This window comes from Urbifossiella limnaea, from assembly GCF_007747215.1.
GTDB classification, from domain to species: domain Bacteria; phylum Planctomycetota; class Planctomycetia; order Gemmatales; family Gemmataceae; genus Urbifossiella; species Urbifossiella limnaea.
This window is the reverse complement of record NZ_CP036273.1, coordinates 460,171-687,588: the sequence shown is the minus strand read 5'-3', so window position 1 is coordinate 687,588 and position 227,418 is coordinate 460,171. Positions and strand designations below refer to the sequence as shown.

Annotated in this window: 200 protein-coding genes, 3 tRNA genes and 2 riboswitches (1 of these 205 only partly in view); of the genes, 103 read left to right on the top strand and 100 right to left on the bottom strand. The window is 72.2% G+C overall.

Annotated elements, in window-relative coordinates:
* From ETAA1_RS02955 to ETAA1_RS02945, 3 genes are all read left to right on the top strand, one after another.
* Positions 1-784, top strand: the 3' portion of a protein-coding gene (locus ETAA1_RS02955; protein ID WP_145234169.1) for an alpha/beta hydrolase. It extends 140 nt beyond the left edge of the window; 784 of the gene's 924 nt are visible here — the last part of the coding sequence; the start codon falls outside the window, past its left edge; the stop codon is at positions 782-784.
* A gap of 127 nt (positions 785-911) precedes the next feature.
* On the top strand, positions 912-2,207 hold the full coding sequence (locus ETAA1_RS02950) for a Gfo/Idh/MocA family protein (RefSeq protein WP_145234167.1): 1,296 nt from the start codon (positions 912-914) through the stop codon (positions 2,205-2,207).
* On the top strand, positions 2,204-2,587 hold the full coding sequence (locus tag ETAA1_RS02945; protein WP_145234165.1) for an SET domain-containing protein-lysine N-methyltransferase: 384 nt from the start codon (positions 2,204-2,206) through the stop codon (positions 2,585-2,587). Before ETAA1_RS02950 ends, ETAA1_RS02945 begins: the two co-directional genes overlap by 4 nt.
* An 18-nt stretch (positions 2,588-2,605) precedes the next feature.
* Here the strand turns inward: ETAA1_RS02945 and ETAA1_RS02940 are convergent, their stop codons facing one another.
* The 5 genes from ETAA1_RS02940 to ETAA1_RS02925 all read right to left on the bottom strand — a co-directional run bounded on the left by ETAA1_RS02940 (position 2,606) and on the right by ETAA1_RS02925 (position 7,321).
* Positions 2,606-3,019 (bottom strand): PIN-like domain-containing protein, encoded by a 414-nt coding sequence (locus ETAA1_RS02940; RefSeq protein ID WP_238389460.1) that lies wholly within the window; start codon positions 3,017-3,019, stop codon positions 2,606-2,608.
* Positions 3,020-3,064: 45 nt separating this feature from the next.
* Positions 3,065-4,024 carry an ISAzo13 family transposase gene (locus ETAA1_RS02935; protein ID WP_202920608.1) on the bottom strand — a complete coding sequence of 320 codons (960 nt, stop codon included), beginning with the start codon at positions 4,022-4,024 and terminating at the stop codon, positions 3,065-3,067.
* On the bottom strand, positions 4,024-4,269 hold the full coding sequence (locus tag ETAA1_RS31415) for a hypothetical protein (RefSeq protein WP_202920258.1): 246 nt from the start codon (positions 4,267-4,269) through the stop codon (positions 4,024-4,026). Before ETAA1_RS31415 ends, ETAA1_RS02935 begins: the two co-directional genes overlap by 1 nt.
* A 143-nt stretch (positions 4,270-4,412) precedes the next feature.
* Complete coding sequence (locus ETAA1_RS33315; RefSeq protein ID WP_145234161.1) at positions 4,413-6,173, bottom strand: RNA polymerase sigma factor; 1,761 nt, start codon at positions 6,171-6,173, stop codon at positions 4,413-4,415.
* A 134-nt stretch (positions 6,174-6,307) separates the two neighbouring features.
* Positions 6,308-7,321, bottom strand: a complete 1,014-nt coding sequence (locus ETAA1_RS02925; protein ID WP_145234160.1) for an FG-GAP repeat domain-containing protein — start codon at positions 7,319-7,321, stop codon at positions 6,308-6,310.
* Positions 7,322-7,681: 360 nt separating this feature from the next.
* Here ETAA1_RS02925 and ETAA1_RS02920 point away from each other — a divergent pair, with 360 nt between their 5' ends.
* From ETAA1_RS02920 to ETAA1_RS02910, 3 genes are all read left to right on the top strand, one after another.
* Positions 7,682-7,942 (top strand): hypothetical protein, encoded by a 261-nt coding sequence (locus tag ETAA1_RS02920; protein WP_145234158.1) that lies wholly within the window; start codon positions 7,682-7,684, stop codon positions 7,940-7,942.
* Positions 7,943-8,300: 358 nt separating this feature from the next.
* Entirely contained in the window at positions 8,301-11,027 is a 2,727-nt protein-coding gene (locus ETAA1_RS02915) for an MMPL family transporter (RefSeq protein WP_145234156.1), read from the top strand.
* A 151-nt stretch (positions 11,028-11,178) separates the two neighbouring features.
* Positions 11,179-11,772 carry a hypothetical protein gene (locus ETAA1_RS02910; RefSeq protein WP_145234155.1) on the top strand — a complete coding sequence of 198 codons (594 nt, stop codon included), beginning with the start codon at positions 11,179-11,181 and terminating at the stop codon, positions 11,770-11,772.
* Between the two features lie 98 nt (positions 11,773-11,870).
* On the opposite strand, the gene ETAA1_RS02905 is transcribed toward ETAA1_RS02910, so the two are convergent.
* Positions 11,871-12,899 (bottom strand): hypothetical protein, encoded by a 1,029-nt coding sequence (locus ETAA1_RS02905; protein ID WP_145234153.1) that lies wholly within the window; start codon positions 12,897-12,899, stop codon positions 11,871-11,873.
* Positions 12,900-13,085: 186 nt separating this feature from the next.
* Between ETAA1_RS02905 and ETAA1_RS02900 the strand changes: the two genes are divergently transcribed.
* The 3 genes from ETAA1_RS02900 (at position 13,086) to ETAA1_RS02890 (ending at position 18,739) form a co-directional block, all read left to right on the top strand.
* On the top strand, positions 13,086-15,848 hold the full coding sequence (locus ETAA1_RS02900; protein WP_145234151.1) for a pyruvate dehydrogenase (acetyl-transferring), homodimeric type: 2,763 nt from the start codon (positions 13,086-13,088) through the stop codon (positions 15,846-15,848).
* A gap of 244 nt (positions 15,849-16,092) precedes the next feature.
* Positions 16,093-17,745 (top strand): 2-oxo acid dehydrogenase subunit E2, encoded by a 1,653-nt coding sequence (locus ETAA1_RS02895; protein WP_145234149.1) that lies wholly within the window; start codon positions 16,093-16,095, stop codon positions 17,743-17,745.
* Between the two features lie 97 nt (positions 17,746-17,842).
* Positions 17,843-18,739 (top strand): WD40 repeat domain-containing protein, encoded by an 897-nt coding sequence (locus ETAA1_RS02890; protein ID WP_145234148.1) that lies wholly within the window; start codon positions 17,843-17,845, stop codon positions 18,737-18,739.
* Between the two features lie 6 nt (positions 18,740-18,745).
* Here ETAA1_RS02890 and ETAA1_RS02885 read toward each other — a convergent pair whose 3' ends face one another.
* Together ETAA1_RS02885 and ETAA1_RS02880 are read right to left on the bottom strand one after the other, a co-directional pair.
* Positions 18,746-20,743 (bottom strand): DUF4139 domain-containing protein, encoded by a 1,998-nt coding sequence (locus ETAA1_RS02885; RefSeq protein WP_145234146.1) that lies wholly within the window; start codon positions 20,741-20,743, stop codon positions 18,746-18,748.
* 39 nt (positions 20,744-20,782) lie between these two features.
* Positions 20,783-21,574 (bottom strand): hypothetical protein, encoded by a 792-nt coding sequence (locus ETAA1_RS02880; protein ID WP_145234144.1) that lies wholly within the window; start codon positions 21,572-21,574, stop codon positions 20,783-20,785.
* Between the two features lie 1,154 nt (positions 21,575-22,728).
* On the opposite strand from ETAA1_RS02880, the gene ETAA1_RS02875 reads away from it, so the two are divergent.
* Positions 22,729-23,595, top strand: a complete 867-nt coding sequence (locus ETAA1_RS02875) for a phosphoribosylaminoimidazolesuccinocarboxamide synthase (RefSeq protein ID WP_145234142.1) — start codon at positions 22,729-22,731, stop codon at positions 23,593-23,595.
* Between the two features lie 66 nt (positions 23,596-23,661).
* Positions 23,662-24,054: a four helix bundle protein gene (locus ETAA1_RS02870; protein WP_202920620.1), complete on the top strand. Its 393-nt coding sequence runs from the start codon at positions 23,662-23,664 to the stop codon at positions 24,052-24,054.
* Between the two features lie 86 nt (positions 24,055-24,140).
* Here ETAA1_RS02870 and ETAA1_RS02865 read toward each other — a convergent pair whose 3' ends face one another.
* On the bottom strand, positions 24,141-25,514 hold the full coding sequence (locus ETAA1_RS02865; RefSeq protein ID WP_145234140.1) for an FHA domain-containing protein: 1,374 nt from the start codon (positions 25,512-25,514) through the stop codon (positions 24,141-24,143).
* A 227-nt stretch (positions 25,515-25,741) separates the two neighbouring features.
* On the opposite strand from ETAA1_RS02865, the gene ETAA1_RS02860 reads away from it, so the two are divergent.
* Genes ETAA1_RS02860 through ETAA1_RS02825 form a run of 9 tightly spaced genes read left to right on the top strand, consistent with a single transcriptional unit; the run spans position 25,742 to position 35,086 of the window.
* Complete coding sequence (locus tag ETAA1_RS02860) at positions 25,742-26,710, top strand: exosortase/archaeosortase family protein (RefSeq protein WP_202920619.1); 969 nt, start codon at positions 25,742-25,744, stop codon at positions 26,708-26,710.
* On the top strand, positions 26,707-27,915 hold the full coding sequence (locus tag ETAA1_RS33310) for a VanZ family protein (protein ID WP_202920618.1): 1,209 nt from the start codon (positions 26,707-26,709) through the stop codon (positions 27,913-27,915). Before ETAA1_RS02860 ends, ETAA1_RS33310 begins: the two co-directional genes overlap by 4 nt.
* A gap of 44 nt (positions 27,916-27,959) precedes the next feature.
* Positions 27,960-28,844 (top strand): ABC transporter permease, encoded by an 885-nt coding sequence (locus ETAA1_RS02850; RefSeq protein WP_145234134.1) that lies wholly within the window; start codon positions 27,960-27,962, stop codon positions 28,842-28,844.
* Between the two features lie 13 nt (positions 28,845-28,857).
* The gene (locus tag ETAA1_RS02845; RefSeq protein ID WP_145234133.1) at positions 28,858-30,102 is read left to right on the top strand and encodes an ABC transporter ATP-binding protein; all 1,245 of its coding nucleotides are present in this window, start codon (positions 28,858-28,860) and stop codon (positions 30,100-30,102) included.
* A complete protein-coding gene (locus tag ETAA1_RS02840; protein WP_145234131.1) occupies positions 30,099-31,037 on the top strand; it encodes an FkbM family methyltransferase in 939 nt (312 codons plus the stop codon). The genes ETAA1_RS02845 and ETAA1_RS02840 overlap by 4 nt, the downstream gene beginning before the upstream one ends.
* Complete coding sequence (locus tag ETAA1_RS02835) at positions 31,034-32,239, top strand: glycosyltransferase (RefSeq protein ID WP_145234129.1); 1,206 nt, start codon at positions 31,034-31,036, stop codon at positions 32,237-32,239. Before ETAA1_RS02840 ends, ETAA1_RS02835 begins: the two co-directional genes overlap by 4 nt.
* Entirely contained in the window at positions 32,236-33,156 is a 921-nt protein-coding gene (locus tag ETAA1_RS31410) for a glycosyltransferase family protein (protein WP_202920617.1), read from the top strand. Before ETAA1_RS02835 ends, ETAA1_RS31410 begins: the two co-directional genes overlap by 4 nt.
* On the top strand, positions 33,153-34,118 hold the full coding sequence (locus ETAA1_RS02830; RefSeq protein WP_202920616.1) for a glycosyltransferase family 2 protein: 966 nt from the start codon (positions 33,153-33,155) through the stop codon (positions 34,116-34,118). Before ETAA1_RS31410 ends, ETAA1_RS02830 begins: the two co-directional genes overlap by 4 nt.
* Positions 34,115-35,086, top strand: a complete 972-nt coding sequence (locus ETAA1_RS02825; protein ID WP_202920615.1) for a glycosyltransferase family 2 protein — start codon at positions 34,115-34,117, stop codon at positions 35,084-35,086. The genes ETAA1_RS02830 and ETAA1_RS02825 overlap by 4 nt, the downstream gene beginning before the upstream one ends.
* On the opposite strand, the gene ETAA1_RS02820 is transcribed toward ETAA1_RS02825, so the two are convergent.
* Together ETAA1_RS02820 and ETAA1_RS02815 are read right to left on the bottom strand one after the other, a co-directional pair.
* A complete protein-coding gene (locus ETAA1_RS02820) occupies positions 35,073-36,281 on the bottom strand; it encodes a M20/M25/M40 family metallo-hydrolase (RefSeq protein WP_145234123.1) in 1,209 nt (402 codons plus the stop codon). The two genes, ETAA1_RS02825 and ETAA1_RS02820, sit on opposite strands and share 14 nt — an antisense overlap.
* A 56-nt stretch (positions 36,282-36,337) precedes the next feature.
* Complete coding sequence (locus ETAA1_RS02815; protein ID WP_145234121.1) at positions 36,338-36,523, bottom strand: hypothetical protein; 186 nt, start codon at positions 36,521-36,523, stop codon at positions 36,338-36,340.
* A gap of 243 nt (positions 36,524-36,766) precedes the next feature.
* On the opposite strand from ETAA1_RS02815, the gene ETAA1_RS02810 reads away from it, so the two are divergent.
* Entirely contained in the window at positions 36,767-37,165 is a 399-nt protein-coding gene (locus tag ETAA1_RS02810) for an acyl-CoA thioesterase (RefSeq protein ID WP_145234119.1), read from the top strand.
* A gap of 59 nt (positions 37,166-37,224) precedes the next feature.
* Here ETAA1_RS02810 and ETAA1_RS33305 read toward each other — a convergent pair whose 3' ends face one another.
* Together ETAA1_RS33305 and ETAA1_RS02805 are read right to left on the bottom strand one after the other, a co-directional pair.
* A complete protein-coding gene (locus ETAA1_RS33305) occupies positions 37,225-37,359 on the bottom strand; it encodes a hypothetical protein (protein WP_261342004.1) in 135 nt (44 codons plus the stop codon).
* Positions 37,360-37,449: 90 nt separating this feature from the next.
* Entirely contained in the window at positions 37,450-38,787 is a 1,338-nt protein-coding gene (locus ETAA1_RS02805) for a DUF1501 domain-containing protein (RefSeq protein ID WP_145234117.1), read from the bottom strand.
* A gap of 241 nt (positions 38,788-39,028) precedes the next feature.
* Between ETAA1_RS02805 and ETAA1_RS02800 the strand changes: the two genes are divergently transcribed.
* The 7 genes from ETAA1_RS02800 (at position 39,029) to ETAA1_RS02770 (ending at position 44,656) form a co-directional block, all read left to right on the top strand.
* Entirely contained in the window at positions 39,029-40,303 is a 1,275-nt protein-coding gene (locus tag ETAA1_RS02800) for an STN domain-containing protein (protein WP_145234115.1), read from the top strand.
* 123 nt (positions 40,304-40,426) lie between these two features.
* A complete protein-coding gene (locus ETAA1_RS02795; protein WP_145234113.1) occupies positions 40,427-40,756 on the top strand; it encodes a cupin domain-containing protein in 330 nt (109 codons plus the stop codon).
* A 26-nt stretch (positions 40,757-40,782) separates the two neighbouring features.
* Positions 40,783-41,631 carry a hypothetical protein gene (locus ETAA1_RS02790; protein WP_145234112.1) on the top strand — a complete coding sequence of 283 codons (849 nt, stop codon included), beginning with the start codon at positions 40,783-40,785 and terminating at the stop codon, positions 41,629-41,631.
* A 35-nt stretch (positions 41,632-41,666) separates the two neighbouring features.
* The gene (locus ETAA1_RS02785; protein WP_238389359.1) at positions 41,667-42,041 is read left to right on the top strand and encodes a four helix bundle protein; all 375 of its coding nucleotides are present in this window, start codon (positions 41,667-41,669) and stop codon (positions 42,039-42,041) included.
* A 3-nt stretch (positions 42,042-42,044) separates the two neighbouring features.
* Positions 42,045-43,034, top strand: coding sequence for a BatD family protein (locus ETAA1_RS02780; protein WP_145234110.1), 990 nt, complete (start codon positions 42,045-42,047; stop codon positions 43,032-43,034).
* Entirely contained in the window at positions 43,031-43,828 is a 798-nt protein-coding gene (locus ETAA1_RS02775) for an SH3 domain-containing protein (protein WP_145234108.1), read from the top strand. Before ETAA1_RS02780 ends, ETAA1_RS02775 begins: the two co-directional genes overlap by 4 nt.
* 3 nt (positions 43,829-43,831) lie before the next feature.
* Positions 43,832-44,656, top strand: coding sequence for a hypothetical protein (locus tag ETAA1_RS02770; protein WP_145234107.1), 825 nt, complete (start codon positions 43,832-43,834; stop codon positions 44,654-44,656).
* Positions 44,657-44,677: 21 nt separating this feature from the next.
* On the opposite strand, the gene ETAA1_RS02765 is transcribed toward ETAA1_RS02770, so the two are convergent.
* From ETAA1_RS02765 to ETAA1_RS02750, 4 genes are all read right to left on the bottom strand, one after another.
* Positions 44,678-46,048, bottom strand: coding sequence for a DUF1501 domain-containing protein (locus tag ETAA1_RS02765; protein WP_238389358.1), 1,371 nt, complete (start codon positions 46,046-46,048; stop codon positions 44,678-44,680).
* 274 nt (positions 46,049-46,322) lie between these two features.
* A complete protein-coding gene (locus tag ETAA1_RS02760; protein ID WP_202920614.1) occupies positions 46,323-47,072 on the bottom strand; it encodes a DNA alkylation repair protein in 750 nt (249 codons plus the stop codon).
* An 18-nt stretch (positions 47,073-47,090) separates the two neighbouring features.
* The gene (locus tag ETAA1_RS02755; protein ID WP_202920613.1) at positions 47,091-48,800 is read right to left on the bottom strand and encodes a flotillin family protein; all 1,710 of its coding nucleotides are present in this window, start codon (positions 48,798-48,800) and stop codon (positions 47,091-47,093) included.
* A 31-nt stretch (positions 48,801-48,831) separates the two neighbouring features.
* Positions 48,832-49,374 (bottom strand): hypothetical protein, encoded by a 543-nt coding sequence (locus ETAA1_RS02750; protein WP_145234105.1) that lies wholly within the window; start codon positions 49,372-49,374, stop codon positions 48,832-48,834.
* A 183-nt stretch (positions 49,375-49,557) separates the two neighbouring features.
* Between ETAA1_RS02750 and lptB the strand changes: the two genes are divergently transcribed.
* Positions 49,558-50,958 carry an LPS export ABC transporter ATP-binding protein gene (gene lptB / locus ETAA1_RS02745; RefSeq protein ID WP_145234103.1) on the top strand — a complete coding sequence of 467 codons (1,401 nt, stop codon included), beginning with the start codon at positions 49,558-49,560 and terminating at the stop codon, positions 50,956-50,958.
* 61 nt (positions 50,959-51,019) lie between these two features.
* Positions 51,020-51,907 (top strand): glucose-1-phosphate thymidylyltransferase RfbA, encoded by an 888-nt coding sequence (gene rfbA, locus ETAA1_RS02740; RefSeq protein WP_145234101.1) that lies wholly within the window; start codon positions 51,020-51,022, stop codon positions 51,905-51,907.
* Between the two features lie 192 nt (positions 51,908-52,099).
* Here the strand turns inward: rfbA and ETAA1_RS02735 are convergent, their stop codons facing one another.
* Genes ETAA1_RS02735 through ETAA1_RS02725 form a run of 3 tightly spaced genes read right to left on the bottom strand, consistent with a single transcriptional unit; the run spans position 52,100 to position 56,850 of the window.
* Positions 52,100-52,948 carry a DUF3472 domain-containing protein gene (locus ETAA1_RS02735; RefSeq protein WP_145234099.1) on the bottom strand — a complete coding sequence of 283 codons (849 nt, stop codon included), beginning with the start codon at positions 52,946-52,948 and terminating at the stop codon, positions 52,100-52,102.
* A gap of 36 nt (positions 52,949-52,984) precedes the next feature.
* Entirely contained in the window at positions 52,985-55,342 is a 2,358-nt protein-coding gene (locus ETAA1_RS02730; protein ID WP_145234097.1) for a PAS domain-containing sensor histidine kinase, read from the bottom strand.
* Entirely contained in the window at positions 55,339-56,850 is a 1,512-nt protein-coding gene (locus ETAA1_RS02725; RefSeq protein WP_145234095.1) for an ATPase domain-containing protein, read from the bottom strand. The genes ETAA1_RS02730 and ETAA1_RS02725 overlap by 4 nt, the downstream gene beginning before the upstream one ends.
* 314 nt (positions 56,851-57,164) lie before the next feature.
* A riboswitch (SAM riboswitch) is annotated at positions 57,165-57,308 on the top strand.
* A 127-nt stretch (positions 57,309-57,435) separates the two neighbouring features.
* Between ETAA1_RS02725 and thrC the strand changes: the two genes are divergently transcribed.
* From thrC to ETAA1_RS02660, 13 genes are all read left to right on the top strand, one after another.
* Positions 57,436-58,698, top strand: a complete 1,263-nt coding sequence (thrC, locus tag ETAA1_RS02720; RefSeq protein ID WP_145234094.1) for a threonine synthase — start codon at positions 57,436-57,438, stop codon at positions 58,696-58,698.
* Between the two features lie 20 nt (positions 58,699-58,718).
* On the top strand, positions 58,719-58,991 hold the full coding sequence (locus tag ETAA1_RS02715; RefSeq protein WP_145234092.1) for a ubiquitin-like small modifier protein 1: 273 nt from the start codon (positions 58,719-58,721) through the stop codon (positions 58,989-58,991).
* A 103-nt stretch (positions 58,992-59,094) separates the two neighbouring features.
* Positions 59,095-59,439, top strand: a complete 345-nt coding sequence (locus ETAA1_RS02710; protein WP_145234090.1) for a hypothetical protein — start codon at positions 59,095-59,097, stop codon at positions 59,437-59,439.
* Positions 59,436-60,494 (top strand): ThiF family adenylyltransferase, encoded by a 1,059-nt coding sequence (locus ETAA1_RS02705; protein WP_145234088.1) that lies wholly within the window; start codon positions 59,436-59,438, stop codon positions 60,492-60,494. Before ETAA1_RS02710 ends, ETAA1_RS02705 begins: the two co-directional genes overlap by 4 nt.
* Before the next feature lie 117 nt (positions 60,495-60,611).
* Positions 60,612-60,884: a TM2 domain-containing protein gene (locus ETAA1_RS02700; protein ID WP_145234086.1), complete on the top strand. Its 273-nt coding sequence runs from the start codon at positions 60,612-60,614 to the stop codon at positions 60,882-60,884.
* A gap of 34 nt (positions 60,885-60,918) precedes the next feature.
* Positions 60,919-61,551, top strand: coding sequence for a Uma2 family endonuclease (locus ETAA1_RS02695; protein ID WP_145234084.1), 633 nt, complete (start codon positions 60,919-60,921; stop codon positions 61,549-61,551).
* A gap of 76 nt (positions 61,552-61,627) precedes the next feature.
* Positions 61,628-61,945 carry a nickel-dependent hydrogenase large subunit gene (locus tag ETAA1_RS02690; RefSeq protein WP_145234082.1) on the top strand — a complete coding sequence of 106 codons (318 nt, stop codon included), beginning with the start codon at positions 61,628-61,630 and terminating at the stop codon, positions 61,943-61,945.
* 6 nt (positions 61,946-61,951) lie between these two features.
* Positions 61,952-62,281: a hypothetical protein gene (locus ETAA1_RS02685; protein ID WP_145234080.1), complete on the top strand. Its 330-nt coding sequence runs from the start codon at positions 61,952-61,954 to the stop codon at positions 62,279-62,281.
* A complete protein-coding gene (locus ETAA1_RS02680; RefSeq protein WP_145234078.1) occupies positions 62,278-63,420 on the top strand; it encodes an aminotransferase class V-fold PLP-dependent enzyme in 1,143 nt (380 codons plus the stop codon). Before ETAA1_RS02685 ends, ETAA1_RS02680 begins: the two co-directional genes overlap by 4 nt.
* Positions 63,421-63,516: 96 nt before the next feature.
* Positions 63,517-64,788 carry a purple acid phosphatase family protein gene (locus tag ETAA1_RS02675; RefSeq protein WP_145234076.1) on the top strand — a complete coding sequence of 424 codons (1,272 nt, stop codon included), beginning with the start codon at positions 63,517-63,519 and terminating at the stop codon, positions 64,786-64,788.
* Positions 64,789-64,854: 66 nt separating this feature from the next.
* Positions 64,855-65,325: a TIGR03067 domain-containing protein gene (locus ETAA1_RS02670; RefSeq protein ID WP_145234074.1), complete on the top strand. Its 471-nt coding sequence runs from the start codon at positions 64,855-64,857 to the stop codon at positions 65,323-65,325.
* 542 nt (positions 65,326-65,867) lie between these two features.
* Entirely contained in the window at positions 65,868-67,454 is a 1,587-nt protein-coding gene (locus tag ETAA1_RS02665) for a BBP7 family outer membrane beta-barrel protein (protein WP_145234072.1), read from the top strand.
* Positions 67,455-67,556: 102 nt separating this feature from the next.
* Positions 67,557-67,937, top strand: a complete 381-nt coding sequence (locus tag ETAA1_RS02660) for a hypothetical protein (protein ID WP_145234070.1) — start codon at positions 67,557-67,559, stop codon at positions 67,935-67,937.
* Positions 67,938-67,941: 4 nt separating this feature from the next.
* On the opposite strand, the gene ETAA1_RS02655 is transcribed toward ETAA1_RS02660, so the two are convergent.
* The 3 genes from ETAA1_RS02655 to ETAA1_RS02645 all read right to left on the bottom strand — a co-directional run bounded on the left by ETAA1_RS02655 (position 67,942) and on the right by ETAA1_RS02645 (position 70,300).
* Positions 67,942-68,805 carry a phospholipase C/P1 nuclease family protein gene (locus ETAA1_RS02655; protein ID WP_145234068.1) on the bottom strand — a complete coding sequence of 288 codons (864 nt, stop codon included), beginning with the start codon at positions 68,803-68,805 and terminating at the stop codon, positions 67,942-67,944.
* A 93-nt stretch (positions 68,806-68,898) separates the two neighbouring features.
* On the bottom strand, positions 68,899-69,567 hold the full coding sequence (locus tag ETAA1_RS02650; RefSeq protein ID WP_145234066.1) for a hypothetical protein: 669 nt from the start codon (positions 69,565-69,567) through the stop codon (positions 68,899-68,901).
* A gap of 106 nt (positions 69,568-69,673) precedes the next feature.
* Positions 69,674-70,300, bottom strand: coding sequence for a superoxide dismutase (locus tag ETAA1_RS02645; protein WP_238389357.1), 627 nt, complete (start codon positions 70,298-70,300; stop codon positions 69,674-69,676).
* Positions 70,301-70,565: 265 nt separating this feature from the next.
* Between ETAA1_RS02645 and ETAA1_RS02640 the strand changes: the two genes are divergently transcribed.
* Positions 70,566-73,220, top strand: coding sequence for a hypothetical protein (locus ETAA1_RS02640; RefSeq protein ID WP_145234063.1), 2,655 nt, complete (start codon positions 70,566-70,568; stop codon positions 73,218-73,220).
* 183 nt (positions 73,221-73,403) lie between these two features.
* Positions 73,404-74,831, top strand: coding sequence for a WD40 domain-containing protein (locus ETAA1_RS02635; protein WP_145234061.1), 1,428 nt, complete (start codon positions 73,404-73,406; stop codon positions 74,829-74,831).
* A gap of 89 nt (positions 74,832-74,920) precedes the next feature.
* Here the strand turns inward: ETAA1_RS02635 and ETAA1_RS02630 are convergent, their stop codons facing one another.
* From ETAA1_RS02630 to ETAA1_RS02615, 4 genes are all read right to left on the bottom strand, one after another.
* Complete coding sequence (locus ETAA1_RS02630) at positions 74,921-76,060, bottom strand: hypothetical protein (RefSeq protein ID WP_145234059.1); 1,140 nt, start codon at positions 76,058-76,060, stop codon at positions 74,921-74,923.
* A 158-nt stretch (positions 76,061-76,218) separates the two neighbouring features.
* Positions 76,219-76,515, bottom strand: a complete 297-nt coding sequence (locus tag ETAA1_RS02625) for a hypothetical protein (protein ID WP_202920612.1) — start codon at positions 76,513-76,515, stop codon at positions 76,219-76,221.
* A 175-nt stretch (positions 76,516-76,690) separates the two neighbouring features.
* The gene (locus ETAA1_RS02620) at positions 76,691-77,962 is read right to left on the bottom strand and encodes a hypothetical protein (RefSeq protein WP_145234055.1); all 1,272 of its coding nucleotides are present in this window, start codon (positions 77,960-77,962) and stop codon (positions 76,691-76,693) included.
* Positions 77,963-78,108: 146 nt separating this feature from the next.
* Entirely contained in the window at positions 78,109-79,110 is a 1,002-nt protein-coding gene (locus tag ETAA1_RS02615; protein WP_145234054.1) for an NADPH:quinone reductase, read from the bottom strand.
* 85 nt (positions 79,111-79,195) lie between these two features.
* Here ETAA1_RS02615 and ETAA1_RS02610 point away from each other — a divergent pair, with 85 nt between their 5' ends.
* The 13 genes from ETAA1_RS02610 (at position 79,196) to ETAA1_RS02550 (ending at position 89,226) form a co-directional block, all read left to right on the top strand.
* Positions 79,196-80,086 (top strand): hypothetical protein, encoded by an 891-nt coding sequence (locus ETAA1_RS02610; RefSeq protein ID WP_202920611.1) that lies wholly within the window; start codon positions 79,196-79,198, stop codon positions 80,084-80,086.
* A gap of 151 nt (positions 80,087-80,237) precedes the next feature.
* Positions 80,238-81,338: a 4-hydroxyphenylpyruvate dioxygenase gene (gene hppD, locus ETAA1_RS02605; RefSeq protein WP_145234050.1), complete on the top strand. Its 1,101-nt coding sequence runs from the start codon at positions 80,238-80,240 to the stop codon at positions 81,336-81,338.
* Between the two features lie 59 nt (positions 81,339-81,397).
* Positions 81,398-81,772 carry a four helix bundle protein gene (locus ETAA1_RS02600; protein WP_145234048.1) on the top strand — a complete coding sequence of 125 codons (375 nt, stop codon included), beginning with the start codon at positions 81,398-81,400 and terminating at the stop codon, positions 81,770-81,772.
* Positions 81,773-81,779: 7 nt separating this feature from the next.
* Positions 81,780-82,514 (top strand): fumarylacetoacetate hydrolase family protein, encoded by a 735-nt coding sequence (locus ETAA1_RS02595; RefSeq protein WP_145234047.1) that lies wholly within the window; start codon positions 81,780-81,782, stop codon positions 82,512-82,514.
* Positions 82,511-82,729 carry a hypothetical protein gene (locus ETAA1_RS02590; RefSeq protein ID WP_145234045.1) on the top strand — a complete coding sequence of 73 codons (219 nt, stop codon included), beginning with the start codon at positions 82,511-82,513 and terminating at the stop codon, positions 82,727-82,729. Before ETAA1_RS02595 ends, ETAA1_RS02590 begins: the two co-directional genes overlap by 4 nt.
* Positions 82,730-82,887: 158 nt before the next feature.
* Complete coding sequence (locus tag ETAA1_RS02585; RefSeq protein WP_145234043.1) at positions 82,888-84,051, top strand: homogentisate 1,2-dioxygenase; 1,164 nt, start codon at positions 82,888-82,890, stop codon at positions 84,049-84,051.
* 6 nt (positions 84,052-84,057) lie between these two features.
* The gene (locus tag ETAA1_RS02580) at positions 84,058-84,663 is read left to right on the top strand and encodes a flavin reductase family protein (protein WP_145234041.1); all 606 of its coding nucleotides are present in this window, start codon (positions 84,058-84,060) and stop codon (positions 84,661-84,663) included.
* A 12-nt stretch (positions 84,664-84,675) separates the two neighbouring features.
* Positions 84,676-85,113 carry a hypothetical protein gene (locus ETAA1_RS02575; RefSeq protein WP_145234039.1) on the top strand — a complete coding sequence of 146 codons (438 nt, stop codon included), beginning with the start codon at positions 84,676-84,678 and terminating at the stop codon, positions 85,111-85,113.
* A gap of 59 nt (positions 85,114-85,172) precedes the next feature.
* On the top strand, positions 85,173-85,766 hold the full coding sequence (locus ETAA1_RS02570; protein WP_145234037.1) for a Uma2 family endonuclease: 594 nt from the start codon (positions 85,173-85,175) through the stop codon (positions 85,764-85,766).
* Between the two features lie 763 nt (positions 85,767-86,529).
* On the top strand, positions 86,530-87,033 hold the full coding sequence (locus ETAA1_RS02565) for a 30S ribosomal protein S6 (protein WP_145234035.1): 504 nt from the start codon (positions 86,530-86,532) through the stop codon (positions 87,031-87,033).
* Between the two features lie 148 nt (positions 87,034-87,181).
* The gene (locus ETAA1_RS02560; protein WP_145234034.1) at positions 87,182-87,775 is read left to right on the top strand and encodes a single-stranded DNA-binding protein; all 594 of its coding nucleotides are present in this window, start codon (positions 87,182-87,184) and stop codon (positions 87,773-87,775) included.
* Positions 87,776-87,886: 111 nt separating this feature from the next.
* Positions 87,887-88,498 (top strand): 50S ribosomal protein L9, encoded by a 612-nt coding sequence (rplI, locus tag ETAA1_RS02555; RefSeq protein WP_145234032.1) that lies wholly within the window; start codon positions 87,887-87,889, stop codon positions 88,496-88,498.
* Between the two features lie 74 nt (positions 88,499-88,572).
* Positions 88,573-89,226, top strand: a complete 654-nt coding sequence (locus ETAA1_RS02550; protein WP_145234030.1) for a GDSL-type esterase/lipase family protein — start codon at positions 88,573-88,575, stop codon at positions 89,224-89,226.
* Between the two features lie 152 nt (positions 89,227-89,378).
* Here ETAA1_RS02550 and ETAA1_RS02545 read toward each other — a convergent pair whose 3' ends face one another.
* Positions 89,379-89,807, bottom strand: a complete 429-nt coding sequence (locus ETAA1_RS02545; RefSeq protein WP_145234028.1) for a hypothetical protein — start codon at positions 89,805-89,807, stop codon at positions 89,379-89,381.
* A gap of 137 nt (positions 89,808-89,944) precedes the next feature.
* Entirely contained in the window at positions 89,945-90,478 is a 534-nt protein-coding gene (locus tag ETAA1_RS02540; RefSeq protein WP_145234027.1) for an NADH-quinone oxidoreductase subunit C, read from the bottom strand.
* A 60-nt stretch (positions 90,479-90,538) separates the two neighbouring features.
* On the opposite strand from ETAA1_RS02540, the gene ETAA1_RS02535 reads away from it, so the two are divergent.
* Positions 90,539-91,162, top strand: coding sequence for an isochorismatase family protein (locus ETAA1_RS02535; RefSeq protein WP_145234025.1), 624 nt, complete (start codon positions 90,539-90,541; stop codon positions 91,160-91,162).
* Here ETAA1_RS02535 and ETAA1_RS02530 read toward each other — a convergent pair.
* From ETAA1_RS02530 to ETAA1_RS02515, 4 genes are read right to left on the bottom strand one after another with little or no spacing between them, the layout of a single operon-like run.
* Positions 91,144-91,926, bottom strand: coding sequence for an SDR family NAD(P)-dependent oxidoreductase (locus ETAA1_RS02530; protein WP_145234023.1), 783 nt, complete (start codon positions 91,924-91,926; stop codon positions 91,144-91,146). The two genes, ETAA1_RS02535 and ETAA1_RS02530, sit on opposite strands and share 19 nt — an antisense overlap.
* A 12-nt stretch (positions 91,927-91,938) precedes the next feature.
* Positions 91,939-93,114 (bottom strand): dihydrolipoamide acetyltransferase family protein, encoded by a 1,176-nt coding sequence (locus ETAA1_RS02525; RefSeq protein WP_145234021.1) that lies wholly within the window; start codon positions 93,112-93,114, stop codon positions 91,939-91,941.
* A gap of 4 nt (positions 93,115-93,118) precedes the next feature.
* On the bottom strand, positions 93,119-95,101 hold the full coding sequence (locus tag ETAA1_RS02520) for an alpha-ketoacid dehydrogenase subunit alpha/beta (protein ID WP_238389355.1): 1,983 nt from the start codon (positions 95,099-95,101) through the stop codon (positions 93,119-93,121).
* Entirely contained in the window at positions 95,098-96,417 is a 1,320-nt protein-coding gene (locus ETAA1_RS02515; RefSeq protein WP_145234019.1) for an MFS transporter, read from the bottom strand. Before ETAA1_RS02515 ends, ETAA1_RS02520 begins: the two co-directional genes overlap by 4 nt.
* A 117-nt stretch (positions 96,418-96,534) precedes the next feature.
* Between ETAA1_RS02515 and ETAA1_RS02510 the strand changes: the two genes are divergently transcribed.
* The 3 genes from ETAA1_RS02510 to ETAA1_RS02500 all read left to right on the top strand — a co-directional run bounded on the left by ETAA1_RS02510 (position 96,535) and on the right by ETAA1_RS02500 (position 97,727).
* Positions 96,535-97,029, top strand: coding sequence for an HD domain-containing protein (locus ETAA1_RS02510; RefSeq protein WP_238389354.1), 495 nt, complete (start codon positions 96,535-96,537; stop codon positions 97,027-97,029).
* Between the two features lie 99 nt (positions 97,030-97,128).
* A complete protein-coding gene (locus tag ETAA1_RS02505; RefSeq protein ID WP_145234017.1) occupies positions 97,129-97,380 on the top strand; it encodes a hypothetical protein in 252 nt (83 codons plus the stop codon).
* A complete protein-coding gene (locus ETAA1_RS02500) occupies positions 97,377-97,727 on the top strand; it encodes a type II toxin-antitoxin system PemK/MazF family toxin (RefSeq protein WP_145234015.1) in 351 nt (116 codons plus the stop codon). Before ETAA1_RS02505 ends, ETAA1_RS02500 begins: the two co-directional genes overlap by 4 nt.
* A gap of 48 nt (positions 97,728-97,775) precedes the next feature.
* Here ETAA1_RS02500 and ETAA1_RS02495 read toward each other — a convergent pair whose 3' ends face one another.
* Positions 97,776-100,100, bottom strand: coding sequence for a tetratricopeptide repeat protein (locus ETAA1_RS02495; RefSeq protein ID WP_202920610.1), 2,325 nt, complete (start codon positions 100,098-100,100; stop codon positions 97,776-97,778).
* A gap of 116 nt (positions 100,101-100,216) precedes the next feature.
* Between ETAA1_RS02495 and ETAA1_RS02490 the strand changes: the two genes are divergently transcribed.
* The 3 genes from ETAA1_RS02490 (at position 100,217) to ETAA1_RS31405 (ending at position 105,197) form a co-directional block, all read left to right on the top strand.
* Positions 100,217-101,473, top strand: coding sequence for a hypothetical protein (locus ETAA1_RS02490; RefSeq protein WP_145234012.1), 1,257 nt, complete (start codon positions 100,217-100,219; stop codon positions 101,471-101,473).
* A 110-nt stretch (positions 101,474-101,583) separates the two neighbouring features.
* Complete coding sequence (locus ETAA1_RS02485; protein WP_145234010.1) at positions 101,584-103,632, top strand: gluzincin family metallopeptidase; 2,049 nt, start codon at positions 101,584-101,586, stop codon at positions 103,630-103,632.
* A complete protein-coding gene (locus ETAA1_RS31405; RefSeq protein ID WP_202920609.1) occupies positions 103,629-105,197 on the top strand; it encodes a ComEC/Rec2 family competence protein in 1,569 nt (522 codons plus the stop codon). Before ETAA1_RS02485 ends, ETAA1_RS31405 begins: the two co-directional genes overlap by 4 nt.
* Before the next feature lie 152 nt (positions 105,198-105,349).
* Here the strand turns inward: ETAA1_RS31405 and ahcY are convergent, their stop codons facing one another.
* Positions 105,350-106,774 (bottom strand): adenosylhomocysteinase, encoded by a 1,425-nt coding sequence (ahcY, locus tag ETAA1_RS02475; RefSeq protein WP_145234008.1) that lies wholly within the window; start codon positions 106,772-106,774, stop codon positions 105,350-105,352.
* A gap of 18 nt (positions 106,775-106,792) precedes the next feature.
* Positions 106,793-106,881: riboswitch (S-adenosyl-L-homocysteine riboswitch) on the bottom strand.
* Between the two features lie 325 nt (positions 106,882-107,206).
* Between ahcY and ettA the strand changes: the two genes are divergently transcribed.
* From ettA to ETAA1_RS02455, 4 genes are all read left to right on the top strand, one after another.
* Entirely contained in the window at positions 107,207-108,874 is a 1,668-nt protein-coding gene (ettA, locus tag ETAA1_RS02470) for an energy-dependent translational throttle protein EttA (protein WP_145234006.1), read from the top strand.
* Between the two features lie 91 nt (positions 108,875-108,965).
* On the top strand, positions 108,966-109,367 hold the full coding sequence (locus tag ETAA1_RS02465; RefSeq protein ID WP_145234004.1) for a four helix bundle protein: 402 nt from the start codon (positions 108,966-108,968) through the stop codon (positions 109,365-109,367).
* 61 nt (positions 109,368-109,428) lie between these two features.
* Positions 109,429-110,130 (top strand): ABC transporter ATP-binding protein, encoded by a 702-nt coding sequence (locus tag ETAA1_RS02460; protein WP_145234002.1) that lies wholly within the window; start codon positions 109,429-109,431, stop codon positions 110,128-110,130.
* 90 nt (positions 110,131-110,220) lie between these two features.
* Positions 110,221-112,917, top strand: coding sequence for an FtsX-like permease family protein (locus ETAA1_RS02455; RefSeq protein WP_145234000.1), 2,697 nt, complete (start codon positions 110,221-110,223; stop codon positions 112,915-112,917).
* Positions 112,918-113,066: 149 nt separating this feature from the next.
* On the opposite strand, the gene rho is transcribed toward ETAA1_RS02455, so the two are convergent.
* Positions 113,067-114,188, bottom strand: a complete 1,122-nt coding sequence (gene rho / locus ETAA1_RS02450) for a transcription termination factor Rho (RefSeq protein ID WP_145233998.1) — start codon at positions 114,186-114,188, stop codon at positions 113,067-113,069.
* Positions 114,189-114,466: 278 nt separating this feature from the next.
* Here rho and ETAA1_RS02445 point away from each other — a divergent pair, with 278 nt between their 5' ends.
* Positions 114,467-115,816, top strand: coding sequence for a DUF1501 domain-containing protein (locus tag ETAA1_RS02445; RefSeq protein WP_145233997.1), 1,350 nt, complete (start codon positions 114,467-114,469; stop codon positions 115,814-115,816).
* Positions 115,817-115,869: 53 nt separating this feature from the next.
* Complete coding sequence (locus ETAA1_RS02440) at positions 115,870-116,637, top strand: DUF433 domain-containing protein (RefSeq protein ID WP_145233995.1); 768 nt, start codon at positions 115,870-115,872, stop codon at positions 116,635-116,637.
* 34 nt (positions 116,638-116,671) lie between these two features.
* Here ETAA1_RS02440 and ETAA1_RS02435 read toward each other — a convergent pair whose 3' ends face one another.
* Positions 116,672-118,066: a transposase gene (locus ETAA1_RS02435; protein WP_145233609.1), complete on the bottom strand. Its 1,395-nt coding sequence runs from the start codon at positions 118,064-118,066 to the stop codon at positions 116,672-116,674.
* Positions 118,067-118,228: 162 nt separating this feature from the next.
* On the opposite strand from ETAA1_RS02435, the gene ETAA1_RS31400 reads away from it, so the two are divergent.
* Both ETAA1_RS31400 and ETAA1_RS02430 read left to right on the top strand, forming a co-directional pair.
* Positions 118,229-118,474, top strand: coding sequence for a hypothetical protein (locus ETAA1_RS31400; protein WP_202920258.1), 246 nt, complete (start codon positions 118,229-118,231; stop codon positions 118,472-118,474).
* Positions 118,474-119,433 (top strand): ISAzo13 family transposase, encoded by a 960-nt coding sequence (locus ETAA1_RS02430; protein WP_202920608.1) that lies wholly within the window; start codon positions 118,474-118,476, stop codon positions 119,431-119,433. Before ETAA1_RS31400 ends, ETAA1_RS02430 begins: the two co-directional genes overlap by 1 nt.
* A gap of 62 nt (positions 119,434-119,495) precedes the next feature.
* On the opposite strand, the gene ETAA1_RS02425 is transcribed toward ETAA1_RS02430, so the two are convergent.
* From ETAA1_RS02425 to ETAA1_RS02415, 3 genes are all read right to left on the bottom strand, one after another.
* Positions 119,496-119,918, bottom strand: coding sequence for a nuclear transport factor 2 family protein (locus ETAA1_RS02425; protein ID WP_145233993.1), 423 nt, complete (start codon positions 119,916-119,918; stop codon positions 119,496-119,498).
* Positions 119,919-119,940: 22 nt separating this feature from the next.
* Complete coding sequence (locus ETAA1_RS02420; protein WP_145233991.1) at positions 119,941-121,479, bottom strand: Hsp70 family protein; 1,539 nt, start codon at positions 121,477-121,479, stop codon at positions 119,941-119,943.
* Positions 121,480-121,573: 94 nt separating this feature from the next.
* The gene (locus tag ETAA1_RS02415; RefSeq protein ID WP_145233989.1) at positions 121,574-122,578 is read right to left on the bottom strand and encodes a glycosyltransferase family 4 protein; all 1,005 of its coding nucleotides are present in this window, start codon (positions 122,576-122,578) and stop codon (positions 121,574-121,576) included.
* 50 nt (positions 122,579-122,628) lie between these two features.
* On the opposite strand from ETAA1_RS02415, the gene ETAA1_RS02410 reads away from it, so the two are divergent.
* Complete coding sequence (locus tag ETAA1_RS02410; RefSeq protein ID WP_202920607.1) at positions 122,629-122,841, top strand: hypothetical protein; 213 nt, start codon at positions 122,629-122,631, stop codon at positions 122,839-122,841.
* Positions 122,842-122,873: 32 nt separating this feature from the next.
* On the opposite strand, the gene ETAA1_RS02405 is transcribed toward ETAA1_RS02410, so the two are convergent.
* The 6 genes from ETAA1_RS02405 to ETAA1_RS02385 form a co-directional block, all read right to left on the bottom strand.
* Positions 122,874-123,497: an IS630 family transposase gene (locus ETAA1_RS02405; protein ID WP_261342035.1), complete on the bottom strand. Its 624-nt coding sequence runs from the start codon at positions 123,495-123,497 to the stop codon at positions 122,874-122,876.
* Entirely contained in the window at positions 123,494-123,943 is a 450-nt protein-coding gene (locus ETAA1_RS32665; protein ID WP_238389352.1) for a helix-turn-helix domain-containing protein, read from the bottom strand. Before ETAA1_RS32665 ends, ETAA1_RS02405 begins: the two co-directional genes overlap by 4 nt.
* Before the next feature lie 24 nt (positions 123,944-123,967).
* Entirely contained in the window at positions 123,968-124,378 is a 411-nt protein-coding gene (locus ETAA1_RS02400; protein WP_145233987.1) for a hypothetical protein, read from the bottom strand.
* Positions 124,375-125,154, bottom strand: a complete 780-nt coding sequence (locus tag ETAA1_RS02395; RefSeq protein ID WP_202920606.1) for a helicase-related protein — start codon at positions 125,152-125,154, stop codon at positions 124,375-124,377. Before ETAA1_RS02395 ends, ETAA1_RS02400 begins: the two co-directional genes overlap by 4 nt.
* A gap of 256 nt (positions 125,155-125,410) precedes the next feature.
* A complete protein-coding gene (locus ETAA1_RS02390; RefSeq protein ID WP_238389353.1) occupies positions 125,411-126,691 on the bottom strand; it encodes a tRNA modification GTPase in 1,281 nt (426 codons plus the stop codon).
* A 47-nt stretch (positions 126,692-126,738) separates the two neighbouring features.
* Positions 126,739-127,320, bottom strand: a complete 582-nt coding sequence (locus tag ETAA1_RS02385) for a hypothetical protein (RefSeq protein WP_145233983.1) — start codon at positions 127,318-127,320, stop codon at positions 126,739-126,741.
* Between the two features lie 50 nt (positions 127,321-127,370).
* Here ETAA1_RS02385 and ETAA1_RS02380 point away from each other — a divergent pair, with 50 nt between their 5' ends.
* Together ETAA1_RS02380 and ETAA1_RS02375 are read left to right on the top strand one after the other, a co-directional pair.
* Entirely contained in the window at positions 127,371-128,885 is a 1,515-nt protein-coding gene (locus ETAA1_RS02380) for a carboxypeptidase M32 (protein WP_145233981.1), read from the top strand.
* Positions 128,886-128,988: 103 nt separating this feature from the next.
* Entirely contained in the window at positions 128,989-129,906 is a 918-nt protein-coding gene (locus tag ETAA1_RS02375) for a serine/threonine-protein kinase (protein WP_202920605.1), read from the top strand.
* Here ETAA1_RS02375 and ETAA1_RS02370 read toward each other — a convergent pair.
* The 26 genes from ETAA1_RS02370 to ETAA1_RS02250 form a co-directional block, all read right to left on the bottom strand.
* Positions 129,903-130,622 carry a Uma2 family endonuclease gene (locus ETAA1_RS02370; protein ID WP_145233977.1) on the bottom strand — a complete coding sequence of 240 codons (720 nt, stop codon included), beginning with the start codon at positions 130,620-130,622 and terminating at the stop codon, positions 129,903-129,905. The two genes, ETAA1_RS02375 and ETAA1_RS02370, sit on opposite strands and share 4 nt — an antisense overlap.
* Positions 130,623-130,656: 34 nt before the next feature.
* Positions 130,657-132,579, bottom strand: a complete 1,923-nt coding sequence (locus ETAA1_RS02365) for a hypothetical protein (protein WP_145233975.1) — start codon at positions 132,577-132,579, stop codon at positions 130,657-130,659.
* Positions 132,580-132,635: 56 nt separating this feature from the next.
* On the bottom strand, positions 132,636-133,259 hold the full coding sequence (locus ETAA1_RS02360) for an IS630 family transposase (protein WP_261342035.1): 624 nt from the start codon (positions 133,257-133,259) through the stop codon (positions 132,636-132,638).
* Positions 133,256-133,705, bottom strand: a complete 450-nt coding sequence (locus tag ETAA1_RS32660) for a helix-turn-helix domain-containing protein (protein WP_238389352.1) — start codon at positions 133,703-133,705, stop codon at positions 133,256-133,258. The genes ETAA1_RS02360 and ETAA1_RS32660 overlap by 4 nt, the downstream gene beginning before the upstream one ends.
* A gap of 132 nt (positions 133,706-133,837) precedes the next feature.
* Positions 133,838-133,910: transfer RNA gene (locus ETAA1_RS02355), tRNA-Ala, on the bottom strand.
* A gap of 62 nt (positions 133,911-133,972) precedes the next feature.
* Entirely contained in the window at positions 133,973-135,430 is a 1,458-nt protein-coding gene (locus tag ETAA1_RS02350; RefSeq protein ID WP_145233971.1) for a DUF1501 domain-containing protein, read from the bottom strand.
* Between the two features lie 185 nt (positions 135,431-135,615).
* On the bottom strand, positions 135,616-136,488 hold the full coding sequence (locus ETAA1_RS02345; protein ID WP_145233969.1) for a tetratricopeptide repeat protein: 873 nt from the start codon (positions 136,486-136,488) through the stop codon (positions 135,616-135,618).
* A gap of 130 nt (positions 136,489-136,618) precedes the next feature.
* On the bottom strand, positions 136,619-137,965 hold the full coding sequence (locus ETAA1_RS02340; RefSeq protein WP_145233967.1) for an ATPase: 1,347 nt from the start codon (positions 137,963-137,965) through the stop codon (positions 136,619-136,621).
* A 128-nt stretch (positions 137,966-138,093) separates the two neighbouring features.
* Positions 138,094-138,309, bottom strand: a complete 216-nt coding sequence (locus tag ETAA1_RS02335; protein ID WP_145233965.1) for a hypothetical protein — start codon at positions 138,307-138,309, stop codon at positions 138,094-138,096.
* 150 nt (positions 138,310-138,459) lie between these two features.
* Positions 138,460-139,185, bottom strand: a complete 726-nt coding sequence (locus ETAA1_RS02330; protein ID WP_145233963.1) for an OmpA family protein — start codon at positions 139,183-139,185, stop codon at positions 138,460-138,462.
* Positions 139,186-139,245: 60 nt separating this feature from the next.
* Positions 139,246-140,205, bottom strand: coding sequence for a type II secretion system F family protein (locus ETAA1_RS02325; protein ID WP_145233961.1), 960 nt, complete (start codon positions 140,203-140,205; stop codon positions 139,246-139,248).
* A gap of 121 nt (positions 140,206-140,326) precedes the next feature.
* Positions 140,327-141,295, bottom strand: coding sequence for a type II secretion system F family protein (locus ETAA1_RS02320; protein WP_238389351.1), 969 nt, complete (start codon positions 141,293-141,295; stop codon positions 140,327-140,329).
* A 150-nt stretch (positions 141,296-141,445) separates the two neighbouring features.
* Positions 141,446-142,834, bottom strand: a complete 1,389-nt coding sequence (locus ETAA1_RS02315) for a CpaF family protein (RefSeq protein WP_202920604.1) — start codon at positions 142,832-142,834, stop codon at positions 141,446-141,448.
* 126 nt (positions 142,835-142,960) lie between these two features.
* Positions 142,961-144,178 carry an AAA family ATPase gene (locus ETAA1_RS02310; RefSeq protein WP_145233959.1) on the bottom strand — a complete coding sequence of 406 codons (1,218 nt, stop codon included), beginning with the start codon at positions 144,176-144,178 and terminating at the stop codon, positions 142,961-142,963.
* Positions 144,179-144,300: 122 nt separating this feature from the next.
* The gene (locus tag ETAA1_RS02305) at positions 144,301-146,172 is read right to left on the bottom strand and encodes a type II and III secretion system protein family protein (RefSeq protein ID WP_145233957.1); all 1,872 of its coding nucleotides are present in this window, start codon (positions 146,170-146,172) and stop codon (positions 144,301-144,303) included.
* Between the two features lie 239 nt (positions 146,173-146,411).
* Positions 146,412-147,695 (bottom strand): Flp pilus assembly protein CpaB, encoded by a 1,284-nt coding sequence (gene cpaB / locus ETAA1_RS02300; protein WP_145233955.1) that lies wholly within the window; start codon positions 147,693-147,695, stop codon positions 146,412-146,414.
* 357 nt (positions 147,696-148,052) lie between these two features.
* Positions 148,053-148,850 (bottom strand): prepilin peptidase, encoded by a 798-nt coding sequence (locus ETAA1_RS02295; RefSeq protein ID WP_145233953.1) that lies wholly within the window; start codon positions 148,848-148,850, stop codon positions 148,053-148,055.
* Positions 148,851-148,954: 104 nt separating this feature from the next.
* Positions 148,955-149,143, bottom strand: a complete 189-nt coding sequence (locus tag ETAA1_RS02290) for a Flp family type IVb pilin (RefSeq protein WP_145233951.1) — start codon at positions 149,141-149,143, stop codon at positions 148,955-148,957.
* A gap of 87 nt (positions 149,144-149,230) precedes the next feature.
* On the bottom strand, positions 149,231-149,422 hold the full coding sequence (locus tag ETAA1_RS02285; RefSeq protein ID WP_202920603.1) for a Flp family type IVb pilin: 192 nt from the start codon (positions 149,420-149,422) through the stop codon (positions 149,231-149,233).
* Positions 149,423-149,663: 241 nt separating this feature from the next.
* Positions 149,664-150,569, bottom strand: coding sequence for a phosphotransferase (locus ETAA1_RS02280; RefSeq protein ID WP_202920602.1), 906 nt, complete (start codon positions 150,567-150,569; stop codon positions 149,664-149,666).
* 7 nt (positions 150,570-150,576) lie between these two features.
* Positions 150,577-150,990, bottom strand: a complete 414-nt coding sequence (locus ETAA1_RS02275) for a VOC family protein (protein ID WP_145233947.1) — start codon at positions 150,988-150,990, stop codon at positions 150,577-150,579.
* Between the two features lie 197 nt (positions 150,991-151,187).
* A complete protein-coding gene (locus ETAA1_RS02270; protein WP_202920601.1) occupies positions 151,188-151,943 on the bottom strand; it encodes an EAL domain-containing protein in 756 nt (251 codons plus the stop codon).
* A gap of 135 nt (positions 151,944-152,078) precedes the next feature.
* Complete coding sequence (locus tag ETAA1_RS02265) at positions 152,079-152,486, bottom strand: VOC family protein (protein WP_145233945.1); 408 nt, start codon at positions 152,484-152,486, stop codon at positions 152,079-152,081.
* 67 nt (positions 152,487-152,553) lie between these two features.
* On the bottom strand, positions 152,554-153,855 hold the full coding sequence (locus tag ETAA1_RS02260; protein WP_145233943.1) for an aminotransferase-like domain-containing protein: 1,302 nt from the start codon (positions 153,853-153,855) through the stop codon (positions 152,554-152,556).
* A 243-nt stretch (positions 153,856-154,098) separates the two neighbouring features.
* Positions 154,099-155,385, bottom strand: a complete 1,287-nt coding sequence (locus ETAA1_RS02255) for a S1C family serine protease (RefSeq protein ID WP_145233941.1) — start codon at positions 155,383-155,385, stop codon at positions 154,099-154,101.
* Positions 155,386-155,700: 315 nt separating this feature from the next.
* Positions 155,701-157,626: an FG-GAP repeat domain-containing protein gene (locus ETAA1_RS02250; protein ID WP_145233939.1), complete on the bottom strand. Its 1,926-nt coding sequence runs from the start codon at positions 157,624-157,626 to the stop codon at positions 155,701-155,703.
* A gap of 315 nt (positions 157,627-157,941) precedes the next feature.
* Between ETAA1_RS02250 and ETAA1_RS02245 the strand changes: the two genes are divergently transcribed.
* The 6 genes from ETAA1_RS02245 to ETAA1_RS02220 all read left to right on the top strand — a co-directional run bounded on the left by ETAA1_RS02245 (position 157,942) and on the right by ETAA1_RS02220 (position 164,196).
* Positions 157,942-158,865: an SPFH domain-containing protein gene (locus tag ETAA1_RS02245; protein ID WP_145233937.1), complete on the top strand. Its 924-nt coding sequence runs from the start codon at positions 157,942-157,944 to the stop codon at positions 158,863-158,865.
* Between the two features lie 61 nt (positions 158,866-158,926).
* A complete protein-coding gene (locus ETAA1_RS02240; protein WP_145233935.1) occupies positions 158,927-159,430 on the top strand; it encodes a hypothetical protein in 504 nt (167 codons plus the stop codon).
* A gap of 12 nt (positions 159,431-159,442) precedes the next feature.
* Positions 159,443-161,155 (top strand): polysaccharide deacetylase family protein, encoded by a 1,713-nt coding sequence (locus ETAA1_RS02235; RefSeq protein ID WP_145233933.1) that lies wholly within the window; start codon positions 159,443-159,445, stop codon positions 161,153-161,155.
* A 98-nt stretch (positions 161,156-161,253) separates the two neighbouring features.
* On the top strand, positions 161,254-162,690 hold the full coding sequence (locus ETAA1_RS02230; protein ID WP_145233931.1) for a hypothetical protein: 1,437 nt from the start codon (positions 161,254-161,256) through the stop codon (positions 162,688-162,690).
* A 40-nt stretch (positions 162,691-162,730) separates the two neighbouring features.
* Positions 162,731-163,234: a hypothetical protein gene (locus tag ETAA1_RS02225; protein ID WP_238389350.1), complete on the top strand. Its 504-nt coding sequence runs from the start codon at positions 162,731-162,733 to the stop codon at positions 163,232-163,234.
* A gap of 14 nt (positions 163,235-163,248) precedes the next feature.
* On the top strand, positions 163,249-164,196 hold the full coding sequence (locus ETAA1_RS02220) for a hypothetical protein (RefSeq protein ID WP_145233929.1): 948 nt from the start codon (positions 163,249-163,251) through the stop codon (positions 164,194-164,196).
* Here ETAA1_RS02220 and ETAA1_RS02215 read toward each other — a convergent pair whose 3' ends face one another.
* Positions 164,197-164,766 carry a ParB N-terminal domain-containing protein gene (locus tag ETAA1_RS02215; RefSeq protein WP_145233927.1) on the bottom strand — a complete coding sequence of 190 codons (570 nt, stop codon included), beginning with the start codon at positions 164,764-164,766 and terminating at the stop codon, positions 164,197-164,199.
* Positions 164,767-164,902: 136 nt separating this feature from the next.
* On the bottom strand, positions 164,903-166,486 hold the full coding sequence (locus tag ETAA1_RS02210) for a hypothetical protein (RefSeq protein ID WP_145233925.1): 1,584 nt from the start codon (positions 166,484-166,486) through the stop codon (positions 164,903-164,905).
* Positions 166,487-166,647: 161 nt separating this feature from the next.
* On the opposite strand from ETAA1_RS02210, the gene recD2 reads away from it, so the two are divergent.
* A complete protein-coding gene (gene recD2 / locus ETAA1_RS02205; RefSeq protein WP_145233923.1) occupies positions 166,648-168,876 on the top strand; it encodes an SF1B family DNA helicase RecD2 in 2,229 nt (742 codons plus the stop codon).
* 30 nt (positions 168,877-168,906) lie between these two features.
* Here recD2 and ETAA1_RS02200 read toward each other — a convergent pair whose 3' ends face one another.
* The 3 genes from ETAA1_RS02200 to ETAA1_RS02190 all read right to left on the bottom strand — a co-directional run bounded on the left by ETAA1_RS02200 (position 168,907) and on the right by ETAA1_RS02190 (position 174,994).
* Positions 168,907-169,959, bottom strand: coding sequence for a hypothetical protein (locus tag ETAA1_RS02200; RefSeq protein WP_145233922.1), 1,053 nt, complete (start codon positions 169,957-169,959; stop codon positions 168,907-168,909).
* A 17-nt stretch (positions 169,960-169,976) separates the two neighbouring features.
* Positions 169,977-173,270 carry a protein DpdE gene (gene dpdE, locus ETAA1_RS33300; protein WP_145233920.1) on the bottom strand — a complete coding sequence of 1,098 codons (3,294 nt, stop codon included), beginning with the start codon at positions 173,268-173,270 and terminating at the stop codon, positions 169,977-169,979.
* Positions 173,271-173,518: 248 nt separating this feature from the next.
* Positions 173,519-174,994 (bottom strand): HEAT repeat domain-containing protein, encoded by a 1,476-nt coding sequence (locus ETAA1_RS02190; protein WP_145233919.1) that lies wholly within the window; start codon positions 174,992-174,994, stop codon positions 173,519-173,521.
* A 180-nt stretch (positions 174,995-175,174) separates the two neighbouring features.
* On the opposite strand from ETAA1_RS02190, the gene ETAA1_RS33295 reads away from it, so the two are divergent.
* From ETAA1_RS33295 to ETAA1_RS02170, 4 genes are all read left to right on the top strand, one after another.
* On the top strand, positions 175,175-177,049 hold the full coding sequence (locus tag ETAA1_RS33295) for a protein kinase domain-containing protein (RefSeq protein ID WP_145233917.1): 1,875 nt from the start codon (positions 175,175-175,177) through the stop codon (positions 177,047-177,049).
* A gap of 84 nt (positions 177,050-177,133) precedes the next feature.
* Complete coding sequence (locus ETAA1_RS02180) at positions 177,134-180,583, top strand: CRTAC1 family protein (RefSeq protein WP_145233915.1); 3,450 nt, start codon at positions 177,134-177,136, stop codon at positions 180,581-180,583.
* Positions 180,580-182,400, top strand: a complete 1,821-nt coding sequence (locus ETAA1_RS02175) for a CRTAC1 family protein (protein WP_145233913.1) — start codon at positions 180,580-180,582, stop codon at positions 182,398-182,400. Before ETAA1_RS02180 ends, ETAA1_RS02175 begins: the two co-directional genes overlap by 4 nt.
* The gene (locus tag ETAA1_RS02170; RefSeq protein ID WP_145233911.1) at positions 182,397-183,467 is read left to right on the top strand and encodes an RnfABCDGE type electron transport complex subunit D; all 1,071 of its coding nucleotides are present in this window, start codon (positions 182,397-182,399) and stop codon (positions 183,465-183,467) included. Before ETAA1_RS02175 ends, ETAA1_RS02170 begins: the two co-directional genes overlap by 4 nt.
* Before the next feature lie 32 nt (positions 183,468-183,499).
* On the opposite strand, the gene ETAA1_RS02165 is transcribed toward ETAA1_RS02170, so the two are convergent.
* From ETAA1_RS02165 to ETAA1_RS02140, 6 genes are all read right to left on the bottom strand, one after another.
* The gene (locus tag ETAA1_RS02165) at positions 183,500-183,898 is read right to left on the bottom strand and encodes a hypothetical protein (protein WP_145233909.1); all 399 of its coding nucleotides are present in this window, start codon (positions 183,896-183,898) and stop codon (positions 183,500-183,502) included.
* Positions 183,899-183,954: 56 nt separating this feature from the next.
* Positions 183,955-185,832, bottom strand: a complete 1,878-nt coding sequence (locus ETAA1_RS02160; protein WP_145233906.1) for a TolB family protein — start codon at positions 185,830-185,832, stop codon at positions 183,955-183,957.
* A gap of 214 nt (positions 185,833-186,046) precedes the next feature.
* Positions 186,047-187,084 (bottom strand): DUF1559 domain-containing protein, encoded by a 1,038-nt coding sequence (locus ETAA1_RS02155; RefSeq protein ID WP_145244537.1) that lies wholly within the window; start codon positions 187,082-187,084, stop codon positions 186,047-186,049.
* Positions 187,085-187,378: 294 nt separating this feature from the next.
* Positions 187,379-189,976: a PVC-type heme-binding CxxCH protein gene (locus ETAA1_RS02150; RefSeq protein ID WP_145233904.1), complete on the bottom strand. Its 2,598-nt coding sequence runs from the start codon at positions 189,974-189,976 to the stop codon at positions 187,379-187,381.
* A 64-nt stretch (positions 189,977-190,040) separates the two neighbouring features.
* A complete protein-coding gene (locus tag ETAA1_RS31395; RefSeq protein WP_202920600.1) occupies positions 190,041-190,589 on the bottom strand; it encodes a hypothetical protein in 549 nt (182 codons plus the stop codon).
* A gap of 50 nt (positions 190,590-190,639) precedes the next feature.
* Positions 190,640-192,013, bottom strand: a complete 1,374-nt coding sequence (locus ETAA1_RS02140) for a tetratricopeptide repeat protein (protein ID WP_145233902.1) — start codon at positions 192,011-192,013, stop codon at positions 190,640-190,642.
* A gap of 242 nt (positions 192,014-192,255) precedes the next feature.
* Between ETAA1_RS02140 and cbiE the strand changes: the two genes are divergently transcribed.
* Complete coding sequence (gene cbiE, locus ETAA1_RS02135; RefSeq protein WP_238389349.1) at positions 192,256-193,512, top strand: precorrin-6y C5,15-methyltransferase (decarboxylating) subunit CbiE; 1,257 nt, start codon at positions 192,256-192,258, stop codon at positions 193,510-193,512.
* Positions 193,513-193,516: 4 nt separating this feature from the next.
* On the opposite strand, the gene ETAA1_RS02130 is transcribed toward cbiE, so the two are convergent.
* The 4 genes from ETAA1_RS02130 to ETAA1_RS02115 all read right to left on the bottom strand — a co-directional run bounded on the left by ETAA1_RS02130 (position 193,517) and on the right by ETAA1_RS02115 (position 197,793).
* Entirely contained in the window at positions 193,517-194,248 is a 732-nt protein-coding gene (locus ETAA1_RS02130) for an FHA domain-containing protein (protein WP_145233899.1), read from the bottom strand.
* A gap of 3 nt (positions 194,249-194,251) precedes the next feature.
* A complete protein-coding gene (locus tag ETAA1_RS02125) occupies positions 194,252-194,656 on the bottom strand; it encodes a VanZ family protein (protein ID WP_202920599.1) in 405 nt (134 codons plus the stop codon).
* 55 nt (positions 194,657-194,711) lie between these two features.
* Positions 194,712-197,222 carry a DUF1549 domain-containing protein gene (locus ETAA1_RS02120; RefSeq protein WP_145233896.1) on the bottom strand — a complete coding sequence of 837 codons (2,511 nt, stop codon included), beginning with the start codon at positions 197,220-197,222 and terminating at the stop codon, positions 194,712-194,714.
* Positions 197,223-197,370: 148 nt separating this feature from the next.
* Positions 197,371-197,793, bottom strand: coding sequence for an HU family DNA-binding protein (locus ETAA1_RS02115; RefSeq protein WP_145233894.1), 423 nt, complete (start codon positions 197,791-197,793; stop codon positions 197,371-197,373).
* A 275-nt stretch (positions 197,794-198,068) separates the two neighbouring features.
* On the opposite strand from ETAA1_RS02115, the gene ETAA1_RS02110 reads away from it, so the two are divergent.
* The 8 genes from ETAA1_RS02110 to ETAA1_RS02080 all read left to right on the top strand — a co-directional run bounded on the left by ETAA1_RS02110 (position 198,069) and on the right by ETAA1_RS02080 (position 203,338).
* Positions 198,069-198,140: transfer RNA gene (locus tag ETAA1_RS02110), tRNA-Gly, on the top strand.
* 135 nt (positions 198,141-198,275) lie between these two features.
* Entirely contained in the window at positions 198,276-199,766 is a 1,491-nt protein-coding gene (tig, locus tag ETAA1_RS02105; protein WP_145233892.1) for a trigger factor, read from the top strand.
* A 125-nt stretch (positions 199,767-199,891) separates the two neighbouring features.
* A complete protein-coding gene (locus ETAA1_RS02100) occupies positions 199,892-200,548 on the top strand; it encodes a ClpP family protease (protein ID WP_145233890.1) in 657 nt (218 codons plus the stop codon).
* A gap of 205 nt (positions 200,549-200,753) precedes the next feature.
* Positions 200,754-201,365: an ATP-dependent Clp protease proteolytic subunit gene (locus ETAA1_RS02095; RefSeq protein ID WP_145233888.1), complete on the top strand. Its 612-nt coding sequence runs from the start codon at positions 200,754-200,756 to the stop codon at positions 201,363-201,365.
* A 106-nt stretch (positions 201,366-201,471) separates the two neighbouring features.
* On the top strand, positions 201,472-202,191 hold the full coding sequence (locus tag ETAA1_RS02090) for a hypothetical protein (protein WP_145233886.1): 720 nt from the start codon (positions 201,472-201,474) through the stop codon (positions 202,189-202,191).
* A 502-nt stretch (positions 202,192-202,693) separates the two neighbouring features.
* The gene (locus ETAA1_RS02085) at positions 202,694-202,996 is read left to right on the top strand and encodes a hypothetical protein (protein WP_145233884.1); all 303 of its coding nucleotides are present in this window, start codon (positions 202,694-202,696) and stop codon (positions 202,994-202,996) included.
* Between the two features lie 21 nt (positions 202,997-203,017).
* Positions 203,018-203,090, top strand: a tRNA-Ile gene (locus tag ETAA1_RS31390).
* A 62-nt stretch (positions 203,091-203,152) separates the two neighbouring features.
* Positions 203,153-203,338, top strand: coding sequence for a hypothetical protein (locus ETAA1_RS02080; RefSeq protein ID WP_145233883.1), 186 nt, complete (start codon positions 203,153-203,155; stop codon positions 203,336-203,338).
* A gap of 189 nt (positions 203,339-203,527) precedes the next feature.
* Here the strand turns inward: ETAA1_RS02080 and ETAA1_RS02075 are convergent, their stop codons facing one another.
* Both ETAA1_RS02075 and ETAA1_RS31385 read right to left on the bottom strand, forming a co-directional pair.
* Positions 203,528-204,832, bottom strand: coding sequence for a hypothetical protein (locus ETAA1_RS02075; RefSeq protein ID WP_145233881.1), 1,305 nt, complete (start codon positions 204,830-204,832; stop codon positions 203,528-203,530).
* Between the two features lie 108 nt (positions 204,833-204,940).
* Positions 204,941-206,728, bottom strand: a complete 1,788-nt coding sequence (locus tag ETAA1_RS31385; protein WP_202920598.1) for a hypothetical protein — start codon at positions 206,726-206,728, stop codon at positions 204,941-204,943.
* A 399-nt stretch (positions 206,729-207,127) separates the two neighbouring features.
* Here ETAA1_RS31385 and ETAA1_RS02065 point away from each other — a divergent pair, with 399 nt between their 5' ends.
* Entirely contained in the window at positions 207,128-209,089 is a 1,962-nt protein-coding gene (locus ETAA1_RS02065; RefSeq protein WP_145233879.1) for a type II and III secretion system protein family protein, read from the top strand.
* 142 nt (positions 209,090-209,231) lie between these two features.
* Positions 209,232-210,011 (top strand): tetratricopeptide repeat protein, encoded by a 780-nt coding sequence (locus ETAA1_RS02060; RefSeq protein WP_145233877.1) that lies wholly within the window; start codon positions 209,232-209,234, stop codon positions 210,009-210,011.
* A gap of 123 nt (positions 210,012-210,134) precedes the next feature.
* Here the strand turns inward: ETAA1_RS02060 and ETAA1_RS02055 are convergent, their stop codons facing one another.
* The 3 genes from ETAA1_RS02055 to ETAA1_RS02045 all read right to left on the bottom strand — a co-directional run bounded on the left by ETAA1_RS02055 (position 210,135) and on the right by ETAA1_RS02045 (position 213,740).
* Positions 210,135-210,542, bottom strand: a complete 408-nt coding sequence (locus ETAA1_RS02055) for a hypothetical protein (RefSeq protein WP_145233875.1) — start codon at positions 210,540-210,542, stop codon at positions 210,135-210,137.
* 40 nt (positions 210,543-210,582) lie between these two features.
* Positions 210,583-211,545 (bottom strand): ribose-phosphate diphosphokinase, encoded by a 963-nt coding sequence (locus tag ETAA1_RS02050; protein ID WP_145233873.1) that lies wholly within the window; start codon positions 211,543-211,545, stop codon positions 210,583-210,585.
* A 122-nt stretch (positions 211,546-211,667) separates the two neighbouring features.
* Positions 211,668-213,740 (bottom strand): serine/threonine-protein kinase, encoded by a 2,073-nt coding sequence (locus ETAA1_RS02045; RefSeq protein WP_145233871.1) that lies wholly within the window; start codon positions 213,738-213,740, stop codon positions 211,668-211,670.
* Positions 213,741-214,016: 276 nt separating this feature from the next.
* Here ETAA1_RS02045 and ETAA1_RS31380 point away from each other — a divergent pair, with 276 nt between their 5' ends.
* From ETAA1_RS31380 to ETAA1_RS02030, 3 genes are all read left to right on the top strand, one after another.
* Positions 214,017-214,493 carry a hypothetical protein gene (locus ETAA1_RS31380; RefSeq protein WP_202920597.1) on the top strand — a complete coding sequence of 159 codons (477 nt, stop codon included), beginning with the start codon at positions 214,017-214,019 and terminating at the stop codon, positions 214,491-214,493.
* A 456-nt stretch (positions 214,494-214,949) separates the two neighbouring features.
* Complete coding sequence (katG, locus tag ETAA1_RS02035; RefSeq protein ID WP_145233869.1) at positions 214,950-217,349, top strand: catalase/peroxidase HPI; 2,400 nt, start codon at positions 214,950-214,952, stop codon at positions 217,347-217,349.
* Positions 217,350-217,428: 79 nt separating this feature from the next.
* Positions 217,429-218,892, top strand: a complete 1,464-nt coding sequence (locus ETAA1_RS02030; RefSeq protein WP_145233867.1) for a cryptochrome/photolyase family protein — start codon at positions 217,429-217,431, stop codon at positions 218,890-218,892.
* A 7-nt stretch (positions 218,893-218,899) separates the two neighbouring features.
* On the opposite strand, the gene ETAA1_RS02025 is transcribed toward ETAA1_RS02030, so the two are convergent.
* The 6 genes from ETAA1_RS02025 to ETAA1_RS02000 are packed head-to-tail and all read right to left on the bottom strand — an operon-like array spanning position 218,900 to position 224,751.
* Positions 218,900-219,367, bottom strand: a complete 468-nt coding sequence (locus tag ETAA1_RS02025; protein WP_145233865.1) for a nucleoside deaminase — start codon at positions 219,365-219,367, stop codon at positions 218,900-218,902.
* Between the two features lie 14 nt (positions 219,368-219,381).
* Positions 219,382-219,825: a hypothetical protein gene (locus ETAA1_RS02020; RefSeq protein WP_202920596.1), complete on the bottom strand. Its 444-nt coding sequence runs from the start codon at positions 219,823-219,825 to the stop codon at positions 219,382-219,384.
* Positions 219,818-220,246, bottom strand: coding sequence for an alkyl hydroperoxide reductase (locus ETAA1_RS02015; protein WP_145233863.1), 429 nt, complete (start codon positions 220,244-220,246; stop codon positions 219,818-219,820). Before ETAA1_RS02015 ends, ETAA1_RS02020 begins: the two co-directional genes overlap by 8 nt.
* Before the next feature lie 15 nt (positions 220,247-220,261).
* Positions 220,262-221,014: an SDR family NAD(P)-dependent oxidoreductase gene (locus tag ETAA1_RS02010; RefSeq protein ID WP_145233861.1), complete on the bottom strand. Its 753-nt coding sequence runs from the start codon at positions 221,012-221,014 to the stop codon at positions 220,262-220,264.
* 49 nt (positions 221,015-221,063) lie between these two features.
* Positions 221,064-223,709: an SDR family oxidoreductase gene (locus ETAA1_RS31375; RefSeq protein ID WP_202920595.1), complete on the bottom strand. Its 2,646-nt coding sequence runs from the start codon at positions 223,707-223,709 to the stop codon at positions 221,064-221,066.
* Positions 223,710-223,737: 28 nt separating this feature from the next.
* On the bottom strand, positions 223,738-224,751 hold the full coding sequence (locus tag ETAA1_RS02000; RefSeq protein WP_145233860.1) for an NAD(P)/FAD-dependent oxidoreductase: 1,014 nt from the start codon (positions 224,749-224,751) through the stop codon (positions 223,738-223,740).
* Between the two features lie 327 nt (positions 224,752-225,078).
* Between ETAA1_RS02000 and ETAA1_RS01995 the strand changes: the two genes are divergently transcribed.
* Together ETAA1_RS01995 and fae are read left to right on the top strand one after the other, a co-directional pair.
* Positions 225,079-225,486, top strand: coding sequence for a fasciclin domain-containing protein (locus ETAA1_RS01995; protein WP_145233858.1), 408 nt, complete (start codon positions 225,079-225,081; stop codon positions 225,484-225,486).
* 200 nt (positions 225,487-225,686) lie between these two features.
* On the top strand, positions 225,687-226,241 hold the full coding sequence (gene fae, locus ETAA1_RS01990; protein ID WP_145233856.1) for a formaldehyde-activating enzyme: 555 nt from the start codon (positions 225,687-225,689) through the stop codon (positions 226,239-226,241).
* 11 nt (positions 226,242-226,252) lie between these two features.
* Here the strand turns inward: fae and ETAA1_RS01985 are convergent, their stop codons facing one another.
* Both ETAA1_RS01985 and ETAA1_RS01980 read right to left on the bottom strand, forming a co-directional pair.
* A complete protein-coding gene (locus ETAA1_RS01985) occupies positions 226,253-227,059 on the bottom strand; it encodes an ATP-grasp domain-containing protein (RefSeq protein WP_145233854.1) in 807 nt (268 codons plus the stop codon).
* A gap of 29 nt (positions 227,060-227,088) precedes the next feature.
* Complete coding sequence (locus tag ETAA1_RS01980) at positions 227,089-227,409, bottom strand: hypothetical protein (RefSeq protein ID WP_145233852.1); 321 nt, start codon at positions 227,407-227,409, stop codon at positions 227,089-227,091.
* Positions 227,410-227,418: the final 9 nt, after the last annotated feature.

Below are 227,418 nucleotides of genomic sequence, written 5' to 3'. Positions count from 1 at the left end.
CGTGTTCACCCCGAAGGCCAAGGCCAACGGCGCCGGCGTCATCTGGTGCGTCAGCGGCGGGTGGTACTCGAACCACGACAGCGTCAACGTCGGGTTCGCCAAGCCGTACCTCGACCGCGGCTACACCGTGTTCCAGGTCGTCCACGGCAGCCAGCCGCGGTTCAGCATCCCCGAGGTGCTCGACGACATGCACCGGGCGGTGCGGTTCGTCCGCGCCAACGCCGGCAAGTACGGCATCGACAAGGACCGCCTCGGCATCAGCGGGGCGTCGGCCGGCGGGCACCTGTCGCTGATGCAGGGCGTGGCGCCGCGGCCGGGCAACCCGCTCACCAAGGACAAGGTCGATCTGGAGTCGTCGAAGGTGGCGGCGGTGGCGTGCTTCTTCCCGCCGACCGACTTCCTGAACTACGGCAAGACCGGGAACGTGGCGCTCGGCGACGGCACGCTGAAGGGCTTCCGGGCGCCGTTCAACTTCGTCGAGTTCGACGACGCGACCAAGGCGTACGTCGTGATCACCGACGAGGAGAAGCGCCGCCGGATCGGCAAGCAGATCTCGCCGGCGTACCACGCGACGAAGGACAGCGCCCCGGCGCTCATCATCCACGGCGACAAGGACACGCTGGTGCCAATCCAGCAGGCCGAGGTGATGGTGGCGGCGTACAAGCAGGCCGGGGCGACGGCCGAGCTGGTGGTGAAGCCCGGCGCCGCGCACGGCTGGGGCGACATCGGCAAGGACATCGAGAAGTGCGTGGACTGGTTCGACACGCACCTGGCGAAGCAGTAGCACCCGGCGAGCCGCCCGCCGTCAGGCGGCGGGTGGCGCCCCCGATCACGCACGCGAAAGTTCTTCGTGGCGCCACCCGCCGCCTGACGGCGGGCGGCTCGCCGGCCCTACCCTCCCCGAGGTTCCCATGCCCCGCCTCTCCCGCCGCTCGTTCCTCGCGGCCGCGCCGCTCGTCACCACCGCGGCCCTCCGCGGCCAGGACGCGCCGTCGAACAAGATCACCCTCGGGTTCATCGGCGTCGGCACGATGGGCCGCGGCCACCTCGGCGGGTTCCTCGGCCGCCGCGAGGTCGAGGTCGTCGCCGTGTGCGACGTGGTGAAGGAGCGCCGCGACAGCGCCCGCACGATGGTCGAGACCCGCTACGCCGACCGCCTCAAGTCCGGCCAGTACCGCGGCGTCCGCGCCGTCGCCGACTTCCGCGAGGTGCTCGCCACGCCGGGCCTCGACGCCGTCGTCATCGCCACGCCGGACCACTGGCATGCCATGCCCGCCATCCTCGCCGCACGGGCCGGCAAGCACATCTACTGCGAGAAGCCGCTGACTCAGAACCTCGCCGAGGGCCGGCAGCTCGTGGACGAGATCGCCAAGGCGAAGGTGATCTTCCAGACCGGCAGCCAGCAGCGGACCGAGTTCGGCGGCCACTTCCGCAAGGCCGTCGAGTACGTGTGGAACGGCCGCATCGGCAAGCTGCACACCGTCCGCATCGGCGTCGGCGAGCCGGCCGTGCCGTGCAACCTGCCGGAAGAGCAGAAGCCGGAAGGCACCGACTGGGACGCGTGGCTCGGGCCGGCGCCGGAGCGGCCGTACAACTCGGTGCTGTGCCCGCGCGGCGTCCACCAGGGGTTCCCGGCGTGGCGGCGCTACCAGGAGTACGCCGGCGGCCAGCTCGCCGACATGGGCGCCCACCACTTCGACATCGCCCAGTGGGCCATGCGCATGGACGGCGCCGGCCCGCTCGAAGTGATCCCGCCGGAGAACCCGCGCGCGGTCCGCGGCCTGCGATTCGTCTACCCCAACGGCGTGACGATGATCCACAACGAGTTCGCCCGCGGCGCCGACGGGATGGAGATCAAGGCCGACTGCGTGTTCGAGGGCTCCGACGGCACGATCCTGGTCGGTCGCGGCGGCATCAGCAGCCGGCCGGGCACGGTCCTGGAGCGGCCGATCGGCGCGGACGACCGCAAGGTGTACGCGGCGACGAGCCACCACGGCAACTGGCTGGAGTGCATCCGGGCGAAGAAGGAGACGATCTGCCCGGCGGAGGTCGGTCACCGCAGCGCGAGCATCTGCCACCTCGGCAACATCGGCTACCGCCTGAACCGCAAGCTGACGTGGGACGCGAAGGCGGAGCGGTTCGTGAACGACGCCGCCGCGAACCGCGAGCTGAGCCGCGAGCCGAGGGCCAAGTGGAAGCTGGTGTGAACCCGCTGATCGACCCGCCGCCCGACGACCGGTTCGAGGTGCGGCCGTCGCTCATCCCCGGCGCCGGCCTCGGCGTGTTCGCCCGCGCCGACCTGCCGGCGGGGGCGGAACTGGAGGTGGTCGGCGTGCTGGTCCGCCGCGACTCGCCCGCCGACCGCTGCACCCACTTCGCCGACCACCACAAGTTCCGCGTCGGCGCCGACCTGCTGCTCATCCCGATGGGGCTTGGCGGCCTCGTCAACCACGCCGCGGACGCCAACCTGGAGCGCGTCGAGCACCCCGGCCGGGTGGTGCTGCGGACCCGCCGCCCGGTCGCCGCGGGGGAGGAGTTGGTGTTCAGCTACTCGGAGAGCGCCCGCCGGCGGCTGGGGCTGGCGTAGTACGGCGCGACGTGTGTCTCATTCGTCGTCCGATTCGGCTCCCTCGCCGGGCGGCTCCGACGGTGGCTCTTCGAGCAGTACGGTTACGCCCTGCCGCGAAACTTGGGCCACGAACGGCCACGGGTGGCGGTGGAGGGTGCGGCCGATGTCCCGGCCGCTGTCGAGGAACGTCTGCGCCATCTCCTCGCCGTTCATGCTCCCGCTCGGGAGCGTGAACATCCGCACGCCGTAGGCGATCACCTTCTCTCGCTCGGCCGGCTTGCGGCGGATGGCCTTGTCCTTGGTCAGCACCACCCAGCCACGTTCCCCTGCGACCGGGAGCCAGGCCACGTCCTCGGTACCTTCGGGAAAGTGATCCAGGTGCCACTCGACGACCCAGCCGGCGGCGCGGAGCGCCTCCCCGACCGACTTGCCGAGGCACGCGTCGGTCAGGAAGACGGCTTCGCTAAGGATCTGGTCCTCAACTACTTCCCGAATTCATGCGGTTTGGGGTAGGGCTCGGTAGTTCCATTTCGGGAGGTAGTCGTCGAAGGCGATCTTCATGCTCGTCCGGAACCCTTCGACGTACTTCCGACCGGTGGCGTACACCTTGTCCAGTAGGCTCACGGTCACCCGCAGGCCGGCGTCCGTCCTCGCCCGGGCGATGAATTGCCGGGCGACCTCCACGGTGTGGAAGATCACGCCCCGACACGCCCGCGTGATGTGCGGGAACACCTTGTGCTCGATCGGATTGTGCTTCGAGCAGTACGGCGGGTAATGGGCCACCCGGAGTTCGATCGCCAGTCGGTCCGCCAGGCGTTGCAGGTCCTCCTGGAACAGGTACTGGGTGGCACTGTTGCTGCCGCCGCCGTCGCACAGGATCAATAACCGCTTCGCGTCCGGGTAGGCGGCACGGCCGTGCTCGTGCCACCACAGCGCGATGCTGTCGCAGCACAGTTCGCCGGTGTCGTGCGACGTGTTGAGGTGGATGGACGCGTGGTTGCGGGCCACGTCGAAGATGCCGTGGGGGATCAGCTTGCCGGACCCGGCCCGGGGGAAGTCGTGGTCGAAGGTCTCCACCGTCTGGGACGTATACGTCTCCCCGCCGCGGTGGAAGTTCCCCAGCAGTTCCTTCTTCTTCGTGCCCACGCTGATCACCGGGTCGCCGGCCGCCTCGTACCCCCGCCGGAGGTCCGCGATGTTCTCGAACTGGGCGTTCCGGTCGGGGTGGTGGCCCATCGACTTCTTCTTGCGGGCCGTCCGGCGGCCGATCTGGAGGGCCCGCAACGCCCGCCGGATCGTCCGGCGACCGGCCGGGGTGCCCATCGCCGCCAACCGCCGCGACAGTTCCCGCAGCGACAGGTTGGTCCAGAGTACGCCGTCCCGCATCGGGTCCCCGGCGGTGAACTCCGGGAGCAGGTGCCGGAGGTTGTCGCCGAGGGACGGTCGGGCCGCCATCAGCGGGCGACGTCCGCCCCCTTTTTTCGGACCCGGCCGTCGGCCGGGTCGTCGGGTTGTTCCAGATCCTGCAGGCCTTGTCGGATGGTCTTCGGATCGCAGGCCAGCAGGCGGGCGATGTATTCGACGCCGCCGTGCCCGAGTTTCGCCGCTTCGACGGCGGCGTACCGGCGGCGGTCCTTCTCGGACAACCAGCCCGCCAGCCGCTTCATCATCGCCTCGACTTCCGCCGGATAGGCGTCCATGCCCGCCTCCCGAAATCGCGTTCGCCAGGCCCGAGATTCTACCCGCCATCAACGAAACCGGGAACTTGAAGTGGGCCAGATCCTTAGCGCTGCCCGGCGCTAAGCCGCAAGCGGCAACAAGACTTGAGCCACGACCGACTGCACTACCGGACACCCCCCGGCGCGGTGCCGCCGAGGCCCAGCGGCACGCCGACGCCCGGCGGGTACACGGACGGCTGTGGCTGTGCCTGCGGCGTCGGCCGGGCCGGCTGGAACGTCCGGGCGTTCTCTGCCGTCGTCACGTAGTAGATGTTGCCGGCGTACACCATCTTCAGGTCCGCCATATCGGCGATCACCCGAAGCGCGTCGTACAGCCGCACGTCGCTCATCGTCAGGCTGAACCCGTTCCGCCCGCCGGCCTCCTTCAGGCTCGCCCGCGGGTCGAGTACGATGTTCGCCCCGGTCTGCTTCCGCAGGTCGGCCAGGATGTCTTCCAGCGGCTTGTTGTCCGCCACCACCGACACCACGCCGCCGTAAATCTGCTCGTGGATCACGTTCGGCGACAACGTCGGCGCGTCGCCCTCGTCCTCCGACGGGGCCAGCGGGTTCGACCCCGGCCGCTGCGGCGGCCGGTACGCCGGCACGATCACCAGCTGGTTGCCGCGCACCTGGTACGTGCAGGGGATCGCCCCCTTCGCCTGTGCCAGCGCGTCGCCGAGCACGTCGCGGATTGGCAGCCGCTCCGCCCGCCGTGGCAGGATCGGCTTGCTGTCGTAGAGCGTTTGCAGGAACGTCTCCGCGTTGAACTCGCCCTCTGCGCCGCTGAACGCCTCCAGCCGGCGGAACGCGGCCACGTCCACGCGCACGATCAGTTCCGTGCGTTCCTCGATGTCGTCCAGCAATTCGCGGAGCGGGGTGCCGTTCGGCACCTCCTTGCCGAACTTCTCGTCCAGCAGCGCGGCCACCGCCAGCGCCCCCGCCGGGGTCGGCCACTTCTGAGGCACCGGGTCGGCCTTCTTCTTCGCCGGCGGCGCGTCCTGCTTCGGCTCCTGCGCCGCGGCCGCGACGGGCGACGGCTCGGGCGCCGCGGTCAGGTACATGCCGGCCCCGGCCGTGCCGAGAAGGCCCACCGCGAGCCCCAGCGCGGCCAGGGCGCGAACGTTCGTCGTCATCGTCGTGATCCCCCGGGACAGGTCGGAGACGGCGGCGGGCACGGCCCCGCTCCCGGGCCGTGCGGCCTCGGCGAGCACCGCCGGAATCGTGTCGGCTATCAGCTTCATCACTCGCGGCCCGGCGGCACCGACCGGCCCGCCGAGCACCTGGTCGAACATCACTCCCGCACCTACCGCCACGCCGCGGCGCGTGAGCCGCGCCTGGAGCGTCTTGCGGGCGGCGTGCAGCCGGGAATCGACGGTGCCGGCCGGGATGCCGAGTGCGGCCGCGGCGTCGGTGTTGGTGCGGCCTTCGAGCAGGACGAGCACCACGACGGCCCGCAGCTTCTCGGGCAGGCCGGCGACCTCGGCGTCGACCGCGGCCCGCACCTCGGCGGTCTCCCAGGCGGGCGGCGGCTCGGGCATCGGCACCTCGTCCGGCAGCGGCTCGGAACGCCCCCGGGCCCGCCGCCCCGCCGCCTTCAGGGCGACGAGGTACGCGGCCCGGTACAGCCACGCCGGCAGCGCCTGCACGCGGCCGGCCGACTTCGCCAGCGCCAGGAACACGGCCTGGAAGGCGTCCTCGGCGTCGGCGGTGTGGCCGAGGCGGCGGCGGCACACGGCGGACACCATCGGCCCGTGCCGCCGCACCACGGCGGCGAACGCCTCGGCGTCGGCGGTGCGGGCGTAGCGGTCCAGGAGGGCGGAGTCGGAGTCGGCCGGCGGCGCGACCCGACCGAGGACGCCGAACAGCCCGCGTGCCGTCGCGCTCATACGCCCTCCGCCGGGTGCCGTCGTAGGTGATGTTCCCGGCCGCCGGCGCGGGCTTCGGAAATGGTCGAACTTATTCGCACGCCGGCCGACGGCTCGATTGTCGCCGACCGGCCGCGGCGGGGGAAGGGGGTGGGTCAGCCGACGAACACGCCGTCGGTGAGGAGGCCGGGGAACGCGACCGACTCGCGGCTCGGGTTCGGCGACGCGGTCACGGCCAGCTGCACCCCGGTGTACACCCGCACCAGGTTGCCGCCGCCGGGGCCGGTGCCGGTCAGGACGTCGGCGCGGGTGTCGCCGTCGAGGTTCTTCACCGCCACGCGGACGCCGTTCCGCGAGTCCTGGTCGCCGGCGAAGAAGTTGGCCAGCGGCACCACCGACCCCACCCGCAGGCCGTTCCCCGACAGCACCAGCACCCGCGGCGCGCCGCCGGGGCCGCCGGCCGCCACCAGGTCGGCGACGCCGTCGGCGTTCACGTCGCCGGCGGCCACGAAGGCGCCATTGCGGAGCGTGCTCTCGAACACGAAGAAGTCGTTGAACAGCCGCCGCGGGAAGAACTGCAGGCTGACCCCGCCGGAGAACACCGCCACCCGCGGCCCGCCGCCGAACCCGGCCGCCACCACCACGTCGCCGGAGCCGTCGGCGTTGAAGTCGCCGATCGCCGGCCGGGCGCCGCCGCGGAAGTTGGCGTCGTCGATGCCGAGGAAGTCGGCGGACACGGCGAACGTGGGGCCGCGGTACACCTTGACCCGCGGCCCGCCGCCCTGGTCCGGGGTGACGACGATGTCGCCCACGCCGTCGCCGCTCACGTCGCCGGCCGCGACGTAGACGCCGCCGGTGAACGCGGCCTCGAACGGGGCGAACTCGGCGACCAGCTGTTGCGTCGCGCCGTCGTAGACGCGGACGAGCGTGGACGTGCCGGGGCCGGTGCCGACGACCAAGTCGTCGGTGGCGTCGCCGCCGACGTTGGCCCGGGCGACGCGGGCGCCGCCGCTGAACGCCGGGCCGAGGTCGAGCGCGAACTGGGTGGCGCCGCCGGCGTCGAAGGCGGCGGCGACTGCGGCGGTGTCCGCCCCGACGGCGTAGGTGGTGGGCAAAAGAACGGCGGGGACGCTGCGGGATTCGAGGGGCGTGACGGCGAGGCGGGTCATCGGGGCGGGCTCCGGGTGTCGGCGGAAAGCCGCCGCGGGCAAGGACATACTGCAAGTCGCCGGCCGTATCGGGAAGTGTGCCGGCGGCGGGCGGAAATTCGTGTTGACACGCCGGGCCGGATCGGGCAGGATTGCGAGCAGTTCGGCCTCTTCTCTGTTCCGGCCCCACCGTTCTGAGGCGCAAGCCAAGGAACGGTGGGGTTTTTTACGCCCCCCTCGGCGCGCAACTCCGGTCCGGCGCACCCCGCGCCCGATGCCCTTACTGGATCGGTGCGAAGCCAGTCGACTCGAAGTTTGACACCTGCCACTCGGCGCAGTCTGATTCAGTATCACAGGTTCGGCAGCCGGAGGGTTCCGACCATGTCCTGGCTCCCACGGTTGGCGGTCTGCGGGTTCGCGGTCCTGTTCGCCGCGTCGGGGGTCCGCAAGGTCACCGACCCTGAAGCCGGCGCGTGGCAGGTCGCACACGGGGGGGCGCGGGTCGCGTTCGGGTCCGCCGTCGTTGTCGGAACCGTGTGGTCCACCGTCCGGCGTCGGAACGCCGGGCCGGAGCCGTCGGCCCCCGCCGACCCCGGCACTCCTCCTTGCACCGGCCCCGACCTCGGGTCTGGGAGTTCGTAACTCGCCGACCCGGCCGGTCGAGGTGAGCGTTGGGGTTTTCCCTCGTTCGGCCGTTCCCCGGCGGAACGCGAGCGGGGAGGAGTACCGGCTCAATTGGAGTCGCCCTCCCGTCCGTCGCAAGTCCTGCCCACACTTGAAGTCGCGTCGGAACCCGCCCCGCGAAATCGCTCCAACATAGATTCTCGCGGTTGACTCGATGCTTTCGGGGCGGGATCCCCACCTTTTGGAAACCAAGTGTCTTTGTTCGTACGATGCGGCCGGGTCGGGTCGTGTGCCCGGCCCCCCGTTGGGGTTGCGTCGGCCCCCCGGCCTGCCTATACCCCCGCGCCGCCACGCCCCCCGCGCCAAGGACCGCCGCATGACGCCACCCCACCCCGACCGCCTCACCCGGCTCGTCGCGGCGGTCGTGGCTGCCGTCTCGCGCCGGCCGCGGCTCACGCTCGCGCTCTGCCTCTCGCTCGCCGCCGCCTCGGTGGCCCTGGCCGCCGCCCGGCTCGAGTACCACACCCAGCGGAACGACCTGCTCAGCGCCGACAAGCCCGGCCAGCAGCGCTGGCAGCGCTACCTCGACGCCTTCGGCGAGGACGACGACATGGTCGTCGTCGCCGAGGGCCCCGACCGCGCCCGCATGACCGCGGCGCTCGACGCCGTCGCCGAGCGGCTGAAGCAGCGGCCCGAGCTGTTCGACCGCGTCTTCCACCGCACCGACCTGCGCGGCCTCCACGACCGCGCCCTGCTCTTCCTCTCCACCGACCAGATCGCCGCCGTCAAGGCCCGCGTCGAGCGGATGGAGCCGCTCCTCGGGTCGCTGTCGTCGCTGGCGTGGCAGCGGCTCAACCTGTCGTCGCTGCTCGCGTCGGCGACCGTGGCGCTGGAATCCGAGTCCGAGCCCGGCCCCGCCGACGCCGACCTGCTGGCGCAGATGCCGGCCGTGGCCCGCGCCGCCGCGGCGACGCTGCGCGACCCGGCGGCGTACCGCAACCCGTGGGCCGTGGCCGGGCCGCGCACCGCCGACCGCGACGACGAGCGCCGCCTCACCGAGCCGCAGTACAACCTGACGCCGGACGGCTCGCTGTGCGTGCTGCTGTGCCGCCCGCGCACCGCCGGCCAGTCGTTCACTCCGGCGAAGGAGGCGAACGAGGCGCTGCGGGCCATCCTCGCCGACGTCGGCCCCGCGTTCCCGGACGTGAAGCTCGGCCTGACCGGGCTGCCGGTGCTCGAAACCGACGAGATGGTCCGCTCCGACGAGGACTCGCGCCGCGCCTCGTGGCTGGCGCTGCTCGGGGTGGCGCTGCTGTACTTCGTGGTGTACCGCGGCCTCCGCTACCCGCTGCTGACGGTCGGCTCGCTGCTCGTGGGCACGGTTTGGGCGCTGGGCTGGGCGACGCTCACGGTCGGCCACCTGAACATCCTGTCGGCGACGTTCGCGGTGATGCTCATCGGCATGGGCGACTACGGCGTGTTGTGGGTGGCCCGGTTCGACGAGGGCCGCCGCCTCGGGCTCGAAGGCGCGGCCGCGCAGCGGTACACGGCCGAGCACGCCGGGCCGGGCATCGTGACGGCGGCGGCGACGACGGCGCTGGCGTTCTTCGCCACGACGCTCGCCGACTTCCAGGCCGTGGCCGAACTCGGCTGGATCGCCGGCAGCGGCGTGCTGCTGTGCGCGATCAGCTGCCTGACGGTGGTGCCGGCGGCGCTGGCGCTCCGCGCGACGCCGCGAGCGGCGGAGACGACGACGCCCCTGCAGTTCCCCACAGCCGGCGCATGGCTCCCCGGCCTCGCGGGTCGGCCGCGGCGCGTGCTCCTCGGCGGGGCCGTGCTGCTCGTGCTTGCCGCGGTCTGCGCCTCCCGCCTCGGCTACGACCACAACCTCCTCAACATGCAGGCGAAAGACCTGGACTCGGTGCAGTGGGAGCACCGCCTCATCGACCGCTCCGCCGGCATGACGTGGGACGCGCTCGGCGTCGCGCGCACGCCGGCGGAGGTGGCGCGGCTGCGCGAGGCGTTCGAGGCCGTGCCGGAGGTCGGCAAGGTGGTCGAGGTGGCGTCGCTGGTGCCGGCCGACCAGGAGGCCAAGCTGCCGCTCGTCGCCGCGATTCAAGAACGCCTCAAGACGCTGAAGCCGGTCGATCAGGTGCCGCCGCCGCGGGTGTCGTCGCCGGCCGCGGTGCGCGACTGGACCGACCGGCTGCGGCTGGCCGCGGGGAAGCACCCGGACCTGGCCCGCGCCGTGGACGAGCTGCGCGCCGCGCTCGACGCGGCCCCCGCCGACGCCGCCGACCGGCTCGCCGCGTTCGACCGCCGCCTCGTCGCCGACCTGGCGACCGACCTGAATCGGCTGAAGGCGGTGAGCCGGCCGGCGCCGATCGCGTGGGCCGAGGTGCCGGAGGCGCTGCGAGAGCGGTACGTGGGGGCGAACGGCGAGTTCCTGGTCCGGGCGTTCGCCCGCGAGAGCCTGTGGGACCACGACGCGTTGCGGCGGTTCACCGCGGCGGCCGCGGCCGTTCACCCCGAGGCGACCGGCAAGTCGTTCCGGACGCTGGAGGGGCTCGACCAGATGAAGCGCGGGTTCGAGCGCGCCGGCCTGTACGCCCTGGCCGCGATCGTCGCCGTGCTGCTGCTCGACCTGCGACGAGTCGCCGACGTGCTGCTGGCGCTGGCGCCGCTCGGCGCGGGGGCGCTGCTGACGCTCGGCGCGATGGGGCTGTTCGGCGTGCCGCTGAACCCGGCGAACATGATCGCGCTGCCGCTGGTCGTGGGCGTCGGCGTGGACAACGGCGTCCACGTGCTGCACGACTACCGCGACCGCCGCGGCCGGGTGCCGTACCTGCTCGGCGCCGCCACCGGCCGCGGCGTACTGGTCGCGGCGCTGACGACGGTACTCGGCTTCGGCACGCTCACGACGGCGCGGCACGTCGGCATGGCGAGCCTGGGGTTGGCGCTGATGGTGGGCGTGACGTGCTGCACCGCGGCGGCGCTGGTGGGGCTGCCGGCGCTGCTGCGCGTGCTCGACGAGCGGCGGCTGCGGCGCACCCGGCCGACGCTCGCCGCGAAGCCGCGCGGTGCTGCGGCGCAGGCGGCGTGAGTCGCGCGAACCTCCGCGCCGCGCGGCCGCTCCATTCCTCGCAACTGTAACCGGTCGCCCCACCACCCCCGCGAGCTACCCGCCGCCGCCCGCTGCCCCCACGGCAGCGCCGGTCGCGGCACGCCCGTGGGCCAACCCCAGGACGGACACCATGAAGCGCCGCCTCGTCCTGGCGACCGCCGCCCTCGGGGCCGCGGCCGCCGCCGCCGGGTACCACAACGACCCGGCCGACCTCGACCGCCTCCTCGCCGCCGCCCGGCCGCCCGCCGAGCGCGCCTGGGACGGCGTCGTCGCCAACCCCGGCCCGGTCCTCGTGGCCTTCCTCACGTTCCTGCTGACGGTTCTGTACCACGCCGCCCGCGGGAAGTCGCTCCGCGAGTCGGTCGAGGTCGCCGCCACGCGGGTGACCGTGGTGCCCGTGCCGCAGCCGCTTCCGCCGCCGGCCGACGAGAGCCCGGTGCTGACGCGGGCCAAGGCGCGGGCCGCGCGCACGCAGCTGGTCGCCGACCAGATCGGCCTGGAGACGCGCGGCCGGCAGCTGCCGGAGGCGATCCGCAAGGCCGAGCAGGACGCCTGCTACACCGAGCAGGGCGTGACCGACGCGGCCCGCACGCTGGCGACGCGGAAGCAGGCACACAAGGACGCCGCCGCGAAGCTGGCGGAGCTCCGCCGGGAGAAGGCCGCCGCGGACGCCGAGCTGGCCGCCATCCGCGCCGAGCTGCGGAAGCTGGCGGACGTGGTGTAAATCGGTTCGCCGTCCGAGCCGGCCCCGTGAGGGGTCGGAGTGTGGTGCGCACCACACTCCGACCCCTCACGGGGCCGGCTCGGATCGCACACGCACGCTCACGGCAGCACGACGTCCCGCAGGTCGAACGGCACCCGGAACTCGACCGGCGTCGCCGCCACGTCGAGCGCCAGCGCCCACCCCGGCCCGACGCCCGTCGTGCCGTCGGCCTTGAAGTAGTACGTCGCGCTCACCCGCCGGCCGGTCACGCTCTCCGACCGGCTCTCCGGGGCGACCGACTTGCCGCCCGGCCCCTCCAGCCGCACCTCGTTCGCCGACACCAGCGCCGCCGCCTCGAAGCTCTCGAACTCCGGCAGCGCCGGCGGGTACGCCCACTCCACCTCCGCCACCCACGTGTTGCCGTCCTTCGTCCACGTCGTCAGCGCCGCGGTCACGCCGTCCTTCGTCGCCGGCGCCGCCTTCTTCGCCACGTCGAAGCGGAAGGGGAGGAGCTTCTCGCTGGCGGTCACGACGAAGTAGCCCTTGAGCACGCCGATCCGCTTCGCCTCGCGGGTCAGGCCGCCGAGCTTCACCGACGCCGAGTGCAGCGCACCCGTCGGCTGCGTCTTCGCGCCGGCCGACTGCGCCTGGAGCGCGACGCCGCGGTCGTCGGTGGCCTGCGTGACGTGCGGGTACGAGTCGACGCGGAAGACGGGGTAGCGGCGCTCCCAGTGGAGGTCGAGCTGCACGTCGTGGACGGTCAGCCCCTCGGCCAGCAGCGCCCGGCCGGTCACCTGCCGGGCCACGACGCGGAACGGGCCGGCCGTGGAAGCGACCTCGCGGCTGTTCCCCTTGGGTAGCAGCTCGACAGCGCGGCCGGCGTCGCGGAGCGACACGCGCAGGTCGGCGGCCGCGGCGAGGCGGTCGAGCGCGTCCCAGAACGGCGCCGCCTTCACGCCGGGGCACGGCTTTTCGGCAACGTCCGGGGCCACGGCGATCGGTACCCCCGTCTGGCGGGTCAATTCCGCGGCGGCGCCGCCGATCGTGGCCTTGTCCGAGCTCACACGCCACGCCGGAAGCGGCACCGGGGCCGGGCCTTGCGCCGCGGCGGTCGTCGCCAGAATGGCCAGGATGAAGCCGGTGTGCATGGGGGCGTCCGCCGGGGGTCGGGACCGGGGCGGGCGGCATGGACGCGGCCGGCCCCCGCGCCTATCGTAAAGGGATAACGCAAGTTGAACACCCGTAGACCGCACTCGCCGCCGCCCGCCCCTCCGGACCCCGCCCACCCCTCTCCCGGGGCGGCCCGGCGACCCCCGATCCCCGAGGCTCCCGCGATGCTCGTGACCCCCGACGCGTTGGCCCGCCGCGACGGCCGCCTGCCGGAGGACATCGACCCGCAAGAAACCGCCGAGTGGCTCGACTCGATGGAGGCGGTCATCCGCCACGGCGGGGCCGACCGCGCGCAGTTCCTCCTCGGCTCCCTCATCGCCCAGGTGGCGAAGTCGGCCCCCGGCCGGATGAGCGTCGGCGTCACCACGCCGTACGTCAACACCATCCCCGTCGAGGAGCAGCCCGACTTCCCCGGCGACCGGGCGCTCGAGCGGCGCATCAAGAGCATCGTCCGCTGGAACGCCATGGCGATGGTGGTGAAGGCGAACAAGACCACGAACGTCGGCGGGCACATCGCCACGTTCGCCAGCGCCGCCACGCTCTACGAGATCGGCTGGAACCACTTCTTCCGCGGCCGCACCGAGGCGCACCCCGGCGACGTCGTCTTCTACCAGGGGCACGCCAGCCCCGGCATGTACTCGCGGGCGTTCCTGGAGGGCCGCCTCGACGAGAGCAAGCTGAACAACTTCCGCCAGGAGTTGCAGCCGGGCGGCGGCCTCAGCAGCTACCCGCACCCGTGGCTGATGCCCGACTTCTGGCAGTACCCGACGGTGTCGATGGGCCTCGGCCCGATCATGTCGATCTACCACGCCCGGTTCAACCGCTACCTCCGCGACCGCGGCCTCGCCCGCACCGACGACGTGCGCGTCTGGGCGTACCTCGGCGACGGCGAGTGCGACGAGCCCGAGTCGCTCGGCGCCATCGGCCAGGCCGGCCGCGAGAAGCTGGACAACCTGACGTGGGTCATCAACTGCAACCTCCAGCGGCTCGACGGCCCGGTCCGCGGCAACGGCAAGATCATCCAGGAGCTGGAGGGCATCTTCCGCGGGGCCGGGTGGAACGTCATCAAGGTGATCTGGGGGAGCGACTGGGACCCGCTCCTGAAGGCCGACCACACCGGGGCGCTGCAGCGCCGCATGATGGAGGTCGTGGACGGCGAGTACCAGGAGTACATCATCAAGGGCGGGGCGTTCATCCGCGAGTACTTCTTCAACACCCCCGAGTTGAAGGCGCTGGTCGAGCACCTGACCGACGACCAGCTCGCCAACCTGAAGCGCGGCGGCCACGACCCGCGGAAGGTGTACGCGGCCTACAAGGCGGCCACCGAGCACGACGGCCAGCCGACGGTGATCCTCGTGAAGACGGTGAAGGGGTACGGCATCCCCGGGGCCGAGGGGATGAACACCGCCCACCAGGCGAAGAAGCTGACGGTGAAGCTGGAGGCCGGCGAGAACGACCTGACCATGACGCAGGCCGACAAGGACAAGAAGATCCTGGCGACCGCGCTGAAGCTGTTCCGCGACCGGTTCGGCCTGCCGCTGACGGACAAGCAGTGCGAGAGCGGGGCGTTCTACCACCCGGGCCCCGACTCGCCCGAGATCCGCTACATGCACGACCGCCGGCGGGTGCTCGGCGGCTTCAACCCGACCCGCAACAACGTCTTCACCCCCTGCCAGCCGCCCGACTCGAAGGCGTTCGAGCGGCTCCTCGGCGGCACCCAGGCCGGCAAGGGGCAGAGCACCACGCTGGCGTGGGTCACCCTCATGCAGCAGGTGATGAAGGACGCCAACGTCGGCAAGCTGATCGTGCCGATCGTCCCCGACGAGGGGCAGACGTTCGGCATGCCGCCGATGTACAAGTCGTTCGGCATCTACAGCACCGTCGGCCAGGCGTACAACCCCGTCGATAAGGGCTCGCTGACGGAGTACCGCGAGAGCACGACCGGGCAGATCCTGCAGGAGGGGATCAACGAGGCCGGGGCGATGGCGAGCTTCGTCGCCGCCGGCACCGCGTACAGCACGCACGGCGTGAACACGATCCCGTTCTACATCTACTACTCGATGTTCGGCTTCCAGCGCGTCGGCGACCTGATCTGGGCCGCGGCCGACAGCCGCTGCCGCGGCTTCCTGATGGGTGCCACGGCCGGCCGCACCACGCTCAACGGCGAGGGGCTCCAGCACGAGGACGGCCACAGCCACCTGATGGCGATGACCGTGCCGACGTGCCGGGCGTACGACCCGGCGTTCGGGTACGAGCTGGCGGTGATCGTGGAGGACGGCATCAACGCGATGTACGTCCGCGGCGAGGAGTGCTTCTACTACCTCACCGTTTACAACGAGAGCTACGACATGCCGGCCATGCCCGAGGGCGTGCGCGACGGCATCATCCGGGGGCTGTACCCGTTCAAGACGGTGCGGCCCGACGGGGCCAAGCACGAGGTGCAGCTGCTCGGCAGCGGCGTGATCCTGAACGAGGCGCTGCGGGCGCAGGCGATCCTGGCCGAGAAGTACGGCGTCGCCAGCACCGTCTACAGCGCCACGAGCTATACGCAGCTGAAGCGCGACGCCGTGGCCTGCGAGCGGTTCAACCGCCTCCATCCGGACCAGCCGGTGAAGGAGCCGTACGTGCGGCAGGTGCTGGCGAAGACGGCCGGCCCAATCGTCGCCACGAGCGACTACATGCGGGCGCTGCCGGAGCTGGTGGGCCCGTACCTCGACGGCCGGCTGCTGGCGCTTGGCGCCGACGGGTTCGGCCGGAGCGAGACGCGCAAGGCGCTGCGGCGGTTCTTCGAGATCGACGCGGAGAACGTGGTGGTCGCGGCGCTGACGGCGCTGGCGAACCGCGGCGAGTGGGACCGCGCCGCGGTGAAGCAGGCGATCAGCGACCTGGGCCTGAACCCCGACCGCCCGGACCCGTGGACGGTGTAGACCGAACGGTTTTCAGGCCAACGGCCTGACAGCCCTCAGCCCAGGGCAACGCCCTGGGTACGAGGTACGAATCACCCCCAGCCTGAAGGGCTGGGAGCCGGCTCGCAGGCCTTCGGCCTGCACGACCCACCGCACACGCCACCCAGGGCGTTGCCCTGGGCTGAGGGCTGTCAGGCCGTTGGCCTGAAGACCGAAGCCGGACGAGCCCCGGTGCGACGACCCAACGACAGGAGCGGAGCGACGCATGGACTTCCGCCTGCCCAGCCTCGGCGAGGGCATCGACTCGGCGACCGTGACCGCCGTGCTGGTCAAGCCCGGCGACGCGGTCGCGGCCGGCCAGAGCGTCCTGTCCGTGGAGACGGACAAGGCGTCGATGGAGGTGGAAGCCGACGCCGCCGGCACCGTCGAGGCGGTGCTGGTGAAGCAGGGCGACAAGCTGGCCGTCGGGGCGCCGGTGTTCCGCCTGGCGGGCGCCGGCAACGCGCCGCCCGCCGCGGCACCTTCGCAGCCGCTTGCGGCCTCGCGGCCGGCACCCGCGCCGCCCGCCGCGAAGCCGCAAGCGGCAACGGCGCCCCCCGCTTCGACCGGCAGCTCCGAGTTCCGCCTGCCGAACCTGGGTGAAGGGATCGAGGCGGCAACCGTGACCGCCGTGCTCGTGAAGCCCGGCGACGTGGTGAAGCCGGGCACGCCGGTCGCGTCCGTCGAGACGGACAAGGCGTCGATGGAGGTGGAAGCCGACGCCGCCGGTACCGTCGAGGCGGTGCTGGTGAAGCAGGGCGACAAGGTGCCCGTCGGGGCGCCGATGCTGACGCTAACCGGCGGCGCGGCGCCGAGCGCGCCGAAAGCGTCCGCCCCGACCGCGGCGCCGGCCGCCGCGCCTTCGCAACAGCCCGCTCATGCGGGCCGCTCGCCCGAACCCGTTCCGCACGCCAACGGCACCGCCACCAAGAGCGCCGACGTCGTCCCCGCCGGCCCCGCGACGCGGCGGCTGGCCCGCGAGCTCGGCGTCGCGCTGGGCGAGCTGAAGGGCACCGGCCGCGGCGGCCGCGTCACCCTCGACGACATCAAGGGCTTCGTCCGCGACGAGCGCCAGAAGGTGAAGGCCGCCCCCGGCGGGGGTGGTGCCGGCAACCTGTCGGGCAAGACGGTCGCCGACAGCTTCACCACCCCGCCGCTGCCCGACTTCTCGAAGTACGGCGAGGTCGAGCGGAAGCCCGTCGCCAAGATCCGCGAGACGATCGCCAAGAACCTGACGGTCGCGTGGCGGACCATGCCGATGGTCACGCAGTTCGACCTGGCCGACATCACCGACCTGGAGGCCGGCCGCAAGCGGATCGTGGACGGGCTGCCGAAGGGGACGCCGAAGATCACGATGACCGTGCTGGCGATCAAGGCCGTCGTCGCGGCCCTGCGCGACTTCCCGACGTTCAACAGCAGCTACGACATGAACGCCGGCGAGGTGGTGCTGAAGAAGTACTTCCACGTCGGCATTGCCGTGGACACCGAGCGCGGGCTCGTCGTCCCCGTCGTGAAGGACGCCGACAAGAAGAGCGTCCGCGACATCGCGGCCGAGGTGGTGGCGCTGGCCGACAAGGCGCGGGCCGGCAAGCTCGGCCTCGACGACATGCGCGGCGGCACGTTCACCATCACGAACCTCGGCGGCGTCGGCGGCACGGCGTTCACGCCGATCGTGAACTACCCCGAGGTGGCGATCCTGGGCCTGTCGCGGTCGGCGCTGCAGCCGGTGGTGAAGGACGGCCAGATCGTGCCGCGGCTGATGATGCCGCTGAGCCTGACCTACGACCACCGCGTGGTGGACGGCGCCGACGGCGCCCGCTTCACGACGCGGCTGGTGCAGCTGTTCAGCGACCCGTTGCGGCTGCTGATGGACTCTTGAGGGGGACTGAGGGACACTGGGACCGAGGGACGGAGGGACAAGAGCCGACCGGTTCGTTCCGTCCCTGAGTCCCTGAGTCTCTGAGTCCCTAAGTCCCATGATCGTCCTCGACGCCGGCGCCCACGTAACGCAGGTCCGCTTCCTGCCAAACGGCCGCCTCCTCGTCGGCACCTGGGCCGCCGGTGACGCCGAACTCCTCATCCTGCCGCTCCCCTCCGGGCCGCGCGTCGTCATCCCGCTGTCGGTGCGGCAGGTGTGGGACGAGCCGAACCGCGTCGCGGTGTCGCCGGCCGGCGACCGGCTGTACACCACGTTCGGGGCGCTGCAAACCTTGTCGACGGCCGACGGCGCGGTGATCCCCGACGGGCCGAGCGGACCCGCGAGTCAGGTGATCATCTCGCCCGACGGGCAGCACCTCATTAGCACCTACCGGGAAACCAACGGCGACACCGAGCTGACGGGACACGCCGCCGACGGCCGGCGGGTCCGGCACGCGACGTATCCGCACCCGCAGTGGAAGGTTCTCGTGGGGTTCCTGGTCGGAGGCGACCGGTACGCCCTCGTCGGCAACAACGAGCTGCTCGTCGAGCGCCGCAACACCGGGCCGGGCGCCGAGCCGGTGCGGGCCCGCTACCCGAGCTACCACGTCAACCAGCCGCAGGTGTCGCCGGACGGCCGACACTTCGGCGTGATCGGCTACAGCAGCTTCTACCTCTACGACGCGGCCGCGCCGGGGAAGCCGCGGCAGATCAAGGGCGGGCAGTCGTTCGGGAACTTCGTCGGGTTCGCGTTCCACCCCGCGGGGCAGACGCTGGCGGTGATCCACGGCGGGCCGACGCTGGTGAAGCTCTACGACCTCGACACGCTGACGCTGCGCACGAAGCTGAACTGGAAGGTCGGGAAGCTGACGTGCGTCGGCTACAGCCCCGACGGGCAACTCGGCGCGGTCGGCACCGACGACGGCCGCGTCGTCGTGTGGGACGCGGACGAGTAGCGCGGGTCAGCCCACCGCCCCGTCGTAGTCCAGCGCCGCCAGCCGCGCCGCCAGCCGGGCGCGGGCCGCGTCGCGGTCGGCCGTCAGCCGCGCCTCCTCGGCCTTCAGCTCCTCCAGGCGGTCCTCCTGCCTGCCCAGCGTCCGCACGAACCGCTCCCGCAGCTCCTTCTCCGTCGCCCGGTCGCCGAGGCTGCCGAGGTTCTCGCGCAGCCGCTTCTGGTCCGCGGCAATCGCCGCGCGCTCCTGCGCCACCGCCGCCAGCTTCGCCTCGAACCCGGCCGCCTCCGCCCGCGCCGCCAGCACGTCGCGCAGCGCCGCCGTCGTCGGCTTGTCCAGCCACGCCGCGCTCACCCAGCCGCCGAGTTGCTCGTCGGTCACGTCGGCGAGGCCGAACGTCTGCCACACCGTCTGCTCCTGCTGCACCTCGAACTTGGTCGTGGAGTTGGCCGGCAGCGCCAGCTTGAACCGCCAGTGGTTCTCGGTCGTCTCGTGCGGCTTCAGCCCGCCGCCGAGCTTCCAGCGGCCGCCGTCGCGCGGGTGGTCCAGGTACAGCACCTGCTCGCGGTCGGCCTTGCTGGCGAACGTGTACGTCGTCTTCTGCACCCGCGCCGCCTGCGCCTTAAGCGCGCCCTTCTTGATCGTCACCCGGGTGACGGTTCCGTCGTGGCTGTCAGTGTTGTCGAGCACGCGCACGCCGAGTTCGACGGCGTACCCGACGAGCCGGTGCTCGGTCGGCTTCAGGGTGTCGAGCATCGCCTCGCCGACGTAGCTGCCGCCGTCGAGGACGGTGACGGGGCCGCCTTCGAGGGTGAGGCCGGTGGTGTTCTCGAACTCGACGCACCGCACCGGGTTCTCGGCGCGGGCGGCCTTCTGGTACAGCAGCACGCTGCGGCCGGCGAACGGCTTCAGCACGATCGGCACGAGTGCGGACTGGTTCCGCCGCACCGTCACCGGCTTCTCGATGGCGTACTCGAACAGGTCGCCGACCTGCCGCTCGCGGGTCTGCGTCTCGACCGACGACGGGCCGGCCGGGCGCCCCGCGTCCCTCACCATCCCGGCTGCGGAAGCAGAAGCAACCCTCATCTTCCGCATCGCGGCCGGCGCCGGGGCGAAGTCCGCGGACATCGCCAGCGCCTCGGCGGGCACGTCGCCGAAGTCGTCGTCGAACCCGGCTTCGGCCATCGGGGGCAGGACGCCGGTCGTCTCCTTCACCTGCACGACGGGGCGGCGGATGTAGCGCGGCGTGTACAGGTCGTGGACGAACGACACCGGCAGCCCCGCCACCAGCGACAGCGCCACGTCGGTCCAGTCCTCGTCGGACGTGTTGTCCACGACGGCCCAGCCCTGGATGAGCGGCGGCTCGTCGCCCTCGGTCAGCAAGATGCGGTACGTCGCCTTCCACACCGGGGCTTCGAGCACGTAGCTGAGCCGTAGCGTCCGCGCCCCCGTGCCCTGGGCGAACAGCGTGAACGTCCGCGCGTCCTTCTTCTTCGCCCCGAGCTGCGTCTTGAGCAGGAACTCCAGGTCGCGGCGTAACCCCTCGTCGAGCAGGGTCAGGTCGAGGTCGAACAGGTCGAACGAGCGCACCTCGCCGGCGTCGGTGAGGATCGAGAGGCGCGGCGTCTGCTGGAGGCCGGCGGGGGTGCGCACCTCGGCGGTGTCGATGCCGAGGACGGCGCCCTGCACCGGCGTCGCCCCGGCGGGGCGGACCGCGACGCGGGCGCCGCGCAACTGCGGCAGCAGCTTCGTGAGGCTGTTGCTGTCGGGGATGGTGAGGGCGATTTCGGCGAGGAGCTGGTCGGCCGGCGTGGTGCTGTCGTAGGACACGGCCGACACGGTGCCGCCGCCCAGGTCGAGGACGGTGAGCGACTTCAGCACGTCGCTCACCTCGCGCTGCTTGAACGCGAGCGTCAGGGTTTCGTCGCCGCTCACGGCGGCCTCGCGCTCGAAGTGCCCGACGCCGTGCTTGTAGAGAACCACCCGGCGGATCGGCAGGTTCGCCATCGCGGCTCCTTCGGTGTCGCACCGCCGCGAGCGGCGGAATCAGGGGCCGTACACGGCGGCCCACGCCCCGAGCAGCCGACAGCGGTCGAGGGCGCGCAGGTTCGCGCCGACGAAGCGGCCCAGGTCGCGCCCCGCCCTCCCCTCATCAAACGCCGCCGCGTAGCGGCCGACCACCCCCCCCGCGATTCCCGTCCGCGCCCGAATTCCCTCAACGCTCAATCCGTCGGCGCGCAGCGCCGCCACCAGCTGTGGCCGACCCGGGCCGATTCGGCGCGGCTCCGTCAGGAAGCGGTAACGCCGCCCGACGTACCGCGGCATCGCGTCTAACGCCGCGGCGCGCTTCAGTGACAGGCCCACCCGCGCCGTCGAGAACACCTCCGCCCCGCGGTCCGGCGCGTCGCGGACGTGCAGCGCCTCGCCCGGCAGTTGCGCGTCGAGCGCCGCCACCGTCGGCGCGTCGGTCAGCTGTAACAACCGGTCTACGAGCCGCGAGGGGCCGTCGATCAGTTCGCCGTCGGGCGTCACGACGGTTCGCAGCAGCACGCCGACGGTCGCGGTGTCGTCGCCGAGTGTCAGGTCGAGCCCCTTGAACGAGCCGCCGCGGTAGCTGCCGCCGCTGCGGTGGAAGTACCACCGGCCCCAGCCGCGCTGGAGCGGGTGGGCGTGCGCGAACGGGTCCGGGTGGTCGGCGGCGTGCAGGTAAAGCTCGAGTTCGGCGACGCGCAGCGGTACACCGCCGGCGACCAGCTCGGCGCGGTTGAGCAGCACCGCGGCGACGGCGGCGAACCACGCGGCGGGGTCGGCGGCGGGGCGCGGCGGGAGGGTGAGCACGCGGACGTGATACGGGAAGCAAAAGTGGCCGGCCCCGCGCCATCCGTGGCACAGGACCGGCCCGGCCCACTGGCATCTTGCCGTTGGGCACACGGCCCGGGTGTCGGACAGTCGATCCGCGGCAGGCCCGGAGGAAGCGGTTCCGGCCTGGAGTGGTCTTGCCTTCCGTGGCACACTCACCCCGGCGCGTCGTGCGGCGGGGGCGGGGGTCGCTGGCGAGCCCGGCACCGTGTCTCGGGCGACGACCGGGCGCGCCGCAGCTCTGCGGGCGGGCCGGCGTCGGTTGTCGGGGTGCATCGGGGAACCGCCGGGTGGCGGTTCGGTTGCCTTCGGTTCCTGCTTGCTCGGGCGGCCGCCGGGAGAGTGAGGTGGGTGGCGGCCGGGCCGGGCCTATAGCGGCGCCCCGGGCGCGTGAGCCGGGGTGATCGGGGTCACAGATGGCTGCGGGGCGGTTAGCCTCGGGGTCATCAGGATTCCTCTCGGGAACGCGAATCTGATGGGGGGAGGTTACCGTCTGCGGCGGTGATGTCAACAACGAAGCCACTGCCACCGGGCTGTCAGTAGTGGTTCTGCCGAATGCGTTGAATAGAAGGGATTTACGGACTGTGCCGATTCTGCGCGGGGGGCGCGTCAAGGGCGCACCGGGCGCAAATCGGGTGCCAATTTTCGGGCACGTGCCTCGCCGGAATCCCCGACGACACCGCGAGTTAGCAACGCTCGCGCGGGCGGTGTGAAGGTCGGGGGAAGAATTTTTCCTGGCGGGGGGAGTTTCTGCGCTCGGCAGGCAAAAACGCTGGGATTTCCAGGCTTCTGACGGGATATGAGCCCGCGGAAAAAGGAGCGGCGGCCGCGGGTGTTGCCCGCGGCCGCCGCATGCTGCCTCCACCTGTGCCGCCGGTATCGCCTTTCAGGAACCTGAAAGTGAACAGGGGTGCCTCACGACTGGATTTCGGATCCCATCTTCGACCCGGCGAACCGGACCGGTGGGCTTGCGGCACCAGCCGTATTAACGAAGGCCCCCAGCGCAGTGAATGTCGGTTCGCCAAAAGCGCGCGACCCGTTCGAACACCGCAGAGGCACCCGAATACTACCCCGCGACGCGGCCCGAAACAAGGCGCAGCGTTATCCTGAACCCCACCCCCCGGAGCCGGAGCATGACCGCCGTCCGCGAAACGCACGTCCCCGGCTACCCGTGCCGCCGCGGCAAGGTCCGCGACGTGTATGACCTCGGCGACACCCTCGCCATCATCGCCACGGACCGCATCAGCGCGTTCGACCACGTCCTCACGCCGCCGATCCCCGAGAAGGGCGTCGTCCTCACGGCGTTGAGCGTGTTCTGGTTCGACTTCCTGAAGGTGCCGCACCACCTGATCAGCACCGCCCTCGACGACCTGCCGCCGGCCTTCCGCCGGCCCGAGTTCGCCGGCCGCACCATGCTCGTCCGCAAGACGACGGTCGTGCCGGTGGAGTGCGTCGCCCGCGGCTACCTCGCCGGCTCCGGGTGGAAGGAGTACCGCCAGTCGCGCACCGTGTGCGGCATCCCGCTGCCGGACGGCCTCCGCGACGCGGACCGGCTGCCGGAACCGATCTTCACCCCGGCGACGAAGGCGGAGCAGGGTCTGCACGACGAGAACATTTCGTTCGCCGAGATGGAGCGGGCCGTGGGCGCCGCCACCGCCGCGGAGCTGCGCGACCGCACGCTCGACGTGTACCGCCGGGCCGCGGCGCACGCCGAGGCCCGCGGCATCATCCTCGCCGACACGAAGCTCGAGTGGGGCCGCCTGCCGACGGGCGAGCTGATCCTCATCGACGAGGTGCTGACGCCGGACAGCTCGCGGTTCTGGCCGAAGGACACGTACCGGCCGGGCGGGTCGCCACCGTCGTTCGACAAGCAGTTCGTACGGGACTGGCTCGAAACGACGTCGTGGGACAAGGCGAGCCCGCCGCCGGAACTGCCGGCGGAGGTGGTCGAGAAGACGGCGGCGAAGTACCGGGAGGCGCTGGACCGGCTGCGGGGGTGAACAGTCGTTGGGAGTCTGCGGGAGTCGTTGGGAGTCTGCGGGAGTACAGATACGGGGGGCCGACGCGTGTGGGCCGAGTCGCACTTTCAACTCGACGTCTACAAGAAGGCGTTCGACGCCGCGATGGCGTGGTTCGAGGCGTCGAAGGGGTTCCCGAAGGCGGAAGCGTATTCGTTGACGGACCAGGGCAGGCGGGCGACCCGGTCGGTGTGCGCGAACCTGGCCGAGGCTTGGCGGAGGCGGATGTACGAGGGCTCGTTCGTCGCCAAGATTGCCGACGCTGAGGGTGAGGCGGCCGAGTCCCAGACGTGGGTCGCGTTCGCCGTCCGTTGCGAATACCTCGACCGGGCGACGGGTGTGGCCCTTCACACCGCTTACGAGGAAGTAATCCGGATGCTCGTCGCCATGCGGGCGCACCCGGAGAAGTGGGTGATCGCGGCGGCGGGAAAGAAACAGTAGCGGAGTCGTTGGGAGTCTGCGGGGGTGGGGAGTCCGGCAGGGTTCATACTCCCCCACTCCCGCAGACTCCCAACGACTCCCAACGACTACTCCCCCCCGCCCGCGAACAGCCCCACGAGCGTGTCCCACCGCTCGCGGCGCTCGCGGTGCAGCTTGCCGATCTTCTCCTGCACCCAGTCGTGGATCGCCTCGCTGCCGGCGGTGCCGACGGCGGTCTCGTCCAGCGCCCGCATCTCCTTCGACCCGGCCTCGGCCAGCGCCAGCCGCGTCACCTCGCCCTGCAACCGGGCCAGCTCGGCGTTCAGCTCCTTGATGCGGATCAACTCCTGCTCCGCCGCCGCCGCCCGCCCCGCCCGGATCTGCCCGCACAGCCGGGCCATCATCAGCAGCGCCTGCTGCAACTGTTCGAACATCTGGCCGTGAATCTCGGCCAGCTGGCCGATCAGCGCCGCGGCCGGGTGGTCGGCAAGGGCCTCCGGCGGCGCCGGGATCGACGAACCGATCCGCCCCGACTTTCCCGCCGGCGCCGCGTCCGACGCCGGGCCGGCGGCCAGCAGGATCGGCGCCGACATCGCCCCGGACGAGTTCGGCCGGCGGAACGCCCCGTGCAGGATGTGCGAGCTCGGCAGCCCCGTGGCCGAGTCGAGCGTCGGCATCCCGCCCAGCGGCACCTCGTCGTCCGGCGGCGGCGGAACGGGCTTCGTGGTGCGGGACGGGGCGGCGCGACCGGTGCGGAGGCGGAGGCCGCTCGGCGTGTCGGTCGGGACCGGGTAGCGGCAGCCGATGTGGAACCGGCCGACGGACAGCGAGGCGCCGTCGGGCAGCGGGGCGACGCGCATCCGCTCGCCGTTCACCACCACGCCCTGGCCGGACAGGTCCACGACCCACAACCCGGTCGGTGTCAGAACCAGGCCGCAGTGGTACGGGGCCACGTCGTCGGCGAGGAGGTTCAGCTTGCACGCCTCGGACTTGCCGACGAGCGTGAGGACGCGGTTGATGGCCCAGCGGTCCTTCGGCGGGCGGCCGCTGCGGAATTCGAGCTGCACGCCGGGGCGGGTGGCGGTCAGGTTCGGGTCGCCCTGGGTCGGCGGCACCTCGAACCGGCCGGGCCGCGCCGAGACCGGGTTCCGCAGGGTGACGCGGAACGGGCCGACCTTCAGCGGCACGCCCGGCTCCATCCAGCCGGGGCCGCGCGTCCCGTCGGGCCAGACGACGCCGGCCCGGCTCCCCAGGTCGAGGGCGTAGGCGCGGCCGTCGAGCACCTGAATCCAGGCGTGGCGGGGGTGGACGTCGGGGTCCGTCAGGGTCACGTCGCAGGCGTCGTCGCGGCCGATGAGGGTGAACGGCTGCGGCATGGACCCTTCGGCGAGGACGCGGCCGTCCGGCAGCCCGACCCGCAGGTCGAGCGGTCCGGTGGCGCCGCACGCCTCGGCGAATCGGGCGATGAGGGGGTCGTTCACGGGTCGCGGCCCCCGGAGTCCAACGGGGTTTTGCTGTCAGTATAGGCTAGGTTTTCCGGTCGTGCCGAAAGTCCCGACAGTCGCCGGACGCGGTGGCGCCCCGCCGCAGGCGGCGGATCGCGCTCTAGGCTCCGGTGCCGCCTCGCGGGTCGCCCCGGTCGTGCGGTTATGGTATAACCTGAATTGCGACTGCCGGCCCGCCCGCCCGGCTTCCCGAGGGTGCCGACTTGTCCGCGTCTCCCGCCGCCGCCACCGTCCGCTCCCCGGCCTGGATCGCGGCCGTGGCCGCCACCGTCGGCGTGTTGGCGTTCGCCTACTTCCCGCTGTTCCGCTACTCCGTCGGCGAGTGGCTCAAGCCCGACTACTCGCACGGCTTCCTGGTGCCGCTGTTCGCCGTGTACCTGGCCTGGCTGTGGAAGGCGTGGGCGCCCGACGAGCTCGCCTGGCCGGACGTGCGCGGGCTGCTGTTCATCGTGGCCGCGGCGCCGCTCCTGGTGCTCGCCCGGCGGACGAACATCGCCCTGGAGTGGGTGCAGGGCGTGTCGTTCGTGCTGGCCGTGCTCGGGGCGGTGACCGTGTTCGGCGGCGTGGCCGCGCTCCGCTGGCTGTACGTCCCGGTGCTGTTCCTGATGTTCATGTTCCCGCTGCCGTACGCGGTCGAGCACACCCTCAGCTGGCCGCTCCAGCGCACGGCCGCGATCGGGGCCGAGTACGTGCTGCAAACCGTCGGCTACCCGACCTACCGCGAGGGCGTCATCCTCCACTGCCAGGACCACCTGCTGGAGGTGCAAAACGCCTGCAACGGCCTGAGCATGTTGCTGACGTTCCTGACGCTCTCGACCGGCATGGCCCTGGTGGTGAAGCGGCCGTGGCTCGACCGCGGGCTGATCCTGGCGGCGGCGGTCCCCATCGCCATCGGGGCGAACATCGTCCGCATCGCGGCGACGGGGGTGCTGTACAACGAGGCGGGCAAGGAACTGGGCGACAGGGTGTTCCACGACTTCGCCGGGTGGATGATGATGCCGCTGGCGCTGGGCGTGCTGTGGCTGGGGCTGAAGGCGCTGGACTGGGTGTTCCTGGAAGACCTGGGCCAGGCCAGCCGCGAGGACGTGATCAAGAACGTGACGGCGAACCCGGCGCTGCTGATCATGCCGCAGTTCGAGGCGGCGGGGAAGAAGCCGGGCGGCGGCCGGTGACGCCCCCCACCCGGGCGACGTACGCCGCGCTCGCGGCCGTCGCCGCACTGTTCGTGCTGTACGGCAGCTGGGTGCCGTTCGACTTCCGCGCCCCGCCCGGCGGCGACCCCGTCGGGTTCTTCGCCGCCTGCCTCCGCGACCGCGTCGCCGTCCACTCCCGGTCCGACGCCGTCGGCAACGTCGGCGTTGCCGTGCCGCTCGGCTTCTTCCTCCTGGCCGCGGCGCGGGTCGATCGGCGCCGGGGAATCGGCGAGCTCGCGGCGGCGCTGGCCCTGTGGCCGCTGGCGGTGGCGGTGGCGGTGGCCGCCGAGTTCGGCCAGGTGTTCCTCCCCACGCGCTTCGCCACCAGCGCCGACATCTGGTGTCAGGCCGTCGGCGCCGCGGTGGGGATGCTCGGCTGGGTGGTCGCCGGCCGGTGGCTGACCGGGCACGCGCGAGCGGTGTGGGAGCGGACGCAGCCGCGGGCGGCGGCGGCCCGGCTGCTGGCGGCGTACCTGCTGTGGGTGGCCGTGGCGCAGGCGCTGCCGCTGGACCTGACGGCGAGCCCGGCCGAGGTGTACCGCAAGGCGCGCGACCGCGTGGTTTACGTGCCGTTCCGCGAGTTCGGCCCCGGCGGCCCGGCCGACGCCGGCATGAAGTTCGTGAAGCTGATCGGCCTGTTCCTCCCCGCGGGGCTGCTGGCCGGTCGGCTGTGGGCCAACCCGCTGCGGCCGCTGGCGCTCGGCGTGCTGTTGGCGGGCGCGACCGAGGCGAGTCAGCTCGTGGTGCATTCGCGGGTGCCGTCGGCGACGGACGTGGTGGCCGGGACGACAGGCGTGCTGCTCGGCTGGGCCGCGGCGCGGTTCGGGTCGCGGGGGCCGTGCGTGACGGCGTGGCTGGCGGCGCTGGCGGTGATCTTCTGGGCGCCGTTCGACTTCCTGGCGTCGGCGGGTTCGTTCGGCTGGCTGCCTGGTCGGCCGCTGGAGGGGCACCCGCTGTTCGCGCTCGAGGACGCCCTGGTCAAGCTGGCGCTGTTCGCGCCGGTGGGGGCCGCGGCGGGGCGGTGGGGGGCGCCGGCCGGCGGGCTGGCGGCGCTGGCGGTCGAGGTGGGTCAGCTGTTCCTGCCGGCGCACGTGCCGGGCGCGTCGGACGTGCTGCTGGGGGCGCTCGGCGGCGCGGCGGGCGGGTGGGCGGCGCGGCGGGCGTTCAGCCCGATCCTGAACTAGGTTGTGGGGGTGGAGTGGCGGACCCGACCCGACCGGACCCGGACATGAGCATCGGCCTGCCCGACGCCCCGGCTGGCCCGCCTGTGCCGCCCGCCGCGGCCGAGTCGGAGCCGCCGCTGGTGGTGGTCGCGCCGCGCTCCGGGCTGGCCGTGCTCGACCTGCGCGAGCTGTGGCGCTACCGCGAGCTGCTGGCGTTCCTGGCGTGGCGCGACGTAAAAATCCGCTACAAGCAGACCGCCTTCGGCCTGCTGTGGGCCGTGGCCCAGCCGCTGGCCACGATGGCGGTGTTCGCGCTGTTCCTCGGCAAGGCCGCCGGCGTGAGCGCCGGCATCGAGCACTACCCGCTGTACGTCCTCGCCGGGATGACGGCGTGGGTGTTCTTCAGCAACGTGGTGCTGGCCGCCGGCAACAGCGTGGTGGCGAACGAGCGGCTCGTCACGAAGGTGTACTTCCCGCGGCTGCTGATCCCGCTCAGCACCGTCGGCGTCGGCCTGTTCGACCTGGCGGTGGCGTCCGGCCTGCTGGCGGTGATGGCGGCGTGGTACGGCGTGTGGCCCGGGTGGAGTGTGCTGCTGCTGCCGGTGGCGGTGCTGCTGCTGGCGGTCGTGGCGGCCGGCGTGGGCATCCTCCTGGCGGCGCTGATCGTGGCGCAGCGCGACTTCCGCTTCGTGCTGACGTTCGGCGTGCAGCTGTGGATGTTCGCCACGCCGACGGTCTACATGTCGCCGGCCGCGCTCGGCCCGACGACCCAGGCGTGGCTGCCGCTGAACCCCGCGTACGGGCTCGTGGCGGCGTTTCGCGCCGCGGCGCTCGGCGGGCCGATCGACTGGTACTCGTTCGGCGTGTCGGCGGCGGTGGCGGTGGGGCTGGCGGCGGTGGGGCTGTGGTACTTCCGCCGCGTCGAGCGGTCGTTCGCGGACACGATTTGAGGGCAGCGCGCCGATGAAGCCCGCGATCCGCGTCGAGGGGCTGGGGAAGCGATACCGGCTGGGCAGCGCCCGGTCGGGGAACAACTTCACGGAGGCGCTCCGCGCCGCCGCCCGCCGCGCCGTGCGCCGCGCCCCCGCCGCGAAGCCGACCGAGTTCTGGGCGCTGCGCGACGTGTCGTTCGAGGTGCAGCCCGGCGAGATCGTCGGCGTCATCGGCCGCAACGGCGCCGGCAAGAGCACGCTGCTGAAGGTGCTGTCGCGGATCGTCGAGCCGACCGACGGCCGCGCCGAGCTCCGCGGCCGGCTCGGCAGCCTGCTCGAGGTCGGCACCGGCTTCCACCCCGAGCTCACCGGCCGCGAGAACGTCTTCCTCAACGGCAGCGTCCTCGGCATGAGCCGCCGGGAGATCGCCCGCAAGTTCGACGAGATCGTCGCGTTCAGCGAGGTGGAGGCGTTCCTCGACACGCCGGTGAAGCGCTACTCGTCCGGCATGTACGTGCGGCTGGCGTTCGCCGTCGCAGCGCACCTGGAGCCGGAAATCCTGGTCGTGGACGAGGTGCTGGCCGTGGGCGACCAGCAGTTCCAGGAGAAGTGCCTCGGCACGCTCAAGAGCGTCAGCCGCGGCGGCCGCACGGTGCTGTTCGTCAGCCACAGCATGACGACGGTTCAGGCCGTGTGCAGCCGCGCCATCGTCCTCGCCGGCGGCCGCGTGACGCTCGACGGCACGCCGAGCGCCGCCGTGCGCGAGTACCTGAAGCAGGCCGACGGCCTCGCCGCCGAGTGGCTCGACGACCGGCCCGCCGACCCGTCGAAGGACGTGATGATCCGCTCCGCGCGGGTCCGCCGCGCCGACGGCACCGCGGCGGCGCAGCTGGCCGCCGACCAGCCGTTCGACCTGGAGATCGGCTACGAGGTGTCCCGCCCCACGACGGCGCAGATCGCCTTCCGGGTGAACCGCGACGACGGGCTGACGGTGTTCACCACCGGCGACGGCGACGCGGCCGGGGTGTTCTGTCGGCCGCAGGCGGCGGGCCGGCACGTCGGCCGGGTGCGCGTGCCGGGGCACTTCCTGGCGCCGGGCCGGTATCACCTGCTGGTCGCCGCGAACCGCTTCGGCGCCGGCACGGTGGACGTGGTGGACCCGGTGCTGAACTTCGAGGTGGACGCGGCCGGGTCGCTGCAAACGATCGAGGGCCGGCTCGGCGTGGTGCTGCCGCGGCTGGAGTGGACGACCGGGCCGGCCGGAGGCGCGTCGTGAACCCGCTCAAGCGTGTGTACCGGGCGCTGGTGCCGGCCGGCTTGCGGAAGGCAGCCGCGGCCAAACGATTCCACCTGGAGCGGGCGCTCGCCCACGCCCCGGCCCGGCGGGCGGCGGCGGCCCGGCTGTGGGCCGCGGCCGGTCAGCCGGTCCGCCCGGTGCGCACGCCGTTCGGCGTCGTCTTCGCCGACGTGCGCGACGCCGGCGTGGGCCTGCCGCTGTACTGCGAAGGGGTGTGGGAGCCGGCCGAGACGCGGGTGCTCCAGGCGACGCTGCGGCCGGGCATGACGTACCTCGACGTGGGCGCGAACATCGGCTACTTCGTCGCCCTGGCGGCGGCGGCGGTCGGCCCCGGCGGGCGCGTCGTGGGCGTCGAGCCAGACCCGTACAACTTCGGCCTGCTGTCGCGCACGGTCCGGCACAACCGCTTGGCGCACGTCACGCTGTTGAACATGGCCGCCGGCCCGGAGGCGGGCACGGCGCGGCTGTTCAAGTCCCGGCGGAACCTCGGCGACCACCGGCTCTACGCCGATGGCGAGGCGGCCGGGCGCGCCGCCGTCGAAGTGCCGGTCGGGCCGCTCGACGCCGAGTTCGCCGCCCGCCGGCTGCCGCCGCCGGACGTGGTGAAGATCGACGTGCAGGGGTACGAGGAACTGGCGTTCCGCGGCATGGGGGCGCTGCTGGCCGGCGACCGGCCGATGACCGTGCTCAGCGAGTTCTGGCCGCTCGGCATCGTCAACGCCGGCGGCGACCCGGCCGCGTACCTGCAGCGATTCCGGCTCGCCGGGTTCGCGTGCTTCCACCCCGCGGCCGACGGCCGGCTCGAACCGGTGGCGTGGGACGCGGTCGGTCGCTTGATTCCGCCGGTGGACCCGGCCCACCCGGACTGGGCGATGACGAACCTGGTGTTCCGCCGCGGCGGGGAGCCGGGATGAACGTGTCGGTGTACCACGAGCCGTCGGCCCCCGGGGTCGGCGGGGCCGAGGTGGTGACGGCGGTGATCGCCGCCGGGCTCGCCCGCGAACACCGCGTCACCCTTCACCACCACCGGCCGTGGCTCACGTCCGAGAAGTGGGCGCAGTTCGCCGACGCCGACCTGGGGAACGTGACGGTGCGCGTCGTCCCGCCGCCGGCGCGGCAGTGGCACGACGCCGGCGGCCGTCCGGACCGCTTCCTCGCCGACCTCCGCGCCTGGCAGGCCGACCTGAGCCGCGGGTTCGACCTGTTCGTCACCTCGACGCACGGCGTGCCGCCGTTCAACCACGCCGCCCGCGGGGCCGTGTACGTCCACTTCCCGACCGACGTCCGGGGCGAGGGGTGGCCGTGGCAGGGCGGCGGGCAAGGGCCGCTGGGGCGCGTCCGAGGGTGGGTGCGCCGGCGGCTCCACGGGCGGGCGTGGCCGGAGCGGTTCGCCGGCTACCAGATTCGGCTGGCGAACTCGCGGTTCACCGCCGACTGGACGGCCGCGCGCTGGGGCGTGCCGTGCGACGTGCTCTACCCGCCGGTGCGGGTCGACGCGTTCCCCGACGTCGCCAAGCGGAACCGGGTCGCGGTGCTCGGCCGGTTCGACCCGATGAAGCGGCAACTGGAGCTGGTGCGGGCGTTCGCGGCCCGCGCGGCCGGCCCGCTGGCCGGGTGGGAGCTCGTGTGCCTCGGCCACCTGTCCGACGCCCCGAGCGAGCGCGACTACTTCGCCACCGTCGGGGCGGCCGGGGCCGGGGCGGCGGTGCGGCTGGTGCCGAACCCGGCGGCGGCCGAGTTGCGGGCCGAGCTGGCGGCCGCGCGCGTGTTCTGGCACGCCGCCGGCCTCGCCGACCCGCCGCCGCCACCCGCCCGGCAGGAGCACTTCGGCATCGCCACGGTGGAGGCGATGGCCGCCGGGTGCGTGCCGTTCGTCCCGGCCCGCGGCGGCCAGCCGGAGATCGTCCGCGACGGCATCGACGGCTACGTCTGTGCGTCGGTCGACGCCATCGCCGACCGCACGGCCGCCGCCCTCGCCGACCCGGCGGCACTCGACCGGCGGGCCGCCGCGGCGCGGGAGCGGGCACACGAGTTCGGCCGCGACCGGTTTGACGCCGAGCTGTCCCGCCGGGTCGCGGCTTTGGCCGCCGCCCCGGCCGCGCGGAGGGGCGCATGACCGTCGGGCCGCACGTCACCTACGTGCTCGTGGACGCGGCCGGCGGCCGGTACGCGGCGATGGCCTACCTGTCGGTTGCCGCGCTGCGCCGCGTCCACCCCGGCGCCTGCATCACCCTCGTGTGCGACCCGCCGACGGCCGCCGCCGTGCCGGGGTTCCGCTTCCCACTCCGCGGCCTCGTGGACGAACTGCGCGCCGAGCCGGCCGACATGCCGCACCCGCGCGCCCGCAGCTTCTACCTCAAGACGCGCCTCCGCGACCTGCTCGCAGGCGACTTCGCGTACCTCGACTGCGACACGCTGCCGGTCCGCCCATTCGCCGACGTGTTCGACCGGCCGTTCGACCTGGCGCTGGTGCAGGACCGCAACCACCACGGCCCGGTCCGCCCCGTGTTCCCCGAGTGGGAGCGGCCGCGGATGAAGGCGATGGGCTGGGAGTACCCGCTGGCCCGGTACTTCAACGCCGGCGTGATGTACGTCCGCGATACGCCGGCGGCGCGGGCCGTGGCCGCCGACTGGCAGGCCCGTTGGCACTTCAGCTACGCCCGCGGCGACGACTGGGACCAACTCGCCCTGTCGTGCGCGATCCACACCACGCCCGCGGCCGTGGCCGAACTGCCGCCGGCGTACAACGCCATGGTCAGCGTCCACCCGGCGCTCGCCCGCGGGGCGAAGGTGCTGCACGTCACCGTCGGCAACAGCCTGGTCGGCGACGACACGCTGTTCGGCCACCTCCTCCGCCACCTCGACGCCACCGGCGACGTCGACTGGCCGACACTCGATCGGTGCGTGGCCCGCGACTACCCGTGGGTGGGGCCGGACTGGGCGTACCGGCTGTGGCACACCGGCAACCGCCGCCGGGCCGTCGTCCGTGCCGTCGCCGGCCGACTCGCCCGCCTCATGGGGGGCCGCCCGTGACCGACGCCCTGACCGTCGTCATCCCCGCCTACAACCGCGAGCGCACCGTCGCCGCCACGGTCGCGTCCGTCCGCGCCTGCGGCGTGCCCGCCGAGGTCGTCGTGGTCGATGACGGCTCGAAGGACCGCACCGTGGAGGTGGCGCGCGGCACCGGCGTGACCGTGGTATCGCAGGCGAACGGCGGCCCGGCCGCGGCGCGGAACACCGGCGTCGCCCACGCGAGTGGCGACGTGCTCGCCTTCCTCGACTCCGACGACGTGTGGCTCCCCGGCACCGCCGCCGCCGCCCTCCAGGCACTGCGCGACCACCCCGACCTCGACGCCGTGTTCTGCGAGACGCACTTCGGCAACGCCGCCGATGGCTACCGCCCGCTGAGCCCGATCACCGCCGGCGGCTGCTTCGGCGAGTTGCTCACGGACCCGATCGGGCCCGACCTGTACCGCCTCGACCGCGGCCGGTTCGTGCGGCTCATGCTCGACCGCAACCAGGTGTTCCTCGGCTCGACGCTGATCCGCCGCGCCGCCCTCGACCGGCTCGGCCTGTTCGACCCGCGGCTCTTCGGCGGCGAGGACTACGAGCTGTGTCTGCGGCTCGCGGCTGGCGCGAAGTGGGGGTTCCTGGCCCGCCCGCTGGCGCAGTACGAGAAGCACCCCGGCGGGCTGTCCGCGGACCCCGACCGCATGGCGCGCGAGTTCGCGCTGGCGCTGCGCGACGCGGCCGCGCGGCCGGACCTGTTCACGCCGGCCGAGTACGCGCTGGTGAAGCGGCGGCACCGCGAGCTGTCGTTCTACCACGGCTACGTGGCGTACCAGCGCGGCGACCTGGGCGCGGCCCGCGGCCGGTTCGCGGCGGCGCTTCGGCACGGCGGCTTCAGCCCGAAGGCCGCCGCGTACTGGCTGGTGTGCTGTCTCCCCGGCGGCGTCGTCCGCTCGCTCCGCCGGCTCAAGGGGGCGGCGCCGTGAACGTGTGGGTCGTCCCCGTCAACTTCAACGGCCTCGCCGACACCCGCAAGTGCCTCCGCTCGCTCGCCGAGTTGTCGCCGGCGGCGAACGTGGTGGTCGTGGACAACGCCTCGGCCGACGACCCGCTGCCGGGGTTGAAGGCCGAGTTCCCGTGGTGCCACTTCGTGCAGAACGCGGCGAACGCCGGCTGGAGCGGGGGCAACAACAGCGGCATTCGCTACGCCCTGGCCCGCGGCGCCGAAGTCGTCATCCTGCTGAACAACGACACCGTGGTGCGGCCGGACATGGTCGCCCGGCTGCTCGCGGCGTTGGACGCGCACCCGTCATACGGTGTGATCGGGCCGGTGATCCGCTACATGGACGAGCCGGAGTCCGTGATGACGGACGGGACGGCGTTCAACCGCCCCGGCTACCCCGGCTTCTTCGAGCGGCTGCCGGTGCCCGAGGCGGACGCGGACCCGCCGGCGGTGGCGCCCGTGGACATCGTGAACGGCTGCTGCATGGCCGTGCGCGCCGACGTGTTCCGCCGCGTGGGGCTGATCGACGACCGCTTCTTCCTGATCCACGAGGAGTCCGACTTCTGCCTGCGGGTGCAGGAGGCGGGCTTCCGCTGCGGGGTGCTGGCGGAGGCGCTGGTGTGGCACAAGGGGTCGAGCTCGTTCGCCCGCACCGGCAAGCGCTGGCAGCGCTACTACGACGCCCGCAATTTGGGGCTGCTGTTGGCGAAGCACGCGGGCCGCGGCACCGCCCGGCGGCGCGGGCTGCGGAGCTACGCGGCGTACCTGCGGTACGCCTATCACCGCTACTGCCACGAGCGCGAGGGGAACCAGCCCGACGCCGCGGACGCGGTGCTGGAGGGACTGGTGGACACGGCGACGCGCCGCTACGGGGCGTACCGGCCGGGCCGGCGCTGGGCGGTGCCGGTGCTGCGGGCCGCGTTCGAGGCGGCGCGGCTTATTCGCCGGTAGCGAGCAGAACAGCCAGACGGCAGGCGCTCTCGAACTCCGTCAGGTCCACGTACTCCTTGACGGTGTGAATCTCGTTCTGGCCGGCGCCGAACGTCACCGTCGGGACGCCGTGCTTCACCATCCAGTTGGCGTCCAGGCCGCCGTTGGTCGTGCGCAGCACCGGCTCGCGGCCGAGCGCCCGCACCGCCGCCGCGGCGCGGGTCACCACCGGGGCGTCGTCCTTCAGGCGGAACGGCACGTAGTCCAGCCGCGACGTGAACACCGCCTTCCCCGGACGGCCCTGGTGGTCGCGCACCTTCGCCGCCGCCGCCGCGAACGCCGCCTTGTACGCCGCCGTGATCGCGCGCACGAACTTCGCGTCGTGGCTGCGGCACTCGCCCTTCACCTGGACGTAGTCGGTCACCACGTTCGTGGCGTCGCCTGCCGGCCTGCCGTCGCCGCCGGTCACCGGGCCGACGTTGCTGGTGCCCTGCTTGTCGCCCTTCACGACCTTGCCGAACCAGCCGCCGGCATGCACCTCGGCCAGCGCCAGGGCCAGGATCAGCGTCGCCGACACGCCCTTCTCCGGCGCCACCCCGGCGTGCGACGCCCGGCCGCGGATGTCCACGGTCCAGCGGTCGGCCCCGATGGCGCCGACGAGCACGTCGCCGGCGCTGCGGCCGTCGAAGTTGAAGCCCATGGCGGGGCCGCCGAGGTCGGCGGGGTTGAGGTGCTTGGCGCCGAACAGGCCGCTCTCCTCGCGCACCGTGAACAGCAGCGTCAGCGGCGGGTGCGGCAGCTTCTGGCGGATCAACTCGGCGACCAGCGTGACGAGCACGGCGCAGCCGGTGCGGTTGTCGCCGCCGAGCGCCGCGTTCGGCGTCTCGTTCACGATGCGCTTGCCCTGCACCTTCGGCTTCGCCCCGGCGCACAGCGGCACCGTGTCGAGGTGCGTCATGAACAGGAGCGGCTTCGCCGGCTTCTTGCTGGTCCCGGGGAGCCGGACGATGAGGTTGCCGGTCTGGGTGGGTTCGGGGATGCGCGTGTGGGCGTCGTCGTGGCGGACGGCGTCGGCGGGGACGCCGGCCTCGTGCAGCGCGGCCACGACGGTGCGGGCGATGTCGGCCTCGCGGCCGGTGACGCCCTCGACCGACAGGAAGCGGACGAGCCGGTCGAGCGCGGCGGCGTGGTCGACGGCGGGCGAGGCGGGCGGCATGGGGTGGCTCGCGGGGGGTGGGGGTGATTGTATGCCCCCCGCGGCGCCCCCCCGGGTTACACCGCCGCGGACGGCGTCGTCGGCTCGGCGGTGCGCGCGACGGTCGCGGGCCAGGGGATGTTGCGGTTCGCCTTGCGGGCGGCGCGGAGCACCTCGGCCAGCTCGCGGAGCAGGCCGCGCACCGCGCGCCGCTTCTGGGCCGGGGTCATGTCCGGGGTGATCCGCGGGGTGGTGGTCGGCATCTCGGCCTCCTGCTCGGGTGGGGCGAACCACCTAACGCACGAGCAATGCCACTCGCGCCGATCGCCGCGCGCCCTCGCCGCAACCCCGCGGCCCGTCAACGGCTTACGCACCGCGATTTTTCCGACGGCGGACGCCCCGCGAAGATGGGTACTGGTAATCCGTACAACGGCGGCGGGAAGGCGGGTTGAAGAAGATGCAACCGCCGCCCGTTCGACTCACCAACTCCCCAACCGGGAGGCGCGATGCCCGTCGTGTTCACCGTCTCGCTCGCGGTCCGGCCGGACGACATCGACCAGCAGGGGCACGTCAACAACGTGGCGTTCGTGCGCTACGTGCAGGACGCGGCCGTGGCCCACTGGGTGGCCGCGGCGCCGGCCGAGTTGCAGGCGGCGTTCGCGTGGGTGGTGCGGCGGCACGAGCTCGAATACCTGCGCCCCGGTCTGCCCGGGGAGCAACTGATTGCGCGGACGTGGGTGGGCGAGCCCGGCGGGGCCACATGGGAGCGCTTCACCGAGGTGGTGCGCCCGGACGGCACAGTCCTGGTGACGGCGCGGACGGTGTGGGTGCTGCTGGACGCCGGCACCGGCCGGCCGCGGCGCGTGGACCCGCGGATGGTGGCGGCGCTCGCGGCACAGCTGTAGCATTTTGAAACGAAGAAGCCCACCCGGCGCACCGGGTGGGCTGTCAGCCTCTCAACGACTTAGCGTGTAGCGGTCCGCGGTGCGGGCCGGGTGGCGTGCATCCGGTACGTCAGTTCCAGCAGCAGTTCGCGGACGCGGCGGGCCGGGATTGCCGGGCGGGTCTTCGGTCGCGGCGCGGTCGTGGTGGCGGTCATCGGCACATCCTGTTGGGGGAAGGCTTCCGTCCCCACAGGAATGAGCAGACCGCGTGCCATGGGCGGGGTGGGCAAACTTCGCCCCCCGCGTCACACCAGTTCCCGCATCGGCCGGGCGTCGTCCTCGACCAGGTACTGTGGCCGGCCGGTCAGGTCCGGTAACGTCGCGCCGGGGGCGATGCCGAGGTTGTGGTACAGCGTGGCGAACAGCTCGCCGTACTGCACCGGCCGCGACACCGCCTCGCCGGCGATGCGGTCGGTCGCGCCGATCACCTGACCCGTCTTCATCCCGCCGCCGGCCAGCAGGGCGCAGTTCACGTTCGGCCAGTGGTCGCGGCCGACGATGTTGCTGATGCGCGGGGTGCGGCCGAACTCGCCCATCACCACCACGGTGCAGTCGTCGCCGAGGCCGCGGGCGTACAGGTCTTCCACCAGCGCGCTGACGCACCGGTCGAAGGCGGGGAAGTCCTCGCGCTCGCGGCCGAAGATGTTGTTGTCGGCGCGGCCCTCGGCGTTCTTGCCGCCGTGCCAGTCCCACTTGCTGTAGTTCAGCGTCACCACCCGCGCCCCGGCTTCCACCAGGCGGCGGGCCATCAGCAAGCTCTGGGGCACCCGCGGGGCGCCGTTGCCGTCCATCATCACGCGCGGGTCGCCGGTGCCGTACCGCTCCACCACTTTCGCCGGCTCCTTCGAGATGTCCAGCGCCTCGGCCATCTTCGACGACGTGAGGAGCCCGAACGCCTGCTCGGTGAACGCGTCCGACGCGCGTGCGGAACCGGAGGCGTCGGCCTCGCGGCGGAAGTCGTCAAAGGTGCGGAGCAGGGTGCGGCGGTCGGCGAGGCGGTCGACGGTGATGCCGCGGAGGACCATGTCGTCGCGCGTCTTCCCCATGACGCGGAACGGGGCGAGCGCCTGGCCGAGGAAGCCGGGGCCGGGCTCGTTGTACGGGCCGTGGGTGGTGGTGTAACACAGGCTCGTGAAGGCCGGCACGGCGGGGTCGGTCGGGCCTTGCAGGCGGGCGACGGCGGAGCCGAGTTGCGGCCACCCGCCGGCCGGCGTTGGCTTCCGCGGGTGGTGGCCGTTGTACACCTGAATCGCGTCGTGGTCGGCCTGGCTGCCGACGAGCGAGCGCACCACGACGAGCTTGTCCATGATGCGGGCGAGCCGCGGGAACGCCTCGCAGATCTGCACGCCGGTGACGTTCGTGGCCACCGGCCGCCACGGCCCCGCGACCTCGGCGGGGGCGTCGGGCTTCAGGTCGAACATGTCCTGGTGCGGCGGCCCGCCGACGAGGTAGATGAAGATGACGGACTTGTGCGAGGTGCGGCGGCCGGCCGCGGCGTCGGCGCGGAGGAGGCCGGGCAGCGTGAGGCCGCCGAGGCCGACGCCGCCGATGCGGAGGAACCCGCGACGCGAGAAGCTGGGCATGACGTGCTCGGGCAGGCGGGGGTTAACAGCAACAGTCTCGCCGACGCGGGCGGGCGAGTCAACCGGTAACGGTCGCGCATCCCGCGCATTCCATCCGCGCCCCTGCCGCCGGCGCCGGTCCCGCGGGCGTCTCCCCGTCACCGCCGCCAGTCGGCGCTTGGCAAACGGCCGCGGGGGCGGGTACGTTGAAGGGGTGGCGGTGCGTCAGCGGACGCCGCCCGACCACCCGCGGAACCCCGTCATGACCCGCTTCCGGCTCGCGGCCGTGCTCGCCGCCTCCCTCGCCGGCTTCGCCACGGCCCAGCCGCCGGCCGACGCCATCTCCGAGGCCCGCCAGCGGCAACTCCTCGCCGACCAGAAGGCTGCCGCCGAGGTGCAGACCGCCCTCCTCGACGCCGACGCCGCCCGCGCCAACCCGGCGAAGGCCGCTCAGCGGCTGCGGGCGGCTCAGCAGAGCATCGACCTGTCCGCGGCGATCAGCGCCGAGACCCGGCAGCGCCTCACGGCGCAGCTTCAGGCCCGGCTCGCCGCCGTCGAGGGCCGCCCCGTCGCCAACACGGGCGCCCGCCCCGACCCCGCCGCGCCCGGCGTCAAGGGGGCACAAAAGGCGGCGATCGAGGCCATGCAGGCGGAGGTGAAGGAAGTCCGCGAGGGCGTCGAGAAGATTGTCCGGTTGCGCGACCAGAACAACACTGCCGAGGCCGACCGCACCGCCGCCGCGCTGGCGCAGAAGTACCCGACCAACCCCGGCGTGCTGGCGCTCGGGCAGCGCGACAGCTTCGCCACCGCCCTCGCCGACTCCCGCGCCTTCACCGAGCTCCAGGCGAAGCGGCTGAACATGGCCCAGAACAACCTGATGGCGTCGAACATTCCGGCCGTCCAGGACGTGGAGTTCCCGAAGGACTGGAAGGACCGCACCGGCAAGCGGTCGAACGAGGTCAAGCTGACGGACCGCGAGAAGCAGCTGATCTCGGCGCTGGACCGCGCGGTGACGGTGAACCTGAAGGACCAGCCGCTGGAGTACGCCCTGCAGGAACTCTCGACGGCGATGGACGCGAAGCTGCTGGTGGACGAGAAGTCGCTGCGCGACCTGGACCTGGACCTGAAGAAGAACGTGAGCCTGAGCGCCCGCGGGCTGTCGGGCCGGACGGCGCTGCGGCAGCTGCTCTCCGCCCAGGGGCTGACGTTCGTGATCCGCGACCAGGAAATCCAGATCGTGACGGTGGAGCGGTCCCGCGACCTGCTGACGACGCGGGTGTACTACCTCGGCGACCTGATCCAGGGGCTCGGGCCGACCGGCGGGGCGCCGCAGTGGGGGCCGTTCCTCGACTTCCAGCAGACGCAGGCCAACGCCAAGCTGCTGATCGACTCGATCAAGTCGTCGGTGGACCCGCTGGCGTGGCAGGGCAACGGCGGCGCCGGCACGGTGACGTTCCACGTCCCGAGCATGTCGCTGATCGTGCGGGCGTCGAGCGAGGTCCACGCGGCCCTCGGCGGCCGGCTGTACGGGCGGTAGGGTAATGGGACTCAGGGACCGTGGGACTGAGGGACACAGGGACACAGGGACAGAAGACGCACGAGGCTTCGTATTCTGTCCCTGTGTCCCTCAGCCCCACGGTCCCTCAGCCTCTCCCTCCCAATGTCGCAATTCTTCCCCACCCCCGCCGAGTGCGGCCGCCACGTCGTCTTCGGCACCGTGCCGATCCGCACCTACGCCGGCGACGGGCTGCAGCTGTCGCTGGTGGACATCCCGGCCGGCGGCGTCGTGGACTGGCACAGCCACCCGCAGGAGCAGATGGGGATGATGGTGAGCGGCCGGGCGCTGTTCGAGGTCGGCGACGAGGTGCAGGAGCTCGGCCCCGGCGACTTCTACCGCATCCCCGGCGGCGTCCGCCACCGCGTCACGGCGCCGGCCGGCGCGGCGCAGGCGCTGGACGTGTTCCACCCCGTCCGCGACGAGTACCGCTGACCCGCCCGCCCGTGTACCATAGCGGCATGACGCGCCGCCTCCCGATCGCCGCCGGTCTGTTCGCCGCCGCGGTCGCCGTCGCCGCCGGGCAGCCGGCCGACGACCTCGTCCGCCGGGCGAACGCCGTCATGCTCGCCGGCGACCCGGCCGCCGCCGACCCGCTCTATGCCGCCGCCGCCGAGCGCACCGCCGACCCCGGCCTGGTCGCGTACAACACCGCCGCGGTGCGGGCCGCGCAGGGCCGGTTCTACGACGCCGAAGTCCTCTACGCCCGCGCACTGGACGACCGCGACTGCCCGCCGACACGCGCGGCGCGGGCGTGGTACAACCGCGGCGTCTGCCTGCTGAAGCGCGGCGGCGACGCGGCCGTCTACCGCTCCGCGGTGGCGTGCCTGGAGCGGTGCCGCGAATCCCCCGGCGCCGACGACCCGCTGAAGGCCGACGCCCGCCGGCTGATCGAGCTGGCGAAGTTGCTGTGGGCCGAGGCCGCCCGCAAGGCGCCGCGGCCGGAGAGCCCGAACGCCCCGACGCCCGAGGACCTGCAACAGCCGCCCCCCCCGCAGACCGCCGGCTCGGAGCCCGAGACGCGCCATGACCAGGCCGGGAAGGACGGCTCGACCGACACGTCGAACACGAAGCAGACCAAACCGGCGGGCGTGCAGCCGACGCAGGAGCCGGGCAGCAAGTCCGAGCAGCCGACGGCGGGGGTGGGTCCGCAGTTGCGGCCGCTGGCCAATGACGACACGGCCCGCCCGCTGAGCCCCGAGGAGACGCGGGCGTACCTCCGCCAGACGGAGGAGCGGTTGCGGAAGGAGCGGCAGGGGCTGCTCCGTGCGGTCGCCGGGGCGGACCGGCCGGGGGTCAAGGATTGGTAGGGACTCGGGAAGGGATGAGGGATGAGGGATGAGGGATGAACCAGACGGAGCCGGCCGAACGAGTAGACCTGCGCGTGCGGACCAAGCAGTTCGCGGTCCGCATTATCCGAATGTATGGGGTGTTGCCAAAGCAGGCTGAAGCAGACGTGATCGGCCGGCAGGTGTTGCGGTCCGGCACGTCGGTCGGTGCCAACTTCCGCGAAGCTCACCGGGCGCGGTCTGACGCCGAGTTCGTGTCGAAGCTGGGTGATTGCCTGAAAGAATTAGAAGAGACGAGTTACTGGCTCGAGCTGCTCGTGGACGCCGGGCTGGTGCCGCCCGCACGGGTCGCCGCGCTGCGGGAAGAGTGTGAACAGCTCATCGCCATCCTCACCACGATCTCCAAGAAGGTCAAAGCGAGGAAGGGGTAACCGATGCTCCGACCCGCCATCACCCGAGCGACGTTCGTCGTGCTGGTCTTCCTCATCCCTCATCCCTCATCCCTCATCCCTGCGAGGCAACCGAGCTTCTTCGAGCCGAAAGAAGGCTACTACGGCGCCCGCGGCACCGCGGTGAAGGCGCGCTGGGACGTGACGCCCACGACCGTCCCCGAGGGCGGAGCCGTGGTGGCGACGCTCACCGTCACGGGCGCGACCAACCCCGCCGAGGTGAAGCGGCCCGACCTGGCGAAAGTCGCCGACTTCACGGACCGATTCGTCGTCGAGGACGTGCCCGGGCCGGTGGCGGCGAAGGGGCTGGCGTTCGCGTACCGACTGCGGCCGCGGACCCGCGGGGTGACGGACGTGCCGGGGCTGAACTTCTTCTACTTCAACGCCGACGCCGCGCCCGAGCGGCGCTACCAGAACGCCCGCGCGCTCGGGGTCAAGATCACGGTGACGGCCGCGCCGCCGACGGCCGCACCGCCCGCGGTGCCGCTGGACGCGCCCGACCGGATGTTCGTCGTCGAGACGGGGGCGCGGCTGCTGGACGACGAGCCGTTCGCGCCGGGGCCGGCGGCGTGGGCCGCGCTGGCGGCGCTGGCGGTGTTGACGCCGGTCGGGTGGTACGCGGCGTGGCGGGCGGCGTACCCGGACGCGGCCCGGCTCGCGCGGCGGCGGCGGTCGCGGGCAGCGCGGCGGGCGCTGGCGGCGGTCCGCGCCGCGGGCCGGTCGGCCGACCCGGCGGCGGCGTGCGCCGCGGCGGTGATCGGCTACCTGCGGGCGCGGTACCCGCTGCCGCCGGGCGCCGACACGCCGCCGGAGGCGGCCGCGGCGCTGGCCGCGCTCGGCGTCGCGGGCGCGGACGCCGTGGAAGCCTTCCTGCGGGCGTGCGACGCCGCCCGGTTCGCGCCGACCCCCGACACCGCGGTGTCACTCGCCGCCGCGGCCGAGGCGCTGGTGGCCCGGCTGGAGGCGGCGGAATGACCCTCCGCGCCGCCGTCGCCGTCGCGCTCCTCGCCGCTGCCCCGGCCGCGGCGCACTCCCCCGCCCCCGCCGACTTAGCCGCTGAAGCCGCCCGCCAGTTCGCCGCAGGCGTCGCCGCCAGGGACGACGCCGCGGCCGCCCGGCCGCACTTCCGCGCCGCCGCCGCCGCCTACGACGCCCTGTGGCAGGGCGGCCGCCGCAACCCGGCCGTCGGCCTCGCCCGCGCCCGCTGCCGCCGCCTCGCCGGCGACCTGCCGGCCGCCGTCGTCGCCCTCCACGAGGCGCTCGCCGTCGCCCCCGCCGACCGCGACCTGCGCGTCGAACTGGACGACGCCCGCGCCGCCGTCGACTACCCCCACACCGGCGACCTCACCGACCAGTGCCGCCCCGCCACCGCCCGCCCGTTCGGCTCGCGGGTCTCGGCGGCGGAAGCGTTCGCGCTCGTGGCCGTCTTCGCGCTCGCCGCCGGGCTCGCCGCCGCCCGGCTCGCCATGACCCGCGCCCCGGCGTGGCTCGGCGTCAGTGCCCTGTCACTGGCCGCGCTCGCCGCGCTCGCCGCGCTTTTGTGGCAGGACGCCCGCCGCGACCCCCGGCCGGTCGTGGTCGTCGCCGCCGACGTGTTCCTCCGCCGCGGCAACGCCGACAGCTACCCGCCGCGGCTCGAACCCAGGCTGCCGCGCGGCGCCGAGGCCCGCGAGCTCGGCCGCCGCGGCGGGTGGGTGCAGGTGGAGCTCGCCGGCGGCGCCGCCGGGTGGGTGCCGGAAGCCGCCGTCCTCCCCGTCCCCCGGCGGTGACCCGTGCCCGACCTCGACGCACCCCCCGCCGCCGTCGCCGCGCTGTGGGCCGCCGTCGGGGTGTGGCTGGCGTGGTGGTTCGTGCCGCTGCTCGTCTCCGCGGCCGGCGGCACCCGCTACGCGAACGGCGGCGAGGAAGACCCCGCGGCCCTGGAGCCCGACGGCACCGACCCGGCTTACGCCGCGGCGTTCGACGCCCTGCGGCGGCTCGGGTACGAGCCGCTCGGGCCGGGGTGGATGCGGCTCACGTTCCACCTCCGCGACTGGACGTACCGCACGACCGTGCGGGCGTTCCGGAATCGCTCGGCCGGGCGGTTCGCGTTCCTGCACGAGCTGCCGGTCGCGCCCGGCTGGCACCAGCTCATCTTCGCCACCTGCTGGGCCGACGGCGGCCTCGACCTGACGGCCGGCGGCGCCGCGGACACGCTCACGGCCGACGACGACTTCGCGATGGAGGCGGTGGCGACGGCCGACCCGGCGGTGCTGGAGGCGCGGCACGCCGACCGCGTGGCGGCCCACGCTGCGGCCGGCCGGCGGCGTGACACCGACCTGTCACTGCGGGCGCTCCTGGACGCGACGGAGCGGAACGCCGGGCCGTCCACCATCACCCCGACCGCGAGAACGGCACGGGTCGAGTTGGTGGCGGCGGGCGGTCCGCTGGCGGTGGCCGCGGCCGCGGCGGTGATGGTGTTCGGCCCGTTCAGCTGGGCGGTGCCGGTGGCGCTACTGGCGGTGCTGACGGGGCTGTGGGTGCTGACCGCGGTCGCGCGGGCGAACGTGGTTGCGCAGCTCCGCCGTGCCGCGGAGCCGCCGGACGAGGGGTGGTGAGGGCGTCACGAACCCGGCCCGTCAGGCGAACACCTCGCGCACCGCGGCGCCCTCCGGCAGCAGCGCCAGCGGCCGGTCCAGCCGGTCGCGCAGCTCCAGGTCCGGGGCGATGCCCAGCGCGTGGTACACCGTCGCCACGATGTCGCTAGCGCTCACCGGGTTGCGGCTCGGGTACGCGCCGAGCTTGTCGCTCGCCCCGTGGACGTAGCCGCCCTTCGTGCCGCCGCCGGCGAACAGCACCGAGTAGCAGTGCTCCCAGTGGTCGCGGCCGGCGTCGCCCGAAATCTTCGGCGTGCGACCGATCTCGCCCATCACCACCACCAGCGTGCGGCCGAGCAACCCGCGGTCGATCAGGTCCGTCAGCAGCTGCGCGTACGCCCGGTCGAACGGCGGCAGCAGTTGGTTCTTCAGCTTCGGGAAGTTCTGGCCGTGCGTGTCCCAGGTGGCGTTCGCGTCCGGCGCCCAGCTCACGCACGCCAGCCGCGTCCCGGCCTCGACCAGCCGCCGCGCCAGCAGCAGGCTTTGACCGTAGATGTTGCGGCCGTAGGCGTCGCGGACGCGGGCCGGCTCGCGGTCCAGCAGGAACGCCCGCTGCGCCGCCGGCGACGTGAGCAGGTCGCACGCCCGCGCTTGAAGGCGTTCCAGGTCGTCGGTGAGGCCGGCGCGGGCGGCGGTGGCGGTGCGGTTGACGCCGGCGAGGAGGTCGCCGCGGTCGCGGACGCGGTCGGCGGTCATGCCCGCGCCGGGGAGGATGGCGGGGAGGTTGAAGCCGTCGGGGGCGTCGCCGCCGCGGAGGACGAGGAACGGGTCGTGCGTCTTGCCGAGCCAGCCGCCGAGGAAGCCCGGCTGCGGCGGCCCGCCCGCCCCTTCCGCGGTGAGGTACGGCATCAGCACGTAGCCGGGAATGTGCCCCGCGGCCGGCCGGTGCCGGCTCACTACGGCCCCGATGGCCGGGTGGTCGGTGGCCTTCGCGCCGACGATGCCGGCGCGGACGTTGCTGCGGACGCCGGTGAGGGCGGTGTACACGGCAGGGGCGTGCGCGACCTGGTCGTGATTGACGGAGCGGACGAGCGTGCAGTGCTGCATCAGCCGCGCGAGCCGCGGCAGGTGCTCGCACACCTGCACGCCGGGGACGGTAGTGCTGATGGGGCGGAACTCGCTGCGCATCTCCTGCGGCAGGTCGGGCTTCAAGTCCCAGGTGTCGAGGTGGCTGGGGCCGCCGTTCAGGAAGACGAGGATGCACGAGTCGGCTGGCGCGGAGTTGCCGGTGCGGTGCTCGTCGGCGGCGAGGAGGGTGGTGAGCCCGAGGTGGAGGGCGCCGGCGGTGCCGACCTGGAGCATGTTGCGGCGGGTGAGCCCCGTCGGCCCCGGGCAGCGGGTGGGTGGTGTCATCGGGCGGGAACCTCGGCGGGGGCGGACGTGCGGCGGGCGGGTGTACCGACTCTACCCGATCCGGGGTCGGCCGGCGAGCCGTTTCCGGCGCCGAGTACTTCGGTTGTCTGGGGCGATCGAGGCCAGACGACCGTTCGGACCGAGATCATTGTTTCCGGCCGAGGGGGGTCGATTCCCGGAAACATGTCACCGACTCATAAAAATGCTTGTTCCGTCGAGGTGTCGCCCGTCCGTTCTCCGGAACCCGATTGGGAATCTGCACTTGCGGGGCCGGTCAGCCCTGGCGCTTCACCATTTCGGCGATCCAGATCGGGGCGAACGGCGACGTACACCCCTTCGAGCACGGGTAGTCGCGGTACAGCCCCAGCTTCTCGCCGATCGCCACCGCCCGCTTGCGGAGCTTCGGGGCGTGGATGCCGATCTCCGCCAGGCACATGTTCATCGTCCACTGCACCTCGGGCACAACGCCGGCCAGCTCCGCCTCGATGCGGTCGAGCAGCGCCGCGAGGTCGAGGCCGTCGGGGCTCTTGGCGACGCGGCCGGCCGTCAGCTGCCAGCCGGCGCGGGCCAGCCACGGGTCGGACGACGCCATCCACGCCTGCCGCAACGCCTCCTTGTCGGGGTGCGCCTTCACCACGTTCGAGTGGAGCCAGTCGGCCACCCACGGGATCGTGATCGTCGTGACGAGCCGCTCCAGGTCAGCGGCCGACAGCTGCTTCACGTCGATCAGCAGCGCCGCGAGGAACTGGGCGTCCACGTTGCCGGTGTCCCACAGCGCGAGCGCCAGCGGGTGGTTCGTCTTGAACTTGGCGGCGAGCTTCCGCACGTCGCCGCGGGGGACGCCGAACTGGTTGTCGCCGGCGCCGCGGCCCCACGGGCCGCTCTTGGCCATCTGCGCCCGCACGGCGGCGGTGCCCAGCGCCTCGAGTTGCTTGAGGGCGTCCGCGACGGACGCGGACGCCGCCCTGGGCTTCGCCTTCGCCGCCGGCTTGGGGGTCACGCTCTTGGCCATCGAATCGCCCACCGAGGGTTCCGGGAGGGGTCACGACCCGCCGCGCGGGCCGGGGGCCGCGGGGGCGTGGCCGTTCGCCGCCGGCTCGGGCCGCGGCGGCGGCGGCGCGTCGGGGGTCAGCTTCGCCAGGTACTCGGGCACCTCGACGCCGCCCACGTCCTTCAGCACCTGCATCATCGGCGGCATCACCCGGGCCATGTTCTGCAAAAACCCCGCGGTGCCCGACCCGCCCGCGCCGCCGCCCTCCCACACCACCACCTTGTCGAACTTGATGTTCGAGATGGCCTTCGCCGACGCCGCGGCCAGCGCGTCCAGGTGCTCCAGCATCAGCAGCTGGAACGCCGCCTGCGCCCCGCCGCACGCCTCGATGACCGTCTTCAAGCCCTCGCCCTTCTTGGCGAGAATCTCGTACTGCCCGCGGGCCTCGGCTTCGAGCTTCATGTAGATCGTCGCCGCCTCGGCCTGCGCCGCCAGCCGCGTCTGCTCGGCCGCGGCCTCGGCCTCCACAATGGTCCGCGCCTTCTCGGCCTTCGCCGGCGCCTCCAGCGCCGCCCGCTGCTCGGCCTCCACCTTCTCGGCCTCGGCCAGCGCCGCCCGCGCCATCGCCCGGTTCTGCGCCTCCTGCACGGCCGCCTCGGCCTCCCGCTTCTTCGTCTCCGACACCTGGTACGCCTCGGCCTTCTTCACCTGCATCTCGGCCTGCGCGGCGAACACCTGGGCCTGCGCCTGGGCCTCGCCGACGGCGGCGCGGGCGTTCGCCTCGGCCGTCTTCACCCGCTTCTCCCGCTCGGCGTCGGCCACCAGCGCCTCCCGCTCGAACGCCGCCTTCTGCTCGCCGACCTGCTGGTCGCGGTCGAGCTCGGCCACGCGGATCGCCTGCTGCCGCATGGCCTCCTTGATGAGTGCCTCCTGCTCCAGCTTCGCCGTCTGCTCGCCGACGACCCGCTCCTTGTCGAGCTGGGCCACGCGGATGGCCTGCTCGCGGGTCGCCTCGCGGGTGCCGATCTCGCGCTCCTTCGTGGCCCCGGCCACCGACACGGCCCGCTCCCGCTCGGCCTCGGCGACGCCGATCTGGCCGGTGCGTTCTTGCAGCGCCACGTCCACCAGCGCCTTCTGGATGGCCTCCGCGGCGGCCTTGCGGCCGATGGCCTCGATGTACCCGCTCTCGTCGGTCAGGTCGGTGATGTTGACGTTGATGAGGACGAGGCCGATCTTCTTGAGCTCCGGCTCGAGCGACCGCTGCACGCTCTCCAGGAACTTGTCGCGGTCGCGGTTGATGTCCTCGATCCGCATCGACGCGATGACCTGCCGCAGCTGGCCGAAGATGATGTCGCGGGCCTGCTCCTTCACCTGCTGGGTGTCGAGCCCGAGGAGGCGGATGGCCGCGTTCTGCATCGTTTCCGAGTCGGTGCCGATGGCCACGGTGAAGACGCTCGGCACGTTGACGCGGATGTTCTCGATCGACAGCGCGCCCTTGAGCGGCACCTCGATCTGGATGGGGTCGAGCGACAGGTACGAGTAGTCCTGGATCAGCGGCACGATGAACGCGGCGCCGCCGTGGACGCACTTCGCGGCGTTGCCGCCGCCGGTCTTGCCGTAGATGACGAGGACGCGGTTGGACGGGCACCGCTTGTAGCGCCGCGCGAGCATCAGGACGAGGCCGAACAGCACGGTGCCGGCGGCGACGGCGGTGACGAGCGGCCAGGGCACGTCGGTGGTGGCGGCGAGGAGTGCGGTCACGGGTGCGGCCTCCGGGTGTCGGGTGAGTGTGTCAGACGGCCTCGACTTCCACCGTGTCGGCGGTGAGCACGGCGACGACGCGGACCGGCGCCCCGGTCGGCAGGTCCGGCCCGGCGGTCACCGCCTGGTACTCGACGGTGCGGTTCTGCACGGCCACCTGCACCTTGCCGTGGCCCGACCGCGTGCCCGGCACCCGCAGGTACACCGAGCCCGTCCGCCCGACCGCCCGCTCGATCCGCGCCGTGCCGTCGGCCTTCAGGCCGGACAGCGACCGCACCAGGAACGCGACCGCGTAGAACGCCGCCACCGCCGCCGCCGCCGCGACCACGGTCGCGAGTGCCTCGTCGGCGCCGTAGTAGCGCGCGGTCAGCCCGCCGAGGCCGAAGAACGTCAGCGCCGCGGCCGCCGTCCGCACCGACAGCATGCCGAAGAACGAGTTGCCGTCGTGGTCGTGGTCGGCCCCGGTGTCGTGGTCGGTGTCGTGGTCGGCGCCGAAGCCGAGGAGCCCGGCGGCGAGTTGCAGCAGGATGACGGTGCCGCCGAGGCCGGCGCAGAACAGGTAGAACGTGTCCACGATCCCTCCGGGCGGCGGTCGTAGTTTCTCGCAGTCTAACGAGTGATTCGCGGCGGCTCGCCGGCAATTCGGCGAAATCCGGGGCGTCGTTCGGGCGGTCAGCCGCAAATTCGACCCACGCCCGGGCCGGGGTTGCGTGCGCGGCCCGGGTCGGCTATCTCCCCGCGTCCCGGGGGGTGGGTGATGGCGCTGCTCGAGGTCGAGGGGCTGGTCAAGTACTTCGGCCGCCGCCGGGTCGTCAACGGCGTGTCGTTCCACGTCGAGGCCGGCGAGGTCGTCGGGCTGCTCGGCCCGAACGGCGCCGGCAAGACCACCAGCTTCCGCATGGCCACCGGGCAGCTCACGCCGAACGCCGGCAAGGTGACGTTCGACGGGGCCGACGTGACCGGCCTGCCCATGTTCCAGCGCGCCCGCCGCGGCATGGGCTACCTGTCGCAGGAGCCCAGCGTCTTCCGCAAGCTCTCGGTCGAAAACAACCTCATCGCCATCCTGGAGGCGCTGCCGCGCAGCCGCAGCCTCGGGCGGAAGCTCACCCGCAAGGAGCGCCGGGAGCGCGCCAACGAAGCGCTGACCCGGTTCAAGCTCGACCACGTCCGCGGGAACGTCGCCGGCAGTTGCTCGGGCGGCGAGAAGCGGCGGCTCGAGATCGCCCGCTGCCTGGTGTGCGAGCCGCTGCTGATCCTGCTCGACGAGCCGTTCGCGGCCGTGGACCCGAAGACGACCGAGGACATCCGCAAGAACATCCGCGAGCTGGCGGACCACGGCATCGGCATCCTCATCACCGACCACAACGTCCGCGAGGTGTTCCGCACCGCCGACCGGGTGTACCTCATCGCCGACGGCCAGGTGGTGACCCGCGGCACACCGCACGAGCTGGTGAACGACCAGAAGGCCATCGACGCCTACCTCGGCCGCAGCTTCGAGGAGGACGGCTTCACCCGGGCGATGGCCAGCCGGCTGCACCCGGGCGGGGATCCGACCCCAGCGCCCGAACCGCCGCCGCCGCCGGCGAAGGCCGCCGCGCCGCCGCCGCCGGCGAAGGCCGCCGCGCCGCCGGCGAAACCGCCGGTCACGCCGCCGCCGGCGAAGCCGCTGACGATCACGCCGGCGCCGGTGGCGCCGCCCCCGCCGCGGCCGGCGCCGCCCCCGACGGCAGCCACGCCGCCGCCGAAGGCGTTTGCCCCCGAACCCGTCGCCACCGTGACGCCGCCGCCGGTGCTGTTCCCGGCGGCCACCCCGACCGCGTTCCCCGCCACGACGCCGGCGCCGGCCAGCGGGCTGTTCAGCGGCAAGGTCGGGTCGATGCTGGAGCAGGAGAAGGTGCGGCGGCTCGTGGAGTCGCTGGCCGACGACGGCGCGGTGAAGGCCGCGACGCTGGAACTGGTGAAGAAGGGCGCCGCGGCCGTGCCGACGCTGCTGGAGGCGCTGGAGTGGCCGAACGCGGTCCACCGCCGGCGGGCGTTCGAGGTGCTGAAGTTCCTGGCCAAGGACGCCGGCCCGCTGGAGTTCGACCCCGACGGCCCGCCGGACGTGCGCCTGCGCCAGGTGGCGCAGCTGCGGCGGCGGCTGGAGCCGCGCCGGTGACCCGGACCGCCCGGCGTCGTACCCTGAGGGCACGTCCGCCTTCCTCAATTGTGGTGATGCCGTGAAGGGAATTCTGCTGGCCGGCGGGGCCGGGAGCCGGCTCTACCCGCTCACCCGCTCGGTGAGCAAGCAACTCCTCCCCGTCTACGACAAGCCGGTCATCTACTACCCGCTGTCGGTGCTCATGCTCGCCGGCATCCGCGACGTGCTCGTCATCAGCACGCCCCGCGACACGCCGGCCATCGAGCAGCTGCTCGGCGACGGCAAGCGGCTCGGCATGAACCTCTCCTACAAGGTGCAGGAGAACCCCGGCGGCATCGCGCAGGCGTTCCTCGTCGGCGAGGAGTTCGTCGCCGGCGACCCGGTGTGCCTGATCCTCGGCGACAACATCTTCTTCGGCCACGACCTGGTGCCGGTCCTCACCGACTCGGCCGGCATCACCACCGGCGCGCGGGTGTTCGCGTACCACGTCACCGACCCGGAGCGGTTCGGCGTCGTCGAGTTCGGCAAGGACTTCAAGGCGCGCACGCTCGAAGAGAAGCCGGCGAAGCCGCGCTCGAACTGGGCCGTCACCGGGTTGTACTTCTACGACGGCGACGTGACCGACATCGCCAAGAAGCTGAAGCCGTCGCCGCGCGGCGAGCTGGAAATCACGGACGTGAACCTCGAGTACCTCCGCCGCGGGCAGCTCACCGTGACGCCGCTCGGCCGCGGCGTGGCGTGGCTGGACGCGGGCACGTTCGACTCGCTGCTGTCGTCGTCGCAGTTCGTGCAGACGCTGGAGCAGCGGCAGGGGCTGAAGATCGCGTGCCTCGAAGAGATCGCGCTGTCGAAGGGGTTCATCGACGTGGCGCAGTTCGAGAAGCTGGCGGTCGAGAGCGGCAACAACGACTACGGCGCGTACCTGAAGCGGGTGCTGGCCGAGCACCGGGCCGGGGGATCGAGTTAGGCCGGGGCGCAAGCCCCGTCGGCGTTCCGACACCCGACGGGGCTTGCGCCCCGGCCTAACAAGCCGTCACTCCACCCCAGCCTGAAGCGGGTGCTGGCCGAGCACCGGGCCGGGGGATCGAGTTAGGCCGGGGCGCAAGCCCCGTCGGCGTTCCGACACCCGACGGGGCTTGCGCCCCGGCCTAACAAGCCGTCACTCCACCCCCGCCGGCAGGTCCGGCGGCGCCGTCGCGCCGCCCGCCCGCGTCATCACCTCGCGCAGCTTCGTCGTCTTGTTCTCCGTCGCGCCGCCGGTCGCCAGGAAGAAGCCCGCCCCCACCGGCCCCGCGTCGATGTGCGTGTCCGGGTTCGCGTCGGCGGTGAAGCGCGCCTTCAGCAGCGGCTCCCACGCCCCGCCCTTCGGCCTCACCCAGCCGTCGGAAAACACCGCCCGCCGCGCCTTCGTCGTGGACACCTTGTTCCGCCGGAAGTCCTCCACGAACGAGTAGCAGCCGCGCAGCAACTCCCCCTTCGTGTGCGTCGAGAACGTCACGAGGTGCCGCCACTCCTTGGCGTCCGGCGTGCGGAGGTAGCCGCTGTAGGCGGTGCGGTCGGGGCCGTCGGCCTTCGCGCTCACGAGGAAGCGGTACGGCTGACCCGCCTTCCAATCCAGGTCGAGGAACGACTGCCCGCCGGTCCCCTCGTTGCCGAACCGGCCGACGCGCACGCCCTCGCCCCGGTGGAGCAGCTTCACCCGCTTCTCCTCGGGCACCTTTCGCGGGTCGTCGCCGCCGGCCGGGTCCCACACGGAGAACAGCGCCACCTTCTTGCCGTTGCCGAGCTCCTGGATGCCGAAGTACCCCTTCGACCAACCGCAGGCCATGAAGTAGGTGCCCTCCGCGGACTGCTCGACGGTGGCGGTGAGGGTGACGGCCGTGGCCTCCGGCGCGGGGTAGCCGAGGTGGACGGACCGGCAGGCGATGCCGAACAGCTTCTCGTCGGCGGGGGCGCTCGCGGTTGCGACGGCGACGGCGGCGAGAGCGGCGGCGAGGGCGGGGCGCACGGCGGGCCTCCGGGCGGGGTGGGTGCCGGGAATGGTTTACGAACCTGCGGGCACGGCCCCGTCCGGGAGCACCGGCAGCCGCACCTCGAACTCGCTCCCCTTGCCGGCGCCGTCGCTCCGGACCGCCACCCGGCCGCCGTGCAGCTCCACCAGGCTCTTCACCAGCGTCAGCCCGATGCCGAGGCCGCCCTGGGCGCGGGTGTCGGTCCGGTCGATCTGCGTGAACATGTCGAACACCCGGGCCAGCATCTCGGGCGGGATGCCGGCCCCGGTGTCGCGCACCGTCACCACCGCGTCGGCCCCAACCCGGCGCGCCCGAAGGCGGATGGCGCCACCGGGCTCGGTGTACTTCGCCGCGTTGTTCAGCAGGTTGGCGAACACCTGCGCCAGCCGCACCGCGTCCCCGTCCACCACGAGCCCGCCGGCCGGCACGTCCACCGTCAGCGTGTGGTTCGCGGCGTCGATCAGCGGGCGACTCGTCTCGACGGCGGTGCGGAGGACTGTGGCGAGGTCCACCGGGGCGCGGCGGAGGTCGATCTTGCCGCGGGTGATCCGCGACACCTCCAGCAGGTCGTCGACGAGCCGCACCATGTGGGCCACCTGCCGGTCCATCATGTCGTGGACGCTGGTGGCCTCGGCGCCGCCGACCAGGCGCAGGATGTGGAGCGAGTTGCGGATCGGGGCCAGCGGGTTGCGGAGCTCGTGGGCCAGCATCGCCAGGAACTCGTTCTTGCGGCGGTCGGCGTCCTTCAGCGCCTCCTCGGCCTCGCGGCGGGTCGTCACGTCCTCGTGCGACACCACCACCCGCACCGGCCCCGGCGTCTGGAACCGGCTCACCCGCATGGTGAACCACCGGTGCTCGGTCGGCGAGTGGCACGGGTACTCGAACTGGAAGTACGGCTCCCGCCCGGACAGCACGGCCCGCAGCCCGGCGGCCACCTCCCGCCCGTCCATGCACCCGCCGGTGTGCGGCTCGCACTCCGTCAGGTAGTTCGACCCGACGCCGTAGTTGTGGCCGTCGTAGTGGTTCTGGTCGGCGAACCGGCGCCAGGCGGCGTTCACCGCCAGGATGGTGCCGGCCTCGTCGAGCACGGCGATGTGGCTCGTCAGGGCGTCGAGGGCGGAGTGGAGGAACCGGTGGGCCTCGGCCAGGTCGGCGACGGACCGGCGGAGGTCGTCCTCCATCCGCTTGCGGGCGGTCGCGTCGGTAAACAGCACCGCCACCCGGCGGGCGGCCGGGTCGCCGACCCGGAAGGCGTACACCTCGAACCAGCGGTTCAGCCCCTTCACCTCGCCGTCGAACCGGACCGGCTCGCCGGTGGCGGCGACCCGGCCGTAGTTCGTCAGCCAGTGGTCCTCGATGGCCGGGACGAACTCGAGCATCCGCCGGCCGACGGCCCCGCGCATGCCGGCCTGGGCCTCGAACGCCGGGTTCACCTCGACGAACCGGTAGTCGGCCGGGCGGCCGGCCGCGTCGAACAGCACCTCGATGACGCAGAACCCCTCGTCGATCGACTCGAACAGGGTGCGGTACCGCGCCTCGCTCGCCCGCAGCGCCTCCTCCGTCCGCTTCTGTGCCGTGATGTCGGTGATCGACGCTACCGCGCCGCGGGGGGTCCCGGCGGCGTCGAGCAGGGGGGACGCCGAGATCAGCGTGTGGACGACGGTGCCGTCGTCGAACACCTGATCGATCTCCTCGTTGCGGACCACCTCGCCGCGGGCGGCGCGCTGCACCGGCAGCCCGGCGGGCGGGATCTCGACCCCGCCCCGGCTCGGGCGGAAGTGCGTCGGCCGCTCCACCGGCGGGGCCGTCTTGGACAGGTTCGCCGCCCCCGGCATCCGCAGGATGGCGTTCGCGGCCCGGTTCCCGGTGATCCGCCGGCACGCCGGGTCGTGGGCGATGAACACGCCGACGGGCAGCAGGTCCATGAGGGTGCGGAGCTCGACCGTCGTCTGCTCGCGGTCGAGGAGGAGCTGGCGGGTCTGGTACTGGCGGTCGCGGCCGCGGAGGGCCGTGCGGGCGGTCGACACGAGCGCCGCGATCCGCACCGGGCGCTCCAGCACGGCCACGTTCCCGAGCACCTCGACGGCGCGGGTCATGGCCGGCGAGTCGGCCCCCGGCCGGGCCAGCAGCAGCACCGGCAGGTCGGACCACGGCGGCTGCCGGCCCAGCCACCCGGCCAGGCAGTCGTCGTGGTCCGTCGCGGCGGCCTCCTCGGTGGTCAGCAGCGCCCCGGCCCCGGCGTCGAGTTCGGTACAGACGGCGGCGAGGTCGGCGCAGACGTGGGCGGCGACGCCGGCCCGGGCGAGCACGTCGTGCGCCAGCGCCGCGTCCCGGCCGGTCGGGGCGTAAATCAAGACGCGAAGCTCGGCGGCCCGGCCCGGGTCGGTCACGGCCGCGCCCCCGAGGACCCGCCGCCGGTCCCGTCGGCCCCCTCCAACACCGCCACCCCGGTCAGCACCCCGCGGAACTCCTTGAGCGGCTCGCCGACGCGGATGCGGCCGTTCTCCATCTTGAACTCGCGGATCGTGCGCTCGTGCGCCCCGCCCCGCTTCTTGATCACCGACACCGCCTGCCGCACCGCCCCGCGGCTCTCGAAGTACCGCATCAGCACCACCGAGTCGGCCAGGTAGGTGGCGTCCACCGGGGCTTGCATCTGGGTGCCGATCAGCCCGTGGTGGGCGCTGACGAGGACGGTCGCCACCCCGGCCTGGCCGAGGTACGTCAACAGCTCGTGCAGGTGGACGATGAGGAACCCCTCGCCGGGCATGGCGTTGAGGTAGCCGTTCAGGCTGTCGATGACCACGACCGCGGCCCCGTCGTGCTCGACCGCCCGGCGGATGGCGTGGGTGAACTCGCCCGGGGAGAGCTCGGCCGGGTCCACCTGCTGGATCGCCACCCGCCCGGCCTCGACGTGCCCGCGCAGGTCGATCCCCAGCCCGGCCGCGCGGGAGAGCAGGGTGTTGGTCGACTCGTCGAACACGAACAGGGCCGACCGCTGGCCGCGGGCGGCGGCGGCGGCCACGAACTGCACCGCCAGGGACGACTTGCCCGTCCCGGCCGCGCCGACGATGAGCGTGCTGGTGCCGCGCTCGATCCCGCCGCCGAGCAGGGCGTCGATCTCGCCGATCCCGCTGGCCAGCCGCTCCATCTGCGGCGGCGGGCGGTGCTCGCTGGCCACCAGCCGCGGGAACACGTCGAGCCCGCCGCGGCGGATGACGTAGTCGTGGAACCCGCCCCGGTAGTTCGAGCCGCGGAACTTCACCACCCGCAGCCGCCGCCGCTCGGCCCCGTAGTCCGGGTTCAGCTGCTCCAGCATCACCACCCCGTGGGCGACGCTCTGCACCTGGGTGTCGTGGAGGCTGCTGGTCAGGTCGTCGAGGAGGACGACGGTGGACCGGCGGCCGGCGAAGAACTGCTTCAGCGCCAGGATCTGCCGGCGGTAGCGGAGGGCGTTCCCCGAGAGGAGCCGCAGCTCCGAGAGCGAGTCGAACGCCACCCGGGTGGGCTTCAACTTGTCCACGTCGGCGAGGATCAGCCGGGTCGTCTCGCCGAGCTCGACCTCGGACGGGTGGAACATGGTGTACTGGTCGTCCGGCCGGAGGCTGTCCTCGGACGGGACGAGCTCGCGCACGGTCACCCCGCTCAGGTCCCACCCGTGCGAGTCGGCGACGCCGCGCAGTTCGTCGAGCGACTCCGACAGGGTGACGTACAGGACCGGCTCGCCGCGGCGGGCGCCTTCGAGGAGGAACTGCATCGCGAGGGTGGTCTTCCCCGAGCCGGGCACGCCCTCGACGAGGTACAGCCGGTTCGGGGTGAGGCCGCCGCCGAGGATGTCGTCGAGCCCCGTGATGCCGGTGGCGGCGCGGGCGGCGGGGGGGTGGGCGGTGGGTTCAATCACGGGTGTTGGGGGTGAGTGCGTAGGGAATCGGGATGAGCGTGGACGTCAACCCAGGCGCGGGGCACCGACCCGCCGCGTTAGCAGCAGGGCCGCGAGGTACAGCGGCACCGCGAGCCAGATCAGGTCGTACGGCAGGCCCATGATTCGCCCTCCGGTTGGGGATGAGGCAAAGCGGGTGCCGAACCGGGGCGCGGCGAGTCGGGGCCCCCGGGCCCATGTTTTTGCCCCGCGCCCTTGCCCCGGGCGGAAACCGGCCGTATCCTGCATTTCAACCTACTCGGCCACAAGCCGGGTGGGCCGACAATCTGGCGAGTATCTTATCCAGAGTGGCTGAGGGTTCAGGCCCGACGACGCCACAGCAACCGGCCCGGCCGGGAGCCAAGCTCCCCCGTGGTGCAGGTGCTACCTCCTGCCCGATGGCCCTCCTTCACCGGAGGGCGGATCGGGGAAGATAAGATCACACGGGGCTACGGCCCCGACCTCTTATCTCACGCACCCGCCGCCCGCGGGCGCACCCCTGGACAAGACCTCGCCCCGAGCCGTGCGCCCTCTCCACGAGTGCGCGCCCAACAAGGGGTGTTGTTCGTGCCGACCGACTTCGCCACCGGCCTCCGCTGCCGCGTCTGCGGCAAGCTCTACCCCAAAGGCCCCACCAACTTCTGCACCGACGACTTCGGCCCCCTCGAAGTCGACTACGACTACGACGCCATCCGCGCCAACATCTCGCGCGACAAGATCGCCCGCCGGCCGAAGTCGATGTGGCGGTACGGCGAGCTGCTGCCGGTCGCCGGCGTGCCGAGCGTCGGCCCGCAGGTCGGCGGCACGCCCCTCATCCGCGCCGACCGCCTCGCCGACGCGCTCGGCGTCGAGCGGCTGTGGATCAAGAACGACGCCGTGAACTTCCCGACGCTGTCGTTCAAGGACCGCGTCGTGTCGGTGGCGCTGAGCAAGGCCCGCGAGTTCGGGATGCGGACGGTCGGCTGCGCCAGCACCGGCAACCTCGCCAACAGCGTGGCGGCGCAGGCGGCGCAGGCCGGGCTCGAGACCTTCATCCTCGTCCCCGCCGACCTGGAGCGGGCCAAAATCTTCGGCACCGCCGTCTACGGCGCGAAGGTGATCGGCTGCACCGGCACCTACGACGAGGTGAACCGCCTCTGCACCCAGATCGCGCTGAAGTACGGCTGGGGCTTCGTGAACGTGAACCTCCGGCCGTTCTACGCCGAGGGGTCGAAGACGATGGGCTACGAGATCGCCGAAGACCTCGGCTGGCGGTTCCCGCAGCACGTCGTCTGCCCGATGGCCGGCGGGGCGCTCATCGGCAAGATTCACAAGGCGTTCACCGAGCTGACCCGCGTCGGGCTCGTCGATCAACCCGTGACGACGAAGATGTGGGGCGCCCAGGCCGCGGGGTGCAACCCGATTTCGGACTGCGTGAAGAGCGGCCGGGAGCGGCACAAGCCGGTGCGGAAGCCGACCACGATCTGCAAGAGCCTCGCCATCGGCGACCCGGCGGACGGCTACTTCGCGGCGAAGCTGATGCGCGACACCGGCGGCTGGGCCGAGGACGTGACCGACGAGGAGATCGTGGACGGGATGCTGCTGCTGGCCCGCACCGAGGGCGTGTTCGCGGAGACGGCCGGCGGCACGACGGTGTCGGTGCTGCGGAAGCTGCTGGAGCAGGGCCGCATCCCGCGGAACGAGGAGATCGTGATCTGCATCACCGGCAACGGCCTGAAGACGCAGGACGCGGTGTTCGAGGCGATCGAGGAGCCGGCCGTCATCAAGCCGACGCTGGCCGAGTTCGAGGCGCTGTCGGGCTCGCTGACCGCCGAGCCGGTGCTGGCGTAGCCCCCAACCACGGAACTGACATGGCGATCAAGGTGCAGGTGCCGACCCCGATGCGCGAGGCGGCCGGCGGCAACGCCGAGGTGGCGGTGGCCGGGGCGACCGTGAAGGACGCGCTCGCGGACCTGGTGCGCCAGTACCCGGCGCTGGGGTCGAAGCTGTTCGACGGCGGCAAGGTGCGGCCCTACGTGAACATCTTCGTGAACGACGAGGACGTGCGCTACCTCGACGACCTCGACACCAAGGTGACCGACGGCGTGGTCGTGGCGCTCATCCCGGCGGTGGCGGGCGGCTGACGCCGTGAAGGGGTGAGGGGGTGAGGGGGGTGAAGGGGTGACGAACCCGGTTCTGAACTCACCCCTTCACCCCCTCACCCCTTCACCCCTTCACGAGGCGCAAATGGCCGACGACAAAACGCCCGAAGGCAACGAGGTTCCGGACGGCGCCGCCGGCTTCCCGCTCATCCCGCCCGAGCTCGGCGTCCACCCACTGCTGCTGGCGGTGCTGCACGCCTACGTCTTCCTCGACGGCTCCGAACCCAACATCGTGAACCCGGCCGCGGCCGACGAGGCGATGGAGTACCTCATCACCTACCTCCAGCGGCTCGGCGGGGCGGAGTTGCGGCGCGTGAAGGAAGACCTCGCCACCCTCGCCGCCTTCGGCAAGGACGAGGGCTGGCCCAAGCACGCCGTCCGCTTCCTGCAAGACTTCCTGAACGCCAACGAGATCGGCCGCACCCCATGAGCCCCGACGCCTCTCCGCTCGACCGCTACTCCCGCCAGATGCGCTTCCCGGGCATGGGCAAGGCCGGCCAGCTGAAGCTCCTCGCGTCGCGGGTCACGCTGTGCGGGTGCGGGGCGCTCGGCACCGTGCTGGCCAACGTGCTCGTCCGCGCCGGCGTCGGGTTCATCCGCGTCGTGGACCGCGACTTCGTCGAGCCGTCCAACCTCCAGCGGCAGGTGCTGTTCGACGAGTCGGACGTGGCGAACAACCTGCCGAAGGCCGAGGCCGCCGCGACGAAGATGCGGCAGATCAACAGCACCGTGACCGTGGAGCCGGTGGTCGCCGACATCGACCGCACCAACATCGAGGACCTGACCCGCGACGCCGACCTGATCCTGGACGGGTCGGACAACTTCGAGGTGCGCTACCTCATCAACGACGTGGCGGTGAAGCTCGGCAAGCCGTGGGTGTACGGCGGCGCCGTCGGCAGCCAGGGGATGACGATGACCATCATCCCCGGCGAGACGCCGTGCCTGCGGTGCGTGTTCGAGGCGGCGCCGAACCCCGGCGACGTGGGCACCTGCGAGACGGCCGGCGTGCTGGCCCCGACGGTGAACATCGTCGCCAGCTACCAGGCGACGGAGGCGCTGAAGATTCTCAGCGGCAACGCCGCGGCGATCAACCGCGAGTTGCTGGAGCTCGACGTGTGGGAGAACGTGAACCGCCGCCGCAAGATCGCGCCGCTGAAGGGCCGCAAGGGCGAGTGCCCGTGCTGCGCGAAGCGGCAGTTCGAGTGGCTGGACGGCGCCCACGGCACGCAGACGACGACGCTGTGCGGGCGGAACGCGGTGCAGGTGAGCCACCGGGCGGCGAACCGGCTCGACTTCGACCAGCTGGCGGCGACGCTGCGGGCGAGCGGGAGCGTGACGTTCAACAAGTTCCTGCTGAAGTTCCAGGTGGAGGAGAAGGGCGACCCGTTCGAGTTCACCGTGTTCCCCGACGGCCGGGCGATCATCAAGGGCACCAGCGAGACGGACCGCGCCCGGACGCTGTACGCGAAGTACGTCGGCCACTGACAGCTCGTGGGGCGTCCTTCGCCACTTTCCCCTTGAAGTTAGCACCCCCGCGGGGATGATAGCCCCGCGTTGTTTCTTGCCCCCGCTCCCGCACACGCCGACTCCGGAGGATCGCTCATGGCCCGCGACGACGACTACGACGACACCCCCGCGCCTGTTCAGGAGAACAAGAAGGTGGTGGCCGGCATCCTGGGCATCCTGCTCGGCGGCCTGGGCGTCCACAAGTTCTACCTCGGGTACACCAAGACCGGCATCATCCAGCTCATCGTGACGTTCGTGACCTGCGGGTTCGGCAGCATCATCGGGCTGATCGAGGGGATCATCTACCTGACCAAGAGCGACAAGGAATTCTACCAGACGTACCAGGTCGGCGAGAAGCAGTGGTTCTGACCGGGCACGGCCGCCCGCCGAACGGAGGTGCCGAATGAGTTCCGCCGCCCGCGTCACCCGGCCGCCACCGCCCCGGCTGCCCCCGGCGTACCCACCCCTACCGGTCCGGCGGTTTACGGTCGATGAGTACCATCAGTTGATCCAGGCCGGAATACTGAAAACGGGCGAACGGGTCGAACTCATCCGCGGCTGGATCGTCCCCAAGATGCCCACCAACCCGACCCACGCGAGCGTCGTCCGGCGGCTGGACAAGCGGCTCCAGCGGGTCGTCGGCGAGGCGGCCGTGGTCGGGGTGCAACAACCGATTACCACCGCGGACAGCGAGCCGGAACCGGACCTGACCGTCAGCCGCGGCCCGGAAGACCGGTACTTCACGACCCACCCGGTCCCCGCGGACATCTTCTTCGTGGTGGAAGTCGCCGACACGACCCTGGCCTACGACCGCGGGGATAAACTCGCCCTCTACGCCCGGGCCGGGGTGCCCGAGTATTGGCTGGTGGTGCTCGAAGAGAACCGGATCGAGGTCTACACCCGCCCCCGCGGGGGCCGGCGCGCCAAGTACCTGGAGTGCGCCGGCTACGGCCTGTCGGACAAGGTGCCGGTCGTGACCGAGGGGAAGGTGCTTGGCAAGCTCTCGTTGAAAGACGTTCTCCCGCCCGGCGGGTGACGGGTCGTCGCGGCCGGAGCCTGTTGCCGTGACGCGACCTTGGCGGGACGGGTACGATACCGCAAGGAGGTGCGCCATGCCCGATCTCGTGCTGACCGAGGAACAGGTCCGGGTGCTGACCGGCGCGAGCGAGCAAGTGACCGTGCGCGGGCCGGACGGGAACGCGCTCGGGTCTCTGGACCCGCGGGACGCCGCGGCACTCGCCCGTCACCGACAGCGGCGAGGCACGACCGGGCCGTGTCATAGCGCGGCGAGCGTGCTCGCCGTGATCGACGCGCTGTTAGCCGAACGGGACCGGATCGGCCCGTTCGACGCCGAGTACATGCGGGCGTTCGTCGAGCGGCTCGAGCGGGACGACCCCGCCAAGTACGGACCGATCCGCCGAGCGGCGTGACACCCGATGAGCTTCCGGCGCGACCACGATGCCGAACTCGAATGGCGCCGCTGGGTGCGGGCGCACGAGGCCGAGTTGGTCGCCATCGGCATCCCCCGCGAAGTGTGGGCCGACCGCCTGACGTGGTGGCGATTCGTGGATCACGGCTACCACCCGCCAGCAAGTAACCGGCGGGACGTGCGGTTCTCGGCGGACGACCTGCCTGAATCGCAGCAGCACCGGCTCTACGTGTTCCTCGATACGATCCTGCCCGCGGCACGATACGGCCATTCGCTCTGGGCCGTGCTTCACAGCCGGTTCGGGGCGGCAAGCCAGACCGAGCATTTACCCCGATGACCTACCTCGACAACGCGGCCACCAGCTTCCCCAAGCCCGAGGGGGTGTACGCCGCCCTCGACCGGTTCGCCCGCACCACCCTTGCCAACCCCGGGCGGTCCGGCCACCGCATGGCCCAGGCCGCCGAGCACACCGTCGCCGACGCCCGCCACCGCCTCAACCGCTTCTTCAACGGCCGCTCCCCCGAGCGGTTCGTCTTCACCCTCAACGCCACCGACGCCCTCAACATGGCCGTCAAGGGCGTCCTCAAGCCCGGCGACCACGTCGTCACGTCGGACCTCGAACACAACAGCGTGTCGCGGCCGCTCGTCGCCCTCGCCGAGGCCGGCGTCATCACCCTCACCCGCGTCGCCGCCGACCGCACCGGCACCCTCGACCCCGACGCCGTGAAGGCCGCCTTCACCCCCGCCACGCGGCTCGTCGCGCTCACGCACGCCAGCAACGTCCTCGGCACCGTCCAGCCCGTCGCCGAGATCGGCCGGCTGGTCCGCGAGCGCGACGCCCTGTTCCTCGTGGACGCCGCCCAGACCGCCGGCGTGATCCCCGTGGACGTGCAAGCGATGTGCATCGACCTGCTGGCGTTCCCGGGCCACAAGTCGCTGCTCGGGCCGACCGGCACCGGCGGCCTCTACGCCGGGCCGCGCACCGCGGTGAAGCCGTGGCGCGAGGGCGGCACCGGCGGCGACTCGCTCACCCCCACGCAGCCCGCCGAGTTCCCGCACCTGCTCGAAGGCGGCACGCCGAACGTCCTCGGCATCGCCGGGCTCGTCGCGGGGCTGGACTTCGTGGAAGAGCGCGGCCTGGCGGCGATCCACCGGCACGAGGTGGAGCTGTGCGACCGGCTGTGGGCGGCGCTGCTGGAGATGCCGGGGTTCGAGGTGTTCGGTCACGCCGACCCGGCCCGCCGCGTGGGCGCGGTCAGCTTCCGCCACGCCGACATTCCCGCGCCAGACCTCGGCGGCATCCTCGACGCCTCGTTCGAGATCGCCGTGCGGGCCGGGCTGCACTGCTCGCCGTACGTCCACAAGGCGCTCGGCACGGCGCCGGACGGGCTGGTGCGCGTCAGCCCGGGGCCGTTCACGACGGAAGCGGAGATCGACCGGCTGATCGAGGCGCTGCGGGAGGTGACGGGGGCGTGAAAGTTGGACGAATTCCCGGGTTGCCGCGAGACTCGTGACAGCCGCCGGTGTTGAATATCAGTTGGACTCGCTCCCCCCGCCTTCGGACCCCTCCCCATGCACCCGCTCGACCGCCGGGGCTTTCTCGGCGCCTCGCTGGCGGCCCTCGCCGCCGCCCCCGCCGCAACCGCCGCCGCCGAACGCCTCCCCGTCGCCCCGCCGCCGCGCGAAGTCCCCATGCCGGGGATCGACAGCCTGTTCCTCACCTACGCCCAGGACCCGACGCGCACCGTCGTCGTGCAGTGGGTCGGCTACCCCGGCGTCGCCCCGACCGTCCGCCACGGCCGGCTCACGGCGTTCTCGTGGGACGGCGCCACGCCGACCGCCACCCGGCCGTTCGGCGACAGCCCGTGGGTCGTCTACCGGGCCGAGCTCACCGGCCTCGTCCCCGGCACCGAGTACCTGTTCCGGGTGGACGGCCACCCGCGCACCTACCGCTTCCGCACGATGCCGGCGAAGGCCACCGACACGTTCACGTTCGTGTCCGGCGGCGACTGCGGGGTGAACGCGCACGCCGTCGCCAACAACATCCTGGCGGCGAAGCAGGAGCCGCACTTCGCGCTGATCGCCGGCGACCTGGGGTACGACAACGGCACGTCGGCCCGCACGGCGCTGGGCTTCCTGAAGAACTACGGCCAGCACATGGTGGACCCGCAGGGCCGCCTCATCCCGCTGGTGACGTGCCTCGGGAACCACGAGGTGAAGGGCGGGTACGCCAGGAGCCGCGCCGCCGCGACGTACTACTTCCCGCTGTTCGACGGCCTGTACCCCGAGACGAGCTACGCCGCGCTCGACTTCGGCGACTACCTCAGCCTGGTGCTGCTGGACACCGGCCACGTGTCGCCGGTCGGCGGGGCGCAGGCCGACTGGCTCGGCGGGGCGCTGGCCGCGCGGCAGGACCGGCCGCACCTGATCGTGGCGAACCACGTCCCGGCGTACCCGTCGTACCGGGCGCCGACCGGGACCGGCGTGATGGGCCTGTCCGGCACCGGCGACGGCAACCGGCGGTACTGGTGCCCGCTGTTCGAGCGGCACAACGTGGACGTGGTGCTGGAGCACCACGACCACACGTTCAAGCGGACCCACCCCTTGAAGGACGGCCGCCCCGACAAGAACGGCGTGCTGTACCTGGGCGACGGCTCGTGGGGGATGCTGCGGCCGCCGGTGTCGCCGGAGAAGCGGCCGTACCTGGCGAGCGTGGGCCGGGCGTACCACGTCTCGCTCCACCGGCTGGAGGGCGACCGGCGGTTCCACGTGGCGCTGGACGAGAGCGGCAAGGTGGCCGACGTGACGGCGACGTTCGGCAAGCGGCCGGCGCGGCGGGGGTGAGGGCGAACCGGCGCCGTATAAAACGCCCGCCCCTCCCGTTTCGCTCACCCCCGACGAGGACGTTCGATGCGCGTGACCGGTGCGTACCTGTTCGGCCTGGCGGTGATGGCCGTCGGCCTCGGCCCGACCGCCGCCCCCGCCCAGAAGGCCGACCCCAAGGCGGCCAGCCCGTTCGAGGGGGCGTGGGAGGTCGTCGAGCTGCAGATCGGCGGGGAGGACGTGACCCCGTTCCTCAAGGACCTCAACCCGACGATGACGTTCAAGGCCGACACCTACGCCTTCAAGGCCGGGCCGGAGGCCGAGTCGGGGACGTTCAAGTTCGACGCCAAGGCCAAGCCGGCGACGGTGGACCTGCACATCACCGAGGGCCGCGGCAAGGGGAAGGTGCAGCCCGGCATCTACGAGGCGAAGGGCGACACGCTGAAGCTGTGCCTGGGCGACGAGGGCGGGAAGGAGCGGCCGACGAAGTTCGCGTCCGAGAAGGGGACGCCCGAACTGGTGATGTTCACGCTCAAGCGGAAGAAGGCGGACAAGTGACGCCACGGGGCGAGCCGAGCCCCGTGAGAGCCGGGGAGCATTGAATCGGAGCCCGGAGGGCGTCGGCGTGTCGCCCCAGGTTGCACCCGGGGCGACACGCCGACGCCCTCCGGGCGCAAGCCCGGAGCCCGATCGAGTCGCAGGCAATTCCGCAGCGACTACACAATCCGTTGACCCGTCGCAACTTTCGCCCGCGCGTCACTCCGACACTCTTTCGTGTCGTCGACTCATTGCTTCTCGTGACCCCCCGGGGGGGGTCGGAGAGAAACAATGAACCTCGCCCGAAGGTCGCGCCGCGGCAAGCTGGGCAAGCTGGCCGGGGGCCGCGCCGGCGGCGCAACCGGCTCGGTCGGAATTCCCCCTCAAGCCGGCGCGTCGGGCGTGCCGATCGTAGCGGCTAGCAGGACGCCAGGTGGTGTGAGGGGTGGGCCGTCGGGGGACGCCCGCGCGGCGGGTCGGCCCGCCCCCACGCCACCGTACTGGGGGATGGACCGGCCACCGGCCGCCTGGTCCCGCCACGGCAGGCCGAGCAGGAGCGTGCCATGCGTAAGCGGATGTGGGGAGCGATCGCGGGGGTGGCCGTCGGGGCCGGCGGGGCGTGGGGCCAGTCCCCCACCGCCGACCCGCCGGCGCCGGCGGCCCTCGGCTCGGCGGCCGGGCTCGTGCCGGCGCAGGGCTTCGGGCCGGTCCCGCCCGGCGTCGGGCTGCCGCCGGGCGGCCCCGGCGCCCCGGCCTCGGGGTTTCACTCGCTGCCGCCGGCGATCATGCCGCCGATCGCGCCCGGCCCGTCCGGCGACCCGCAGGGCTTCGGCCCGATGGCCGGGTTCGGCCCGCCGCCCGGCCCGATGTACCCGCCGCCGGGCCCGTACGGCGCCCCGCTGTGGGAGCCGGCCGGCGGCCCCGGCATGGGCGGCGCGGGCGGCGCGGGCGGCGCCCCGCACTTCTGGATGACCTACGAGTACCTCCTGATGTACTCGAAGAGCCAGAGCTACTCGGCCCCGCTGCTCACCACCAGCGCCCCCTCCCAACTCGGCCTGCCGAGCGCGGGTAGCACGCTGGTGCTGGCCGGCGGCGGCGACGTCGACGTCAACCCGCTCAACGGCGGCCGCGTCACCGCCGGGTTCTACGGCGACGCCGACCGCCGGTTCGGGTTCGAGGGGAGCGGGTTCGTCACCGAGAACGGCGTGCAGCGGATCACCGAGGTCACGTCGCCGTCGGGCATCCCGCTGCTGGCCCGGCCGTTCCGCGACTCGGCCGCCCCGAACGTCGTCACCACGCTGGTGGTGGCTAGCCCGACCGTCGGGCAGGGGCGGGCGTCGTTCCTGAACAGCACGCAGGTGTGGGGCGTCGAGGCCGACGCGGTGGTGAACCTGTACCGGTCCGAGCCCGGGTGCAGCAAGAACTGCACGATCGAGGTCCTCGCCGGCTACCGCTACCTGGAGCTGGACGAGGTGTTCCGCGCCAGCAGCGTGACGCGCCTGACGCCGGGCGGGACGATCATCCCGAACACCACCGTGGGGCCGTTCGGCCAGGTGACGGTGACGGGCGTCACGGTCGTGCCGGGGGTGGTGAACGTCGGCGGGCTGACGGTGCCGAGCGGCCACACGGTGTCGATCACCGACACGATCCGCACGCGGAACCAGTTCCACGGGTTGAACACCGGCCTGCGGGCCGAGTTCCGTCACGGCATGTTCACGTTCGGGGCCAGCGGCAAGATCGCCATCGGGCACATGCGGCAGGAACTGGAGATCACCGGGTACACCGACATCCAGCCGGGCGCGGTGTCGGCGCCGATCCCGCTGGTCAGCGGGCGGACGTTCGGCGGGCTGTACGCCAACGCCTCGAACATCGGCCGGTACAACAACGACGAGTTCGCGGTGATCCCGGAGATGAACCTGAACCTCGGCCTGGCGGTGACCCAGAGCCTGTCGTTCCACGTGGGCTACAACCTCATCTACATCGACAAGGTGGCCCGCCCGGCGAACGAGTTCACGACGACGGTGAACAGCGCGACGGTGCCGTTCAGCCCGAACTTCGGCACGAACCGCCCGCTGGTCCGGCAGACGTTCTTCAACCAGGACGACTTCTGGCTGATGGGCCTGAACACCGGGTTCACGCTCCGCTTCTAAGGCGGGAGCCGAACGCACCGAAGCCCGGGGGCGGCCGCCCCCGGGCTTCCGGCGTTTGTGGGGTTCTCGTTCTAGGGTTCCCCCGACACCGGGGGCGTTCACATGGCCCGGAGGGGGTTCCTTGCCGCGGCGTGGGTGACGGGCGCGGCGGCGCTCGCCGGCCTCGGCGTGCTGTGGTGGGAGCACCGGTACGACGAGCCGTTCGGCGAGCCGGACCTGACCGGCCGGGTGGTGAAGGTGGACCCGCCGTCCCAACCCGGCTACTTCGGCCGCGGCTCGTGGCACGTCGGCGTGGCGGCGGACGGGGGCCGGCGGGTGTCGCTGACGGTGCGGCGGGAGACGCCGGTCCGCGGCCCCGACGGCGGGGCCGGGCGGTTCGCCCCCGGGCAGCGCGTCCGGGTGTGGCGGTGGAGCGAGACCGAACTGTCGAACGGCACGCTCGCCGTGCAGACGCGGTTCGTGTCGATCGTGCCGGAGCCGTGACCGGTCACCAGTGTCCCGGCAGGTTGGCGCTCTTCACCCACGCCGTGTACCACAGGTCGAGCGTCAGCTGCGCCCCGGCCCGGCAGCGCGCCAGCACGAACGCCCGGCTCTCGTTCGTCGGCGTGTCGAAGGCGCCCGCGGCGTCGAACTCGTAGCACCGCCCCACGTGCGTGTGCGACTCGGCGATGAACCGGTTCACGTGCGCCCACACGTCGTCGATCGGCCGCGCCTCCAGGCCGCGGCACACCTCCTCGGGCGTGATCTTGTTCTTCTCCGGGAAGCCGTCCAGCTTCGCGTGAATCCCCTTCTGCTTCACCGTGCCGTCCGGCTGAACGCGGCCGTCGTAGTCGCGGGTGGTGTGGAGCGGCATGGCGGCGTCGCCGGTGTAGTGCGCCAGGTTCCCGCCCGCGACCAGCGCCGCCATCGGCACCGCCTCGCTCGCCGGCGCCTTGCGGTGGTCGTAGAAGGCGACCATCAGCCGCTCGTAGTTCTCGACGATCGAGTACGGCAGCAGGCCGACCTTGTTCGGGTCCTTCTTCAGCTCGGTGTACACGAGCTTCATGTAGTCGAAGCGGTTGGTCGCGGGCGGCTGGCGGCCGTCGAGGTCTTCCAGGTCGAGGAAGTGGTTGCCCTCCTCGGCGCGGCGGAGGAGCTGGGCGTTCTTGTTCTTCCAGCGGTCGGGGTCGACGGCGAAGTGGGCGAGGTGGCGGCCGCCGCGGCGGAAGAACGCCGGCACCTCGTCGGGCAGCCGGGCGGCGGCGGCCTCGGCGATCGTTTCGTGGCCGCCGGCCCACCACGCGGAGGCGAGCCCGGCGGCGAGTCCGACGAGAACGACGACGGCGCCGACGAGCAACGCGGACCGCTTCATGGTTAGCTCCTGGCGAACCGGCGGCGTCAGCCGCCGGGTGGGGACGTGGATGTGATACGCGGCGCCACCCGGCGGCAGACGCCGCCGGTTCGCCTACACACAAACTTCAAGCGTGAGGAAGTGGTCGGGCTCCGTCTTGTACAGCGCCGCGGCCTTGCGGAGCGTCAGGACGCGGTTGTCGTGCCAGACGTTCTCCAGCTTCGGCAGCGAGTCCGGGTACGGGAACGCCTCCAGCACGTCGGCCCGCACCAGCATCGCCCGCACCTTGCGGATCCGCTCCTCGCCGACCAGCTCGCACGTCAGGAACAGCGCGTACCGCACCTTCGTCACCGGCTGGCCCGCGTCCAGCCGAATCTGGCCGTCCACGAAGTGCTCGGCGACGGCGTTCAGGACGAAGTTCAGGATGAACCAGCGGTCGGCCTTGGCGATCGGCATGATGGGGTTCTCGACCGTCGTGGCGCGGGCCGCGGCGTTCACCTTCTCGACGGCGAGGCGGTTGAGGAACACCTCCTCGATGGAGCGCTCCATGACGGTGCGGATCTTCAGGTAGCCGTCGGAGAAAATGTTGAGGCTGATGATGATGCGGTCGAGGAACTCCTTGCTGTGCCACTGCCGGCCGGCGACGTACCGGCCGTACCACCGGCCGGCGAAGAACGTGGCCGTCGAGGTGATCGCCGCGACGATGACGGTGACGATGACGCGCTTGGTGGTCTCGTTGACCACGTCGTCGGGGTTCACGTCGACGCCGAACAGGGCGAGCATGGGATTCTCCGAGGACACAGGGACACAGGGACTGACGGACACAGGGAGAAAACAGGTGGTTCACGCCACCGGTCCCTGTGTCCCTGTGTCCCCCCGTCCCACGGTCTCAGCGACCCGCCTTCGCGGCGGCGAGCTTCGCCTCCACGGCCTTCCAGTTCACCACGCTCCACCACGCGTCCAGGTAGCTGGCGCGGAGGTTCTGGTACTTCAGGTAGTAGGCGTGCTCCCACACGTCGATGCCGAGCACCGGCACCAGCCCCTCCATCAGCGGGCTGTCCTGGTTCGGCCGCTTGATCGCCTCCAGCTTCGTGGCGGTGGGGTTCCACACGATCCACGTCCAGCCGCTGCCGAACTGCGTCAGGCCGTTGTCCTTCACCTTCGCCTTCAGGTCGGTGAAGCTGCCGAACCCGGCGGCGATCGCCTCGGCGACCGCGCCCGTCGGCTCGCCGCCGCCGTTCGGCCCCATGACCTCCCAGAACAGGGCGTGGTTGTGGTGCCCGCCGCCGTTGTTGATGATGGCCTGCTTCACCGCGTCCGGGGCGCTCGTCTTCACCTTGCGGAGCAGCTCCTCGATGGGGAGGTTGGCCAGGTCGGGGGCCGATTCCAGCGCCTTGTTGAGGTTGTCGACGTAGGCCTTGTGGTGCTTCTGGGAGTGGATCTCCATCGTCTTCGCGTCGATGTGCGGCTCGAGCGCGTCGAAGGCGTAGGGGAGGCTCGGGAGGGTGTGGGCCACGGGTGGGGTCTCCGGTAGAGGGGCGGACGGGGGCATTGTAGGAACGGCGGGCCGGCCGCCGCGAGGCGGCGGGCGGGGGGCGCATCGGCGGGGCCGATGGCTCGGGGTATCGCCGCTTGCGGCGTAGCGGCGTGGACGCCGCTACGCCGCAAGCGGCGGGAGGCGCACCCTTGACCCCCCCGCCGCGCCGGGTTAGCATCACCTTACCCGCCGACCCCGCGGCCCCGCCCGCGTCGCTCCCGCCCGCTCCCCAGGACGCCCTCCCATGCGCCGCCTCGTGTCCGGCACCGTCGTCGCCGCCGCGACCGTGGTCCTGTTCGGCACCGTCGCCGGCCAGCCGCCGCCCGGCCTCCCCAGCCCGCGCGTCAACACCGCCTTCCCCACCGGGGCGAAGCTCGGCACCAGCGTCGAAGTCACCGTCACCGGCGCCGACCTGGACGACCCGACCGGCCTGTACTTCTCGCACCCCGGCATCAAGGCCGAGTACGTCGAGCCGCCGGAGCCGGTGGACCCCAAGAAGAAGGACGAGAAGAAGGACACCACCCCGAAGAAGGGGAAGAAGGGCGCCGGCCCCGCCGGCGGGCCGCACAAGTTCAAGGTGAGCGTCGCCGCCGACGTGCCGCCCGGCACCTACGACGTGCGGGCCGTCGGCAAGTACGGCGTCAGCAACCCGCGGGCGTTCGTCGTCGGCGAGCTGCCCGAGGTCGCCGAGAAGGAGCCGAACAACGACGTGCCCGAGGCCCAGAAGGTCGAGATCGGCACCACCGTCGTCGGCACCATCGGCGGCAACGCCGACGTGGACTACACGGTCTTCGCCGGCAAGGCCGGGCAGAAGGTCGTCATCGCCGTCCAGGCGTCGAGCATCGACGGCAAGGCCAACCCGATGTTCGAGGTGATCGACGCCGCCGGCCGCAAGCTCGCCCAGAACCGCAACTACCGCGACAACAACGCCCTCACCGACCTGGTGCTCCCGGCCGACGGCGACTACCTCGTCCGGCTGTTCGAGTACACCTACATCGGCGGCAGCCCCGACCACACGTACCGCCTCACCATCAGCTCGGCGCCGTGGGTCGATTACGTGTTCCCCGCGGCGGTCGAGTTCGGCAAGCCGGCGCAGGTCACCGTCTACGGCCGCAACCTCCCCGGCGGGCAGCCGAGCGGGTTCGTCCTCGACGGCCGGCCGCTGGAGAAGCTCGCCGTCACGATTACGCCGCCGGCCGACGCCGCCGCGGCGCTGCGGCTCGCCGTCCGCGAATCGACGCCGCCGCTCGCGGCGCTGCAGGACGGCTTCGAGTACCGGCTCAAGGGGCCGGGTGGCAGCTCGAACGCGGTGCCGGTCTACTTCACCCGCGAGAAGCTGGTGCCGCGCAAGAACGCCGCCGCCACGAAGGCCGAGGCCGCCGAGGCGCTGCCGACGCCGTGCGAGGTGGCCGGCATGGTCGAGAAGCGCGGCGAGCGGCACTGGTACAGCTTCGACGCGAAGAAGGGCGTGCCGGTGCAGCTGGAGCTGACGGCCGAGCGGAACGGCAGCCCCACCGACTTCTACTTCAGCGTCCACAACCCGCAGGCCAAGAACGACATGATGGGGCCGGAGCAGGACGACGACGCCGACCTGCTCCACCCGACCGAGTTCTACACCCGCACCAGCGACCCGCCGCCGTACCGCTTCGTGCCGCCGACGGACGGCAAGTATTTGGTCGCCGTCGGCTGCCGCGAGAGCAACGCGATCACCGGCCCGAGCACGGCGTACCGGCTGCGCGTCGGCCCGCCGCGGCCGGACTTCCGCGTCGTGGCCCGCACCTACACCAAGAGCTACCAGACCGGCAGCGCCGGCCGGCAGGACGGCTCCGAAGCGATCGAGGTCTACGTCCACCGCATGGACGGCTTCACGGGCGAGGTGGCCGTCACCGCCGAGGGGCTGCCGGCGGGCGTGACGACGAAGGGGACCACGATCGGCGGCGGCGCCCGCTGGGGCGTGATGGTGCTGAACGTCGCCGCGAACGCCGCCCCGAGCCTCGCCGAGATCAAGGTGAAGGCCACGGCCACGGTGGACGGCAAGCAGGTGGTCCGCGAGGCCCGGCCGGCGACGGTGACGTGGGGCATCCCCAACCCGCAGGGGAACAACACACCGATCCTGGGCCGGCTGGCGCAGTCGCTGGTGATCGCGGTGCGGCCCGAGAAGGCGTTCTTCAAACTCGCCGCCGACCCCGCCGGGGCCACCATCAAGACCGGCGGCAAGGACGAAAAGGTGAGCGGCCCCATCTTCCTCAAGCAGGGCGAGAAGCTGACGCTGCCGGTGAAGGTGACGTGGGTCCACCCCGAGAAGGCGAACGTGACCGTGGCCGCCGACCCGGTCGGCCCGGGGCAGCAGCAGGTGCCGTTCGCCGTCACCGCCGGCACGCAGCCGACGAAGGACAAGGCCGAGGGCGTGGTGACGATCGACGTGAAGGCCAACGCCTTCCCGGGCAAGTACGCGGTGGCGTTGCGCGGCGAGTCGCCGGTGCCGTTCACGCGGGACGCGGCGAAGGACAAGGGGAAGGCGACGCCGGCGGTGTCGTTCGCCGACCCGGTCGAGTTCACGGTGCTGCCGACGAGCCTGGTGAAGGTAACGCCGGGCCAGCTGCCGAACAACACGGCGAAGCTCAACAGCAAGGCCGAGCTGCTGCTGAAGCTGGAGCGGCAGTACGACTACGCCGGCGAGTTCAAGGTGAAGTTCACCGCCCCGATGGGCCTGACCGGCGTCACCGCCGACGAAGTGACGGTGCCGGCGGGCAAGGGCGACGAGGCGAAGCTGATCCTGCGGATCGGTGACGGCGCGAAGGCCGGCGCGGTGAACAACGCGATCGTGACCGTGACCGGGCGCTACGCCGGGAAGGACGTCGTGACCGAGACGAAGGTGAACTTCAACGTGGCGAAGTAGAGAGACACAAAATCCAAGATTAACCACAGAGTCACAGAGGACACCGAGAGAAGACAGAAATCCGAGAACGAAGCCGGGTTTGAAACCAAATCCGGGTTTCACTCTGTCTTCGGTTTCCTCTCTGTGCCCTCTGTGACTCTGTGGTTAATTCCTCCGATCCCCACCTCAACCACACCCACCCCCATGCGATACCTCGCTCTCGCCGCCCTCTCCGCCGTACTCGTCGCCGGGCTCTCCGGCGTCGCCACGACGCAGGAGAAGAAGGACGGCAAAGACCTGCCGACGATCCCCACCACCGACCTGAAGCTGTCGGAGCCGGTGGACTACAGCAAGCACGTCGAGCCGATCTTCGAGAACCGCTGCACCGTGTGCCACAGCGGCAGCATCCTCGAAGGCAAGTTCGACATGTCCACCTACGCCGGCGTTATGAAGGGCGGCAAGCGCGGCGTCGCCGTGGTGCCCGGGAAGTCGGCCGAGAGCAACCTGTTCCTGTTCTGCAGCCGGCAGAAGAAGCCGATCATGCCGCCCAAGAGCGAGGAGCCCTGCACGTCGCAGGAGGTCACGCTCCTGAAGCTGTGGATCGACCAGGGCGCCAAGGCGCCGACGATGGCGCGGGTGAAGCGCGTCATCGCCGTGAGCCTGCCGCCGGCGCTCGTGAAGCCCGTGCGCGCCGTGGCCGTGAGCCCGGACGGCAAGGTCGTCGCCGCCAGCCGCGGCAACCAGGTCCACCTGTACGACGCCAAGAAGGGCGACTTCCTCAAGACGCTCCTCGACCCGCAGCTGAAGAGTGCCGACGGCAAGGAGGCGAAGGCGGCGCACGTGTCGCTGGTGGAGTCGATGGCGTTCAGCCCCGACGGCAAGACGCTGGCCACCGGCAGCTTCCGCGAGCTCACCCTGTGGGACGCCGAGAAGGGGACCGTGAAGGAGCGCGTGGCCGGCTTCGGCGACCGCGTCGCGGCCATCGCCTACAGCGCCGACGGCAAACACTTCGCGACCGCCGGCGGCCCCGCGGCCGAGGACGGCGAGGTGAAAGTGTTCAGCGCCGCCGGCAAGCAGGAGCTGGAGCTGAAGAACGCCCACTCGGACACGGTGTACGCCGTGGCGTTCAGCCCGGACGGTAAGCTGCTCGCCACCGGCGCGTCGGACAAGTTTGTGAAGGTGTTCGAGCTCCCGGCCGGCAAGCTGGTCAAGAGCTTCGAAGGGCACACGCACCACGTCATGGGCGTGGGCTGGACGCCGGACGGGAAGAAGATCGTGAGCTGCGGCGCCGACAACTTCGTGAAGGCGTGGGACTACGAGAAGGGCGAGAAGCTCCGCGACATGACCGGCCACACGAAGCAGGTGACGGCGCTCGCGTTCGTCGGGAAGACGCCGCAGTTCCTCACGGGGAGCGGCGACAACTCGGTGCGGATGTGGAACGCTGACAACGGCGGCAACGTCCGCCAGTTCCCCGGGGCGACGGACTACGTGTACGCCGTGGGCGCCAGCCCCGACGGCGAGGTGGTGGCGGCCGGCGGCGAGGAAGGCGTGGTGCGCATCTACAACGGCAAGAGCGGGGCGCTGGTGAAGGCCGCGCTGCCGCCCGGCGCCGAGCCGCCGGCGAAGAAGTAGGGTGCGGCTGGAAATGCGTCGGCCCGCTCCGGGGGCCGTGGGAAGTCCCACGGCCCCCGGAGCGGGCCGACGCGTTGTTCGATACTCGTTTACTTCTTCTGAGCGTCGGTGAGCGCGAACAGGTACGTCGCCAGGCCGCGGTGGGCGGCGACGTAGCGGTCCTCGGTGCCGGCCGCGGCCGGGCCGAACAGCAGGTTGTGCCGGCTCAGGTGCTTCACCAGCCCGGCCGCATTCGTCCCCTCGACGCGCCAGGCCGGGTCGATCAGGCCCGCCGTGCCCGGCGCCTTGAACGTGCGGGCGGCGCTGTCCATCTGGTTCAGGAACCGCCGGGCGGCCGCGGCGTCCTCGAAGCTCATCTCGCGGATCTGCGGGGCCAGCACCTTCCGCGCCTCGGCCACGGCCGCCTCCAGCTTCGCCGCCTTCGACGGGTCGGCGGCCTTCCCCAGCAGCACCGGCGACGCCGCGGCCGTGAATTCTCGCTCCAGCACGGCGCGGGCGTCGGCCAGGGCGGGGGCGTCGAACCCGACGGGGAAGTCGAGCCGGCCGCCCCTGCGGAGGAGGTTCATCGCGTCGGCCTTCGGGCCGGTGAAGACCAGGTCGGCGAGTAGGTCCGGCGGGAGGAACGCGGACTCGACCTTGCCGGCCTTTTTCTCGGCGGCCGACGCGGCGACGAGGATGTGGTTGAGCGGCTCGCCGGTGGCGATCTCGCGCTCGTCGGTGGTGGCCACGGCCTTCGCCACGGCCTCGGGCGTGTCGGCGCCGAGCTTCACGCCCTTGACGCCGGGGACGCCGATCTTCTCGTAGGCCCACTGCTCGTGGACGGCCCCCTTGGCGGACATGGCGGCGCCGGCGGCGGCGTTCTGCGCGCGGGCGAGGTCGGCCTGGGCGGCGGCCAGCGCCGGGTTGGCGACGCCGCCGCTCATGTACCCGCTGCCGGCCGGCGGGTAGAGGTACGAGCTGCGGTTGGCGTTCGACGCCGCGAAGTAGTACCCGACCGGCCCGAAGACGGTGCGGCCGTACTGGTACGAGCCGAACGGCGTGTTGAGGCCGTAGCGGTACTGCACGCCGAAGCCGATGTTCGGGATGCGGGGGTACAGCGCCCCGCCGAGCGGAGGTCGCGGCACCATGGCCGCCCCGCCGAACCCGCCGATGAACTGCGCCGGGGCGACACCCGGGGTGCCGAGGAAGCCGCCGAGCGCCGCCGCCGCCAGCCAGGGGAACCGCGACATGGGAGCCTCCCGCACGGGGGGTCGATCAGGTGACGGTTATTGTAGCCCACGCGGCCGGCCGATGCGAGGGCCACCGCTTTGTAGGTCGGGTCGAGTCTTCGAGACCTGACGGCGGCGCGTACCAGCGCCGCCGTCAGGTCTCGAAGACTCGACCCGACCTACGAATGCAACTCGGCCTGCTTCGGCTCGGACAGCGACTCGAACTCGACCACGAACCGCCAATCCCTCACTCGTCGCGACGACGCGCGCCACCGATCTTCGACCCACTCGGATAGATCGCCCGGCGCCTCCTCGGCGTTCACGGTGAGTTCCATGCCGTCGGCGAGGACGATGGTGTAGTCAAGGCCGCACGTGTCCACCTTGCGAACCGCGCCCAGTTCCGGGTGTCGGATGGCCGAAATAGTGCCGCGGGCGATGACCGCGTCCTCCGGGTGCCAGAGCGTGTTGTATAGCACCAACGATTCGGGTCCGCGAAGGTGGTCGGGTACCACCCGCCAGAATGCGAAAGTGCCGGTCAACCCGACCTCCAACGGCGGGTCGAGCTCGTACCAACCTGGAACCCAGGCGACTTCGACCACCAGCCGCCTCCAGGGCCGAACCTGTGGTTCACCAACGCTGTAGCTCTGCCGCCTACTTCTTCTTCTCCTCCGGCGTCGGCAGTTGGCCCGGCGGCACGCGGCGGCGCCACTCGCGGGCCGCGGCCTCGCACTCGGCCTTCGTCCCGCCCGGCTTGAACCCGATCGCCCGGCCGCCCGGCACCGCCCGCACCAGGTGCCACGCCGCCAGGTGGCGCACCGCCGGCACGTCGTCCGTCAGGTAGTCGATCAGCACCTCGTACGTCTCCGGCTGCTGCAGGTCGTCGGCCGAGAAGCCCATCAGCAGCTGCATCACGATGCGCGCCTGCGCCGGCGTGTAGGCGCGCGTCAGCCGCGTGTAGAACTTCTGATCCTGCCCGGGGCCGCGGCCGAGCCAGTGGCGAACGACCGTAATGCCGAAGTCCCACTCCTCCTGCGTCTTCGCCTCGGCCAGCTCCCGGCTCAACAGGTCGAGCTCGTCGGTGGCGCCGGCGGTCACCAGCGCCACCCGCTGCTCCACCGCCTCCTTCGAATCGAGGAACGTGCGGAACGCCCCCGAGGCGTCGGTTGCGCGGGCGGCGCGGAACTTCTCCACCGCGGCGGCGAGCTTCTTCCCGTCGGCCGACAGGCCGGCGTCCGGGTCGGCCCAGTCCGGCAGCTTCTCCAGCCGCTGCGGCCGGGCGCGAACCCCCTCCACGCTGTCCCACTCGATCAGCGCCGGGCCGGGCGGAGCGGCCAGCCCCACCGTCGTGCCGCCGACTTTCACCGTGGGGTCGCCCTTGAGCACGAGGCACAGCAGGTGCGCGACCGGCCCGGCCTGCGGGGCGGCGGCGGGGTCGGCGGCCTTGAACCGGCTGCCGGCCGGCCACCGGGCCGACAGCTCGAACGCGACGCGGGTGCCGGGGGCGTCCAGCGTCACCGTCCACGTCTGGTCCCAGAAGCGGACGCGGGCCGTCGCCGGACCGGCCGGCTTCGTGTTCGTCAGGTCGAGCCGGCCGCGGTCGAGCGTCACGTCGAGGTCGGCGTCCTTGGCCTCGGCCAGGCTGAAGGCCGTTTCGAGGATCGGCAGCGGCGAGCGGCCGTCGTAGTCGGCGAAGGAGCGGAGGGCGACGGCGCCGTTGGCCGAGCTCGCGACCGCGCCGGGGAGCGCGACGAGGAGGTCGCCGGCCCGGAGCGCCGCGCCCTCGGGGAGCACCTTGAAGCCGGCCGTGCCGGGCGCGAGCGCCGAGAACGTGGCGGCGGCGGACGTGGCCGTACCGGCGGGCCGGTCGCCGGGCTGTGCCGCGACCGCGAGGAGGGCGACCGCCGCGCCGACGACCCGAACCATGTGATTCTCAGGGGTAAGGACAAGAATCAAGGCATTTTTGACGGGATGAACAGGATGAAACAGGATGGAAGAATCAGAGTTCTGTATTAATTCAGGCCCGGTTCTAATCCTGTTTCATCCTGTTCATCTCGTCAAAAAAAGCCCCCTTACACACTCGGCAGCACCACGATCTTGCCGGTGAGGGTGCCGGCCTTCTTGCCGGTGTTCTCCTCCTGCAGCGCGTGGGCCTTGGCCGCGTCCGCGAGCGGGAAGCGGGCGCCGATCAGCGCCTTGATCTTACCCTGCCCCAGCCACTGCGCAAGATCGGCCCCGCACACCCGCTGCTCGTCCGGCGTGGCGTTGAACATGGCGAACCCGTGCAGCGACAGCCCCTTCACGTAGAACGGCCCGTTCGGGAACACCGGCCGCGCCGCCCGCCCGGCCATCACGACCACCCGGCCGCGCGGCGCCATCAGCTCCACGGTGCGGTCCAGGTCGGTCGGCGGCTGCGTCTCGTACCAGACCGTGATACCCGCACCGCCGGCCGCCTCTTTCACCTTCGCCGCCACGTCGTCAGTCTTGTAGTTGATGACGGCGTCCGCCCCCAGTTCCGCCGCCAGCGTCGCCTTTTCCGCCGAGCCGACGGTGGTGACGACTCGCGCGCCGGCGGCCTTCGCCATCTGGATCACCATCGACCCGACGCCGCCGGTGCCGCCGTTCACGAACACGGTGTCGCCGGCGTGCAGCTTGGCGCAGCCGAACAGGCCGAGGTGCGCGGTGATGCCGACGAGCGCCGCCGCGGCCGCCTGCTCGTCGGCGACGTTCGTCGGGGTGGGGTAGAGCCACTGCTCGCCGACGGCGGCGTACTCGGCGAACGTGCCCTGCCGGCCGAGCAGCCCCTGGTTCGAGCCCCACACGCGGTCGCCGACGTGGAACCGCTTCACCCCGGCCCCGACCGCCTCCACGACGCCGGCCAGGTCGCAGCCGGGGATGAAGGGCCTGGGCAAGGTCATGGCGACCAGGCCGGCGCGGATGTACGTGTCGATCGGGTTGACGGACGCGGCGGTGACGCGGACGAGGACTTCGCCGGCGCCCGGGGTGGGCGTGGGAAGCTCTCCCGTGCGGATGACTTCGGGCGGGCCGGGCTGGTCGAGGAACGCGGCTTTCACGGCGGCACCTTCCGGCGGGAACGGGGGCGGTGGTAGAATAGGGCGCGGCCCGGCCTTCGCCGCTCGCCCCAGGTCTGGAGGCGTCATGAAGGACACGCTGATCCAGTACGGCGTCGCCGTGGACCCGCGGGAGATGGTCGAGCCGCCGGACCCGGACGAGCTCGAAGTCGACCCCAAGACCCCCGGCATCGACGACCCCGCGTACATGTCCCGGCGGCGGTGGATTTTCGCGCTGACGCGCAAGCACCGCCTCGAAGGTCTCGGCCCGCCGGTGTTCGAGTACATGCCGGAGGAGGCCCGGCTGTGGGCCGACGTGTCGGCGCAGCTCGCCCCGCTGCACGACGCCCACGCCTGCGCCCTGTACCGCAAGGCGAAGCACGAGCTGGCCATCACGTCGGCCGAGGTGCCGCAGATGCGCCACCTCAGCGACCGCCTCCGCGCCGCCACCCAGACCCACCTCATCCCCGCGGAAGGCTCGCTGGCGTACCGCACCTTCTACCGCTACATCGCCGCCCGCGGCTTCCCCGTCACGCAGTTCCTCCGCCACCCGTCGCACCCGGAGTTCACGCCCGAACCGGACATGATCCACGACTGCCTCGGGCACGTGCCGCCGTTCATGGACCGCGACTACGCCGAGCTCATCACGCTGCTCGGGAAGGCGGCCGCCGCGGCGACGGACGGCGGGCACGTCCTGATGCTGAAGCGGTTCAGCTGGTTCAGCATCGAGTTCGGGCTGGTCGAGGAAGCCGGCGACGTGAAGGTGTTCGGCGCCGGCATCCTGTCGAGCACGGGCGAGATCCCGAACAGCCTGTTCAGCCGCGCCGTGACGCGCCGCCCGTTCGTGACCGACGTGGTCGTGAACACCGACTACGACCCGACGTACATGCAGACGCAGCTGTTCGTGGCCCCGTCGTTGAAGTTCTTGCGGGCCGAGGCAGAAGCGCTGGTGAAGAAGCTGGCGATCAAAGTAACCTAGCCACAGAAGCGAAGACGGATTGGCCGCAAAAAGGCACAAAAGACACAAAAAGGACAGACAAGATAGTCAGACAAGAACCCGGTTTTGAATTCTGTCCTTTTTGTGTCTTTTGTGCCTTTTTGCGGCCAATCCGTCTTCCGGTGGAGCCCCCATGACCGACCTGCCGCTGCGGAAGATCGACCACCTGCGGTTCTTCGTCGGCAACGCCCGGCAGAGCGCGTTCTTCTACCGCAACGCCTTCGGGTTCGACGTGGTCGCCTACGCCGGCCTCGAAACCAAGGTGCGCCACGAGGCCGGGTACGTCGTGAAGCAGGGCGGCATCACGTTCGTGATCGTGTCGCCGCTGCGGCCCCAGCACCCGGAGGTGCAGCGGCTCGTCCTCCACGGCGACGGCGTCTCCGACATCGCCCTCCAGGTGGACGACGTGAGGGACGCCTACAACCTGGCCGTCGAGCGCGGCGCCCACGGCGTCAAAGGCCCGACCAGGCTCGAGGACGAGCACGGCGTCTACGAGTTCGCCACGATCCGCGCCTACGGCGACACCACGCACACGTTCGTGAACCGCGACAAGTACCACGGCGCGTTCGCCCCGGGCTTCCAGTCGATCGACCCGGCCCGCTACAGCCCCGGCACCTACCACCCCGCCGGGCTCCTCGGCATCGACCACGTCGTCGGCAACGTCGAGGAAGGGAAGATGGACGAGTGGGTCGAGTTCTACCGCAAGGTGCTCGGGTTCGAGCAGCTGGTGAGCTTCGACGACAAGGACATCAGCACCGAGTACTCGGCGCTGATGAGCAAGGTGGTGCAGGGCGGGCGGGGGCGGATCAAGTTCCCGATCAACGAGCCGGCGAAGGGGAAGCGGCGGAGCCAGATCGAGGAGTACATCGACTTCTACGGCGGCGCCGGGGTGCAGCACGTCGCGCTCGCCACCAACGACATCGTGGCCACGGTGAAGGCGCTGCGGGCGAACGACGTGTCGTTCCTGCGGGTGCCGAAGGCGTACTACGACACGCTGGCCGAGCGGGTGGGCGCGATCAACGAGGACATCGCGGAGCTGGCCGAGCTCGGCATCCTGGTGGACCGCGACGACGAGGGGTACATGCTGCAGATCTTCACGAAGCCGGTGCAGGACCGGCCGACGCTGTTCTTCGAGATCATCCAGCGGGTCGGCGGCAAGAGCTTCGGCAAGGGGAACTTCAAGGCGCTGTTCGAGGCGATCGAGCGCGAGCAGGCGCTGCGGGGGACTTTGTGATTGATGATTGGTGATCGAGGATTGATGATTGGGAAGACAAGGTCGGTGGGGGCGACACGATGGACCGGGCTGAGCTTCAGAACCGGACGAAGCAGTTCGCCCTGCGCGTCATGAGGCTCACCGCCGCGCTGCCGGGGACGGTGCAGGGGCGGGCGGTCGCCAACCAGTTGATGCGATCGGGCACCTCGGTGGGAGCCAACTACCGGGCCGCGTGCCGGGCGCGGTCGCGGAAGGAGTTCGTCGCCAAGATGGGCGTCGTGATCGAGGAGGCCGACGAGAGCGCGTTCTGGCTCGAACTGGTCATCGACGGGAACCTGCACAAGTCCGAGCTCGTTCAGCCCCTCTTGGCCGAAGCGAACGAACTCCTCCGCATCATGTCTGCCTCCCGGGCCACGGCCGTCCGCCGCAGCCGCGACGCCAAGCCGGGAGCGTAACCGCGTCATGTCTTCTCAATCATCAATCCTCGATCTTCGATCATCGATCCGCTCCATCAGGGACTTTTATGCGTTCGAGCAGCACGTGAAGACGTGCCGGGCGCACCGCGGGCTCGGGATGGTGCCCCAGTGGTACGACGTGCCCGTCTTCTACTTCTCGAACCCGGCCGCGGTCGTCGGCGACGGCGACCCGGTGTGCGCGCCCGCCGGCAGCGCGGCCCTCGACTACGAGCTGGAGCTGGCGTGCGTGATCGGCACCGCGGCGCGGAACCTGCCGGCGGATGACGCGGCGCTGGCGTGCGTCGCCGGCTTCACCATCATGAACGACTGGAGCGCCCGCGACCTCCAGCGGGCCGAGATGGCGGTGGGCCTCGGCCCGAGCAAGAGCAAGGACTTCGCCACGTCCCTCGGCCCTGGCCTCGTGCCGTTCACCGCATTGCAGCCGTACTACCGCGACGGCCGCCTCCACCTGACGATGACGGCCCGGGTGAACGGAAAGGAGTACAGCCGCGGCGACGCCGGCAGTATGTACTGGACGTGGCCGCAGTTGCTGGCCCACGCCAGCCGCGACGCCGACCTCCGCCCCGGCGACGTGCTCGGCAGCGGCACCGTCGGCACCGGCTGCATCCTGGAACTGACGCCCGAGGCGGTCGGCGGCTGGCTGAAACCCGGCGACGTGGTGGAGCTCGAAATCGAACATCTCGGCGTGTTGCGCAACCCGATCGTGGAGCAGCCCGGATGACGCCGTATCCGGACCAGCTGGCGGAGTTGACCGCGTCCGACCCCAGTCTCGGCGCGGAGGTCGGCCGGCTGCGGAACCTCGAAGGCATCCTGAAGTGGGCGCCGGGCGCGGGCGTGTCGCTGGCCGGGCTCGATCTGGTGCAGCAGGACGAGTACAGCTACGACTTCCTGGTGCCGCTGCCGGACGCCCGCTGGCTGGCGTTCGCCGTCACCTGATTCGGCGAGCTGACGGCGGTCGCCGTCTGGGGCCACAAGCCGACGCCGGACGAACTGCTGGCGTGGCGGGTAAAGATCGGGTACGTGCCGACGTGCTCGCTGCTGAAGGGCGGCGCCCGGGTGCTGGGCCACGCTGCCACCCTCACAGGAGGCGCGGAATGAGATACCTCACTCGTGGCACGCTCCCGCCGAAGCGGCACACCGCCCACCGCGCCACCCCCGGCTACCGCAACGAAGGCATCTTCTACGAGGAGGTCGTCTCCACCGAGGGGTTCGCCCGCGCCTACTCGATCGCCTACCACCTCCGCCCGCCGACGCGGGTGCGGAAGGTCGAGGCGGCCGGCACCTGGCCCGTCGAAGCGGCCGAGGTGTTCGAGTTGCGGCACCACCACCTGAAGACCGGCCTCCTCGCGGCGCACGGCGAGCCCGTGACCGGCCGCGTGCCGCTGCTGACGAACGCCGACGTGACCCTGTGGCGCAGCCGCCCCGCGGACCCACAGACGGAGCTGTACCGGAACGCCCGCGCCGAGGAAATCCTGTTCGTTCACCGCGGCCGCGGCCGGCTCCTGACGCACTTCGGCGTCCTGCCGTTCCGCCCGTTCGACTACGTCGTCGTGCCGCGCTGCACCACCTACAAGCTGGAGTTCGACCCCGGCCCGACCGACCTGCTGGTCATCGAGTCGGCCGGCACCGTCGGCTTCCCGAAGCGCTACCTGAACCCCGACGGCCAGTTCCGCCTCGGCGCCCCGTTCGCCGAGCGCGACCTGCACGGCCCCGGCGAACTCCTCACGCTCGACGAGGAGCGCGACACCACCGTGCTGGTGAAGGACGGTTCGCGGCTGACGCGCTACACGCTGGCGCACCACCCGTTCGACGTGGTGGGCTGGGACGGCTGCGTCTACCCGTTCACGTTCAACGCCGACGACTTCGAGCCAATCACCGGCACCGTTCACCAGCCGCCGCCGATCCACCAGACGTTCGAGACGCCGGGGTTCGTGGTGTGTACCTTCGCGCCGCGGGTGCTGGACACGCACCCGGACGCGATCAAGGTGCCCTACGCCCACTCGAACGTGGAGAGCGACGAGGTGCTGTACTACGTCCGCGGCAAGTTCGGCAGCCGCCGCGGGGTGGAGGAGGCGTCGATCACGCTCCACCCGCACGGCATCCCGCACGGGCCGCACCCGGGCACGATTGTGGCGAGCAAGGACCAGACGCGGACGGACGAGCTGGCGGTGATGGTGGACACGTTCCGCCCGCTGGCGCTGACGCGGCCGGCGCTCGACCTGGACGACCCGGCGTACCCGCAATCCTGGCTGGACTAACCCCCGATGCACCTCGACACCGCCGGCGCCGACCCCGTCCGCGTCTACCAGCTGCTCACCGGCGTCGTCACCCCGCGGCCGATCGCATGGGTGAGCACCGTGTCGCCGGCCGGCGTGGTGAACCTCGCGCCGTTCAGCTTCTTCAACGTGTTCAGCGCCAACCCGCCTGTCGTGGTGTTCTCGCCGACGCTCCGCCGCGACGGCACGAAGAAGGACACGCTTCTGAACCTCGAGCGCGTCCCCGAGTTCGTGGTCAGCGCCGCGACCGCCCCGCAGGCGGAAGCGGTGAACGCCACCAGCGCCGAACTGCCGCCCGATGACAGTGAGGTGTCACACGCCGGCCTCGCCACCGTGCCGAGTCGGCTCGTGCGGCCGCCGCGGGTGGCCGCTTCGCCGGCGGCGCTGGAGTGTCGGGTGCGGCAGATCGTCCCGCTCGGCGACGGCCCGATCGCCGGCAACCTCGTGCTCGGCGACGTGGTGGCGATCCACGTGGACGACGCGGTGCTGGACGCCGCCGGCCGCGTGGACCCGCGCAAGCTGCGGACGGTGGCCCGGCTCGGCGCCGACTTCTGGTGCCACACGTCCGACCTGTTCGAGCAGAAGCGGCCGTGATACGGTGGCGCGATGGCGACACCCCCCGTGGTTCAACTCCTGCCGATGTCCACGGACGTGTTCCCCGGGCGCGGCATCGCGGACGTGCAGGCGCACTTCTTCCTCGGTGAGCTGGCGACGCTCCCGCGCAACGGCCGCTACGAGTTCCGCACGGCGGGGCTGAGCGCCGACCCGGGGAAGGTGGTACTGTTCCAGTTCGCCCGGCACGTCGTCGCGAGCGCCGAACTACTCGGCTGCGAGCGGTTCGCCGAGCCCGAGGACGGGTGCGTCGGCGCCATGCACTTCGACCCGGCGTCGGTCCGCGTCTTCGACCCGGTGGGCGCGGACGTGCTGGCCGAGGTGTGGCCCGACCAGTTCCCGGGCTTCGGGCAGGCGAAGACGCGGCTGAGCGGGGACCGGTACCCCGAGTTCCTCGCCCGACTCACGAACGTCCGCGGCCCGCGGCGGTGACCGCCGCCCTGTTCGAGCGGGTTCGGTTGTGGTAGTTTGGCCCGAAACGGAGCGACCCGATGGCGACCGCGCTCGAGCCCACGCCGCCCGCCGCCCGCCTCCTCACGACCGCAGACCTCCTCGCCCTGCCGGACGACGGCGTCGAGCGGTGGCTGATCGACGGCCGGCTTGTGGAGGTCGGGATGACGATCCGGAACAAGTTCCACGCCCGGATTCAGTCCCGGGTGTCGTTCGTGCTCGAGTCCTGGCTCGACGCTCAGCCCGAACCCCGCGGGTCGTGCTACGCCGGCGAGGTCGGCGTCCGGTTGGTTCGGAACCCGGACCGGACGGTCGGAGTTGATGCCGTGTACCTCGCCCCGGACGTGACGGCCCGGGTCATGGCCGACGACTCGACCACGATCATCGACGGGGTGCCGACGCTGGCGGTCGAAATCCTGTCGCCGTCGGACACGGTCGAGGACATCACCCAAAAGGTGAAGCTGTTCCGCGCCGCCGGCGTGCCGCAGGTGTGGCTCCTGAATCCCGACTTCCGCACGGTCTCGATTCACTTTCCGGTGGCCGAGTCGGTCACGCTCAACGCGACCCAGGAGCTGGACGGCGGCGACGCGCTGCCGGGCTTCCGCGTCCCCGTCGCCCGACTGTTCCCGGGGTAAACGGCCCGGCTTCGGTCGATATGGCCGCGGCGAAAATTCTGGCCTGTGAGCTAATTTGGTGCTTGACGGCGGCGGCGCCGTCGGCGAAAGTGACACCCTCTCCCCCGCCGCCGGCGACCCCCTCGGACGAGGCGCGGAACCGACGACGGGGCGGGCGGGCCGGGTTTCTCCCACCGGCTCGTCCGCCCGAGAAAACGAACAAGCCGTGTGGTGACCACCTCTCCCGTTGGTCACCACACGGCTTGCTGTGTTTCGTCGGAGAACGGACCGGCGGTCAGCACCGCCTCTCCCCTCGGCCTGGCCACCCAGCCCGTCTCCTCTGATGTTGAAGAGTAAGGCACCTCGCGTGCCAATTCCTCGAGCGGGATCTGCTCGGCCTCGCAACGTCTGATACGGCAACGAGATAGCGTGCCACACGTGGTCTTTCCCAGTCCCAAGCTGGCGGCTGGACGTGCCTCGTTTTCGGGCATCGGCCGGGCTTCAATGCTGTCTTTTGGAGCAGAGGCCGCTGAGGCATTCGGCCACGGGTCACCGTGGCGCCAATTACTCCACGTCAGTCGCCGGTCGTTCTACGGCCCGGGTCGCACGGACCGACTCGTTCCATTCCGCCCGCGCCCCCTGTCCGGCGCGTGCCGTGCGCTCTAAGGAAAACGGTTCGCGGACCCGCCCGATGGGCACTCCCCCCGCGTGGTGCGGGGGGTCGGCGTATCCCGCCGATCCGTGGTGACCCAACCGCCCCCCCCGGGCTCCGCCGAAGGACCGTATGCCGATGGTGAACACCTACGAAACTCTGTTCCTCCTCGACGCCACGAAGTTGTCGGCCGACGGCGACGCGGTCCGCACGCAGGTCCACCACCTGATCGAGCGGCACGGCGGGCAGATCAGCATCGCCCGCGAGTGGAACTACAACCAGAAGCTCACCTACCCGATCGCCAAGCAGAAGAAGGGCGCCTTCCACATCGTCTACTACACGCTGGAGAGCACCAAGCAGGCCGAGCTCGAGCGCGACTTCGCGCTGGCCGAGGGGGTGATCCTCCGGTCGATGACGCTGAAGCTCGACCCGAAGTGGCAGGAGACGATCCTGGGCATCGCCCGCGACGAGCACGGCAAGGAGTTCGCCGTGAAGGGGATGCAGGACGAGGCCCAGGTGCAGACCGACCCCAGCGCCCTCGGCGCCGAGCCGGCCGCCGGCGTGGACGGCCCCCCGGGCGACGGCGCCCGCGGCCCCCGCGGCCGCCGGCCCGAGTTCGCCGACAAGGGGGACTGACCCGCCCGCGAATCGGCCCACATTCCGACAACGGACCTTGCGAGTGGCCGCCGCCATGCCGTAACCTCCGAGGTGGACACCGCCCCGAACCTGTAGCCTTTAGCTCAACGGTTTCCTTCACGGGGGCGGGTCCGATCGGAGGTCGCACATGGCGACGTTGAACAAGGTGATGCTGATCGGGCGGCTGACGGACAACCCGGGCGAGGTCCGCACCATGCCCAACGGCGGGCGGGTCATCCCGTTCCGGTTCGCCGTGGGCCGCAGCCGCAAGAACCCGCAGACCGGCCAGTGGGAGAACGACCCGAACCCGTTGTACATCGACTGCGAGGCGTTCAGCCGGCCCGACACCAAGCGGGACCTGGTCAACCTGATCCAGCAGTTCTGCAAGAAGGGCGACCCGCTGTACATCGAGGGCCGCCTCCAGTACGACCAGTGGGAAGACAAGAACGGCGGCGGCAAGCGGTCCAAGCACAAGGTCGTCGTCAACGAGATCGAGTTCCTCGGCGGCAACCGCGACGGCGGCGACGGCGGCGGTGAGATGGGCGGCGGCGGTCGCGTGGCCCAGAGCGGCGGCGGCGGCAACCGCGGCGGCTACAGCGGCGGCGGTGGCGGGCGGCCGGCTCAGAACACCGGCGGCAACCGCGGCGGGTACTCCGCCCCGCCGCCGGACGACGACAACGACTACGGGGGTACCCGCGGCGGCGGGACCTCCGGCGGGGGGGACGAGGACATCCCCTTCTGACGCGGTGTTTGGTGTCGGGTGTTTCGTGTTTGGTGGTCCGCACGGGCGGGCCGCCGGCCGGGGCCGACGGACCAAGCACGGACCACGAAACACCAAACCCGGGTGACGAATATGGCCAAGAACTCGAAGAAGGCGGCGACCGGCGCGGCGACCGGCGCGGCGACCGCGACGTTGAACCAGCCGAAGAAGAAGGTCCGCAAGCGGAACCAGGTCAAGAAGGGGCCGCACGGCGGCTACCTCGTCGTGCTGGTCAACGACGTGGCCCACGTCGGCAAGCAGGGCGACGTGGTCGAGGTTAAGCCCGGCTACGCCCGCAACTTCCTCCTCCCGTACGGCCACGCCGTCATCCCGTCCGAGGAGAACCTGCGGACGCTCGAGCACTACAAGATCAAGGTGTCGAAGGCCCGCGAGGCCCGCATCGCCGACCTGAAGGTGCTCGCCGAGCAGCTCACGCGCCTCCCGGCCGTCACCATCGAGGCGAACGCCCACGAGCACGTGGACGAGGCCGGCAACACGCACCACCTGCTGTACGGCTCGATCGGCGCCCACGACATCAGCAAGGCGCTGAAGGGGAAGAACCTGTCGGTCGAGGCCGACATGGTGAAGCTGGAGCACCCGATCCGCGAGGCCAACACCCTCACCCCGGTGCCGCTGTCGCTCGGGTACGGCATCGAGGCCGCCGTGCAGGTACTCGTCGTCGCCCTCCAGGGCGGCAAGAAGTAAGTTCGCTCCGCCGTTCGCGGCTTCGCGCTGCCCAGCGCGAAGCCGCGAACGGCGTCACATCTGCGGAGCCGCCCGTGATCCTCGCACTGGCCCTCGTCGCGCTGCAGCCCACCCCGGCACCGCCCGTCGACGCCGCACGCGCCGCGCGCTGGGAGAAGGAAGTCGCCGCGATCGAGAAGCGCCTCAAGGACGCGCCCCCGAAGGCCGGCGGCGTGGTGTTCGCCGGCAGCTCCAGCACCCGACTGTGGAAGCTCGACGAGTCGTTCCCCGGCAAGGGCTACGTCAACGTCGGCTTCGGCGGCTCCGAGACGCGCGACTCGACGCACTTCGCCCCGCGGCTCATCTCGCCGCTCCGCCCGACGGCCGTCGTGCTGTACGCCGGCGACAACGACATCAACGCCGGCCGCACCCCGGAGCAGCTGGCCGCCGACTTCCGCGCGTTCGTCGCCGCCGTCCGCAAGGACGCGCCGGAGTGCAAGGTGTACTTCCTGCCGGTGAAGCCGAGCATCGCCCGCTGGGCCAAGTACGAGGTGCAGACGAAGGCGAACGCGCTGGTGAAGGGGATTTGTGACGCCGACCCGAAGCTGCGCTACGTGGACATCGTGCCGGCGATGCTGGGGCCGGACGGGAAGCCGCTGCCGGAGCTGTTCGTGAAGGACGGGCTGCACATGAGCCCGGCCGGGTACGCCCGCTGGACCGCGGCCGTGGCCGCGGCGCTGGAGCGGTAAACTCCCGTAGGTCGGGTCGGGGCTTCGAGACCCGGCGTGGGGCGCGGTATACGAACGACGAAAGCCCCGGTGCGGCGCCGCACCGGGGCTTTCGTCTTGAGTCGTTCACTTCCCGCGTCGGGTCTCGAAGCCCCGACCCGACCCACGAACGCCTACCGCCGCCCGTGCCCGTGCCGCCCGTAGTAGGTGCCGTACCCGGGGGTGGCCGCGTGCTGCGGCCACGGCGCGCCGGGCTCCGTCGCGTACCGCGGGTACGGGTACTCCAGCGGCGACACGCTCGGCCCGTACGGGATCCGCGGCGGCAGCGTACCGTACCCGAACGGCCCCGGCGGCGGCAGGAACGACGGCGGGTAGTCGGCGAACGTCCGCGCCGGCGGCTCGCCCGTCGTCGGCGGCAGCGGCCGCACCGGCGCGATCGGCGTCGGCGGCGTCAGCACCGTCCCCTTCGCGGGCGGCATCGGCACCGGTATGTCGGTCTTCGGTGGCGCCACCTGCCGCGGCGGCGGGATGGGGTCCGGCTGGGCGGTCGCGCCGGCGGCGGACGCGGCCAGCACGGCGGCGGCGAACAGGAGGCGGGTCACGGGTGCGGCTCCGAGGGGCGTGGGGATCGGCCGACTTGAATCGTAGTGCCCGCTTCCGCCCGTCCACCAGCCCACCCGCCGGCGCCGCCGGGCGGAGCCCGCCCCCCGGCGCCGCGCCAACCGCTACACGCCGCAGACTACCGGCAGCGGATGCCGTGGTACTCCAGCGGGTACTCGTAGTCCTTCCGCAGCGGGTGCCCCTCCCAGTCCTCGGCCAGCAGGATGCGCCGCAGGTCGGGGTGGCCGGTGAAGAACACGCCGCACAGGTCGTAGGCCTCGCGCTCGTGCCAGTCGGCCGTCCGCCACACGCCGGCCACCGACGGCACCTCCGGCAGCTGCCCCGGGGTGCCGTCCTTCCAGCGCGGCAGCGTCAGCTTCAGGGTGAAGCGGCGGCCGGGGTGGGTGAAGCTGCTGACGCGGTAGACCACCTCCAGGTGCGGCTCGAAGCCGGCCTTCGCCGCCTTCTTCGCGTCCGGCTCCAGGTAGTCCACGACGGTGAGGTCGTTGAGCAACTCGAACCGCAGCCGCGGCTCGTCGCGGAGGAACGTACACACCTCGACGAGCCGCGCGGGTTCGACGGTCACGAACGGGTCGCCGGGGCCGGCGTGGGTGCCGGTGACGGCGGGGCCGAACTGCTGGGCGAGGAGGGCGGACACGTCGGCGGCGGTCATGCGGCGCCCGGGTCGGGGGAAGGGTGCGAGTCTGGTATACTCCGGGGGAGGAGGCCCGCCATGCCCGCGCTCGCCCCCGCCGTTACGTCGCTGCTCGTCGTCGACGCGCAGCGTGGGTTCACCGACCTGTGCCCCGACGAACTCCCCGTCCCCGGCGGCGCCGCCATCGTGCCCGCGGTCAACCGGCTGCTGGCGCTGCCGTTCGCCCGCGTCGACGCCACCCAGGACTGGCACCCGCCGGACCACCGCTCGTTCCACGGCCGCGCCGACGACCTGTACCCGCCGCACTGCGTCGCCGGCACGCCCGGGGCCGACTTCCTCCCCGGCCTCCACGCCGACCGATTCCACGCCGTGTGGCGGAAGGGGTACGACCCGGACTTCGAGGCCTACGCCGTCACCGCCCAGCACCCGGGGTTTGCCGCCTTCCTGCGCGCGAGCGGCATCCGCGCCGTGGTGGTGTGTGGCATTGCCACGAACATCTGCTGCTTCTTCGCCGCCCGCGACCTGCGCGCGGCCGGGTTCGAGGTGTGGCTCGCCGAGGACGCGTCGGCCGGAATCGACATCCCCGCCGCGGGGCTGCTCCAGGCGGCGGCGAAGGCCGAGGGGCAGGCGCTCGGCGTCCGCTACGCGAGCGTCGGGGAGGTGGCGGCGGCGCTGGGCGCGGGTCAGAAGTCGCGGGCGTAGCCGGCCGTCCAGCCGCCGTCCACCGTGAGGACGTGGCCGTTCATGTAGCTGTTCTCGGGGTCGGCCAGGAACAGCGCCGCCACCGCGATCTCGTCCACCGTGCCGGGCCGGCCGAGCGGCACGTGGTCGAGCATCCGCTGCACCGACTCCTTGAACAGCCCGTCGTCGCCGTAAAAGAGCTTGCGCGTGCCTTCGGTCAGCGTCGAGCCGGGGGCGATGGCGTTCGTCAGCACGCCGTGCGGCCCCAGCTCGAGGGCGGTGCCCTTCGTCAGGTTCACGACGCCGGCCTTGGCCGCGACGAACGCGCACTGCAACCGCAGCGGCACGAGCCCGGCGATCGAGGCGATGTTGATGATGCGGCCGCCGCGCTGCCGCTTCATGACGGCCGCGGCGGCGCGGGTCATCTCGTACAGCCCGGTCAGGTCCACGGCGAGGATGCGGTCCCACTCGGCGCGCGGGAACTCGTCGATCGTCACGCGATGGGCCATCGTGTTGACGCCGGCGTTGTTCACCAGGATGTCGAGCCGGCCGCTCCCGGCGACGACGCGCTCGACGGCCGCGGCGACGTCGGCGGTGCTGGTCACGTCGAGCTTCAGGGCGCGGCCGTTGGGGGTGCGGTCGGCCGCGGCCCGGGCTTCGTCCAGGATCAGGTCGGTGTAGTAGACGACGGCGCCGTTCCGGGCGTAGCGGTCGGCGATGGCCTGGCCGATGCCGCGTGCGGCGCCGGTGACGAGCGCGACTTTGCCGCTCAGGTCGCTGGTCATGTCGGTCTCCGGTCAGGCCGTCAGCCACGGGGCGGGGTTCTCGATACACCCGGCGAGCGCCTGGAGGAACCTCGCCGCGGGCGCGCCGTCCACGACGCGGTGGTCGAAGGTCAGGCTCAGCGTCAGCTGCTCGCGGCCGGTCACGCGGTCGCCGTCCATCACCGGCCGCCGGGCGATGCGGCCGACGCCCAGCACCGCCGACTCCGGCGGGTTGATGATCGGCGTGAAGGCGTCCACGCCGAACGCGCCGAGGTTGGTGATGGTGAAGCAGCCGCCGCGCAGGTCGGCGGCGGCGAGGGCGCCGCGGCGGGCGCGCTCGACCAGCTCGCGGGTGCGGGCGGCGAGCGCCGCCAGCCCGAGCGCCGGCACGTCGCGCACCACCGGCACGAGTAGCCCGGCGGGCGTGTCCACGGCGAAGCCGATGTCGAGCCGCTCGGCCGGGGCGAGGCCGGCGTCGGTCCAGCGGGCGGCGAGCGCCGGGTGCTTCCCGATCGCGACGGCGACGAGCTTCAGCAGCAGGTCGGTGACGGTCGGCACCGCGGCGCCGGCGGCCTTGAACTGGGCACGGAGGTTAACCAGGTTCGTGGCGTCGATCGAACTCGTGAGCGTGACGGGGGCGGCGGCGCGGAGGCTTTCCACCATCCGCGCCGCGGTCGCGCGGCGGACCGGCGAGAGTGGCTCGACGCCGGTCGGCGCCGGCGCGGGGATGTCGCGCTCGCGGACGCGGCCGGTGCGGCCGGTGCCGGGGAGTTGCGTGGGATCGACGCCGACCCGCGCCGCCAGCCGACGGGCGCGGGGCGTGACCGCGGGGAGTGCGGGCGTGTCGTTAGGCCGGGGCGCAAGCCCCGTCGGGGTGCACGCGGCGTCGGAAGAACCGACGGGGCTTGCGCCCCGGCCTAACGGTTCGTCCGGGACAACCGGCGGTTGTGTCGGTGGAGCCTTACCCGCCCCCGCCAGCTCGGCGATCACGTCGCCGACCTTCACGCGGTCGCCGGGCTTCGGGCCAGTCGCACGGTAGCGCAGCACGCCGGCGTCCAGGCTCTCCACCTCCTCGACCGCCTTGTCGCCCTCCAGCCGGAACAGCACGTCGCCGGGCTTCACGGCCGCGCCGTCGGCCGCCACCCACTCGACGAACGTGCCCTCCTCCATGTTCCAGCCGAGGCGCGGCACCGTCACGGGAATCGACACCGGGTCACTCCTCCACCAGGTCGCGGATCGCCGCCGCCAGCCGGGCCGCGTCCGGCACCACCGCGGCCTCCAGCGGCGGGCTGTACGGCGTCGGCGTGAACACCCCGTTCAGCCGCCGCACCGGCGCGTCCAGCTCGTCGAAGAAGCGGTCGGCCACCTGCGCCGCCACCTCGGCCCCGACGCCGAACGGTGCGAACCCCTCGTCGGCGATCAGCAGCCGGCCCGTCTTCGCCACCGACGCGCCGATCGTGTCCACGTCCAGCGGCGCCACCGTCCGCGGGTCGATCACCTCCACCGACACGCCGGCGCGCTCCAGCTCGGCGGCCGCCTCCAGTGCCAGGCGCACCATGCGGGCCAGCGCCACCACGGTCACGTCGCGCCCCTCGCGCACCACGGCGGCGCGGCCGAACGGAATCTCGTAGGCCGCCTCCGGCACCGGCCCCTTCAGCGTCAGCAGCTCGCGGTGTTCGAGGAACACCACCGGGTCGTCGCAGCGGAGCGCGTGGTGGAGCAGCCCCTTCGCGTCGTAGGGCGTGCTCGGCACCGCGACCCGCAGGCCGGGGAACTGCGCGAACAGCGGGTAGTAGTTGCCGCTGTGGTGCGTCGCCGCCGAGTGCCCGATGCCGACGCAGCCGCGCAGCAGCACCGGCATCTTCAGCCGGCCGCTGCTCATGTAGCGCATCTTGGCGATCTGGTTGACGATCTCGCCGACGCCGTCCAGCACGAAGTCGGCGAACATGAAGTCGATCACGGGGCGCGTGCCGGTCATCGCCGCGCCGCAGCCGAGGCCGACGAACCCGCGCTCGGTGATGGGCGTGTCGCGGAGCCGCTCGGGGCCGTGCTTGTCGTACAGGCCGGCGGTCGTGCGGAAGTTGCCGCCGCGGACGCCGATCCCCTCGCCGAGCACGAAAATCCGCGGGTTCGCGGCCATCTCGGCGCTCAGCGCTTCGAGCGCCGCCTGCGAGTACGTGACCTCGCGGTCGCCCGGCGGCGGCGGCTCGGGGAGGCGGCGCGGCTCGGCGAACACGTGCGCCGCGGCCGTCGCCGGGTCGGGCCACGCGGCCGCCTCGGCGGCGGCGTGGGCGGCCTCGACCTCGGTTTGGATCGTGGATTCGATCGCATCCAGTTCGGTTGCATCGCCGCAAGCGGCGATCAACTCGCGCAGCGAGCGGATGGGGCAGCGGGCCTTCCAGCTCTCGACTTCCTCGCGGGTGCGGTACGTGTAGTCGCCCATCCCCTCGGCGTGTGGCCGGGTGCGGTACGTCACGCACTCCAGCAGCGTCGGCCCCTCGCCGGACCGCGCCCGCCGCACCGCCTCCGCGGCGGCCGCGCGCACGGCCAGCACGTCGTTGCCGTCCACCTCGACGCCGGGCAGCCCGTAGGCGGCGCCGCGGCCGGCCACGCTCGGGTTCCCGGCCGCGGTGCGGAACGGGACCTCGGTGGCGAACCCGTTGTTCTCGCACACGAACAGCACCGGCAGCTTCCAGATCGCCGCCAGGTTCAGCCCCTCGTGGAACGCCGCGTTGTTCACCGCCCCGTCGCCGAAGAACGCCACCGCCACGTTGTCCGTCTTCGTCAGCAGGAAGGTGTAGCCGGCGCCGGCGGCTTGCAGGATGCACGGGCCGACGATGCCGCTCGTGCCCATCAGCCCGACCTCGGGGCTGAACAGGTGCATGCTGCCGCCGCGGCCCTGCGAGCAGCCCGCGGCCCGGCCGTACAGTTCGGCGATCAGCTGCACCGGCGGCACGCCCTTCGCCAGCGCGTGCCCGTGCCCGCGGTGCGTGCTGAACACCACGTCGTCGCGGCGCAGGTGGTCGCACACGCCGGCGGCGACGGCTTCCTGCCCCACGTAGGTGTGGCACGCGCCGTGGACGAGGCCGCGCTGGTGGGCGCGGGCCAGTTGCTCCTCGCAGCGGCGGATCAGCACCATCGTGCGGAACAGCCGCAGCAGGTCGTCGCGCGGCGGGATCGGGGGCGGGTCGGTCACCACTCGTCGGCGCTCCCAGGAGGGTCGGGACGTTGTACGGGCACGGCCGCGACGAACGCCGCGCCCGCGGCGAAGGTGCACGCCAGGATCAGCAGGCAGCCGCGGTCGCCGAGGCCGGCCACGCGCAGCTCGCCGACGGCCCACGAGCCGGCGAACCCGGCCAGGTTCGCCCACATGTTGATGAACCCGATGGCGACCGCCGCGGCGGACGCCGTCAGGCTCAGCGTCGGCAGCACCCAGAACGGCGTGTACCAGAAGTGGGCGAAGAACCCGGCGCAGCACAGCCACGCGAACACCGCCGACCACGACTGGTCCGGCACCGTGCTCAGCGCCAGGAACAGCCCCGTGCCGAGCTGGCCGATCGTCGTCGGCCACTTGCGGTTGCCCGTGAGGTCGGACACGAAGCCCGACGTGACCACGCCGGCGATGCCGCAGAGGTACACGACGCAGGTCCACCCCAGCACGGTGGTGTCGGCGGCGTCCTGGCCGAGCCCGGCGAGCAGCCCCTTCACCGCGGTCGGCAGCCAGAACACGAAGGCGTAGCCGCCGAGGTTCGTGCAGAAGATGCCGAGCGCCAGCAGCCACACCGTCCGCAGCTTCAGGGCGTCGCGGACGCGCATCGCGTTCGCGGCGGGCGTCGCCTCGCGCTCGGCGGCGAGCGTCGCTTCGAGCCAGTCGCGCTCCTCCGCCGTCAGCCACTTCGCCTGCCGCGGGCGGTCCGTCAGGAGGAACGGCACGGCGATTCCCAGCAGCACGGCCGGCGCCCCTTCGGCGAGGAACACCCACTGCCAGCCGGCGTACCCGAGCCAGCCCTGGTCCAGCAGCCACCGCGACACGACGGCCCCGAGTGCCAGGCTGATCGGGATGCCGACGAGCATGCCGGTGAGGGCGCGGGCGCGCTCGGCGCGCGGGAACCAGTGCGTGAAGTAGACGATGACGCCGGGGAAGAACCCGGCCTCGGCGAGCCCCAGCAGGAACCGCAGGACGTAGAACTCGGTCGGCGTGGTGACGTACGCCATGCCCATGGAGCAGAAGCCCCACGTGACCAGGATGCGGGCGAACCACTTGCGGGCGCTCCACCGCTCCACGAGCAGCGCGCCCGGGATTTCGAGCACGAGGTAGCCGACGAAGAACAGGCCGACGCCCAGGCCGAACACGGCCTCGTCGAACCCGAGGGCGTCGGACATGCGGAGCTTGGCGAAGCCGACGTTGGCGCGGTCGAGGTACGCGACGACGTACAGGGCGAACAGCAGCGGCAGGGTGCGGAGCGCCACCTTGCGGGTGACGCGGCGCGGCAGGTCGGCGTCGTCGGGCATCGGCCGCGGGTCCGGGGAGAGTCGGAGTCGTGACAGGATACCAGCCCGGCGGCGCGGGTGGGCGCCGAAAGTTTCGGGAACGCGAACTTCGGCGGCGCGGCGGGTGTCGCAAGGGGCATGGGCACGAAGCGCACGACGACGACGGACCCCGCCGCCGTCCTCGCCGCGGCGAAGGCGCGCGTCGCGGTGGAGCTTCACGGCGTCCACGGCGTGGCGCACTGGGCGCGCGTCCGCGAGAACGGCCACCGCCTCGCCCGCCACACCGGCGCCGACAAGGAGCTGGTCGAGCTGTTCGCCTTCCTCCACGACTGCTGCCGCGAGAGCGACGGCACCGACCCCGGCCACGGCGCCCGCGCCGCCGACTACGCCGCGACGCTGCGCGGCTCGCTGCTGGTGCTGTCGGACGAGCGGTTCGGGCTGCTGTTCGAGGCGATCCGCGACCACGAGAAGGGGCTGACCCGCGCCGACGTGACCGTGCAGACGTGCTGGGACGCCGACCGGCTGGACCTCGGCCGGGTCGGGGTCAAGCCGCTCCCGAAGTACCTGTGTACGGCCGCGGCGAAGGACCGCGACACGATCGCCTGGGCGTACCGCCGCAGCCGGGCGGCGTGACGCGGGGAGTGATTCCGCCGAGGCCGGTGCGGTTTGACGCCCGGGTCGCAGCCGGGTAGCCTGAACGAGAGGGATCGAAAGCCGAGAACGGGTGCGATCATGATCGAACTGACGGACCAGCAACTCGGGGCGTTGGAGGCGTCGCCCGCCGAGCCGCCGCTCGTCACGAACCCGCGGACCCGCGAGACGTTCGTGCTGCTGCGGGTGGCCGACTACGAGCGGCTCGCCCGGCACGACTACGACGACAGCCCGTGGACCCGCGAGGAGTTGGAGGCGGCCGCCTGGGAGGCCGGGAAGTCCATCGGCTGGGAGGGGATGGACGAGTACGACCGGCTGCCGGAGAAGCCATGACCCGCGGGGATGTTGTCCTCGTGCGCTTCCCGCACCCCTCCGGCGGCCGCGGCAAGCGGCGGCCCGCCGTCGTCGTGCAGGCCGACGCCTACGCCGCCGTCGTGGCGACGGTCGTGGTCGCCGAAATCACCAGCAACCCGAGCCTGGCGACCGACCCCGCCTGCCTGTTCATCGACGTGACCACCCCCGACGGGAACGCGACCGGACTCGCGCATAATTCCGTCGTGTCGTGCCTGGCGCTGGCGACCGTCTACCGCGACTCGATCGACCAGACGCTCGGCTCGCTCTCGGTGAAGCTGGCGTCCCGGCTCGACGACTGCCTCAAAGCGGCACTGGGCGTGACTTAACGACCCCGGCCTCGGTGCCGGGCCCACGTCGTCCAGAACTGCGGTCGGTCACCGGCCGGTGACCGCCGCCACGTCGAACACGTACACGGCGCCGTCGCGGCAGCCGGCGAACAGCAGCCCGTCGCGCACCACCGGCCGGCCGAACAGGCTGGCGTGGGCGTAGTGCAATTTCGGCAGCGCCGCCGCCACCGCCGCTGGCGACTCCCCGAACCCGAACCGCCACGCCGGGCCGTCGCCCGCCGGCACCCACGCCAGCGAACTCCCCGCGTACAGGTAGCCGCCCGCCAGCGGCAGCAGGTACTGATACCCGCCGCCGACCGGGTGGTACGGCGCCAGCGCCTGCTCCCGCAACAGCCGACTGCCGTCGCGCGCCCACACCTGCACGAGCGCCGAGTCGCGGCGGTACGTCACCACGGCCAGCGTGCGGGCGTCGCCGGCCAGCAGGTACGACGGCGTCGCCGGGGCCGGGATGCGCACCCGCACCGGCACCAGGTTCTCGTCCAACTCGTATACGCCGCCGGCGCCGAAGCCGAGTGGCGGCCCCCACGGCGACACGTACAGCCGCCACGCCTCCAGCCCGCCCACCCGCGCCGGAAACTCCTTCACCGCGTCGCCGTCCAGCACCCTCACCGCGCCGCGGTTGAGCGGTCGGTACCACTTCCCCTGCCACCGCACCGGCGCGCCGTCGTACCCGGTCCCACGCAGGAACGCCGCCGGCGCCCCCTTCGGGCCGGCCTCGGCCGGCAGCTCCTGCGTCTTGGGGCTCCCGAAGAAGTGCGCCTTCACCGCGGTCGTCGCGCTCAGCCCGGACGACGACGCCGGCAGCTCCGTCCGGGCCACGGCGAGGGTGTGAACGTCGACCGCCAGCGCGGCCCCGGCCACGGTCGCGGCGAAGACCGTGTCGCCGGTCGTCGCCACGTCGGAGTACAGGTCGTGGCCGGTGGCGATCCGCTTCAGCAGGCCGTTCCGCTCCCGCAGCTGCGGCGACGAATCGCGGCCGGTCAGCTCCAGCTGCCGGCAGCGCGCCCCGATCTCGTCGAACGGCCGGTCGGCGGCGCGGCACACGTCGGCCATCACCGCCCACGCCGCGGTGCGCTCGGGGTCGAGCTTCAGCACTTCGTCCAGCACGACCCGCGCCTCCTCGGTGCGGCCCAGGTCGTGGAGGCAGCGCGCCCGCAGCACGCGGCGGTCGCCGTCGTCCGGCCCGCGGCGCAGCACCACGTCCCACGGGATGGCGCGGACGCTCTCGAACCCGCACACCACCAGCGCCCCGTCCACCAGCCGCGGGAAGGTCAGGTACTTCCGCGTCGGCGTCAGCTTCGACACGAGCTTGCCGGTGTCGGGCTCCAGGAGGTACAGCGAGCCCTCGCCGCCGACCGCGAGGACGAGCCCGCCGACCAGGCCGACGGCGTTCCAGTTGCGCTCCGGCGTCGCGCCGCCGCCGAGCGGTTCGCCGCCGGGCCGGTACGCGCCGCGCGGCAGGGCGTACCGCCACTTCACGGCGCCGGTCTGCCCGTCGAGGCGGGTCACCTCGCCCTTGCTACCCGGCTCGCCGACGAGTGCCACGATGTCGTTGCCGAGCCAGAACGGGGCGTTGCCCGACGACGACGGGTGCTCGAACGTCCAGTCGGGCTCCGCGGCGCGGAGCGGCTTCGCCGTGACCCACGTGCCGAACCGGCCGCCGCCGCCGCCGCCGACGCCGAGGACGCGCCGCTCGTCGGGCGACAGGCGGGCCGCGACGGGGTCGAACTCGGCGGGGCGGTTGCGGTCCACGTCCCAGGCGGGGAGCTTTTCGTCCGGGCCTTCGAGCCGCCCCGTGTTCGGCTGCGGGCGGTGGAGGCGGCCGTCGATCAGCAGCGCGTCGAACCGGCTCGGCCGCTTCGGGAGCGGCACGTCGGCCTCGGTGGCGCCGGTGTCGGGGTTCAGCTTGAACAGCCGCTCGCGCCACACGTACACCGCGTCGGTGCGGTCGTCGAGCGTCACGTCGTTGTGGCCGGGCGCCCGCCGCGTCCACAGGCGCTTGCCGGTGACGGCGTCGAACCCGGTGTAGAGCGTGTCGAAGTCGTAGACGCCGGTGCGGTCGTCGAGCCGGGGGCCGCTCGCCGGGCCGGCGATCGGGTACGGCTCGGCCAGGCGCGAGGCGTGGCTGGTGAGAACGACGTGTTTGCGGCCGACGTGGGCGACGGGGACGGTGACGCCGTCGAAGGCGACCGCCCAGCGGGCGAGCGGCGCGGCCGGTGTGGCGGCGTCGAGCAGCGCGAGCGCCTCGAACGGCCGGCCGACGGCGTGGAGCGTGGCGGCGCGGGCGAGCGCCTCGTCGGCGCGGGCGGTTGCGGGGAGCGCGACCAGGAGCAGCGCGAGAGGGGTTCTCATGCGCCCCAGCATACCCGCGGCGGCCGCCGCGGTGCGTCACGCGGGTGTAACGGCGCCGGCGTTTGACACCGGCCGGTGGCGCCGGTACGCTCGCCGGAACCACCCCGGAGGCGGCCATGCTCACACGACGGACGTTCCTCGGCGCCGCCGGCGCCGCCCCTTTCGCGGTCGCCGCCCAGGAGCCGGCGCGGCGCACCCGGCTCGCCGTCGTCACCACCGAGTGGCGCGACCGCTCCCACGCCTGGCACATGGCCGAGCGGTTCATCGCCGGCTACCCCGTCCGCGGCCGCTGGCACCGCCCCGCCGTCGACGTCGTCAGCGCCTACGTCGATCAGTTCCCGCAGAACGACCTCAGCCGCGGCCGCGCGAAGGAGGCCGGGTTCACGATCTACCCCAGCGTCGCCGCCGCGCTCCGCCGCGGCACCGACCGCCTGGCCGTGGACGCGGTCCTCATCATCGGCGAGCACGGCACGTACCCCGACAACGAGTTCGGCCAGAAGAAGTACCCGCGCTACGAGTTCTTCAAGCAGGTCGCCGACGTGTTCCGCAAGGACGGCGCGGCGCGGCCGGTGTTCAACGACAAGCACCTGTCGTGGAACTGGGACTGGGCCAAGGAGATGGTGGACACCGCGAAGGAGCTGCGGATCCCGTTCCTGGCCGGCTCGTCGCTGCCGGTGACGTTCCGGATGCCGGCGATCGAGCTGCCGCTGGGGGCGGCGGTCGAGGAACTGATGTGCGTCGCGTTCGGCGGCGTGGACAGCTACGACTTCCACGCCCTCGAAGTGATCCAGTGCATGGCCGAGCGCCGCAAGGGCGGCGAGACGGGCGTCCGCGCCGTGCAGGCGCTCCGCGGCGAGGCCGTGTGGAAGGCGCAGGCGGCGGGGACCTGGGCGGCCGGCGGGTGGGACGCGGCGCTGTTCGAGGCGTGCCTGTGCCGCAGCCAGACGCTCGCCCAGCCGCCGACGTACAGCCACCGCTACCCGACGGCGGCCCAGGTGCGCGAGTGGGTGCGAAACCCGGTCGCGTACCGGATCGAGTACGCCGACGGAACGAAGGCCACGATGCTGCTGCTGAACGGCCTGGTGACGGACTTCACGTTCGCGGCGAAGCTGGCGGGGCGGGCGGAGCCGCTGTCGGTGCTGTTCTACCTGCCGCCGGTGCCGAACGTGGTGTACTCGGCGGCGCTGATGGCGCAGGCCGAGGAGACGTTCCGCACCGGGGTGCCGCCGTACCCGGTGGAGCGGACGCTGCTGACGACGGGGCTGGTGGCGGCCGGGTGCCGGTCGCTGGCGCAGGACGGCCGGCGGCTGGAGACGCCGCACCTCGCGGTGCGGTACGACCCGCCGCGCGAGTCGCGCTTCTGGCGGGACTGACGACCGACGCCGGGGGCGGCGGTCTGAGTCGAATTCCCGTTCGGCCGTCGACGGCTGCCGGCGGCCGTGTTATAACGGCGGCACCAATCCCCGTCACCGACGCGCGCCCAATGGACTCCATCCCCGCCCCGCGGTACCGCCACCTCCGCGGCTACGCCATCGACCCCAGCCTCAGCACCGCCCTGCTGACGATGACGGTCAACGAACTCACCTACAAGGTCGCGTGGGAGGAGCTCGACCGCCGGCCGCGCGAGGCCGGCGCCTCGTACCCCGCCGGCGAGTACCTCGAGGTGATCGACTACGACCCGGCCAGCGAGCGGTTCTACGAGCCGGTCAACCTCGACCACCCGCACCTGCTCGCCCAGAACGGCCTCCCCCCCGCCGTCGGCAACCCGCAGTTCCACCAGCAGTTCGTCTACGCCGTGGTGATGACCACGATCGCCAACTTCGAGAAGGCGCTCGGCCGGAAGGTCATCTGGGCCGAGAACATCCCGGCCGGCACGAAGGCGCCGGACGGGGCGAAGACGAAGAAGCCGCGCGACCGCAAGGAGCTGGACTTCCGCTTCGTCCGCCGGCTGCGCGTCTACCCGCACGCGCTGCGGCAGGCCAACGCCTTCTACGACCCGTACCGCAAGGCGCTGCTGTTCGGGTACTTCACCGCCGCCCCGGCCGACCCGCGCGGGCAGCTCCCGGGCGCCACCGTGTTCACCTGCCTGAGCCACGACATCATCGCCCACGAGACGACGCACGCCATCCTCGACGGCATCCACCGCCGGTACATCGAGGCCACCAACCCGGACACCCGCGCCTTCCACGAGGCGTTCGCCGACCTCGTCGCCCTGTTCCAGCACTTCTCCTTCCCCGAGGTGCTGCGGCACCAGATCGCCCAGACGCGCGGCGACCTGACGCGGCAGAACCTCCTCGGCCAGCTGGCCCAGCAGTTCGGCCGGGCCGTCGGCGGGTACGGCAGCCTCCGCGACGCCATCGGCACGCTCAGCCCCGACGGCAAGACGTGGGCGCCGCGGGAGCCCGACCCCGCCGCCTACGCCCGGACGACCGAGTGCCACGACCGCGGGGCGCTGCTCGTGGCCGCCGTGTTCGAGGCCTTCCTGAACATCTACCGGGAGCGCGTCCAGAAGCTCCTCCGCATCGCCACCGGCGGCACCGGCAAGCTCCCCGAGGGCGACCTCCACCCCGACCTGGTGGACGAGATGACCCGGACCGCGGCGAAGGTGGCCGGCAACGTCCAGCGCATCTGCATCCGCGCCCTCGACTACTGCCCGCCGTTCGACCTCACGTTCGGCGACTACCTCCGCGCCCTCGTCACCGCCGACTTCGATATGGTGGCCGACGACGTGTACGGCTACCGGGTGGCGTTCGCCGAGGCGTTCCAGCGCCGCGGCCTCACGCCCGGCCTCCGCAGCACCGCCGTCGAAGACCTCCTCCACCCGCTGTACCCCGTCGCCCTGACCGAGGCCCAGGCGGCGGACGTCGTCACCTTCCTCCGCGAGTTGAAGGAGCAGGTGGGCTACCAGACCGACCGCGAGCAGGCCTACGAGCAGACGCGGGCGCTGATCCGCGGGGCGGACGGGTTCCACCGGCTGCTCGAGTCGCTGTTCCGGGCGGGCGGCTCCGACGGCCCGTTCACCCGCCTCACCGGCCTCATGTTCCCCCCCGGCCGGGAGAAGTCGGAGGCGCTGGGGCTGGAGTTCAAGTACCCGACGTCCACGGCCGCCACCTACGCCATCGGCGGCGTCGCCCTCGCCAACCGGGTCACGCCCGACGACACCATCGTCAACCACGTCGTGGTCACGCTCGTGCAGAAGCGCGGGGTGCGGTTCGACGTGGACGACAAGAACAAGACCGTGGCCGTGAAGGACTTCTTCGTGCCGGACAAGACGCCGGCCGCGAAGTGGGGGCGGCACAGCACCGTCTTCCGCGGCGGCTGCACGCTCGTGTTCGACCTGGACACGCTGAAGCTGCGGTACGCCGTCAGCAAGAGCATCGACGACCGCGCCCGGATGGTGGAGCAGTACAAGTTCGAGAGCGGCATGCTCGGCGGCGAGGCCGAGACGTACTTCGCCGCGAACACGCTCGCCAACCTGGCCGGGCCGTTCGCCTTCACCCACGCCCACGGCACCGCCCGGAGGCCGGAATGAGCCGCACCCCGCCCGTGGACGCCGTGGCCGTGCGCATGTACCGGCACGGGTTCGGCGACTGCTTCCTGCTGCGGTTCTTCGCCGCCGACAAGCCGGTGTTCGCCGTCCTCGTGGACTGCGGCATCAAGCTGAACACCAAGTCGAAGACCGTGCCGATCGAGGCCGTGGTGGACGACCTGCGGAAGACGCTCGCCCCGGCCGGCGGCGGCCGGCCGCGGATCGACGTGCTGGTGGCCACGCACGAGCACTGGGACCACGTCGCCTACTTCCACCCGACCAAGAGCCCGGTCTCGTTCGCCGACTTCGACATCGGCCGGGTCTGGCTGGCGTGGACCGAGGACCCGGACGACGACGAGGCGAAGGCGATCAACGCGCGGCTGCGGGACGGGGCGGCGGCGCTGCAGGTGGCGGCCGGGAAGCTCGGCCCGGCGGCGGCCGAGGACGCCGCCCGCCTCCAGGGGCTGGCCCTCCGCGGCCGGGCGCTCGCCGCGCGGAAGCAGTTCGTGGCCGACGTGGCGAACGTGCTCGGCTTCTACGGCCTGGCCGCCGCGAAGCCCGGGCCGAAGGACAAGGCGAAGCCGAAGAAGCCGGGCAAGGCCACGAGCGAGAGCGGCATCCGGTACAAGCCGGACGGCAAGATCAGCGTGGACACCGAGGAGGCGATGACCAACGTCGTCGCCCTCGGCGCGAAGGGCGGCGTGACGTACCACGAGCCGGGGACGACGGTGGACCCGCGCGAGCTGCCGGCCGGCGTGAACGTGTACGTGCTGGGGCCGCCGCGGTCGTCGAGGATTAACAAGTCCGACCCGTCGGAGAAGAACCCCGAGACGTACCTGGCCATCAACCACACCGGCCTGACCGGGTTCGTGAACGGCCTGCTGGAGATGGGCCGCAAGGGCGGCACGCCGGCGCCGGACCGGCGCGGGCCGTTCGCCCCGGGCGTGGGCGTCACCGCCGACGAGGCCGAGGCGCACCCGTACTTGAAGCGCTACTTCGACCCGAAGGTCGCGTACCGGCGGGTGGACAACTGCTGGCTCGACGCCGTCGGCCCGTTCGCGCTGCAGCTGGACGGCGCGGTGAACAACACCAGCCTGGTGCTGGCGTTCGAGATCGAGGCGACCGGCAGTGTGCTGCTGTTCCCCGGCGACGCGCAGGTCGGCAGCTGGCTTGCCTGGCACGACATGACGTGGACCGTCCGCCGCGACGGCCGGACGGAGACGGTGACGGCCGAGCAGCTGCTGAACAACACGGTGCTGTACAAGGTGAGCCACCACGGCAGCCACAACGCCACGCTGCGGGCGAAGGGGCTGGAGCTGATGACGCACCCGGAGCTGGTGGCGCTGATCCCGGAGAAGGAGAAGTCGTACAGCGGCATCCTCTACCAGCCGCTGGTGGACCGCCTGCGCGAGCAGTGCAAGGGGCGCGTGGTGGTGTCGGCCGACAAGGACTACCCGCCGGAGGCGATCGAGACGTCGCGGCCGCCGGAGCTGTCGAAGGCCGAGTGGGAGGCGTTCAAGAAGAACCTGACGGTCGGCAAGCTGTGGGTGGAGTACACGGTGCGGTAGGCGGCGGGCCCGAACCGCGATTCGACCGAATGGACTTTTTTATGAGTCGGTGACATGTTGCCGGGAATCGACCCCCACCGGCCGGAAACAAGAATTGTGGTGCGAACGACCGCGACCCCGGGGGTGGAACGCCCCCAGGGCCGCGGGTGGGATCAATACCGGTAGTGGTCCGTCTTGTACGGGCCTTCCAGCGGCACGTGGATGTACGCCGCCTGCTCCGGCGTCAGCTCCGTCAGCTGCACGTTCAGCGTCTTCAGCTGCAGCCGGGCCACGTGCTCGTCCAGCTTCTTCGGCAGCACGTACACGCCCACCGGGTACTTGGCGTTGTGCTGCCACAGCTCGATCTGGGCGAGCGTCTGGTTGGCGAACGACGAGCTCATCACGTACGACGGGTGGCCGGTGCCGCAGCCGAGGTTCACCAGCCGGCCCTTCGCCAGCAGGATGATCCGCTTGCCGTCCGGGAAGATCACGTGATCGACCTGCGGCTTGATCTCCTCCCACCGGTAGTCTTCCAGCGACGACACGTCGATCTCGTTGTCGAAGTGGCCGATGTTGCACACGATGGCGTTGTTCTTCATCGCCTTCATGTGGTCGTGCGTGATGACCCGGAAGTTGCCCGTCGTCGTCACGAAGATGTCGGCCTTGTCCGCGGCGAACTCCATCGTCACGACGCGGTAGCCCTCCATCGCCGCCTGCAGGGCGCAGATCGGGTCGATCTCGGTCACCCACACCTGGGCGGAGAGCGCCCGCAGCGCCTGGGCCGAGCCCTTGCCCACGTCGCCGTACCCGGCCACGACCGCCACCTTGCCGGCGATCATCACGTCGGTGGCGCGCTTGATGCCGTCCACCAGCGACTCGCGGCAGCCGTACAGGTTGTCGAACTTGCTCTTGGTGACGCTGTCGTTCACGTTGATGGCCGGGAACTTCAGCTCGCCCCGCTTGTGCATCTGGTACAGGCGGTGGACGCCGGTCGTCGTCTCCTCGGTGACGCCCTTCACGGCCGCGAGCCGCTCCGAGTACCAGCCCGGCTGCGCGGCGACCCGCTTCTTGATGGCGGCGAACAGGACGCGCTCCTCCTCGCTGCCCGGCTTGTCGAGGACGTGGATGTCCTTCTCGGCGCGGGCGCCGAGGTGGAGCAGCAGGGTGGCGTCGCCGCCGTCGTCGAGGATCATGTTCGAGAAGCCGCCGTCGGCCCACTCGAAGATGCGGTGGGTGTAGTCCCAGTACTCGGCGAGGGTCTCGCCCTTGTAGGCGAAGACCGGGATGCCGGCGGCGGCTATGGCGGCGGCGGCGTGGTCCTGGGTGCTGAAGATGTTGCACGACGCCCAGCGGACCTCGGCCCCGAGCGCCTGCAGCGTCTCGATGAGGACGGCCGTCTGGATGGTCATGTGGAGTGAGCCGGTGATGCGGGCGCCCTTGAGCGGCTGCCGCGAGGCGTACTCCTCGCGGATGGCCATGAGGCCGGGCATCTCGGTCTCGGCGATGGCGATCTCGCGGCGGCCCCAGCCGGCGAGCGAGATGTCGGCGACGTGGTAGTCGCTGAAGGTGGCGGCGGGCTTGGCGGTGGCGGTGCTCACGTTCAGAGTCTCCTGACTGATGAACGGGCGCCGTTGCACGGTAGTAATCCGCCCCAGCGAGCCTGGCAGGGGCGCCCGTGCGCCCCGTCGCAGCGCCCCTCGGAGGGGTGGTTCGGACTTCGTCGGCTCTAGGCAGACCTCGGAGGCAGGGCGGCCGAATCGCGTGGCGGACCCACCGATAAAGAATAGTCACCGGTGGAGGTCGGCGTCCAGTCCGTTCGGCGGGTCGGGGCGTGCCTGCGAATGTCGGCCAGCCGTTCGGCCGGGGCGCAAGCCGTGTCGGGGAGTAGACATTCCACGGGGCTTGCGCCCCGGCCGAACGGCTGATCGCTCCGACCCGCCGGCAACGCCGGGGGCGGGGGTGTGCCTTCCGGGGTCGCGCGCCGCCCGTACAATTCCCGAACGGGTTCCGTCGGCACCGCAGGGGATGTCATGGGCGAGAAGTACGTCTTCAACATCGAGAAGCTCACCAAGCACTACGGCAAGCGCGAGGTGCTCAAGGACATCAACCTCAACTTCTACCCCGGCGCCAAGATCGGCGTCATCGGGTCCAACGGCGCCGGCAAGTCCACGCTCCTGAAGATCATGGCCGGCGCCGACAAGGAGTTCATGGGCGAGGCGTGGGCCGACAAGGGCGCCACCATCGGCTACGTCCCGCAGGAGCCGCACCTCACGCCGGGCAAGACCGTCCTGGAAAACGTCGAGGAGGCCGTCGCCCCGATCCGCGCGCTGCTGGCCCGGCAGGAGGCCATCGGCACCGCCATGGGCGAGCCCGACGCCGACTTCGAGAAGCTGTCCGACGAGATGGAGCGCGTGCAGGCGCAGATCGACGCCACCAACGCCTACGAGCTCGACCGCACGCTCGAACTGGCGATGGACGCCATGCGGCTGCCGCCGCCGGACGCGCCCGTCGAGCGCCTCTCCGGCGGCGAGCGGCGGCGGGTGGCCTTGTGCAAAACGCTCCTGCAACGGCATGATCTGCTGCTGCTCGACGAACCCACCAACCACCTCGACGCCGAGAGCGTCGAGTGGCTCGAACACCACCTGGAGAGTTACCCCGGGGCCGTCGTCGCGGTGACCCACGACCGCTACTTCCTCGACAACGTCGCGAAGTGGATTCTGGAGCTCGACAACGGCCGGGGTTACCCGTGGAGCGGGAACTACAGCGGCTGGCTCGACCAGAAGCGCCGCCGGCTGGCGGTGGAGGAGAAGCAGGAGAGCGCCAAGCAGAAGATGCTGGCCCGCGAGCTGGAGTGGGCCAAGAGCTCGCCCCGCGCCCGCATGGCCAAGAGCAAGGCCCGCCTGGCGGCGATCGACAAGATGCAGGAGCAGGTGATCGACGACGACGAGCGGGAGCTGACGATCCAGATTCCCGCCGGCCCGCCGCTGGGCGACCTGGTGGTGCGGGCCGAGGGCGTGCAGAAGGGGTACGGCGACATCCTGCTGTACGACGACCTGACGTTCAACCTGCCGAAGGGCGGCATCGTCGGCGTCATCGGCCCGAACGGCGCCGGCAAGACGACGCTGTTCCGCATGATCGTCGGCCAGGAGACGCCGGACGGCGGCAAGCTCACGGTCGGCCCGACGGTGAAGGTGGCCTACGTGGACCAGAACCGCGACGCGCTGGTGGCCACGAACAGCATCTTCGAGGAGGTGACCGGCGGCACCGACTACATCATGCTGGGCAAGCAGAAGGTGGCGAGCCGGGCGTACTGCGCGAAGTTCAACTTCCGCGGCCCGGACCAGCAGAAGCTGGTGGGCAGCTGCTCCGGCGGCGAGCGGAACCGCATCCACCTGGCGAAGCTGCTCCGCAGCGGCGGCAACCTGCTGCTGCTCGACGAGCCGACGAACGACCTGGACGTGGACACGCTGCGGGCGCTGGAGGAGGCGCTGATCAACTTCGGCGGGTGCGCGGTGGTCATCAGCCACGACCGGTGGTTCCTGGACCGCATCGCGACGCACATCCTGGCGTTCGAGGGCGACAGCAAGGTGGTGTGGTGCGAGGGGAACTTCCAGGTGTACGAGGAGCAGAAGCGCGCGCGCCTCGGCGACGCCGCCGACCACCCGACGCGGATCAAGTACCGGAAGCTGCACGGGTGAGGTCGTCAATCGTCATTGGTCATTCGTCATTCGGGTGGGTGATTCGACGGAGGTTGACGTTCGAGAGCCGACGACGTGAGAGGGCACGGCCGTGTCGACCAAGCGGTTTCAAGACCTGACCGTGTACCAGGTCGCCGAGCAGCTGGCCGACGAGTTGTGGTCGATCGTGGGGGGGTGGCCGCTGCTGGCGCGGGACACGGTCGGCAAGCAGATGGTGCGTGCGGCCGACAGCGTCGGGGCGAACATCGCCGAGGGCTCGGGCCGCGGGAGCTACCAGGACAACCGCCGGTTCGTGCGGATCGCCCGCGGGTCGCTGTACGAAACGCAACACTGGCTCCGCCGGGCGTTCAAGCGTAAGCTCCTCGCCCCGGAGCAGGTCGAGCGGGTTCAGCTTTTGGTCGAGCGGCTCGCCCCGCTCCTGAACGGCTACCTCCGCTCGATCGGCCAAACCAACCCGAGCGCCGACGCCCCCCCGCCGGATACGCCGGAATAGCGCCGGCCGAATGACGAATGACGAATGACGAATGACGAATGACGAATGACGAGGGACAAGGATGCTCGAACTCATCGACGCCACCAAGACCTACGTCCAGGGCCGCCGCACGGTGAACGCCGTGCGCGGCGTCAGCCTGCAAATCACCGGCGGCGAGTTCGTCACCATCATGGGGCCGTCCGGGTCCGGCAAGTCCACGCTGATGCACCTCATGGGCGCCCTCGACACGCCGAGTACCGGCCGCGCCGTCTTCCAGGGGCAAGACCTGCAAACCATGTCCGACCGGCAGCGCTCGCTGCTGCGGCGCGACCGCATCGGCTTCGTGTTCCAGGCGTTCAACCTGCTGCCCACGCTCACCGGCGCCGAGAACGTCGCGCTGCCGCTGCTGCTGGGGGGCATGGCCCGCCGCGCCGCGCTCGACCGCGGTCGGGAGTGCCTGACGAAGGTGAACATGGGCCACCGCGCCGACCACTTCCCCGACGAGATGAGCGGCGGCGAGATGCAGCGCGTCGCGGTGGCGCGGGCGCTCGTGGCCGACCCCGAGGCGGTGCTCTGCGACGAACCCACCGGCAACCTCGACACCGCCACCAGCCGGGAAATCCTGTCGCTGCTCGCGGCGCTGCCGGAACCGGGGCGGCGGGCCGTCGTCATGGTCACGCACGACCCCAGCGCCGCGGCCTACGGCACCCGCCTGGTGCAGATCCGCGACGGGCTCGTGGAAGCGGACGGACCGGTTTGTGGGACTGAGGGCCGGGGGGACTGAGGGACGCAGGGAGAAAGACATCCCTACGCTTCTCGGTCCCTGTGTCCCTGTGTCCCGCCGTCCCACAGTCCCACAGTCCCACAGTCCCCAATGACCGTCTACCGGCTCCTCGCCCTGCGGTACGCCCTCCACCGGTGGGACCGCGCCGCCCTCGTCGTCGCGAGCATCGCCCTCGGCGTCGCGGCGCTCGTGTCGGCCCGCGCCCTGAACCAGTGCGTCGAGACGGCCGCCCGCGAGACCAAGAGCCCGCTCGCCGTCGCCGACCTGTCCGTCTCCAACGGCGAGGCGCTCGTCCCCCACAAGCTCGCCGAGGCCATCCGCCGCGCCGCCGTGCCGGGCGTGAGGGCGGTGTCCCCCATCGTCTACGACCGCATCACCCTGCCGCAGCTCGACGACCGCGTCGCCGTGCTGGTCGGCGTCGAGATTTCCGCGCAGCTGCTGCAACCGGACAACGCCCTGAAGGTGACGGTGAAGCCGACCGGCGAGGGGCCGCTCCTGCACCTCTTTCCCGTGTGGCAGGCGGTGCAGGACGGCAACTTCTCGGCCGTGCCCGCGCTGTGGGACCGCGTGCCGGGCAAGCTCGTGATGGTGACGAAGCCCGTGTACGACGCCTGGCGCGCGACCGCCGGGCCGGGCAAGCCGCTGGTGCTGAAGTACGCCGGCCGCGAGACCGAGTGCCTGCCGATCGGTGTGCTGGAGTTCGCGGCCGACTCGCCGCTGGCCAGCCTCGGGGCGAACTTCGTCGGCATGGAGGTCGGCCAGGCCGCCGGCGTGCTGCGGCCCCAGCCGCCGTTCGCCGCGGTGCTGGGGGCCGCCGGCGTCCCCGCCGCCGCCGACTGGGAGCGCCTCGTTCCCACGCGGGTGAACCGCCTGGATTTGTTCCTCGAACCCGGCGCCGACCGCGACCAGGTGGCGGCGGACGTGGGCCGCGTCGTCGGAAACCCGGGCGCGGTGCGCACGCCGGACGCGCAGCAGCGGGCGACGCAGGAGATCATTTCGGGCCTGCAAATCGGCTTCCTCGTGTGCAGCGCCGGGGCGATGATCGTCGGCCTGTTCCTCGTCTACAACGCGATGGCCGTGACCGTCGCGGAGCGCCGCACGGACATCGGCATCCTCCGCGCCGTGGGCGCCACGCGGCTCCAGGTGGTGCTGCTGTTCTCGGCGGCCGGCGCCATCCTCGGCGTCGCCGGCGCCGCGCTCGGCATCCCGCTCGGCGCGCTGATGGCCGACTTCGCCCTCACCCGCGTCGCCGGCGAGATGTCGGCGATGTTCCTGAACCCCGACGTGGACGCCACCCGCGTCACGCCCGCCACCGTGGCGCTGGCGATGCTGGCGGGCGTGGGCACCGCCGTGTTCGCCGCGCTGGTACCGGCGGTCCAGGCCGCGGCCGACGACCCCGCCGACGCGGCGCGGCGGACCGTGTCCGGCGCGAAGGGCGGCTGGCGCGTCCTCCACCGCGCCACCTGCGCCGCGCTCGTCGGGGGCGGCCTCACCGCGGTCGTGTTCCGCCACGAACTGCCCGCGCGCGTCGGCTCCGTCGGCGGGATGCTGGTCGCGCTCGTGGGGCTGCTGCTGGCGGCGCCGATCGTCGTCGGCATTCTCGCGGCGCTGGTGCGGCCGATCGTTCGCGCCACCTGCGGCGTGTCGGTGCGGCTGGCGTTCGACAACCTGACGCGCGCCCCGGGCCGCACCGGCGTCGTGGTCGGGGCGCTCGGCGCCGGCGTCGCCCTGATGGTGCAGACGGCCGGCGTCGGCCGGAGCAACGAGGAGCCGGTGGTGGAGTGGATCACGTCGGTGGTGCAGGCCGAGCACTTCGTGTTCAGCGGCAACATGACGAGCGCCAGCAGCTCGAACTCGCCGATGGCGCTGGGCGTGGCCCGCGACCTGAAGGCGCTGCCGGGCGTGGACCGCGTCATGACCATCCGCTACGCCCGGCCCGAGTACAACGGCACGGTCGTGTACCTGATCGCCGTGGACTGCGCCGAGTACGCCCGCGGCACCCGCGACCGCGTGCCCGAGGGGCTGCCCGAGCTGGAGAAGGTGCTGGCGCTGCCGGGCACCGACGACGCGCTGGTGTCGGACAATTTTGCGCTGCGGCACGGGGTGAAGGTCGGCGACGTGATCGAACTGCCCGGCCCGCGCGGCCCGGTGCACATCCGGGTGGTGGGCACGATCCGCGACTACTCGTGGAGCCGCGGGTCGCTCATCATGGACCGGGCCAGCTACGCCCGCCTGTTCGGCGACGACCTGATCGACATCTGCCACGTCTTCCTGAAGCCCGGCGCGAGCGCGAGGCCGGTCGAGCAGTACGCCGCGCGGTACGGCCTGTTCGCCACCGACCGCGAGGCGCTGCGGCAGTTCCTGAGCGAGCTGATCAACCGCGTCTACCTGCTGGCGTACATCCAGCAGGTGGTGGTGGGCCTGGTCGCGGCGCTCGGCGTGGTGACGGCGCTGCTCATCTCGGTGCTGCAGCGCAAGCGCGAGCTCGGGCTGCTGCTGGCGGTCGGGGCGACGCCGGCGCAGGTGTTGCGGACGGTGCTGGCGGAAGCGGTGCTGATGGGCGTGTTCGGCACGGCGCTGGGACTGCTGATCGGCCTGCCGATGGAGTGGTACGTGGTGCGGGTGGTGCTGACGGAGGAGACGGGCTTCGTGCTGGACGTGGTGGTGCCGTGGCGGGAGGCGTTCCTGATCGCCGGCGGTGCGCTGCTGACGGCGACGCTGGCGGGCCTGCTGCCGGCATGGCACGCGGTCCGCACCCGCATCCCGGACGCGATCCAGTGGGAATGATGGAGCACCGGAAAGTCCCGGCAACCGGAGTTTAGACCGGATAACAGGATGAACGGGATACCGAGCCAAGCCCCGAGCCGTGGTCCTGGTTCGGTATCCCGTTCATCCTGTTATCCGGTCTAAAAATGTCTTCGTGACCCGGCGCCCGGTCACTTCACGAACTTGCCGACGTTGTGCAAGAACTCGTCGTTCGTCTTCGTCTTCGTCAACTGCTTCACCAGCCCCTCCATCGCGTCCTGCGGCTTCAGCGACATCAGCCCCCGCCGCAAGAGCGTGATCCGCTCCAGCATCTCCGCCGGCAGCAGTCGCTCCTCCTTACGCGTGCCCGAGGCGCCCAGGTCGATCGCCGGGTAGATGCGCCGCTCGGCGAGCTGGCGGTTCAGCACCAGCTCCATGTTGCCCGTCCCCTTGAACTCCTGGAAGATCACGTCGTCCATCCGGCTGCCGGTCTCGATCAGCGCCGTGCCGAGGATGGTCAGGGTGCCGCCCTCGTCGAACGCGCGGGCGCTGCCGAACAGCCGCTTCGGCACGTCCAGCGCCTTCGCGTCCACGCCGCCGCTCATCGTCCGCCCGCTGCCGGTCTGCTTGTTGTACGCCCGCGCCAGCCGCGTCAGGCTGTCCAGCAGCACGAACACGTCGCGGCCGCGCTCCACCAGCCGCTTCGCCCGCTCCACCACCAGCTGCGCCAGGCGGATGTGCGTGACCGTGTCGTTGTCCGAGCTCGACGCCACCACCTCGCCCTTGATGCTGCGGCGCATCTCGGTCACTTCCTCCGGCCGCTCGTCCACCAGCAGCACGATCAGGTGCATGTCCGGGTGGTTGGCCACGACCGCCTGCGCGATGTGGGAGAGGAGTACCGTCTTGCCGGTCCGCGGCGGGGCGACGATGAGGCCGCGCTGGCCCATGCCGATCGGCGTGAACAGGTCCATCACGCGGGTCGTCAGCGGCTCCGGGCCGGTCTCCAGGCGGATCCACTTGGTGGGATCGACGGGGGTGAGTTCGTCCCACGCCCGGCGGCGGTACGTGGCGGGGTCGCCGCCCTCGATCTGCTCGACGGTGGCGAGGCGCGGGCCGGAGGCGCCCTTGCGGGCGGGCTCGACCGGGCCGCCGAGCGCGACGCCCTCGGCGAGGCGGAACTTGGAAATGAGTTGCCCGGAGACGTAGGCGTCGTTGGGGGTGGGAACGTAGTTGCGGGCCGGGTTCCGGAGGAACCCGTACCCCTTCGGGTGGAGCTCAAGAACTCCTTGAGCCATCGGCCGCGGTTCGGACATTCGGTACCCTATCGGGCGGCCGTTGCGAGGCCGCGGAGCACGCGGAAAGAGCCGGCGGGAGCGACGGGAAGGGGCCGGGCGGGCGTGTTGGGAACTATCGTAACCCGCGGCCGCCGCAAAGGCGAGAGGGAATGTAACGGCGAGCCGGGGGCCGACGCCCCCGGCTCGCCACCCGTTTTGCGCTTGCCCCCGGCCGCGCCCGCTGGCACACTCAACTCTGTCCGCCGTCCCGCCGCCGCCGCCCCGCCCGGGGCCGAGTCCACTCGACAGGGTGCGTCATGTTCCGCGTCGTGGGTGGGTGCGCCACCGACTGCTCCGGCGTCACCCGCCGGCACTTCGTGCAAGCCGGCGCCCTCGGCGGGTTCGGCCTCGCCGGGCTCCTGCAAGCGCGCGCCGCGCAGGCCCCCGCCCGCCGCGCCGACACCAGTGTCATCCTGTTCTGGATGAGCGGCGGCCCCGGCCACATGGAGACGTGGGACCCGAAGCCCGACGCCGTGGCCCAGTTCCGCGGCCCGTTCGGCGCCGTGCGCACGGCCGTGCCCGGCACCCTGTTCGGCGAACTGCTGCCGAACCACGCGCGGATCGCCGACAAGCTGTCGGTCGTGCGCAGCGTCTCGCACGGGTCGGGCGACCACACCAAGGCGAACCACTGGATGCTGACCGGGTTCGAGGGGCCGGCGTTCAACGCCCCGGACTTCATGAGCCAGAAGCGGCCGAGCATGGGGAGCGCCGCGGCGAAGCTGCGCGGCGCCAACCGCCCCGGGATGCCGGCCTACGCCGCCGTGCCGCACCTGCGCGGCGGCACCGACAACTTCTTCCACTACGCCGCGTACCTCGGCCGGGCCAGTAACCCGTTCGTCGCCGAGTCGGACCCGAACCTGCCCGACTTCCGCGTCCGCAACCTGACGCTGCCCCGCGACCTGCCGTTCGCCCGCCTCGACGACCGCCGCGGCCTCGTGGACTCGCTCGACGCCGCCCGCCGCACCGCCGACCGCACCCCGGACGGCGACCCGTTCCGCCAGCAGGCGTTCTCGCTGCTGACGAGCCCCGCCGCGGCGACGGCGTTCAACATCGGCGCCGAACCGGTGAAGGTCCGCGACGCCTACGGCCGCCACACCTACGGCCAGAGCGCGCTGCTGGCCCGCCGGCTGGTGGAAGCCGGGGTGACGTTCGTGACGGTGAACTGCGTGCCGTGGGACCACCACGCGACGGCCGGCCGGCACAGCACGACGGAGGGCGGCAAGCTGTTCATCCCGCCGTTCGACCGGGCCCTGGCGGCGCTGGTGACGGACCTCCACGAGCGCGGCCTGAGCGAGCGGGTGCTGGTGGTGGCGATGGGCGAGTTCGGGCGGACGCCGCGGATGAACGCGGAGGGCGGCCGCGACCACTGGGGGAACGTGTTCAGCGTGCTGTTCGCCGGCGGCGGCCTGAAGATGGGTCGGCTGGTGGGCCGGAGCACGTCGAAGGGCGAGTACGTGGCCGACCGCCCGACGACGCCGCAGGACGTGACGGCGACGGTGTTCCACCACCTGGGCGTGACCGCGCGGGAGGTGTGGTTCCCGGACACCGAGCGCCGCCCGGTGCCGCTGGTGGAGCACGGCGAGCCGATCCGCGAGCTGGTGGGCTGACCGCGGCGCTTGACCGCGGCGCTTGTCCGCGCCGCGCCGGCGATGTATTGTGAATGTCGCTCGGGCTCATCCGCCCAGCCCACCCCGCGAGCAACCCGGTGACGCAGCGAACCCCAACCCGGTACCCCCTGCGCGACGGGGCCGACCCCGCCGCAGCGGGCGTGTATGGGGTCTCGGAAGCGGCTGGCTACCTCCACCTGCCGGCCCGCACCGTCCGGGACTGGGCCTTCGGCCGCGAGTACCCGACGGGCGGCGGCCGGGCGCGCTCGGTCGCCCTCATCGAGCCCGCCGACCCGAACGGCCGACGGCTGTCGTTCCTGAATCTCGTCGAGATTCACATCATCGCGTCGCTGCGCCGGGTCCACCGCGTCAAGGCGCAGCCGGTCCGCCGGGCCATCGCGTACCTGAAGAAGGAGTTCGGCTCTCGCCGCCCACTACTCGACCACCACATGCTGACCGACGGCACCAGCCTGTTCGTCGAGCGGTATGGGAGTTTGGTCAGCGTCTCGGAGGCCGGACAGTTGCACATCCGGGAATGCCTGGAGGCCCACCTCCAGCGCGTCGAGTGGGACGAGAACCACCACCCGATCCGCTTGTACCCGTTCACCCACCCCGGGACGACGACCGCACCGCGGTTCGTGGCGATCAACCCGCGGGTGCGCATGGGGCAGCCGTGCATCGCCGGCACCGGGGTCCCGACCGCGATCATCGCGCAGCGACACGCCGCGGGGGATTCCGTCGCGGGGCTGGCGGCCGACTATGGGCGATCGGCGGAAGAAGTCGAAGAAGCCATCCGGTACGAACGCCGAGCGGCGGCTTAGGATCTGGCCCACCAGGCCATTCACGGTGTGAGACTCACGGATTCCGGCTGACTTTCGCCTGACGGGTCTTCTTCCCCTCGTCGAGCAACCGGGCCGTGGAAACATGTGGGCTCTTGTCCTTGATCCGTCGGGTCGCCGTCCTCGTCGGCTTCCGGGGCGGCGCTTTCTTGATCCTCCCAAGGTCGACCTTGCCCGCCCACTCGCGGAGGTGGCCGGCCAACTCCGGGCTGGGCATCGGACCGAACGCCTCCCATTCCGACGCGGGCAGGGCGATCATCATCCCCGCGTACACCATCGCCCACTCCAGCGCCAGGTAATACCCCGACACCTCCTCCTGCACCTTCTTCTCACCATGCACCGCCCGCAGGGCCGCCTTCAGTACGGCCAGCACGTTGTACGCGGCCACCGCCACGCAGAACCCGAACAGCGCGGCCCTGGGGTACCCCAGGGTGTTCACCTCACAGTTCAAGGCGACTGTCAACTCGTGGAAGGCCCCCTCGATCTTCCACCGCTTGAGGTAGATCTCGGCCACCTTCTTGGCCGGCACCTTCGCCGGCAGGTTGGTCAGGATCTCCACCTCCGCGTCCCCGTCCGCGGTCGGCGCCCGCAGCCGCACCCGCACCTGCCGCAGGCGCACCAACCGCGCCCCACCCCAGCAGACCCAGACCCGCCGCTCGCCCACCCAGCCCCGGTCCGTCGCGACCTCGGCCCCGTACCCGGCTTCGGCCTCGACGCTCAGGTTCCCGTGGCGTCGGATGACGACGTAGGCCCGCCGGGCGGCCACCTCACACAGGAACTCCGCCGTGCAGAAGTTGCGGTCCGCGACCCACACGTCCCGCTCCCGCACCAGCGGCACAATCTGGTCGATCAGCGCCCGCTCCTGGGTGTGGGCGTCCTCGCACGGGACGATGTCGGTGACCAGCATCAGGGCCGGGTCGAGCACGACCAAACTCTGCCCGGGCAAGGGGCCGGCGGTGTGCCCCCGGGTGACGCCCAGCCGCCGCTGGGTGGCGGCCAGGTGGTTGCCGTCGAGGACCCGCACCCGGTAGCCCGGCAGCAGGCTCTTGCACCCCCCGCCCAGCGCGGTGATCAGCCCCTCGCACCGGCCCGACACGTGCGCGACCAGCCCCGCGGACACGCCCGTCTCGATGTTCCGGAGCTTGTCGTAGACGCACTTGAGGGTGACCGGGACGCGGTCCCGCAGGTGCCGGTAGGCGGCCTGGACGTGGAGGGCCTTGCCGCCGACCACCAGGGTCATCAGATCGACCGTCGTGGAGAACAGCAACTCCCGGGTGTACCCGCGCTCGGCGGTCCGGTCGAACAGCGCGTCGAGGGCCGAGGCCGAGAGGGCGTGCTCGATGGTCGCCCGGGACATCACGCTGAGCGGGCTCTCCTCTAGGAACCGCTCGAAGACCCCACCGAACAGCATGGGCGCGCCCTCTCCCTGGCTTGGCCAAGTCCCTGCCAGCGGACGGCTTACGACCGGGATGCGTCACCGTGAATGGCCTGGATCTGGCCCACTTCAAGTTCCCGGTTTCGTTGATGGCGGGTAGAATCTCGGGCCTGGCGAACGCGATTTCGGGAGGCGGGCATGGACGCCTATCCGGCGGAAGTCGAGGCGATGATGAAGCGGCTGGCGGGCTGGTTGTCCGAGAAGGACCGCCGCCGGTACGCCGCCGTCGAAGCGGCGAAACTCGGGCACGGCGGCGTCGAATACATCGCCCGCCTGCTGGCCTGCGATCCGAAGACCATCCGACAAGGCCTGCAGGATCTGGAACAACCCGACGACCCGGCCGACGGCCGGGTCCGAAAAAAGGGGGCGGACGTCGCCCGCTGATGGCGGCCCGACCGTCCCTCGGCGACAACCTCCGGCACCTGCTCCCGGAGTTCACCGCCGGGGACCCGATGCGGGACGGCGTACTCTGGACCAACCTGTCGCTGCGGGAACTGTCGCGGCGGTTGGCGGCGATGGGCACCCCGGCCGGTCGCCGGACGATCCGGCGGGCGTTGCGGGCCCTCCAGATCGGCCGCCGGACGGCCCGCAAGAAGAAGTCGATGGGCCACCACCCCGACCGGAACGCCCAGTTCGAGAACATCGCGGACCTCCGGCGGGGGTACGAGGCGGCCGGCGACCCGGTGATCAGCGTGGGCACGAAGAAGAAGGAACTGCTGGGGAACTTCCACCGCGGCGGGGAGACGTATACGTCCCAGACGGTGGAGACCTTCGACCACGACTTCCCCCGGGCCGGGTCCGGCAAGCTGATCCCCCACGGCATCTTCGACGTGGCCCGCAACCACGCGTCCATCCACCTCAACACGTCGCACGACACCGGCGAACTGTGCTGCGACAGCATCGCGCTGTGGTGGCACGAGCACGGCCGTGCCGCCTACCCGGACGCGAAGCGGTTATTGATCCTGTGCGACGGCGGCGGCAGCAACAGTGCCACCCAGTACCTGTTCCAGGAGGACCTGCAACGCCTGGCGGACCGACTGGCGATCGAACTCCGGGTGGCCCATTACCCGCCGTACTGCTCGAAGCACAATCCGATCGAGCACAAGGTGTTCCCGCACATCACGCGGGCGTGTCGGGGCGTGATCTTCCACACCGTGGAGGTCGCCCGGCAATTCATCGCCCGGGCGAGGACGGACGCCGGCCTGCGGGTGACCGTGAGCCTACTGGACAAGGTGTACGCCACCGGTCGGAAGTACGTCGAAGGGTTCCGGACGAGCATGAAGATCGCCTTCGACGACTACCTCCCGAAATGGAACTACCGAGCCCTACCCCAAACCGCATGAATTCGGGAAGTAGTTGAGGACCAGATCCTAAGCCGCAAGCGGCGAAGCCCCGAGCCGGGCGCTCAGTCCGGCCGGGTCGCGGCGAGGGCCGCGGCGGTGTCGAAGAACTCGAAGAACTCCGCGACCTTGCCGTCGCGGAAGCGGAACACGTCCACCTTGGCCGACTCGGCCACCTTGCCCGTCGCCTTGAAGCGGAAGGCGACGAGGCTGAGCACGACGACGCGGTCGCCCTGCGCGATGAACTCGTCGGCGTTGAAGTGGAGCATCTCCCAGTCGGCGGCGAGGCCGGCGAAGTACGCCTGGGCGGCCGCCTTCCCCGCACCCGGGCGGGTGAAGTCCATGCCCGCCTTCCCCTCCGGCCCCGAGCGCATCCGCACGTCGTCGGCCATCAGGTCGAGCCACGTCTGGACGCTGCCCCCGCGCGTGTCGTGCCACTGCTGGTACGCGTGCCGCAGCTTCGCCACGTTCTCGTCGGGGGTGCTCACGGGCGGCCTCCTGTCGGGGCCGTCATTGTATCTTGAGCCCGCGCACCCATTCGGCCTCGGCCGTCAGCTGCGCCTCGGTCAGCCCGCCGGGGCGGTGGATCGTCGCCGTGGCGCTCCGGCCGCTCGTCCGGTCGCGGGCCGTCACTTCGATCCGGCCGTTCGCCGCCACCCCGCACCGCACCTCCACCGGCGACCCCTTCGGCAGCTCGGCCGGCAGCCCGTCGATCCAGCACTCGCCGACCGGAATGCACGCCGCCGCCTGCGGCGACTCGCCCTGCAGAATCCGCACCCGTACCCGCGACTGCCCCTCGCCGATCGTGAAGTACTCGCGCGTCACCGCCGCCGGCAGTTGCGTGTTCTTGGCGATCAGGATGTCGTTCCGCCGCGTGCCGTCCGGCTGCTTCACCTCCACCCCCAGGCTGTGCGCGTTCACGCTGATCTCGATCACGTCCGCGAGCAACTCGTGGACTGGCGTGTCGCCGCGGCGGATGCCCTGCTCGCGCTGGTACACGATCCCCGCGTGCGCCGCCGCCCCGCGCGCCACCACCTCGCTCACGGCGAGCGAGCGGTCGGGCTCCCTGCCGGTCACCTCGGCGAGCATCCGCCCCACGGCCGGCATGTGGGTGCTGCCGCCAACGAGGAGCACGCGGTCGATCTTGTCCCACGTCAGCCCGGCCTGCCGCAGCACCTGTTGCGTGGTCAGCCGCGTGCGGACGAGCAGGTCTTTCGTGATCGACTCGAACTCGCCGCGCGACAGCGGCATCGACACGCGGTGGCCGGCGTGGCTGACGGTGAGCGTGGTCTGTTCGACCTTGCTGAGCGTGCGCTTGGCGCGCTCGGCGGCGGCTTGCAGGGCGACGAGCGAGAGCGGGTCGAGGCGCGGGTCGGCGCCGCCGGCCTCGCGCTGGAAGCGGTCGGCGGCCCAGCCCACGAGCTTGTCGTCCCAGTCCTTGCCGCCGAGGCGCACGTCGCCCTCCACGGCCAGCACGCGGAACCGCTTCTTCCCCAGACTCACGACCGTCACGTCGAACGTGCCGCCGCCGAGGTCGTAGACGAGGACGGTGCCCGGCGTCGCCCCGTCGGCCCCTTGCAGCGAGTAGGCGAGCGCCGCGGCCGAGGGTTCGTCCACGATGTCGATCACGTCGAGGCCGGCGATGCGGCCGGCGTCCATGGTCGCCTTGCGGCGGGTGTCGTCGAAGTAGGCCGGCACGGTGATGACGCAGCCGGTGACGCGGCCGAGTTGCTGCGCGGCGTCGGCGGCGAGCTTGCGCAGGATGACCGCGGAGAGCGTTTCGGGGCGGAAGGCACGGCCGGCGACGGGGTGGCCGAGGTCGGGGTAGCCGATGCGGCGCTTCACCAGCGTCGCCACGCGGTCGGGGTAGTCGAGAGCCAGGTCGAGCGCCGGCTGGCCGACGACGGCGGTGCCGTCGGGGCCGAGGTACACCGCCGACGGGGTGAGCACGTCGCCGTCGCGGTTGGGCACGGTGACGGGCCGGCCGCGCTCGTCGAGTGCGGCGACGGCGCAGAAGGTGGTGCCAAGATCGATGCCGATCAGCGCCATGACGGACCCGGGTGCGCGGGGGCTGTCGCCCCATTGTACCGCGAACCGCCGCCGCTCGCGGCGTAGCGACCGCGGTCGCTACGCCGCGAGCGGCTTATCCCACCGGCACCAGGTTCTCGAAGAACTGCCGCGTGCAGCGCTCCCAGGTGTAGCTCGCGCCCTCCGCGGCGCACGCCGCAGGGTCGCCGGCGCTGAGCGCCCGCCGCACCGCCGTTCCCAAATCCTGATCGACCGCCCCGAGCGCGTCGCGGGTGATGATGTCGATCGGCCCCGTCGCCGGGTACGCCGCCACCGGCAGGCCGCTCGCCAGCGCCTCGATCACCACGATGCCGAACGTGTCGGTGCGGCTCGGGAACACGAACACGTCCGCCGCCGCGTACGCCTCGCCGAGCGCCTCGCCCTTGCGGTAGCCGAGGAATATCGCCGCCGGGTACTTCCGCTCCAGCTCCGCCCGCGCCGGGCCGTCGCCGACCACGAGCTTGGTGCCGGGCGCGTCGAGCTTCAGAAAGTCCTCGATGTTCTTCTCGTGCGACACCCGGCCGACGTACAGCATCACCGGCCGCGGGTACGCCTCGGGCTTCGGCCGCGGGCGGAAGATGCCCAGATCGACGCCGCGGCTCCAGCGCCGGATCGGGGCGCGGAAGCCGCGGGCGGTCAGCTCCTTCTCCAGGCTCGGCGTCGCCACCATCATCGTGCCGGCGGCGTCGTGGAACCAGCGGAGGAAGCGGTACGTCGGCCACAGCGGCACCCGGGCCAACTCCTTCAGGTACTCCGGGAAGCGGGTGTGGTACGATGTGCTGAAATTCCACCCCCGGCGGCGGCAGAAGTGGCGAACCAGCAGCCCCAGCGGCCCCTCCGTGGCGATGTGGACGTGGTCCGGCCGGAACCGCCGCACCCGGTCGTACACCCGCCCCGGCCGCGGGATCGCCAGTCGGATTTCCGGGTAGAACGGCACCGCGACCGACGCAAACGCCGTCGGCTCGACGACCTCGACCGTGTGCCCCCACTGGCGCAGCACTTGCGCGGTGGTGTCGAGCGAGCGGACGACGCCGTTCACCTGCGGGTGCCAGGCGTCGGTGGCGATCAGAACGCGGGCCATGCCGGCAGTGTGCGGCGACCCGTGTGAGGATTCAAGACAAAGGGTTGCTCATGCCGGTCGATCCCGACAAGCGGAAGATGCGCGAGGTGAAGCGGGCCGTGAAGAAGCGCGGCAACAAGCACCGCCGTCAGGAGTTGAAGAAGACGCTGGCCGGGAACCCCGAGGAGGCGGCGCACGCGGAGGAGAATCTGGGCCGCTTCCGCTCCGACACGCTCAACGGCCTCGACCGCGACGCGACGCGGCGGAAGCCGGACGCGGGCTGACCCCGGCCGCGTCGCTCGGACGGGAATATACCTTACGCGGCCAGGAGTGATACGTCCTCGAACGTCTGAAACTCCAGCGTCATGAGGGATTCGAGCGCTTCGGCGTGGGTGGACGGGATGCCCGCCAGGGTGTCTTCGATGGCCGCTCGGAAGGAGGCGAAGTCGGGGTGGTACTTGCCGTACACGCTCCGCCGCTTGGCGAACCCCCACAGGCGCTCGATCAGGTTCAGGTTGGGTGAGTAGCTGGGCAGGAACAGCAGGCGGATGGACAACTCCGCCGCGAGCCCCTGCACCACCTTGTTCCGCTGATACCGCGCGTTGTCCAGCACCACCGTCACCGGCCCGACCCACCCCTCGGCGGCGATGGCCCGGAGCAGTTGGCACATGGTGTCGGTGTTCACCACGGTGGTGTTGGTGACGCTCAGCAGGCGGCGGGTGACGGCGTCCCATGCGCCCAGCACGTTGAACCGCTGGCGGCCACTGGCGGCGCGGACGAACACCCGCAGGACCGACCACAGGCAACACAGGTACGTCCCGTACACGAAGTGGGCGGCGTCCACGAACAGCACGTGCGCGGTGCCGGCGGCGGCCGCGTCCAGGGCCGGTCGCAGTTCGGTGTCGAGGAACTGCCGCTGGGTGGCGACGTGTTCGGTCAGCGACTTTTTGGGGGCACCGGGACGGCCCGGGTCCGCTGCCAGCGGAAGCCCAGCCCGGCCAGGAAGGTGCGGGTCTGGGTGAGGCCACGGCGAAGCCCGGTCAGGCGTTCGATGCGGTCGGCGGCCTCGGCGATGGTGCGGACCGGGGTGGCGGTGAGGGACTGGCGGATGGCGTCGGCGTGGTCGGCCAGTTCGCTCGTCGGGATGTGGCGGTCGCAGCGCCGGAGTCCGTCCAACCCGCCGTCGCGGTAGGCCAGGACGTACCGCTTGGCGGTGGCGATCCCGACGTGGGCGAGGCGGGCGGCGTCCTCACGGCCGTGGCCGAGGTGGACGGCCCACAGGACGAGCATCCTGCGGCGGATGACCGGGTCGGGGTGACCGTCGCGGTCGGCGAGGACGGCCACCTGCTCGTCGGCGGACAGGGCGGGGCGAAACCAAGTAGCCATCCGTGGCTCCGGGGAACGTGATGCTCACGCACGGGCCAGAGTAGACGCAATCGACACCCGGACGAACAGATCAATCGTTCCCGGGCGGGGTATAAACACCCCTTCGCCGCGGTTCACCCCGTGGTCGAGGCGCGACGCGTTCTGCGAAATGAACCACTCGGGGAACTGCCAGACGGTGAGCCCGGTCCGGGGGGCCGTCGGGTCTTCATTGTCCGGCGGCGGGCTGAAGAGTTTCAGGGACGGCAGGTTGAGCAACCGCTTCAGCTTCTCGATCAGCCGCGGCTCGTGGATCTCGTCCGTCACCTGGAACCAGTGTTCCAGCCCGCCGACGATCGCCGACTGGTTGGGCAGGTCGACGAGCGAGCCCGGCCCGAAGGTGGTAACGACTTGACTGTGGCGGAGTTGGCCGTGCGGCCGCTTGTTCGGCGTGGTCATTGGCCGTCCTCCTCGACGTCGGCGTTGTCGAACGTCTTCACCCACAGGTTGACGCTTGGTTCGACGTCCCGCATCGAGCGGTTCGCGCGGAACTTGCGGTGCCGCATCGGCTTCTTCTTCAGCTCCGGGTCGAGGAAGGTGTACAAGAGCGGCTGCGCGCCCCCGGCCTCCGCCTGGTACTGCAGCGCGATCCCGTCGTTGTGGTAGTCGTGCGCGATCTTGCTCCACTCGTCGAGCAGGTCCATCACGCGGCTCCGCACGCGACTCCGCAGGGCCTCGGCATCGGCCTTGTCCTCCAGCATCTTCTCGGCCCGGGCCACGAGCGAGTCGATGACGAAGTCCAACGCCGGGCGGTTCTTGAGGATCTCTTGCGCCCCAAGTGGAGCCGTCATCGCGGGCAGTCCGAGACGTGCGAGGGCGACGACGGTGCCGGCCAGCCCGCGGTCGAGCGCGCGGGGCGAAAAGGGCGTGACGCTCGTGGCCTCGACGCTGCGGTAGAACGTCTCGTGGTAGCAGCTGAAGCGTTCGTAGTGGGAGCGGTCACGCGGGCGGTGGATGTTGAGCACCGTCACTACCAACCCCGGGCGGGCGACGTCGCGGCCGACGCGGCTCGTCGCCTGGATGTACTCGGCGCTCGTCTTCGGCTGTCCCAGCACCACCATCAGCCCGAGCCGGGTGATGTCGAGGCCGACCGAGATCATGTTGGTGGCGATCGCCACGTCCACGTGGTCCTTCTCCGAAAACGGTAGCGCGAGCAGCCGCTTCGCCTCGGCCACCCGAAGCCGCCACGTTCCTCAACGTGGGCGTGGGGCGTCGTCGCGCCTGCCTCGTCCGGAGGTGAGGCGAATCTGCTTCCCCTCGAAGTGCGTGAAGTACGCCCCTTTGGTTGCGTAGTAGCGAACGCTGGATTTCCGGCCGCGCGCCATCGCCCACCCCCGATTTCCGTACTCCACGGGGGTATTCTACCGAATTCCGTGCTCATTTCCGTGCTCCGCTGTCACGGAAGCCGCGAGAAACAGCGAAAATGGCGACTCACTTCCCGATGCAGAAGCGGCTGAAGATGCGGTCCAGCAGGTCGGTCGTGTACACGGCGCCGACCATCTCACCGAGCTGGCCGACGGCGTTCCGCACGGCCAGCGCCGCCAACTCCGGCGGGTCGTCCAGCGCCAGGTGCCGGTGCGCCGCGGTCAGGTCGGCGGTACACGCGTCGAGGTGGTGCCGGCAGCGACTCTGGCTCGGCGCCAGCGGCGGCCGCGCCAGCGCCGCCACGCGCTCCGCCAGCGCCGCCCGCAGCGCGGCCACGCCCCCCGGCGCCACCGCCGACGCGGACACGACCCCGGGCTCGGCGTCACCCCCCAGGTCCGACTTCGTCCGCACTCGGATCAGCTCGCCGCTCGCGGCGGGGCCGGTAAACGCGTCCCCCGGCTCGGCGCACCGCAGCACCACGTCCGCGGCCGCCGCCGCCCCGGCGCCGAGCCGCTGGGCCTGCTCCTCGATGGCGTCCGCCGCCGCGGCCGCGCCGGCGGTGTCGATCAGCTCCACGTCCACGCCGTCGAGCGTCAGCCGGGCCGTGAGGTAGTCGCGCGTCGTGCCCGCCTCGGGGCTGACGAGCGCCGCGGCGCCGCCGACGAGCGCGTTGAACAGGCTGCTCTTGCCGGCGTTCGGCGGCCCCACCAGCGCCGCCCGCACCGCCCGCCCGCTGACCGCCCGGCCGTCGAGCTGCCGCCGCAGGTTCGACAGCCGGGCCAGCGCCGCCGTCACCCGCAACAGCGCGTCCGACTTGCCGACGAACGTGATGTCCTCGTCGGCGAAGTCGAGCGCGGCTTCGAGGTCGGCGAGGAGGTTCAGCAGGTCGTCGCGGACGGCGTGGAGCGGTTGCGTCACCCCGCCGGCGAGCTGGGCCAGCGCCGCCGTCAGGTCGGCGTCGGTGCCGGCGGCGACGACGGCGTGAACGGCCTCGGCGCGCGGCAGGTCGAGCTTGCCGGCCAGGAACGCCCGCAGCGTGAACTCCCCCGGCCGCGCCGGCCGCGCCCCCGCGGCGAGCAGGTCGGCGACGAGTCGTTCGACGAGCGGCGGCGAGCCGACGGTGTGGAGCTCGGCCACGTCCTGCCCGGTGTACGACCGCGGGCCGGCGAAGACGTACAGGTCCGCCGGCACGGGCGAATGCACGCCGGAGAGCGCGAGCCGGCCGGGGGAGAGGTGGCGGTCGGCGGCGGGGGCGTCCGGCGTGAACACGCGCGCCACCACCTCCCGCGCCGCCGGCCCGCCGACGCGCACGACTGCCCGCGCCCCCGGGCCGGGGGCCGACGACACCGCAACGATGGTATCGTCCGGGTGCGGCGTGGTACTGCCAGAAAGACTCATACGGGTGCGAACATGTAGAGGATGAAGAACGGCAGGTAGAGGATGAACAAAGACATCGGGAACCCAAGGGCCAGGACGAAGGTGCCGATGAACAGCTTGTTCCGCCCGTAGTCGGACAGCTCGCCCTCGCCGAACGCGGCGTTCAGAAACAGGTACACGGCGTAGAACCACAGCGGCGGGAGCAGCAACCCGAACACCGCCGCCAGCACCAGCCGGCGGGCGTACTCGTCGCGGGAGCCGACGGGCGCGGCGGCCGGTTCCGGCTCGTCCTCGCACCCGGCCGCGGGTTCGGGCTCGTCGTCGGGCTCGGGCTCGTCGGCACCTTCGTCGTACTCCGCCCCGAAGCCCTCGCCGTCGTCACCGAACTTGCGGCCGAGCTCGACCACGGCGCGCTCGGCGTCGTCCTCGCGGACCTGCACCTTGATGCCGCCGACGGCCTGGCCGAGCAGCCAGTCCATGCTCACCACCTCGGCGTCGGTCACGACGGCGTCGATGCCGCCGGCCCGGAGGGCGTCCGCGGCCATCTGCGCCATCACCACCTGGTCGAACGTGGCGATCGTGACCAGCTTCGTCCCCATCGCCGCCCCCCGTTTCGCTACACCGACATGATACCCGCCCGGAGCCGCGCATGACCGCCGCCGACAGCTACGCCGAACTCGTCCGCCGGTCCAAGGAGCTCGGCGTCCTCAACTCCTGCGCCGCCGTCCTCGGCTGGGACCAGCAGACGTACATGCCGGCGAAGGGCGCCGGCCTCCGCGGCGAGCAGATGGCCTTCCTCGCCGGGCTGGCCCACGGCAAGGCCACCGACCCGAAGGTCGGCGAGCTGCTGGCCGCGGTCGAGGGGAGCGACCTGGTGCGCGACCCCGAATCCGACGCCGCCGCGAACGTGCGCGAGCTGCGCCGCGGGTACGACCGCAGCACCAAGCTGCCGGCGTCGCTCGTGGAGGAGCTGGCCCGCGTCACCACCGCCGCGCAGCAGGCGTGGCAGCAGGCCCGCGCCGCCAACGACTTCCCCGCCTTCCGCCCGCTACTGGAACAGGTCGTGGCCCTGAAGCGGCAGGAGGCGCAGGCCGTCGGCTACACCGACCACCCGTACAACGCCCTTCTCGACGAGTACGAGCCCGGGGCGACCGTCGCCGAGGTGCGCGAGGTGTTCGCCGGCCTCACCCGCAGCCTCGTGCCGCTCATCAAGGCCATCGGCGACAGCGGCAAGAAGCCCGACCGGAGCGTGCTCGAACGCGACTTCCCGGTCGAGCGGCAGAAGGTGTTCGCCGAGGCGGCCGCGGCCGCGTTCGGGTTCGACTTCGCCGCCGGCCGGCTCGACACCACGGCGCACCCGTTCTGCTCCGGCGTCGGCCCCGGCGACTGCCGGCTCACCACGCGGTACAACCCGCGGTTCTTCAGCGAGGCGTTCTTCGGCGTCCTGCACGAGACGGGCCACGGGCTGTACGAGCAGAACCTGCCGGCCGAGCACTTCGGCACGCCGGTCGGCGGCGCGTGCTCGCTCGGCATCCACGAGAGCCAGAGCCGCCTGTGGGAGAACCAGGTCGGCCGCGGCCGGCCGTTCTGGGACCACTTCTTCCCGCGCCTCCGCCAGACGTTCCCGGCCGCGCTCGCCGGCGTCGAGCCGGAGCGGTTCTACTTCGCCGTCAACGAGGTGAAGCCGTCGCTGATCCGCGTCGAGGCGGACGAGGCGACGTACAACCTGCACGTGGCACTGCGGTTCGAGCTGGAGCTGGGGCTGATCTCCGGCGACCTGGCCGTCGCCGACCTGCCGGGGGCGTGGAACGAGCGCTTCAAGGCGCTGCTGGGCCTGGACGTGCCCGACGACGCCCGCGGCTGCCTCCAGGACATCCACTGGAGCTTCGGCGGCATCGGCTACTTCCCGACCTATACCCTGGGCAACCTCTACGCCGCGCAACTGATGGCCGCCGCCCGCCGCGACCTGGCCGGGCTCGACGACGACTTCCGCCGGGGCGAATTCAGCCGCCTCAAGGGCTGGCTGGGCCAGCACATCCACCGCCACGGCGGCCGCTACCGGGCCGGCGAGCTGTGCCGCCGGGCCACCGGCGAGCCGCTGTCGGCGGTGCCGTTCATGTCGTACCTCAACGAAAAGTTCGGGCCGCTGTACGGCGTGTGCTAGAGTTCGCCTAACCGGTAAACCCGCACCGGCACCCCCTGCCGGCCGTCGTATGAGTTCCCGCGAAACCGCCCCGCCCACGTCGCCCGCCGGAATTACTGCCACCGTGTCCGCCCGCTCGGGCGACACGCGGGCGCTGGCGTACCTGCAGCGCGAGGTCACGGCCGAGCCGCCGCAGGAGACACCGCCCCCGCCGCAGACCGGCGACCGGGTCGGCTCGTTCGTGCTGCAGGACAAGCTCGGCGAGGGCGTGTCGTGCCACGTCTTCCGGGGCTGGGACGCCGCCCGCAGCTGCCCCGTCGCGCTGAAGATTCTGAACTGGGCAAACGTGTTCGACCGCGCCGCGGCGATGAAGCAACTCCGCACGGAGGCGCTGACGCTGAGCCGGGTGAAGCACCCGCAGGTGGTGCGGTTCATGGACTTCGGGTTCGACCCGCGCTGGCCGTACCTCGTCACCGAGTTCTTCGAGGGCCGGCCGCTCGGCGAGCTCCTGCGGGCCGGCGGCGCGCTGCCGGCCGGGTGGGCGCTGCACCTCGTGTCGCAGATGGCCGACGCGCTCGGGGCGGTGTGGCAGGCCGGGGTGGTTCACCGGGACGTGAAGCCGGACAACATGTTGGTGGGGCCGAACGGGTCGGCCAAGCTCATCGACTTCGGACTGGCCATGTCGGAGGTGTTGCAGGCCGGCCGCACCGACATCAGCCCCGAGTTGGCCGGCACCGCGGGGTACCTGGCCCCCGAGCAGGCGAAGGACGCCGGCACGGTGGACCACCGGGCCGACATCTATTCGCTCGGCGTGACGCTGTACGAGGCGCTCACGGGCCGGCTGCCGTTCGAGGGGAAGAACCGGGTGCAGGTGATCTTCCAGCACCTGAGCAGCGTGCCGGTGCCGCCGGCGCAGCGGGCGCCGGGGGTGCCGCCGCTGGCGTCGGACCTGTGCCTGTGGATGCTGTCGAAGGACCCGGCCGACCGGCCGCAGAACCACACCGAGCTGCGGCAGGCGTTCGACACCGTGATCGGCCGCTAGCCGCCCGTCGCCCGCGCCAGCTCCTCGCGCAGCCGGGCAATCTCGGCGTCGGCCGCGAGCCGCGCCGCCCGCTCGGCGTCGAGCGCGATCTGCATCTCCGCCTCCCGCCGCACCAACTCCCCCGGCAGCGGCACCAGCTGCCCGCGGAACCAGAACCGTACCCAGCCGTCGAGCAGCCCGACCTCCAGTTCCAGCTCCGGGACCGCCAACCGACCGGCGGCGTCGGGGCGGACCGCCTTGTACCCGCCGGGGCCGAGCCGGAAGAGCGTCAGTTCCTGGTTGTCCGGGTAGAATTGCAAGTAGTACGGGACCTTCAGCTCGCCCTCGTACAGGTCGTAGTTCTGCTCGTAGTCCTTCCGCTGGGTGTGCTTCGACACGTACTCCAGCACCAGGAACGGGCCGACCGGCTGGACGTGGGTGCTGAAGTTGCCTCGGGCCTGGATCGGCTCGGGGTGGATCACGATGAAGTTGTCCGGCACCACCTGCCCGATCGCCTTCCGCCCCCGCCGCGGGTACTGCACCAGCAGTTCGTTGAAGCACTGCACGTCGGGCCGGGCCTCGCGGATGACGGCGAAGCTCTCGAGCGTGATCTCGCGCTGCCGGGCGTGGTCGGTCGCCTCCATGAAGTGCTCCAGCGGGAGGGAGCGCAGGTAGCGCTGCTCGGCCTCGTCGAGGGTCCGCAGCAGGTCGGGGTCTGGCGTCGTCCGCGGGGTCATGGCGCCCTCCGGGGGGTGCGTCGTGTGTGCCAGCTTACCGGTTCTCCCACACCAGCGTCAGCCGCGGGACGGGGCCGGGCAGGCGCAGCCGGACGTGCCGGACCGGGTCGCCCACGTCCACCGCCTCCACCCAGTCCGGCTCGCCGCGGTTCACGTACGACGGGTACACCCGCAGGCCGTCCGCCCAGTGCAGGCTCAGGTCCACCACGCCCTCGCGGTCCGGCACCACGTTCGACAGCGTCACCCGCGTCGTCGTTGCCCCGTCCCACGTCGCCGACCCGCTCAGCACGAACGACCGCGGCCGCTTCAGCTCGAACAGCACCACCGGCCGGCCGTCCTCCGTCAGCCGGGCCGCCACCGCCGCGGCCGGGTACTTCGACCACCGCTCGATCGCCGCCGGCGTCCGGCCCACCACCCAGCCGACGTTGTACCAGTGGCAGAAGCGGTCCAGCTCGGCGTCGGGGCGGGCCGCGAGCGGGCGGCCGGTCAGGCAGCCGGCCTGCATCCGGCAGAAGCCCGACTCGACGCCGCACGCCGGGTCCAGCCCGCCGAGGTAGGCGCGGTCCGTGAGCACCGGCAGCAGCGCCGTCCAGTTCCACCCCGGCCGCGGCTCGTCGCCGTCGTCCCAGAGGATCCGCGCCTCCGGCGTCGTGTGCCGCTTCAGCGCCGCGACCAACTCGTCCTGTTCGCCCGACAGGCCGACCAGCAGCGGCCGGCAGTCCACCTGCGCCACCGAGGCCAACGGCCGGGTCGGCCCGTCGGCCCAGCCGAGGAGCAGCACGCCGGCCACGGCCGCGAGCGTGACCAGCCCGGCGAGTTTGAACCGGGCCAGGACCGCCCACACGGCGAACGACGCCGGCACCGCCAGCAGCCCGGCGGCGAGCGGGATCAGGCGGTCGGGCGTGTCCGGGGCGCACTGCGGCCACTCCGCCGACAGCCGCGCCAGCGCCACGGCGCCGGCCGCGGTGACGGCGACGAGCCCGGCGGCGCCGCGGTGCCCGGACTTCCACAGGAGCACGAGCCCGGCCGCCGACAGCACCGCGACCGGCACGCCGAACGGCACCGAGTTCAGCAGCGCCGCGTAGTCCGACGGCCCGCCGGCGACGGCCTGCCACGTCGGCAGGGGGGCCGGCTCGCCGGGGCTCGGCTCGCGGTGCCACCAGTAGCGGACCCAGTCGGTGAGCCACCACGCGTTCGGGGCGATGCCCGCGGCGACGACGCCGAGCAGGCCGAGGTGCCACGCCAGCTCCTGCCGCGGCGCCACGGCCACGTAGAAGACCACGACCACCGGCAGCACGCCGACCCACACCACCGGGTGCGCGTACCACCCGGCCGCGGCCGTGACCGCCAGCACGAGCCACGAGTCGACGCCGAACCACTTCGCGTACCGGGCCAGCCAGCACACGAACACGACGACCGCGAGCCCGGCCAGCAGGTAGTCGATCTCGCCCTCGTCGATCAGGCGGTGGACCGGCCCCGTCGCCGAGATCACCACGCCGGCGGCCCCCGCGAGCACGGCGGCGCCGGCGGGGAGCCCGGCGCCGCGGGCGGCCAACACGAAGCCGAGCGGCACCAGCAGCAGCAGCCCGAACAGGCCGACCTTGTACGCGGCCGGCGAGTAGCCGCGGCCGGCGAGCCACAGCACGAGCTCGGCCGGGCGGCAGGCGCCGTCGAACACGGGCGTCTTGGCGTACCCGGCCTGGAAGTTGGGGTCGTAGACGGTGGTGGCGCCGCGGGCGCGGAACGCCTCCGCGCCGAGGGTGCCGTGGTACAGGTGAAGCGGGTGTCGGCCCGAGAGGACGGGCCGGTCGTCGAGCAGGTCGGCGAACGCGCGGTGCGGGCCGAACAGCCCCAACAGCAGGCCGGCCTGGGCGCACGCCACCGCGACCACGCCCAGCAGCCAGCGCGGGTGGTGACGGAACCCGTCGGTCGGCGTGTCGTCCATGACGGGCGGCATCCTAGCCGCACCCGGCCGCGGGGGGCAAGGCGGGATTCGCGGCGCGGGCTTATACCCTACGCGGCCAGGAGTGATACGTCCTCGAACGTCTGAAACTCCAGCGTCATGAGGGATTCGAGCGCTTCGGCGTGGGTGGACGGGATGCCCGCCAGGGTGTCTTCGATGGCCGCTCGGAAGGAGGCGAAGTCGGGGTGGTACTTGCCGTACACGCTCCGCCGCTTGGCGAACCCCCACAGGCGCTCGATCAGGTTCAGGTTGGGTGAGTAGCTGGGCAGGAACAGCAGGCGGATGGACAACTCCGCCGCGAGCCCCTGCACCACCTTGTTCCGCTGATACCGCGCGTTGTCCAGCACCACCGTCACCGGCCCGACCCACCCCTCGGCGGCGATGGCCCGGAGCAGTTGGCACATGGTGTCGGTGTTCACCACGGTGGTGTTGGTGACGCTCAGCAGGCGGCGGGTGACGGCGTCCCATGCGCCCAGCACGTTGAACCGCTGGCGGCCACTGGCGGCGCGGACGAACACCCGCAGGACCGACCACAGGCAACACAGGTACGTCCCGTACACGAAGTGGGCGGCGTCCACGAACAGCACGTGCGCGGTGCCGGCGGCGGCCGCGTCCAGGGCCGGTCGCAGTTCGGTGTCGAGGAACTGCCGCTGGGTGGCGACGTGTTCGGTCAGCGACTTTTTGGGGGCACCGGGACGGCCCGGGTCCGCTGCCAGCGGAAGCCCAGCCCGGCCAGGAAGGTGCGGGTCTGGGTGAGGCCACGGCGAAGCCCGGTCAGGCGTTCGATGCGGTCGGCGGCCTCGGCGATGGTGCGGACCGGGGTGGCGGTGAGGGACTGGCGGATGGCGTCGGCGTGGTCGGCCAGTTCGCTCGTCGGGATGTGGCGGTCGCAGCGCCGGAGTCCGTCCAACCCGCCGTCGCGGTAGGCCAGGACGTACCGCTTGGCGGTGGCGATCCCGACGTGGGCGAGGCGGGCGGCGTCCTCACGGCCGTGGCCGAGGTGGACGGCCCACAGGACGAGCATCCTGCGGCGGATGACCGGGTCGGGGTGACCGTCGCGGTCGGCGAGGACGGCCACCTGCTCGTCGGCGGACAGGGCGGGGCGAAACCAAGTAGCCATCCGTGGCTCCGGGGAACGTGATGCTCACGCACGGGCCAGAGTAGACGCAATCGACACCCGGACGAACAGATCAATCGTTCCCGGGCGGGGTATAAACGAACAAAGCCCCGGGATTCCCGGGGCTTTGCGAGGTGGAGGTGAGGGGAGTTGAACCCCTGACCTCTTGAATGCCATTCAAGCGCTCTCCCAACTGAGCTACACCCCCCTCTGGATAGAGAAGGATACGCGGCCCGGGTTCGCGCGTCAAGACGCGGGCGCTTTTCCGCATCAGCTCAGAATGCCGCTCACCACCTCGCCCTTCACCAGCTCGCGCGGCTGGTTCAGGTGGTTGTACACGATCGTGTCCGGCTTGATGCCCAGGCTGTGGTACACCGTCGCCAGCAGGTCCGTCGGGTGAACCGCGCCTTCCAGCGGCGCCGAGCCCGTCGCGTCCGAGCGGCCGTAGACCAGCCCGCGCCGCACGCCGGCGCCGGCGGCGATGCCGGTGTAGCAGTACGGCCAGTGGTCGCGGCCGTCGTCCGAGTTCTGGTTGCCGCTCGTGCTCACGCCGCGCTGCGGGCTCCGGCCGAACTCGCCCACCGCCACCACCAGCGTCTCACTCAGCAGGCCGCGCTGGTCCAGGTCCTCGATCAGCGCCGACACGCCGGCGTCGAGCATCGGGGCCGACTGGTTCTTCATTCGGGCGCTCAGCCCGACGTGGACGTCCCACGAGTGGTTGTCCGAGTTCGCCACCTTCGGCCAGATCACCTCGACGACGCGGGTGCCGGCCTCGACGAGCCGGCGCGCCAGGAGGCAGCACTGGCCGAACGTGTTCTTGCCGTAGCGCTCGCGGACCTGCGGCGGTTCGGCGCTCAGGTCGAACGCCCGCCGCGCCCGGCCGCTCACCACCAGCCCCAGCGCCTGCCCGTAGTACTCGTCCAGGTCGTGGCGCGCCACCGCCGCTTCCACGTCCGGCATCCCGCGGGCGATCGTCTCGCGCAGCGTCGCGCGGCGCTCCATGCGGGCGCTCGTCGTCTCCTGGCGCAGCTGCAGGTCGTCGGTGCGGATGCGGTCCATCTTCGCCATGTCCATGTCGTCGCCGGCCGGGTACAGCAGGTACGGGTCGTAGGCCTTGCCGAGGAACCCGGCGCTCCCGCCCTTCCCCACCACGTTGCTCTCCTGCAGCGGCCGCGGCATCATCACGAACGGCAGCATGGGCACGGTCGGCGGCTTGAACTTGATCACGTTCGAGCCGAACGTCGGGAAGTCCTTCGGGCTCGGCGGCTCCAGCTGGCCCGACGGGCTCACCTTGTCCGTCGTGTAGCCGGTGTGCATCTGGTAGATCGCGGCCGTGTGGTTGAACAGGCCCACCGGCGTGTAGCTGACGGCGCGCATCAGCGTCGTCTTGTCCAGCACGTTGGCGATCTTCGGCAGCAGCTCGGTGACCTGCGTGCCCGGCAGCTTCGTGCTGATGGGGCGGAAGACGCTCTTCACCTTGTCGGGGACGTTGTCCTTGGGGTCCCACAGGTCGAGGTGGCTGGGGCCGCCTTGCAGGTAGATGAAGATGACGCTCTTGGCCTTGCCGAAGCCGGGGCCGCCCGCGGGCGTCGGGTTGGCCTTCGCCTGCATCCCGAACAGCTGGCCGAGGCTGAGGCCGAGCACGCCAGAGCCGCCGACGCGTAGCAGGTCGCGGCGGGTGACGCCGTCGCAGGTGTCGGCGGACGCGGCGCCGGGGACGACGAGCATGATCCGGGCTCCGGGAAGAGGAGGCGAACAGGCGGGTAGGGGAAGTGTAGCCGAGGACGGGCAAGGTCGCAAGAACTTTCGCGCGCGCCGGTTCGCCGGTTCGCCGGTTCGCCGCTTCGCCGGTTCGCCGCTTCGCCGCTTGCGGCGTAGCGCCCCCGGGCGCTACGCCGCAAGCGGCGAAGACATTACGGTGCCACGCCGCCGACGGTCTGGATCGCGTTCCCCGGGTTGACCGCGGGGGGCGTGGTCGGGTGCGTGTGGTCGAGCTCGGCCAGCAGGCCGAGCGTGTTGGCGTGCTGCGGGTCGGCGCGGAGGGCCAGCTGCAACTGCTGCCGGCTCGCGTCCGGCTGGTTCGTGTGGAGCAACACCGCGGCGATGTTGTACCGGGCCTGCGCCTCCGGCATCACCCGGCTCATCGCGGCGAACGCCTCGTCCCACCGACCGGCCCGCGCCAGGCAGAACCCACGGGTCTTCTGGATCGAGCGGTTCTCGGGGTCCAGCCGCAGCGCCGAGTCGCACCAGGCGCACGCCCCGGTCCAGTCCTGGAAGCGGGCGCACGCCATCGCCGCCTCGTGCTGCACCGCCGCGTCCTTCGGGTACAGGTCCACGTACCGCTTGAACGCCGCGGCCGTGCGCTCGCGCTCGCCGGTGCGGACGTACATGCGGGCCATGCCGAGCAGCGCCCCCTGGTGCTTCGGGTCCTGCTTCAGCGCCCGCTCGTAGCGGTGCCGGGCCAGGTCGAGCAGCTCGTCCTTGTTCTGCGGGGCGGGGTCGAGGAACGCGCTCTGGACGTGCGTGTCGCCGAACGCCGTCTCCGCGTCCGGCCCGAGCTTCTGCCCCGACTTCCGCGGCTGGGCCACCTCGACGGGCATGCCGCCGCCGGTCGGCCCGGCGCCGGGCGGCGCCGCCGCGACTGGCTGCTGGCCGCCGCCGAACAGCTTGGACTGTTGGGGTGGTGTGGGGTTCACGAACCCGGGCGGGGTGGTGTTGCGGGAGCAGCCGACGCCGCCGAGGAGGAGCCCGCCCGCGATCAGCAGCTTCAACCGTCGGCCGTCCATGGCCCGCCCTCCCGCGCGAAATGGAATCGTCGTGCTAACTGTTTCGACCCGCACGGCCCCCCGACTCGATAGATATTCCCAAACCGCGGGTGTTGCGCAGATTGACGCCGGTCGCGGCTTCGCGCCGCGGTCACGTGAACTCGGCGATGAAGCTGGCCGACGCCTCGACCATCAGGTCGCGCGTCAGGTGCACCGGCTGCCGCCGGTAGCGGCAGATGGACTGCACGATCTCCAGCAGGTCGCGGCAGTCGCTGGCCCGCGGGGTGCGGCCGCGGTTGTAGTACCGCTCGTACAGGTAGTCCACCGCCTCGGCCGAGTAGTTCAGCCCGAGCCGCTTGCAGTTCCCCGCGAAGATGCGCTCGTACACGTCGCGGGTCGGCGCCAGCACGCCCACCTTGTGCCGGATGCGGCGCAGGAAGGCGTCGTCCACCAGGTCCTTCGGGTCGAGGTTGGTGCTGAAGATGATGAGCTGCTCGAACGGCACCTGGAACTTCTTCCCGCTCGCCACGGTGAGGAAGTCGTGGCGGTCTTCGAGCGGCAGAATCCAGCGGTTCAAGAGCTCCTTCGGGCTGCACCGCTGGCGGCCGAAGTCGTCGATCAGGAACACGCCGCCGTTCGCCTTGAAGTGGATCGGCGCCTGGTAGAACTTGGCCTCGGCGTTGTACCGCAGGTCGAGCATGTCCAGGCCGAGCTCGCCGCCCGTCACGATCACCGGCCGGCGGATGCGGACCCAGCGCTGGTCCATCGCGCCGGTCGTCAGCAGCTTGCGGATGGTGGCGTCGGCCTCGTCGCCGACCTCGGCCGGGGCGTCCTCCACGGCGTGCAGCGACGGGTCGAACACCGTCACGATGTTGCCGTCGGCCACGAACGCGTAGGGCACGAAGATGCTGCCGCCGGTGGTGTTCATGAAGTCGCCGATGGACCGGGCCATCGCCGTCTTGCCGTTGCCCGGGGGACCGTAGATGAACACGCTGCGGCCGGACACGATCGCCGGGCCGAGGTTGTTGAACATCTCCTCCTTCATCACCAGGTGGCTGAACGGCGCCCGCAGCGCCTCGGGGTAGCACTGCAGCCCGGTCACGGCCTGGCGGTAGCACTGCTCGACGTAGTCCTCGAGGGGCACCGGCGCGGGGCCGACGTAGGCGCACTGCTCCATCGCCTCCTGGGCGCGGCGGCGGCCGAGGTCCAGCAGGCTGTACTTGTAGCTGACCTCACCCACCAGGTCGCCGCCGTCCACCTGGATGCACTTCTCGTCCTTGAGGTAGCGGAGCGGCTCGCGGACCACCTTGAACGGCAGGCACAGGAGCTGCGCCATGTCGCGGCCGAGCATGGCCCCGCGGGCGTACAGCGACTTCAGGAGGAGGTCACAGACGAAGGCGTGCGACAGCCCCGCCTCGCGCATCGAGTCCGGGGCGACGGGCGCCTCGGGGGCGGGGTTCCCTTCCCAGTCCACCACGGCGTGCCGGCTCAGGGACATGTTTGCCTCGTAATTGGCAGTTGGGAGTTCGTAATTTGGGGGGTTGATCGAGGGTTCAAGTCCACGATGTCAAGGGTGCCTGAAACCGAGGTTCAGCCCCCAAAATACAAACTCCCAATTACAACGAACTACTTGACCCACTTCCCGCGGGTGATGATGAACAGCGACACGGCCCCGACGCCGAGGGCGGCCATGACGATGCCGTTCTGCTTCTTGAAGAAGTCCGCCCAGTGGTCGACGAAGTTGGACGCGTAGCCGCCGAACAGGGGGGTCGCGGGGGACGCGGCGGCGGCCGGACCGGCGGACGCGGCGAGCGCCGCGGCGACGAGGAGCGAGCGGGTCATCGGGGTGCGTCCGGGGTGCGGGCGATTCAAGCGTAGGTCACGAACCGGGGGATTGATGATTTGGGAATGACGATTGATGAATGGAAGACAGCGGCTGGCTCGGCGCCCGTGTCTTCCATTCATCAATCGTCATTCCCAAATCATCAATACTCAGTAGTTCGGCCCGGTGCCGCCGCTGCTCGGACCGCCGCTGCTCGGACCGCCGGGCGCACCCGGGCTACCGCCGCTGCTCGGGCTGTTCGTCGACTGCACGCCGCCGCTACCGGTCGCCTGCACGCCGACGCCGCCGCTGAGGACGCCGCCGACGTACCCGGTCGCCTGGCCGCGGTACGCCCGCGCCGAGAACTCGGCCGGCATCCCCGGCACCGGGGCGTCGATGACGTGAATCTCGTACGCCACCGCCTGCAGCGTCGGCTGCGCCGCCATGTACTTGCGGATCGTCTCGGCGCGCTTCGCGGTGAGCTCGTCGCGGCGGGCACCCACCGTGTCGAGGCCGCCGGCGCCGTAGGCCGGGATGTCGCGGGCCACCTGGAGGTAGACCTTGCTGTCCGGGTGCGGCCGCTTCTGGGCGATGGCGTCGAGCTTGGCCTGGCCGGCCGGGTTGAGCTTGTCCGAGCTCGTGTCGAAGTGCCAGTTCCACACCGTCGCTTCGAGCACGTTGCCGTTGTTCACCTGGGCGGCGAACGGGGCCAGCGTGTGGGCGCGAGCCTGGGCGTTGTAGCGCTCGGGGTAACAGGGGTCGACGGCGTTGTAGTAGCGGGTCCAGCCCTCCGGCTGGTCGCTCTTGCCGGCGTGGCCGCCGGTGCCGTGGCACCCGGTGGCGGCGAGGCCGCCGACCATCAGCGCCGCAGCCGCCGTCCGCATGGATCGGGTCATCTCGTCTCCTCCTTGAGAACCCCGGCCGGGCGTCCTGCCCGGTTTCGGGGGCGATTGTCGTCAGCCCGCCTTCAACAGGTTCCGCGAGATCTGGATCGCCGCCGGCCCGACCAGCACCACGAAGATGGCCGGGAAGATGAACAGCACCAGCGGGAAGATCAGCTGCACGGCCGTCTTCGCCGCCTTCTCCTCGGCCAGCTGCCGCCGCCGGGTCCGCATCGAATCCGACTGCACCCGGAGGGCCTGGGCGATACTCGACCCGAACCGGTCCGCCTGGATCAGGATCGCGGCCAGGCTGCGCACGTCGTCCACGCCCGTCCGGACGCCGAGGTCGTGCAGCACTTCCCGCCGCGGCCGGCCCATCTGCAGTTGCAGGTTGGCCAGCTGGAACTCCTCACAGAGAATCTTGGCGTGCCCCTTCATTTCCTCGGTCACCTTGCGGAGGGCGGCGTCGAGGCCGAGGCCGGACTCGACGCACACCACCAGCAGGTCCAGGGCGTCCGGCAGGGTCAGGAAGATCTCCTTCTGCCGCGTGGACACCATGTACCACAGGGTGATCTGGGGGAGGTAGAACCCGAGCCCGCCGAGGAACACCGTCCATTCCATCGACCTGAGAGTGAACCCATCTTTGAGCAGGAAGAAGAAAAGGGCGGGGAGGAGGAACCCGACTAGGCAAACTACGCGGAGGCCGAGGTACACGGACGCCGCCTGCTCGCTCCGGAAGCCCGCGTTTGCAAGTTTTACCCGCAGCGTGTTCTTCTCCAGCTCGCTCTGCGGCTCCATGGCGCCGCCGAGGTTGCTGAACATGTCCTTGATGCCGGCGAACCGCTGGCGGCTCTCCGGCCCGTTGACGTCGATGTCCAGCAGCGACTTGGGCCGGCCGATCCGCTCCAGGCGTTCCTCGGCCTGGCTGTTCCGGCTGGAGATCGCGGACAGCACCCAGAAGGTGCCGGCCACGATGGCCCCGAACACGAACACCGGGGCCAGCTCCTCGGCGGTGAAGAACGCGAACAGTTCCACGGGAGCCCCTCGGGGGGGCCGCGGGCTGTCAGCTGTCGGCTGGCAGCCCGCGGCCTGTCATGATGATGGTCGCGGTGCGGGCGAGTGTGATTATCCGGCGGACGGCCGACGGCGATTCCGGCTACACCTTGATGTCCACGATCTTCTTGATGGCGAAGGCGCCGAGGATCATCAGCACGATGGCCCCGACCGACATCTTGACCCCGAGCTCGTCCTTCCACAGCAGCTCGATGTAGTCGGGCTTCATGAACATCATCATCAGGAACAGGCCGATCGGCAGGGCGATCAGCACCACACCCGAGAGCCGGCCTTCCGCCGTCAGCGCCTTCACCTGGCCCAGGATCTTGAACCGCTCGCGGATGACGTGCCCGATCCGGTCGAGGATTTCCGCCAGGTCGCCACCGGTCTGCCGCTGGATCGCCACGCTGGTCACGAAGAACCGCAGGTCCAGGTTCGGGACGCGGTCGCACATGCCGTCCAGCGTCTCCTCCAGGGAGATGCCCAGGTTCTGCTCGTCGTAGACCCGGGCGAACTCCTTGTTGATCGGCGGCGGCATCTCCTCCGCGACCACGTGCATGCCGGCGGCGAGCGAGTGGCCGGCCCGGAGGGCGCGGGCCACGAGCTCCATCGCGTCGGGCAACTGGCTGGCGAACTTCTTCAGCCGGGTGGCGCGGGTCATGTGCAGCCACACCCACGGCATCACGAACATCATGAGGCCGCCGATCGGCACCACGTACACGTTCGCCAGCCACAGGCTCAGCACCGCCCCGACCACGCCCAGGCCGACCGAGATGCCGAACAGGGCGCTCGGCTTGATGTTCACGTCGGCCTGCTCGAACACCTTGGTGAGGTCGAACGCCCCGGGCGTGATGCGGTCGAGGAAGGTGCGCTTGTCTTGTTCTTGCAGCGCCTGCTTCAGGAGCATGTCGGCGGACGAGTCCTTGCGGACGTTGCGGCCGACGAGCACGTCGAGCCGCTCGGCGGCGCGCTCCTCGGCCCGGCCGCCGAAGGCCAGGAAGATGAGCACGACGGTCGCCACGACCAGGCCGCCGATGAGCATCGGCAGGATCGGCATCAGGGTGGACATCATCGCGGTGGTCCTGGTGCGGGGCGGATTCCCGTCCGCCGAAACTCTAGTTCGCGTCAGTCACACTTGTCGTCGGGGCGCGGCGATTTTTCTGCCCGAATCTCAGACACCTCGCGGCCGTGCGGGCGAGCTCCGCACCGCCGCGGGTGGCGGCTAATCCCGCATCAGAATCCGTTCGGCGAACATGTTGCTCGGGAGCTTCACGCCCTTGGCTTCCAGCCGGTTGATGAACGACGGGCGGACGCCGGTCGCCTCGTACTGGCCGTACGCCCGGCTGTTCTGGTCGATGCCCAGCTGCCGGAACCGGAAGATCTCCTGCATGATGATCACGTCTTGTTCCATGTTCATCACCTCGGTGATGTGCGTGATCTTGCGCGGCCCGCCCTGGAGGCGGTTGGCCTGGATGATGAGGTCGATGGCGGAACAGATCTGCTGCCGCATCGCCTTCACCGGCAGCTCGAACCCGCCCATCATGATCATCGTCTCGAGCCGGGTCAGCCCCTCGCGCGGGGTGTTGGCGTGGAGCGTCGCCAGCGACCCGCCGTGGCCCGTGTTCATGGCCTGGAGCATGTCCAGCGCCTCGGAGCCACGAACCTCACCGATGATGATGCGCTCCGGCCGCATACGCAGGGCGTTGCGCACGCAGTCGCGGGTGGTCACGGCGCCCTTGCCCTCGATGTTCGGCGGGCGGGTCTCGAGCCGGACCACGTGGTCCTGCTGCAGCTGGAGCTCGGCCGCGTCCTCGATCGTCACCACCCGCTCGTCGCCGGGGATGAAGCTGGACAGCGTGTTGAGCAGCGTCGTCTTGCCGCACCCCGTACCGCCGCTGATGAGGATGTTGAGCCGGGCCTTGATGCAGGCCTCCATCAGCATCGCCATCTCGGGCGTGAACGCCTTGTAGTTCAAGAGGTCTTCGAGCTTCAGCGGGTTGGCGCCGAAGCGGCGGATGCTCAGGCTCGCGCCGTCCAGCGCGATCGGCGGGATGACGGCGTTCACGCGCGAGCCGTCCGGCAGGCGGGCGTCCACCATCGGGCTCGTCTCGTCCACCCGGCGGCCGACCTTGGAGACGATGCGGTCGATGATCTGGAGCAGGTGGTCGTTGTCGCGGAACTTCACGTCCGTCTTCTCGAGCTTGCCGCGCCGCTCGACGTATATCTTGTGCGGGCCGTTCACCAGGATGTCGCTGATGCTCGGGTCCTTCAGCAGCACCTCGAGCGGCCCGAACCCGAGCGTCTCGTCGAGGATCTCCTCGATCAGCTTCTCACGCTCGATGCGGTTGAGGAGCGGGTTCTCGGTGTCGCACAGGTGCTCGATGACGCGGCGGATGTCGCGCCGCATGGCGTCGGACGACAAGTCCTTCACGCGGGTGAAGTCGAGCCGCTCGACGAGCTTGGAGTGGATCTGGCGCTTGAGCTCGTCGTAGTTCTTGCCGCTGCCGTTGCCGCCGGCCGTGCTCGGGCTGGTGAGGCGCGAGATGCCGCTGGCCCCGTTGCCGCTGTTGAGGCTGTTGAGCTTCGAGATGCCCTGCTGTAGACGGCTCATCGGTGTGTCTCTGATCCCGCGTTGTGTCGATCAGGGCGAGCGGCCGGCGCGAGCCGGCTGGTCGTTGTTTCGGGCACCTGCAACCCCGACCAGCCGGCTCGCGCCGGCCGCCCGCCGGGGTCCGCGTCACCGCTTGCCGAAGAACCCCCACCCGCCCTTGCTGCCGCGGTCCGGGCCGGCCGAGACCGGCTTGCCGAACAGCGCCTGCGCCAGCCCGGCCAGGCTCTGCTGCACCCGGCTCTTGGGGGCGTGCTTCACCAGCGGCTGACCCGCCACGCGGGCGCCGATCACCGCCTTCGGGTCGTTCGGGACCTGCCAGAAGATCGGCTTGCCGATGACTTCCTCGGCCTTCTTCAGGCTGATCCCTTCCTCGACCGTGTCGGCGCCGAACCGGTTGATGACGACGCGAATCTTGTCGGCCAGCCCTTCCTCGCCGCCGAGGACGTGGACGAGCCGCACCACGTTCCGCAGGCTGCTGAGCTCCAACTGCGCCGTCAGCAGGATCACGTCCGCCATCCGCAGGCCGATGAGGTCGGTCGGCAGCAGGCTCTTGGACAGGTCGAGCACCAGGTGCGTGTAGCTGATCTTCAACAGGTTCAGCACGCGGGCGACGTGGTCCTCGTGGACCAGGCCCACCTCGGCGATTTCGAGCGGGTGCCGCAGGATCGACAGGCCGCTGGCGTCGTGCTTGGCCATCGCCCGGCGGAGGAAGTTCATGTCCAGCCGCTCGATGTTCCGCGCCAGGTCGGCGATCGAGATGTTCTCGTAGCCGTTCACCTCCAGCGCGATGTCTGCGTCGCCGAGCGTCAGGTCGAGGTCGATGAGGGCGGCGGCGCTGGCCGGGTCGGCGGCGAGCGTGGCGCCCAGGTTCACGGCCAGGGTCGTGGTGCCGACGCCGCCGCGGGAGCCGAGGACGGCGACGATGCTGCTGGCCCCGCTCTGTCGGCCGGACGGCCCGAGCGACTGCTCGGCCGTGTTGCCGCCGGCCTCGCCGAGCGCCCGCCGCAGCGCGGCCAGCATGTCTTCCAGGGTCACCGGGTGGGTGAGGAAGTACTTGGCCCCCTTCTGGAGGCTCATCAGCAGCGCCTGGTGGTCGTGGCTGATGGTGAGGATGGGCAGCTTCGGGTTCTCGGCCGAGATCTGGCCGATCATGTTGAGCGCTTTGTTCTTGTCGGCGTCGAGCGCGACGATGGCCAGGTCCGGGGTGTTGGTCTGGATCACGTCGAAGAAGTACTCGTAGCGGGCGCACTCCGCCTCGAGCCAGACGAAATCGACGCCCAGCAACAGCGTGCGGAGCGACTCGCGGGTGGACTCGTTCGGGTCGACGATCGCCACGCGTTGCATGAGACCACCGGAATCAGGGGTGCGAGTCTGGCGGGCGAGCCGGGGGCGTCAGCCCCCGGCTTGTGGTTGTTCGTTCGCGGCAGAACCGGGGGCTGACGCCCCCGGCTCGCCGTCGGTGCACGTCACGGGCCGGTCGGGGCCGCGGGCAGGACCGCGGGTTCCGTCGGCGTCGACTCCACCGGCGAGCCGGGCACCGGCCGCAGGTTGCCGGGCTCGTCCGCCGGCACCACCGGCGGCAGCGTCGGCGTGATCGGCGCCACCCCGGGCTGCTCGTAGCTCGGGGCCGACACCGGGGTCACCGGGGCGACCGGGGCCGGCTGAACCGGGATGGTCACCGTGACCGGGGCCGCCGGCGGGGCGGTCACCGGGGTCGGCCGCACCATCTGGGCCGCGTGGCCGTGGGCCGCGGGCGTGCCGCAGTTCCCCGTCGCACAGCCGCCGGGCAGCATCGTGCCGTTCGGACCGTAGCACACGTTCCCGACGCACGGGTAAACACCGGCCGGGTCGCACTTCCACGCCGCGTTGTAGCAGCGGCCGTTCCACACCTTCCGTTGGCCGCGGGGGGCCTCCAGAATGTTTTCCAAGAATAGTTCATAATCGTCGGGGCTGCGCGTCTCCCGGCCCGGCAGGCGGCGCGGCACCTGGTTGCAGTCCAGCGGGTGGACCAGCCGCGGCGTCACCAGGATCACGAGCTCACTCTCCCGCTCCTCGTACCGGATGCTGCTGAACAGGGTGCCGGCGTACGGCAGGTCGCCGAGGACCGGCACCTTGTTGGCCGTGGCCTGCACGCTGTTCTGGATCAGCCCGCCGATGGCGAACGTCTGGCCGCTCTCCAGCTCGACGGCCACCTCGACGGAGTTCTGGTTGAACCCGGGCGTGGCCCCGAACGTGGTCTGGATGCCCAACCCCTGGTTCACGGTGCGGGTCCGCGGCTGAACCTCCAGCCAGATCTTGCCGTTGCCCATCACGATGGGGACGACGTTCAGCGTGGTGCCGATGTCCTCGAGCTGCACGCCGGGGCCGTTGATGCCGCTGGCCGGCCCGAGGATGGCCTGCTGGCCGCCGGCCTGGAACTTGGCGGGGCGGCCGCTCTGCGTCACGACGCGCGGCTCGGCCAGGAACTTCGCCATCCCCTCGGTCCGCAGCGCCTGCAGGGCGCTGAAGAAGCCGGCCGGGGCGATGCCCAGCTGGAGGTTGGCGTTCGGGCTGAACGCCACGGTGCCGCTGCCGAACCCGGTCGGCGGCGTCAGCAGGCCGCTGACCAGGCTGCTGAACGTCGCGCTCTGGCCGCTGACGGCGAAGTCGAACCCGCGGCTGCGGATCTCGCTCCGGTCCACGGTGGCGATGACCACGTCGATCTGCACCTGCTGGACGCCACCGATCTGCAGCATGTTGATGACGTTGCCCGGGGTGCCGCCGACCTGGCTGACGGCCAGCCGGTAGATCGTGTCGGCCTCCTGCGGCGTCGTCACGTACCCGCTCAGGATGAGCGTGTTGCCCAGGCCCGGCGTCACGTCGACGTTGGCCGTCGGGGCGGTGCGGGCGATGATCGTCTTGAGCAGCTCGAAGTCCGGCTGCACGACCACGTCGTAGGTCTGCCGCGGCCGGTCCTTGAACAGCAGGGTGATCTGCGCCAGCCCCGGCGCGCGGCCGGTCAGCAGCAGCACCTTCGGGTTGTTCGGGTCGGTGCGGACCTGGACGAAGTCCTCGCGGCTGACCAGGATGTCGGCCGGGATGTCCGGGAGCTTGTTGTCGAACCGGACGAACCCGCCCACCGGGATGATGAGGGCGTTCGTGCGCGGGTCGATTTTGACGTTGGCGACGCCGGTGTCGCGGTCCGGCGGGGCGTTCTTGGGATCGACCTTGGTGTCCTGGGCGGCCACGGCGGGGAGCGCCGGGAGGCCGGGGGGCTGGCCCTGGACGAGCCCGGCAATGCCGGCCGTCAGCACCAACCCCATCAGGATCGGCCGTCGGTGGGTAGCGGTCGGGTGCATCCGTTCACCTCTCCTCGCGTAGGGGGCGGGGCGGCCCGCCCCGCGTTCCGGTCCGGTTCCCTCTCACCCGGGCCTGGGTGGGAGGAGGCGTTCCCCGGGCGGTCCCGGGGTGGCGGCCGTGGATCGGTCCGCCGGGGCGACCCACCCCCCCGGCCGGCGTCGTGCCGACCGGGCTGGCAGGTTTGGTTCGTCGGGGACCGAGGGACTGAGTGATCTCCCTCGGTCCGTCGGTCTCAGTCTCAGTCCACCCGCTGCTCGGGGACGGGGGTGGGCGTCGGCTTCGGGGCCGGGGCGGCGTCCGGGGCCGGGGCAGCGGACTCGGCCGTCGCCTGGCCGCGCACCTCGCCGACCAACCGCCACCGACCCGGCGCCCACTCCTCGTAGCGGAACGTCTTGCTGCCCGTCCCGGTGTGCACGGTCACGTCGCGGGTCGGCCGCACCGGCTCCGGCGCCTTCGTCACCGGCGGCGGGGGCGGGTCGAGCTTCGGCAGCGGGTCGCCGACCAGGCCCGGCGTCACCCACTGGCCCTTGCCCAGCCCGCTGCGGAGCGTCTTGCCGGCCACCGTACTCAGGTCGGTGACGGCGTCGCCGGCCACGTCCTTCGGCAGTTCGCGGGTGCCGAACACCGTCTCGTCGGCGATCAGGTCGGCCGTCAGCTCGGTGCCGCCCTTGATGTCCACCAGGGCGTACGGCACGCGGACGGTCTCCGGCTTGGGCGTCGGCGTCGGGGCGACCTCGGGGGCCGGGGTCGGCGCCGGCGTCTCGGGCTTGGTCAGCGACACCGCGTCGGTCTTGCGCCCGCCCTCGCCGGCCAGGGCCACGCCGGCCGGGTTCTTGTCGTCCTGGAGCAGCGTGATGACCTCGTCGATGTTGAAGCTCTTGTCGTTGTCGGTCACCTCGTCCGGGTTGCGGAGGAGGAGGCTCATCTGGCACCCGCGGCCCTTCGCCAGCTCCAACACCAGCCCCTGCTTGCGGTCGGCGGCGAACGACACGGTGTTGACCGCCGTGGCCTGCGTGTTCGGGTCGATGGTGGTCTGCCCGTTGACGGCGAGGATCAGCATGTTGGTCAGGATCGGCATGGCCGTCAGCTTGTTGTTCAGGGAGACGAACGCCAGCACGTCCACCTTGGCGCCCGGCTGGGCCAGCCCGGCGGCGGCGCGGGCGGTGTCCAGCTGGAGGGTCAGCAGTTGCTTGCCCGGGGGCAGGCGGATGCCGCCCTTCATCAGGTCCTTGCGGCTGATCGTCTCCTCGGCCCGGATCGGCCGCGACAGCCGGCGCTCCACCGCCTCCTCCGGCGACTCGATGATGTCGGTCGGCACGGCGTCCTTGGACACCTTCTTGGTCTTGAAGTACTTCTGCAGGTCTTCCTTCCCGATCCCCACGCCCACGGGGATGTCGGTGGCGGCGACGACGACGTCGACCGTCTCGACCTGCGGCTTTGCGTTCATCTGGCTGGTCAGGAACGCGGCCACGAGCCCGCACCCGACCGCCACCACCATCAGGATCAAGTTCTTCTGCTTCATGGGTGCCACCCCTCGGAGACAATCAGGACCCGCGGCGGGCCGCCCGGTCGTCTCACGCGAGGGGTGAGACGAGCGCGGGCGGGCTATCCCGTCCGTGTTCGTCAGCGCTCCGCACCGCGGCCGGTCGCCCGGGCTGGGTCGCCGTTCCGGGTCGTGCCCGGGGTGGCGGCTCCCTCAACCCTAGCGGATGTTCCCGGCCTTCGCGTCGTGCGGGGTTTGCTTCCCCGCCCTCAGAATCGTCCGGGCGGGTGCGGTTTCTTCAGTTATTGCAGTCGGGCCGGCCGTACCGCCTTTGCCCAGGTTAACGCTCGTGCGAGTCACGCCGGATTCGTCGGGCCGGTTTCCAGCCGGCCGGCGTCAGCCGCCCAGCGGCAGCACCCACGCCAGGTACAGCAGGAACCCGACGCACAGCGGGATGCCGTACGGCAGCTTGTCCCAGATCTTGCGGCGCTCCTGGGCGCGGTCCGACGCGACGCCGGGGCTGCCGCTGGCGATCAGCTGCAGGTCGGTGAAGATCTCGCGGACCATGTGAACGTTGGCCCCCCACTTCCGCCGCATCAGGATCATGACGAGCCCGAACGCCCCGCCGGCGATGGCGCCGAACGCGAACGCCCAGAACACGACGCCCGCGGTGTGGAGGTGCGTCAGGTCGGCCGGGCCGGCCGGGCCGGTGGCGCCGAAGTAGGCGCCGACCCACGCCCCGAAGCCCATCTGCATCTTCACGTCGCCCGCGCCCACGCCGCCGATCAGCAGGATCGGCAGCAGCAGGCCGAGGCCGACGGCGGTGCCGAGGAGCGACATCTGGAACCCGCCGGTGCCGGCGTCGACCGGCACGTTCAGGTCGTGGAGCAGGCCGAGCATCCAGCCGCTGAGCACCAGCGGCATGGTGACCCAGTTCGGCACCTTGAGCGCCCACCCGTCGATGAACGCGGCGAGGATCATGCCGGCGCAGATGACGGCGAGCGGGCCGTAGTTGGTGGTGGTCGGGAAGGCCAGCGCCCAGAGCTGGTGGGCGGCGGCGCCGGCGGCGACCCACACGAGGGCCAGGGCCGGCATCCGGGCCAGGTGCAGCACGAACTCGCGGTCGATGCCGAGCGAGTCGTCGTGGGCGGCCGGGGCGGCGGCCGGGGCCGGCGGGGTCAGCAGCTCAGGCATTGGGGGTCTCGAGTGGCGGGCGATTCGGGGGCGCGCTACACGCGCCGCGGGCCGGGCCGAAAACCGGTCCGGCCCGCGGTGGTCGCGCTTGGGGGACCGGGCACTCAGCTGCCGCTGGTCGGCTTGATGGCCGACCCGACGAAGCTGAACGTGCTGTTGGCGTTGCTGCCGAGCGTGGTCACGGCGGCGATGCAGACGACGATGATGAGCGCGAGCATGACGGCGTACTCGACCGCGGTCGGGCCGTCTTCCTTCTTGAGGAACGAGACGAGGCTCTTGGTGATGTTCTTCATGGTCCGGTCTCCCTGTGTGGTGGTCGGTTGTGGTCTGGGGTCGTCGTCCGCCGCGGGTTCCCCGGCCCGCGGCGGCCGGCCCGCCGGCTACGAGCCGGCGGGCTTGGTCGAATCTTGCAGCTTCGGGTTCGCGTACGTCGAGTTCGTCGTGCTCCCGATCCCGCTGACCGAGATGATCACCGCGACGATCAGGGCTAGGACGACCGCGTACTCGACAGCCGTGGGGCCGTCTTCCTTTTTGAGGAAGTCGACCGCGGCCTGAGTCATTCGGCCGAGCATGGCTCCTCTCCGGTGTTCGCTGGAGGCGAGGTCGCCGCCGGCGGCGTGGCTCCCGTCCCCCCGCCCCCGCACGGCAGGCGGGATGGGGTGGTACGGGCGGCGAGCCGTTCCGGCCGGGCCGGCGTTCGACTCACGCCCGAACCGTAGAGCACTCGCCGAACGAGTCAAATTTGCGGTTCGGGGAATTCCGCGGACTGTGCCGGCGGGGCCGGTGGTATCGGCGGGCGCGAAGGGACGTGCGCTACGGGCTCAGCCGGTCCAGCAGTGCGGTCAGCCGCGGCGCCGCCGACGGCGGGCCGCCGCGGGCCACCCACGCCGCCGCGGCGCAGGCCACGCCAGTGTCGGCGAGCAGTTGCGCGAAGGCGTCGGACTCGTCGCACCGTCCGCCGGCAGCGCGGTAGGCGGCGAGTCCGGCGCCGAGCCGCGACGGCCCGGGAAACCCGCCGAACAAGCGGGCCAGATCGACGGCGACGTGGTCGGTCTGGACGGCGCCGAAGTCGATGAGCCCGACGACCGCATTCCCCGAGAAGCGAACGTGTTCCGGCCACACGTCGACGAGGCACGGCTGGAGCGGAACCGGCCGCGCCGCCCACGGTTGCAGCGCGGACCGCGCCACGGCCAGGAACGGCGGTAGCGTTCGAAGCGCCCGCCGCACCGCGTCGCCGAACGGGCCGGCGGGGACGGGGCGGTTGGCGTCCCAGTCGGCGATGACGCCCAACCGGCGGAGCACCGCGGGCGCCGGGCCGGTCGCGGACGTGCGCCACGCCGCGTGGACCGCCGCCAGCGCCGCCGCGGCCGAGCTCACGCGCGCCGCCGACGGCTCGCCCCGCTCCGGTTCGCCGTCGGCCCACGAGCTCAAGTCCCAGGCGCGGCCGGCGACGACGACGACGGTATCGCCGCCGGGCGTGGCGTGCACCCGCGGGACGTATGGCAGGTGTGTGAGGAGTGCGACACGGGCGTGAATTGCGGCGAGGCGCGACGGCGGAAAATCGGCCGGCCACGCCTTCAGCGCGAGCCGTGGTGTGCCGTCCGGTTCGGTGCCGCGCCAGACCGCGGCGCCGCTGAACCCGCCGCCGACGGGTTCCCACCTCAGCCCCGCGGTGCGGGCGCCGTACCGCGCGACGACGGGGAGCGGGTTGGGGGACACGACCGGATCACCCCTCGTCCAGCCGCGCGGCGCCGGCCGTCGCCGGGTCGTAGGGCGTGAGCCACTGTAACACCTCGATCCGGTTCCCGTCCGGGTCCGACACGAAGAACCGATCGGCCCCCGGGATCGGCGTCGTCTCGCGCGTCGGCACGCCGAGGCCGGCCAGGTGCGCCCGCGCCGCCGCGGCGTCGGTCACGCGCAGGCAGAAGTGCCGCGGACTCTCCGTGTCCGGGGCGTCCTTCTTCAGCAGGTGGAGCGTGTGGCCGCCGCCGAGGTCGAACCACAGGGCCACGAAGTCGAACGTGCGCGGCTTCGGGATTTCCGTCAGCCCCAGCAGGCCGGCGTAGAACGCCCGGCTCCGCGCCACGTCGGTGACGAGCACCGAGACGTGGTCGAGGTGGGTCACGGTCAGGCCCGGCATGGCGTCCCCTCCGCGGGGGGGTCGGGAGAGTCATCGGCATCCCAGGCCCGAGCCGCGGATGTCGACGGAGTATGATTCCGATTTTGTAGCCGTGCCCTCACCGGTTGGTGAGCTCGACTTCGACCCAGTAGACGTGCTCGGAGTACCGCCGCCCCGCGCCCGACCGCCCCGGCACGAAGTCCGGTACGGGTCGTGCCTTAGTGGTGCGCCGGCCACCGCACCTCCGGGAGCGACTCCACGGCCGGCCGCGCCAGCAGGAATCCCTGCACGTATCGAACGCCGAGGTCGCGCAGCGCCGTCAGCTCGCCTTCCGTCTCGACCCCCTCCGCGATGACGCCGATGCCCAGGTCGGCGCACGCCGCGAGCACCCCGTGGACGATGGCCCGCCGCGGCCGGCTGGCGTCGATGCCGCGGCACAGCCCCATGTCCAGCTTGATCAGGTCCGGCTGGAGGTCGGCCAGCAGGTTCAGGCCCGAGTGTCCGGCGCCGAAGTCGTCGATGGCGATCCGCAGCCCCTGCCGCTGGCACTCGCGGACCGCCTCGGCCACGACCGGCAGGTCGGCCACCTCCTCGCCCTCGGTCAGCTCGAAGATGATGCGGTCGGGCGGTACGGCGTAGTGCCGGGCCGCCTGCAGGGTCGCCCGCAGGCACGTCTCGGTGTGGTACAGGGCGTTCGGCAGGAAGTTGATGCACAGCCCGGCGGGCGGCCCCAGGCGGGTGGCCAGGGCCAGCGCCTTGGTGCGGCAGCGCTGGTCGAAGTGGTAGCGGGCGGACTCGGTGACCAGGTCGAACACCGCCGCGGCGCCCTCGCCGCCGGGGCCGCGGACGAGCGCCTCGTAGGCGAACACGGTGCGGGCTTCCAGGTCGGCGATCGGCTGGAAGGCCATGGTAAATTCGATGCCGTGGCCGGGCCGCGCCGCGGCCGGGGGGAGGGCGTCTCGGACCGCGGTCATGGCGGGTGCCCGCGAGAGGGTCGGGGGGGGCGAACCGCAGGGCGACGTGTTCCCCCGACTGTATCGGCCCGCCGCCGCGGCCGCTACCGCGGTGCGGCCGGAAAAGTGTGGATTCGGCTGCGGCGTGAGGGTTTTTCAGGTCGGGGAAGAAGTCGGAGCCGGCGGCGCCTTCGGCTCCCACAGTTCGACCTTGTTGCCGTCGGGATCGAGTACCCAGGCGAAGCGGCCGTTGAAGTCGGCGTCCGGCCCCTTGAGCACGTCGACGCCGCCGGCCCGGAGCTGGGCCAGGATGCCGTCGAGGTCGTCGACGCGGTAGTTGATCATGAACGGGGCGGTGCTGGGGGCGAACCACTGGGTGTCGGGCTTGGCGACGTGCCAGACGGTGACGCCCTTGTCGTCGGCGGTGTCGTCGGGCCAGCGGAGGACGGCGCCGCCCCAGGGTTCGAGCGTGAGGCCGAGGTACGTCTGGTACCACGCGGCGAGGGCCTTGTGGTCGCCGGTGCTCTTGAAGAACACGCCGCCGATGCCGGTGACCCGCGCCATGTCGAACCTCACGGTCTGGTGACTCCCCGGCCGCCGGGGGGAAGGCTACCCGACGGCCCGGGCGCTGTCAAACCGCCGCCAGGCCGCGGGCGCCGGCGCGTTCCAGCGTGCGGTACGCCGCCCGCAGCCGCCGCACGCCTTCGCGCACGCCGGCCGCGTCCGCCACGCCGAAGCTCAGCCGGCACTCGTTCCGCGGCAGCTCCCCGCCCTCGCCCGGGACGTGGCCGAACTCGCCCGGCACGTACAGCACGCCCGCCTCCAGCGCCGCCGGCACCAACGGCCCGGCCGGCCCCGCGTCCACGCCCGGCGGCAGCGTCAGCCACACGTACAGGCCGCCGCCCGGCACCGTCCACGACGCCCCCGGCACGTCGCCGAACTCCGCGTCCAGCGCCGCCAGCATCGCGTCCCGCTTCGCCCGGTACACCCGCCGCAGCTCCTCGACGTGCCGGTCGAACGCGCCCGACGCCAACAGTCGGTCCACGACGTGCTGCGCCAGGTTGGCCGAGCCGAAGTCGTGGTTCCCCTTCAGGTGCAGGACCGGCGCCACCAGGTCCGACGGCAGCAGCGCGTAGCCGAGCTTCAGGCCCGGCGACAGCGGCTTCGAGAACGTGCTGGCGTAGGCCACGAACTCGTTCGTGGGGTCGAACCGCTTCACGCTCGGCAGGTCGGGGCCGGTGTACCGCAGCTCGCGGTACGCCGCGTCCTCCAGGATCAGGATGCGGTGCTCCGTGCTGTACTTCTTCACCACCTCGACGAGTTTCGGCCGGCGGTCGGCGGCGAGCGTCAGGCCGGTGGGGTTCTGGAAGTAATCGACCGTGTACACGAGCTTGACGCGGCCCAGCTCGCCGCGGCGCTTCAGGTCGGCGAGTTTGGCGTCGAGCGCGGCCACGTCCAGGCCGCCGTCGTCCATCGGGACCGGCACGACGCGCACGCCGTGGCTCTGCAACACGCCGTGGTAGACGAAGTACGACGGCGCCTCGGCCAGCACGATGTCGCCCGGGTCGAACAGCGCCTCGCCGAGGAGGTACAGCAACTGCTGCGAGCCGGTAGTGAGCACCACGTCGTCGGGTGACAGGCCGATGTCACCGGGCGTGACGCCGTCGGCGGCGCAGACGTGGCGCAGCACCTTCTCGCGCAGCGACGGCAGCCCCTGGGTGGAGCCGTACTGCAGCGCGGCGCGGCCGGCGGCGGGGTCGGCCATGATGGCGGCGACGGCGGCGGCCACGTCGGCGGTCGGCAGCGACCCCTCGTCCACGAGCCCGGCGGCCAGCGAGATGAGGCCGGGCGTCTCGAGCGCCTTCTGGATGAAGAAGGTGATCGGCGAGTCGGTGGTCCGGCCGGAGCGGTCGGACAGCGGCAGCGGCGGCATGGCGGGGTCCTTCGAGAGAAACGAAAACGGCCCCGGAGAGTGACTCCGGGGCCGACGGTGGTTCGGGTGCGAACGCGGGTCGGGGCCGGAGTCAGCTCGGGGCTGCGGCTGCGACTGCGACGACGACGGCGAGGACCGCGGGGGCGGTCGGCGCGGGCCGGTGGTGGCGGGGCGTCGTCATGGTGGGGAAGTGTATCCCGCGCCGCGGGGTGCGGCAAGTTCCGCCGCAAGCGGCGGCAGGGGTCACCGCCCGCCGGCGCGGACGCGGCCCAGCAGCTGGCGCGCCCGCTCGCGGTACTGCTCGGGCAGGCCGTCCACCGTCTCCGCCGACACCGTCCGGCCGTTCTCCGTCACCTCGATCTTCGTCGGCGACAGGCCCGCGGCGCCCACCGTGCCCACGATGTTGAACCGCACGCCGTTCTCCTCGCCGGTCACCGTCGCCTCGCCGTCGCGCACCTCGACCGTCACGCCGCTGGACCGGACCCCGTCCCGCGCCCGCTCGCGGGCGGCGTCCACCAGCGGCCGGCCGTCGGGGCCGACGATCGGGGCCAGCTCGCGGAACAGCTTGTCGCGGTCGGCCATCAGACCGCCGTCGGCCGCCGGCAGCACCACGCCGCGGACCGCCACGCGCTTGCCGTCGCGCATCACCGCCAGCTCGTGCGGCGCGCCGGCCTTCGCCCGCTGCACCTGCGCCACGAACGCGCTCGGGTCGTCGGTCACCGGCTGGCCGGCGAACTCGACGATCACGTCGTTGGCCTTCACGCCGGCCTTCGCGGCGGGGGTGTTCGGCAGCACCTCGGCGGCCATCACGCCGCGGCCGGCCGGGACGTTCAGGTCCTCGGCCACGCCGGGGGCCAGCCGCTCGACGCGGACGCCGAGCCGGCCGTTGCCGCCGCGGGCGCCGGGCACCGGCGGGAAGGCCAGCTCGAACAGTTGCGGCGGAATCTGCGGCCCGCCGCGGCCGTCGTTCAGCGCCTGCCGCATCAGCTCGGTCGCCTGCCGCCGCAGCGCCTCGGCCCGCTCGGGGTTGTTCGGGTCTTCGGCCATCAGCTGCGCCGCCTTGAGCAGCAGCGCCTGCCCGCGCAGGACGGCGTCCAGGTCGGGGTCGCCGACGCCGCGGCGCGGGAAGTCGGGCCGCGGCACCACGGGCACCGGCCGCGCCTCGCCGTCGCGGCGGACCGGCGGCGCCACGCGCGGCACGTCCGGCCGCGGGTCCGCCCGCGGCTCGGCGCGCGGGGGAACGGGGGCGTCGCCCTCGCGCGGGCGGACCCACGCCTTGCCGGCGAGCGCCTTTTCCAGCGCCTCCAGCTTGGCCCGCACGTCGTCCACGTTCTCGCCCTTCTTGGCCGCGGACTCGACCGCCTCGCGGAGCGCCGCCAGTTCCGGCGGCGGGCCGACGCGGACCTCCTTGGGGTCGAACCGCGGCGGCGGGTCGTCGGCCTTCTTGGCGTCGTCCTGGCGGGCGAGCGCGGCGCCGCTCAGCGTCAGCAGCGCGACTGCGGCGGCCGCGGGGCGGAACAGGCGGAACATCGGATGGCCTCCTGGGGTTCGACCGTCACCCATGATTGCCCGGCCGGGGAGGCGCGCTCGCCCGGCCAGTTGCGGTCATTATCCGCCGGGCGGGCAAGGGGTGCAACCGCGCCGCGGCGGCCGTTACGTTCCGGGTACGCGGGCCGACACTCGGGCCGCGATCATTGTGTGTCACCGACCCCCCCGGGGGGTCGCGGCACGAATTGAGTCCATGCCACAAATGAGTATTGGATCGAAGCCGCGGGTCGTCTTCGGACGCAACTCCAGGATGTGCCAAGCCCTGCGTCGTTCACGCCGGGCGATGTGAGGCTCCGTCTACGGCACCGCCGGCGTCCGCGGGTTGCGGAGGTAGTACAGGCGGCCGTCCTCGGCGCCGATCACCAGGTCCGGAACGCCGTTACCGTCGAAGTCCACCGCCGCGGGGTGCGTGTCGTGCCCCTCGATGTTCCGCTCCGCCACGTCGCCCTTGTCCTCGAACAACCAGCGCCCCGGCTCGGCCCGCACCTGCCGGTACAGCCGCGCGTTCGCGCCGTTCGCCAGCACGTCGAGCTTGCCGTCGCCGTCCCAATCGACGACGCACAGCTTGCGCCGGCCGCTCCGGCCCGCGGTGCCGGTCGTCAGCCGCAGCGGTTCGCCGGCGGCGTCGCACAGCGCCCGCACCGGCGGCAGCAGCACGAGCCGGCCGTCGCGGCGCGCCCGCTCGAAGAACGCCAGATAGCCCTCGTGGTCGAGCATCACCAGATCGACGAGCCCGTCGCGGTTCCAGTCCACGGCCACGGGCGTGGTGCGCCACTGCGTCAGCAGTTCGTCGCCGCGCGGGCGGAGCCAGCCCCACGCCAGCGTCGGCTGCGGCGCCCGCCACGCCACCTCGATCGGCTCCGCGGCCGCGAGCTTCGGCGCGCGGCGGGTGCCGACGTTGCGATACCACACGACGCGACCCCAGATCGAATTCACGACCAGGTCGGGCAGGCCGTCGGCGTCCCAGTCGGCGGCGGTGAGCGTGGTGTAGCCCCACTTCGCCTCGCACGGCCCCTGGATGGAGCCGTTCGGGCCGGCCTGGATGCGCACCACCTGGCCCGCGGCGTCGAGCCGGCGCGGCACCGCCCAGCGCGGCCGCTCCACCCCGGGGCCGCTCAGGTTCTCCAGGAATTCGAGGTAGCCCGCGGTGTTGCCGACGATCAGGTCGGTGTCGCCGTCGCCGTCCCAGTCGACCGCGGCCGGCGCGGCGAGGGCGCCGACCTTCACCTCGTCGGCCTCCTGGCGGAAGTAGCGCGGCGGCAGGAACACCGGCAGGCCGTCCCGGACGCGGCCGGTGTTCTCGATCCAGGCGACGCGGCCGTCCTCGTCGCCGACGATCAGGTCCGCGTCGCCGTCGCCGTCCCAGTCGAGGGCGGTCGGCGTGATCATTTGCAGGTCCATCGTCAGCGGCGCGCCGGCGTGCGTCGTGAGGCGCCGGCCGGGGGCGTAGCGCGGCTCGCGGCGGGTGCCGACGTTCTCGAAGTACGTGAACCCGTCGAGGAACTCGCCGCACAGCAAGTCCAGGTCGCCGTCGCCGTCGAAGTCGGCGAGGTTGGGGCACGGCCAGCCGAACGTCTCGACGGGCCGGTCGCCGGCCATGAGTTTGGCGGGCTCGGCGTAGACCGGCGCGGCGGTGGTGCCGGTGTTGCGGCGGACGTAGACGAAGCCGCGGAGCGGGCCGCGCGTCCACTTCCCGGTGGCGTCGTAGCCGTTGTCCCAGCCGTAGTCGGTCCAGTCGTCGGAGCCGATGACGAGGTCGAGGGCGCCGTCGCCGTCGTGGTCGGCGTAGCGCCAGAAGTTGCCGCGGACCTTGTTCGGGTGCGGGTTCGCGGCCGCCGGCAGCTTCACGCCCTTGTCGAGGCCGGTCTTCTTGAAGTCGGGGTACTCGACGCCCGGCGACAGCACCCGTGCCACGCCGCCGACGTGGCTGACGAGCACGTTCTGCAAGCCCTTGCTGATGCGCTTGCCGGGCTTGAACACGGGGAAGGTGCCGCCCGGGTTCTCGAACACGTACACGCCGTTCGACGGCTTGTCGGGGCAGTTCACGACCAGGTCGAGGTCGCCGTCGCCGTCGAAGTCCATCGGCAGCGGCCACGCCCAGAGGCCGACGCCGAGGTCGGTGACGAGGCCGGGGTGGTTGTACTTCAGGCGGTCGAGCGGCTGGGCGCCGGCGGCGGGGGCGGCGGCCAGGAGCGCGAGCGCGGCGAGGGTGAGGTGGCGCATGCGGGCATCATCGCCGACCGCGGGCGGGGGTGCAACCGTGGCCGGGTCTCGGTTTCAGGCCGAAGGCCTGGGAGCCCTCAGCCCAGGGCAAGGGAGCGTCAGCGACCGCCGCCCTGGGTCCGCGCCGCAAACCACCCCCGCAGGCTGAAGGCCTGCGAGCCGGCTCGCAGGCCTTCAGCCTGCACGGCCATTCGCACCCCGTACCCAAGGCGGCGGGTGCTGCGCACCCTTGCCCTGGGCTGAGGGCTGTCACCCCTTCGGGGTGAAGGCACCGGACCGGTGGCCGGGCGCGGGCGAATCCGTACCCGTGACGCCATGCGTCGCCCCCGCCTGCTGCTGGCGCTCGCGCTCGGCGCGTACCTCCTCACCGGCCTCGCCCAGGTGCGGCCGGAGGAGCGCGCCGTCGTCCGCCGCTTCGGGCAGGTCGTCGCCCGCCCGCACCCCGGCCTGTGGGTCGGCCTGCCGTGGGGGATCGACCGCGTGGACCGCGTCCCCGTCCGCACGGCGCGGCAGGTGAAGGCCGGGGCCACCTCCGAGGCACCCGACGCCGGGCAATTCCTCACCGGCGACCAGAACCTCGTCAACGTCAGCCTCGTCGTCGACTACGCCATCAGCGAGACGGACCAGGACCTGGACGACTACGTCATCCACCAGGACCGCGTGGACGCGGAGCTGGCCCGCGAGGCGGAGGCGGCGGCGGCCGAGTGGGCGGCCGGCCGCGGCGTCGATGAGGCGCTACTGACCGGCAGCGCGGAGCTTCCCGCGTGGGTGATGGCGCGGCTGCCGGGGCGCGTGGACCGGCTGCGGCTCGGCGTGCGGGTGCAGCGCGTCAGCGTGGCCGGGCTGGCGCCGCCGGACGAGGTGCGGGTGGACTTCGAGCGGGTGACGCAGGCCCAGACCGGCATCCGCACGAAGGAGTTCCAGGCCCGGCAGGAGGCCGAGCAGCGGCGGCGGCAGGCCGACGCGCTGAAGTACAAGTTCGAGCAGGAAGCGCTCGTGTTCCGCGACGGGCAGGTGCGGCAGGCCCGCGCCGACGCCGACGACTTCCTGGCGCAGCTGGCCGCGTACCGCACGCTGAAGGCCCGCGACCCGGACGCGCTATCCGTGATCTGGTGGGCGGAGATGACGAAGGCGCTGGCCGGCGTCCGCGCCCGCGGCGGCCGCGTCGAGCCGCTCGACGCTTATCTGGGGAAGGACGGCCTCGACCTGACCCAGTTCCTCACCCCGCGGAAGCGGTGACGCGGCGGCGCCGCCGCGCTTTTCGCTTGCCGGCGCCGCCGCCGCGTGGTCCGATACCCTCATGCGTCACGTCTTCGCCACCGTCGCCGCCTGTTGCCTCGTGTGCGCCGCCGGGTCGAGCGCCGCCGACCCCTACCCGTTCGGCTTCCCCAAGGAGGACGCCCGCGGCGGCGTCGGGGCGTTCCGCATCTGGCACGCCGACGGCAAGTGGCACCTCCGCAGCAGCACCGAGAACAGCACCGGCAAGAAGGACGTGCTCATGGTCTTCAGCGGCACCGTCCGCTGCGACGGCAAGCTGACCGTCGAGCCCGGCAAGCTGGAGGCCCGGGGCAGGGTCGCCGACACGCTCAAGGCCACGGCCGACGGCAAGGGCTTCGACTTCGAGTTCAAGACGTACGGCGCCACCGACGAGGCCGTGTTCCGGGCCGCGACCACCGCCAAGACGCTCACCTTCAAGCTGAAGATCGACGGCCTCCCGGCCCCGCCGTACCGCGTGCTCGTCGGCGAGAAGAGCGAGCACCCGGACAAGAGCGACTTCAAGCTCCCCGCCCACCCCAAGAAGTAGGCCGGTGCCGCCGTGACCCGATCCCTCCTGGCACTCCTCGCGCTCGCCGCCCCGGCCCGCGCCCTGGAGCCGATCCCCGACCGCCTCGTCGTCCTCACCTTCGACGACGCCAGCAAGTCGCACTTCACCGTGGCCCGGCCGCTGCTGCAAAAGCACCGCTTCGGCGCGACGTTCTTCGTCACCCAGGGGTGGGACGCGGCCACGAACACCCGCGACTACATGAGCTGGCCCGAGATGGCCCGGCTGCACACGGACGGCTTCGAGGTCGGCAACCACACCCTCGGGCACACGTCCGTCACCGACAAGACGCTGCGCGACCTGCCGGCCCAGCTCCGCGGCATCGACGCCTTGTGCGAGAAGCACGGCATCCCGAAGCCGGTCAGCTTCGCGTACCCCGGCAACGCGATCAGCCGCGACGCGCTGGCGGTGCTGAAGGAGCACGGCATCCGCTTCGCGCGCCGCGGCGGCAGCCCCGAGCACCCGTACAAGGACGGCCGCGGCTTCGCCTACGAGCCGGGCCTCGACCACCCGCTGCTGGTGCCGACCGCCGGCGACGCCCGCCCGCACTGGACGCTCGACGACCTGAAGGCGGCGGTGTCGCAGGCCCGCGGCGGCAAGATCGCCGTGCTGCAATTCCACGGCGTCCCGGACACGGCGCACGACTGGGTCAGCACGAAGGCCGACACGTTCGAGGCGTTCCTGAAGCACCTCGCGGACGAGCGGTACACCGTGATCGCGATGCGCGACCTGGCCCGCTACGTGGACGCGGGCGTGACGCCGACCGACCCGTTCGGCGTGATCGAGGACCGCAAGCGGCTGCTGGAGCGGAAGGCCGACGGCGGCAACGCCCGCCCCGCGAAGGACGACGCCGACCTGCGGTACTGGCTGGACAACGCGCTGACGCACCACCGCTTCACCCCGGCCGAGGCGGGTGCCGCACTCGGCCTGACCGCCGACGAGGTGACGGCCGCGGCGGCGCGGCTGAAGCTCGGCCCGGCGCCGGAGCGGAAGGCGGGCGACCGGCTGCTCGTGCTGCCGTACCCCGGCGGGCGGCACCCCCGAATCGGCTTCCGCGACGGGGCCATCCGGCCGCAGCGCGAGGCGAAGGCGAGCGTCTTCGCGCCGTGGCCCGGCGGCGGGTACGCGGTCGCCGACGTGCCCGAGGCCGTGTGGTTCGAGCCGGAGCCGAAGCGGCCCGAGCTGCTGTACCTCGCCCACACCCACATCCCGACCACCTGGGACCGGCGGACCGTGACGCTGCCGCCGCTGGAGTGGACGCGCGGCCGTGACGGCAGCCTGTCACTGGAGCGCACGTTCCCCAACAAGGTGACGCTGACCGCGACGGTGGCGCCGGGCGCGGACGGCGTGCGGATGACGTTTCGCGTGGCGAACGGGTCGGCGGAGAAGCTGACGGGGTTGCGGGTGCAGATGTGCGTGATGCTCGCCGGGCTCACCGGCTTCGACGCGCGGACGAACGAGAACAAGGTGCTGGCCGCGCCGTTCGCCGCGTGCCGCGACGCGACCGGGCGGCGCTGGGTCGTCACCGGCTGGGAGCGGTGCGGGCGGGCGTGGGGGAACCCGCCGTGCCCGTGCGTCCACGCCGACCCGGTGGTCGAAGACTGCCCGCCGGGCGAGGCGCGGGCGGTGCGCGGGTGGCTGTCCTTCTACGAGGGCGCGGACGTGGCCGCCGAGCTGCGGCGGCTGGCGGCGGTTGCCTTCCGCTGACCGCCGGCGGGCTCCAGCCTGCCCCGCTTACCCACCTCCCGACTGCGGTTGCGTCCGCCGGCCGGCGCGGTATACCGTGCCGCCCGCCGGAGGCGCCCGTGTTCGCCGGACTGTTTTCGCTGTCGCTGCTCGCCCCCGCCGCCCCCGGCCCCGCCCTGGAGCGCGGCGCCGAGTACGTCTACGCCGGCACCGTCCGCGAGAGCATCGACCGGCCCGGCACCCGCTTCCGCCGCGAGCACGAGCTCGAAGTCCGCGTCCTGGTGCTGGAAAAGCTCCCCGGCCGGGCCGACGCCGCCGTCCTCACGCTGCTCCGCGGCGACGACCGCAACCCGCCCGTCGCCCGCCTCGACCTCGTGCGCATCCACGAGGACGGCACCACGCACCTGCTCCTGCCGACCGGCCCGGCGCCGCTGCGGTTCGCGCCGGACACGCCCGGCCGCGCCCTGCCGCCGCCGCCGCTCGACGCCTTTGCCCCCGTCGAGCTCGGCGCCTTCCCGCCGCGCGGCCGGGCCGACACCTGGACCACCGCGGAGCACGGCCGGCCCGACATCAGCTGGCAGACCGGCCAGGTCAAGTTCGTCAGCAACGAGCGCTGCGTCGAGCTGCGCGGCGTGCAGAAGTCGGCGACGTGGGACCGGCCGGAGGGCGCCGTCACCGCGTGGGAGCGCACGGAGACCGTGTGGGCCTCGACCGCCGACGGCTCGGCGCGCCGCGTTCACCGCGTGGTCCGCCACCGCGACGGGCTCAACCCCGCGGACGCGATCCGCGTCGAAACGCAGTACGAACTGCGGACGCACACCCGGCTGCAGGGGCCGACGTTCGCCCGCTACCGGGCCGAGGTCGAAACGGCCTACGCGATGGGCGCCGAGGCCGAGCCGCTGATGCGCGAGGCGGTGCGGCTCGGGCCGCAGCCGTTCGCCGCGCGGCTCGCGCGGCTCGACGAGTTCCTGAAGGACACCGCCCCCGGCACGCCGTACCGCGAGGCGGCGCAGACCGTCCGCCGCCGGCTCGACGCCGCCCGCCGCGGCGAGGCGCTGCCGGCGCCGGTGCTGGTTCCCGCCGCGGCCGTGGCGCCCGTGCCGCGGGCCGAGGTGGGCCGGCCGGCGCCCGACTTCCGCGCCGGCGACTTCCGCCTGGCGGCGCACCGCGGCAAGGCGGTCGTGCTGGTCTTCTTCATGCCCGGCCAGGAGACGGCGGAGCTGTCGCTGTGCGTGGCCGACGCGCTGGCCAAGCGCGAGCCCGGCCGGGTGGCCGTGGCCCCGCTGGCGGTCTTCGCCGACCCCGCGCTCGCGGCCAAGGACGTGGCCCGGCGGCGGCTGACGGTCCCGGTTCACGACGGCTCCTCGGCGGCGGACCTGTACGGGGTGGAGACGTTCCCGCGGTTCGTGGTGGTGGACCGCGACGGGGTGGTGCGGTGGGTGTTCGCCGGCGTCGGGGCCGAGACGGGGTACCTGGTGCGGGAGCAGGTGGACGCCGTCCTGTCCCCCCCGACCGCTACAGCTTCACCCGCCCGGCCCACTGCCCCGCCGCGCTGACGCGGGTGGGCGCGGCTACAGGCCGGAGTCGCGGAGTACGATGGAACGGGCGATGACCGAGTACGACATCCAGGGGCCGGCCCGGACGTGTGCCGCGACCGGCCGCGAGCTGAAGCCCGGCGACCGGTTCTACGCCGTGCTCCGCGAGGACGCCGGCAAGCTGGTCCGCACCGACACCGCCGCCGACGCCTGGGCCGGGCCGCCCGCCGGGGTCGTGGCCTACTGGGCGGGGAAGGTGCCGGCCGCGGCCGACAAGCCGCGGAAGCCGGTGGTGAACGACGACGTGCTCGTGGACGCCTTCGACCGCCTGGCCGGCACCGCCGACCCGGACGGGCTGAACTTCCGGTACGTGGCGGCGCTGCTGCTGATGCGGCGGAAGCGGTTCAAGTTCGAGGACGCGGTCCGCGACGCGGCCGGGGGCGACGTGGTGGTCGTCCGCGACGCCCGCGGCGGCGCCGTCCACCACGTGGCCGACCCGCACCTGACCGACGCGCAGGTCGCCGCCGTGCAGGCCGAAGTGTTCCGGGTACTCGGGTGGCAGTGACAGGAGAGCGGCCCATGTGCGTGCGCGACCTCCGGCTCCTCGTCGCCGCGGCCCTCCTGTGCCCGGCCGTCGGGTGCAACTGGATGCGCGAGTGGCGCGACCAGGTCGGCCAGCCGCGCCCCACGCCCGGCGGCCGCCTCCCCGACCGGCCGGCGTCCGAGTTCGTCCGGTTCGTCAACCAGCGGGCCGACGCGCTCCAGTCCGTCGAGTACAGCGACGTGCGGATGCGCGTGTCCGGCAAGGGCATCCCCATTTCGGTCAGCCTGGAGGGCAACCTCGCCGCCGCCCAGCCGCGCTGCTTCCGCCTGATCGCCGGCGGGAAGATGGCCGGCAAGATCGACCTCGGCTCGAACCCCGAGCAGTTCTGGGTGTACACCGGCGGCGCCGGCGAGCCGCTGTTCGTGTACGCCTCGCACTCCGACTTCGAGAGCGGCCGGGCCAAGATCCCCGGCGGCATGCCGTTCGAGCCCGACTGGGTGATGCAGGCGCTCGGCATGACGAAGCTCCCGGAGGGCGGCCAGTACGACGTGAAGGTGGACGACCGCGAGCGGACCTACACCCTGGGCTGGAACGCGGTGGCGCCGAACGGCGTGCCGGTCCGCAAGGAGATCGTCTTCGACGGCGAGCCGGCCACGGGGAACCGCTCGCAGGTGAAGCGGCACGTTCTGCGCGACGCCAAGCGCGCGGCCATCGCCACCGCCGAAATCCGCTCGGCCGAGACGATCGCGGCGGGGGTGACCGCGGACGGGAAGCGGGCGGTGACGCAGTACCCGACGCGGCTCGTGCTGAAGTGGGAGGAGCCGAAGTTCGAGATGGACATGACGCTGGACCGCGGCACGGCGAACGCCGAGCAGGCGGCCGACCGGCGGGCCGTCCTGTTCAGCCGGCCGACGAACCTCGGCACGCCGGCAATCGACCTGGCCGGGGCCCGGTTCGACGCCCCCACCGGCCGGCCGCGCTGACTACGCCCCCGCCCCGCGGCGGACGTGCGTCACCAGGTCGAACTCCGCCACCAGCTCGTCCACCCGCGGGCCGAGCGCGTCCCACGTGCCGGCGTCGGTCACCAGCGTCACCTCGACGCGGTCCGGGTCGGCGTCCGCGGCGGGTTCCGCCCCGACGGGCTCCAGCCGCAGCGCCGCCAGGGCCGACTCGTCGAACCCGGTCATCGCCAGTTCCGGCAGGCCGGTCAGGCCCTCCAGCAGCTCCGCGAGCTTCGCCGGGTCGTAGCGGCCCTGCGCCTCCTGGTTGTTCAGCACCACGTTCAGCGCCTTCTCCCGCGCGTCGTCGAGCCGCACCACCGACACCGGCACCTCGGCGTACCCGAGGTCCTTCAGGATGCGCAGCCGGGCGTGGCCGCCGACGACGCGGCCGGACCGCTCGTTCCACACGAGCGGCTCGACGAGGCCGAACTCGGCGAGGCTCGCCTTCAGCTTGCGGTACGCCGGCGACGCGGGGCTCAGCGGCTTGCGGGGGTTGTACGCGGCGGGCTGGAGTTGCGCGATCGGCAGGACGCGGACCTCGAACGGGGGCATGACGGGCTCCGGGATGTGAGTAGTGAATGGGCGTATAAGTCGTAAACTCCCGTTCGGGGAAGTCAAATCGGGGGCACGGAATTTCGCCGCTTGCGGCGTATCGCTGCCCAGCGCTACGCCGCAAGCGGCGGCGGAACTACTCGATCACCAGCTCCCGCCGCCGGCCCGGGTCGGCGCGGTCGATCACGACCACCCGGCCGCGGAACCGCCCCGTCAGCCAGTCGCGGACGGTGGCGTCGGGGTCGGTCACCTCCGCGGCGTACTCGAGCGGGAAGCCGGCCGGGTGGCGGCCGGAGTAGCCGTTCACCACCGGCACGTTCGCCCGCAGCCCGACCCACATGGCGAACACCTCCTCGTACTCCTGCGAGAACCCGGGCCGCGGCACGACGTACGCCGCGTCCGCCCCGCGCAGCCGCTCCGCCCACAAATCCACCGCGGGGTAGTAGTCGGCCCGGAGCGTCAGCGGCGGCTCGTGCCCCAGCTGCTCCGCGCCGACGACCACGACGAGCCCCGCCACGGCGGCGGCGGCGCGCCACCGCCCACCCAGCCTCCCGAGCGCGTGCGTCAACCACACGGCCACGGCCAGCGCGGCGAACAGGTCCACGAGCAGCACCACCCGGCTGACGCAGCGGATGGCCCCGGCCCCGGGAACGTACTGCACGAGCGCCCACGGCGACGTACTGCCGACGCGCGAGCACAGCACGGCCCACACGACCGCGGTGACGAGGCACGCCGCGGCCAGCGGCCGGCCCGGCGCGTGCGGTTCGCGCCGCACCCACCACCCGGCCGCGACGAGCAGCGCGACGGCGGCGAACCCGGGGAACAGCCAGCACTCGAACGACACGACCGGCAGCACGGCCTCGGCCGGCCCGGACCACAGCGTCCCCTTCGCCGGCGTCAGCCACCCGGCCGCCGACGGGGTGAGGTACAGCGTGTCGAAGTAGGCGCGCGAGTAGCCGCGGTTCACCAGCAGGTACGGGGCGAAGAACGCCGCCAGCGCCGCGACCCCCGGCGCCGCCGCGAGTAGCGCCGGCTTCCACTCGGTGCGGGCGAACGTGAGCAGCTTCCGCAGGCCGCCGGGGGTGAGGACCGCCGCCAGCGGCACGAAGGTGACCAGCCCGACGCCGAGGAACCAGCCGGTGTACACGCACGTGACGCCCTGCAGCGCCAGGCACGCGAGCATCCGGCCGAGGGCACGCGCGGACGGGGCCGAGCCGAGGAGCCAGGCGTAGTACACGGCCGGCGGCATCCAGAACCGCGGGATGAGCTGCTGGTGCTTCTGCTGCTCGGTCACGACGGCGAGGAACGCGAACCCGACCGCGCCGAGGGCCGCCGCCGCGTGGGCGCAGCCGAGCCGCCGGGCGACGACCGCGAAGCTGACGAAGTTCAGCGCCGAGCAGGCGATCATCCACCACGAGTACGCCAGCTGGTCGTCGGTGACGGTGCGGAGCGCCCAGTAGATGGGCGCGGCGCCGATCAGCGTTTCGGAGTACCACCACGCCCACCGCTCCGGGTGAAAGAACGGCGGCCGGGTGAGCGTGCCGGCGTAGCCGGGGTCGGCGAGGCTGAGCCAGGAGTGTTCGAGGAGGTAGTGGTTCAGCATGCCGTCGCCGGTCTCGGCCTGGACGAGGGCGAAGCCGGAGTCGAAGACGGGCCGGTAGGCGAGGTACGTGCCGCCGACGAGGGCGGCGGCGTACCCGAGGAGCAGGAATGGGCGCATCAGTGCAGGAGTAGGGGCCGCTACCCGGTTGGACAATTCCCCGGGAGCGGGTATCGTCGGGGGGTTGGGGTTTGGCTCCGTTGCCGCCTGCGGCTCAGCGCTGCCCAGCGCTGAGCCGCAGGCGGCAACGGAACAACCCCGCGCACCGTCCACGGGCCACCATGACGGAACAGCTCAGCGGCGTGATCGAGCGGATCACGTTCCACAACCTCGACACCGGGTACTGCGTCCTGCGCGTCCGCGCCCGCGGCCAGCGCGAGCTGGTGACCGTCGTCGGCGAGATGCAGCACCCGGTGGCCGGCGAGTACGTCGAGGCCGCGGGGAAGTGGGTGACCGACCGCCAGTTCGGCCTGCAATTCAAGGCCGACAACCTGAAGGCCACGCCCCCGCACACCGCCGAAGGGATCGTGAAGTACCTCGGCTCGGGCCTCGTCCGCGGCGTCGGCCCCGGCTTCGCCCGCCGCATCGTGGACGTGTTCGGCGACAAGACGCTCGAAGTGATCGACCAGTCGCCCACGTTCCTGACGCAGGTGAAGGGCGTCGGCCCGAAGCTCGTGGAGAAGATTCGGGACAGCTGGCGCGAGCAGCAGGCGGTGCGGTCGATCATGGTGTTCCTCCACAGCTACGGCATCGGCACCGCGCGGGCGGTGCGCATCTATCGCGAGTACGGCGAGAACGCCATCGAGGTGGTGAAGCGGAACCCGTACCGCCTCAGCACCGACATCTGGGGCGTCGGCTTCCAGACGGCCGACGCGCTCGCCCTGAAACTCGGCCTGCCGCGCGACTCGCCGTTCCGCGCGCAGGCCGCGGTGCGCCACGTCCTCGGCGAGGCGCAGTCCGACGGCCACGTCGGCCTGCCGGAGGAGCTGGCGACGCAGGCCGCGGAGGCGCTGACGCAGATCCCGCCCGACGGCATCCGCGACGCGGTCGAGCAGTTGCGCGTCACCGACGAGATCGTCCGCGACAGCGTGGCGCTCGTGACGAAGGACACCGGCTACGACCCCGACGAGGCCGCGGGCGTGCCGGGCGACGAGCACCTGCTGTACCTGAAGCCGCTGTTCCTGGCCGAGTTCGGCGTCGCCCGGCAGCTGGCGGCGCTGGCGAAGGGGGCGCACCCGCTCCGCACCGCCGACCACACCGCGGCGCTGGGGTGGGCCGAGGCGCAGATGGGCATCACGTTCGCCGACAGCCAGCGAAAAGCGGTCACGGAGGCGGTGTCGCACAAGCTCATGGTCGTCACCGGCGGCCCCGGCACGGGCAAGACCACGATCGTGCGCGCCATCCTGGAAATCGTGTCCGCCAAGTCGCTGCGCGTGCTGCTGGCGGCGCCGACCGGCCGCGCCGCGAAGCGCCTCGCCGAATCGACCGGCCGCGAGGCGAAGACGATTCACCGGCTGCTCGAGTTCGACCCCGGGATCGGCGGTTTCCGGCGCGGCAAGGAGAACCCGCTCGACGTGGACGTGCTCGTCGTGGACGAGGTGTCGATGGTGGACGTGGTGCTGATGAACCAGCTCCTCCGCGCCGTGCCGCCGTTCGCGGCCGTCGTGTTCGTCGGCGACGTGGACCAGCTGCCGTCCGTCGGCGCCGGCTCGGTGCTGGCCGACCTGATCGAGTCGAAGGTGCTGCCGGTGGCGCGGCTCACGGAAGTGCACCGGCAGGCCGGGGCGAGCTGGATCGTGCGCGCGGCGCACGCGATCAACCACGGCGAGCAGCCCGAGTCGGCGCCGGCCGGCAAGGGCGACTTCTACTTCGTGGAGGCGGACGCGCCCGAGGCGGTGATCGACCGCATCCGCCAGGCGGTGACGACGCGCATCCCCGCGGCGTTCGGCCTCGACCCGCTGAAGGACGTGCAGGTGCTGACGCCGCAGGTGAAGACCGAGCTCGGCGTGCTGAACCTGAACCGCGTGTTGCAGGAGGCGCTGAACCCGCCGAAGCCGGGCACGATCGAGACGAAGAAGTTCGACAGCACGTTCCGCGCCGGCGACAAGGTGATGCAGGTGCGGAACAACTACCAGCGCGAGGTGTTCAACGGCGACATCGGCCGCGTCGCCGCGATCGACGCCGTGGACCAGACGCTGACCGTGGACTTCGACGGCAAGCAGGTGGCCTACGACTTCGCCGACCTGGACGAGTTGCAGCTGGCGTACGCCATCAGCGTCCACAAGAGCCAGGGGGCCGAGTACCCGGCGGTGGTGGTGCCGGTGAGCACGCAGCACTACGTGATGCTGCAGCGGAACCTGCTGTACACGGCGGTGACGCGCGGGCGGAAGCTGGTGGTGCTGGTGGGGAGCCGGCGGGCGCTGTGGCGCGCGGTGACGACGGCGGACACGCGGCGGCGGTTCGGGCTGCTGCGGTGGCGGCTGCGTTCGCTAATGACCAAGGACCAATGACCCACCAATGACCAAGGGAGACGGCGGCCGTCACCCCGCGCGGACGCGAAGGCCCGTCGTCACACCGTGCGCCCGCAGCCACTCCAGCACGCCGGGCGTCAGCAACTCCAATTCCGCGCCGGTGGTGAAGGCCGCGGCCAGGAACCGGACCACGTCGTCGGGCGCCGGCACCGGCAGCCGGCCGAGCAGAACCGCCACCGCCCCCAGCCGCGCGTCCACCACCACGGGCTCCGCGACCACCGGTTCCGGTTCGACAACCGCGGGTTCGACGGCCACGGCTTCCGGCTCGGCCGCCTCAGGCTCGACGGTCGCGCCGAGCGTGAACACCGTCGCCCCCGCCGGGGGCGCGCCCGCGGGCGTCAGCGCCACGCGGACGGCGCAACGGCCGGGGCCGTCGGTCGCGGCGAGCGCGTCCAGCGCGCCCGGCTCAGGCTCGTCGAGCAGGACCACGAGCTCGCGGCCGGCGCGGGCCAGTTCCTCGCGCAGGCGGGCCAGCGGGTCGGGCGGCGCGGGCCGGGCCGCGTTCATCAGCGCGGCCGCGGCGGCGCGCTCGCCCTGCAGGTTCGTCTTCAGCTTGGCGACGTACCGCTGCGCCCGCGGGTCGGCGAGGCGGGCCGAGTTCACGTCGGCGAACTCGAAGTCGGCCGCGGCGAACTCCGCCGCTTCGCCCGCAAGGAGCTGCCGGAACACGCTCCGGCGGCGCGGCGTGTCGCGGAACAGCGCGTCCTTCGTCGGCCCGTCGAGGAGCGCCACCAGGCCGTCGCCGTGCGTCTCGGCGACGGCGCGCTCGTCGGCCTGCGGCCGTTCGCCGCGCGCCGCCGCGGCCTCGCAGGCGGTGCGGGCGTCGGCCGTGCGCTGTTGGAGCGCGGCGCGGAAGGCGTCCAGCAGTTCGGCTTCGTCGGGCGCCGGGGGCGGGGGGAAGCCCAACCCGCGGGCGACGTGGTACGTCGGGCCGAGCTGCGATTCGAGCCAGTCCAGGAGTTGTGGCCCACCAGGGCCGACGAGCGCCACGACGGCGCCGCCCGGCGCGAGCAGCGCGGCGAACACGTCGGCGGAACACGGGTCGGGTTGCGGGTCGGTCATGCGCCATCCGTGGGTTGTCAATCGTCGCCGTCCAGGAACGGGTTCCAGCTCGCCAGGAACACCGCCCCCGCCGCGTCCAGCCGCACCGCCGGCTTCTCGACGCCGCGCAGCAGCGCGTCGGCCACCGCCTTCTCGGCCGCGGCGTGCGCCTTCTCGTGCTTCTTCTGCGGCCCCGTCAGGAACGCCAGCCGGCTCGCCGTCTGCGCGTCGCGGTCGGCCGCGGCCCGCTTCGCCGCCGCACTCCGCGCCGCGATCTCGTCCTTCCACCGCGCCGACTTTCGCACCGCCTGCTCGGCCGCCTTCCGCGCCCGCTCCACGGTCTTGGCCCACGCCGCCCGCGGGAAGTGCGGCAGCAGCGCCGCCCACCGGTCGGCGTTCAGGTTGAAGTCGCGGCCGCCGTCGGGCCGCTTCCGCTTCTCGTACGGCTCGGCCAGCACCGCCGCCTTCGCGGCGCCGTCGGCGATCACCTCCAAATCCTGATCCAGCCACACCGACAGCGTGAAGGGCGGGAACACCCAGTCGGCCTGGCGGCGCACCGCGGGCACGCTCCCGCCCTTCGGCAACGCGGCGCCCGCGTCGTCGGTCGGGCACTCGACGACGAACTCGAACCGGAAGGCGACCTCGGCCGGCTTGGCGTAGCGGCCCTTCGGCCGGTAGCGCCACATCGCCGCCACCGCGCCGCGGTCGTCCCACCCGACGTAGTCCACCAGCGACGACACGAACGGGTCGCCGACGCGGGCCAGCGCCACCCGCTCGCGCTGGGCGCGGACGCGGTCGAACGTCAGCGCGTAGGTGAGCGGCGCGTTCGGCGTGGAGCGCTCGTCGTCGGTGTCGAGGATGTGCGCGAAGTGGCGGACGAGCCGGCCCGTCGGCATGAGCGTGGCCGGGCCGCCCTCGCCGATGGGCCGGCGGAACTGGTAGCGCCACACGCCGGTGTCGGCGCCGCCCTCGCCGCGCCGGGCGAACTGCAGCGTCTCGCCGACCCACGTGTGCGTCGCGGCCTGCCACTCGGCGGCCATTGTCGCGTCCGTCTCGCGCAGCGCCTCGGCGAAGCCTTCGTGCCCCGGCGGCGCCTCCACGGCGTCGAGCTCGTCGAGCACCTGGATGTCGCGCAGCGTCGTTTCGACGACGCCCTCGTCGCCGCCGAGCCGCGTCGTTGCGGCAGCGATTGCGCTGGCCCCCTCGGCGAGCGCCGCGGGGTGCAGCGCCGCCAGCTCCTCCTCGGTCACGTACTGCAACGCTGCCACGGAGCGCTCGAAGACGCGGTAGCCGAGTTCCAGGTAGTCCGCGACGGCCGCCGCAACGGGATCACCGTTGGCGACGGGAACCACCGAGCGAACCGGCGTGGCGACGCCGAAGCGGTCGAGCCGGCCGACGCGCTGCTCGACGCGGTTCGGCGACCACGGCAGGTCGTAGTGCACGAGCACGGTGCCGCGGCCGTGCAGGTTCAGGCCTTCCTCGGCGGCCGCGTCGCACACCAGCACGCGGAACGTCTGGCTCGTCAGGAAGTGCTGCCACCCGGCGACGCCGTGGCGCAGCGTCTGGCCGGGCCAGCGCTTGGCGGCGGCGTCGAACACGGCGTCGGCCGCGGCGGGCTGGCTGGCGAAGATGACGGCGCGCGTCACCTGCGTCTTCGGCAGTGCGAACGCGCGGTCGAGCCCGGCCACGACGGCGGCGATGCGCGGCGTCGGGTCGGCGTCGCCCGCGGCGTCCTGGAGCTTCGTCAGCAGCTTCTCCTCGCCGGCGAAGTGCGGCAACTCGGCGAGCAAGCGCTGGTCCGCGGCGGTGAGCCGCAGCGACTTGTCCGCGTCCTCGCCGAGCCGCACGCCGACCAGCGACGCCAGCACCTCGGGGTCGCACGCCAGCGCCTCGGCGAACAGCGCGTACAGGCGGCCGAACTCGGCCGGCTTCTTCGCCGCGCCGGCCGCCGCCTTCCGCCACGCTTCCAGCAGCGCCACCAGCGGCGGCGTCTCGGGGTCGGTGTAGCTCCAGCGGACGAGCCCGAGCCGACCGGGCAGCAGGCCCGACACGCGATCGTCGGCGCGGCGGTTGCGCAGCAGCCGGCGGTGAAGGCGGTACGCCTCCGAGACGTGCGAGCGGACGGCGCGTACGGCGTCCACACGCTGCGGGTCGTCGGCCGCCTTCCCGTAGGCGAGCAGCGGCCGCAGCGCCTTGCCGAGCTCCTTCAGCCGCGCGTCCTTCGGGAAGGCGTCGAGCAGCTGGTCGAGCGCGGTTTCGAGGTAGCCGCCCTCCTCGTCCGGGCGAAACAGGTGGTACAGCTGCGCGACGCGCTCGTGGGTGCCGAGGCGCTCGCGGAAGCCGTCCAGGTCGCCGAGCGGGTAGACCACCGGGTCGAGCAGGTGGAGCAGCGCCTGGAAGCCGGTCTCGTCGGAGTGGAGCGTCGGCGTCGCGGACAGCAGCAGCAGCCCGGTGCGCGGGTCGGTGACGAGCGTGCGGATGGCCTCGAACCGCTTCCGCGCCGCGCTGCGGGCCGGCTCGCTCACCCAGCGCGCCAGCTGGTGCGCCTCGTCCACCACGACCAGCCCCGCCTCTTCGCCCTTCGGCAAGTCGGTGTCGTGCGGCAGCACCCGCACCGACTTGCCGAGGAACGGCCCGAGGCGGAAGCGGTGCGAGAGTTCGGCCTCCCACTGCCGCACGAGGTGGCCCGGAACCAGGATCAGGATGCGGTGGTCGGTCGGCCGGTCGAGCACGTACTGGCGGATGATGACGCCGGCCTCGATGGTCTTGCCGAGGCCCACTTCATCCGCGAGGAGGTAGCGCTGGGCCGGGTCTTGCAGCACGCGGCGGACCACCTCCACCTGGTGCGGCTCCAGGTCGATCACCGACGACAGCAGCCCCGTGAGGCCGGCGCACGCGCGGCGCTGCTCCACGACGGCCTGCACGAAGCCGGCGCGGCGCTCCTGCCAGTGCGGCGTTTCCGTGATGCGCGCCGCGAGGAAGACGTGCGGCTCGGGCCGCGGCAGCTCGCAGCGGGTGTACAGTTCCACGGCCGGCACCAGCTCCGGCTTCTGCGAGTTGGGGAAGCGGACGACGTAGTCGGCGAAGTGCGACGCGAGCGCCCGCCCGGCCCGCCACGACACGCCGTCCGGCAACTGCTGGTAGACGCGCGTCTCACTTTCGAGCGTGACGGCCCGGACGGTGGACGGCGCGACCGTCTCGGTGACGGGGGCGCAGCCGGGGCCGACGAAGTACTCGATGACGGGGTGGGCGCCGCCGGTGTGGAGCTTGCCGACGCCGAGGGCGTTGGCGGTGGAGCGGACGAACGCCCCGCGGCTGACGACGACGGCCATAGGTGGAACCCCGCTCGGCCCGGTCCCGCGACCCGGGCGGGCGGCTCGAACGGCGTCACGCGAGGGAGGCTGGGCAGGACATGATAGCGGCCCGGGGCGGCCCCGGCCGCCCGGCGGCGGGTGTGCCTGCGGGTTGGGGCGATCAGCCGTTAGGCCGGGGCGCAAGCCCCGTCGGCTCCGAGAGCCCGACGGGGCTTGCGCCCCGGCCTAACGAGGTGGCCGAAATCCGCGGGCACACAACCGGCGAGTCAGAACACCCGCGGCCGCTCCGCGGACGCCGGCGGGACGAAGTTCGTCTCGCGCAGGCCCGCCAGGCCCGGCCGCGACGGCGGCGTCGGCCGCTGGCCGTCCGGCCGCTGGCCGTTCGCCCAGCCGAGCACCTTCCGCGCCACCTCGGCCGCCGCCTTGCTCGCCGGCGCCGGCAGCGGGCCGCCCGCGACGAGCCCCAGGTCGAGGCCCAACACGTTCTGCAGGATGCCGCCGATCTGCACCGCCAGCTCGCGGTTCGGGTGCCGGGCCAGGCCGCGCAGCACGTCGATGCCGTCGGCGTCGTTCGGGTCGGCCCGCAGCATCACCTCCGCCGCGAACAGCCGCATCGGCGCCGGCTGGTCCATGTTCGTCATCCGGTCCAGCAGGTCCGGCGTCAGCCGGTGGTGGTCGCGGAGCAGCGCCGCCAGCTCGACCCGCAGCCCGGTCGGCGTCTCCGAGGCCAGCATCAGCTGGGCCAGCTCGCTGGGGAGTTCGGGGCGGCCGCCGTCGGCCATGCCGCGGTGGTACTGCTCGACCAGCGTCAGCACCGCCCGCGTGCCGAGCGGCGGCCGCTCCTCGGCCCACGCCATCAGGTCGGCGACGGCGGCGGCCGGCAGGCCCGCGGAGCCGACGAACAGCGGCCCGTCGGCGGCCAGCTTCGGGTCGGCCAGCGCCTCGCGGACCGGGGTCCGGGCCAGCGGCCAGCGGCGGTCGCCGTCCCACAGCACGGCCTCGGCGGCGGCGTGGCGGACCTCGGCGGCGGGGTCGCGCAGGAACCCGGCCAGGTCTTCGACGAGCGCCGGCAGCTTCACCCCGGCGAGGGCGTAGGCCGCCGCCTGCCGGACCGCCGGCTCGTGGGCCTCGCGGGCGATTTTCAGCACCAACTCGGCTTCCCCCGGCCGCCAGTCGGGGCGATACTCCAGGCTCCCGAGCGCCGCCACCTTCACCTCCGGCCGCGGGTCCGACAGCAGCGCCAGCGCCGGGCCGGGCTCGTCGCGCACGGCGTCCCGCAGTGCATCGACTTCGGGGAGGAGGCGGGCGTCGGCGAGTTGCAGCGGCCAGTGGGTGCGGGACGCGATGCGGCGCGACCACTTGTTCGCCCGCCGCAGCGGCTCGGCCCCGGTGCGGGTCAGGTCGTGCAGCGCCACCAGCCCGACGGCGCCGGCCAGGAGCACGCCCTGCGCCACGTGGACGGCCCAGTCGGCGTGCCCGCGGGTGGGGACGTAAGCCCAGGCGAGGGCGATGAGGTACAACAGGATGACGGACCCGCTGACCGGCGGCCGCCACACCGGGTGCGCCCGCAGGAACACGAGCGCGAACAGCAACTGCACGCCGGCGCCGGCGGCGATCGGGAGGGCCTCGTGGCGGACGGCGAGGGCGGCGAGGACGGCGGTGGGCGTGAGGAGCAGCGCGAGGCTGAGCACCAGCCCGGTGGGGCCGAGGGTCGAGCGGGGTGGGAGGTCGAACCAGCGCATCGCGGCCTCACCCGCCCGCGGCCGCGGGGCGGCGGGCGCGACGGAGTATCGGGCGGCCGAAATCTAGAAGAGGATTCGGGCCGGGTCAAATGCGGTCGTCCGACGTCATTCGTCCCTCGTCATTCGGGGGGCGATCCACGCCGCACGGCCGTCCCGAATGACGAATGACGAGGGACGACGATGCGTGCCCTGATCGAATGTGTCGCCCAGGCCGTCATGGGCCGCGGCGTCCGCGGGTTGTGCGAGTTCGTGCCCGGCGGGCCGTACCTGTTCGACGTGGCCGGCGACGCCTACCGCCTGTTCCGCGAGAAGCGCCGCGCCGACCAGCTCCGCGCGGACGTAGCCGCCGCCGCCGCCGCGTCTGCCGACGAGGCCCGGCGCGTCGCCGCCGAGGTGGCGCAGGAGGTGGCGGCGGCCGGCCCGCCCGAGGACCGACTGACGCTCGAACTGTACTTGGCGCAGGTGCCGGCCGCGGTCCGCGCCTCGATGAAGCGCGCCGACGACCCCAGCGGCCGCACCGTGCCGCCCGACTTCGCGCTGGACGCGCCGGCGGATCTGCTGCGCGTGCTGCCGGCGGGGGTGCCAAAGTTCCGCCCCGGCGACGCGCTGCCCGGCCGGCCCGGGTGGGGGCTCGCCGAGCTGATCGGCAGCGGCGGGTTCGGCGAGGTGTGGCTCGTGCGGCACACGTTCATCCCGCAGCCGCGGGCCGTGAAGTTCTGCACCGACCCGCTGGCGAAGGCGAAGCTGGCGTCGCACGAGGGGCAGGTCATCGCCCGCGTGATGGGGCTCGGCCACCACCCGAACATCGTGCCGCTGCTGGACGCGGCCCTGGACGGCGACGCCCCGTGGCTGATGTACGAGTACGTCGGCGGCGGCAGCCTGACGGACCTGGTTCACCGCTGGCAGGCACTGGCGGGTGCGGAGCGCGAGCGGGCCGTGGTGGCGGCGCTGCACGAGCTCGCGGCCGCGGTCGGCCACTTCCACCGGCTCGCGCCGCCGATCGTCCACCGGGACTTGAAGCCGTCCAACATTCTGGTCAGCGCCGGGGCCACGACGCACGCGCTCCGCATCACGGACTTCGGCATCGGCGGCGTGGCCGTGGACTACCTGCGGACGCAGAACCCGCGCGGGCAGTCGGTGATGTCCGGGTGGCTGGAAACGTCGCTGCGCGGCAGCTACACGCCGCTGTACGCCAGCCCGCAGCAGCGCGGCGGCGGCCCGCCCGACCCGCGCGACGACGTTCACGCCCTCGGCGTCATCGGCTACCAGATGGCGACCGGGCGGCTCGACCAGGCGCCCGGCATCGACGCCGCCGAGGACCTGGCCGAGGCCGGCATCGGCGGCGGGTTCGTGGCGCTGCTGTCGCGGTGCGTGGCGCAGAAGCCGGAGCGCCGGCCGAAGGACGCCGGCGAGCTCGCCGAGAAGCTGGCGGAGCTGCTCGGGCCGGCGCCGAAGCCCGCGCCGGCCCCGCCGGTCGTGGTTGCGCCGCCCCCAGCGCCGCCTCCGCCACCACCTTCGCAACAGCCGGCTGACGCCGCCCGCTCGCCGGCCGTGCGCCAGCCGGTGCCGTTCCGCGCCATCGCCTTCGCCCGCACCGGCGCCGACTGGGCGCCCGTGCCCGGCAAGCTCCCCGGCGACATCACCCTGCGCCCGGGCGCCGCCTATCGCCTCGCCTTCCCCGCGGAGGGGACCACCGACGCGACGGTGGAGAAGCTGCGGGCCGTGCGCGACTGGCCGAACCTGGAGGCGATCGACCTGTCCGGCTGCGGGTCGGTCACCGACGCGGCGCTGGGCCACCTCGGGGCGCTGCCGGGCCTGAAGGCGGTGAACGTGGCCGACACGGCGGTGACCGACTCGGGCGTGTGCCGGCTGCTGACGCGCTTCCCGGACCTGGAGGCGGTGGGGCTGGCGGGCTGTCGGCGGCTGTCGGCGGCGGTGGTGCCGTACCTGGCCCGGCTGCGGAAGCTGACCGCCGTGACCCTGCCGCCGCGTGCGGACACGGCCGACGTGCGCCGCGAACTGGCCCGCCGCCGGCGGGGGGTGACGGTGGGGTAGCCGGGGGCGGCGGGGAATGAGGCCCGGTTCGCCCCGCCGGCCGGCGCCTACAACGTTCCCCACGTGCCCCGCCGCGAGCGCCCGATGTCGACTCTCCCGCCGCCCCGCAACCGCCGCCGCCTCGCCGCCGCCGCCGCGCTCGTGCTCCTCGCGGGGCTCGGCACCGGCGGCTACGTCTGGTGGAAGACGACGCGCCTGCCCCTCCCCGGCAGCGCCGCCTACGAGGAGTACGTCGAGGCGTTCGAGGTCGGCGTCGCGGCGCTGGACGTGGGCGTCGGCGACGTGGCCGAGAAGAACCTGACGCGGGCGGTCGAGCTGGTCCCCCGCGAGCCCGCCGGCTGGGCCGACCGCGGCCTGTTCTACCTCCGCTCGCGGCAGTTCCCGCAGGCCGCCGCCGACCTGGGCCGCGCCGAGCAGCTCGCCCCCGACGACCCCGACATCCAGCTGTTTCTCGGGCTGCTGGACGAGCAGCAGGGGAAGTTCCCCGAGGCGGCCGCGCGGCTGCGGCGGGTGGTCGAGAAGAACCCGACGGACGTGGAGGCGCTGTACGCCCTGGCCCGCCTCACCGACCGCGAGCGGAAGGCCGACGCCGACGCCGAGTACCAGCAGCTGATGGAGCGCATCCTCGCCGCCCGGCCGGACAACCGCCTCGCCCTCGTGGAGCGGTTGCAGGTGGCCGTGCGCCGCGGCGACAAGGCCGCGGTCGCCGACACGCTGGCCCGCTTCCGCCGGCTGAGCGGCGCCTGGACGGAGCCGACGAAGGCGCAGTTCGCGGACCTGGAGAAGGACCCCGCCGGCGGCGCCGTGTTCGGCTTCCGCAACCTGCTGATGGCCGAGCCGGGCTACACGCGGGACGCGGACGAGATCAACCCGCGCGACGTGGTCGCCGGCCGGCCGCTGCGCACGTTCCGCCGCCTCGCCCCGGCCCGCAACGCACCCGCCGCGCCGGACGACGCGCTGACGTTCGCCGCCGAGCCGCTCGCCGCGCCCGCCGGGAAGTGGGACGTGGCCGTACCCGTGTGGCTCACCGCCGACGCGGCGCCGGTCGTGTTCGTGGCGAACGACCGCGAGGTGCGCCGCTCCGACTCCGCGGCCGTGCTGCCGTCGTTGCCGCTGGCGCCGGACGGCCTCGTGTCGCTGGACTGGAACAACGATTTCCGCACCGACCTGCTCCTCGCCGGGCCGCGCGGCCTCCGCTTCTACCAGCAGGGCGCGGACGGCACCTTCACCGACGCCACCGCCGCGACGAAGCTCCCCGCCGACGTGCTGGGCGCCGACATCACCGCCGCGCTGCCCGCGGACGTGGACCTGGACGGCGACCTGGACGTCGTGGTGGCGCGCCGCACCGGGCCGTGCGTGCTGCTGCGGAACAACCTCGACGGCACGTTCACCCCGCGGCCGATCTTCGCCGAGGCGACCGACGTGCGGGCGTTCGCGTGGGCCGACCTGGACGACGACGGCGTCGCCGACGCCGCCACGCTCGACGCCCGCGGGCGGCTGCAGGTGTTCGCCAACGAGCGGTTCGGCAGCTTCGTGCCGTGGCCCGCGGCGCCGCCGGCCGGCAAGTTCCTGGCGCTGGCCGTCACCGACGCCGACGCCGACGGCGTGCTGGATTTGGTCGCGGTGCGCGACGACGGCGCCATCCTGCGCATCAGCGCGCGGGACCGCCGCGGCGCGTGGGACGTGGCCGAACTGGCCCGCGGGCCGGTCCCCGCCGGGGACGTGCGGCTGTTCGCCGAAGACCTGGATAACAACGGCGTACCCGACCTATTGATGTCGGGTGCGGCCGGCGGCGCGGCGTGGCTCGGCGGCGACGGCGGAACCTTCACGCCGCTCGCCGCTCCGATCCCGGCGCGCGTGTCGGCCGTGGGTGGCACCGGCGCCGCCGAACTGCTGGCGCTCGACGCGGACGGCAAGCCGCAGCGGTTTCGCGCCGCCGGCACGAAAGGGTATCACTGGCAGACGATCCGCTTCCGGGCACAGCCGCAGGCGGACGGCGGCGAGGGCGGCGACAACCGCATCAACTCGTTCGCCGTCGGCGGCGAGATCGAGGTGCGGTCCGGCACGCACGTCGTGAAGCGGCCGATCACCGGGCCGGCCGTGCGCGTCGGCCTCGGCACGCGCACCCGGGCGCAGGTGGTCCGCGTCCGCTGGCCGAACGGCGTCGCTCAGGTCGAGTTCGAGCTGGCGGTGGACCAGACGGTGTCGCCGCTGCAACGGCTGAAGGGGTCGTGCCCGTTCCTGTTCACGTGGAACGGCGAGCGATTCGTGTTCGTCGCCGACTTCATGTGGAGCACGCCGCTCGGCATGTACATCAACGCCCAGAACCCCGGCGGCATCCTCCAGACGCGCGAGTGGGTCCGCGTCCGCGGCGACCAGCTGGTGCCGCGCGACGGCCACTACGAACTGCGGGCGCAGGCGAACCTGTGGGAGACGCACTACTTCGACCACCTGGCGCTGCACGTCGTCGACCACCCGCCCGGCACCGAGCTGTACGTCGACGAGCGGTTCGCGCTCGAGCCCACGGAGCCGACGGCGATCCTGACCGGCCCGGCGCGGCCGGTGTCCTCGGCGAAGGACCACCGCGGCGCCGACGCCACTGCGGTCGTCAAGGCGGTGGACGGCGTGTACCTCGACCGCTGCGGCCGCGGGCTGTACCAGGGCGTCACGTCCGACCACTGGGTCGAGGTCGATCTCGGCGACGAGGCGCCGGCCGACGGCCCGGTGTGGCTCGTCGCCCACGGCTGGATTCACCCGACGGACAGCTCGATCAACCTGGCGCTGGAGCAGGGGACGAACGCGCGGCCGCGGCCGGTGGTGCTCGAGGTGCCCGACGGCCGCGGCGGCTGGCGGCAGGCCCGCGTCGTCGGCTTCCCCGCGGGGAAGAACAAGACGGTGCTGATCCGCCTCGACGGCCTCGCCGGGCCGGGCGTGTGCAGGCGTTTCCGCCTGCGTACGAACATGGAGGTGTTCTGGGACGCCCTGCACGTCGCCCCCGGCCGCGACTTCGGCGCCGCGCGCAAGACCGAGCTGCGGCCCGCGCTGGCGGAACTGCGGCACCGTGGTATCCTCAAGATGACGCAGGCGAACCCCAGCTCGCCGGAGCTGCCGCACTACGACAGCCTGGAGTCGCGGCGGCAGGTGTGGCGCGACCTGATCGGCTTCCACACGCGGTTCGGCGACGTGACCGAGTTGCTGGCGAGCGCCGACGACCGCTACGCGATCCTGACCGCCGGCGACGAGATTCTGCTGCGGTTCGCCGAAGCCCCGCCGCCGCCCGCGGGGTGGGTGCGGACGTTCGTGTGGGTCAACGACGGGTGGGTGAAGGACGGCGACCTGAACACGCGGTTCGGCGGCACCGTACTACCACTGCCGTACCACGGGATGCCGGCCTACGACCGGCCGCCCGGCCGCCTCGCCGACGACCCGGTGTTCCGCCGGTTCCCGAAGGACTGGGAGACGTTCCACACCCGGCACGTTTCCCCCGACGACTTTTCGCGCGGGCTGCGGCCGGGGCGCGGGAGACAGCCGTGAGCCAACCCGTCAAGCAGGCCATTCTCGGCGTCTTCCTCCTGGGGCTGTTCGGCGCCGTCGTGTACCTGAACCGCGACGCCCGCGCCGAGGGCGGGCTCGACCCCGCCGAGGCGCTGAAGCGCTACGGCTTCCACCTCGCCGACACCGCCGCCGAGCGCGGCATCGACTTCCAGCACGAGTCGCCGACGCTCGACGCGCAGCTCGCCCACATCATGCCCATCGTCGCCGGCATGGGCGCCGGCGTGTCCGTCGTCGACTTCGACAACGACGGGCACCTCGACCTGTACGTCGTCACCGGCAAGGAGGGCGGGCTGAACCGCCTGTACCGCAACCGCGGCGACGGCAGCTTCGTGGATGTCGCCGCGGCGGCAGGCGTCGCGGACGTGAACCGCCCCGGCACCGGCGTCAGCATGGGGAGCGTGTGGGCCGACTACGACAACGACGGCTTCCCGGACCTGCTCGTCTACAAGTGGGGGAAGCCCGAGCTGTTCCGCAACGTCGGCGGCACCCGCTTCGAACGCGTCACCGACCGGGCCGGGCTGCCGGCGTGGCTCAACGCCAACAGCGCCTGCTGGCTCGACTTCGACCGCGACGGCCGCCTCGACCTGTTCATCGCCGGGTACTGGCGCGACGACTTCGACCTGTGGCACCTCGCGACCACGGAGGTGATGCCCGAGTCGTTCGAGTACGCCACCAACGGCGGGAAGAAGTACCTCCTCCGCAACCGCGGCGACGGCACGTTCGAGGACGTGACCGCGAAGGCCGGCATCACCAGCACCCGCTGGACGCTCGGCGTCGTGGCCGCCGACCTGTGCGGCACCGGCTACCCGGACATCGTGCTGGCGAACGACTACGGCGTGTCCGAGTTCTACGCCAACAAGGGGAACGGCACGTTCGAGGAGGTCGGGGCCAAGGCCGGCGTCGGCGTCGCCCCCAAGAGCGGCATGAACGCCAACCTCGGCGACGTCCACAACCAGGGCCGGCTGGCGATCTACGTGTCGAACATCAGCGAGCCGGGGAATCTGGTCCAGGGCAACAACCTGTGGGTGCCGACGGGGCGGACCGCCGACGGGCTGCCGCGGTACGTGAACCAGGCCGACGCGCTGAACGTGGCCCGCGGCGGCTGGAGCTGGGGGGCGCGGTTCGGCGACCTGAACAACGACGGCCGGCTCGACCTGTTCCTCGCCAACGGGTACATCTCGGCCGACCGCGCCAGGAGCTACTGGTTCGACTACGGGAAGATCGCCGGCGGGCTGAAGGGGCTCATCCGCGACGCCCGCTTCTGGCCGCCGATCGCCGGGCAGAGCCTGTCTGGCTTCCAGCCGAAGTGCGTGTGGCTGAACAAGGGCGGCGGGTTCGTGGACGTGGCCGCGGCCGTCGGCGTCACCGACACCCACGACGGCCGCGGCGTCGCCCTGGGCGACCTGTCCAACCGCGGCGTGCTCGACGTGGTCGTGGCGAACCAGGGCGGGCCGCTCCTGGTGTACTCGAACACCGTGGCCCCCGGCCGCGACTGGGTGCAGTTCCGCCTGACCGGCGGCGCCCGGCCCGGCCGCGAGGCCGGGTGGAGCAACCGCGACGCCGTCGGCGCCGAGGTGCGGCTGACGTGGCGCGCCGGCGGGCAGACGGTCGAGCAGGTGCAGGCCGTGACCGCCGGCGACGGGTACGCCTCGCAGACGATGTTCCGCCTCCACTTCGGCCTGGGGGCGGACACAGCAGTCGAGAAGGCCGTGATCCGCTGGCCGTCCGGACGGACGCAGACGGTGCCGGCCCCGCGGCCGGGCGTGCTTCATTCGATCGAGGAACCGGGCCCATGACCCCCGTCACTCTCCCGACGGCCCCGCGCCCGCCGGCCGTGCGCGTCGGCAGCAACCGCGCCGGCTACCTGGCCCGCGTCGCCGCCACGGCCGCGCTCGTGGCCGTGTACTACCTCGTGCGCGACCGCGTCGGCGCCGCCTACGTCGAGGCCACCGGCGACGCCTCCGGCCCGCGCGTGGTGGCCATGACGGCGCTGCTCGCGGCGCTCCTGGCGGTGTGGTGGCGGGTGGTGTGGCCCGACCCGAAGCTGCACGCCCCCATCCTCATCACCGCGGTGCTGGCGCTCGGCGACGCGTCCGCCGGCATCCTCGAAACGCAGCACGCCCCGCCGTGGCTCACGTCCCTCACCGACGGCGTGCTCGTCGAGTACTCGCCGACCTTCCTGACGATCGGCGTGACGGTGCTGACCGAGCTGCTGGTCGGCCGGTTCTTCTGGGGGACGTGGCCGAACCTGACGAGCGCGTACATCAGCGGCATCAGCGCCGGCATCCTGATCAAGTCGCCGGTGCTGTGGCCGTTCCTGCTGTGCGGGATGATCTCGATCACGTCGAAGTACGTGCTGCGCGTCTACGGCCGGCACCTGTGGAACCCGACGAACTTCGGCGTGACGATGATGCTGTTCCTGGCCCCGCAGCACGTCGCCAGCCTGACCGTGCAGGCGGGGAACAACGGCCTCGCCGTCGCCGTCATCTGGGTGCTCGGCGGCATGATCATGTACAAGCTGGGGCGGTTCCACATCCCGCTGGCGTTCGTGGCGAGCTTCGTGCCGCTGGCGTTCCTGCGCAGCTCGGTGACGGGTCACCCGTGGCAGACGGAGATCGCGCCGATCACCAGCCCGATGTTCCAGCTGTACATCTTCTTCATGATCACCGACCCGCCGACGACGACGCGGAAGAAGTGGAGTCAGGTGCTGGTGGCGGTGCTGGTGGCGGTGATGGAGACGGTGTACCGGCTGGCGTTCAAGGACGTGCACTCACTGTACCACGCGCTGTTCACGGTCGGCCCGCTGACGAACCTGATCGAGATCGCGGCGACCCACTTGCGGCGGCGGGCGGCCGCGGGCTGACGCCCGCGGCCGCCGAGCCGACACGCCGCCGGCTACTTCAGCTTCGCCATGTCGAGGGTGAACGTGTGGTTGGACGAGGACACGTCCCACGTCTCGCCCAGGTTCTTGGTCACCGGCATCGGCGGCCCCTTGGCGGCTTTGCCCCCCCCGGCCGGCGGGTAGTGCGTGACCGACACCTTGTACTTGCCGGGCGCCACGCCGCCGCCCTCCAGCCCGGTGATCTTGAACGACCCGTCCTTCTCCACCTGCCCGCCGACGGCCGTGCCGCCGGCCTCGGGCGTGAGGTTGATGTTGATCCCCTCGCCCTCGCCCAGGGAGTACGGGCTGCCGCCGCTGACCACCTTGCCGTCCACCTTCACCCCGCCGCCGCCGCACCCCGTTACCGCGAGGGCCGCCGCGCACGCCAGGGCCAGAGTCGTCGTTCGCCGCATGGGTCGCTCCGTCGGAGATTTTGGGCCCGCCGGCCGGCGGCCGGGTGGGGGTTAGACTATCGAACCCGTTCGGTCACGTCCGCCGGGATGAACGTGTGGCCGGTGTGGCAGCCGAGGCAGAAGTGGTACCCGTCGGCCCGGACGCCGCTGTAGTGGTCGCCGGCCAGGGCGAAGAACGTCGCCGACCGGCCGGCCTTGTCCTTCGCCTTCGACTCCCACCGGGCCACCTTGCCGTCGGCGTCCAGCCCGGCCAGCACGCCCGCGCTCGTGCCCATCGCCGGCACCCACGCCCGCAGCCCGCCCTTGTCAGTCAGCGGCTCGGACATGAGCCGCTCCCACTCGCCGGGGACGCGCGGCTTCACCGGGTCGTCGAACCGGTCGCGGTGGGCGGCGAAGAACACCACCGACTTGATGTTCGTCGGCGCCGGGATCACCGGCCCCTGCCCGGCGTCGGTCTTCTGCCCGAGGAAGTCGTCGACCGACGGCACGTTGATCATCGAGTTCTCGAACAGCCCGTACGCCCCCTCGTACTTCTTGCCGCTGAACAGGTTCACGAAGTCCGGCTGCTTGTAGTCCTTGACCGACGCGAACACCCGCTTGCCGACCGGCACCGGCCGGGCGTACACGGCCACCGGCTCGGCGTCGGCCAGCTCCGGGTCGTCGAACAGGAACTGCGGCTTCTGCCAGGTGGACCACTCCTGCGGGAACAGGTACAGCCCGTACCCGCCGGCCGCGGCCCCGACCGGCGCCGCCGAGCACAGCACCGTGCCGTTCGGGCACGGGCTCGGGCAGCCGACGGTGAGCTCGCGGTCGTCGGCGTCGCGGTCCGGGGCGTACAGCAGGGTGCCGCCGACCTGGGTCGGCATGGGGCCGGCGGCGGACAGCGAACTGGGGGCGACGCGGAGGTAGCCCCAGTCGGCCTGCGCCAGCCGGAGCCGGCCGTTCCCCGCCGGGTGCGGCGTCATGAACGCCACCCGCCCGTTGAACAGCGGCCGCGGCCGCCACACCGCCTCGGCGATCTTCACCACGAACCCGAACTGCGTGGCGGCGAGGTTCACCCGCGCCCCCATCCACTGGTCGGTGGCGCTGGTGGCGTAGGTGCCGGGCGTGCCCACCGGGCGGACGTCCGAGGCGTCCTCGGTCACCGCCTCGCGGTTGCGGCTCCACAGGCTGAAGACCAGCAGGTTCTCGGCGAGGGTGAGGTACGGCCAGCGGTCGTTGTTGCGGTTGGCGGTGAGCGTCAGCGGCTTCGGCTCGCCGGCCGACCAGATCCACAGCTGCGTGGCCCGGCGGGCGTGGTCGCGGCCGAGGTCCGGCAGCCGGCTCGACGCGAACACCAGGCCGTTGCCGACGTCCACCGGGTCCACGTCGTCGTAGTCGAGCGCCTTCCGCTCGGCGTCGGGCAGGGTGGAGCCGTCGGCCGCGAACCGCATCGGCGGCACGTTCACGCAGCCGGGGTCGCCGGGGTTGCCGGTGAGCTGCCGCAAGCCCGTGCCGTCGAGGTGGACCTCGTAGATGCGCCACCGGCCGGGGTCCGGGGCGGCGCGGCGGCCGGCGAACACGACGCGCTCGCCGTCCGGGGTGATCGACGGGCTCATCACGTCGACGAGGGTGCCGCCGTCGTCCAGGGTGCGCCCCCAGGTGAGTTCGAAGACGCGGCCGTCGGGGTCGAGCCGGCGGAGGCGGCCTTCGCGGGCGGCCCACGGGATGGTGCCGGGGTACGTGAACCCTTCCCCCTCGGGGGCGGCGGCCTGGAACGAACTCGCGTCGGAGCGCGAGGTGAAGACGACGGGGACCGGCGGGTTCGACCGCACGTGCGGGCGGAGGTCGCGGGCCTCCCAGACGCCGCGGCCGAAGGCGAGGTAGGCGGCCACGCCGCCGCCGACGGCGAGGACGAGGGCGGCCGGGACGAGGTACTTGGAGCGCGCGCGCATGGAGGGGTCGCGGGTCGGGCGGACGGGACGGGGGGCGAGCCGGGGGCGTCAGCCGCCGGATTCTTCAGCGCATTCTACGCGGGGCCGGGGAACGCGGTTCGGGCGGGGCGTCCGAGACGGGACGCCCGGAAACGGCCGCGGCCGGTCCGGGAGCGGGCTCCCGGACCGGCCGCGAGGGGCGCCGCCGGCACCAGCCGGCGGCGTCGGGGGTGGCTTAGTTGTCCGTGGCGGTCTGGCCGTCGTTGGCGGCGTTCATGATCCACCACGTCCGCTGCTGGATGGCGTTGCGGACGAACCGGCCGCTGCCGTCGCCGAAGAACACGTTCACGCCGCCGGTGTGCCGGCTGCGGGCCGTGGCCTGGTTGCTGTTGCAGCTGGTCCAGTTGCTCAGGCCCTGCTGGGGCAGGTCCGGGGCGCCGTTGATGTCGTCGGAGCAGCCGCTGGTGGTGCCGGCCTTGTCGTTCGGGAGCTGGCAGTCGCCGTCGGCGTGGGCGACGATCGTGCTGGAGCCGGCGAGGCCCCAGGCCCACACGGCGCGGGGGTCGTTGGACTGCGCCGACGACATGACCTCGCTGAACATGACGGTGTTCGAGCTGCCGTCCGGGATCTGCTGGATGCCCATGCCCTGCTTACGCGACGGGGTGGTCCACACCGAGAACGGCCCCTGGCCGGGGAGGCCGTACGGGCCGCCGGTGCTGCTGCCGCCGTTGAGCCGGCTGCTGTAGGTGTAGTGCGGGCCGCAGTTGGCCGCGTAGTTGCCACGCGCCCAGGGCACCGTGCCGGTGGGAACGCCGCCGAAGTTGCCGGTGTACGGGGTGCCGGCGCTGACGTCGGACGGGCACTGGTAGTAGTTGATGTTGGCCCCGCGGACGTTGGTCCACCCCTGGTCGGCGGTGACGGTCGTGGGGTTGAGCCACAGCTGGATGCTGGTCGTGACGCTGTTGTACAGCGGCGCCTGCTCGACGTACGGGAGGATGAGGATGGCCCAGTTCGGCCCGATGTTCGTGGAGCCCGGGGCGTCCGAGTACTGGCTCATGATGACGGCGCACGGCAGGCCGTTGTTCGTGTCCTGGTAGCTGTGGGCCGCCAGGGCGATCTGCTTCAGGTTGTTCATGCACTTGGCGCGGGCGGCGGCCTCACGCACCTTCTGCACGGCCGGCAACAGCAGGCCGATCAGGATCGCGATGATCGCGATCACGACCAGCAATTCGATCAGCGTGAAGCCACGCGACCGACGGGGGAGGGGAGACATTCGATACCTCGGGAGAAAGAACGAGGACTGCAGCGAAACTCAGACTGGGGACAGATAGGACTACTTCACAACCACCTACTTTAATCGTCAATTCGCGGCGCGACAACCGGAAATTCACAGCCGGCGCCGATTTACGCCCGAAATACCCGACGAATCATCCGCGCCGATAGTTGCGTTGATCCGTCGGGTTCGTGGCACCCGAATCACGCCCGCCGGGGTGGGGCATTTCAGGCCGCCGGCCGCGGGGGAAGCCGGCCGGCGTGATCCGCCCCGAGGGTAGCCGGCCCCCCCCAACTACCGTCGCAACCGCTCGTCGAGTGTCGCCAGCGTCTCGTCTACTGCGTAGCGCAGGTAGTCGTCCCCCGGCGGCACCGCCACCGCGGCCGCCAGGTCGCGGGCCACCCGGGTGCGGAAGAAGCTCAGCGCCCGCACCGCCTCCAGCCGCACCCGCGGGTGGTCGTCGCGCGCCGCCGGCCCCAGTAGCCCCAGCGCGTCGGGCAGTCGGTCGCGCCACGCGCACAGCACCCGCGTGGCCGCCGCCCGCGACCGCGGTTCCGCCGACTTCAGCACCGCCCGCAGCAGCGGCTCGTTCACCGCGTCGGCATGCTGGCACGCCCACAGCGCCTCCAACTGGTGGTGCGCGAAGTCCGGGTCGGCGGTGTTCAGCGCCGCCGCCCAGCGGTCGGCCGCGGCGCTCACCTCCTTCGCGTCTCGCAACCGAAGCTCGCGCCGGGCCAGGTCGCGGGTCGCGTCCTCGGGCGCCTTCAGCAGATCGAACAACGCCGCCACCGGCGCGCCGTCGATCGTCGGCCGCGGCGCCGGCGGGCGGCCCTTCGCGGCCACGCGCCAGATGCGGCCGTGGGTGTGATCGCGGGACGGGTCGCGGAGCGGCACGGCGATGTAGTTCGTCACCGCGTCCGACCAGTCGCACACGTACAGCGCCCCGTCCGGCCCGAAGGCAATATCTACCGGGCAGAACGCCGGGTCGGCGGACACGAGCAGCGGGTCGGCCGGCGTGGCCACGAACCCGGAGCCGGCGTCGGACAGGCGGAACCGCAGCACGCCCTTCACGCCCATCGTGTTGTTCACGAGCAGGTCGCCGCGCCAGTCGTCGGGGAAGTGCCGGCCCGACGCCACCACGCAGCCGGCCGTCGGCCGCCACTGCTTCTCGTGCATCGTCTTCAGCGGCGGGTGCTGGCGCGGGTAGTCGGTCTGGCCGCTGAACGGCGTGGCGAAGTACGTGGAGCCGTCGGCGGCGTCGGCCACGAACTCCTGCCCCCAGCGGTCGAAGGCGTGCCCCCACGGGTTGCCGAACTTGTACGCCACGTGGGCGTCGAGCCGGCCGGCCCGCGCGTCGTACCGCCACACCGCGCCGTTGAAGCTGCGCCGCACGCCGTACGGCGTCTCGACCTGCGAGTAGTTGTAGACGCCCTCGTCGAAGTACAGTTCGCCGCCCGGCCCCCAGCGGAACGTGGTGAGGGCGCGGTGCGTGTCGGCGTTGCCGAAGCCCGGCAGGACGCGTTCGCGGCCGCCGCCTTCGCGGAGGAACCACACGTCCGGCGGGCAGCCGACGTAGGCGCCGCCGTCGCCGACGGCGAGGCCGGTCGGCAGGTACAGCCCGCGGGCGAACACGCTGGCGGTCGCGGCCTTGCCGGTGCCCTGCGGGTCGTCGAGGATCAGCACCTTGTCGTCGGGCGGCGCGTCGCCGGGCCGGTGCAGCGGGTACGACGGCCACGTGTTCACCCACAGCCGGCCGCGGGCGTCGAACGTCATCGCCACCGGCTTCTTCAGCTCGGGGAACTGCTCCTCGGACGCGAACAGCGTGACCTCGAAGCCCGGCGCCGTCGTGAACGCCTTCAGCGTCTCGGCCGTCGTCGGCACCCGCGCCGGCCCGAACTTCGACTCCACCGGCGGCAGCGTCCCCGACGGCGAGTCGTCGATCTGCGGCGGCACCGGCTTGCCGGCGGCGATGTCCCAGACGCGGGCGTCGCGCAGCTCGATCATCTTGCGGAGCTTGGCGAACTCGGCCTTGAAGACCGGCTGGTTCACGCCCGTCTTGTGGCTGCCGTAGATGAAGTTCCCCTGCGCCGGCCGCGTGTCGTACCAGACGTGCAGGCTCTTGTCGTTGACCGCGGTCCGCAGCGCTTCGTACTCGGCGCCGCCGGTCGGGTGCGGGCCGAACAGTGCCTCGTCGAGCGCCGCGGCGAGGAGCTTGTCGCCGGCGTCGGTCGGGCGGATGCCGTCGGTCGTGAGTTTGTGTTCGGCCATCAGCCGGCGCGACGGCTCGAACAGGTCCACGAACACGGAGCCGGACTTCGCCGCGACGCGCCCCACGGCCTCGGCGTACTGCTTCAGCACCTCGGTGTGCGCCGCCCCGTCGGGGAAGCCGGGTCGGCCGGTGTTCTCGTGGGCGATCGGCGACACGAGCACGAGCTTCGGCGGGGCGCGGCCGTTGAACGGCGTGGTGATGACGCGGCCGGCGAACTCGTTCAGCGCGTCCTCGAACGCGGCCAGCCCGTCCGCGCCGGCGAACGACTCGTTCATGCCGTAGCAGGCGATCACCACGTCCGGCTTGACGTCTTCGAGGCGGGTGGTGCCGTGGTCGAGGTGGCCGACGGCGCGGGTCGGCGGCGTGGTCACCTCGTCGCCGGCGTACCCGAGGTTGCGGACGACGAGGCGGTGCTCCGGGTGGCGGGCGTGCAGCCGCGTCTCGAAGTGGCCGTGGTACAGCATCCCCTCGGCGAACCCGTTGCCGACGACTGCGACGCGGTCGCCGGGGTTGAGCGGCAGCCTGGCGGCGGGCGGCGGGGGCGACTGCGGCGGGCGGAGGACGTACCACGCGGCGGCGCCGGCGGCGACGATGGCGACGACGGCGAGGAGCTTGCGCGACATGGGGCATCCGGCCGGCGGGAAGTGAGGGAGTATAAGCACGCGCCGTCGGCGGGTCAAACGGCGGTCACGCCAGCCGCCGCGCCTCGCGGGCCAGGCCGGCCGCCACGAACGCCAGCAGTTCCGGCAGCTTCTTCGCCGCGTACCCGGGGCCGGAGGTGTCCAGGTCGGCGGTGTGCGGCACGCCGTACGCGGTGAGCTTCTCGTGGAGGCGGTCGGCGCCGCGGTGCCACGGGCCGGCGGGGTCGGCGGCGAACCACAGGTGCGGCGGCCACCGGCACGCGTCCACGTGCAGCACCGCCGTGGCCTGCCGGGCACGCTCGCGGGTCGGGAACAGGTCGTCGAGCGCGGTGCCGCGGCCGTGCAGGTCGTGGAAGTCGAAGGCGGCGTCGACGGCGGCGGCGACGGGGAAGCGGTCGGGGTGCCGCAGCGCGAGGCGGACCGCGGCCTGTCCGCCCATGCCGACGCCGGCGACGGCCCAGCGGCGGCCGGCGTCGGCGAGCGCCAGGAGGTCCGGTTCGGACGCGAGCGACCACCACCGCTCGGACGGCGGCGGGGCGATCACGTCGAGGTCGGCGGCGGGCGTAGTGCCGTCGTGGAGCCAGAGGAGGGGCATGTTGGTTCGCCGCTTGCGGCGTAGCGCTACGCCGCAAGCGGCAACCCTGGTTAATCCACCTTCCGCCGCGGCGGCGTCTCGCGCTTCGGCATCGGCGGCGGCTCGGCGCCCTGCTCCTTCAGCTTGGCGATCACCCGCCGCCGCCGCGCCTCGTCCCGCCGCGACACGTCGTCGAACGTCAGCCCGCGCTGCCACGACGCGATCGCGCCCGCCTTGTCGCCCAGCGCCAGCTGGCAGTCGGCCAGGTGGTCCCAGATTTCCAGGTGGTCGCCGTCGTCCTCGTCGGCCGCGGCCTTCTTCAGGTACGGCAGCGCCCCCTTGTAGTCCTTCTTCTTGAACAGCACCCAGCCCATGCTGTCCAGGTACGCGCTCGTCTCCTGCACCTTGTCGAGCTTGCCGTCGGCCACGGCCTTCTCCTGGCGCTTCTTGTCGAGGTCGAGCGCCTCCTTGATGAGCTTCTCGGCCTCGTCGAGCTTCAGGTCGTGGTCGGCCCAGATGAAGCCGAGGTCGTTCTTGTACGTGGGGCTGTCCGGGTGCCGCTTGATGAGCCCTTCCAGCTCCTTCGCCGCCTTGTCGATGTCCTTGTTGTCGACGTGCAGGCCGCTGAGGGTGTAGCGCATGTTGTCCTTCATGCGCGCCTTGATGTCCTTGCTCAGGCCGCGGGACGTGTCGAGCTTGGCGATCGCGTCCTCGTACGTCTCGATGGCGGCGGGGTAGCGGCCGGCGTTGCGGAGCACCCAGCCCTTCGTCTGGGTGAAGTACCAGCCGCCGTCGGTCGCCTGGATCATGCTCTCGGCGATCCGCAGCGCCTCGTCGGTGTTGCCGCGCATGGCCTTGGCCTGGATCATCTTCTCGATCACCGGCCCCTGCGCGTCCTCGACCTCCTTCGGCCCCTTCAGCTCCAGGAACCGCTCGCACAGCTCGTCCAGGTCGGCGTACCGCTTGCTGTCCCAGTACACGTCCATGAGGCCGTCGTAGGCCTGGAGCATCTTCTCGCCGCTCTCCAGCCGGGTCGCGGCCTCGACGCAGAACTCGTAGAAGTACTCGGCCGTGTCGAACTCCCGGACGATGAGCGCGGCCCGGCCGACGACCAGCGCCCCGTTGAACGTGAACGCCCGCTCCTTCCCCTTGCCGGCCTTCTGCATCTTGGCCGCGAGCTGCACGCCCTGCTTGGCCTTGGCCTTGTCCTTGATGAACGCCCGCAGCACGTCGGTGCGGGCGGCGTCCGTCTTGGCCTTGTTGAAGTCGAGCAGTTCGGCCTTGAGCGCCTCCTCGTCGGCGGGGGCGAGGGCCTTCGGGGCGGCCTTCTTCTCGACCTTCTTGGGCAGGTCGGGGTCTTGCGCCCGGCCGCCGGCCGAGAGGACCACGAGGGCGGCCGCGAGGACGCCGAACCGGATGAGGAAGCCGTGACCCGCCCGTACCATGGCGAAACCCTTCTGCGTGGCAGGATGGGGGGACTGTACCGCCCCTGACGGCGATTCTACGCGGGGCGCGGTTCGCGTGCCAAGCCGGGTTCGGTAACGGCGTGAGTTGGAATTTGGAGTTTGCAATTTGGGGGGCACCCCGGGCGCGTGCGAGAACGACGTATCCGTATCTTGAGCCTGAACGCGGTGCGGACCGGGTCGGCGCGCGATCCCAAATGACAACCCACAAATTGCAAACTCCCATGTCCTCCAAAGTTCCCGTGATCGGCATCGGCCCGGACGGGCTCGCCGGCCTCTCCCCGCGCGGCCGCGAACTGCTGCTGGCCGCCGAGGTCGTCTTCGGCTCCGAGGGCACGCTGCGCCTCCTCCCCGAGCTGCCCGGCGAGCGCGTCGTCATCGGCACCGACCTGCCGGTGGTGGTCGAGAAGCTGAAGGCCGCGGTGGGGAAGCGCGTCACCGCGATCGTCGCCAGCGGCGACCCGCTGTTCTACGGCACCGCCCGCTACCTCACCGAGAAGGTCGGCCCCGAGCTGTTCGAGGTGATGCCGCACGTCTCGTCGATGCAGCTGGCGTTCGCCCGCCTCCGCGAGAGTTGGGAGGAGGCGTTCCTCACCGACCTCGCGGCGCGGTCGCTGGACGACGTGCTCGACAAGATTCGCAGCGCCGAGACCGTGGGACTGTTCACCAGCCCGCGGTACCAGCCGAGCCGCGTGGCCGCGGAGCTGCTCGGCCGCGGCATGGACTACTTCACCGCGTTCGTGTGCGAGAACCTCGGCGGCAAGGACGAGCGCATCACCCGCGCCGACCTCGGCGAGGTGCGCGACATGACGTTCGACCCGCTGAACATCCTGATCCTGAAGCGGAAGCCGAACCGCCCCGACCGGCCGCGCGCCGCCCGCCTGCGCCGCTTCGGCAACCCCGACGAGGTGTTCGCCCAGACGCGGCCCAAGACCGGCCTCATCACGCAGGCCGAGGTGCGCGGCGTGGCGCTGTCGCAGCTGGACCTGCACCCCGGCGACGTGTTCTGGGACGTGGGCGCCGGCAGCGGCAGCGTGGCGATCGAGGCGGCCGGGCTGGTTCATCCCGCGCCGAGCTACGCCATCGAGCAGGACACGGCCGACTACCACCTGATCGTGGCGAACGCGGCGCAATTCGGGGTGTCGAACGTGAAGCCGGTGTACGGCTCGGCCCCGGCGGTGTTCGCGGATCTGCCGGCGCCGGACGCGGTGTTCGTCGGCGGCAACGGCGGCGAGGTGGCGCGCCTGCTGGAGGCGGCGTACGCCGCACTTCGCCCCGGCGGCCGGCTGGTGACGAACGTCGGCACGCTGGAGATGCTGACGGCGACGTACGCGGTGCTGAAGCGCCTCGGCGGCGGCGTCGAGGTGCTGCTGATGAACCTGTCGCGCGGGGTGGAGCAGCTGGAGGCGCTGCGGTTCGAGGCGATCAACCCGACGTTCCTGCTGCGGGTGCAGAAGCCGGCCGCCGACTGGGTGGTGTGAACGTTTACTCCGCCAGCGGCAGCGGCTCCTCCCCGTCGTCGTCCTCGACGGGCCGCGAGATCGGCTTGATCCGCGGCCCGACGTACCCTACCGCCTCCGGGATGTCGTTCTCGTCGCCGAGCGGAATCACCTCGTCCCCCAGCGGCACGTCCTGTTCGTGCTCCAGCCGGTGCCACTGGAGCGGCTTCAAGTCGTTCCGCACCAGCCGCTGCGACCCGTCCGGCAGCTCGTGGAAGAGGAACGGCATGCCGCGCACGATGGCCGCCGGCAGCGCCTCGATTCGGGCCGCCGCCTCCTCGTAGGTGTCGTACCGCTCCGAGATCGGCCCTTCAGTGGTGGCCACCTCGACGATGTACTGGCGGGTGTCGGACAGCCCCGCGGCCGGCGGCGCGGTCGGGCCGGTGCGGAACTCCAACAGGAAGTCGCAGACCTTGAGGCGGTCGCCGTCGTTGAGCGCGACCGGCCCGCGGCCGATGGCGTTCCGGCCGTTCAGCGTCAGCCCGCCGCGCGGGTTGCAGTCCTCGAAGATGACCACGCCGTCGGCGGTGCGGGTCAGCCGGGCGTGCCGGCGCGAGACGGCGTAGTGCGGCAGGAGGATCAGCCCCGCCTCGCCGGGGCGCGGCTCCGGGTCGCGTCCGATCCCCGTCACGCCCGGCCGCAGCGGGATCACGTCGCCGACCGTCCCCATCGGCGTCTTCACGATCACGATCCGCGGGAATGATTCGGGCGCGGTCATGCGTCACCCCCGGCGGCGGGTCCCGAAGCGGGCGGCGAGAACGCCGACGGCAATGCCGGCCCAGTCGATCAGCACGTCGGTGAACTGCCCGGTGCGGCCGGGGACGTAGGTCTGGATCACTTCCGTGGCGACGCCGTGCAGCACGAGGAAGCCGATCAGCAGCCGCGGCGCCAGCAGGCCCACGGCGAGCGCCGCCAGCGCGGCGTAGCCGACGACGTGCGCCGTCTTCGCCGCGAGGTAGGGCTGGCCGGTGGCGAGTATCCCGTCGCGGAGCTCGGGCGAAATCGGCGAGCAGAGCCGCCACGACCACAACGCCAGGAGCACGACGAACAGCGCGAGGCGCCAGGAGAGGTGTTGCGCGACCGACGCCTGAGCGGGCGTCGGTCGTGGGCCGGCGGGGCGGAGCACGACAGACCACTCCTTGGTCGAGAGCGGGGGCCGGTCGCGGCCCCCGAACCTCATCCTACTGGTTGAACACGAACTCCTTCGTGTTCAGCAGCGCCCACAGGATGTTCTCGTAGGCGATCCGCTTCCCGGCGGCGCCCATGTGCTTCGCCTCCATGTCGCGGACGTGGGCCAGCGCCGCGGTCAGGTCGGCCTCCGTCGGCGTCCGCGCGAACGCCCAGCGGAACAGCTCCGTCACCTTCTCGCGGTCCGGCCGCATGTCCGCCGCCAGCGTCGCGGCGCGGCCGCCCGGGCGCGTCACCTTCCCCTGAATCTCGTCGCTGTTGAGCAGGTGCAGCGCCTGGGCGAGGTTCGCCTCGTTCACCCGCTCGCACTCGCACGCGCTGATCCGCTGCGGCCGGCCGAACACGTCCAGGAAGTAGCTCGTGAACGACTCGTCCGGCAGCATGATCGCCCGGCCCGGCGCGTTCTTGTCCTTCGGCAGGCCGTTGAACCCGCCCGGGCTGTCCGTCACCTGGTTCACCGCGTCCAGCAGCACCTCGGCGCTCACCCGCCGCGGGTAGAACCGGGCGTAGGCCTGCTTGTCCAGCTTGTTGAAGTCGTTCGGGGCGCTGCTGAGCTGGTACGTCCGGCTCTTGCAGATCGTGCGGATCAACGACTTCAGGCTGTAGTTGTTGTCGGTCAGGTTCTTGGCCAGCGCGTCGAGCAACTCCGGGTTCGACGGCGGGTTCGTGATCCGCATGTCGTCCAGCGGGTCCACGATGCCGCGGCCGAAGAAGTGGGCCCAGTAGCGGTTCGCCACGGCCTTGGCGAAGAACGGGTTGCTCTTGTCCGTCATCCAGTCGGCGAGCTTCTCGCGCGGGTCGCCGTCGAACGTCTCCATCGGCTGGCCGTCCAGCGGGCGGATCTCGGCGGCCTTGTTCGTCCGCTTGTTCGTGACCGAGCCCGACGACCGGGTGAAGATCACCTGCGTCTTGTTGTCGTTGTTATTGGGGTTGCTGCTCGGCAGGCGCAGCTCCTTGCGGCCGACCTTGCCGAAGAACGCCGCCAGCCCCCAGTAGTCGTCCTGGCTCCACTTCTCGTACGGGTGGTGGTGGCAGTTGGCGCACGCCAGCCGCTGCCCCAGGAACACCTGGCCCACGTCGTCCACGAAGTTCTCGGGCGTCGTGAGCTCCTTGTACCACACCACCGCCGGGTTGCGGCGCTCGTCGCCCGTCGCCGTCACGATGCCGCGGACGAACTCGCTGTACGGGGTGTCGTTGGCCATCGCGAGGCGGATGTGTTCGTGGAACGCGAACGTGCCGGCGGCCCGGTTCGCCTCGCCGCGGCGCTTCACCCGCAGGATGTCGGCCCACTTGTTGGCGAAGAAGTACGCGTACTCCGGCGTCTCCAGCAGCCGGTCTACCAGCTTCTCGCGCTTCTTGGCGTCCGCGTCCGCCACGAACGCCGCCACCTGCGCCGGCGTCGGCAGCGAGCCGGTGATGTCGAGCGACACGCGGCGGATGAACTGCTCGTCGGTGCACAGCTCCGACGGCACGAGGCCCAGCTCGCGCCACTTCTTCGCGGTGTGCTGATCGACCACGGTCTGAGCGGGGAACTGCCACTCGGGCGTCTTCTGGCCGAGCGGCACGGTGATGCGGGTGACCGTCACCATCCCCTGGAAGCGGGCCATGATCGCCGCCTCGCCGCTGAGCTGGTTCGTGCGGACCTGGCCCCCCTCGGTCACGGCCGCGACCTCGCCGTCGTTGCTCTCGAACTGCGCCCGCCGGGTCACGTCCTCGGTGGTGCCGTCGGAGTAGTGGGCGTAGGCGGCGATCTGCTGGGTGGCGTTGCGGGTCAGGATGCGGTGCTCGGGGAACACGCTGATCTTCACGACCTTCGGGTCCGTCTCGTTGCCCCACGGCATCCCGGCGGCGATCCAGCGGCGCACCACCTTGTACTCGTCCGACTCGGGCTCCATCTTCTTGCCGCCGCCGTGCGGCGAGCGGCCGGTCGCCTTCGTGAGGAACAGGCTGGCGTCCGGGTTGGCCGGGAACAGCCGGCGGCCGCGGCCCTCCTTCACGAGCGTCATGTAGTCCAGGTCGGGCTCGAAGCCGAGGAGCGACAGGCGGAAGCCGTTCTGCCCGGCGATCTTGCCGTGGCACCCGCCGCTGTTGCAGCCGAGCCGCGTGAAGATCGGCACCACCTGGTTCGTGAAGTTGAGCGGCAGGTTCACCCCGACGTTTCGCGCCTCGACCGGCAGGCGGGCGGTGTGCGCCCCGAACGCGATCGTGATCTCGCCGGCGCCGTCGGTCTTGGCCTGGACGCGGCCGGTGGCGCTGACGGTCGCGGTGGCGTTGGCGACGGCGTAGCGGGCGACGTGCGTCAGGTCCACGAGCCGGCCGTCGGCGAGCGTGCCGGTGACGACCAGTTGCGCGGCGTCGTCCGTCCCGTTGAGCGCGACGCGGGCCGGGTGGACGGCGACGGCCTTCACGTCGTTCGGGTTGGGGGCGTCCTGCGCGGCGGCGGGCGACGCCAGGGACGCGAGTGCGATCAGGACCGCCGCGAGGCGGGGGGGCGGGAGCGGCATGGACACGACCCTCGGAAGGGCGGGTAGGCGGGGGGACGCGCCGCGGGGCGCGGGCAGGCAGTGGGTGTATTGTCGTCTACGGGCGGGCGGCGTGCAAGGGGGAAGGCGGAAAGCGGAAAGGCGGGCGGCGGCCCGCCGCCCGACCTGGTCACCCCGTCGCGCCGACCGGCTCCGGCGCCTCGTTGGCCGACGGCACCGGCAGGTCCGGCGTGTCGCCCGCGTCGTCGTCGGGCTTGGCGCGGCGCGTCTTCCGCTTCGGGTCGGCCACCTTCGCCAGCCGGACGCGCTCCTCCATCTCCTTACCCGGCTGGAACGTGACCACGTTCTTCGACGCCACGTCGACGCGCTCGCCGGTGCGCGGGTTGCGCGCCTTCCGCGGCTTGCGCTGCTTCACCTCGAAGACGCCGAAGTTGCGCAGCTCGATGCGGCCGTCGGAGACGAGGGTGTCGATGATGGCGTCGAAAGTCCACTGCACCAATTCCTTGGTCGCCAGCTGCGTCAGGTTCCCCTTGAGGAGCTTTTCCTTGTTCGCCTTCTCGCACAGCTGGCGGACGATTTCTTTCTTGGTCACGGAAGCAGTCCCCCGCTGGTCTGGGCTCGCACCGGTAACCGGCTGGTCGTTTTCAAAGTCTAGATAGGGCAAGGAGTAGTGTCAAGGAAATAGGCCGGCCCCGGGGGACAGGGGACCGGGGACAGGGAACGGGACACCAGCTCCTGCCCACTCAGTTCCGGTCTCCTGTTCCCTGCCCCCGTTCCCCTGTCCCCTGTCCACACGCACGTGGCGCGATATTCTCCCTTGAAGCCGCGGCGGCACCGGCATACAGTGCTGGGTGCAGTGGTAGTAATGCGGGTGTAACTCAGTGGTAGAGTACCTCGTTGCCAACGAGGTTGTCGTGGGTTCAAGTCCCATCACCCGCTCTTAGCCACAGTCTGCCGGGCCGGGAAGTCGCGGGCACTTGGCGGGATACAATGCCCGCCGCCCACCGCTTCCCGGCCCTTGTGTTTTTACCCCCCAACCCCGCACCCCGACGCGGCGACCACGGAGGAGCCCCGATGGCCGACGAACCCACCCCCGACACCACCGACGAGGGCAGCGCCACGGCCGTCGCCGAGGGGCCGGTCAAGCTCGTCCAGACGGTCGAGATCAAGGACGTCGGCCCGTGCAAGAAGCACATCAAGGTCACCGTCGAGCGGAAGCAGATCGACGAGCGGTTCGACGAGAAGTTCAGCGAGATCACGCTCTCCGACCAGCCCACGGTCCGCGGCTTCCGCCCCGGTAAGGCGCCGCGGAAGATGATCGAGAAGCAGTACTACCCGGCCGTGGCGCAGGAGGTGAAGACGCAGGTCCTCATGGCCAGCCTCGAGCAGCTGGCCGACGAGCAGGACATCTCGCCGCTGTCGCCGCCGGACCTCGACCCGGACGCCATCGAGATCCCGAAGGAAGGCCCGTTCGTCTACGAGTTCGACATCGAGGTCCGCCCCGAGTTCGACCTCCCCGACTACAAGGGGCTGAAGCTCCGCCGGCCGACGCACACCTACAACGCCGACGAAATCGCCGCCGAGAAGAAGCGGCTGCTGGAGCCCTACGGCCAGCTCGTGCCGAAGGAAGGCGACAACCCCACAGTCGCGCTCGACGACACCGTCACCGCCGACGTGGAGATCAAGTACGGCGACAAGCTGCTGAACCAGCTCAAGGAGGTCCGCTTCAAGGTCGAGCCGCGGCTGGCGCTGTCGGACGGCGTGGCCGAGGACTTCGGCGAGAAGCTGACCGGCGCGAGGGCCGGCGACGTGCGCACGGTGGACATCGTGCTGTCGCAGGAGCTGGCGAACCCGAGCATGCGCGGCCAGAAGGTGCAGGCCACGTTCACCGTCCACGACGTGAAGACGATCCGCCCGCCGGAGCTGACGCAGGACCTGCTCGAGGGCGCGTTCGGCGTGACGACCGCGGACGGGTTCGACGAGCTGGTCGGCACGCTGCTGAACCGCCGGCTGGAGTACACGCAGCGGCAGGAGGCCCGCAAGCAGGTGCTGGAGAAGATCGCCAGCTCGGCGACGTGGGAACTGCCGCAGGACATGCTCCGCCGGCAGGCCCGCAAGACGCTGCAGCGGCGGGTGATGGAGATGAAGAACGCCGGCATGTCCGACGCCCAGATCGCCGGCAAGCGGCGCATCCTGGAGCAGGACGTGGTGGCGAGCACCGCCGCGGCGCTGAAGGAGCACTTCGTGCTCCAGAAGGTGGCCGAGGTGGAGAAGCTGGAGATCGAGGACAGCGACCTGGAGGCCGAGATCGACCGCATCGCCGACCAGTCGGGCGAGAGCCCGCGCAAGGTCCGCGCCCGGTTCGAGAAGGACGACCTGATGGAGGCGCTGGCCACCGACCTGCTGGAGCGCAAGGCGCTGGACCTGATCCTGGAGTCGGCGACGTTCGAGGAGTACGAGCTGACGGCCGCGGAGAAGGCCGAGCAGGCCGGCGTGGTGGCGACGGTGCAGGCCGCGGCGGCCCCGGACGAGCAGGCTCCGGCCGAGGCGCCGACCGAGGGTTGACCGTCCGCGTAAAGTGCAGATGACCCCCGAGGGATGAGGGATGCGGGACGAGGGATGAACGCCGACTCGGGCATTCATCCCTCGTCCCGCGTCCCTCATCCCTCTCCGAGAAAGGGTGACGCCTGATGTTCCCTCCCTTCGATCCGACGGCCGCGGCCGGCCCGATCCAGCCGCTGTTGCAGCGCGGCAACTACTCCCGCCAGCGCACGATGACGCTGGCGGACCTGCTGCTGGAGAACCGCATCGTCTTCGTCGGCAGCAGCCCGGAGACCGGCGGCAGCTCGGTCATCAGCGACTACCTGGCCAACCTGACGATCCAGAAGCTCTTGTACCTCCAGTACGAGAACAAGACCGCCGACATCCACATGTACATCAACAGCCCCGGCGGGTCGGTGTCCGCCACGCTGGCGCTGTACGACACGATGCAGTTCCTGGAGTGCCCCATCCTGACGTACTGCATGGGGATCGCCGCCAGCGGCGCGGCCATCCTGCTGGCCGCCGGCACCGCCGGCAAGCGGTACGCCCTGCCGAACTCGAAGGTGATGATCCACCAGCCCTACGGCCAGGTCGGCGGGCAAGTGTCGGACATCGAGATCCAGGCCAACGAGATCCTGAAGGAGCGGTCGCGGCTGAACGAGATCCTGGCGAAGCACTGCAAGCAGCCGCTGGAGGCGATCGCCCGCGAGACGGACCGCGACAAGTACTACAGCGCCCAGGAGGCGAAGGCGTTCGGCCTCGTCGACGAGGTGCTGGAGAAGCCGGCGGACGCGGTGAAGAAGTAAGTCGATCCTGAGCCGGCCCCGTCAGGGGTCGGAGCGTTGAACCACTCCGACCCCTGACGGGGCCGGCTCAGATCACCCGAACCGCACAGTCGCCAAGTCCGGCCGGTGCCGCCCGAAAGCCGCCCGGCCCGTTCCCATACCCTGATACGCCGCCGGCCCGCCGCCCGATACCAGACGGCGCGGCGGGCCGCCCGGAGGACCGACCATGCCGCTCGTGCCGATCGTGGTGGAGAGTCGCGGCCGCGAGGAACGCGCCTACGACATCTACAGCCGACTGCTGAAGGACCGCATCATCTTCCTGCAGGGCGTCGTGCAGGACGACATGGCCAACCTGATCGTGGCCCAGATGCTGTTCCTCCAGTTCGACGACCCGAAGCGCGACATCCACCTGTACATCAACAGCCCCGGCGGGAGCGTGACGGCGGGCATGGCGATCTACGACACCATGCAGTTCGTCACCTGCGACGTGGCGACCTACTGCATGGGCCAGGCCGCCAGCATGGGGGCGATGCTCCTCACCGCCGGCACCAAGGGGAAGCGGTTCGCCCTGCCGAACGCCCGGGTGATGATCCACCAGCCGCTCGCCGGCTCGGAGGGCACGACCGAGGAAATCCTGATCCACGCCAAGGAGTTCCTGCGGACGAAGAAGACGCTGAACCTGCTGCTGGCGAAGCACTCGGGGCAGCCGCTCGAGGTGATCGAGAAGGGGACCGACCGCGACAACTTCATGTCGGCGATGGAGGCCCGCGAGTTCGGGCTCATCGACAAGGTGCTGGAGCGGATGCCGGCCGAGCTCGGAGCCCGACCGGCGGAGTGACCGCCGGGAATGACCAATGACCAATGACCCACCAATGACCAAGGAAGGCAGGGCCGGATCGCCCCTGGTCATTGGTGGGTCATTGGTCATTGGTCATTGGCGGCGTGTGGGGCTCGCCCTGACGCTCGCCCTGACCGGCTGCAAGCCGAACAAGCGCTACGACCTCATCGAGGCCGAGCTCCGCACCCGCGACCGCGAGCTGGCCGCCACCCGCCAGCAGCTCGACGCCACCCGCAACCTCAACCGCGCCTACGAGCACCAGCACCCGGCCGGCTTCCCCGGCGCGCCGCCGGGCCTGCCCACGGGGGCCGGCGCGGCCGTGTTCGTGCGCGAGATCGCCGTCGGCCGCGGCACCGGCGGCGTGGACGACGACGGCACCCCCGGCGACGAGGCGCTGATGGTCGTCATCGTGCCGTCGGACGAGGACAAGTCGGCGGTGAAGGTGCCGGGCCGGGCGACGATCGCCGCGTGGGAGGTCACGCCGCAGGGGCTGAAGCAGCCGATCGGCACCTGGGAGCTGACGCCCGAGCAGCTGCGGCCGACGTGGCGGAACGGCCTCATCACGACCGGCTACTTCGTCCGCCTGCCGTGGCAGACGCCGCCGACGACGGGCAAGGTGCGCGTCGCGGTGCGGCTCACCACCACCGACAACCGCGCCTTCGAGGCCGACCGCGACGTGACGGTGCGGCCGATGCTCGGGGCGCGGCCGGCGGCGGTGGCTCCGGGCCGCGAGCTGCTCCTGCCGGGGACGGCGCCGCCGGCCGCCGTCGAGGAGCTGCCGCCGCCGTCCGGCGCCCCGGCGGCGCGGCTGCTACCCCCGCGGTGAGCCACTTCTGCTCGCCCGGAATGATTCTTCCGGCCGGGGGGGTCGATCCCCGGCAACATGTCACCGACTCATAAAAAAGTTGGTTCGATCCAGCCGCCGGCCTGGCGAACGGCGCAGGCCGTGCCACGCACACGGGTTGCGTCCGTGACCTCGAAGGCGACGGGCAGAACCGCCGGTCGGTGGGAGCACGGATGATTCTCCCGGCACGGCACCATCGGCGAGCAGACCAGGAGTCCGTCAAGCGGGTACTGGCGGCCGAGTGGCGGCCAGCGTCGATCGCCCGGTCGCAACGGTCGATGAAGTAGGCGGGCATGGACGGCTGCCGGATGGTGGGACGCACACTTACGCAAATTCGCGACCCGACCCAAGATCAATTCGTGCCTTGCCCTTGCAGACGGAACATCCGGCTATTTTACCCGGACGGCTCGTGGTATGCTGAGTCGTTGGGGCGGCCGGCACGGTACGCGACAGTCACGCCTGTGCTTCCACGAACGAGGATTTCTTGAGCAACAGCCCGGGCAACCGACGGTTCTTCGCCGCTCTCGTCGTGCCGTTCGTCCTCGTCGTGGGGCTGGCTTGCCGGTGGGAATCGTGGGACTACCTCGGCCCCGACGGCACGTCCGTGTTCCACTACCGGGGGCTTCTCCTGCCCTGGCAGCAGGCCCCGGCCCCGCCGACCGGGGCGGTGGTGAGCAACGTGGTCGTTCAGAAGTGGAGCTACTTCGGCCTCAACCGGTTCGACACCTCGGGGCCGCCGGCGAATGTCACGAGCCCGGCCGGCCCGCCGGACGGTAGCAAGCGCTGAGGGCGCCTGGCGAGGCGATTCGCGGGGGTGGAGTAGATAGTCAACTCGCCGGGCTAATCCCCCGGAGCCGTGGGTGCGACACCCACCCCCCGCGCTTCCCAGTTGCCGCCCCACGTATAAAGACTGTCCCCTCTCTCTCTACCCGCGGAGGCACTTGTGGCACGAAAGTACGACCCGGCGAAGCTCAGTAAGGCGGCGGCGGACTACGACCTCCACCACGCCCTCGTCGCCGCCGTCCGGCGCCTCGCCCGGCTGGCCGGCGGGCCGCAGGAGGCGAAGGACGTGATCGACGCCGTCGCGGCGGCCGACGCGATCGAGGAGAAGGAAGACGAGGCCAAGTAGGCTCGGTCGAGCACGACCGCGGTACCCCCGGCCGGCCCTCGTGGCTGGCCGGGCTTCGTTATTCACCTCGTCGGGTCGGTCCGTGGGCGGGCCGGTCGCCTCGCCGCCCCGGCCGAACTCGACCTGTCCCACCGTCACACCCGCCCCCGTCGACGCCGGTCCGCCGAGCATGCGCAGCGGGGCCTCCGCCTAATTCACCGGCCGGACGTACTCGCCCCGCATGAACCCGCTGTCGGCGGGGGCCGCGTAGCGGATCGCCAGGTCCGGCGTCTCCAGCCGGCGCGAGCCGGTCGCCCGCGACTCCAGCGCGTAGTCCAGCACGCCGCCGGTCAGCTGCGTCCGCTCCGCCGGGTACGGCGGCCGGCCCGTCGCCACGAACCGCTCGGCGTGACTCGCCAGCGCCTCCAGGAACGCCGCTCCCGGCGGCGGGGGCAGGTAGAACAGCGTCGAAACCGGCCGCGGCTGCCCGGCGATGCGGCCCGCGAACGCCTCGTCGGCGACGTGGCCGTCGAGTTGCAGCACGGTGGCCTTGAAGCCGTCGCGGTACTCGACGTGGAAGGCGATCGGGCCGGGCACGACGTGGCCCCACGCCGCGGGCCGCTGGAAGCGGCGGCAGTTGGCGCGGATGTCGCCGGCGTTCCGCGACGGGCAGCGGCCGACGGCGTGTTCGAGCAGCTCCCACGACCACAGGCCGTCGTCGCCGGCCTTCCACACCGCGTCGCCCTGGAGGCCGGTCACGGCCGCCACGCCCTGCTCCGTCGCGCCGGCCGGGAGGCGCCGCTCCGCCATGCACTGCAACGCTTCGAGGGCGTGGATGCCGTAGATCTCCAGCTCGCCGCGCGACACCAGCAGCGCGTCGGTGAGCTTCGACCCGAGCGGCAGTTCGAGCTCGGGGCGGCGCCACGTCACCGGCAGGCTGGAGCCGGCCATCAGGCCGAAGCCCATCTTCTTCGCCGTCGCCACCATGTCGGCGGCCTTCGCCCGGTCGTAGCTGAGGTGCTTGTCGCAGAACACCGGCACGGTCTTCCCGCTCCGCTCGAAGACGCGGACGATTTGCTGGAAGTAGTCGTGCCGCGGGTAGAGCTTCTGGCCCCTCGCGTTGTACGGGTAGTCGCCGTGCTCGCAGATGAGCAGCACGGCGTCCACGGCGAGGCGGCCGGTGCCGAGCGTCAGGGCGTCCTCGATGGTGGGGGCGAGGCGGAAGCCGTGCTCGCGGGCCAGCTCCGGGGCGAGGTTGCGCGTCGGCTGCTCGACGTAGCAGCTGGCGACGCCGAAGTCGGGGAAGTGGTGGGCGTCGCCGACCATGTAGCCGTCGAGGAAGCGGCCGGCGATGTGGTAGGCGTGCGACAGGTACCAGTAGACGGAGGCGACGACGGCGACCTTCTTCTCGGCGGGCCGGGGGCGCTTCGGCGGGCGGGTGCGCGGGCCGGGCTGTGCGGCGAGCGCGGACGGCAGCAGGGCGGCGGACGCGAGGAAGGCGCGGCGGGTGGACACGGGGCGGGCCTCCGGGGGGTGCCGGGGGTAGCGTAGCCGCCGGAACGGCCGAAGCCCACCCGCGCGGGCGGGTGGGCTTCGGCGGGCGACCGGGACTCGACCCGCGGGTCAGCGGATGACGCCGCCGCCGTACCCGCCGATGCCACCGATCCCGCCGAACCCGCCGCCGAATCCCCCGCCGAACCCGCCGATGCCGCCGCCCCCGCCGCCGGCCGCCGACTGGACGCGGGTGTCGTAGACGGCGTCGATGTCGGAGTAGCGGAGCCCCTCGGCCCGGCTGCCGCCGATGACGACGCGGTCGGGGGTCACCCCGGCGCCGGACAGGGCCGCGATCAGGGCGGCGCGGCGGCGGCCGTCGAGGTCGGGGTTGCCGCTCGGCTCGACGCGGACCGGCGCCCCCAGCACGCCGAGCCGGCGGACGATGCCGTCGAGGTGCCGCAGCCCGCTCGGGGTCAGCTCGGCGGCGCCCTGGAACCACTCCTCCTCGAACACCACGAAGTACTCGGCCAGGGCGTTCAGCCGCATCTGGTCGGTGAACGACCGCAGGTTCGCGCCGACCGGCGGCACCCAGGTCGCCGGCACGTGGACGCACCAGTTGTCGTGCCCGCGGTGCCCGTGGCCGCAGGCGTTGGTGGCGCACGCCGCCGTCGGGGCCGCGACGGGGGCCACCGGCACCATCGTCGGCCCGGCGTGCGTCGGAAGCGGCGTGTGCGCCGTGACCGGCGCCGGGGTGGGCGGGGCGGCCTGCGGCAGCGCCACCGGCGCGTCGGACGGCGGCTGGGCGACGACGTACGTCGGCCGCGGCGCCGGGCGCGGCGCGGGCGGCAGCGCGACCGGGGCCGGCGGCGTCACGGCGACGGGCGTCGTCCGGGTCGGCATCGGAGCCGGCATCGAGGCCGGCGCCGCGGTGCGGGCGAAGTCCCGGTGCTCGACCGGCGCCGCGGGCTGGGCGACGACCATCGCCTGCGGCACGGCCGGCGTTGCGGGCCGCTCGCTCGCCACCGGCATCGGCCGCGGCGGCACCACCGGCGTGCCCGGCATCGACACCGGCGCCGGCGCGGCGACGACCGGCATCGGCCGCGGCGGCACCACCGGTGTGGTCGGCATCGGCATCGGCGCCGGTGCGGCGACGACCGGCGCGGCGACGACCGGCATCGGCCGCGGCGACACCGCCGGCGTGGCCGGCATCGGCGCCGGTGCGGCGACGACCGGCATCGGCCGCGGCGGCACCACCGGCGTGGTCGGCATCGGCATCGGGGCCGGAGCGGCGACGACCGGCGCGGCGACGACCGGCATCGGCCGCGGCGGCACCGCCGGCGTGCCCGGCATCGACACCGGCGCCGGAGCGGCGACGACCGGCACGGGCGGTGCCGCCGGCGGGGTCACGGCCGTGACAGCCGCCGCCGGGGAGACGGTCCGCGGCGCGGGTGCGACGGTCGGCGTCGGCGGCACCACCGGCGTCGCGGCGACCGCGGGCATCGGCAGCGGCGCGGCGACGGGCGGCGTCGGCGCGGTCACGACCGACCCGCCGACCGGCACGTACCGGACGGTCGGCCCGGCGCCGTCGCCGGCGTCCACGAGCACGGCCCGCATCTTCTGGGCGGGTGCGGCGGCGGCCGGCGGCGGCGGCGGCGTCGGCGTCCCGTAGCGCGGCACGTACTGCACGGTCGGCCCGGAGCCGTCGCCAGCGTCCACGAAGACGGCCTTCATACCGGGGCCGGCCGCGGCGGGCGGCGCCTTCACGGCCGACTCCAGCCGCACGACCGGCGACCCGCCGGCGGCGGGCTCGGCCGTCCGCAACTTCGTCTGGCCGCTCACCCCGACCGGCACCGCGGCCGCGCCGAACAGGCCGGCCAGCACCCACCGCCAGCGGTTCCGCCGCGCCCGTTCGGTCATCGCCTGATCCTCCGGAATTGGTCCGAGCCGCATCAGCATCCGGTATCGACAGCAGAACCCGCAAACTTGACCAGACCCGCACGACCCGGCCGCGGCGTCCGGAGTACGGGTCGAGTCCGCGAGGCCCGACTTGCGAGACCCCGCGCCGCCGGCGCCCATCCCGCCCAGTCACCGATCTCCCCGGCGGCAGTGGGAAAAACTTCGCCGGAACCGTGCGGAATCGCCGGAAGACTGCTTGACACACCCGTCGTATCCGTTATTCCCGGCACATTCGTTGACCAATAGCTGCCGCGTGGGGCGTGGGGGAACGCCCGCCGGCCGCAGCCGGATGCCCGGAGGGAACCGGCCGACGCGGGAAGCCGCCGGCCGGTCCGGGGTCGACGCCAGGGGGATTTCAGGATGACGCGCACGAGTTGCCCAGCCGACGTGCCGCGGTGCACCGGCCTCGTCCGGGTCGGCGGGTTCGCCGCCCTCTTCCTGCTGGGCGCGGCGGTCCTCGACGTCGGCAACGCGGCCGGCCTCGCCCAGCCGCCGGCCCCCGAGCCGCTCCGGCTCGGCATCCCCGGCCCGATCACCCCGGCCGTCCTCCAGCAGCCGATGCAGCCGCTGCCGGCGCCGGGCGTCCTGCCCGGGGCGGGCAAGGGGCCGTCCCCCGGCTACATCGGGCCGCTCAGCAGCCCGCTCATGTCGGCCGCCCCGCCGGGCCTCGGCGGCTCGCCGAAGCTGACCGCGGCGGCGCAGGAGAAGCTGGCCAAGTACGTGGCCAAGCTGATCGACCCCGAGACCACCCTCGACCTGGCCGCCGGGCAGACGCGCGTCCTCGTGCTGAAGGGCACGCCCGCCCGCGTCCAGGCCGGCGACGAGAGCATCGCGTCCGTCAACGTGCTGTCGCCGAAGGAGCTCATCATCCAGGGGAAGGGCGTCGGCGCGACCGTGCTCAACATCTGGTTCGCCGACCCGAACGACCCGGCCAAGACGGAGTCGCTGTCGTACCTCGTGCGGGTCTTCCCCGACCCCGAGGCGAAGGAGCGGCTCGACCGCGCCTACCAGGCGCTGGAAGCGGACCTGAACAAGTTCTTCCCCGACAGCCGCGTCAAGCTCCGCGTGCTCGGCGACAAGCTCGTCGTCAGCGGCCGCGTCCGCGACTTCGTGCAGGGCGGGCAGGTGCTCCAGGTCGTGCGCTCGAACATGCAGGGCGCGGGCGGCACCGCCGGCGGCGTCACCCCGATCGCCGGCGGCGGCGTGGCCGGGCAGGTCCCCGTGCTGTCCCCGCCCGGCGGCCCGACCGACCCGACCGGCGCCACGCAGGCGCCGAGCCTGGACGTGTTCCGCAACGCCGGCGGGCCGAACGTCATCAACCTGCTGGAGGTCGCCGGCGAGCAGCAGGTGATGCTGCGGGTGGTGGTGGCCGAGGTGAACCGCGCCGCGGCCCGCACCGTCGGCCTGAACTTCGCCGTCACCACCAACCAGGGGCTGACGGTGTTCGCCAACAAGACCGGCCCGGTGATCGGCGGCCTCCCCGGGGTCAGCGGGCTCGGCGGGCTCGGCGGGTTCGGCGGGGCCGGCGGTCAGATTGCTCAGGGCGGGGCCATCGCCAACCTCCCGTTCGTGACCGACGCCGGCCGGCTGCCGTTCGCCCTGGCCGCCCTCAAGACGCTCTCGTACGCCAAGTCGCTGGCCGAGCCGAACCTGGTGGCCATGAACGGGCAGTCGGCCAACTTCCTGGCCGGCGGCCAGTTCCCGGTCCCCATCATCGGCGGGTTCGGGGGCGGGGCGTTCGGCGGCGGCGGCCTCCAGGGCGTCCAGTTCGTCCCGTACGGGGTGCAGCTGAGCTTCACCCCGTTCATCACCGACCGGGACCGCATCCGGCTGGTGCTGAACGCCGCCGTGAGCAGCCGCGACCTGAACTCCGGCACCAACATCGGCGGCGGGACCGTGGCCGGGCTGAACACCCGGCAGGTGAACACGACGGTCGAACTCCGGCAAGGGGAGACCCTGGCGGTCGCCGGGCTGATCCAGACCAACCACGGGGCCGATTCGAGCCGGGTGCCGTTCATCGGCGACATCCCGGGGCTGGGCCAGCTCACCGGCGTCACCAAGACGTCGGCCGGGGAGCAGGAGCTGGTGATCTTCCTGACGCCCGAACTGGCCCGCCCGCTCGACGCCGACCAGCACGTCACCCTGCCGGGGCACGAGATCCTCGACCCGACGGACGTGGAGTTCTACCTGTTCGGCCGGATCGAGGGCCACTGCCGCGACTTCCGCAGCCCGATCCGCACCGACTGCAGCCGGATCAAGCAGTTCTACCGGGCCGAGGGCGTGAACCTCGCCGGGCCGACGGGCTACACCCCGCTGCCGTAGCGAACGGATGGGTGGGCAAGGTGACTGGCTCCGCATGAAGGGGTGACGGGGTGACGGGGTGAAGGGGTGACAACCGGGGGGGCGTATTCGTCACCCCTTCACCCCGTCACCCCGTCACCCCTTCACGCAGCACGGGTGAGCTATGCGTCCGATCGCTCTGCTGATCACCGCGCTGGCGCTTCCAGCGTCCGGGTGCCTGACGGCCGGCGGCGGCGGGGTGCCGGCGTGGCTCGCCGCCAAGACCGATTCGCCCCTCGTTCCCAGCGGCCCAACCGGTCCGGCGTCGGCGGCGCCGCCGAAGGCGACGGAGCTGGCCCCGAACGAGTCGGCGGCGCTGACGCTGGCGATGGCCGAGGGGCTCGAGAAGGACGGCAAGGACGCCGACGCCGCCGCGTGCTACGAGCGCGCCCGGCAGCTCGACCCGAGCGTGGCCGACCGCGCCGCCCACCGCCTCGCCATCCTGTACGACCGCAACGACGAGCAGGCCAAGGCGATGGCCGAGTTCACGTCGCTGCTGAAGAAGCGGCCGCGCGACGCCGCCCTGCTGTGCGACGTCGGCTACAGCCACTACAACCGCGGCCGCTGGGCCGAGGCCGAAGTCCACCTGCGGAAGGCCGTGGCCGCCGACCGCACGAGCAAGCGGGCGTGGAACAACCTCGGCCTGGCGCTGGCGATGCAGGGGAAGGAGCGCGAGGCCCTCGAGTGCTTCGAGAAGGCGGTGACGCCGGCCGAGGCGCAGGCGAACCTCGGGTTCTGCCTCGCGGTACAGGGGAAGCGCGACGAGGCGAAGGCGGCGTATCAGCGGGCGCTGAACCTGGAGCCCGCGCTGCGGATGGCGCAGGCGGCGCTGGCCCGCCTGGAGGCACCGCCGACGGCGCCGGGCGCGGGGCTGACGCTGCCCGACGTGCCGCCGGGCGAGTAGGGCGGCGCCCGACAAGACACTTCAACCCGGCGAGCCGGGAGCGTGAGCGACCGGAGTCCGAGGCGCATCGATGCGCCTCGGACTCCGGTCGCTCACGCTCCCGGCTCGCCGCACCGCCCGCCGTCACCACAGGTCGAACGCCCCGCGCCAGCCCACCGCCAGGCCGAGCACCCGGAGCATCACCATCAGCCCGCCGGCCACCAGGCCGGCGATCGCCAGCGCCCGGCCGTCGCGTGTGCGGAGGCCGATCAGCCCGCTCACCACGGCGCCGGCGCTCATGACGAGCGACAGCGGGCCGAGGCAGCAGGTGATGATCCCGAGCAACCCCAGGATGAGCGACAGCACGCCGAACAGCGGGGTGCCGCCGCGCTTCGGCCGCGGCGGCTCGTCGTCGGGCTCGCGGCCGCCGGGGTCCATCACCGGCACGAACGCCCGGCCGCACGCCCCGCACTCGACCGGGCGGTTGAGCAGCTCCCGCCCGACCGTCAGGTCGGCGTCGCAGCGCGGGCAGGTGACGGGGAGCTGGGGCATCGGCGAACGACGAATGACGAATGACGAATGACGAACGCCGTCAGTCGTTGAACAGCTCGCTGATCGACTGGTCCTCGTGGATGCGGCGGATGGCGTTCGCCAGCAGCGCCGCCACCGAGATCACCTTGATGTTCGGCAGCGCCCTCTCGGCCGGCAGCGGGATGCTGTCGGTGATGGCGATCTGCTCGATGCCGGCGTCGCGCAGCCGGTTCACCGCCTTGTCCACCAGCAGCCCGTGCGTCGCGCAGGCGTACACCTTCTTGCACCGGTGCTTGCGGGCAATTTCGATCGCCTTCACCATGCTGCTGCCGGTCGAGATCATGTCGTCGAACAGGACGACCGTCTTCCCCTCCACGTCGCCGATGAGGTGGGCCGCGGTCGTCTCGGTGGCGCTGGCGCGGCGCTTGTCCACGACGGCGATCTGCCCGCCGAGCCGGCCCTGGTACTTCAGCGCCTTCTTGACGTTCCCCTCGTCGGTGCTGAGCACCACCAGCTCGTTCGCCGGGATGCCGAGCGAGCGGACGTGGGCGGTGATCTCGTTCGAGGCGTACAGGTGGTCCACGGGGATGTTGAAGAAGCCCTGGATCTGCGCGGCGTGGAGGTCGAGGCAGAGGACGCGGTGGGCGCCGGCGGTGGTGAGGAGGTCGGCGACGAGCTTGGCGGTGATGGGGACGCGGCCGGTGTCCTTGCGGTCCTGGCGGGCGTAGCCGTAGTACGGGATCACGGCCGTGATGCGGGCCGGGCTGGCGCGCTTGAACGCGTCCAGCATGGTCAGCAGCTCCATCAGGTGCTGGTTGACCGGCGGGCACGTCGGCTGCACCAGGAAGACGTCGCGGCCGCGCACGTCCTCGTCGATGCGGACCATCGTCTCGCCGTCGGGGAAGCTGCCCAGGTTGATGTTCCCGAGCGGCACCCCGAGGTGCTTGGCGATGCCCTCGGCGAGCGGCTTGTTGGCCCGCCCGCTGAAGATTTTGAGCTTGTGAGTGCCGCCGTTACCGGTCACCGCGTCCCCCCGCCCGACGTGTCGGTGACGGCATTATGCGGGTTTGATGAGGACGGAGCAACCGACGAAAGCTGTCGCCGCTCGCGGCGTAGCGTTGCGGCGCTACGCCGCGAGCGGCGAAATCACTCCCGCAGCGCCGCCGCCAGCGCGTCGGCGAACGCGGCCGCGTGCTCGGGGCCGGCCGCCGTCACCACCCGGCCGGCCGTCCGCACCGGGGCGTCGTCGAGCGTGAACTGCGGCGCCGGGTAGGGCACCCCGAACCGGCCCGCGTACTGCTCCGAGTACGGGCTCCGGGCCACCGTTTTCCCGTCCAGCACGCCGTGCTTCGCCAGCACCAGCTGGCCCGTGCAGATGCCGCCGATCACCAGGTTCTTCTCCCGCGCCCGGCGGATCACCTGCCCCGTCGCCTGGCCCTTCGGCGACGGGCCGACGAACTCGCCCACGTCCTCGCCGACGAACACGAGCGCCCGCACCGGCGTCAGGTCGATGTCCGCGCCGAACACCAGGTCGGCGCGCACCGGCGGCGTCGGCGGGCCGTCCTTCTTCGGGTACGAGTACCCCGGCTCGAACGGGCCGAACGGCGGCGGCGGGCCGACGGCCACCTTCACCCCCACGCCCGCGGCTTCGAGCCGCTCGCGCACCGGCGCGTAGTCCGGCGGGTACAGCCCCTTCGTCGGCAGCACGAACAGCACCTGCGGCGGCGCCCCGCGCCACGGGTTCGGCGCCGGCTCCGTCGGCTTCGTCGCCGCCACCGACTTCGCGGGCGGCGCCGCGGCCGCCGCCCGCGGCGGCTCGGGCGTCGGCGTCGTGGCCGCGGTCGTCGGCGGCGGCTTCTTCAGCGCCGCGCGCACCACCAGCCCGCCGATCAGCACCGCGACCAGCACGCCGGCGAGCGCCGCCCACCGGGCCGGCGTCCACGCCGAGCGCGCCGCCTTCTTCCGCTTCTTCGCCGGCCTCGCCCGCACGATCACGTCCGTCGGCGGCGGGTCGGGCACGAGCGTGGACGCGGCCGGCGGCGTCACGGCCGGCGGCGCGGGGGCGAACGCCGCCTCGACCACCGGCTGCGTACCGGCGCCCTCCCCGCGGGCGTACGGGGCCAGCGCCGCGGCCACGTCGGCCGGCGTGGCGAACCGCGCCGCGGGGTCTTTCGCGGTCATCTTCGCCAGCACCAGTTCCAGCCCGCCGGGCACGTCGAGCCGGGTCGCGGCCAGCGACGGCTGCGGCTCCGTGGCGTGCGCCAGAATCTTGTCGAACACCGACCCCGCGCCCTCGAACGGCGCCCGGCCGGTGAGCAGGAAGTACAGCGTGCAGCCGAGCGAGTACACGTCGGCCCGGATGTCCACGGCCGCGCACCGGGCCTGCTCCGGGGAGAGGTAGTCCGGCGTGCCCATGATCATGTTCATGCCGGTCACCGCCGTCGGCGGCAGCCGCGTCGACGCACTCGACCCCTCGGGCGGGTGCTCGGCGGCGTCGCGGGCGAACCGCGCCAGCCCGAAGTCGAGCACCTTGACGTGCCCCTTGCGGGTGACCATCAGGTTCTGCGGCTTGATGTCGCGGTGCACCATCCCCTTGTCGTGGGCGTGCTGGAGCCCCTGCGCCGCCTGCCGGACGAACTGGCACGCCTGCGGGACCGGCAGCGGCCCCTTCTTCGCCACGAGCTTGTCCAGGCTCACGCCCTCGACGTACTCCATCACCAGGAAGTGCAGCCCGCCCGCCTCGCCGGCGTCGTGGGCGGTGACGATGTTGGGGTGGTTCAGCCTCCCCGCGGCGCTCACCTCCTTCTTGAAGCGGGCGACGGCGCTCGGCTTCTCGGTCAGGTGCGGGGCCATCACCTTCAGCGCGACGACGCGGCCCATCACCTTGTGCTCGGCCCGGAAGACGACGCCCATGCCGCCCTCGCCGAGCTGGTCCAGCAGCCGGTACTGCGGGTGGTCGGCCAGCACCGAGCGCGCGTCGGGGAAGGCCAGCACCGACGGCGTGCTCCCGGCCGGCGTGGCGTTCGTGCGGTCGTCGGGGGGCGTGCGCAGCTCGCGGAGCAGGCCGACGAGGCTGTCGTCGCGCACGTCGCCGAGCGCGGCGCAGCAGTCGGCGCAGGCCGCGACGTGGTCGGCGACGGTGGCGAGTTCGTCGGGCGGCAATTCCCCGCGGCCGAAGGCGCTGAGGGTGTCGGCCGGGGGGTGCGTGGCGGCGGTCACAGCGGCTCCTCCGCGGGGTGTAACAATAAGGATGGCACACGCGGGGGGGAATCTGTCAGGAATTCCGGGACGAGCGTCCTCCGGTCGCCGGCCGCGGATGATTCTCCGCCTCCCCCACCGGGGGGGGTCAGGAGAAGCATTGAGTCGATGCCACGAATGAACGTCGGACCGACGCGGCCCCTTGACCCCGCCGGCCGCGGCCGTTTAACCGACGGTACGCCGGGCCGGCGCGCCCTTCTCCCGGGCGCGCGGCCGGCGCACGCAGGAGGCAACGCGATGTACAGTCTGGTGCTGATGACGGCGATGGCCGGCGGGACGGACGTGCCGGCGTTCGGCAAGCGCAACGGGTGCGACGGCGGCTGCCACGGCACCGTGGCCGCGTCGAACGGGTGCGACGGCGGGCGGCGCGGGCTGTTCGGCCGGCGGCGCGGCTCCAACTGCTGCGGCGGCGGGGCCGTGGTGGTTCCGGCGGGCTGCTGCGGCGGGGTGCCGGCCGGCTGCACGGGCTCGGCGCCGGTGACGCCGACGCCGACGCCGAAGGCCACCACGCCGACGCCGACGCCGACGCCGACGCCGAAGGCCACCACGCCGACGCCGAAGGCCACCACGCCGGCGCCGACGCCGACGCCGACGCCGAAGGCCACCACGCCGACGCCGAAGGCCACCACGCCCGCTCCGCCGAAGTCGTCGACCGGGTCGGCGACGCCGCCGCCGGCGGCGCCGGCCCCGCGGCCGACCACGAAGATCGACTGAGTCGCCCGTTCCGCCGAGGCGGACGCGCTCCTTCCGCCGGCCCCGCGCTCCGACCGGAGCGCGGGGCCGGCCCGCATTCTGACCCCCGACCCTGCCGTCGCGGGTCCGATCGACGACATCCAGCCCGAACCATTTTCAGCTCTCGCCGCCGTGACCTCGGGATCGCCGGGGCGGCCCGCTCGGTCCATCCGGCGATAGCCCCCGCCTATGGCTCGCCGTGGGCGAGAGTGGTAAACGCGCGGTCTCACCGGCTACAGTGTGTGTGGAACCGTTCCGCAGTCCACACCCAGGAACCCAGGGCGAGCGCGTCTCGAAGTCGATCCGAATGCGAGGGTGAATCAGCCGGCCCGGGCTTGTGCGCCCGTTCTCCCCGAGCGCGCGAATCCACCCACGAGATGGATTCGCACTCGCCCGAATCGTGTGAGCCGGCTTCCAGCCACAAACTCCGGAGGGATCATGCCCCGAATCACTTACGTCGCCGGCGTCGCGGTGAGCTGTGCGGCGCTGTACGCCGCCGCTCCCATGCTCGCCCAGCCGCCCACCGCCCCGGCCGGCAGCCAGACCCCGCAACCCGCCCGACCGGCGGCCGGCGGCGCCGGCGACCTCGCCAAGTGCCCCGTGCTGGGTGCCCAGGCCGGGGCCGAGCAGCCGATGCCGGCCGGGCCGCAGCCGGCCGGGGCCGCCTACCAGAACAAGAACTGGTGGCCGAACCAGTTGAACCTGGACGTCCTTCACCGGCACTCGCCGAAGGGGAACCCGCTGGGCGAGAACTTCGACTACGCCGCCGAGTTCAAGAAGCTCGACCTGGCGGCCGTGAAGGCCGACCTCATGAAGTTGATGACGACCTCGCAGGAGTGGTGGCCGGCCGACTACGGCTCGTACGCGGGGCTGTTCATCCGGCTGGCCTGGCACAGCGCGGGGACGTACCGCGTCACCGACGGCCGCGGCGGCGCGGGGTCGGGCATCATCCGCCTCGCCCCCGTCGGCAGCTGGCCCGACAACGCCAACCTGGACAAGGCCCGCCGGCTCCTCTGGCCGATCAAGCAGAAGTACGGCCAGAAGATCTCGTGGGCCGACCTGATGATCCTCGCCGGCAACTGCGCCCTCGAGTCGGCGGGGCTCAAGACGATCGGCTTCGCCGGCGGCCGCGTGGACACCTGGGAGCCCGACGCGGACGTCTACTGGGGCGCCGAAACCAAGTGGCTCGACGACAAGCGCCACACCGCCGACCGCAAGCTCGAGCAGCCGCTCGGCGCGACCCAGATGGGGCTGATCTACGTCAACCCGGAAGGGCCGAACGGCAAGCCGGACCCGCTCGCCGCCGCCCGGGACATCCGCACCACGTTCGGCCGCATGGCGATGAACGACGAGGAGACGGTCGCCCTCATCGCCGGCGGGCACACGCTCGGGAAGGCCCACGGGGCCGCCCACCCGGACAAGCACGTCGGCCCCGAGCCGGAGCGGGCCGGGCTCGAGGAGCAGGGGCTCGGGTGGAAGAACTCGTTCGGCAAGGGGCGCGGCGCCGACACGATCACCAGCGGGCTCGAAGGCGCGTGGACGTCCACCCCGGCGAAGTGGTCCACCGGGTACTTCGACAACCTGTTCGGGTACGAGTGGAAGCTGATCAAGGGCCCCGGCGGCGCGTGGCAGTGGACCCCCACGGCCGACAAGGCCAAGGGGACCGTGCCCGACGCCCACGACCCGACGAAGTCCCACGCCCCGATGATGTTCACCACCGACCTCGCGCTCCGCATGGACCCGGCGTACGCCCGGATTTCCAAGCGGTTCCACGAGAACCCGAAGGAGTTCAACGCGGCCTTCGCGAAGGCGTGGTACAAGCTCACGCACCGCGACATGGGGCCCGTCTCGCGGCTGCTCGGGCCGGAGGTCGCCCCGCCGCAACTGTGGCAGGACCCCGTCCCGAAGGTCGATCACCCGCTGATCGACAACCAGGACATCGCCGCCCTCAAGAGCAAGCTCCTCGAATCGGGGCTGTCCACCTCGCAGCTGGTCGGGACGGCCTGGGCGTCGGCGTCGACGTACCGCGGCACCGACAAGCGCGGCGGCGCCAACGGGGCGCGCATCCGCCTCGCCCCGCAGAAGGACTGGAAGGCGAACCAGCCGGACGAACTCGCGAAGGTGCTGCAGATCCTCGAGAAGACGCAGACCGACTTCAACAAGACGCTGGCCGGCGGGAAGAAGGTGTCGCTCGCGGACGTCATCGTCCTCGGCGGCTGTGCGGCGGTCGAGCAGGCGGCGAAGAAGGGCGGGTACGCGGTGTCGGTTCCGTTCTTCCCGGGCCGTACCGACGCGACGCAGGAGCAGACCGACGCCGAGTCGTTCGCCGTGCTGGAGCCGACGTCGGACGCCTTCCGCAACTACTTCAGCCGGGAGCTGACACGTCCGGCGGAGGCGCTGCTGGTCGACCGCGCGAACCTGCTGACGCTCTCGGCCCCGGAGATGACCGTCCTCGTCGGCGGGCTGCGGGTGCTGAACGCCAACACCGGGGGGAGCCAGCTCGGCGTCTTCACCAAGCGGCCCGAGACGCTGACGAACGACTTCTTCGTGACCCTGCTCGACATGAACACCGAGTGGAAGAAGTCCGCGATCTGCGAGCACTTCTTCGACGGGCGTGACCCCAAGACGGGGCGGGCCAAGTGGACCGCCAGCTCCGCCGACCTCGTGTTCGGGTCGAACTCGCAGCTCCGGGCGATCGCGGAGGTGTACGCCGGCGACGACGCGAAGGAGAAGTTCGTGCGGGACTTCGTGGCCGCGTGGACCAGGGTGATGAACCTCGACCGCTTCGACCTCGACCCGGCGCTGCGGAGCGGCGCCCGGGCCGCGGCCCCCCGCTAACCCCGGCACTTTGGGTCGGCTTCGCAAGCCCCGACGGGCTTGCGGAGCCGACTCCGCTGCTCCACCTCCCGACGCGCCCATGCGAACCGCGGCCCTCGTCTACCCCCACCAACTCTTCGCCGACCACCCGGCGGTCGCCGGGGCCGACGCGGTCGTACTCGTGGAAGACCCGCTGTTCTTCACGCAGTACCGCTTCCACCGGCAGAAGCTGATCCTCCACCGGACGAGCATGAAGCGCTACGCCGCGGGGCTGCTCGCGGCCGGCGCCCGGGTCCACTACATCGAGGCCGCCGAGTTAGCGGACTCCGGGACCGTCGCGGCCCGCCTGGCGGGCTGGAAGGTCCAGGCGGCGCGCGTCGTGGACCCGTGCGACGATTGGCTGACACGCCGGCTGACCGCGGGGCTGCAGGCCCGCGGCATCCGCCTCGACCGGCTCGACGACCCCCACTTCCTGACCCCCGCGGGCGAGATCGACCGGTTCACCGCCGGCAAGGAGAGCCTGTACTTCACCGACTTCTACGTCGCCCAGCGGAAGCGCCTCGGCGTCCTGTTGGACGGCGGCAAGCCGGTCGGCGGGAAGTGGAGTTTCGACGCCGAGAACCGCAAGAAGCTCCCGAAGGGCGTAGCGGTCCCGCCGGCCCCGGCCGCACCCGAGGACGAGTTCGTTCGGGAGGCGCGCGAGTACGTCCGCGCCCGGTTTCCGAAATCGCTCGGCGACGACGAGCCGTTCCGCTACCCGACCGACCACGCCGGCGCGGCGGCGCGGCTCGACGACTTCGTCGCCCGGCGGCTCGACCGGTTCGGGGACTACGAGGACGCCATCCGCGCCGACCACGACGTCCTGTTCCACTCGGTGCTGACGCCGGTCCTCAACACCGGGCTCCTCGCGCCGCGGCAGGTGATCGACGCCGCCCTCGCCCGCGCCGGCCGCGTCCCGCTGAACTCGCTCGAAGGGTTCGTCCGCCAGGTGATCGGGTGGCGCGAGTTCGTCCGGCTCGTCTACCTCGCCCGCGGCCGCGGGCAGCGGACGCGGAACTTCTGGGGGCTGACCCGCGACGTGCCCGCGGCCTTCTACGACGGCACCACCGGCATCGACCCGGTCGACCACGTCGTCCGCCGGGTGCTGCGAACCGGGTACTGCCACCACATCGAGCGGCTGATGATCCTCGGCAACTTCCTGCTGCTGTGCGACGTGCGGCCGGACGCCGTGTACCGGTGGTTCATGGAGCTGTTCGTGGACGCCTACGACTGGGTGATGGTGCCGAACGTGTACGGCATGAGCCAGCACGCCGACGGCGGGCTGATGACGACCAAGCCGTACGTCAGCGGGTCGAACTACGTGCTCAAGATGAGCGACTTCAAGAAGGGGCCGTGGTGCGGCGTGTGGGACGCGCTGTACTGGCGGTTCGTGGACCGCAACACCGCCTTCTTCGCGGCCAACCCGCGGACGGCGATGATGGCGAAGTTGAAGGACCGGCTCGGCGAAAAGCTGGCGGCCCACCACCGCACCGCCGAGGAGTTCCTCGCCCGGCTTCACGGGTGACCGCCCGTCACCGGCCGGGGGCGGCGCGGGCCGCGGTCAGGAACAGCTCGTTGCACTCCGCCTCCAGCACCCCGCCGACCACCTCACACCGCCACCCCGGGGCGCGCCGCACGACCTCCTCAGCCGCGATGTCGATCTGCCGCCAGCCGGTGGCCGTCAGGAACCGGATGGACGTGCCGAAGACGACGGCCCCGATCCCGGCCCACAGGATCGCCCCCTGGCACATCGGGCACGGCTCGGCGGTCGTGTAGAGCACGAGCCGGGAGCTATCGATTCCGGGCTCGGACGCCACCAGCCGGTTGATCGCGTCGATCTCCCCGTGCCAGGTCGGGTTCTCGTCCGACCGGTTCCACCCCTCCGCCACGACCGCGCCGGAGGCGCGATCGACGACGACCGCGGCAAACGGCCGCTCGGGCACCCGGGCGGCCAGGGCGACGGCCCGGCGCATGGACCGCTCGTGATCGAGGTCGCTCATCGGCTTGCCTCCCGTCAGGATTGCGTGACCATCCACACGGCCAGAATTCCCCGCAAACTCCAGGCCGCCGTGCGCACCCAGTTGGTGGACACCAGCCGTCGGTGAACGCCCGGGTCGAAGGCCCGCGACAACCGCTCGTGACACGGAACCTGGACGAACCGGGTCGAGCCCCAGACGACCGCGAGGAGGGCCACGCCCGCGAGAGCCGCGGCGAGCGACACCCCCGCGGGCCGGACCCACAGGAGGGCGATTCCGGTGCCGAGTTCCACCAGCATCGGCGGCGCGACGACCCACGTGGTCCGCCGGGCGTGCGCCTGCTCGTACGCCACGAATTCCGCCCGCCCGACGCGGGCCATGAGCGGGTAGTGGACGACCTGCACGAACCAGATCAGCCCGACCAGGAACAGCGTGGCCGCGAGGTGGAGCAGCACCACCCCGCGGGCGATTTCGTCAGGCATCGGTCGCGGCCCCGGTCCGGCGGTGGTTCCGGAATGCCCCCCACAGGATGAGGGCGAACGGCACCCACCACAGAAGGTCGTTGGTCAGGATCGTCAGGCCGAACGCCGGCGGGAAGGTGCCCTTCGCGAGCGCGGCGGCGAAGCCGATCGGGCCGAACACCTTCCCCAACAGGCCGACGAGGACAATCGGCCAGTGGCGCCACGGGTCGGCGGCGGCCGCGAGGTAGCCCACCCCGTAGACGCCGACGATCATCCCGACGCACTGCCAGATCTCGGGGTAATTCAGGCGGGGGATGCCGCACAGGTCGAACAGCAGGTGGGGGACCGCGATCACGGTCGCGCCCCACGCGAGGTTGTACACCCCGGCGGCCCGGAGCCACCAGCGGGCCCACCCGGGTGGGTGCGTGCGGGTCGTGGTCATTCGCGCTCCCCTCGGTCAGCGGGGGCGGACGGTGGCGAGCCCGCCGTCCACCCCCAGAACCTGCCCCGTGACCCAGCCCGACTCCGGGCCGAGCAGCCACTCGATCGCCCCGGCCACGTCGTCCGGGTCGCCGACCCGCCCGAGGGCGTGCATGGCCGTGGACGCCTTGAGCGAGGCCTCGTTCGCCGTCAAGCGGGCGGTCATCGGGGTGCGCACCAGGCCGGGGGCCACGCAGTTCACCCGGATGCCGCGGGGGGCGTACGTGGCCGCGGCCGACAGCGTCAGGCCGATCACCCCGGCCTTCGCGGCGGAGATGGCCTCGTGGTTCATCAGGCCCACCCGCGCCGCCGCCGACGACACGAGGACGACGGACCCGCCGGGCGCGGTCACGGCCTTCGCGGCGGCCCGCAGCACGGCGAACGCGCTGGTCAGGTTCGCCGCGACCGTCGCCGCCCATTCGTCCTCGGTCGTGGTGTGGGCCGGCTTGAGCAGCAGCGACCCGACGCAGTTGGCGACCCCGTCGAGCCGGCCGAACCGCTGCACGGCCGCCTCCGCGCAGGCGGTCGCGTCGTCGAACCGGGTGGCATCGACCGGGTGCGGCTCCGCCCCGATTTCCGCGGCGAAGGCCCGGAGGCGGTCGGCGTCGCGGGCGGCCACGACCAGCCGCGCGCCCCGCGCGGCGAGCCGGCGGGACAGGGCGGACCCGATCCCCCCGGTCGCCCCGAACACCAGGTACACCGGGGCGGCATCTGCGTCAGGTGAACTCACGGCGACTCCCCTCCCAAGTGAATGCGCACCCGCCGGCCGCGGTAGCGGGTCAGTCCGTGGGCAGGAACACCCACAACGCCGGCCGGCCGCAGTTGCAATGGACCGCACGCCCCAGCAACCCCACCCCGGCGAGGCTCAGGTACACCGCCGTGCGGGCCGCGTCCCAGTAGCCGAGGCGGCCGTGGGCGCGCGGGCCGCGGAGCCGCTGCTCCAGGCTCGGGATGGGGTGGAAGATGGTTTCGACGAGCGCGGGGCGGTCGCGCTCGCCGTCCTGCAGGTCGTCGAGCCGGCGGGCCGTCGTCTCGACCGCCCCGCGGGGGCACCCCTCCGCGAGCAGCCGTTCGTCCACCTCGGCCACCCCGCGGCGGCTCAGGGTCGGCAGCGTGAGCAGGCCGACGAAGGACCAGACGGTGAACCACAGGCTCAGTTCGATCGTCCCCGCGGCCGTCCCGAGCCGGGCCGGGCCGACGGCGAGGGCCGCCGTCGTGAGGCCGGCGAGCGTGAACAGCAGCGCGACCACCCGGCCCCGCCGCCAACTCCCCGTCAGGACCGCGAGGCCGCGCCGCCGGAGCGTGATCTGCAGCCCCTCGGCCCCCAGCACCTGCCCCCACTTCAGGGGAAGGAGGTGGAGCCGCGGGCGGACCACGCCGAGGACCGCCCCGGTAAACCCCTCGTCCGGGCTTTCGGCCATGACGACCGGCACGGGGCCGCCCGCCGCGCCGCCGTCCGGCGCGCTCGGGGTCAGTTCGAGGGGGGCCACCGCGGACGCGATCGTCACCCGGCCGCGGAGCAGCGCCAGCGTGAACACCGCCCCCGCCGCGACGGTCCCGCCGACGCCGGCGTACCGTCCCGCGTACATGAGGATGACGGCGGCCGAGAGCAGCACCGCCGCGTGCGCCGCGGCCCCGCGCGCCAGGCCCGCCAGGAACCGCCCCGGCGGCGGGTGGGACCGGCCGTACCGCCGCGGCAGCAGGTAGCCGCCGACCACGTCGAACGGGAGGTGCACGAGCGCGTAGCCCAGCACGAAGCCCGCCAGCGCAAGCACCTGTGTCGCCGGCGGCGCGTCGGGGTCGGGCGCGACTCGCGCCGCGAGGCCCAGTGCCAGCGCGAGCGCCGCGAGGGTGACCACGGTTCCGACCGCGGACATCCCCAGCCACAGCCGCGCCCGCCCGTACCCCGAGGCGGCGGGAGCGGCGCGCGGCCCGTCGTCCGGCTCCGGGTTCTCGGCCCGGTGCATCGCCTCGGCCGTCTTCCGGATCCCCCGCAGCATGCCGCCGAAGACGATGCCGTGCAGCGGCACCACGGCGTACCAGTAGAGGAGCCCGAGCAGCCCCCGCGGGCGGAACAGGGCCGTCATCGTGAACCGGGTCCGGTCGCCGCCCGCGCCCGGCTCCACGTCGAAGTTCAACTTCGCCTCGCCCGGCAACTTCATCTCGGCCCGCAGCGACAGCGAGCGGTCGCGCTCGACCCCGACCACCCGCCAGAAGTCCAGCGCCTCGCCGAACTCCACCCGCTCGGCGTTCCGCCGCCCGCGCCGCAGCCCCGGCCCGCCGACCAGCGTGTCCATCCACCCGCGGACGCGCCACAGGACGTCGCCGGCGTACCAGCCGTTCCCCCCGCCGATCCGGCACACCGCCGCGAACACGTGGCGCGGGTCTGCCCGGATGTCGACCGACCGGCGGTCGGTGAAGACGGTCCCGCCCGCCCACTGCGGGTCGCCCGGCACCGTCCCGGCCGCCGACCACCGCGTCTCGACGGCGTTCGCCTCGACGCTCCGGATTGCCTGCCGGATCGCGTCGCGGACGCCGGCCGCCGCGTGCGGCATGAGCCGCTGCGCCTCGCCGCTCGTCACGACCACCCGGTTCCGCAGCCCCTCGGCGAGCGGCCGCGCGATCCGGTACGACACCGGCGTGACCAGCCCGATCCAGAGCGAACTCAGCCGCGGGGTGAGGAGGGGGACGGGAAGGATGAGCCGCTTCGGGAGGCGGAGCTCCTCAGCCATGATCCGCATCAGCTCGCGGTACGGGAGGGCGTCCGGCCCGCCGATCTCGAGTGTCTTGCCGGCGGTCTCCGTGACGCCGAGGCAGCGGACGAGCCAGTGCAGCGCGTCGTCGATCGCGACCGGCTGGCACTCGGTCGTCACCCAGGACGGGGTGACCATGACCGGCAGCCGCTCGACGAGGTAGCGGAGGATCTCGAAGGAGGCCGAGCCGGCCCCGATGATCATCGCGGCCCGGAAGGTGGTGACCGGAATCCCGGCCGACGCCAGTTCCGTTTCGACCTCGCGGCGGGATCGGAGGTGCTCGCTCAGGCCCGCCCCCATCTCGCCGAGGCCGCCGAGGTAGATGATGCGGGCCACGCCCGCGCGGGCCGCGGCCCGGGCGAAGTTGGCCGCCAGCAGGCGGTCCCGCGCGGCATACTCCGCGCCCGTCACCTCCATGGAGTGAACGAGGTAGTACGCCGCGGAACACCCCGCCAGCTGGCCGGCGAGGTGGGCCACGTCGGACATGTCGCCGGTCACGACCTGCACGTTCGGGTTGGCCCGCCACGCCCGGTCGTCGAGCTTCCGCGGCTCCCGGGCGAGGCACCGCACCCGGTGCCCGGCCGCGAGGAGCGCGGGCACGAGCCGGCCGCCGACGTAGCCGGTGGCCCCGGTCACGAAGACGGATTCGGCGGTGGCTTCTGGCGGGGTCACGAGACACCCTTCGGTCACGGAGCAGACGTTAGCCGGCGGACGCAACGGGCCCGTCCGCCGCGCGGACGATGCGGCCTGCCGCCGCGGCTCCCGACAGGAACGCCCCCTCGACGCGCCCGCCGGCGAGCCAGTCGCCACACACCGCCAACCCGGCGGCGGCGTCGAACAGCGTCGTGCGGGCCGCGGGGTCGGCTCCGAGACTGTACCGCCACCGGTGCGCAGCCCGGTAGGCGACCGGCGGGAGGGTTCGGCCCGTCGCCGCGGCGAATGCGTAAAGGAGCAGCGGAACGACGGCGTCCGGCGAGTCTTCGAGGTGGGCCGCGGACCACCCCGCGCCGGCGTGCAGCACCCAGCAGTCGGCTCCACCCGGGCGGCCGGGCTTGGAACTGTTGCGAGCGACCCACGACAGCGGCGAGCCGTGCACGAAGGCGCCGTCCCACGGCACGTCCAGCCGGTCCGCGAACGCCAGGAGCACCGCCCAGCACGGGGTCATCGGGGTGCACGCGGCCTCGGCCGCGAACGGGTGCGGCGCGAGCAGCTCCGCCGCCTGCGGCGCCGGGAGGGCCGCGACCAGGAAGTCGAACGGCCCGGCCCCGCCGCCCGCCTCATCAACTACCTGCCACCCGGCGGGCGTGCGCGCGGCGCGTGCGACGCGGGTCGCCCGGCGCACCGCGAGCGTCGCGGCCAGGTCGGCGGCGACCGCCGCCATTCCCGGCACCCCGACGTACCGCGGCTGCGGGGGCGTGTCGGTAGCGACGCCGCCCTCGAGCTTCACCACCCGCCCGCCCCACTCGGCGACGACCCCGCGCACCAGCCATGCCGCGACTGCCCGGGCGAAGTCCGGGTGCCGCGCGGTGAAGTACTGCGCCCCGTGGTCGAACGCCAGGCCCGGGTCGACGCGGCGGGTGGCGGTCCGCCCGCCGGGGCCGCGGCCCTTGTCGAAGACGGTCACGTCGAACCCGTGGTCGGCGAGCGCGCGGGCGCACGCCAGCCCGGCGACCCCGGCGCCGACGACGGCCACCCGCGGCCCACGCTCATGCATGACGGTATTCGGGACGGTGATGCTCCATCTCGGTCCGCGGGTGGGGTGGGCCGGCGCCTTCCATTCATAGTCGGTGCGACCGCCGGCCGTCCGGGGAAAGGCGTGAGACCCGCGCCCGACCGGGCGGACGCACGACGCGGAAAATACAGGCCTAATCGCAGCCCCGCCTCGCAACTAACTCCCGAAGATTTTGTCGCCGAAGATTGGTCCGAGGCTCCCGACTGCCGTCTATGCATGACCCTGCGACGGCCGGGTTCCGGGGCCGGCGGGAGTGGTTCCCGCGGGCCGCGAGGGCGGTCCGTCGCGATCCCATCCGAGGTGCATCCCGTGGCAGACATCGTAGAGACCGCGGTCGCGGCCGGTTCGTTCTCGACCCTGGTGACGGCGGTGAAGGCGGCCGGGCTGGTGGACACGTTGAAGGGGCCGGGGCCGTTCACCGTGTTCGCCCCCACCGACGACGCGTTCAAGAAGCTGCCCGCCGGCACCCTGGAGGCCGTGCTCGCCGACAAGGCCAAGCTGACCGCCATCCTGACGTACCACGTCGTCGCCGGGAAGGTGACGGCGGCGGACGTGGTGGGGCTGAACGGGAAGACCGCCAAGACCGTGCAGGGCGGCGGCCTGGCGATCGACACGACGAACGGGGTGAAAGTCGGCGCGGCCACCGTCTCCAAGGCCGACATCGCGTGCAGCAACGGCGTGATCCACGTCATCGACACCGTGCTCATCCCGGCCTGACCTCCCCGACGCGGTGCCCCGGCCGCCCCCGGCTGTCAGGGGGCGGCCCGGCACCGCGTCAGCCGGGTGAAGATCCTGTCCCCGGCAAGCCGCGGGTCGGTTGCAAAGTTCCTCGCCGGCACTTACCCGCCCGCCGCCCGGCCCGCTCCGTAAGCTGACTCCGCCGCGGGGCCAGCCCGGCCCCGCCCGGAGGACGCGCGATGGCGGAGCGGATCTTGATGCGGACCGGCGAGGCGCTGGTCGAGGGCGACAAGGACTACCTCTGTGCGGAACCCGAAGTCGTCATCGGCGAGCTGGACGGCCCGGTGGGCACGGCGCTGGCCACGCTCGTCGGCGACCAGGTGAAGGGGCACACGCGGGTGTTCGCCATCCTGAACTCGGACGTGCAGGTGAAGCCGGCGACGCTGATGGTGAGCAAGGTGACGGTGAAGGACGCCCGGTACACCGGCATCCTGATGGGCACCGTCCAGGCCGGCATCGCGCACGGGGTGCTGGACGCAGTGCGGGCCGGCGACATCCCGAAGGAGAAGGCGAACGACCTGGGGATCATCTACAGCGTGTGGCTCGACCCGGCGGTGCTGAGCGTGCCGGAGGGCGAGGTGGACCACGCGGCGCTGTTCGCGGTGAACCGCGAGGCGACGGCGAAGGTGATCAAGAAAGCGATGCGCGGCGAGCCGACGATCGACTGGCTGCTGGAGAACCAGGACAGCGTGACGCACTACTTCCACCAACTGGGGCTGGACGGGAAGCTGTAGGGCGCGACCGGTCAGGCCCCGTCACCGGCGGGACCAACGATCGCCGTCCGCCACATCGCCGCGAACGTGTCGGCTGACCAGCCGACCAGGTCGGACACCTGGCCGTCGCCGACCTCGACCACGCGGTCCACGCCGTCGGCTCGCCGGACGATGTCCACCGAGAAGAACGGGCTCGGGACGCGCCCGGCGCAGGTCGCGACAGCACCGGGGATCGGGGCGTGCGGGTCGGAGGCGTAGGCCCGCCCCCGAATCACGAAGTACCGCCGCTCCGTCTCGACCAGAAAGTCCTCGACCCGGCGGACGCAGACCCCGCCCTCGATCTCGCCGCGGTATTCCCTCATCTCGGCCACGACCCGCTCGACCCCGGCCGGGTCGCGGACGAGCGAGCCGACCGATGTCTTGAGCGACTTCACGTAGTCCTTGACGAAGAACCCGTCCCAACTCAGGGTCGCCAGCTCACGAGCCAGGTCGGCGTCGGCCGGGTAGACGCGGGTTTCGGGCGTCAGGTCGGTGATCAGCGGATACCAGTTCGGCAGGTGGTGTGCGGCGAGGTACTCGCCCGGCGTGGTGAACAGCCTCGCCCCGGCGTCCTCGACCGCCGCCGACAGGCGGCCGTACTCGACGGCGGTCAGCATCCAGCCGCGATAGACCACGTCCGCCCCGGGCGGGACGCCGTCGAGCGGCTGCCCGCGCCGCAGCACGCCGCTTCGAAGCAGGGAGTATGTAAAGCCCGCGGCCGCGAGGGCGGCGGCTTGCTCCTCGAAGATGTCTTCCGGGAAGTTCCGGCCGCGTGGGTCTTGGGGGAAGAGGAAGTGCATGGATCCTCGGCTTTGTAGGTCGGGCGCCGTCACCGCTTCATCGTCAGCGTCAGCCACAGCGCCAGCAGGCCGAACACCGCCAGGATGCCCAGCAGGCCGCACCCGTTGATGCCGATCGCCAGGTTCCGCTTCCGCGTCGGCAGGTCCGCCGACGGCTTCTTCGCGTCGAACTCGTGGCCGCAGTCGGCACACACCACCGCCCGGCAGAACATCAGCCCCACCGTCCCCAGGTACCACGGCCACAGGCCCGGGAAGCTGTACTCCGACCCGCACTTCGGGCACGGCACGTCGCGGGCCCCGCGGCGGCGGCGGCGCGGGCGGTCGTCGTCGTCCTCGGCGTAGCGGCTCACGGGAACCTC

What these genes read in the sequence shown, in the direction of transcription:
- ETAA1_RS02950 (WP_145234167.1), top strand. Translation starts at nt 912, where the DNA reads ATGCCCCGCCTCTCCCGCCGCTCGTTCCTCGCGGCCGCGCCGCTCGTC.
- ETAA1_RS02935 (WP_202920608.1), bottom strand. Translation starts at nt 4,024, where the DNA reads ATGGCGGCCCGACCGTCCCTCGGCGACAACCTCCGGCACCTGCTCCCG.
- ETAA1_RS31415 (WP_202920258.1), bottom strand. Translation starts at nt 4,269, where the DNA reads ATGGACGCCTATCCGGCGGAAGTCGAGGCGATGATGAAGCGGCTGGCG.
- ETAA1_RS33315 (WP_145234161.1), bottom strand. Translation starts at nt 6,173, where the DNA reads ATGAGCGCGACGGCACGCGGGCTGTTCGGCGTCCTCGGTCGGGTCGCG.
- ETAA1_RS02925 (WP_145234160.1), bottom strand. Translation starts at nt 7,321, where the DNA reads ATGACCCGCCTCGCCGTCACGCCCCTCGAATCCCGCAGCGTCCCCGCC.
- ETAA1_RS02920 (WP_145234158.1), top strand. Translation starts at nt 7,682, where the DNA reads ATGTCCTGGCTCCCACGGTTGGCGGTCTGCGGGTTCGCGGTCCTGTTC.
- ETAA1_RS02915 (WP_145234156.1), top strand. Translation starts at nt 8,301, where the DNA reads ATGACGCCACCCCACCCCGACCGCCTCACCCGGCTCGTCGCGGCGGTC.
- ETAA1_RS02910 (WP_145234155.1), top strand. Translation starts at nt 11,179, where the DNA reads ATGAAGCGCCGCCTCGTCCTGGCGACCGCCGCCCTCGGGGCCGCGGCC.
- ETAA1_RS02905 (WP_145234153.1), bottom strand. Translation starts at nt 12,899, where the DNA reads ATGCACACCGGCTTCATCCTGGCCATTCTGGCGACGACCGCCGCGGCG.
- ETAA1_RS02900 (WP_145234151.1), top strand. Translation starts at nt 13,086, where the DNA reads ATGCTCGTGACCCCCGACGCGTTGGCCCGCCGCGACGGCCGCCTGCCG.
- ETAA1_RS02895 (WP_145234149.1), top strand. Translation starts at nt 16,093, where the DNA reads ATGGACTTCCGCCTGCCCAGCCTCGGCGAGGGCATCGACTCGGCGACC.
- ETAA1_RS02890 (WP_145234148.1), top strand. Translation starts at nt 17,843, where the DNA reads ATGATCGTCCTCGACGCCGGCGCCCACGTAACGCAGGTCCGCTTCCTG.
- ETAA1_RS02885 (WP_145234146.1), bottom strand. Translation starts at nt 20,743, where the DNA reads ATGGCGAACCTGCCGATCCGCCGGGTGGTTCTCTACAAGCACGGCGTC.
- ETAA1_RS02875 (WP_145234142.1), top strand. Translation starts at nt 22,729, where the DNA reads ATGACCGCCGTCCGCGAAACGCACGTCCCCGGCTACCCGTGCCGCCGC.
- ETAA1_RS02850 (WP_145234134.1), top strand. Translation starts at nt 27,960, where the DNA reads ATGAGCATCGGCCTGCCCGACGCCCCGGCTGGCCCGCCTGTGCCGCCC.
- ETAA1_RS02845 (WP_145234133.1), top strand. Translation starts at nt 28,858, where the DNA reads ATGAAGCCCGCGATCCGCGTCGAGGGGCTGGGGAAGCGATACCGGCTG.
- ETAA1_RS02835 (WP_145234129.1), top strand. Translation starts at nt 31,034, where the DNA reads ATGAACGTGTCGGTGTACCACGAGCCGTCGGCCCCCGGGGTCGGCGGG.
- ETAA1_RS31410 (WP_202920617.1), top strand. Translation starts at nt 32,236, where the DNA reads ATGACCGTCGGGCCGCACGTCACCTACGTGCTCGTGGACGCGGCCGGC.
- ETAA1_RS02820 (WP_145234123.1), bottom strand. Translation starts at nt 36,281, where the DNA reads ATGCCGCCCGCCTCGCCCGCCGTCGACCACGCCGCCGCGCTCGACCGG.
- ETAA1_RS02815 (WP_145234121.1), bottom strand. Translation starts at nt 36,523, where the DNA reads ATGCCGACCACCACCCCGCGGATCACCCCGGACATGACCCCGGCCCAG.
- ETAA1_RS02810 (WP_145234119.1), top strand. Translation starts at nt 36,767, where the DNA reads ATGCCCGTCGTGTTCACCGTCTCGCTCGCGGTCCGGCCGGACGACATC.
- ETAA1_RS33305 (WP_261342004.1), bottom strand. Translation starts at nt 37,359, where the DNA reads ATGACCGCCACCACGACCGCGCCGCGACCGAAGACCCGCCCGGCAATC.
- ETAA1_RS02805 (WP_145234117.1), bottom strand. Translation starts at nt 38,787, where the DNA reads ATGCCCAGCTTCTCGCGTCGCGGGTTCCTCCGCATCGGCGGCGTCGGC.
- ETAA1_RS02800 (WP_145234115.1), top strand. Translation starts at nt 39,029, where the DNA reads ATGACCCGCTTCCGGCTCGCGGCCGTGCTCGCCGCCTCCCTCGCCGGC.
- ETAA1_RS02795 (WP_145234113.1), top strand. Translation starts at nt 40,427, where the DNA reads ATGTCGCAATTCTTCCCCACCCCCGCCGAGTGCGGCCGCCACGTCGTC.
- ETAA1_RS02790 (WP_145234112.1), top strand. Translation starts at nt 40,783, where the DNA reads ATGACGCGCCGCCTCCCGATCGCCGCCGGTCTGTTCGCCGCCGCGGTC.
- ETAA1_RS02785 (WP_238389359.1), top strand. Translation starts at nt 41,667, where the DNA reads ATGAACCAGACGGAGCCGGCCGAACGAGTAGACCTGCGCGTGCGGACC.
- ETAA1_RS02780 (WP_145234110.1), top strand. Translation starts at nt 42,045, where the DNA reads ATGCTCCGACCCGCCATCACCCGAGCGACGTTCGTCGTGCTGGTCTTC.
- ETAA1_RS02775 (WP_145234108.1), top strand. Translation starts at nt 43,031, where the DNA reads ATGACCCTCCGCGCCGCCGTCGCCGTCGCGCTCCTCGCCGCTGCCCCG.
- ETAA1_RS02765 (WP_238389358.1), bottom strand. Translation starts at nt 46,048, where the DNA reads ATGACACCACCCACCCGCTGCCCGGGGCCGACGGGGCTCACCCGCCGC.
- lptB (WP_145234103.1), top strand. Translation starts at nt 49,558, where the DNA reads ATGGCGCTGCTCGAGGTCGAGGGGCTGGTCAAGTACTTCGGCCGCCGC.
- ETAA1_RS02715 (WP_145234092.1), top strand. Translation starts at nt 58,719, where the DNA reads ATGGCGATCAAGGTGCAGGTGCCGACCCCGATGCGCGAGGCGGCCGGC.
- ETAA1_RS02710 (WP_145234090.1), top strand. Translation starts at nt 59,095, where the DNA reads ATGGCCGACGACAAAACGCCCGAAGGCAACGAGGTTCCGGACGGCGCC.
- ETAA1_RS02705 (WP_145234088.1), top strand. Translation starts at nt 59,436, where the DNA reads ATGAGCCCCGACGCCTCTCCGCTCGACCGCTACTCCCGCCAGATGCGC.
- ETAA1_RS02700 (WP_145234086.1), top strand. Translation starts at nt 60,612, where the DNA reads ATGGCCCGCGACGACGACTACGACGACACCCCCGCGCCTGTTCAGGAG.
- ETAA1_RS02695 (WP_145234084.1), top strand. Translation starts at nt 60,919, where the DNA reads ATGAGTTCCGCCGCCCGCGTCACCCGGCCGCCACCGCCCCGGCTGCCC.
- ETAA1_RS02690 (WP_145234082.1), top strand. Translation starts at nt 61,628, where the DNA reads ATGCCCGATCTCGTGCTGACCGAGGAACAGGTCCGGGTGCTGACCGGC.
- ETAA1_RS02685 (WP_145234080.1), top strand. Translation starts at nt 61,952, where the DNA reads ATGAGCTTCCGGCGCGACCACGATGCCGAACTCGAATGGCGCCGCTGG.
- ETAA1_RS02680 (WP_145234078.1), top strand. Translation starts at nt 62,278, where the DNA reads ATGACCTACCTCGACAACGCGGCCACCAGCTTCCCCAAGCCCGAGGGG.
- ETAA1_RS02675 (WP_145234076.1), top strand. Translation starts at nt 63,517, where the DNA reads ATGCACCCGCTCGACCGCCGGGGCTTTCTCGGCGCCTCGCTGGCGGCC.
- ETAA1_RS02670 (WP_145234074.1), top strand. Translation starts at nt 64,855, where the DNA reads ATGCGCGTGACCGGTGCGTACCTGTTCGGCCTGGCGGTGATGGCCGTC.
- ETAA1_RS02665 (WP_145234072.1), top strand. Translation starts at nt 65,868, where the DNA reads ATGCGTAAGCGGATGTGGGGAGCGATCGCGGGGGTGGCCGTCGGGGCC.
- ETAA1_RS02660 (WP_145234070.1), top strand. Translation starts at nt 67,557, where the DNA reads ATGGCCCGGAGGGGGTTCCTTGCCGCGGCGTGGGTGACGGGCGCGGCG.
- ETAA1_RS02655 (WP_145234068.1), bottom strand. Translation starts at nt 68,805, where the DNA reads ATGAAGCGGTCCGCGTTGCTCGTCGGCGCCGTCGTCGTTCTCGTCGGA.
- ETAA1_RS02650 (WP_145234066.1), bottom strand. Translation starts at nt 69,567, where the DNA reads ATGCTCGCCCTGTTCGGCGTCGACGTGAACCCCGACGACGTGGTCAAC.
- ETAA1_RS02640 (WP_145234063.1), top strand. Translation starts at nt 70,566, where the DNA reads ATGCGCCGCCTCGTGTCCGGCACCGTCGTCGCCGCCGCGACCGTGGTC.
- ETAA1_RS02635 (WP_145234061.1), top strand. Translation starts at nt 73,404, where the DNA reads ATGCGATACCTCGCTCTCGCCGCCCTCTCCGCCGTACTCGTCGCCGGG.
- ETAA1_RS02630 (WP_145234059.1), bottom strand. Translation starts at nt 76,060, where the DNA reads ATGTCGCGGTTCCCCTGGCTGGCGGCGGCGGCGCTCGGCGGCTTCCTC.
- ETAA1_RS02620 (WP_145234055.1), bottom strand. Translation starts at nt 77,962, where the DNA reads ATGGTTCGGGTCGTCGGCGCGGCGGTCGCCCTCCTCGCGGTCGCGGCA.
- ETAA1_RS02610 (WP_202920611.1), top strand. Translation starts at nt 79,196, where the DNA reads ATGAAGGACACGCTGATCCAGTACGGCGTCGCCGTGGACCCGCGGGAG.
- hppD (WP_145234050.1), top strand. Translation starts at nt 80,238, where the DNA reads ATGACCGACCTGCCGCTGCGGAAGATCGACCACCTGCGGTTCTTCGTC.
- ETAA1_RS02600 (WP_145234048.1), top strand. Translation starts at nt 81,398, where the DNA reads ATGGACCGGGCTGAGCTTCAGAACCGGACGAAGCAGTTCGCCCTGCGC.
- ETAA1_RS02595 (WP_145234047.1), top strand. Translation starts at nt 81,780, where the DNA reads ATGTCTTCTCAATCATCAATCCTCGATCTTCGATCATCGATCCGCTCC.
- ETAA1_RS02590 (WP_145234045.1), top strand. Translation starts at nt 82,511, where the DNA reads ATGACGCCGTATCCGGACCAGCTGGCGGAGTTGACCGCGTCCGACCCC.
- ETAA1_RS02585 (WP_145234043.1), top strand. Translation starts at nt 82,888, where the DNA reads ATGAGATACCTCACTCGTGGCACGCTCCCGCCGAAGCGGCACACCGCC.
- ETAA1_RS02580 (WP_145234041.1), top strand. Translation starts at nt 84,058, where the DNA reads ATGCACCTCGACACCGCCGGCGCCGACCCCGTCCGCGTCTACCAGCTG.
- ETAA1_RS02575 (WP_145234039.1), top strand. Translation starts at nt 84,676, where the DNA reads ATGGCGACACCCCCCGTGGTTCAACTCCTGCCGATGTCCACGGACGTG.
- ETAA1_RS02570 (WP_145234037.1), top strand. Translation starts at nt 85,173, where the DNA reads ATGGCGACCGCGCTCGAGCCCACGCCGCCCGCCGCCCGCCTCCTCACG.
- ETAA1_RS02565 (WP_145234035.1), top strand. Translation starts at nt 86,530, where the DNA reads ATGCCGATGGTGAACACCTACGAAACTCTGTTCCTCCTCGACGCCACG.
- ETAA1_RS02560 (WP_145234034.1), top strand. Translation starts at nt 87,182, where the DNA reads ATGGCGACGTTGAACAAGGTGATGCTGATCGGGCGGCTGACGGACAAC.
- rplI (WP_145234032.1), top strand. Translation starts at nt 87,887, where the DNA reads ATGGCCAAGAACTCGAAGAAGGCGGCGACCGGCGCGGCGACCGGCGCG.
- ETAA1_RS02540 (WP_145234027.1), bottom strand. Translation starts at nt 90,478, where the DNA reads ATGACCGCCGCCGACGTGTCCGCCCTCCTCGCCCAGCAGTTCGGCCCC.
- ETAA1_RS02535 (WP_145234025.1), top strand. Translation starts at nt 90,539, where the DNA reads ATGCCCGCGCTCGCCCCCGCCGTTACGTCGCTGCTCGTCGTCGACGCG.
- ETAA1_RS02530 (WP_145234023.1), bottom strand. Translation starts at nt 91,926, where the DNA reads ATGACCAGCGACCTGAGCGGCAAAGTCGCGCTCGTCACCGGCGCCGCA.
- ETAA1_RS02515 (WP_145234019.1), bottom strand. Translation starts at nt 96,417, where the DNA reads ATGCCCGACGACGCCGACCTGCCGCGCCGCGTCACCCGCAAGGTGGCG.
- ETAA1_RS02510 (WP_238389354.1), top strand. Translation starts at nt 96,535, where the DNA reads ATGGGCACGAAGCGCACGACGACGACGGACCCCGCCGCCGTCCTCGCC.
- ETAA1_RS02505 (WP_145234017.1), top strand. Translation starts at nt 97,129, where the DNA reads ATGATCGAACTGACGGACCAGCAACTCGGGGCGTTGGAGGCGTCGCCC.
- ETAA1_RS02500 (WP_145234015.1), top strand. Translation starts at nt 97,377, where the DNA reads ATGACCCGCGGGGATGTTGTCCTCGTGCGCTTCCCGCACCCCTCCGGC.
- ETAA1_RS02495 (WP_202920610.1), bottom strand. Translation starts at nt 100,100, where the DNA reads ATGAGAACCCCTCTCGCGCTGCTCCTGGTCGCGCTCCCCGCAACCGCC.
- ETAA1_RS02490 (WP_145234012.1), top strand. Translation starts at nt 100,217, where the DNA reads ATGCTCACACGACGGACGTTCCTCGGCGCCGCCGGCGCCGCCCCTTTC.
- ETAA1_RS02485 (WP_145234010.1), top strand. Translation starts at nt 101,584, where the DNA reads ATGGACTCCATCCCCGCCCCGCGGTACCGCCACCTCCGCGGCTACGCC.
- ETAA1_RS31405 (WP_202920609.1), top strand. Translation starts at nt 103,629, where the DNA reads ATGAGCCGCACCCCGCCCGTGGACGCCGTGGCCGTGCGCATGTACCGG.
- ettA (WP_145234006.1), top strand. Translation starts at nt 107,207, where the DNA reads ATGGGCGAGAAGTACGTCTTCAACATCGAGAAGCTCACCAAGCACTAC.
- ETAA1_RS02460 (WP_145234002.1), top strand. Translation starts at nt 109,429, where the DNA reads ATGCTCGAACTCATCGACGCCACCAAGACCTACGTCCAGGGCCGCCGC.
- ETAA1_RS02455 (WP_145234000.1), top strand. Translation starts at nt 110,221, where the DNA reads ATGACCGTCTACCGGCTCCTCGCCCTGCGGTACGCCCTCCACCGGTGG.
- rho (WP_145233998.1), bottom strand. Translation starts at nt 114,188, where the DNA reads ATGTCCGAACCGCGGCCGATGGCTCAAGGAGTTCTTGAGCTCCACCCG.
- ETAA1_RS02445 (WP_145233997.1), top strand. Translation starts at nt 114,467, where the DNA reads ATGTTCCGCGTCGTGGGTGGGTGCGCCACCGACTGCTCCGGCGTCACC.
- ETAA1_RS02440 (WP_145233995.1), top strand. Translation starts at nt 115,870, where the DNA reads ATGTCGCTCGGGCTCATCCGCCCAGCCCACCCCGCGAGCAACCCGGTG.
- ETAA1_RS02435 (WP_145233609.1), bottom strand. Translation starts at nt 118,066, where the DNA reads ATGCTGTTCGGTGGGGTCTTCGAGCGGTTCCTAGAGGAGAGCCCGCTC.
- ETAA1_RS31400 (WP_202920258.1), top strand. Translation starts at nt 118,229, where the DNA reads ATGGACGCCTATCCGGCGGAAGTCGAGGCGATGATGAAGCGGCTGGCG.
- ETAA1_RS02430 (WP_202920608.1), top strand. Translation starts at nt 118,474, where the DNA reads ATGGCGGCCCGACCGTCCCTCGGCGACAACCTCCGGCACCTGCTCCCG.
- ETAA1_RS02420 (WP_145233991.1), bottom strand. Translation starts at nt 121,479, where the DNA reads ATGGCGCTGATCGGCATCGATCTTGGCACCACCTTCTGCGCCGTCGCC.
- ETAA1_RS02415 (WP_145233989.1), bottom strand. Translation starts at nt 122,578, where the DNA reads ATGGCCCGCGTTCTGATCGCCACCGACGCCTGGCACCCGCAGGTGAAC.
- ETAA1_RS02410 (WP_202920607.1), top strand. Translation starts at nt 122,629, where the DNA reads ATGCCGGTCGATCCCGACAAGCGGAAGATGCGCGAGGTGAAGCGGGCC.
- ETAA1_RS32665 (WP_238389352.1), bottom strand. Translation starts at nt 123,943, where the DNA reads ATGGCTACTTGGTTTCGCCCCGCCCTGTCCGCCGACGAGCAGGTGGCC.
- ETAA1_RS02400 (WP_145233987.1), bottom strand. Translation starts at nt 124,378, where the DNA reads ATGACCACGCCGAACAAGCGGCCGCACGGCCAACTCCGCCACAGTCAA.
- ETAA1_RS02385 (WP_145233983.1), bottom strand. Translation starts at nt 127,320, where the DNA reads ATGGGGACGAAGCTGGTCACGATCGCCACGTTCGACCAGGTGGTGATG.
- ETAA1_RS02380 (WP_145233981.1), top strand. Translation starts at nt 127,371, where the DNA reads ATGACCGCCGCCGACAGCTACGCCGAACTCGTCCGCCGGTCCAAGGAG.
- ETAA1_RS02370 (WP_145233977.1), bottom strand. Translation starts at nt 130,622, where the DNA reads ATGACCCCGCGGACGACGCCAGACCCCGACCTGCTGCGGACCCTCGAC.
- ETAA1_RS02365 (WP_145233975.1), bottom strand. Translation starts at nt 132,579, where the DNA reads ATGCCGCCCGTCATGGACGACACGCCGACCGACGGGTTCCGTCACCAC.
- ETAA1_RS32660 (WP_238389352.1), bottom strand. Translation starts at nt 133,705, where the DNA reads ATGGCTACTTGGTTTCGCCCCGCCCTGTCCGCCGACGAGCAGGTGGCC.
- ETAA1_RS02350 (WP_145233971.1), bottom strand. Translation starts at nt 135,430, where the DNA reads ATGCTCGTCGTCCCCGGCGCCGCGTCCGCCGACACCTGCGACGGCGTC.
- ETAA1_RS02345 (WP_145233969.1), bottom strand. Translation starts at nt 136,488, where the DNA reads ATGGACGGCCGACGGTTGAAGCTGCTGATCGCGGGCGGGCTCCTCCTC.
- ETAA1_RS02340 (WP_145233967.1), bottom strand. Translation starts at nt 137,965, where the DNA reads ATGTCCCTGAGCCGGCACGCCGTGGTGGACTGGGAAGGGAACCCCGCC.
- ETAA1_RS02335 (WP_145233965.1), bottom strand. Translation starts at nt 138,309, where the DNA reads ATGACCCGCTCGCTCCTCGTCGCCGCGGCGCTCGCCGCGTCCGCCGGT.
- ETAA1_RS02330 (WP_145233963.1), bottom strand. Translation starts at nt 139,185, where the DNA reads ATGACCCGATCCATGCGGACGGCGGCTGCGGCGCTGATGGTCGGCGGC.
- ETAA1_RS02320 (WP_238389351.1), bottom strand. Translation starts at nt 141,295, where the DNA reads ATGATGTCCACCCTGATGCCGATCCTGCCGATGCTCATCGGCGGCCTG.
- ETAA1_RS02315 (WP_202920604.1), bottom strand. Translation starts at nt 142,834, where the DNA reads ATGAGCCGTCTACAGCAGGGCATCTCGAAGCTCAACAGCCTCAACAGC.
- ETAA1_RS02310 (WP_145233959.1), bottom strand. Translation starts at nt 144,178, where the DNA reads ATGCAACGCGTGGCGATCGTCGACCCGAACGAGTCCACCCGCGAGTCG.
- ETAA1_RS02305 (WP_145233957.1), bottom strand. Translation starts at nt 146,172, where the DNA reads ATGCACCCGACCGCTACCCACCGACGGCCGATCCTGATGGGGTTGGTG.
- cpaB (WP_145233955.1), bottom strand. Translation starts at nt 147,695, where the DNA reads ATGAAGCAGAAGAACTTGATCCTGATGGTGGTGGCGGTCGGGTGCGGG.
- ETAA1_RS02295 (WP_145233953.1), bottom strand. Translation starts at nt 148,850, where the DNA reads ATGCCTGAGCTGCTGACCCCGCCGGCCCCGGCCGCCGCCCCGGCCGCC.
- ETAA1_RS02290 (WP_145233951.1), bottom strand. Translation starts at nt 149,143, where the DNA reads ATGAAGAACATCACCAAGAGCCTCGTCTCGTTCCTCAAGAAGGAAGAC.
- ETAA1_RS02285 (WP_202920603.1), bottom strand. Translation starts at nt 149,422, where the DNA reads ATGCTCGGCCGAATGACTCAGGCCGCGGTCGACTTCCTCAAAAAGGAA.
- ETAA1_RS02275 (WP_145233947.1), bottom strand. Translation starts at nt 150,990, where the DNA reads ATGCCGGGCCTGACCGTGACCCACCTCGACCACGTCTCGGTGCTCGTC.
- ETAA1_RS02270 (WP_202920601.1), bottom strand. Translation starts at nt 151,943, where the DNA reads ATGACCGCGGTCCGAGACGCCCTCCCCCCGGCCGCGGCGCGGCCCGGC.
- ETAA1_RS02265 (WP_145233945.1), bottom strand. Translation starts at nt 152,486, where the DNA reads ATGGCGCGGGTCACCGGCATCGGCGGCGTGTTCTTCAAGAGCACCGGC.
- ETAA1_RS02260 (WP_145233943.1), bottom strand. Translation starts at nt 153,855, where the DNA reads ATGCCGCCGCTGCCGCTGTCCGACCGCTCCGGCCGGACCACCGACTCG.
- ETAA1_RS02255 (WP_145233941.1), bottom strand. Translation starts at nt 155,385, where the DNA reads ATGTTCCGCCTGTTCCGCCCCGCGGCCGCCGCAGTCGCGCTGCTGACG.
- ETAA1_RS02250 (WP_145233939.1), bottom strand. Translation starts at nt 157,626, where the DNA reads ATGCGCCACCTCACCCTCGCCGCGCTCGCGCTCCTGGCCGCCGCCCCC.
- ETAA1_RS02245 (WP_145233937.1), top strand. Translation starts at nt 157,942, where the DNA reads ATGCGTCGCCCCCGCCTGCTGCTGGCGCTCGCGCTCGGCGCGTACCTC.
- ETAA1_RS02240 (WP_145233935.1), top strand. Translation starts at nt 158,927, where the DNA reads ATGCGTCACGTCTTCGCCACCGTCGCCGCCTGTTGCCTCGTGTGCGCC.
- ETAA1_RS02225 (WP_238389350.1), top strand. Translation starts at nt 162,731, where the DNA reads ATGGAACGGGCGATGACCGAGTACGACATCCAGGGGCCGGCCCGGACG.
- ETAA1_RS02220 (WP_145233929.1), top strand. Translation starts at nt 163,249, where the DNA reads ATGTGCGTGCGCGACCTCCGGCTCCTCGTCGCCGCGGCCCTCCTGTGC.
- ETAA1_RS02215 (WP_145233927.1), bottom strand. Translation starts at nt 164,766, where the DNA reads ATGCCCCCGTTCGAGGTCCGCGTCCTGCCGATCGCGCAACTCCAGCCC.
- ETAA1_RS02210 (WP_145233925.1), bottom strand. Translation starts at nt 166,486, where the DNA reads ATGCGCCCATTCCTGCTCCTCGGGTACGCCGCCGCCCTCGTCGGCGGC.
- recD2 (WP_145233923.1), top strand. Translation starts at nt 166,648, where the DNA reads ATGACGGAACAGCTCAGCGGCGTGATCGAGCGGATCACGTTCCACAAC.
- ETAA1_RS02200 (WP_145233922.1), bottom strand. Translation starts at nt 169,959, where the DNA reads ATGACCGACCCGCAACCCGACCCGTGTTCCGCCGACGTGTTCGCCGCG.
- dpdE (WP_145233920.1), bottom strand. Translation starts at nt 173,270, where the DNA reads ATGGCCGTCGTCGTCAGCCGCGGGGCGTTCGTCCGCTCCACCGCCAAC.
- ETAA1_RS02190 (WP_145233919.1), bottom strand. Translation starts at nt 174,994, where the DNA reads ATGCGCTGGTTCGACCTCCCACCCCGCTCGACCCTCGGCCCCACCGGG.
- ETAA1_RS33295 (WP_145233917.1), top strand. Translation starts at nt 175,175, where the DNA reads ATGCGTGCCCTGATCGAATGTGTCGCCCAGGCCGTCATGGGCCGCGGC.
- ETAA1_RS02180 (WP_145233915.1), top strand. Translation starts at nt 177,134, where the DNA reads ATGTCGACTCTCCCGCCGCCCCGCAACCGCCGCCGCCTCGCCGCCGCC.
- ETAA1_RS02170 (WP_145233911.1), top strand. Translation starts at nt 182,397, where the DNA reads ATGACCCCCGTCACTCTCCCGACGGCCCCGCGCCCGCCGGCCGTGCGC.
- ETAA1_RS02165 (WP_145233909.1), bottom strand. Translation starts at nt 183,898, where the DNA reads ATGCGGCGAACGACGACTCTGGCCCTGGCGTGCGCGGCGGCCCTCGCG.
- ETAA1_RS02160 (WP_145233906.1), bottom strand. Translation starts at nt 185,832, where the DNA reads ATGCGCGCGCGCTCCAAGTACCTCGTCCCGGCCGCCCTCGTCCTCGCC.
- ETAA1_RS02155 (WP_145244537.1), bottom strand. Translation starts at nt 187,084, where the DNA reads ATGTCTCCCCTCCCCCGTCGGTCGCGTGGCTTCACGCTGATCGAATTG.
- ETAA1_RS02150 (WP_145233904.1), bottom strand. Translation starts at nt 189,976, where the DNA reads ATGTCGCGCAAGCTCCTCGCCGTCGTCGCCATCGTCGCCGCCGGCGCC.
- ETAA1_RS31395 (WP_202920600.1), bottom strand. Translation starts at nt 190,589, where the DNA reads ATGCCCCTCCTCTGGCTCCACGACGGCACTACGCCCGCCGCCGACCTC.
- ETAA1_RS02140 (WP_145233902.1), bottom strand. Translation starts at nt 192,013, where the DNA reads ATGGTACGGGCGGGTCACGGCTTCCTCATCCGGTTCGGCGTCCTCGCG.
- cbiE (WP_238389349.1), top strand. Translation starts at nt 192,256, where the DNA reads ATGTCCTCCAAAGTTCCCGTGATCGGCATCGGCCCGGACGGGCTCGCC.
- ETAA1_RS02130 (WP_145233899.1), bottom strand. Translation starts at nt 194,248, where the DNA reads ATGACCGCGCCCGAATCATTCCCGCGGATCGTGATCGTGAAGACGCCG.
- ETAA1_RS02120 (WP_145233896.1), bottom strand. Translation starts at nt 197,222, where the DNA reads ATGCCGCTCCCGCCCCCCCGCCTCGCGGCGGTCCTGATCGCACTCGCG.
- tig (WP_145233892.1), top strand. Translation starts at nt 198,276, where the DNA reads ATGGCCGACGAACCCACCCCCGACACCACCGACGAGGGCAGCGCCACG.
- ETAA1_RS02100 (WP_145233890.1), top strand. Translation starts at nt 199,892, where the DNA reads ATGTTCCCTCCCTTCGATCCGACGGCCGCGGCCGGCCCGATCCAGCCG.
- ETAA1_RS02095 (WP_145233888.1), top strand. Translation starts at nt 200,754, where the DNA reads ATGCCGCTCGTGCCGATCGTGGTGGAGAGTCGCGGCCGCGAGGAACGC.
- ETAA1_RS31385 (WP_202920598.1), bottom strand. Translation starts at nt 206,728, where the DNA reads ATGACCGAACGGGCGCGGCGGAACCGCTGGCGGTGGGTGCTGGCCGGC.
- ETAA1_RS02065 (WP_145233879.1), top strand. Translation starts at nt 207,128, where the DNA reads ATGACGCGCACGAGTTGCCCAGCCGACGTGCCGCGGTGCACCGGCCTC.
- ETAA1_RS02060 (WP_145233877.1), top strand. Translation starts at nt 209,232, where the DNA reads ATGCGTCCGATCGCTCTGCTGATCACCGCGCTGGCGCTTCCAGCGTCC.
- ETAA1_RS02055 (WP_145233875.1), bottom strand. Translation starts at nt 210,542, where the DNA reads ATGCCCCAGCTCCCCGTCACCTGCCCGCGCTGCGACGCCGACCTGACG.
- ETAA1_RS31380 (WP_202920597.1), top strand. Translation starts at nt 214,017, where the DNA reads ATGTACAGTCTGGTGCTGATGACGGCGATGGCCGGCGGGACGGACGTG.
- katG (WP_145233869.1), top strand. Translation starts at nt 214,950, where the DNA reads ATGCCCCGAATCACTTACGTCGCCGGCGTCGCGGTGAGCTGTGCGGCG.
- ETAA1_RS02030 (WP_145233867.1), top strand. Translation starts at nt 217,429, where the DNA reads ATGCGAACCGCGGCCCTCGTCTACCCCCACCAACTCTTCGCCGACCAC.
- ETAA1_RS02025 (WP_145233865.1), bottom strand. Translation starts at nt 219,367, where the DNA reads ATGAGCGACCTCGATCACGAGCGGTCCATGCGCCGGGCCGTCGCCCTG.
- ETAA1_RS02020 (WP_202920596.1), bottom strand. Translation starts at nt 219,825, where the DNA reads ATGCCTGACGAAATCGCCCGCGGGGTGGTGCTGCTCCACCTCGCGGCC.
- ETAA1_RS02015 (WP_145233863.1), bottom strand. Translation starts at nt 220,246, where the DNA reads ATGACCACGACCCGCACGCACCCACCCGGGTGGGCCCGCTGGTGGCTC.
- ETAA1_RS02000 (WP_145233860.1), bottom strand. Translation starts at nt 224,751, where the DNA reads ATGCATGAGCGTGGGCCGCGGGTGGCCGTCGTCGGCGCCGGGGTCGCC.
- fae (WP_145233856.1), top strand. Translation starts at nt 225,687, where the DNA reads ATGGCGGAGCGGATCTTGATGCGGACCGGCGAGGCGCTGGTCGAGGGC.
- ETAA1_RS01985 (WP_145233854.1), bottom strand. Translation starts at nt 227,059, where the DNA reads ATGCACTTCCTCTTCCCCCAAGACCCACGCGGCCGGAACTTCCCGGAA.